This is a genomic window from Streptomyces sp. NPDC001315 (assembly GCF_042896175.1).
Lineage (GTDB): Bacteria > Actinomycetota > Actinomycetes > Streptomycetales > Streptomycetaceae > Streptomyces.
Window position 1 is genome coordinate 380311 of record NZ_JBIAWZ010000001.1, and the last position, 230686, is coordinate 610996.

Annotated in this window: 195 protein-coding genes, 5 tRNA genes and 3 pseudogenes (2 of these 203 running past the window's edge); 112 read left to right on the top strand and 91 right to left on the bottom strand. The window is 71.2% G+C overall.

What is annotated here, in order from left to right:
• The 3 genes from pepN (ACFY16_RS01645) to ACFY16_RS01655 form a co-directional block, all read left to right on the top strand.
• Nucleotides 1-2260: the 3' portion of an aminopeptidase N gene (pepN, locus tag ACFY16_RS01645; protein ID WP_390645062.1), read on the top strand. 356 nt of this gene lie to the left of the window's left edge; the window shows 2260 of its 2616 coding nt (coding positions 357-2616); its start codon lies off the left edge, out of view; its stop codon occupies nt 2258-2260.
• A gap of 205 nt (nt 2261-2465) precedes the next feature.
• Nucleotides 2466-3533, top strand: a complete 1068-nt coding sequence (locus ACFY16_RS01650; RefSeq protein ID WP_390645063.1) for a hypothetical protein — start codon at nt 2466-2468, stop codon at nt 3531-3533.
• A 96-nt stretch (nt 3534-3629) separates the two neighbouring features.
• Complete coding sequence (locus ACFY16_RS01655) at nt 3630-3887, top strand: GNAT family N-acetyltransferase (protein WP_390645064.1); 258 nt, start codon at nt 3630-3632, stop codon at nt 3885-3887.
• Between the two features lie 15 nt (nt 3888-3902).
• Here ACFY16_RS01655 and ACFY16_RS01660 read toward each other — a convergent pair whose 3' ends face one another.
• From ACFY16_RS01660 to ACFY16_RS01670, 3 genes are all read right to left on the bottom strand, one after another.
• On the bottom strand, nt 3903-5084 hold the full coding sequence (locus ACFY16_RS01660; protein ID WP_390646070.1) for a glycosyltransferase: 1182 nt from the start codon (nt 5082-5084) through the stop codon (nt 3903-3905).
• Between the two features lie 195 nt (nt 5085-5279).
• Nucleotides 5280-6425, bottom strand: coding sequence for a serine hydrolase domain-containing protein (locus ACFY16_RS01665; RefSeq protein WP_390645065.1), 1146 nt, complete (start codon nt 6423-6425; stop codon nt 5280-5282).
• 308 nt (nt 6426-6733) lie between these two features.
• Entirely contained in the window at nt 6734-7198 is a 465-nt protein-coding gene (locus tag ACFY16_RS01670; protein ID WP_390645066.1) for an NUDIX hydrolase, read from the bottom strand.
• 287 nt (nt 7199-7485) lie between these two features.
• Here ACFY16_RS01670 and ACFY16_RS01675 point away from each other — a divergent pair, with 287 nt between their 5' ends.
• A complete protein-coding gene (locus ACFY16_RS01675; protein WP_390645067.1) occupies nt 7486-10794 on the top strand; it encodes a S8 family serine peptidase in 3309 nt (1102 codons plus the stop codon).
• 58 nt (nt 10795-10852) lie between these two features.
• Here ACFY16_RS01675 and ACFY16_RS01680 read toward each other — a convergent pair whose 3' ends face one another.
• Complete coding sequence (locus ACFY16_RS01680) at nt 10853-11596, bottom strand: hypothetical protein (RefSeq protein ID WP_390645068.1); 744 nt, start codon at nt 11594-11596, stop codon at nt 10853-10855.
• A 1-nt stretch (nt 11597) separates the two neighbouring features.
• Nucleotides 11598-12125: an RNA polymerase sigma factor gene (locus tag ACFY16_RS01685; RefSeq protein ID WP_390645069.1), complete on the bottom strand. Its 528-nt coding sequence runs from the start codon at nt 12123-12125 to the stop codon at nt 11598-11600.
• A 474-nt stretch (nt 12126-12599) separates the two neighbouring features.
• Between ACFY16_RS01685 and ACFY16_RS01690 the strand changes: the two genes are divergently transcribed.
• Nucleotides 12600-13619, top strand: coding sequence for an aspartate-semialdehyde dehydrogenase (locus ACFY16_RS01690; RefSeq protein ID WP_390645070.1), 1020 nt, complete (start codon nt 12600-12602; stop codon nt 13617-13619).
• A 93-nt stretch (nt 13620-13712) separates the two neighbouring features.
• Here ACFY16_RS01690 and ACFY16_RS01695 read toward each other — a convergent pair.
• Nucleotides 13713-13982 (bottom strand): annotated as a pseudogene (locus ACFY16_RS01695) (DUF1203 domain-containing protein); the annotation flags it as partial.
• Nucleotides 13982-14188, bottom strand: coding sequence for an Arc family DNA-binding protein (locus ACFY16_RS01700; RefSeq protein ID WP_390645071.1), 207 nt, complete (start codon nt 14186-14188; stop codon nt 13982-13984). The gene ACFY16_RS01700 and the pseudogene ACFY16_RS01695, both read right to left, overlap by 1 nt.
• 28 nt (nt 14189-14216) lie before the next feature.
• Here ACFY16_RS01700 and ACFY16_RS01705 point away from each other — a divergent pair, with 28 nt between their 5' ends.
• Together ACFY16_RS01705 and pepN (ACFY16_RS01710) are read left to right on the top strand one after the other, a co-directional pair.
• Entirely contained in the window at nt 14217-15539 is a 1323-nt protein-coding gene (locus ACFY16_RS01705; RefSeq protein ID WP_390645072.1) for an RNA-guided endonuclease InsQ/TnpB family protein, read from the top strand.
• Between the two features lie 4 nt (nt 15540-15543).
• Nucleotides 15544-18117 (top strand): aminopeptidase N, encoded by a 2574-nt coding sequence (gene pepN / locus ACFY16_RS01710; RefSeq protein ID WP_390645073.1) that lies wholly within the window; start codon nt 15544-15546, stop codon nt 18115-18117.
• 54 nt (nt 18118-18171) lie between these two features.
• Here the strand turns inward: pepN (ACFY16_RS01710) and ACFY16_RS01715 are convergent, their stop codons facing one another.
• Nucleotides 18172-19425: a M14 family zinc carboxypeptidase gene (locus tag ACFY16_RS01715; RefSeq protein ID WP_390645074.1), complete on the bottom strand. Its 1254-nt coding sequence runs from the start codon at nt 19423-19425 to the stop codon at nt 18172-18174.
• Nucleotides 19426-19501: 76 nt separating this feature from the next.
• Nucleotides 19502-21007, bottom strand: a complete 1506-nt coding sequence (locus ACFY16_RS01720; RefSeq protein WP_390645075.1) for an FAD-dependent monooxygenase — start codon at nt 21005-21007, stop codon at nt 19502-19504.
• 243 nt (nt 21008-21250) lie between these two features.
• Between ACFY16_RS01720 and ACFY16_RS01725 the strand changes: the two genes are divergently transcribed.
• On the top strand, nt 21251-21844 hold the full coding sequence (locus tag ACFY16_RS01725) for a TetR family transcriptional regulator (protein ID WP_390645076.1): 594 nt from the start codon (nt 21251-21253) through the stop codon (nt 21842-21844).
• A gap of 122 nt (nt 21845-21966) precedes the next feature.
• On the opposite strand, the gene ACFY16_RS01730 is transcribed toward ACFY16_RS01725, so the two are convergent.
• The 3 genes from ACFY16_RS01730 to ACFY16_RS01740 all read right to left on the bottom strand — a co-directional run bounded on the left by ACFY16_RS01730 (nt 21967) and on the right by ACFY16_RS01740 (nt 24692).
• The gene (locus ACFY16_RS01730; protein WP_390645077.1) at nt 21967-22245 is read right to left on the bottom strand and encodes a hypothetical protein; all 279 of its coding nucleotides are present in this window, start codon (nt 22243-22245) and stop codon (nt 21967-21969) included.
• A 68-nt stretch (nt 22246-22313) separates the two neighbouring features.
• Entirely contained in the window at nt 22314-24440 is a 2127-nt protein-coding gene (malQ, locus tag ACFY16_RS01735; protein ID WP_390645078.1) for a 4-alpha-glucanotransferase, read from the bottom strand.
• A complete protein-coding gene (locus ACFY16_RS01740; protein ID WP_390645079.1) occupies nt 24441-24692 on the bottom strand; it encodes a hypothetical protein in 252 nt (83 codons plus the stop codon).
• Nucleotides 24693-24929: 237 nt separating this feature from the next.
• On the opposite strand from ACFY16_RS01740, the gene ACFY16_RS01745 reads away from it, so the two are divergent.
• The 3 genes from ACFY16_RS01745 to ACFY16_RS01755 all read left to right on the top strand — a co-directional run bounded on the left by ACFY16_RS01745 (nt 24930) and on the right by ACFY16_RS01755 (nt 27696).
• Nucleotides 24930-25463 (top strand): PadR family transcriptional regulator, encoded by a 534-nt coding sequence (locus tag ACFY16_RS01745; protein WP_351140109.1) that lies wholly within the window; start codon nt 24930-24932, stop codon nt 25461-25463.
• On the top strand, nt 25460-26158 hold the full coding sequence (locus ACFY16_RS01750) for an ABC transporter ATP-binding protein (protein WP_390645080.1): 699 nt from the start codon (nt 25460-25462) through the stop codon (nt 26156-26158). The genes ACFY16_RS01745 and ACFY16_RS01750 overlap by 4 nt, the downstream gene beginning before the upstream one ends.
• Nucleotides 26159-26328: 170 nt before the next feature.
• Nucleotides 26329-27696, top strand: a complete 1368-nt coding sequence (locus ACFY16_RS01755; protein WP_390645081.1) for an ABC transporter permease — start codon at nt 26329-26331, stop codon at nt 27694-27696.
• A 156-nt stretch (nt 27697-27852) separates the two neighbouring features.
• On the opposite strand, the gene ACFY16_RS01760 is transcribed toward ACFY16_RS01755, so the two are convergent.
• A complete protein-coding gene (locus ACFY16_RS01760) occupies nt 27853-28389 on the bottom strand; it encodes an HNH endonuclease (protein WP_390645082.1) in 537 nt (178 codons plus the stop codon).
• A gap of 325 nt (nt 28390-28714) precedes the next feature.
• Here ACFY16_RS01760 and ACFY16_RS01765 point away from each other — a divergent pair, with 325 nt between their 5' ends.
• The 3 genes and pseudogenes from ACFY16_RS01765 to ACFY16_RS01775 form a co-directional block, all read left to right on the top strand.
• Entirely contained in the window at nt 28715-29824 is a 1110-nt protein-coding gene (locus tag ACFY16_RS01765) for a mechanosensitive ion channel family protein (protein ID WP_390645083.1), read from the top strand.
• 193 nt (nt 29825-30017) lie between these two features.
• A complete protein-coding gene (locus ACFY16_RS01770; protein WP_390645084.1) occupies nt 30018-30209 on the top strand; it encodes a hypothetical protein in 192 nt (63 codons plus the stop codon).
• Nucleotides 30210-30301: 92 nt separating this feature from the next.
• Nucleotides 30302-30552: pseudogene (locus ACFY16_RS01775) on the top strand (hypothetical protein); the annotation flags it as partial.
• A 79-nt stretch (nt 30553-30631) separates the two neighbouring features.
• Here ACFY16_RS01775 and ACFY16_RS01780 read toward each other — a convergent pair.
• From ACFY16_RS01780 to ACFY16_RS01790, 3 genes are all read right to left on the bottom strand, one after another.
• On the bottom strand, nt 30632-30883 hold the full coding sequence (locus tag ACFY16_RS01780; protein ID WP_390645085.1) for a hypothetical protein: 252 nt from the start codon (nt 30881-30883) through the stop codon (nt 30632-30634).
• A complete protein-coding gene (locus ACFY16_RS01785; protein WP_390645086.1) occupies nt 30876-31229 on the bottom strand; it encodes a hypothetical protein in 354 nt (117 codons plus the stop codon). The genes ACFY16_RS01780 and ACFY16_RS01785 overlap by 8 nt, the downstream gene beginning before the upstream one ends.
• Before the next feature lie 62 nt (nt 31230-31291).
• On the bottom strand, nt 31292-31759 hold the full coding sequence (locus tag ACFY16_RS01790) for an ATP-binding protein (RefSeq protein WP_390645087.1): 468 nt from the start codon (nt 31757-31759) through the stop codon (nt 31292-31294).
• 153 nt (nt 31760-31912) lie between these two features.
• On the opposite strand from ACFY16_RS01790, the gene ACFY16_RS01795 reads away from it, so the two are divergent.
• The 15 genes from ACFY16_RS01795 (at nt 31913) to ACFY16_RS01865 (ending at nt 50803) form a co-directional block, all read left to right on the top strand.
• The gene (locus tag ACFY16_RS01795; protein ID WP_390646071.1) at nt 31913-32791 is read left to right on the top strand and encodes a DUF5753 domain-containing protein; all 879 of its coding nucleotides are present in this window, start codon (nt 31913-31915) and stop codon (nt 32789-32791) included.
• Nucleotides 32792-32794: 3 nt separating this feature from the next.
• Nucleotides 32795-32968, top strand: a complete 174-nt coding sequence (locus ACFY16_RS01800; RefSeq protein WP_390645088.1) for a DUF397 domain-containing protein — start codon at nt 32795-32797, stop codon at nt 32966-32968.
• 205 nt (nt 32969-33173) lie between these two features.
• Nucleotides 33174-34385 (top strand): ROK family protein, encoded by a 1212-nt coding sequence (locus tag ACFY16_RS01805; RefSeq protein WP_390645089.1) that lies wholly within the window; start codon nt 33174-33176, stop codon nt 34383-34385.
• Nucleotides 34386-34445: 60 nt separating this feature from the next.
• The gene (locus ACFY16_RS01810; RefSeq protein ID WP_390645090.1) at nt 34446-35777 is read left to right on the top strand and encodes an ABC transporter substrate-binding protein; all 1332 of its coding nucleotides are present in this window, start codon (nt 34446-34448) and stop codon (nt 35775-35777) included.
• A gap of 7 nt (nt 35778-35784) precedes the next feature.
• Nucleotides 35785-36726, top strand: a complete 942-nt coding sequence (locus ACFY16_RS01815; protein ID WP_390645091.1) for a carbohydrate ABC transporter permease — start codon at nt 35785-35787, stop codon at nt 36724-36726.
• Between the two features lie 2 nt (nt 36727-36728).
• Nucleotides 36729-37622 (top strand): carbohydrate ABC transporter permease, encoded by an 894-nt coding sequence (locus tag ACFY16_RS01820; protein WP_390645092.1) that lies wholly within the window; start codon nt 36729-36731, stop codon nt 37620-37622.
• Between the two features lie 7 nt (nt 37623-37629).
• Nucleotides 37630-38895, top strand: coding sequence for a 6-phospho-beta-glucosidase (locus ACFY16_RS01825; RefSeq protein ID WP_390645093.1), 1266 nt, complete (start codon nt 37630-37632; stop codon nt 38893-38895).
• A complete protein-coding gene (locus ACFY16_RS01830; protein WP_390645094.1) occupies nt 38886-39857 on the top strand; it encodes an N-acetylglucosamine kinase in 972 nt (323 codons plus the stop codon). Before ACFY16_RS01825 ends, ACFY16_RS01830 begins: the two co-directional genes overlap by 10 nt.
• Before the next feature lie 256 nt (nt 39858-40113).
• Nucleotides 40114-41508, top strand: coding sequence for a hypothetical protein (locus tag ACFY16_RS01835; RefSeq protein ID WP_390646072.1), 1395 nt, complete (start codon nt 40114-40116; stop codon nt 41506-41508).
• A gap of 14 nt (nt 41509-41522) precedes the next feature.
• Nucleotides 41523-42551, top strand: a complete 1029-nt coding sequence (locus ACFY16_RS01840) for a glutamate ABC transporter substrate-binding protein (RefSeq protein ID WP_390645095.1) — start codon at nt 41523-41525, stop codon at nt 42549-42551.
• A gap of 64 nt (nt 42552-42615) precedes the next feature.
• Nucleotides 42616-43941 (top strand): hypothetical protein, encoded by a 1326-nt coding sequence (locus ACFY16_RS01845; RefSeq protein WP_390645096.1) that lies wholly within the window; start codon nt 42616-42618, stop codon nt 43939-43941.
• Between the two features lie 2 nt (nt 43942-43943).
• Entirely contained in the window at nt 43944-46508 is a 2565-nt protein-coding gene (locus ACFY16_RS01850; protein ID WP_390645097.1) for a tetratricopeptide repeat protein, read from the top strand.
• The gene (locus ACFY16_RS01855) at nt 46509-47774 is read left to right on the top strand and encodes a PP2C family serine/threonine-protein phosphatase (protein ID WP_390645098.1); all 1266 of its coding nucleotides are present in this window, start codon (nt 46509-46511) and stop codon (nt 47772-47774) included.
• Between the two features lie 109 nt (nt 47775-47883).
• Complete coding sequence (locus ACFY16_RS01860) at nt 47884-49233, top strand: VWA domain-containing protein (RefSeq protein ID WP_390645099.1); 1350 nt, start codon at nt 47884-47886, stop codon at nt 49231-49233.
• Nucleotides 49234-49327: 94 nt separating this feature from the next.
• Nucleotides 49328-50803 (top strand): FHA domain-containing protein, encoded by a 1476-nt coding sequence (locus ACFY16_RS01865; protein ID WP_390645100.1) that lies wholly within the window; start codon nt 49328-49330, stop codon nt 50801-50803.
• Nucleotides 50804-50847: 44 nt separating this feature from the next.
• Here the strand turns inward: ACFY16_RS01865 and ACFY16_RS01870 are convergent, their stop codons facing one another.
• A complete protein-coding gene (locus tag ACFY16_RS01870; RefSeq protein ID WP_390645101.1) occupies nt 50848-51840 on the bottom strand; it encodes a methyltransferase domain-containing protein in 993 nt (330 codons plus the stop codon).
• Between the two features lie 129 nt (nt 51841-51969).
• Here ACFY16_RS01870 and ACFY16_RS01875 point away from each other — a divergent pair, with 129 nt between their 5' ends.
• From ACFY16_RS01875 to ACFY16_RS01890, 4 genes are all read left to right on the top strand, one after another.
• Nucleotides 51970-52383: a globin gene (locus ACFY16_RS01875; RefSeq protein ID WP_355496269.1), complete on the top strand. Its 414-nt coding sequence runs from the start codon at nt 51970-51972 to the stop codon at nt 52381-52383.
• 158 nt (nt 52384-52541) lie between these two features.
• Entirely contained in the window at nt 52542-55817 is a 3276-nt protein-coding gene (locus tag ACFY16_RS01880) for an FtsX-like permease family protein (RefSeq protein WP_390645102.1), read from the top strand.
• 91 nt (nt 55818-55908) lie between these two features.
• Nucleotides 55909-58758, top strand: a complete 2850-nt coding sequence (locus ACFY16_RS01885) for an FtsX-like permease family protein (RefSeq protein WP_390646073.1) — start codon at nt 55909-55911, stop codon at nt 58756-58758.
• A 136-nt stretch (nt 58759-58894) separates the two neighbouring features.
• Entirely contained in the window at nt 58895-59851 is a 957-nt protein-coding gene (locus ACFY16_RS01890; protein ID WP_390645103.1) for an ABC transporter ATP-binding protein, read from the top strand.
• Nucleotides 59852-60003: 152 nt separating this feature from the next.
• On the opposite strand, the gene ACFY16_RS01895 is transcribed toward ACFY16_RS01890, so the two are convergent.
• Genes ACFY16_RS01895 through ettA form a run of 3 tightly spaced genes read right to left on the bottom strand, consistent with a single transcriptional unit; the run spans nt 60004 to nt 62795 of the window.
• Nucleotides 60004-60702, bottom strand: a complete 699-nt coding sequence (locus tag ACFY16_RS01895; protein WP_390645104.1) for a hypothetical protein — start codon at nt 60700-60702, stop codon at nt 60004-60006.
• Nucleotides 60699-61124, bottom strand: a complete 426-nt coding sequence (locus ACFY16_RS01900; protein ID WP_351140063.1) for a thioesterase family protein — start codon at nt 61122-61124, stop codon at nt 60699-60701. Before ACFY16_RS01900 ends, ACFY16_RS01895 begins: the two co-directional genes overlap by 4 nt.
• A gap of 6 nt (nt 61125-61130) precedes the next feature.
• A complete protein-coding gene (gene ettA, locus ACFY16_RS01905) occupies nt 61131-62795 on the bottom strand; it encodes an energy-dependent translational throttle protein EttA (RefSeq protein WP_390645105.1) in 1665 nt (554 codons plus the stop codon).
• Nucleotides 62796-63192: 397 nt separating this feature from the next.
• On the opposite strand from ettA, the gene ACFY16_RS01910 reads away from it, so the two are divergent.
• Nucleotides 63193-63558 carry a hypothetical protein gene (locus ACFY16_RS01910; protein WP_390645106.1) on the top strand — a complete coding sequence of 122 codons (366 nt, stop codon included), beginning with the start codon at nt 63193-63195 and terminating at the stop codon, nt 63556-63558.
• A gap of 425 nt (nt 63559-63983) precedes the next feature.
• Here ACFY16_RS01910 and ACFY16_RS01915 read toward each other — a convergent pair whose 3' ends face one another.
• From ACFY16_RS01915 to ACFY16_RS01940, 6 genes are all read right to left on the bottom strand, one after another.
• Entirely contained in the window at nt 63984-64205 is a 222-nt protein-coding gene (locus ACFY16_RS01915) for a hypothetical protein (RefSeq protein ID WP_390645107.1), read from the bottom strand.
• A gap of 73 nt (nt 64206-64278) precedes the next feature.
• Nucleotides 64279-65688, bottom strand: coding sequence for a Cys-Gln thioester bond-forming surface protein (locus ACFY16_RS01920; protein ID WP_390645108.1), 1410 nt, complete (start codon nt 65686-65688; stop codon nt 64279-64281).
• Between the two features lie 271 nt (nt 65689-65959).
• The gene (locus tag ACFY16_RS01925) at nt 65960-66433 is read right to left on the bottom strand and encodes a single-stranded DNA-binding protein (RefSeq protein WP_390645109.1); all 474 of its coding nucleotides are present in this window, start codon (nt 66431-66433) and stop codon (nt 65960-65962) included.
• Nucleotides 66434-66622: 189 nt separating this feature from the next.
• Complete coding sequence (locus tag ACFY16_RS01930; RefSeq protein WP_390645110.1) at nt 66623-66784, bottom strand: hypothetical protein; 162 nt, start codon at nt 66782-66784, stop codon at nt 66623-66625.
• Between the two features lie 280 nt (nt 66785-67064).
• Nucleotides 67065-68834, bottom strand: coding sequence for a GTPase (locus tag ACFY16_RS01935; protein ID WP_390645111.1), 1770 nt, complete (start codon nt 68832-68834; stop codon nt 67065-67067).
• A 354-nt stretch (nt 68835-69188) separates the two neighbouring features.
• Nucleotides 69189-70796: a dynamin family protein gene (locus ACFY16_RS01940; protein ID WP_390645112.1), complete on the bottom strand. Its 1608-nt coding sequence runs from the start codon at nt 70794-70796 to the stop codon at nt 69189-69191.
• A gap of 321 nt (nt 70797-71117) precedes the next feature.
• Between ACFY16_RS01940 and ACFY16_RS01945 the strand changes: the two genes are divergently transcribed.
• Nucleotides 71118-71193: transfer RNA gene (locus ACFY16_RS01945), tRNA-Arg, on the top strand.
• Between the two features lie 172 nt (nt 71194-71365).
• Here the strand turns inward: ACFY16_RS01945 and ACFY16_RS01950 are convergent.
• The 4 genes and pseudogenes from ACFY16_RS01950 to ACFY16_RS01965 form a co-directional block, all read right to left on the bottom strand.
• A pseudogene (locus ACFY16_RS01950) lies at nt 71366-71533 on the bottom strand (replication initiation protein); the annotation flags it as partial.
• A gap of 424 nt (nt 71534-71957) precedes the next feature.
• Nucleotides 71958-72212, bottom strand: coding sequence for a hypothetical protein (locus ACFY16_RS01955; RefSeq protein ID WP_390645113.1), 255 nt, complete (start codon nt 72210-72212; stop codon nt 71958-71960).
• 146 nt (nt 72213-72358) lie between these two features.
• Nucleotides 72359-72622, bottom strand: coding sequence for a hypothetical protein (locus ACFY16_RS01960; RefSeq protein WP_390645114.1), 264 nt, complete (start codon nt 72620-72622; stop codon nt 72359-72361).
• Between the two features lie 298 nt (nt 72623-72920).
• Entirely contained in the window at nt 72921-73175 is a 255-nt protein-coding gene (locus tag ACFY16_RS01965; RefSeq protein ID WP_390645115.1) for a hypothetical protein, read from the bottom strand.
• 472 nt (nt 73176-73647) lie between these two features.
• On the opposite strand from ACFY16_RS01965, the gene ACFY16_RS01970 reads away from it, so the two are divergent.
• A complete protein-coding gene (locus tag ACFY16_RS01970; protein WP_390645116.1) occupies nt 73648-73911 on the top strand; it encodes a chaplin in 264 nt (87 codons plus the stop codon).
• Nucleotides 73912-74012: 101 nt separating this feature from the next.
• Here ACFY16_RS01970 and ACFY16_RS01975 read toward each other — a convergent pair whose 3' ends face one another.
• The 5 genes from ACFY16_RS01975 to ACFY16_RS01995 form a co-directional block, all read right to left on the bottom strand.
• Nucleotides 74013-74879, bottom strand: a complete 867-nt coding sequence (locus ACFY16_RS01975) for a tyrosinase family protein (protein ID WP_390645117.1) — start codon at nt 74877-74879, stop codon at nt 74013-74015.
• Entirely contained in the window at nt 74863-75372 is a 510-nt protein-coding gene (locus ACFY16_RS01980; protein ID WP_390645118.1) for a tyrosinase family oxidase copper chaperone, read from the bottom strand. The genes ACFY16_RS01975 and ACFY16_RS01980 overlap by 17 nt, the downstream gene beginning before the upstream one ends.
• 222 nt (nt 75373-75594) lie before the next feature.
• Complete coding sequence (locus tag ACFY16_RS01985; RefSeq protein ID WP_390645119.1) at nt 75595-75897, bottom strand: hypothetical protein; 303 nt, start codon at nt 75895-75897, stop codon at nt 75595-75597.
• Between the two features lie 150 nt (nt 75898-76047).
• Nucleotides 76048-76551: a hypothetical protein gene (locus tag ACFY16_RS01990; protein WP_390645120.1), complete on the bottom strand. Its 504-nt coding sequence runs from the start codon at nt 76549-76551 to the stop codon at nt 76048-76050.
• A 234-nt stretch (nt 76552-76785) separates the two neighbouring features.
• Entirely contained in the window at nt 76786-77025 is a 240-nt protein-coding gene (locus tag ACFY16_RS01995; protein WP_390645121.1) for a chaplin, read from the bottom strand.
• 284 nt (nt 77026-77309) lie between these two features.
• Here ACFY16_RS01995 and ACFY16_RS02000 point away from each other — a divergent pair, with 284 nt between their 5' ends.
• The 8 genes from ACFY16_RS02000 to ACFY16_RS02035 are packed head-to-tail and all read left to right on the top strand — an operon-like array spanning nt 77310 to nt 86798.
• Complete coding sequence (locus ACFY16_RS02000) at nt 77310-78401, top strand: DUF3344 domain-containing protein (protein WP_390645122.1); 1092 nt, start codon at nt 77310-77312, stop codon at nt 78399-78401.
• A gap of 53 nt (nt 78402-78454) precedes the next feature.
• Nucleotides 78455-79744: a glycosyltransferase gene (locus ACFY16_RS02005; RefSeq protein ID WP_390645123.1), complete on the top strand. Its 1290-nt coding sequence runs from the start codon at nt 78455-78457 to the stop codon at nt 79742-79744.
• Nucleotides 79741-81168, top strand: coding sequence for an exopolysaccharide biosynthesis polyprenyl glycosylphosphotransferase (locus ACFY16_RS02010; protein WP_390645124.1), 1428 nt, complete (start codon nt 79741-79743; stop codon nt 81166-81168). Before ACFY16_RS02005 ends, ACFY16_RS02010 begins: the two co-directional genes overlap by 4 nt.
• A gap of 5 nt (nt 81169-81173) precedes the next feature.
• Entirely contained in the window at nt 81174-82541 is a 1368-nt protein-coding gene (locus ACFY16_RS02015) for an O-antigen ligase family protein (protein WP_390645125.1), read from the top strand.
• Nucleotides 82538-84232 carry a lipid II flippase MurJ gene (locus ACFY16_RS02020; protein ID WP_390645126.1) on the top strand — a complete coding sequence of 565 codons (1695 nt, stop codon included), beginning with the start codon at nt 82538-82540 and terminating at the stop codon, nt 84230-84232. Before ACFY16_RS02015 ends, ACFY16_RS02020 begins: the two co-directional genes overlap by 4 nt.
• Nucleotides 84216-84980, top strand: coding sequence for a polysaccharide deacetylase family protein (locus ACFY16_RS02025; protein WP_390645127.1), 765 nt, complete (start codon nt 84216-84218; stop codon nt 84978-84980). Before ACFY16_RS02020 ends, ACFY16_RS02025 begins: the two co-directional genes overlap by 17 nt.
• A gap of 1 nt (nt 84981) precedes the next feature.
• On the top strand, nt 84982-86136 hold the full coding sequence (locus ACFY16_RS02030) for a glycosyltransferase (RefSeq protein WP_390645128.1): 1155 nt from the start codon (nt 84982-84984) through the stop codon (nt 86134-86136).
• Nucleotides 86133-86798 (top strand): lipopolysaccharide biosynthesis protein, encoded by a 666-nt coding sequence (locus ACFY16_RS02035; protein WP_390645129.1) that lies wholly within the window; start codon nt 86133-86135, stop codon nt 86796-86798. The genes ACFY16_RS02030 and ACFY16_RS02035 overlap by 4 nt, the downstream gene beginning before the upstream one ends.
• 104 nt (nt 86799-86902) lie before the next feature.
• Here the strand turns inward: ACFY16_RS02035 and ACFY16_RS02040 are convergent, their stop codons facing one another.
• Nucleotides 86903-88174 (bottom strand): glycoside hydrolase family 26 protein, encoded by a 1272-nt coding sequence (locus ACFY16_RS02040; RefSeq protein WP_390645130.1) that lies wholly within the window; start codon nt 88172-88174, stop codon nt 86903-86905.
• Between the two features lie 168 nt (nt 88175-88342).
• Between ACFY16_RS02040 and ACFY16_RS02045 the strand changes: the two genes are divergently transcribed.
• Entirely contained in the window at nt 88343-89596 is a 1254-nt protein-coding gene (locus ACFY16_RS02045; RefSeq protein ID WP_390645131.1) for an ATP-grasp domain-containing protein, read from the top strand.
• Nucleotides 89597-89598: 2 nt separating this feature from the next.
• Nucleotides 89599-90864, top strand: coding sequence for an NAD(P)-binding domain-containing protein (locus ACFY16_RS02050; RefSeq protein WP_390646074.1), 1266 nt, complete (start codon nt 89599-89601; stop codon nt 90862-90864).
• A gap of 127 nt (nt 90865-90991) precedes the next feature.
• Here the strand turns inward: ACFY16_RS02050 and ACFY16_RS02055 are convergent, their stop codons facing one another.
• The 4 genes from ACFY16_RS02055 to ACFY16_RS02070 form a co-directional block, all read right to left on the bottom strand.
• Nucleotides 90992-91579, bottom strand: a complete 588-nt coding sequence (locus ACFY16_RS02055; RefSeq protein WP_390645132.1) for a chaplin — start codon at nt 91577-91579, stop codon at nt 90992-90994.
• A gap of 376 nt (nt 91580-91955) precedes the next feature.
• Complete coding sequence (locus ACFY16_RS02060; protein ID WP_390645133.1) at nt 91956-92828, bottom strand: ABC transporter permease; 873 nt, start codon at nt 92826-92828, stop codon at nt 91956-91958.
• The gene (locus tag ACFY16_RS02065) at nt 92825-95470 is read right to left on the bottom strand and encodes a CocE/NonD family hydrolase (protein ID WP_390645134.1); all 2646 of its coding nucleotides are present in this window, start codon (nt 95468-95470) and stop codon (nt 92825-92827) included. Before ACFY16_RS02065 ends, ACFY16_RS02060 begins: the two co-directional genes overlap by 4 nt.
• Nucleotides 95471-95619: 149 nt before the next feature.
• Nucleotides 95620-97020: an APC family permease gene (locus ACFY16_RS02070; protein WP_390645135.1), complete on the bottom strand. Its 1401-nt coding sequence runs from the start codon at nt 97018-97020 to the stop codon at nt 95620-95622.
• Nucleotides 97021-97403: 383 nt separating this feature from the next.
• Between ACFY16_RS02070 and ACFY16_RS02075 the strand changes: the two genes are divergently transcribed.
• The gene (locus tag ACFY16_RS02075) at nt 97404-98249 is read left to right on the top strand and encodes a hypothetical protein (RefSeq protein ID WP_390645136.1); all 846 of its coding nucleotides are present in this window, start codon (nt 97404-97406) and stop codon (nt 98247-98249) included.
• Nucleotides 98250-98319: 70 nt separating this feature from the next.
• Here ACFY16_RS02075 and mmsA read toward each other — a convergent pair whose 3' ends face one another.
• From mmsA to iolC, 5 genes are read right to left on the bottom strand one after another with little or no spacing between them, the layout of a single operon-like run.
• Entirely contained in the window at nt 98320-99822 is a 1503-nt protein-coding gene (gene mmsA, locus ACFY16_RS02080; protein WP_390645137.1) for a CoA-acylating methylmalonate-semialdehyde dehydrogenase, read from the bottom strand.
• 14 nt (nt 99823-99836) lie between these two features.
• Nucleotides 99837-101732, bottom strand: coding sequence for a 3D-(3,5/4)-trihydroxycyclohexane-1,2-dione acylhydrolase (decyclizing) (gene iolD, locus ACFY16_RS02085; protein WP_390645138.1), 1896 nt, complete (start codon nt 101730-101732; stop codon nt 99837-99839).
• Nucleotides 101729-102550, bottom strand: coding sequence for a 5-deoxy-glucuronate isomerase (iolB, locus tag ACFY16_RS02090; RefSeq protein WP_390645139.1), 822 nt, complete (start codon nt 102548-102550; stop codon nt 101729-101731). Before iolB ends, iolD begins: the two co-directional genes overlap by 4 nt.
• 7 nt (nt 102551-102557) lie before the next feature.
• The gene (locus ACFY16_RS02095) at nt 102558-103442 is read right to left on the bottom strand and encodes a deoxyribose-phosphate aldolase (RefSeq protein ID WP_390646075.1); all 885 of its coding nucleotides are present in this window, start codon (nt 103440-103442) and stop codon (nt 102558-102560) included.
• A gap of 59 nt (nt 103443-103501) precedes the next feature.
• Complete coding sequence (iolC, locus tag ACFY16_RS02100; RefSeq protein WP_390645140.1) at nt 103502-104452, bottom strand: 5-dehydro-2-deoxygluconokinase; 951 nt, start codon at nt 104450-104452, stop codon at nt 103502-103504.
• A gap of 123 nt (nt 104453-104575) precedes the next feature.
• Here iolC and ACFY16_RS02105 point away from each other — a divergent pair, with 123 nt between their 5' ends.
• From ACFY16_RS02105 to ACFY16_RS02115, 3 genes are all read left to right on the top strand, one after another.
• On the top strand, nt 104576-105493 hold the full coding sequence (locus ACFY16_RS02105) for a sugar phosphate isomerase/epimerase family protein (RefSeq protein WP_390645141.1): 918 nt from the start codon (nt 104576-104578) through the stop codon (nt 105491-105493).
• Between the two features lie 383 nt (nt 105494-105876).
• Nucleotides 105877-106077: a helix-turn-helix transcriptional regulator gene (locus ACFY16_RS02110; protein ID WP_390645142.1), complete on the top strand. Its 201-nt coding sequence runs from the start codon at nt 105877-105879 to the stop codon at nt 106075-106077.
• A 78-nt stretch (nt 106078-106155) separates the two neighbouring features.
• Nucleotides 106156-106746 carry a GNAT family N-acetyltransferase gene (locus ACFY16_RS02115; RefSeq protein WP_390645143.1) on the top strand — a complete coding sequence of 197 codons (591 nt, stop codon included), beginning with the start codon at nt 106156-106158 and terminating at the stop codon, nt 106744-106746.
• Here the strand turns inward: ACFY16_RS02115 and ACFY16_RS02120 are convergent.
• Nucleotides 106727-107770: a zinc-dependent alcohol dehydrogenase family protein gene (locus ACFY16_RS02120; protein ID WP_390645144.1), complete on the bottom strand. Its 1044-nt coding sequence runs from the start codon at nt 107768-107770 to the stop codon at nt 106727-106729. The two genes, ACFY16_RS02115 and ACFY16_RS02120, sit on opposite strands and share 20 nt — an antisense overlap.
• A 253-nt stretch (nt 107771-108023) precedes the next feature.
• Between ACFY16_RS02120 and ACFY16_RS02125 the strand changes: the two genes are divergently transcribed.
• Both ACFY16_RS02125 and ACFY16_RS02130 read left to right on the top strand, forming a co-directional pair.
• Entirely contained in the window at nt 108024-108263 is a 240-nt protein-coding gene (locus ACFY16_RS02125) for a heavy-metal-associated domain-containing protein (protein WP_390645145.1), read from the top strand.
• A 92-nt stretch (nt 108264-108355) separates the two neighbouring features.
• Nucleotides 108356-110635, top strand: coding sequence for a heavy metal translocating P-type ATPase (locus tag ACFY16_RS02130; RefSeq protein ID WP_390645146.1), 2280 nt, complete (start codon nt 108356-108358; stop codon nt 110633-110635).
• 706 nt (nt 110636-111341) lie between these two features.
• Here the strand turns inward: ACFY16_RS02130 and ACFY16_RS02135 are convergent.
• From ACFY16_RS02135 to ACFY16_RS02145, 3 genes are all read right to left on the bottom strand, one after another.
• Complete coding sequence (locus ACFY16_RS02135; protein ID WP_390645147.1) at nt 111342-112631, bottom strand: citrate synthase; 1290 nt, start codon at nt 112629-112631, stop codon at nt 111342-111344.
• A gap of 254 nt (nt 112632-112885) precedes the next feature.
• Nucleotides 112886-115144, bottom strand: a complete 2259-nt coding sequence (locus ACFY16_RS02140; protein ID WP_390645148.1) for an ATP-dependent RecD-like DNA helicase — start codon at nt 115142-115144, stop codon at nt 112886-112888.
• Between the two features lie 82 nt (nt 115145-115226).
• Complete coding sequence (locus tag ACFY16_RS02145; protein WP_390645149.1) at nt 115227-115568, bottom strand: hypothetical protein; 342 nt, start codon at nt 115566-115568, stop codon at nt 115227-115229.
• 192 nt (nt 115569-115760) lie between these two features.
• On the opposite strand from ACFY16_RS02145, the gene ACFY16_RS02150 reads away from it, so the two are divergent.
• The 5 genes from ACFY16_RS02150 (at nt 115761) to rbsD (ending at nt 121640) form a co-directional block, all read left to right on the top strand.
• Complete coding sequence (locus ACFY16_RS02150) at nt 115761-116777, top strand: LacI family DNA-binding transcriptional regulator (protein ID WP_390645150.1); 1017 nt, start codon at nt 115761-115763, stop codon at nt 116775-116777.
• Nucleotides 116774-118306 (top strand): sugar ABC transporter ATP-binding protein, encoded by a 1533-nt coding sequence (locus tag ACFY16_RS02155; RefSeq protein WP_390645151.1) that lies wholly within the window; start codon nt 116774-116776, stop codon nt 118304-118306. The genes ACFY16_RS02150 and ACFY16_RS02155 overlap by 4 nt, the downstream gene beginning before the upstream one ends.
• Nucleotides 118296-120245 carry a substrate-binding domain-containing protein gene (locus ACFY16_RS02160; RefSeq protein ID WP_390645152.1) on the top strand — a complete coding sequence of 650 codons (1950 nt, stop codon included), beginning with the start codon at nt 118296-118298 and terminating at the stop codon, nt 120243-120245. Before ACFY16_RS02155 ends, ACFY16_RS02160 begins: the two co-directional genes overlap by 11 nt.
• Before the next feature lie 103 nt (nt 120246-120348).
• Entirely contained in the window at nt 120349-121254 is a 906-nt protein-coding gene (locus ACFY16_RS02165; RefSeq protein ID WP_390645153.1) for a ribokinase, read from the top strand.
• Nucleotides 121251-121640, top strand: coding sequence for a D-ribose pyranase (gene rbsD, locus ACFY16_RS02170; protein ID WP_390645154.1), 390 nt, complete (start codon nt 121251-121253; stop codon nt 121638-121640). The genes ACFY16_RS02165 and rbsD overlap by 4 nt, the downstream gene beginning before the upstream one ends.
• 224 nt (nt 121641-121864) lie before the next feature.
• Here the strand turns inward: rbsD and ACFY16_RS02175 are convergent, their stop codons facing one another.
• The 3 genes from ACFY16_RS02175 to ACFY16_RS02185 are packed head-to-tail and all read right to left on the bottom strand — an operon-like array spanning nt 121865 to nt 124994.
• Complete coding sequence (locus tag ACFY16_RS02175) at nt 121865-122698, bottom strand: sugar phosphate isomerase/epimerase family protein (RefSeq protein ID WP_390645155.1); 834 nt, start codon at nt 122696-122698, stop codon at nt 121865-121867.
• Nucleotides 122695-123846, bottom strand: coding sequence for a dihydrodipicolinate synthase family protein (locus ACFY16_RS02180; RefSeq protein WP_390645156.1), 1152 nt, complete (start codon nt 123844-123846; stop codon nt 122695-122697). The genes ACFY16_RS02175 and ACFY16_RS02180 overlap by 4 nt, the downstream gene beginning before the upstream one ends.
• Nucleotides 123843-124994 carry a Gfo/Idh/MocA family protein gene (locus tag ACFY16_RS02185; protein WP_390645157.1) on the bottom strand — a complete coding sequence of 384 codons (1152 nt, stop codon included), beginning with the start codon at nt 124992-124994 and terminating at the stop codon, nt 123843-123845. The genes ACFY16_RS02180 and ACFY16_RS02185 overlap by 4 nt, the downstream gene beginning before the upstream one ends.
• 321 nt (nt 124995-125315) lie before the next feature.
• On the opposite strand from ACFY16_RS02185, the gene ACFY16_RS02190 reads away from it, so the two are divergent.
• The 4 genes from ACFY16_RS02190 (at nt 125316) to ACFY16_RS02205 (ending at nt 130011) form a co-directional block, all read left to right on the top strand.
• On the top strand, nt 125316-126362 hold the full coding sequence (locus ACFY16_RS02190; protein ID WP_390646076.1) for a LacI family DNA-binding transcriptional regulator: 1047 nt from the start codon (nt 125316-125318) through the stop codon (nt 126360-126362).
• Nucleotides 126363-126592: 230 nt separating this feature from the next.
• Complete coding sequence (locus tag ACFY16_RS02195; protein WP_390645158.1) at nt 126593-127561, top strand: GNAT family N-acetyltransferase; 969 nt, start codon at nt 126593-126595, stop codon at nt 127559-127561.
• 51 nt (nt 127562-127612) lie between these two features.
• Entirely contained in the window at nt 127613-128413 is an 801-nt protein-coding gene (locus tag ACFY16_RS02200) for a sugar phosphate isomerase/epimerase family protein (RefSeq protein ID WP_390646077.1), read from the top strand.
• Between the two features lie 179 nt (nt 128414-128592).
• Nucleotides 128593-130011, top strand: coding sequence for an MFS transporter (locus ACFY16_RS02205; RefSeq protein ID WP_390645159.1), 1419 nt, complete (start codon nt 128593-128595; stop codon nt 130009-130011).
• Here ACFY16_RS02205 and ACFY16_RS02210 read toward each other — a convergent pair.
• Nucleotides 129989-130588: an RBBP9/YdeN family alpha/beta hydrolase gene (locus ACFY16_RS02210; RefSeq protein WP_390645160.1), complete on the bottom strand. Its 600-nt coding sequence runs from the start codon at nt 130586-130588 to the stop codon at nt 129989-129991. The two genes, ACFY16_RS02205 and ACFY16_RS02210, sit on opposite strands and share 23 nt — an antisense overlap.
• A gap of 348 nt (nt 130589-130936) precedes the next feature.
• Here ACFY16_RS02210 and ACFY16_RS02215 point away from each other — a divergent pair, with 348 nt between their 5' ends.
• Nucleotides 130937-131341, top strand: a complete 405-nt coding sequence (locus ACFY16_RS02215) for a DUF6281 family protein (RefSeq protein WP_390645161.1) — start codon at nt 130937-130939, stop codon at nt 131339-131341.
• 3 nt (nt 131342-131344) lie between these two features.
• On the opposite strand, the gene ACFY16_RS02220 is transcribed toward ACFY16_RS02215, so the two are convergent.
• Both ACFY16_RS02220 and aroA read right to left on the bottom strand, forming a co-directional pair.
• A complete protein-coding gene (locus tag ACFY16_RS02220; RefSeq protein WP_390645162.1) occupies nt 131345-131977 on the bottom strand; it encodes a GNAT family N-acetyltransferase in 633 nt (210 codons plus the stop codon).
• Nucleotides 131974-133215 (bottom strand): 3-phosphoshikimate 1-carboxyvinyltransferase, encoded by a 1242-nt coding sequence (aroA, locus tag ACFY16_RS02225; protein WP_390645163.1) that lies wholly within the window; start codon nt 133213-133215, stop codon nt 131974-131976. Before aroA ends, ACFY16_RS02220 begins: the two co-directional genes overlap by 4 nt.
• Nucleotides 133216-133671: 456 nt before the next feature.
• Here aroA and ACFY16_RS02230 point away from each other — a divergent pair, with 456 nt between their 5' ends.
• Both ACFY16_RS02230 and ACFY16_RS02235 read left to right on the top strand, forming a co-directional pair.
• Nucleotides 133672-135537: a glycoside hydrolase family 3 protein gene (locus tag ACFY16_RS02230; protein WP_390645164.1), complete on the top strand. Its 1866-nt coding sequence runs from the start codon at nt 133672-133674 to the stop codon at nt 135535-135537.
• A 112-nt stretch (nt 135538-135649) separates the two neighbouring features.
• Nucleotides 135650-136291 carry a hypothetical protein gene (locus tag ACFY16_RS02235; protein ID WP_390645165.1) on the top strand — a complete coding sequence of 214 codons (642 nt, stop codon included), beginning with the start codon at nt 135650-135652 and terminating at the stop codon, nt 136289-136291.
• Nucleotides 136292-136304: 13 nt separating this feature from the next.
• On the opposite strand, the gene ACFY16_RS02240 is transcribed toward ACFY16_RS02235, so the two are convergent.
• From ACFY16_RS02240 to ACFY16_RS02265, 6 genes are all read right to left on the bottom strand, one after another.
• The gene (locus ACFY16_RS02240) at nt 136305-137762 is read right to left on the bottom strand and encodes a S28 family serine protease (protein WP_390645166.1); all 1458 of its coding nucleotides are present in this window, start codon (nt 137760-137762) and stop codon (nt 136305-136307) included.
• Nucleotides 137763-137854: 92 nt separating this feature from the next.
• Entirely contained in the window at nt 137855-138244 is a 390-nt protein-coding gene (locus tag ACFY16_RS02245; protein WP_390645167.1) for a hypothetical protein, read from the bottom strand.
• 85 nt (nt 138245-138329) lie between these two features.
• A complete protein-coding gene (locus ACFY16_RS02250; protein ID WP_390645168.1) occupies nt 138330-142043 on the bottom strand; it encodes an ABC transporter ATP-binding protein in 3714 nt (1237 codons plus the stop codon).
• A 221-nt stretch (nt 142044-142264) separates the two neighbouring features.
• Complete coding sequence (locus tag ACFY16_RS02255) at nt 142265-143122, bottom strand: serine hydrolase (protein WP_390645169.1); 858 nt, start codon at nt 143120-143122, stop codon at nt 142265-142267.
• Nucleotides 143123-143304: 182 nt separating this feature from the next.
• Complete coding sequence (locus ACFY16_RS02260) at nt 143305-145506, bottom strand: S1 family peptidase (protein ID WP_390645170.1); 2202 nt, start codon at nt 145504-145506, stop codon at nt 143305-143307.
• A 105-nt stretch (nt 145507-145611) separates the two neighbouring features.
• Nucleotides 145612-146121: a hypothetical protein gene (locus tag ACFY16_RS02265; protein WP_390645171.1), complete on the bottom strand. Its 510-nt coding sequence runs from the start codon at nt 146119-146121 to the stop codon at nt 145612-145614.
• Between the two features lie 607 nt (nt 146122-146728).
• Between ACFY16_RS02265 and ACFY16_RS02270 the strand changes: the two genes are divergently transcribed.
• The gene (locus tag ACFY16_RS02270; protein WP_390645172.1) at nt 146729-148996 is read left to right on the top strand and encodes an ArnT family glycosyltransferase; all 2268 of its coding nucleotides are present in this window, start codon (nt 146729-146731) and stop codon (nt 148994-148996) included.
• Between the two features lie 199 nt (nt 148997-149195).
• Nucleotides 149196-149999 (top strand): endonuclease I family protein, encoded by an 804-nt coding sequence (locus ACFY16_RS02275; RefSeq protein WP_390645173.1) that lies wholly within the window; start codon nt 149196-149198, stop codon nt 149997-149999.
• A gap of 41 nt (nt 150000-150040) precedes the next feature.
• Here the strand turns inward: ACFY16_RS02275 and ACFY16_RS02280 are convergent, their stop codons facing one another.
• The 3 genes from ACFY16_RS02280 to ACFY16_RS02290 are packed head-to-tail and all read right to left on the bottom strand — an operon-like array spanning nt 150041 to nt 154206.
• Nucleotides 150041-151726 carry a thiamine pyrophosphate-binding protein gene (locus ACFY16_RS02280; protein ID WP_390645174.1) on the bottom strand — a complete coding sequence of 562 codons (1686 nt, stop codon included), beginning with the start codon at nt 151724-151726 and terminating at the stop codon, nt 150041-150043.
• A complete protein-coding gene (gene speB / locus ACFY16_RS02285; protein WP_390645175.1) occupies nt 151723-152691 on the bottom strand; it encodes an agmatinase in 969 nt (322 codons plus the stop codon). Before speB ends, ACFY16_RS02280 begins: the two co-directional genes overlap by 4 nt.
• 54 nt (nt 152692-152745) lie before the next feature.
• Nucleotides 152746-154206, bottom strand: a complete 1461-nt coding sequence (locus tag ACFY16_RS02290; RefSeq protein ID WP_390645176.1) for a sodium:solute symporter — start codon at nt 154204-154206, stop codon at nt 152746-152748.
• A gap of 170 nt (nt 154207-154376) precedes the next feature.
• On the opposite strand from ACFY16_RS02290, the gene ACFY16_RS02295 reads away from it, so the two are divergent.
• Nucleotides 154377-155876 carry a PucR family transcriptional regulator ligand-binding domain-containing protein gene (locus ACFY16_RS02295; protein WP_390645177.1) on the top strand — a complete coding sequence of 500 codons (1500 nt, stop codon included), beginning with the start codon at nt 154377-154379 and terminating at the stop codon, nt 155874-155876.
• Nucleotides 155877-155947: 71 nt separating this feature from the next.
• Complete coding sequence (locus ACFY16_RS02300) at nt 155948-156736, top strand: phosphatase (RefSeq protein ID WP_390645178.1); 789 nt, start codon at nt 155948-155950, stop codon at nt 156734-156736.
• A 113-nt stretch (nt 156737-156849) separates the two neighbouring features.
• Here the strand turns inward: ACFY16_RS02300 and ACFY16_RS02305 are convergent, their stop codons facing one another.
• The 5 genes from ACFY16_RS02305 to ACFY16_RS02325 form a co-directional block, all read right to left on the bottom strand.
• On the bottom strand, nt 156850-157299 hold the full coding sequence (locus ACFY16_RS02305; protein WP_390645179.1) for a hypothetical protein: 450 nt from the start codon (nt 157297-157299) through the stop codon (nt 156850-156852).
• Between the two features lie 31 nt (nt 157300-157330).
• A complete protein-coding gene (locus tag ACFY16_RS02310; protein ID WP_390645180.1) occupies nt 157331-157510 on the bottom strand; it encodes a hypothetical protein in 180 nt (59 codons plus the stop codon).
• 60 nt (nt 157511-157570) lie between these two features.
• Nucleotides 157571-158446: an acyl-CoA thioesterase gene (locus ACFY16_RS02315; protein WP_390645181.1), complete on the bottom strand. Its 876-nt coding sequence runs from the start codon at nt 158444-158446 to the stop codon at nt 157571-157573.
• Between the two features lie 35 nt (nt 158447-158481).
• A complete protein-coding gene (locus ACFY16_RS02320) occupies nt 158482-159639 on the bottom strand; it encodes an acyl-CoA dehydrogenase family protein (protein ID WP_390645182.1) in 1158 nt (385 codons plus the stop codon).
• A 121-nt stretch (nt 159640-159760) separates the two neighbouring features.
• Nucleotides 159761-160360, bottom strand: a complete 600-nt coding sequence (locus ACFY16_RS02325) for a TetR/AcrR family transcriptional regulator (protein WP_390645183.1) — start codon at nt 160358-160360, stop codon at nt 159761-159763.
• 95 nt (nt 160361-160455) lie between these two features.
• On the opposite strand from ACFY16_RS02325, the gene ACFY16_RS02330 reads away from it, so the two are divergent.
• From ACFY16_RS02330 to ACFY16_RS02380, 11 genes are all read left to right on the top strand, one after another.
• Entirely contained in the window at nt 160456-162072 is a 1617-nt protein-coding gene (locus ACFY16_RS02330) for a carboxyl transferase domain-containing protein (RefSeq protein WP_390645184.1), read from the top strand.
• A 14-nt stretch (nt 162073-162086) separates the two neighbouring features.
• Nucleotides 162087-164015, top strand: a complete 1929-nt coding sequence (locus ACFY16_RS02335) for an acetyl/propionyl/methylcrotonyl-CoA carboxylase subunit alpha (RefSeq protein WP_390645185.1) — start codon at nt 162087-162089, stop codon at nt 164013-164015.
• Nucleotides 164012-164953 carry a hydroxymethylglutaryl-CoA lyase gene (locus ACFY16_RS02340; protein WP_390645186.1) on the top strand — a complete coding sequence of 314 codons (942 nt, stop codon included), beginning with the start codon at nt 164012-164014 and terminating at the stop codon, nt 164951-164953. Before ACFY16_RS02335 ends, ACFY16_RS02340 begins: the two co-directional genes overlap by 4 nt.
• Before the next feature lie 5 nt (nt 164954-164958).
• Nucleotides 164959-166119, top strand: coding sequence for an acyl-CoA dehydrogenase family protein (locus ACFY16_RS02345; RefSeq protein ID WP_390645187.1), 1161 nt, complete (start codon nt 164959-164961; stop codon nt 166117-166119).
• A 200-nt stretch (nt 166120-166319) separates the two neighbouring features.
• Nucleotides 166320-167366: an ABC transporter substrate-binding protein gene (locus tag ACFY16_RS02350; RefSeq protein WP_390645188.1), complete on the top strand. Its 1047-nt coding sequence runs from the start codon at nt 166320-166322 to the stop codon at nt 167364-167366.
• 32 nt (nt 167367-167398) lie between these two features.
• The gene (locus ACFY16_RS02355; protein ID WP_390645189.1) at nt 167399-168265 is read left to right on the top strand and encodes a siderophore-interacting protein; all 867 of its coding nucleotides are present in this window, start codon (nt 167399-167401) and stop codon (nt 168263-168265) included.
• A gap of 157 nt (nt 168266-168422) precedes the next feature.
• Entirely contained in the window at nt 168423-169865 is a 1443-nt protein-coding gene (gene desA / locus ACFY16_RS02360; RefSeq protein ID WP_390645190.1) for a lysine decarboxylase DesA, read from the top strand.
• Nucleotides 169849-171135 carry a lysine N(6)-hydroxylase/L-ornithine N(5)-oxygenase family protein gene (locus ACFY16_RS02365; RefSeq protein ID WP_390645191.1) on the top strand — a complete coding sequence of 429 codons (1287 nt, stop codon included), beginning with the start codon at nt 169849-169851 and terminating at the stop codon, nt 171133-171135. The genes desA and ACFY16_RS02365 overlap by 17 nt, the downstream gene beginning before the upstream one ends.
• Entirely contained in the window at nt 171132-171662 is a 531-nt protein-coding gene (locus tag ACFY16_RS02370; protein WP_390645192.1) for a GNAT family N-acetyltransferase, read from the top strand. The genes ACFY16_RS02365 and ACFY16_RS02370 overlap by 4 nt, the downstream gene beginning before the upstream one ends.
• Nucleotides 171659-173431 (top strand): IucA/IucC family protein, encoded by a 1773-nt coding sequence (locus tag ACFY16_RS02375; RefSeq protein WP_390645193.1) that lies wholly within the window; start codon nt 171659-171661, stop codon nt 173429-173431. Before ACFY16_RS02370 ends, ACFY16_RS02375 begins: the two co-directional genes overlap by 4 nt.
• 80 nt (nt 173432-173511) lie before the next feature.
• Nucleotides 173512-174396, top strand: coding sequence for a DUF4429 domain-containing protein (locus ACFY16_RS02380; protein WP_390645194.1), 885 nt, complete (start codon nt 173512-173514; stop codon nt 174394-174396).
• A 21-nt stretch (nt 174397-174417) separates the two neighbouring features.
• Here ACFY16_RS02380 and ACFY16_RS02385 read toward each other — a convergent pair whose 3' ends face one another.
• Nucleotides 174418-175983 carry a fibronectin type III domain-containing protein gene (locus ACFY16_RS02385; RefSeq protein WP_390645195.1) on the bottom strand — a complete coding sequence of 522 codons (1566 nt, stop codon included), beginning with the start codon at nt 175981-175983 and terminating at the stop codon, nt 174418-174420.
• Nucleotides 175984-176148: 165 nt separating this feature from the next.
• On the opposite strand from ACFY16_RS02385, the gene ACFY16_RS02390 reads away from it, so the two are divergent.
• Entirely contained in the window at nt 176149-176406 is a 258-nt protein-coding gene (locus tag ACFY16_RS02390; RefSeq protein WP_390645196.1) for a hypothetical protein, read from the top strand.
• Nucleotides 176407-176432: 26 nt separating this feature from the next.
• On the top strand, nt 176433-178250 hold the full coding sequence (gene glmS, locus ACFY16_RS02395; RefSeq protein ID WP_390645197.1) for a glutamine--fructose-6-phosphate transaminase (isomerizing): 1818 nt from the start codon (nt 176433-176435) through the stop codon (nt 178248-178250).
• Between the two features lie 96 nt (nt 178251-178346).
• Here the strand turns inward: glmS and ACFY16_RS02400 are convergent, their stop codons facing one another.
• Nucleotides 178347-178910 carry a GPR1/FUN34/YaaH family transporter gene (locus ACFY16_RS02400; RefSeq protein ID WP_390645198.1) on the bottom strand — a complete coding sequence of 188 codons (564 nt, stop codon included), beginning with the start codon at nt 178908-178910 and terminating at the stop codon, nt 178347-178349.
• A gap of 150 nt (nt 178911-179060) precedes the next feature.
• Nucleotides 179061-179588, bottom strand: coding sequence for a universal stress protein (locus ACFY16_RS02405; protein ID WP_390645199.1), 528 nt, complete (start codon nt 179586-179588; stop codon nt 179061-179063).
• 293 nt (nt 179589-179881) lie between these two features.
• On the opposite strand from ACFY16_RS02405, the gene ACFY16_RS02410 reads away from it, so the two are divergent.
• From ACFY16_RS02410 to ACFY16_RS02430, 5 genes are all read left to right on the top strand, one after another.
• Entirely contained in the window at nt 179882-180223 is a 342-nt protein-coding gene (locus ACFY16_RS02410) for a hypothetical protein (protein WP_390645200.1), read from the top strand.
• A 378-nt stretch (nt 180224-180601) separates the two neighbouring features.
• On the top strand, nt 180602-181831 hold the full coding sequence (locus ACFY16_RS02415; protein ID WP_390645201.1) for a helix-turn-helix domain-containing protein: 1230 nt from the start codon (nt 180602-180604) through the stop codon (nt 181829-181831).
• 176 nt (nt 181832-182007) lie between these two features.
• Complete coding sequence (orn, locus tag ACFY16_RS02420) at nt 182008-182616, top strand: oligoribonuclease (RefSeq protein ID WP_390645202.1); 609 nt, start codon at nt 182008-182010, stop codon at nt 182614-182616.
• Between the two features lie 110 nt (nt 182617-182726).
• Nucleotides 182727-182799 (top strand) — tRNA-His (locus tag ACFY16_RS02425).
• Between the two features lie 69 nt (nt 182800-182868).
• On the top strand, nt 182869-183396 hold the full coding sequence (locus tag ACFY16_RS02430; RefSeq protein WP_390645203.1) for a GNAT family N-acetyltransferase: 528 nt from the start codon (nt 182869-182871) through the stop codon (nt 183394-183396).
• Between the two features lie 44 nt (nt 183397-183440).
• Here ACFY16_RS02430 and ACFY16_RS02435 read toward each other — a convergent pair whose 3' ends face one another.
• A complete protein-coding gene (locus ACFY16_RS02435) occupies nt 183441-184496 on the bottom strand; it encodes a LacI family DNA-binding transcriptional regulator (protein ID WP_390645204.1) in 1056 nt (351 codons plus the stop codon).
• Nucleotides 184497-184852: 356 nt separating this feature from the next.
• On the opposite strand from ACFY16_RS02435, the gene ACFY16_RS02440 reads away from it, so the two are divergent.
• The 4 genes from ACFY16_RS02440 (at nt 184853) to ACFY16_RS02455 (ending at nt 189644) form a co-directional block, all read left to right on the top strand.
• Entirely contained in the window at nt 184853-186184 is a 1332-nt protein-coding gene (locus ACFY16_RS02440; protein ID WP_390645205.1) for an ABC transporter substrate-binding protein, read from the top strand.
• Between the two features lie 5 nt (nt 186185-186189).
• Complete coding sequence (locus ACFY16_RS02445; RefSeq protein ID WP_390646078.1) at nt 186190-187200, top strand: carbohydrate ABC transporter permease; 1011 nt, start codon at nt 186190-186192, stop codon at nt 187198-187200.
• A gap of 12 nt (nt 187201-187212) precedes the next feature.
• A complete protein-coding gene (locus tag ACFY16_RS02450; RefSeq protein WP_390645206.1) occupies nt 187213-188121 on the top strand; it encodes a carbohydrate ABC transporter permease in 909 nt (302 codons plus the stop codon).
• Nucleotides 188122-188216: 95 nt separating this feature from the next.
• Nucleotides 188217-189644 (top strand): GH1 family beta-glucosidase, encoded by a 1428-nt coding sequence (locus ACFY16_RS02455; RefSeq protein WP_390645207.1) that lies wholly within the window; start codon nt 188217-188219, stop codon nt 189642-189644.
• A 72-nt stretch (nt 189645-189716) separates the two neighbouring features.
• Here the strand turns inward: ACFY16_RS02455 and ACFY16_RS02460 are convergent, their stop codons facing one another.
• The 3 genes from ACFY16_RS02460 to ACFY16_RS02470 form a co-directional block, all read right to left on the bottom strand.
• On the bottom strand, nt 189717-191180 hold the full coding sequence (locus ACFY16_RS02460; protein ID WP_390645208.1) for a cellulose binding domain-containing protein: 1464 nt from the start codon (nt 191178-191180) through the stop codon (nt 189717-189719).
• 194 nt (nt 191181-191374) lie between these two features.
• Nucleotides 191375-192751: a sensor histidine kinase gene (locus tag ACFY16_RS02465; RefSeq protein WP_390645209.1), complete on the bottom strand. Its 1377-nt coding sequence runs from the start codon at nt 192749-192751 to the stop codon at nt 191375-191377.
• The gene (locus ACFY16_RS02470) at nt 192748-193464 is read right to left on the bottom strand and encodes a response regulator transcription factor (RefSeq protein WP_390645210.1); all 717 of its coding nucleotides are present in this window, start codon (nt 193462-193464) and stop codon (nt 192748-192750) included. Before ACFY16_RS02470 ends, ACFY16_RS02465 begins: the two co-directional genes overlap by 4 nt.
• Before the next feature lie 99 nt (nt 193465-193563).
• Between ACFY16_RS02470 and ACFY16_RS02475 the strand changes: the two genes are divergently transcribed.
• Nucleotides 193564-194082 carry a hypothetical protein gene (locus tag ACFY16_RS02475; protein WP_390645211.1) on the top strand — a complete coding sequence of 173 codons (519 nt, stop codon included), beginning with the start codon at nt 193564-193566 and terminating at the stop codon, nt 194080-194082.
• An 82-nt stretch (nt 194083-194164) separates the two neighbouring features.
• On the opposite strand, the gene ACFY16_RS02480 is transcribed toward ACFY16_RS02475, so the two are convergent.
• Nucleotides 194165-195034 carry a spermidine synthase gene (locus ACFY16_RS02480; protein ID WP_390645212.1) on the bottom strand — a complete coding sequence of 290 codons (870 nt, stop codon included), beginning with the start codon at nt 195032-195034 and terminating at the stop codon, nt 194165-194167.
• A 75-nt stretch (nt 195035-195109) separates the two neighbouring features.
• The gene (locus tag ACFY16_RS02485) at nt 195110-195547 is read right to left on the bottom strand and encodes a hypothetical protein (RefSeq protein WP_390645213.1); all 438 of its coding nucleotides are present in this window, start codon (nt 195545-195547) and stop codon (nt 195110-195112) included.
• A 256-nt stretch (nt 195548-195803) separates the two neighbouring features.
• Here ACFY16_RS02485 and ACFY16_RS02490 point away from each other — a divergent pair, with 256 nt between their 5' ends.
• Nucleotides 195804-197282, top strand: a complete 1479-nt coding sequence (locus ACFY16_RS02490; RefSeq protein WP_390645214.1) for a hypothetical protein — start codon at nt 195804-195806, stop codon at nt 197280-197282.
• Nucleotides 197283-197376: 94 nt separating this feature from the next.
• Here ACFY16_RS02490 and ACFY16_RS02495 read toward each other — a convergent pair whose 3' ends face one another.
• Complete coding sequence (locus tag ACFY16_RS02495) at nt 197377-197976, bottom strand: histidine phosphatase family protein (protein WP_390645215.1); 600 nt, start codon at nt 197974-197976, stop codon at nt 197377-197379.
• Nucleotides 197977-198168: 192 nt separating this feature from the next.
• On the opposite strand from ACFY16_RS02495, the gene ACFY16_RS02500 reads away from it, so the two are divergent.
• The 7 genes from ACFY16_RS02500 to ACFY16_RS02530 all read left to right on the top strand — a co-directional run bounded on the left by ACFY16_RS02500 (nt 198169) and on the right by ACFY16_RS02530 (nt 204552).
• Nucleotides 198169-199158, top strand: a complete 990-nt coding sequence (locus ACFY16_RS02500; protein WP_390645216.1) for a phosphatase PAP2 family protein — start codon at nt 198169-198171, stop codon at nt 199156-199158.
• A complete protein-coding gene (locus tag ACFY16_RS02505; protein ID WP_390646079.1) occupies nt 199109-200239 on the top strand; it encodes a hypothetical protein in 1131 nt (376 codons plus the stop codon). The genes ACFY16_RS02500 and ACFY16_RS02505 overlap by 50 nt, the downstream gene beginning before the upstream one ends.
• Entirely contained in the window at nt 200230-201861 is a 1632-nt protein-coding gene (locus ACFY16_RS02510) for a hypothetical protein (RefSeq protein WP_390645217.1), read from the top strand. The genes ACFY16_RS02505 and ACFY16_RS02510 overlap by 10 nt, the downstream gene beginning before the upstream one ends.
• A complete protein-coding gene (locus ACFY16_RS02515; protein WP_390645218.1) occupies nt 201858-203198 on the top strand; it encodes an AAA domain-containing protein in 1341 nt (446 codons plus the stop codon). The genes ACFY16_RS02510 and ACFY16_RS02515 overlap by 4 nt, the downstream gene beginning before the upstream one ends.
• 165 nt (nt 203199-203363) lie before the next feature.
• Nucleotides 203364-203732: a hypothetical protein gene (locus tag ACFY16_RS02520; protein ID WP_390645219.1), complete on the top strand. Its 369-nt coding sequence runs from the start codon at nt 203364-203366 to the stop codon at nt 203730-203732.
• A gap of 132 nt (nt 203733-203864) precedes the next feature.
• Nucleotides 203865-204488, top strand: a complete 624-nt coding sequence (locus ACFY16_RS02525) for a bifunctional DNA primase/polymerase (protein WP_390645220.1) — start codon at nt 203865-203867, stop codon at nt 204486-204488.
• Nucleotides 204479-204552 (top strand) — tRNA-Lys (locus tag ACFY16_RS02530). Before ACFY16_RS02525 ends, ACFY16_RS02530 begins: the two co-directional genes overlap by 10 nt.
• Nucleotides 204553-204658: 106 nt before the next feature.
• Here ACFY16_RS02530 and ACFY16_RS02535 read toward each other — a convergent pair.
• Entirely contained in the window at nt 204659-205873 is a 1215-nt protein-coding gene (locus ACFY16_RS02535; RefSeq protein WP_390646080.1) for a M6 family metalloprotease domain-containing protein, read from the bottom strand.
• A 470-nt stretch (nt 205874-206343) separates the two neighbouring features.
• On the opposite strand from ACFY16_RS02535, the gene ACFY16_RS02540 reads away from it, so the two are divergent.
• Nucleotides 206344-208164, top strand: coding sequence for a putative bifunctional diguanylate cyclase/phosphodiesterase (locus tag ACFY16_RS02540; protein WP_390645221.1), 1821 nt, complete (start codon nt 206344-206346; stop codon nt 208162-208164).
• Here the strand turns inward: ACFY16_RS02540 and ACFY16_RS02545 are convergent.
• From ACFY16_RS02545 to ACFY16_RS02555, 3 genes are all read right to left on the bottom strand, one after another.
• Nucleotides 208143-209264: an LLM class flavin-dependent oxidoreductase gene (locus ACFY16_RS02545; RefSeq protein ID WP_390645222.1), complete on the bottom strand. Its 1122-nt coding sequence runs from the start codon at nt 209262-209264 to the stop codon at nt 208143-208145. The genes ACFY16_RS02540 and ACFY16_RS02545 overlap by 22 nt on opposite strands.
• A 91-nt stretch (nt 209265-209355) precedes the next feature.
• Nucleotides 209356-210087 (bottom strand): aspartate/glutamate racemase family protein, encoded by a 732-nt coding sequence (locus tag ACFY16_RS02550; protein WP_390645223.1) that lies wholly within the window; start codon nt 210085-210087, stop codon nt 209356-209358.
• Nucleotides 210084-210878 (bottom strand): decarboxylase, encoded by a 795-nt coding sequence (locus ACFY16_RS02555; RefSeq protein ID WP_390645224.1) that lies wholly within the window; start codon nt 210876-210878, stop codon nt 210084-210086. Before ACFY16_RS02555 ends, ACFY16_RS02550 begins: the two co-directional genes overlap by 4 nt.
• Nucleotides 210879-211016: 138 nt before the next feature.
• Here ACFY16_RS02555 and ACFY16_RS02560 point away from each other — a divergent pair, with 138 nt between their 5' ends.
• Nucleotides 211017-211964: a D-2-hydroxyacid dehydrogenase gene (locus ACFY16_RS02560; protein ID WP_390645225.1), complete on the top strand. Its 948-nt coding sequence runs from the start codon at nt 211017-211019 to the stop codon at nt 211962-211964.
• A gap of 17 nt (nt 211965-211981) precedes the next feature.
• Nucleotides 211982-213409 carry an amidase gene (locus ACFY16_RS02565; RefSeq protein ID WP_390645226.1) on the top strand — a complete coding sequence of 476 codons (1428 nt, stop codon included), beginning with the start codon at nt 211982-211984 and terminating at the stop codon, nt 213407-213409.
• On the opposite strand, the gene ACFY16_RS02570 is transcribed toward ACFY16_RS02565, so the two are convergent.
• The gene (locus ACFY16_RS02570) at nt 213390-213884 is read right to left on the bottom strand and encodes a DUF3830 family protein (RefSeq protein WP_390645227.1); all 495 of its coding nucleotides are present in this window, start codon (nt 213882-213884) and stop codon (nt 213390-213392) included. The genes ACFY16_RS02565 and ACFY16_RS02570 overlap by 20 nt on opposite strands.
• Nucleotides 213885-213981: 97 nt before the next feature.
• Between ACFY16_RS02570 and ehuB the strand changes: the two genes are divergently transcribed.
• The 6 genes from ehuB to ACFY16_RS02600 all read left to right on the top strand — a co-directional run bounded on the left by ehuB (nt 213982) and on the right by ACFY16_RS02600 (nt 218174).
• Nucleotides 213982-214887: an ectoine/hydroxyectoine ABC transporter substrate-binding protein EhuB gene (gene ehuB, locus ACFY16_RS02575; RefSeq protein WP_390645228.1), complete on the top strand. Its 906-nt coding sequence runs from the start codon at nt 213982-213984 to the stop codon at nt 214885-214887.
• Nucleotides 214884-215603: an ectoine/hydroxyectoine ABC transporter permease subunit EhuC gene (gene ehuC / locus ACFY16_RS02580; protein ID WP_390645229.1), complete on the top strand. Its 720-nt coding sequence runs from the start codon at nt 214884-214886 to the stop codon at nt 215601-215603. Before ehuB ends, ehuC begins: the two co-directional genes overlap by 4 nt.
• Nucleotides 215600-216250 (top strand): ectoine/hydroxyectoine ABC transporter permease subunit EhuD, encoded by a 651-nt coding sequence (gene ehuD / locus ACFY16_RS02585; RefSeq protein WP_390645230.1) that lies wholly within the window; start codon nt 215600-215602, stop codon nt 216248-216250. The genes ehuC and ehuD overlap by 4 nt, the downstream gene beginning before the upstream one ends.
• 10 nt (nt 216251-216260) lie before the next feature.
• A complete protein-coding gene (locus ACFY16_RS02590) occupies nt 216261-217037 on the top strand; it encodes an amino acid ABC transporter ATP-binding protein (RefSeq protein ID WP_390645231.1) in 777 nt (258 codons plus the stop codon).
• A 195-nt stretch (nt 217038-217232) separates the two neighbouring features.
• Nucleotides 217233-217991, top strand: a complete 759-nt coding sequence (locus tag ACFY16_RS02595) for an IclR family transcriptional regulator (protein WP_390645232.1) — start codon at nt 217233-217235, stop codon at nt 217989-217991.
• 109 nt (nt 217992-218100) lie between these two features.
• A tRNA-Lys gene (locus tag ACFY16_RS02600) sits at nt 218101-218174 on the top strand.
• On the opposite strand, the gene ACFY16_RS02605 is transcribed toward ACFY16_RS02600, so the two are convergent.
• The 5 genes from ACFY16_RS02605 to ACFY16_RS02625 all read right to left on the bottom strand — a co-directional run bounded on the left by ACFY16_RS02605 (nt 218140) and on the right by ACFY16_RS02625 (nt 224053).
• Nucleotides 218140-219852 (bottom strand): AMP-binding protein, encoded by a 1713-nt coding sequence (locus ACFY16_RS02605; RefSeq protein WP_390645233.1) that lies wholly within the window; start codon nt 219850-219852, stop codon nt 218140-218142. The two genes, ACFY16_RS02600 and ACFY16_RS02605, sit on opposite strands and share 35 nt — an antisense overlap.
• A gap of 219 nt (nt 219853-220071) precedes the next feature.
• Nucleotides 220072-220536 (bottom strand): DUF3592 domain-containing protein, encoded by a 465-nt coding sequence (locus ACFY16_RS02610; protein ID WP_390645234.1) that lies wholly within the window; start codon nt 220534-220536, stop codon nt 220072-220074.
• A 192-nt stretch (nt 220537-220728) separates the two neighbouring features.
• Nucleotides 220729-221334, bottom strand: a complete 606-nt coding sequence (locus ACFY16_RS02615) for a lytic polysaccharide monooxygenase (RefSeq protein ID WP_390645235.1) — start codon at nt 221332-221334, stop codon at nt 220729-220731.
• 115 nt (nt 221335-221449) lie between these two features.
• On the bottom strand, nt 221450-222580 hold the full coding sequence (locus ACFY16_RS02620) for an SPFH domain-containing protein (protein WP_390645236.1): 1131 nt from the start codon (nt 222578-222580) through the stop codon (nt 221450-221452).
• A 165-nt stretch (nt 222581-222745) separates the two neighbouring features.
• Nucleotides 222746-224053 carry a peptidoglycan-binding protein gene (locus tag ACFY16_RS02625; RefSeq protein WP_390645237.1) on the bottom strand — a complete coding sequence of 436 codons (1308 nt, stop codon included), beginning with the start codon at nt 224051-224053 and terminating at the stop codon, nt 222746-222748.
• A gap of 219 nt (nt 224054-224272) precedes the next feature.
• Between ACFY16_RS02625 and ACFY16_RS02630 the strand changes: the two genes are divergently transcribed.
• The 4 genes from ACFY16_RS02630 to ACFY16_RS02645 all read left to right on the top strand — a co-directional run bounded on the left by ACFY16_RS02630 (nt 224273) and on the right by ACFY16_RS02645 (nt 229030).
• Nucleotides 224273-224346 (top strand) — tRNA-Lys (locus ACFY16_RS02630).
• Nucleotides 224347-224415: 69 nt separating this feature from the next.
• Nucleotides 224416-224769, top strand: coding sequence for an FCD domain-containing protein (locus ACFY16_RS02635; protein WP_390645238.1), 354 nt, complete (start codon nt 224416-224418; stop codon nt 224767-224769).
• Nucleotides 224770-225128: 359 nt separating this feature from the next.
• Nucleotides 225129-227096 carry a glycosyltransferase family 2 protein gene (locus ACFY16_RS02640; protein WP_390645239.1) on the top strand — a complete coding sequence of 656 codons (1968 nt, stop codon included), beginning with the start codon at nt 225129-225131 and terminating at the stop codon, nt 227094-227096.
• On the top strand, nt 227093-229030 hold the full coding sequence (locus tag ACFY16_RS02645; protein WP_390645240.1) for a galactose oxidase-like domain-containing protein: 1938 nt from the start codon (nt 227093-227095) through the stop codon (nt 229028-229030). Before ACFY16_RS02640 ends, ACFY16_RS02645 begins: the two co-directional genes overlap by 4 nt.
• A gap of 61 nt (nt 229031-229091) precedes the next feature.
• On the opposite strand, the gene ACFY16_RS02650 is transcribed toward ACFY16_RS02645, so the two are convergent.
• Together ACFY16_RS02650 and ACFY16_RS02655 are read right to left on the bottom strand one after the other, a co-directional pair.
• Entirely contained in the window at nt 229092-230135 is a 1044-nt protein-coding gene (locus ACFY16_RS02650; RefSeq protein ID WP_390645241.1) for a glycoside hydrolase family 6 protein, read from the bottom strand.
• A 428-nt stretch (nt 230136-230563) separates the two neighbouring features.
• Nucleotides 230564-230686, bottom strand: partial view of a class F sortase gene (locus ACFY16_RS02655; RefSeq protein WP_390645242.1) — the end only. It continues 579 nt past the right edge of the window; 123 of the gene's 702 nt are visible here — the last part of the coding sequence; its start codon lies off the right edge, out of view; its stop codon occupies nt 230564-230566.

Sequence of the window (230686 nt, forward strand, 5' to 3'; positions counted from 1 at the left end):
CATGCACCGCTTCGTCGACCCCGAGGACGGCGAGGTGTACCTGTACACCCAGTACGAGCCGGCCGACTCCCGCCGGGTCTTCGCCAACTTCGAGCAGCCCGACCTCAAGGCCCCGTTCCGCTTCGAGGTGCGGGCGCCGGAGGGGTGGGTCGTGTGGAGCAACGGGGCCGGTGAACTCACCGACGGGGTGTGGCGCTTCGCCGAGACCAAGCCGATCTCGACGTACATCACGTGCGTGACGGCGGGCCCGTACCACTACGTGACCGACTCCTACTCCCGCGCCTTCGCCGACGGCACGACGCTGGAGATCCCTCTCGGCGCCCTGTGCCGCAAGGGCCTGGCACCGTACTTTGACGCCGACGACGTCTTCCTGGTCACCAAGCAGGGCCTGGACTTCTTCCACGACCACTTCGACTACCCGTACCCGTTCGGGAAGTACGACCAGGCGTTCGTGCCGGAGTACAACCTGGGCGCGATGGAGAACCCGGGTCTGGTGACCTTCCGCGAGGAGTTCATCTTCCGCGGGAAGGTGACCCGGGCGTCGTACGAGGGCCGCGCCAACGTGATCCTGCACGAGATGGCGCACATGTGGTTCGGCGACCTGGTCACCATGGAGTGGTGGGACGACCTGTGGCTGAAGGAGTCCTTCGCCGACTTCATGGGCGCGTTCTCGCTGGTCGGCGCGACCCGCTTCACCGACGGCTGGATCACCTTCGCCAACCGCCGCAAGGCATGGGCGTACCGCGCCGACCAGCTGCCGTCCACGCACCCGATCACCGCCGACATCCGCGACCTCCAGGACGCCAAGCTCAACTTCGACGGCATCACGTACGCCAAGGGCGCGAGCGTCCTGAAGCAGCTGGTGGCGTACGTCGGCCAGGACGCGTTCCTGGAGGGCGCCCGGCGCTACTTCAAGCGCAACGCGTACGGCAACACCCGGCTGGGCGACCTGCTGTCGGTCCTGGAGGAGACCAGCGGGCGGGACATGGCCGCGTGGGCGCGGTCCTGGCTGCAGACCGCCGGCGTCAACTCCCTCACCCCGCAGGTGCTGCTGAACGCGGAGGGCCGGATCACCGAGCTGGCCGTGCTCCAGGAGGCCGCCGCTGTGCTCGATCAGCCGACCCCGTCGGCGGTGCACCCCGAGCTGCGCCCGCACCGGGTGGCGATCGGCCTGTACCGGCGCACGGCGGGCGGTGCCCTGGAGCAGTACGCGCGCGCGGAGACCGACGTCGACGGCCCGCGGACGGTCGTGGCGGAGCTGGCCGGCGCCGAGGCACCGGAGCTGGTCCTCGTCAACGACGACGACCTGACGTACTGCAAGATCCGCTTCGACGCGACGTCGCTGGACACGCTCCGCGCCCACCTCGGCGACATCACCGACCCGCTGGCCCGCGCCCTGTGCTGGTCGGCGCTGTGGAACCTGACCCGGGACGCGCTGCTGCCGGCCCGGGACTTCGTCGACCTGGTGCTGCGGTTCGCGGGCCGCGAGTCCGACATCGGCGTGCTCCAGATGCTGCACGCCTGGGCCGGCTCGGCGCTGGTCCACTACGTGGCACCGCAGTGGCGCAAGACCGGTGAGCGGCTGCTCGCGGAGGGCGCGCTGAAGGAGCTGCGGCTGGCCGAACCGGGCAGTGAGCACCAGCTGGCGTGGGCGCGGTTCTTCGCGACGGTGGCGTCCGGCGCGGCCGATCTCCAGCTGCTCCAGGGCCTGCTGGAGGGCACGGCGACGATCGACGGGCTGGTAGTGGACCAGGAGCTGCGCTGGGCGTTCCTGGAGCCGCTGGCCGCGCACGGCACCGCGGACGAGGCCGTGCTGGCGGCCGAACTGGCCCGCGACGACACGGCGTCCGGCAAGCGCCACCAGGTCCGCTGCCTCGCCGCCCGCCCCTCGGCGGCGGTCAAGGCGCAGGCGTGGGCGCAGGTGGTCGAGTCGGACGCGCTGTCCAACGCGCTGGTCGAGGCCACGATCGCGGGCTTCGCGCAGTCGTCGCAGCGGGAGCTGCTCGCGCCGTACGCGGAGAAGTACTTCGCGGTGATCGAGCGGGTGTGGCGGGACCGCTCGATCCAGATCGGCATGGACGTGGTCCGGGGCCTGTTCCCGTCCCTCCAGGACTCGGCCGAGACGCTGGCCGCCGCCGACGCCTGGCTGTCGGCCCATGAGGAGGCGGCTCCGGCGCTGCGCCGGCTGGTGCTGGAGGCGCGGGACGACCTGGCACGGGCGTTGCGCGGACAGGCCTGCGACGCTGCGGCGGCCGGCTGATCCCGCCCCGGGGATCGCGTACTCCGTAGCCGTTACGGAATTCAGGCAATAGGAGCCGTAACCCCTGGTCCCACCCGAACGGACCAGGGGTTTTCCGTGACCTTCGGCTCCCGAACACCCGTCCTTTAGTGCTGTCTTGTCCGGATTTTCCGACGGGTGTGTAACAGCGGTTAAAGGGCGGATCGGACGCGGGAATCTCCGGGTCATGAACCACAACACCCCGCTCCCCCCGGTCCCGCCATTCTCCCCCCGTCCCGTGCGTCACCTCTCCGAGCTGAACCGCCGTGTCATGACGGCCGCCCAGCTCCGCTCGCACGGCGTCTCGCCCGCGGAGGCGAACGAACAGTGCCGCGCCGGCGGCCCCTGGCAGCAGTTCCTGCCGGGCGTGTACCTGCTCCACCCCGGCCCGCCGACCAGCGAGGAGCGGCTGCACGCGGTGCTGATGTACGCAGCGCGCGTCGCACAGCGCGCGGTGGTGCCGGTTCAGCCCGATGGCGACGGTCGTGGGGAAACCCAACGGCCGGTGTACGACGACGTGATGATCACGGGGCTGGCTGCCCTGACACTGCACGGCTTCGCCTCCACTCCCCCGCTTCCGTCCCTGGAGAAGATCGACGTCCTGGTCCCGCGGCTGCGTCGGCTGCGCTCGGCGGGCTGCGCGCGGATCGTGCGTACCCCCGCCCTCCCCACCCCGCGCCAGGTCACGGGCCTCCCGGTCGCCCCGGTCCCGCGCGCCCTGGCCGACGCGGTGGCGGAGCTGGCGGACGGGGCCGCCGTACGCCGGCTGCTGACGGAGTCGGTACGCGGCGGCCACTGCGAACCGGCCGCCGTCGTACGTGAGCTGACCCAGGCCAAGCTGCTCGGTCGCCCGCACGTCGTGGACGCCGTGGACTCGCTGCTGGCCGAGGGCCGCGCGATCGCGGAGGACCGCCTGTACCGGATGGTCCGGGAGTACGGCCTGCCCGACCCCGTGTGGAACATCGACCTGCGCCTGCCGGGCGGCCCGCACCTGGGCGGCCTGGACGCCTACTGGCCGGAGCACGCGGTGGCGGTGGAGCTGGACACCCGCGCACCCCGCCAGGACGAGGACGCGCTGTGGTCCGAATACGCCCGCAAGCGCGAGCACTTGGAGCGGCTGGGCATCACGGTCGTCCACATCACCCCGAGGAAGCTCCGCGATGCGATGGAGCAGCAGGCAGCGGTGGTCCGTACGGCCCTGATGGCGTCAGGGGACCGGGATCCCGCCGCGTATGTCGTGGTGCTGCCCCGGTAGTGAGGGACCGGGCGTACGCATCAGGAGGGGAGAGGAGGGGCCGCCGGAGTCGATCCGGGCGGCCCCTCCTCGTAAAGCGCTCCGTCACGTCACGACGTGCAGACGTTCTTCGACCCCGAGTTCCAGGGACGGGGCGTGGGCAAGCGCGCCGTCCGCATGCTCCTCGAACAGGCCCGCGAGGAGAACCGCTGGGGAGTCGTCCACGCCTTCCCGGCGACCGGCAACGGACCCTCGAACGGCATCTGCCGCTCCCTGGGGTTCCGGCTGCCCGGCCGGCTCGACGTGACGTTCGCCGACCGGGTGCTGCACAGCAACCACTGGGCGATCGACCCGCGCGTGGATCTGCGTCACTGACCTGGGCCGGGGCTCCTACAACGGCTCCGGCAGGGACGGCCGGGTCGTCCGCGCGTGCACGCGGTCGATCAGTTCGGCGTACGACGCGATCATCCGCGTACGGCTGAAACGCTCGCGGCTGCGGGCGAGGGCCGGTGCGAGGGCGGTGCGGCCGGCGACCGCCTCGCTCCAGGCCCGGGCGACGGCCTCCGGGTCCAGCGGGGTGACGATCCCGTGCCCGGTCACGATCGCCGCGCTGTCGCCGACGTCGGTGGCGACGGGGACGGCGCCGCACATCATGCCCTCGATCAGGCACAAGGGGGCCGCCTCGCCCCATGCGGAGGTCAGCGCGACCACGTCGGCGCCGGCGTACACGACCTCCATGTCGCGCCGCACGCCCAGGAGGTGAAACCGCCCGGCCGGTGGCTGCTCGCCCTCGAAAGCGGCCCCGACGTCCGCCGCGAGCGCCGGGTTGGCCGACGTCATGCCCGCCCCGCACATCAGCACCTGCCCGTCGGGCTCGCTGCGGAGCCAGGCCCGGGCGGCCCGCAGGAACAGCGGGACGTTCTTCATCGCCGCGTACCGGGCTGCGAAGACGACCACCGGAGCCGGGTCCGGGATGCCGAGCTCCACCCGCAGCGCGAGCCGCCGGGCCGCGTCGGGGCGGAAGCGAAACAGATCCACCCCGTTCGGGATCACGTGCAGCAGCTCCCCCGGGATCCCGGCGGCCTCGTACGCGGCCCGGGTCGACTCGGCGCAGCAGACGCAGGCCGCCACCGTGCCGTCGGCGATGGCGGCTTTGAGCTCGTCCAGCGCCGGACCCTGGTTCTCGGGGTCCGAGCGGTGCAGACAGACCACCACCGGGCGGCGCGGCAGGCCCGCCTGGTTGAGCAGCGCGAGGGGCTGCTCCTTGAGCGACAGGATCACGTCGGCGTCCGCCATGGCCCGAGCCGTTTCGGCCAGCTCCGGCCCGCTGAAAACGGCCGGATCACCGCTGGCGCCGAAGGTGCGGCCCAGGGAGCCGACACCCACCCCGGCCGCCGTCAGCGCCCGGTAGCAGGCGTCGTCCTCCATCCGCTGCCGGGTGGCCTCACGGTGCACCTCGCCGTGAACGCTCAGCACCCGCTGGTACTGCCCGCCCTCCCGCAGCCCCAGCACGACATCGCTGTGCAGGATCCGAGCCCCGCCGGAGAAGAATCCCTCGTAGACCGACAGCACCCGCAGCCCGAGTCCGCCACGCACACGATCACCGCCTTGCACCCATATCAAGCCATCCCCCGTGAAGTGCGGGTTAGCCGATATGAGGCGTTACAGACATTGCGTACGGGTTAACGCGGCGCTTCGTGTCGGTGTCTGATGATTTACACCCGTCCGCTCCTCTCCGCGCCGCTCCACTCCCCCTCCGCTCCCCGTCTACTCCCCGCAGAACTCCGCCTCGATCACCGCCTCGCCTTCCCCCGACCAGTCCCCGTTGAAGTTGACCGCCAGCGAATGACGGCCGTCCGCCGTCGTCACCGCCGAGGACACCGAGCCGTGGATGCCGCCGTCGTGGCCCCAGACGTGGACGCCGCAGCTGAGCTCTCGGTCCATGAGGCCGAGGCCGTAGTCGACGTTGCGGAGGGCTTCGGCCTTCACCGTGGTCTTCATCTCCTTCAGCTGCTTCGGCGGGAGCAGGTTGCCGCGCAGGAGGGCCCGGTAGAAGCGGTTCAGGTCGGCCGAGTCCGAGATCATCTCCCCTGCCGAGAAGGCGATGGAGGGGTTCAGCCTCGTGACGTCGTACGTCGGGCCCGTGGCCGTCTGCGCCAGCTTCGAGTAGGCGCGGCTGCTGGGCCGCGGGACGGTGACCCGGGTGCCGGGGACGGACGTGGCGGTCAGCTTCAGGGGCTCGATGATGCGGTGGCGGATCTCGGTGGCGTACGGGCGGCCGGTCACGCTCTCGATCACCATGCCGGCCAGGACGTAGTTGGTGTTGGAGTAGTTCCAGGAGGTGCCGGGGGCGAAGTCCGGCGCGTGGGACATCGCGACCGCGACCAGGTCGGCCGGCTTCTTCGTGTCGTAGCGGTGCTCGTCGAAGCCGTCCTTCAGGAAGTACGTGCGGCCGAAGTCGTCGTCCGCCGTGTAGTTGAAGATGCCGCTGGTGTGGTTGAGGAGCTGGCGGACGGTGATCCGGCGGCCGTCGTGGCCGTGGCCGTGGACCACGCCCGGCAGCCACTTCTCCACCGTGTCGTCCAGCGACAGACGGCCCTCGGCCTCCAGCTGGAGCAACACCGTGGCCACGAAGGTCTTGGTGATGCTGCCGACGCGGTAGCGGTCGGCCGCCGAACGCGGCTCGCCCGTGCCGAGGTCGCCCACGCCCGCCGTCGTCGCCCAGACCTTCCGCCCGTCCTGCGCCGTCGCCGTGACCCCGGGCACGCCGTCGGCGACGGCGGCCTCCACGGCTCGGCGGGTCGCGTCATGAGAGCCGTTTCCGGCGGGAGCCGCCGCCACCGCGGGTGCGGCCAGCGCCGCCACCGACAGCGCCACGGCCGTCGCTTGCACCAGGACCGTACGTACCGACATGTTCTTTCCCCTTCGTCGAGCCCGGTCGGGGCTTGGTCGAGGGGACGGACTCGCAGGCTGTGCACGGGGTTGCCTGGCGTTACGCCAGTTGAGCCAGTTTTAGCCCTTCTTGAGCACCAGCTCGGTGTTGCGGTCCCGCGCCTCGCCCGCCTTGTCGGGGCGGGCGCCGGGGGGTGTCGAAGGCCGGCACGCGGCCGGGCAACAGCAGTCCAGGCCAGGACGTTGCGGTGACGGCCAAGCAGGGAGACGACCGCGGCACCGCCCATTTTCCGGCGCCTGTTCTCGCGGCACCGCCCATTTTCCGGCGACTATTCTCGCGGCTCCTCCGCGAGGCGTCCGACGGCCGGGCGCTCACGCCACAGCTTCAGCGCCACGTCGACCAGCCGCACCCGGGTCAGTCCGGATACGGCGTCCAGGTCCTGCCAGGCGGCCAGGTCCGTGGAGCCGTTGACCTCGTTGCGCAGTTCACCGCCGGCGATCCGGCCCTCGTAGACGATCCGTACGCCGTGATGGTCGGCGGAGCGGCGCAGGCCCTCCCGGCGGAAGACGTGGCGGACGGAGTGCACGCCAAGGAGGCCGGTGACGTCGATGCGGTAGCCGGTCTCCTCCGTCACCTCCCGCCGCACGGTGTCGTAGGGGTCCTCACCGTGTTCCATGCCGCCGCCGGGCAGGACCCACTCGGGGGTGCCGTCGGGGGCGGGTGAGCGGGCGAGCAGGATCTGTCCGTCGCGGACGCAGACGGCGTAGGCGGCCACTCTCAACTTCTTGCGCACACGAAGACGTTAGCCGGGGGCGTGCGGCTCGCTCCCCCGGAAGGACAAATACGCGCGTAGGTCACCCTGCCGACGGTTCACAGAAATGCCACAGGATGTCCGGTTAGCCCCCCAAAATCCATCGCGGGTTTTCCCCATACATCCATATCGTTTCGGTCAACCCTCCCCAAACACCTGTCCCTTGGGTAAAGCTGAGCGATCGTCCGGGGCCCCAGTCCGGACGATCGCGACCAGGGCCGATCGGTCCGGTCGTTCCACGCTCGTTCCTTTACCTACAAGGGATGCCGATGACCCTCAACCCCCAGCGTGAACCGATACCGGGCGCGAGACGCGTGGTCCGCACAGCCCTGGCCGCCGGGCTGGTGGCCGCGCTCTCCGCCGCCGGACCGATACCCATGGCCTTCTCCGCGGACCAGGCGCCGGCCGCGGCGGACCCCGGCGTCAAGTCCGCGGGCGAGAAGCTCGGCTCCGACGACGCCGACCGGCTCGCCCAGGCCAAGGCGGACGGCGACAAGACCGTCACGCTGATGGTCGCGACCGCGCCCGGCCAGACCGAGCAGGTCGCCGAGAAGCTGGACGCGGTCAAGGGCGGCTCCGTGGGCCGCACCTATGACAAGCTCGGCTACGTCCGGGCCACCGTCCCGACGGGCACGGCGGACTCGGCCATCGCCGCCGCCGCGAAGCTGTCCTCCGTGCAGGCCATCGACCTGCGGCAGGAGATCCAGCTCGACGACCCCACGCCGAGCGCGGACACCGCCGAGGGCGTCAAGTCCGCGGGCACCGCGGCCACTTACCCGGCACCTGGCAAGAACACCCCGGCCGAGAACCCGTACAACCCGTCCTTCGAGACGGGCGCCGTCGACTTCGTGAAGGACCACCCGAAGGCGGACGGCCGCGGCATCACCATCGGCATCCTCGACTCGGGCGTGGACCTGGGCCACCCGGCGCTGCAGAAGACCACCACCGGCGAGCGCAAGATCGTCGACTGGGTGACGTCGACCGACCCGATCGTCGACAGCGACAACACCTGGCGCCCGATGGTCACCTCCGTGTCCGGGCCCTCGTTCACCTACGGCGGCCGCACCTGGACGGCGCCGGCGGGCTCGTACCAGATCAGCACGTTCAAGGAGTCGTACACCACCGGCGGTGACGCCGCCGGCGACGCCAACCGCGACGGTGACACCACCGACTCGTGGGGTGTGCTGTACGACGCGGCGGCCGGCACGGTCCGCGTCGACCTGAACAACAACTTCGACTTCGGCGACGACGAGCCGCTGAAGCCGTACAAGGACGGTTACCAGGTCGGCTACTTCGGTACCGACAACCCGGCGACCGATGTCGTCGAGCGCCAGCCGTTCGTCGTGCAGATCCGCAAGGACGTGCCGATGGACCCCTACGGCGGTGACTGGGTCGGCAAGAAGGTCGACTTCGTCAACATCGGCGTCATCGAGTCCGAGCACGGCACGCACGTCGCCGGCATCACCGCCGCGAACGGCCTGTTCGGCGGCAAGATGAACGGCGCGGCCCCGGGCGCGAAGATCGTCTCGTCCCGTGCCTGCACCTGGACCGGCGGCTGCACCAACGTCGCGCTCACCGAGGGCATGATCGACCTGGTGGTCAACCGCGGTGTCGACATCGTCAACATGTCGATCGGCGGCCTGCCGGCGCTGAACGACGGAAACAACGCGCGCGCCGAGCTGTACACGCGCCTCATCGACACCTACGGCGTCCAGCTGGTGATCTCCGCGGGCAACTCCGGCCCCGGCGCGAACACCATCGGCGACCCCGGCCTGGCCGACAAGGTGATCTCCGTCGGCGCGGGCATCTCCAAGGCGACCTGGGCCGCCAACTACGGCTCGGCCGTGACGAAGTCGTACGCGCTGCTGCCCTTCTCCTCGCGCGGCCCGCGTGAGGACGGCGGTTTCACGCCGACCCTCGTCGCCCCCGGCGCCGCGATCAACACCACCCAGACCTGGCTGCCGGGCTCCCCGGTCGCCGAGGCGGGCTACTCGCTGCCGGCCGGCTACTCGATGCTCCAGGGCACGTCGATGGCGTCCCCGCAGGCCGCCGGTGCCTCCGCGCTGCTGCTGAGCGCCGCCGAGCAGAAGGGCATCGCCCTCACCCCGGCGGCCCTGCGCACGGCGCTGACCTCGACCGCCGACCACATCAAGGGTGTGCAGGCGTACGAGGAGGGTGCGGGCAGCATCAACATCGTGGACGCCTGGGACGCCATCGAGGACGGCGCCACCGCCCACGACTACACGGTGAAGGCCCCGGTCGACACCGCGATCGACTACGCGCTGAAGACGCCGGGCTTCGGCACCGGCCTCTACGACCGCGAGGGCGGCCTGAAGGCCGGCCAGAAGAAGACGTACGACATCACCATCACCCGTACGTCCGGTGCCGACAAGGCGATCCGGCACGAGCTGCACTTCGAGAACAACGCCGGTGACACCTTCAGGATCGTCGGCTCCGACGAGGTGAAGCTGCCGCTGAACCAGCCGGTGACCGTCAAGGTCCAGGCCGCGCCGAAGTCCGCCGGCATCAAGAGCGCGATCCTCGAGGTCGACGACCCGAAGACCGAGGGCCTCGACCAGCAGATCCTCACCACGGTCGTGGTCTCGACTCCGGTGAAGTACACCTTCTCCGCGTCGAACACCGTCCAGCGCAACAGCTCCCAGTCGTACTTCGTGACCGTGCCCGAGGGCGCGACGTCGCTGGAGGTCGCGATCGGCGGGCTGAAGGACAAGAGCCAGACCCGGTTCCTCGCCATCCACCCGTACGGCACGCCGGTCGACAACACCAGCACCCCGTACTGCTACAACAACTACCTCGACGGCAACGGCTGCAAGCCCGACGTGCGTTCGTACGCCGATCCGCAGGCCGGTGTCTGGGAGATCGACGTCGAGTCGCGCCGCACCTCGCCGCTCCTCGACAACCCCTACAAGGTCGACGTGTCCGTGCTCGGCGCGGCCTTCGACCCGGAGACCGTGACGGTGCCCGAGGCCAAGGCCGGTGTCCCGTCCGCCGCCTCCTGGAAGGTGACGAACAACTTCGCCGCCCTCGACGGCAAGCTGGTGGGCGGCCCCCTCGGCTCGGCCAAGTCGGCCCGTCCCGCCATCAAGGAGGGCGAGACGCAGACCACCACGGTCGAGGTGCCCGAGGGCGCCAAGTCGCTGGACGTCGCCATCGGCAACGTCTCCGACGCGTCCGCCGACCTGGACCTGACGGTCTACGACGCGACCGGCAAGCAGGTCGGCCAGTCCGCCGACGGCGACTCGGAGGAGGCGGTCTCCCTCGCCTCACCGGCCGCCGGTACGTACACCATCAAGGTCGTGGGCTACGCGGTCCCGGCCGGCTCGACCGACTACGACTACCAGGACGTCTTCTTCTCCGCCGCCCTGGGCTCCGTCACCGTCGACGAGTCCGCGCCGGTGAAGCTCGCCACGGGTGAGTCGACGACGGTCTCCGGCTCGGTCACCGCGCTGGCCGCCGCACCCGAGGGACGCGAGTTCTTCGGCCAGGCCCAGCTGGTGAACGCGCGCGGCACGGTCGCGGGCGTCGCGAGCGTGAAGATCGAGAAGGTCACGCCGTAGCCCTTGCTCCTACGGCTGGTGCGGGGCGGGCGTCCGGGAACGGGCGCCCGCCCTTTTCTCACTCACACGGGAGGCCTCGGGACTGGGGCAACGCCTTGAGGATCCAGGCCCGGTCGTGGGCGATGTCCTGCTCCCGCGTGCTCCAGATGTCGGGTGACGCCGAGTCGCGCGGGATGCCGACCAGGACGTGGTCGCCCTTGTGCAGCCGCGGGTCGACGTCCTCGTCCATCACGAAGGTGATCCGGTCCTTCCCCTTGTCCGGCTTGTAGTAGCGGGCCACGTCCAGGGTGATCCGGTCCTGCGCACTGCCGGGTGCCGGCTCGACCTCGGCGACCGTGCCCTCGGCGATGAGCCGGGAACAGGCGATGTAGCCGGGGGCGCTGAGCATGGACTCCGCCCCCTTCGCGTCTCCGCCGTCCGCCTTGGACGCCGAGGAGCTGTCGTTCGCCCCACCGGGCCCGCCGTGCGCGACGAGCCATCCCAGGCCGACGACCATCGTGCCCACCGCGGCCGCGGCGAGGGTTCCCACCGCCACCACCAGGGCACGGCGGCCACGGTTCCTGGGGGCCCGTTCCGGGCGGCGGGTGCGCTTTTTGGAAGTCCGTCGCGGGACCGGCTTCCTCTCCTCCCCCTGGTCGGCCAGGGCATTCCCGAGGTCCGTCAACTGGGCGCGCAGCACAGCCACGTCCGCCACCGCGGCCCGGTGTTCCGCCATGAACTCGGCGTCGTCGTGGGCCTCCTCGGTCAGCGGCTCGTCCGTGATCGCGGCCATGAGCGCGTCCATGCCTTCGTACTCGGCCACGTCACACCACCTCGTCCTCGTGCAGGCGGGCGCGCAGCGCGCGGACCGCCGTGTGCAGCCTGCTCTTGACCGTGCCCTCCGGGATGCCGAGCTCCTCGGCTATCCCGCGCACGGAGAGATCGGTGTAGAAACGCAGGACGAGGACCTGGCGCTGGGCGTCGGGCAGTTCGTCCAGGCCCTGGGCGACGGCGAGGGAGAGCAGGCTGGTGTCCTCGCCCGAGGGGTGTTCGTGCTGGCGCAGGGAGGCCAGTCGCTCCCCGATCCGCTCCTGGCGGCGCTTGTTGCGGTGCCAGTCCATCGCGAGGTTCGAGGCGACGACCGCTACCCACGCGGACACGTCACGCGGCGCCTCGTCCCCCCTCGCCGCCCGCTCCAGCAACCGCAGGCGGACCTGCTGCACCCCGTCCGGCAGGTCCGCCTGCGGTACGCCGCCGAGCGCGAGCACCGCACGCACCCGGCGTTCCTGGGCCGCGTCCAGGGGGTCGTCCACCCCCTGGCCGCGGCGGCCCTTTCTGCGCAGCACAGCCACCCCTCCCCTCCCCGCGTTTCCCCTACGACGCGGCGGCGCTCCAAAACGTTCGGCTCACTTCGGCGGAGTTTTCCGGACCGACGACCTCCACATTTTCCCTCCCTGCTGGACGAGCACCTCAAGCCGGTGCGCCGGATCGGTGAGGGGCGGGGATGCACCCGGTGCCGCCCGGTCTGCCCCAGATCCGCACGATCGGCAGCCGGCGGGTGGAGCCGGAGCGCTGAGAGCGGCCCGCGGAGGCGTACGTCACATCGCCGCGCCCGGCAGCACAGATTGCGGCACGCATCCCCCGGGGGGCGAATTTCTCCAGCTCACGGGGGGTGCAGGCCGGAGTTCCGCAAGGGGCCGTGAGGTCGGGGTGTCCCACTGTCCGGGCATGAGGAGCAAAGAATTGGACAGGCGGACCGGGGTGGGCCGCATGATGGAAATGCCCCATCAGTCACACACGAGTAAACGCACGCCAAGGGAGTCGCCGTGAGGGTCGGAATCGTCGGAGCCACCGGTCAGGTCGGCACGGTCATGCGCAGGATCCTGGTCGAGCGGGACTTCCCGGTCACCGAGCTGCGCCTGTTCGCCTCGGCTCGCTCCGCGGGGACCGTCCTGGACGGCGTGACGGTGGAGGACGCGGCGACCGCCGACTACTCCGGCCTGGACATCGTCCTCTTCTCCGCGGGCGGCGCGACCTCGAAGGCGCTGGCCGAGAAGGTCGCCTCCCAGGGCGCGGTCGTGATCGACAACTCCTCCGCCTGGCGCAAGGACCCGGACGTACCCCTCGTGGTCTCCGAGGTGAACCCGCACGCGATCGCCGACCGCCCCAAGGGCATCATCGCCAACCCGAACTGCACGACGATGGCCGCGATGCCGGTCCTGAAGCCGCTGCACGAGGAGGCGGGCCTGGAGGCCCTCGTCGTCGCCACCTACCAGGCGGTCTCCGGCTCCGGTCTCGCCGGTGTGGCCGAGCTGCACGGCCAGGCGCTCAAGGTCGTCGCCGACGCCGACAAGCTCACCCACGACGGCCAGGCGGTCGACTTCCCCGAGCCGCAGGTCTACAAGCGGCCCATCGCCTTCAATGTGCTCCCCCTGGCCGGCTCCGTCGTCGACGACGGTCTGAACGAGACGGACGAGGAGCAGAAGCTCCGCAACGAGTCCCGCAAGATCCTGGAGATCCCGGAGCTGAAGGTCTCCGGCACGTGCGTGCGCGTCCCGGTCTTCTCCGGCCACTCCCTCCAGGTCAACGCCCGCTTCGCCCGCCCGATCGGGGTGGAGCGCGCGACAGAGCTGCTGGCCGGCGCCCCGGGCGTGGCCCTCTCCGAGATCCCGACCCCCCTCCAGGCGGCCGGCCAGGACGCGTCGTACGTCGGTCGCATCCGCAGCGACGAGACGGTGGACAACGGCCTGGCCCTGTTCATCTCCAACGACAACCTCCGCAAGGGCGCGGCCCTGAACGCGGTGCAGATCGCGGAGCTGGTGGCGCAGGAGCTGTCGGCCGAGTAAGCCGTACGCGCATGCTCGTACGCGCGTGCAGGGGCGGTCACCGGATGCCGGTGACCGCCCCTGCACGCTGCGCGACGCCGTTCGGCCACCCGGTCACGGTCGCCGTACCTCGTACAGGAAGCACCCGTACTCCACGGCCCGCACATGGACGAGCACCACCTCGGGGTCCGCGAACTCCTCCTCGAAGGCCCACCCGGACTCCGTCGCATCGTCGACGAGCCGTCCGCCCAGAATGCGTCCGTCGGCCGAGTAGCGGCGCACTGCGCGGTGGGCGTTGGTGAAGGGGAGGACGTCCGTGCCCGGACGCCCACACTCCTCCGCGTGGACGAACACAGGCCCCTGCTCGTCGTCACCGGCGGGATTCAGACATCAGGTTCCACTCGCTTGGGAGTACCGGCGTCGGCGGGATCCGCCGCGCCAGTGCCCGGGGGACGAGGCGTCTCACCTGGGGTGACCGCGCGTCGTACGACGGCAACCAGCCAGGAGTTCAAGGAGCGGTCGTCGGCGGCGGCAGCAGCTCTGGCCAATTCGTGCAGTTCATCGGGAAGCCTTAGGTTTACATGCTTCATAGGACCATTTTTGGACTAGAGTGGTCCTATGTCCAGGTTGCGGATGTACCCGACGCGTGAGCAAGAGCAGCGGATGCTGCTGCACTGTGCGCACGCCAGGTACGTATGGAATCTGGCTGTCGAACAGCACTCGCACTGGCAGCCGGGCCGCAGGTCCGCACCGGGGTTTGCCGCGCAGTGCAGGCAGCTCACCGAAGCCAGGCGGGAGAACGAGTGGCTGCGCGCCGGAAACGCGGACGTGCAGCAGCAGGCATTGCAAGACTTCGCCAAGGCCAAGGCCGCCACGTTCGCTTCCGGGTTCGGTGAGCCGACTTGGCGCAAGAAGCACAAACATGAAGGCTTCCACGTCATCGGCGTCGACCGCGTACCTGAGTTCAACCCCGACGGGACGCCGCTGGTGAACTCGAAGACAGGCAAGCAGGTCATGGGCCGGTCTGTGGTGGTGCAGAGGCTGAACCGGAACTGGGCGCAGGTGAAGGTACCCGGTTGCGGCTGGGTTCGCTTCCGCCTCACCCGCGCCGGGCTGCCGAGGGCCAAGACCTTCCGCGTCACCTACCGCAACGGCCAATGGCACCTTGCTTTCCCCCTGCGCCCCGAACCGATCACGGCCCCGGGCACAGGCGAGGTCATCGGCGTCGATCGAGGCGTAAGAATCACCGCTGCGCTGTCTGACGGGCGGAAGCTGAACTGCCCACAGCTCACCACCGGGGAGCGCGCCCGGTTGCGTAAGCATGAGCGGCGCGCCGCCCGTGCTCCCAAGGACAGTGAGCGCAAGGCCGCCGAGTACGCCAAGGTCGCACAACTGAAAGCGCGTGAGGCCAATCGGCGCAAGGACTGGTGCGAGAAGACCTCGACGATGCTCGCCCGTACCTGCGATCTGGTCCGGTTCGAGAAACTGCACATCAAGAACATGACCCGCTCGGCCAAGGGCACGGCCGAGCAGCCTGGCGCGAACGTACGCGCCAAGGCCGGGCTGAACCGAGCGATCCTGGCCCAGGGCTGGGGTCTTCTGCGGCGCCGAACCGGCGAGAAGGCCCCGGGCCGGGTCGAGGACGTCCCCGCGCCCTACACGAGTCTGCGGTGCAGTGCCTGTGGTTGGATCGAGAAGGACTCGCGCAAGAGCCAAGCCGAGTTCGTCTGCGTATCCTGCGGCTTTACCTGCAACGCGGACGAGAACGCAGCCATCAACGTCGCGGCAGGACAGGGCGGGATACCCTCGCCCCGGCGATCAGCCTGTGCCGGAGGGATGACGGCGGCCATCGGCCGCTCGAGCGTCCGTGAACCTCAACCCAACCGGGTTGAAATCCCCCTCCTCGGGAGGGGGAGGATGTCAAACATAACGAGGAGATGACCGCGTGCCTGGCACAAACCTGACTCGCGAAGAGGCGCAGCAGCGGGCGAAGCTGCTCACCGTTGACTCGTACGAGATCGATCTCGACCTCTCCGGCGCTCAGGAGGGCGGTACCTACCGGTCCGTGACCACGGTGCGCTTCGACGTCGCCGAAGGCAACACGGAGTCCTTCATCGACCTGGTGGCTCCGGCCGTCCACGAGGTCACGCTCAACGGCGACCCGCTCGACGCGGGCGAGGTCTTCAAGGACTCCCGGATCGCGCTGCCGGGCCTGCTGGAGGGCCGTAACGTCCTCCGGGTCGTCGCCGACTGCGCGTACACCAACACCGGCGAGGGTCTGCACCGGTTCGTCGACCCGGTCGACGAGCAGGCCTACCTCTACACCCAGTTCGAGGTGCCGGACGCCCGCCGCGTCTTCGCCTCCTTCGAGCAGCCGGACCTGAAGGCCACCTTCCAGTTCACCGTGAAGGCGCCGGCCGGCTGGACCGTCATCTCCAACTCGCCGACGCCCGAGCCGAAGGACGACGTCTGGGTCTTCGAGCCGACGCCGCGGATCTCGACGTACATCACGGCGCTGATCGTCGGCCCGTACCACTCGGTGCACAGCGTGTACGAGAAGGACGGGCAGAGCGTGCCGCTCGGCATCTACTGCCGTCCCTCCCTCGCCGAGTTCCTCGACTCGGACGCGATCTTCGAGGTGACCCGGCAGGGCTTCGACTGGCTCCAGGAGAAGTTCGACTACGCGTACCCCTTCAAGAAGTACGACCAGCTCTTCGTGCCGGAGTTCAACGCGGGCGCGATGGAGAACGCGGGTGCGGTGACCATCCGCGACCAGTACGTCTTCCGGTCGAAGGTGACCGACGCGGCGTACGAGGTGCGCGCGGAGACGATCCTGCACGAGCTGGCCCACATGTGGTTCGGCGACCTGGTCACCATGGAGTGGTGGAACGACCTGTGGCTGAACGAGTCGTTCGCCACCTACACGTCCATCGCCTGCCAGGCCTACCACCCCGAGTCGCGGTGGCCGCACTCCTGGACCACCTTCGCCAACTCCATGAAGACGTGGGCGTACCGGCAGGACCAGCTGCCGTCCACCCACCCGATCATGGCCGAGATCAACGACCTCGACGACGTGCTCGTCAACTTCGACGGCATCACGTACGCCAAGGGCGCGAGCGTGCTGAAGCAGCTCGTCGCGTACGTCGGCATGGACGAGTTCTTCGCGGGCGTGCAGGCGTACTTCAAGCGCCACGCGTACGGCAACACGCGCCTGTCCGACCTGCTGGGCGCCCTGGAGGAGACCTCGGGGCGGGACCTGAAGACCTGGTCGAAGAAGTGGCTGGAGACGGCGGGGATCAACATCCTCCGTCCCGAGATCGAGACCGACGCGAACGGGGTCATCACCTCCTTCGCCGTCCGCCAGGAGGCCCCGGCGCTCCCCGCCGGCGCGAAGGGCGAGCCGGTTCTGCGCCCGCACCGCATCGCGGTCGGCCTGTACGACCTCGATGACGACAGCGGCAAGCTGGTGCGCGACGAGCGCGTCGAGCTGGACGTCGACGGCGAGCTGACGGCCGTACCGCAACTGGTCGGCAAGCGCCGCCCGGACGTGATCCTGCTCAACGACGACGACCTGTCGTACGCGAAGGTCCGCCTGGACGAGCGGTCCCTGGCCTTCGTGACGGAGCACCTGGGCGACTTCGAGTCGTCGCTGCCGCGCGCGCTGTGCTGGGCGTCGGCCTGGGACATGACCCGCGACGGGGAGCTCGCCACCCGCGACTACCTGTCGCTGGTGCTGTCCGGCATCGGCAAGGAGTCCGACATCGGTGTCGTGCAGTCGCTGCAGCGCCAGCTGAAGCTGGCGATCGACCTGTACGCCGACCCGGCGACCCGCGAGGCCCTGCTGACCCGCTGGACGGAGGCGACACTGGCCCACCTCCAGGCCGCCACGCCGGGCAGCGACCACCAGCTGGCCTGGGCACGGGCGTTCGCGGCGACGGCCCGTACGCCGGAGCAGCTGGACCTGCTCGAGGCGCTGCTGGACGGTTCGCAGTCGGTCGAGGGCCTGGCCGTCGACACGGAGCTGCGCTGGGCGTTCGTGGAGCGCCTCGCGGCGGTCGGCCGGTTCGACGAGTCGGAGATCGCGGCCGAGTACGAGCGGGACAAGACGGCCGCCGGTGAGCGCCACGCGGCGACCGCCCGGGCCGCCCGCCCGACCGAGGAGGCCAAAACGGAGGCGTGGGCGTCGGTCGTCGAGTCCGACAAGCTTCCGAACGCGCTCCAGGAGGCGGTCATCGGCGGTTTCGTCCAGACCGACCAGCGCGAGCTGCTCGCCCCGTACACCGACCGTTTCTTCGAGGCGGTCAAGGGCGTCTGGGACTCCCGTTCGCACGAGATGGCCCAGCAGATCGCGATCGGCCTCTACCCGTCGATCCAGGTCTCGGAGGAGACCCTGCGCAAGACCGACGAGTGGCTGGCCTCCGCCGAGCCCGGCGCGGCCCTGCGCCGGCTGATCTCGGAGTCCCGCTCGGGCGTCGAGCGCGCCCTGAAGGCACAGGCGGCGGACGCGGCTGCGTCCTAGTTCGGTCCTGGTTCGTCCTGGCCGGTGCTGACGGAGGGCGGGTGACCAGGTCGGTCACCCGCCCTCCGGGCACACCCGCCGGGCGATGTCGATCATCGTTCGTACGTGCAGTCCGGTCTGGGCGGACACGGGTACCCAGCGCGGGTCGTATGTCTTGGTGAGCTCCTGGCACCACTCGCGCACCAGGTCGGCGAGGGCTCCCGCCGTCCGGGGGTCGGTGTGGGCGAGGGTTCGGCGGGTCATGGCCGCGATGCGCAGCGGGATGCGCCGGGCGGCGATGCCGAGGGTGGCGAAGTGGCCACGGGAACCGCTGATTTCCTCCGCGGCCCAGGTGTCGACGATCGACGGTGCCACGTCCAGGAGTTCCGTGGCGGCGTCGTGCAGGGGTGCCAGGTCCTCGGGGACGGCGGTGTTCCGGCCTTCGGCGAGCACGGCCGTGAGTTCGCGTGTGCGGGCCAGGAGCAGTTCGCCGACCCGTGCGACCTCCCGTTCCGGGTCGGGGGCGGGGCGGGCGTCGCTCACCGCGGGGACGGCCCAGGCGGGCGCCTCGATCAGAGCGGTCAGGGTGCGGTGGCGCAGGGGGTACAGCCAGGTGCTCCCGGCGACGAAGCCGCTCGGATCGCGTTCGCTTCCGGCCCGGTCGGCGGGCAGCAGCAGCACACCGGGCGGGTCGGGGTGCCAGTCGGGGCCGTCGCAGGGGTGGTCGTCGAGGGGAATACGCAGGGACGCCGCCGTCTCCCGGATGGCGCGAGCCGCACCGGCGACCTCCCGTGTCAGCATCGCGAAGGCGCCGCCGAACTCGATGCCGTGCAGCGTGAACTGCGCCACCGGCTTCAGCTCGTCCAGCAGCCGTACGAGCGCCGCCGACTCGGGCAGTGGCTCCCGCTTCTCGCCCGGCGCGGGCAGCGACTCCGGCTGGCGGGCGAACGCGGGCCGGTAGAAGTGGCGGTGGCACTGCTCCAGGGAGGGTTCCGGCTCCTCCGGCGCCCAGCCCTGCGCGAGGTGCGCCCCGTCGGGATCGAGACAGAGCAGGAAGTGCCAGGTGCAGCCGAGCCGGTCGAGCGCCCACGGTCGGCGCGCGAACAACCTGGCGAGGCGGAGCACGGAGGCCCCGCCCACCGGTTCGTTGGCGTGCGCGCCGGCGACGGTGAGGATCTGCCGGTCCCCGTGCCCGGCGGACAGCAGCCACAGGGGCCGTCCGGCCCGGCTCTCACCGACGGCACGCAGCCTCAGCACCCGGGGTGCCGCCGCGACCAACGCCCGGCCCTGACGCTCCAATTCGCCGACGGACGGATACAACAGTTCCAAACCCCTTCTGCCCAACCTGCCTACCAGACAGAGGAATTGACTCAGCAGGCAAGAGTCGTCCCGGCGTGCAGGAGTGTCAAGGGCGCCTCGCGGCCTGGGCGCCCTGGCCGACGTGGGCGGCGAGCGCGGCCTCGATCGCCGCCGGGTCGGCGGAGTCGGCCGCCCAGGCGACGTATCCGTCGGGCCGCACCAGGAGTGCCGTACGGCGGTCGCTCGCCCAGTGGGCCAGGGCCAGCCGGTCCTTGCGGGCGCCCTGCTCCTCGTACGCCCCCGGAGCCCCCGCGGCCGGCGCCTCTGGGGTGATCAGCACGAACCGGCCGCCGCGCAGGGCCTCGTAGAGGCGGGTGCCGTCGGCGAGGGCGATGTCGGGGACGCGGGTGCCGGTGAGGCGGTGGGAGCCCTTGGGCGCCTGGTACCTGAAGCCGATGCCGGTGATCTGACCGACCGCCTTGCGGCGGGCCGGGGCGGCGGCGTCGAGGAACGCGGTGAGTCCGGCGCGCAGCGCCAGCTCCCAGGGGCGCTTGGCCATGGCGAGACGGACGATGCCGCCGCTGCTGCGCAGGACCGCCTTACCGACGGGGTGGCGTTCGGCCTGGTAGGTGTCGAGAAGCTCCGGGTCCGCGTGGCCGTTGACGACCTGGGCGAGCTTCCAGCTCAGGTTGGCCGCGTCCTGCAGGCCGGTGTTCATGCCCTGGCCGCCGGCCGGGGTGTGCACATGGGCGGCGTCGCCGGCGAGGAAGACGCGGCCGACGCGGTAGGCGGGCGCCTGGCGTTCGTCGCTGTGGAAGCGGGACATCCAGCGGGCGTCGTGCATGCCGAAGTCGCGGCCGAGGGCGAGGCGGGCGATCTCCTTGACCTCGTCGAGGTCGAGGGGCTCGTGATCGGGGACATTGCGGGCGCGGTTCCAGCCGATGACGCGGTGGTAGCCGTCGCCGAAGGGTGCGATGAAGGCGAAGGCGTCACCGACGGCATTGACGGTGAGCAGCGACTCGGGCTCCTCGGCCAGCCGTACGTCCGCGAGGACGACGGAACGGATGACCGACTCGCCGGGGAAGGGCAGCCCGATCGCGTCGCGCACGGCACTGCGCATCCCGTCGGCGCCGACCACGTACCCGGCACGCAGCGCCTCCCGCTCCCCGGCGGGACCGCGCACCTCGACCGTCACGCCGTCCGCGTCCTGGGTCAGCCCGGTGACCTCGGCCTCGTGCCGGAAGTCCACTCCGGCGGCGACCGCACGGCGCTCCAGGACCTTCTCCACCTCGTACTGCGGAATGACGAGGAGGTGGTTGAAGCGGGAGGGAAGGGTGTCGAGGGCGACGGTGAGGCGGCCGAAGAGGCGAAGGCGGTCGAGGGGGCGGCCCGCGGACTCGACGTCGTCGGCGAGGCCGCGGGCGTCGAGCTGCTCGAGGGTACGGGCGTGCAGGACGAACGCGCGGGAAAGGTTGCTGATCTTGTGCGGGCGCTTCTCGAGGAGGGTGACCGGGACCCCGGCGGCGGCGAGGTCCCCGGCGAGGAGAAGGCCGGTGGGGCCGGAGCCGACGACGATCACGGAGCGGGGGGTGGTGCCAGCGGTGCCGTTCATCTTGGCCTCCTGAGGGTGCCGAACGTAAGTGCCAACACTCGTTGGCCAACAAGTGTTGGTCAACGCTTGTTGTCTACCGTAGGGCGGGTCGTGCGGTCGAGTCAACACCTGTTGGCCAACAGGTGTTGGCGAGCGAATGCTGGCGCACGCCCGCAGGCACACGACTGATGGCGAAACGAAAGTTGGCGCACGCTTGCCAGCCCACACTTGTTGGCCTACGTTCGTAGGCCTACGCTTGTTGACATGCCAGACAGCAGGCCCCTCCAGCAACCCACCTCCCCCCAGCCCCGCCGCTCCGACGCCACCCGCACCGCCATCCTCGAGGCCGCCCGCGAGCGCTTCGCCGCCGACGGCTACGAGCGGGCCACCATCCGCGCCATCGCCAAGGACGCCGCCATCGACCCGTCCATGGTGATGCGCTACTTCGGCAACAAGGAAGGCCTCTTCGCGGCGGCCGTCTCCGTCGACCTGGCGCTGCCGAACCTGGGCACACTCCCCCGCGACGAGGTCGGCCGGGCGCTGGTGACCCACTTCCTCGCCATGTGGGAAGAGAACGAGGTGCTCACGGCCCTGCTACGGGTCGGCGTGACCAACCAGTCCGGCGCCGAGCGCATGCAGGGCATCTTCCGCGAGCAGGTCCTCCCGGTCGCCCACGCCGTCTGCCCCGACCCCGAGCAGGTTCCCGCCCGGGCCGCGCTGGCCGCGACCCAGCTGCTCGGGCTCGCGCTCAGCCGCTACGTGCTGCGCATCCCGCCGGCCGTCGCGCTCACCCGCGAGGAGGTCACGGCATGGCTGGCCCCCACCGTGCAGCGATACCTGACCGCCCCGCACCCGTAGGGCCGGTCCGGCCCCGGAAACGCGCCGAGGGCGCCCTCCTCACCCACGTACGGCATCGGCCGGTACGTGCGGCGAGGACGGCGCCCTCGGGAATTCTGTTCAGGACCTCGCGTCGGCCCGTGTCAGGCCTTCGCGCCCACCTTGGCCTTCGCGCCCTTCGCGGGGGCCTTCGGCTGCCGGTCCTTCGACTTGTCCAGGACCATCACCAGGCCCGCGATGACCCCGAACAGCACGAGCGGGGCCGCGACGTAGAGGCCCAGCGTCTCGATGACGCTCAGGCCCTGGCCGGGGTCGTCGCCGTCGTCGCGCGCGAGCGCGAGCGCGGGGGACGACATGAGCAGCATCATCAGCGTCGTACCGGCAGCCAGGGCGCCGGCGCGCAGGGCGTTCTTCTTGTCCACAGTGCCAAAGTAGCGAACGCCCGAGCGAGCCGCGCGCCCGGGGGTGCCGTACGTGCTGACCGGCCCCCTCAGCTCTCCTGCGTACCCCCTCCGCTCTCCCGAGGACCACCTCCGCCCCGCCCCTCCCGCACCGCGTCCATCAGCGCGTGCACCCGCGGTGACGCGGCGAGTTCCTCCAGTGTCACCGGACGGCCCTCGGCGTCGGCGATCGGCAGGCGCCAGTTCGGGTACTGGTCCCAGGTGCCGGGGAGGTTCTGCGGGCGGCGGTCGCCGACGCCGTCGGGGAGCCAGACGCCGATGAGGCGGGCGGGAGTGCGCAGCAGGAAGCGGTGGACGGCCTGGACCTCGGCCTCCTCCGAGGTGGCGTCGATGCCTCCGCCGGTGCTCCGCAGCAGACCGAGCCGGGCGAGCAGGCCCAGCCACTCCCCCGTGTCGGCGGCCGCCTCGGCCCGCTCCTCCTCCCGGGGGCGGGTCAACAGGCCCAGGCTGTCGCGGAGTTCGACGTGGCCGCCGGTGAGGCGGGAGGCGGTGGGCGGCAGGTCGTGGGTGGTGGCGGTGGCCAGGCAGTCGGCGCGCCAGCGTTCGGGGGGCAGGGGGCGGCCGTCACCGTCCCAGTCCCGTTCGAACCACAGCACCGACGTGCCGAGCACCCCGCGTTCGCGCAGCGCCTCGCGCACCCCGGCCTCCACGGTGCCCAGGTCCTCCCCGATCACGACCGCGCCGGCCCGGGAGGCCTCCAGGACCAGGACGGCGAGCATGGCCTCGGCGTCGTAGCGGACGTAGGTGCCCTCCGTCGGCGGGAGCCCCTGCGGGACCCACCAGAGCCGGAACAGGCCCATGACGTGGTCGATGCGCAGGGCGCCCGCGCAGCGGAACAGGGCGCGCAGGAGACGGCGGTAGGGGGCGTAGCCGGACTCGGCGAGGCGGTCCGGGCGCCAGGGCGGCAGGCCCCAGTCCTGGCCGCGGGCGTTGAAGGCGTCCGGTGGGGCGCCCACCGACATGCCGGGGGCGAGGTACTCCTGCTGCGCCCACGCGTCGGCGCCCCCGGGGTGCACGCCGACGGCGAGGTCGTGCACGAGCCCGACCGGCATGCCGGCCTCGCGCGCGGTGCGCTGGGCGGCGGCGAGCTGGGTGTCGGTGAGCCAGGCGAGGCGGCTGTGGAAGTCGACGCGGTCCATCAGCTCGGTGCGGGCGCGGGCGGTCTCCGCCGAGCGGGGGTCGCGCAGCCCGGCGGGCCACCGGCTCCAGTCCGAGCCGTGCACCTCCGCGAGCGCGTACCAGGTGGCGTGGTCCTCCAGGGCCTCGCCCTGCTCGGCGAGGAAGTCGCAGTAGGCGGCGCGCCGGCCGGGTCCGAGCGGTACGTCCCGGACCAGCTCCAGCGCCTCCCGCTTGAGCTCCCACACGGCGTCCCGGTCGATCAACGCCCCTTTCTCCAGCACCGTTTCGCGCAGCCGTGCGGCCCGCTCCAGCAGCGAGCGCACCCGCTCACGGTCCTCGACGTAGGCGAACTCGGGGATGTCCTCGACCCGCAGATGGACCGGGTCGGGGAAGCGGCGCGAGGAGGGCCGGTAGGGGGACGGGTCGGTGGGAGGGCCGGGGACGGCCGCGTGCAGCGGGTTGACCTGGACGAATCCCGCGCCGAGCGCGCGTCCGGCCCAGGCGGTGAGTTCGTCGAGGTCGCCGAGGTCGCCCATGCCCCAGGAGCGTTGCGAGAGGAGGGAGTAGAGCTGGACGAGGAGTCCGTACGAGCGCCCCCTGGGCGTGGGCAGGCGGGGCGGGGCGACGACGAGATGCGCCTGTGCCGTACGGCCGTCGGGTGCGGTGGCGGTCAACCGGTGGATGCCGGGCGGGAGTTGCTCGGCGGCGGCGCGGGTCTCGCCCTGTTCGGTCTCGACGCGCAGCCGGGTGCCGTCGGGGAGGGCGGTGAGGGCCTCCGGGGTGCCGCCGCTCCAGCAGACCACGGTCGGCGGAAGCAGCCGTTCGCGCAGTTCGCGCTCCCGGGCGGCGAGCGCGGCGCGGGCGGCCTCCGGGGTGCCGGCGTCGACGCCGAGGGCGGCCAGGGCGCGGGTGACGGCGGCGGCCGAGGCCGCGACCGTGCGGTCCGGGGAGGGGCTGTAGGAGGTGGCGACGCCGTGCAGTGCGGCGAGCCTGGACAGGTCCTCGGTGGGGGGGGCGGCCGGCCGGGGTGCGGTCATCTACGGCCTCGTGCCGTCGGAGTCCGCGGCGGCGAGCGGCGGCTCGCTGGTCAGGGGCTCCGCCGCGGCGAGCGGCGGCTCGCTGTACAGGGGCTCCGCGGCGGGCAGCGGGGGTTCGCTGTGCAAGGGCTCCGCGGCGGGCAGCGGCGGCTCGCTGGTCAGCGGGGTCTCGGCGCAGGTCGTTTCCGCGCTGAAGGCGCAGAGGGTCTCGCGTTTGGAGGGGGTGGGGTGCGTGCGGGTGGGTGCGGCCACGGGGGCCTCCTTGTCGAGTACTCGCGTACGTATGGCGTCGCGTACGTACGACGCCGAACGGGTTACCGCAGCCCTACCCACCGAGCGCGACGGCAGACGTCCGGGAGGCGGACAACGCACATGTCGTCACATTCCATACCGGGATTCACCGCCCCGCGCACCCTCCGGCCGAAGTTTCCCGACCACTTCCCTGATCGCTATTCACTCAATACATATATCGAGTGCATAATGATCCGCATGAGCACCCGCCACATCCTGCTGGGGCTGCTCGCCGGAGGGCCGAGCCATGGCTACGACCTCAAGCGACGCCACGACGAACGTTTCCCGCAGGCCCGCCCGCTGGCCTACGGGCAGGTCTACACGACCTTGCAGCGCCTGGTCCGCGACGGCCTCGCGGAGATCGAGGGGACCGACTCGGACGGCGGCCCGGAGCGGACGACGTACCGCTCGACGGACGAAGGCTCGCGCGAACTGGCCCAGTGGGCCCGGGAGATCGCGCCGCCCGCGCCCTTCGTGACGAACGAGATCTTCGCCAAGGTCGTCGTCTCGATCCTGGCCGGCGGCGACCCGGCCGCCTACCTCGGGGCGCAGCGCGCCGCCCACATGGAGCGGATGCGCCAGCTGACCGCCGTCAAGACCGACCCGGGCGCCGATCTGGCGACCGTGCTGTCGGCGGACTACGCCCTCAACCACCTCGACGCCGACCTCCGTTGGATGGCCACCACGGCGGCCCGGCTGATCACTCTGACCGCGGAGGTCGACGCAGCATGAACACCAAGGGGGAGGCCTTCGTGCCGCTTCTTCAGGCCCGTGACCTGGTCAAGGCACACGGCAGGAACGAGGCGCTGCGCGGCGCGTCGGTCGGACTGCGCGCGGGCGAGATCCTCGCCGTGACGGGCACCAGCGGCAGCGGGAAGTCCACGCTGCTGCACTGTCTGGCAGGGATCGTACGGCCGGACGAGGGCTCGGTCGTCTACGGCGGGGAGCGCCTCGACCAGCTGTCCGAGAAGCGCCTGGGCGAGCTGCGCCGCACCGACTTCGGTGTGGTCTTCCAGTTCGGGCAGCTGATCCCGGAGCTGACCGCGCTCGACAACGTGGCGCTGCCACTGCTGCTGGCCGGGACCGCGCGGGCCACGGCCCGGGAGCGGGCCGGAGAGTGGTTGGAGCGGTTCGGGGTGCGCGGGCAGCAGGAGCTGCGGCCGGGCGAGCTGAGCGGCGGCCAGGCCCAGCGGGTCGCCCTGGCCCGCGCCCTGGTCACCGGGCCGAAGGTCGTCTTCGCGGACGAGCCCACGGGGGCACTGGACTCCCTCGCCGGCGAACAGGTCATGACAGCCCTGGTGCACACGGCCCGCGAGTCAGGCGCGGCTGTCCTGCTGATCACGCACGACGCCCAGACGGCGGCGTACGCGGACCGTGAGGTGCGCCTCAGCGACGGCACCATGCTTCCGGCGGAGGTGGCCGCGTGAGAGGCGGAGACGACGGCGTGAGGGGCGGAGACGACCGCGTGCGGAGTGAAAGTGACCACATGAGGGACGAAGGTGACCGCACGAGAGGAGCGGGTGACCACACGAGAGGAGCGGGCGACCGCACAAGAGGCGAAGGTGACCGCACAAGGCGCGAAGCTGACCGCACAAGGGTGAGCACCGACATCCGCCTGGCCTGGGAGCTCACCCGGGGTTCCGACCGGCGGGAGTGGTGGCGGGTCGGCCTCACGGCGGCCGGGGCGGCACTCGCGACGGGCTTCGCGCTCGCGGCCGTGTCCCTGGCCTCCCTCCAGGGCCAGTACAGCTTCACCGTCGGGCACGGGCTGCTGGACCAGCCCGGCGAGCGCTCCGGGGTGATCGCCGGACTGCTGCTCCTGCTGGTCCCGGTGCTCGGCTTCCTCGGCCAGTGCGCCCGTATCGGCGCGGTGCACCGCGACCGTCGGCTGGCGGGGCTGCGGCTGGCCGGGGCCGCGCCCGGGCAGGTGCGCCGGATCGCCGCGCTGGAGACGGGGCTGGCCTGTCTGCTGGGCTCGGCGCTCGCCATCGCCGTGTCCGTGCCGGTGCTGCTGCGACTGTGGGCCGAGCCGACCGCCCTGACCTGGGCCGGGATGGCCCTGGTCGCGCTGGGCGTGCCGGTGCTGGGTGCGGCGGCGGGCGCGCTGGCGCTGCGCCGGGTGGTGGCCTCGCCGCTCGGCTGGGTGCGCCGGGTACGCCCGAACTCCGGGCGGGGGCCGGGGCTGCTGTTCCTGGGCGGGCTGCTGCTCGTGATCCTGCTGGCGTCGGCCACCGTGGCCAGTACCTCTTCGGGCGTGCCGGGCGAGGGGTACGGGCGGCTGCCTCTGACGCTGTTCGGCCTGGTCGTCGCCGTCGGCGCGGGCGCGGTGTGGCTGGTCGGCGCCATGGCCGGGCTCACCGGCCGGCTGCTCGCGCCCCGCGCCCGGTCGGCGGCGGCGCTGATCGCGGCGGAACGGCTGCGCGACGACCCGTGGGCCGCGGCGCGCACCCATGCGGCCGTGCTGCTGGTGACGGTCGTAGGGACGGGCTTCGTCGGGGTGCGCCAGGCCCTGCTCGCCGAGCTGAACGAGATGCGCCGCCGCCACGAGCTCGGCATGGACATGACGTTCTATACGGCGGGGCTCGATCTCACGGCCGTCGGCATCCTCGTCGCTCTCGCGATCACCCTGTGCGGTCTGGCCGTCGGCACCGCCGAGTCCCTGGCCACCCGCCGCCGGGGCCTGGCCGCGCAGGCCGCGGCCGGAGTGCCGCAGCCGGTGCTCGGCCGGGCGCTCCTGCTGGAGACCGCGCTGCCGCTCGCGCCCGCGGTCCTGCTGGCCGGCGCCGGCGGCATGGCGATCGGCGTCTGGTACGCCTCCCTCTCCACCGACTACGCCACCCCGGCCGTGCCTTACGCGGCCCTGCTCGTCCCGCTCACGGTGTACGCCTGCTGCCTGCTGGCGGCGGCCACCTCGCTCCCCCTGCTGCGCCGCTCGGTACGCCCGACGGAGCTGCGCTACGCGTGAGCGGCGCCTGAACGTCCGGCCCTGGGAGCACGGGGGACTCGCAGGGCCGGATCAAGGAGCAGGGATCGAGGAGCACGGATCAAGAGACAGGCACCAACAGGCAGGTACCAAGGGACAGGGATCAAGGGGGCAGGGCGAACACAAAGGCCCGGATCATCAGGCGGAGATGCCGTCGATCCGGGCCATGGCGTCGTCCGCGCCGAACGGCTGCAAGTAGGGCAGCCAGCGCGGGTCCCTATGCCCGGTCCCGATGATGCGCCAGGCCAGGCCGGTGGGCGGAGCGGGTTTGTGGCGCAGCCGCCAGCCGATCTCGAAGAGGTGCCGGTCGGCCTTCACGTGGTTGCAGCGGCGGCAGGACGCCACCACGTTGTCCCAGACGTGCTTGCCCCCGCGGCTGCGCGGGATGACGTGGTCGACGCTGGTTGCGACGCCACCGCAGTACATGCACCGGCCCCCGTCGCGGGCGAAGAGCGCGCGTCGGGTGAGAGGAACGGGCCCCCGATAGGGAACCCGGACGAATCGCTTGAGCCGGACCACGCTGGGTGCGGGGACTGTGACGGTTGCGCTGTGCATAAAGGCGCCGGATTCCTCGAGGCAGACAGCCTTGTTCTCGAGGACGAGGATGAGCGCGCGGCGGAGCGGTACGACGCCGAGTGGCTCGTACGACGCGTTGAGGACCAGGACATGCGGCACGGATGCCTCCTTGTGCGTCGGCGGCGCGTGGCTCGCGCCGGGACGATCTGCAGTCAGTCTCCCCTCATGCCTGGTGAACGCGCCACCATGTCCCGGTAACGGGCTGGGAGTGTTTTCGACCACACCCTGATGCATCCCCCGGATCACGACACGTTCAAGCCCAGGTGAGCACGGTGTCTCCTTTGAACATCGCGGCGATCCACACACGATGCCCCGTTAGTGTGGTGGGTCTGCCCGTCCGGTGACCCTTTCGTGACCTTGACGACCTCGACGACCCTGACCGCCGCATCGGGGGCAGACCGCTGCATGCCTGGAGGTACCTGCCGTGTCCTTGCCCGCCGTCCTACTGGCCGCCGGTTCGTCGCCGTCGCCGTCCCCCTCGGAGACGGAGACGACGACTCCGGCGGTGCCCTCGCTCCAGGACGCCCAGGAGAGCGCGACCAACGCGGCCAGCTGGGTCGAGCAGAACTGGTCGACGTGGCTCGCGATCGGTCTGCGGGTCCTGCTGGTCCTGGTGATCGCGGCGGTGCTGAGAGTGGTGGTGCGGCGGGCGATCACCAAGCTGATAGACCGCATGAGCCGCACGGCCGAGGCGGTCGACGGCACGGCGCTGGGCGGGCTGCTGGTCAACGTGGAACGCCGTCGCCAGCGCTCGCAGGCGATCGGCTCGGTGCTCCGCTCGGTCGCGTCCTTCCTGATCATGGGCACGGCCGCGCTGATGGTGCTGTCCACGTTCCAGATCAACCTGGCCCCGCTGCTGGCGTCCGCCGGTGTCGCCGGTGTCGCCATCGGTTTCGGCGCCCGCAACCTGGTCACGGACTTCCTCTCCGGCGTCTTCATGATCCTCGAGGACCAGTACGGCGTCGGCGACACGATCGACGCGGGCGTCGCCTCGGGCGAGGTGATCGAGGTCGGCCTGCGCGTGACCAAGCTGCGCGGCGACAACGGCGAGATCTGGTACGTCCGCAACGGCGAGGTCAAGCGCATCGGCAACCTCTCCCAGGGCTGGGCCACGGCCGGCGTCGACGTGACCGTGCGCGCCTCGGAGAACCTGGACCGGGTGAAGGCCACCCTCGACGAGGTCGCCGACAGGATGAGCAAGGAGGAGCCCTGGAACGAGCTCCTGTGGGGCCCGATCGAGGTCCTCGGCCTGGACAGCGTGCTGCTCGACTCCATGGTGGTCCGCGTCTCCGCCAAGACCATGCCCGGCAAGTCCCTCACCGTCGAACGCGAACTCCGCTGGCGCGTCAAGCGCGCCTTCGACGCGGCCGACATCCGCATCGTGGGCGGCGCGACGGCCACGGAGGACGTGGAACCGGCCCCCGACCCGACGGCGACGGTCGCGGCCCCGTCGGTCTTCGCCAACACGGACTCCCCGCAGTCGGCGGCGGCGACACCGATCGCACAGCCGCGTCCGGCGGCTCCCACGAAGTAGGCGGTACGTCAGGAGGCGGCACCCGGAGAGCTCCGGGTGCCGCCTCCTGTCGTGTACGGGGACGGAACGGTTCAGCACGCTCATCCTCTGAAGAAATCGATCATCTACGCGGTCGTTCGCCTGCGGGCCAGCTGTCACCTCCACCAATCACGAGACCGACACCGGCCCCAAGTTCCGCACCTACGCCGCCGGAGTGCCCGTCTACGTCCTCATCGACCGCCACTCCAGGACGGCCCACTGCTACACGGACCCGATCCTCCCCGGCGACGACCCCACCGAGGCCTACTACGACACGGACACCAAGGTCGATCTCGGCGAACCGCTCCCGCTCCCGGCGCCCTACCCCACCCTGGACACGGCCCCGTTCCTCCGCACCGAGGCATAGCGGTCGTCACTCAGCCGTGCTGACGGTCCGCCGGTTCCGCCCCTCAACAACCCGCCGCAAGACGAATTTCACGGTCTTCACAGGTTCCCAAGGGCGCGCTGCCCCGGGCCTACTGGGGGACCGGCAAGTACTCCGGTTACAAGGGCCAGCCGGTGATCCTCCAGTTCCGGGCCAAGAGCAGCAGCACCTACAAGAACGTGAAGACGGGGTGACCTCCGGCACGGCCGGCGCCCTGTCCACCACGGTCAAGGCCTCCGCCGACGGCTACTACCGGTACACGTTCGCCGGTACGTCGACCACCGGCGCGGCGACGGCCGCGGGCGACTACGTCGACGTGCGGTAAGTCTCAGCAGCACATGAGAAGGGGGCGCCCGGAACTCTCCGAGCGCCCCCTTTGCCGTACGCACGAGCCGTGTACCGCGTCAGCCGAACCAGCTCACCTGCACCACCACGATCCGCTCGCCGCGGACATCCGTCAGATAGGTGAGCATGAGCAATCCCCGACTCTCGGTGCGCACGCCAGGGCCAGGCCCGGTATAGGCGGCCCCCTCCAGGAAAACCATGGACTCGCGTACGGCGATCTCGTTGACCAGCCGCTCCGTCTCGGCGCGCGCGACCTCCGGGAGCCCATCCAGCAGATCATCCTGAAACGGCTCCCAGCTCCAGTCAGCCACCGGCGACCTCGCGGTGCGCGGCGCGCACGATGTCGCCCGCCTCACGGATGGCACGGTCACGCACGGCCGGATCCGGGCTGCTGATCGCCTGCTCGGCCGCGTGCAGGCGGCGTGCGGTCTCGGGGTGACGCTCGATCTCGACCACGACGCCCCACTGCCGGTAGAACATCCGGATCGGTACGACGCTGTCCTCGTCCCCGGCCCGCACGAACGCCCTCTGCAGGTCCTCGAAGAACTCGGGGAGCCGGGACGGGGCGACTGTGGCGACGGCCTGGCGCAGAGCCGGGAGGGTGGGCTCGGGCCGGGGGATGAGCGGACCGTCCCCGTCCGCGTACGGCATGGTCATCGGCCGCCCCTTCTGCTCGTCCAGCGCCATTCCGGCACGTGCCCACGCTAACGCCATTCCCGTCACCGCCTCACGTCCACGAGCACAGCGGACCGCCCCGGCAGGCCCCACTCGGCGTAGACGGTCTTGCCGACGGCGCGGGGCGCAAGCCCCCAGCGGTCGGCAAGCGACCCGACGATGAGCAGTCCCCTCCCGAATTGATCGTCCTCACCGGCAGAACAAGGACTCGGCAGCCGTTCCCCGCGCGGGTCGCTGACCTCGATCCGCAGCGTGGTCGCGCTGAGCGTCAGCCGTACGCGGATGAGCCGGTCCCGCAGGCTGCCATGAAGTAAGGCGTTCGTCGCCAGCTCCGAGACGACGAGCGCGGCGTCTCCGGCGAGGGCCGGGTACCCCCACTCGATGACGAGGCGGGCGGTGCGGCGGCGGGCGAGGGTGACGCTGCGGGCGAGCGGGGTGTAGTCGAGGCAGTCGTCGTGGAGGAGGGGTTCGGGGTCGGCTTCGGGAGTGGTGGGGGGTGAGGTTTCGGGCATGGATGCGCACCTCCAAGTGGAGCCGCAGGGTGAGCAGGTGAGTGCCGAAAGTAGCGAAGAACGCGATCTAAGCGCAATCTGCTTGAGGAAGTTCTTCCTGAGAGGGGGAAATTCGTCGACGCAGTGATGACCGTGGGACACACTGTGGTCGTGATGCGATCGACTCAGCCCCGACAAGGTCAGGTGTCAACTGTCTTGGCTCGCAGGCTCGGAAGCGAACTCCTGCGCCTACGGGACTCTGCAGGCAAGACTCAGCAACAGGCGGCTGCGGCCATCAGTGCGACAGGCACCAAAATCGTGAAGATGGAGCGCGGCTGGGTTCCGATGCGTGACCCGGACATCCGGGTGTTGTGTGAGTTCTACGGACTTGAGGACCGCAAAACCGTCAGCCGGCTGCTGGAGTTGGCGAAACTGGACCGCGAGCGCCGCAAAGCCAAGGGGTGGTGGCAGCACTCGCCCAACGCAGGAGGACTGGCCGAGTACATCGCCATGGAGGATGTCGCAAGCCGCGTCCGCACCTGGCAACTCTCGCTGATCCCGGGCTTGTTCCAGACAGCGGAGTACGCGCGTTCCCTGGCAGTCAGTGACGGAGTATGGGAAGACCCGGACGACATCGAGCGCATCGTCGGGGTCCGCATGCGGCGCCAGGAACGCCTGCGCGGCGAGCACCCGCTTCAGGTATATGCGGTCGTCTGGGAAGCAGCGCTACGACAGTTGATCGGCGGCCCAGAAGTGATGCGGGCGCAGCTGGAACACCTCTTGGAGGTGGTGCAACTTCCGAACGTACGCCTTCAGGTGCTGCCGTTCCGCACGGGTGGACACCCTTGCATCACCGGGCCTTTCAGCATCGTCTCGTTTGCGGAGACAGAGGCCGTGGACGTGGTCCACGTGGACACCATCGCATCTACGGTGTGGGTGGAGAACGAGACCGAGAGTGCCACGTACAGCAGCTTCTTCGACCGTACGGCACGCCTCAGCCTCGCCCAGCACGACGCCACCCTGCTCATCGACCGCATCCGTCAGGAGATCTGACCCATGACCGAGTTCAACTTCGTAAAGTCCAGCTACAGCAGCTCGGGAGGCGAATGCATCGAAGTCGCCCGCAACCTCCCCGGCACCATAGCCGTGCGCGACTCGAAGAACCCCGACGGCCCGATACTCCGCCTCACCCCGACCACCTGGGCGGAGTTCACCGCGTCACTCCGCTGAGAAGCCGCCCCGCCCCCACAGGTAACGACTCCGTTGCCTGTGGGGGCGGTTTCTCTTGACGCGCGCGTCCCTCGGGCTTACGTTCCTGCCACCGAACAGGAAACCTTCCTAACAATGATCAGCGGGGATCACCGACGATCAACGGATGGACTTCCCCACCAGGTCACTGGGAAGCTGGACAGCCGAGAGGCAGGTGTCGACCCCGATGGCAGGAACCGCCGGTACGCCGGGCACCCCGCGCGTCCTGCGCGCCATGAACGACCGTGCCGCGCTCGACCTCCTGCTGGAGCACGGACCACTGTCCCGCACCCGGATCGGCAAGCTCACCGGCCTGTCCAAGCCGACCGCCTCCCAGCTGCTGGCCCGGCTGGAGGCGGCGGGGCTCGTCCTCGCCACCGGCACCAGCGAGGGGCGGCCCGGGCCCAGCGCCCAGTTGTACGAGATCAACCCGGCCGCCGCCTACGCCGCCGGACTCGACGTCACCCCCGAACGCATCCACGCCGCCGTCGCCGACATCACCGGCCGCACGGTCGGCGCCTGCGAACTGCCCACCCCCGGCAGGCCGTCGGCGAAGTCCGTCGTCGGGCAGGTCACCGACGCCCTCGACGGCGCGGTGAAGGCGGCCGGTCTCACCCGCGACGACGTCCACCGGCTCGTCATCGGCACCCCCGGCGCCTTCGACCCCAACACCGGCCGGCTGCGTTACGCCTCCCACCTGCCCGGCTGGCACGCCCCCGCCCTCCTCGAGGAGCTCGCCGCCGCCCTGCCGATGCCGGCCGAGTACGAGAACGACGTCAACCTCGTCGCCGTGGCCGAGCAGCGCCTGGGCGCGGCCCGCGGGCACGAGGACTTCGTCCTGCTGTGGAACGAGGGGGGTCTGGGTGCCGCCCTCGTGCTCGGCGGACGGCTGCACCGCGGCTGGACCGGCGGCGCCGGCGAGGTCGGCTTCCTGCCGGTGCCCGGCACGCCCCTGGTCCGCCAGGTGACCAGGGCCAACAGCGGCGGCTACCAGGAGCTGGCCGGTTCGCAGGCCATCCCCCGGCTGGCCCGGGAGCTGGGCATCGCGGAGATCCCGACGGGCCCGTACGCCGAGGTCGCCGCCGCCCTCGTGGCCCGCGCGGCGGAGGCGGACGAGGGCCTTCACCGGCAGCTGCTGGAGACGTACGCGACCCGGCTCGCCACCGGTCTCGCCTCGCTCGTCTCGGTCCTCGACCCCGAACTCGTCGTCCTCAGCGGCGCCTCGCTCACGGCCGGCGGCGAGGTGCTGCGAGCCCTGGTCCAGGCCGAACTGGAGGAGCTGGCCGCCGCCCGGCCCCGGCTCGTCGTCGGCGCCGTCACCGAACACCCCGTGCTGCGCGGCGCGCTGGAGAGCGCGCTGGCGGCCACCCGCGACGAGGTCTTCGACACCTCACGCTGAACCACTTCTTCCTCTCTCACCTCACTCACCTCGCCCCGCCCGCCCCAGGGAGACCCCGTCATGCCCGAAGTCATCCGAAAAGCGGCCTTTGCCCTGACCGCGTCCCTGACACTCCTCGCCACCGCCTGTACCGGCCAGTCCGGTTCCGCCGCGAACGATGACGCGTCGAAGGACACGACCATCAACTTCTGGCACGCCTGGAGCGCGCCCTCCGAGGTCAAGGCCGTGCAGTCGCTCATCGCCGGCTTCGAGAAGAAGCACCCCAACATCCACGTGAACATCGTCGGCAACATGACCGACGACAAGATCAACCAGGCGCTGCGGGCGGGCGGCGACAAGGCACCCGACGTGATCTCCTCCTTCACCACGAACAACGTGGGCAAGTTCTGCTCCTCGGGCGCCCTGGTCGACCTCAACCCCTTCTTCAAGAAGTCCGGCATCGACCCCGAGGCGACCTTCCCGAAGGCGATGAACGAGTACACCCAGTTCGACGGCGACCGCTGCGCGGCACCGCTGCTGGGAGACGCGTACGGGCTCTACTACAACAAGACGGCATTCGCGAAGGCCGGCATCAAGAACCCGCCCAGGACGTGGTCCGAATTCGAGGCCGACGCGAAGAAGTTGACGATCTCCAAGGGCGACTCGTACGCACAGCTCGGTTTCATGCCGAACTACCACGGCTGGGAGTCGACGACCGAGCACTATTTCGGGCAGTTCTCCCCGACGTACTTCGACAGCAGCGGTAAGTCGAACCTCGCCAAGGACCCGGCATTCACGGCCGGTTTTACGCTTCAGAAGAAGCTCGTCGACGAACTCGGCGGATTCCAGAAGCTGGAGAAATTCCGTTCCAGGCTGGGCGACGAGTGGGGCCCCAAGCACCCCTTCCAGACCGGCCAGGTCGCGATGCAGCTCGACGGCGAGTGGCGCCTGGGCATGGCCACGGAGGCCAAGCCGGACTTCGAGATCGGCGTCGCCCCGCTGCCCGTCCCCGACGACCAGGCCGACCAGTACGGCAAGGGCTACATCATCGGCACGATCACCGGCATCGCCGCCACCAGCAAGAAGCAGAACGCGGCCTGGGAACTGGTGAAGTACATGACCACCGACACGGACGCGGTCGTGAACTTCTCCAACGCCATCCACAACGTGCCCTCCACACTGGCCGCCCTGAAGTCGCCGAAACTGAAGTACGACCCTCGCTTCAAGACCTTCCTCGACATCGCGGCGAACCCGGACTCGACCACGACTCCCGCCTCGATCAACGGCGGTGTGTACCTCGTGACGATCCAGCAGTTCGGCTACGACTACGAGAGCGGCAAGACGAAGGATCTCAAGTCGGGGCTGGCCGCGACGGCCAAGCAGATCGACACGGACATCGCGCAGGCGAAGTAGCGCGGCGATGAGCACCGTCACCCTGGCGTCGAAGCACCGCCGCGCGGCACTTCGCAACCTCGCCTTCCTCTCCCCCTGGCTGATCGGCTTCGCGGTCTTCTTCGCGTACCCGCTGATCTCGACGGTCTACTTCTCGTTCATGCACTACGACGGCTTCAGGCCGCCGACGTGGAGCGGAACGAAGAACTGGACGTACGTCTTCCAGCACTATCCCCTCTTCTGGCCCGCCCTGCGCAACACCCTGTGGCTGGTCCTCGTCGTGGTGAGCCTGCGGGTCGTCTTCGGACTCGGCGTGGGCCTCCTCATCACGAAGATCAAGACGGGTACGGGCGTCTTCCGCACCCTCTTCTACCTGCCGTACCTGGCCCCGCCCGTCGCGGCCACCATGTCCTTCGCCTTCCTCCTCAACCCCGGTACGGGTCCGGTCAACTCGCTCCTCGAGAAGATCGGCATCCCGGCGCCCGGCTGGTTCAACGACCCCGCCTGGTCCAAGCCGGCCCTCACGTTGTTGTTCCTGTGGGGTGTCGGCGACCTGATGGTCATCTTCATGGCCGCGCTGCTCGACGTACCCACGGAGCAGTACGAGGCGGCCGAGCTGGACGGGGCATCGGCGTGGCAGCGCTTTCGCTACGTCACGCTCCCGAACATCTCCCCGATCGTGATGTTCGCGGTGGTCACCGGCGTGATCCAGGCGATGCAGTGCTACACCCAGCCGCTGATCGCGGGGAAGGTCGCCTCGGGCGTCATCCAGGGCGCGGGCACGCAGTTCGAGCCCGGCTACCCGGAGAAGTCGACCCTCACCCTCCCCCAGCTCGTCTACAACCTCGGTTTCCAGCGCTTCGACTACGGCTCCGCGTGCGTGGTGGCACTCGTCCTCTTCGTCCTGTCGATGGTGTTCACCGCGTTCCTGATGCGGCGCCGGGGCGGTCTCATCCAGGCAGGTGACTGACCATGACCCAAGTACTCGACGCACCCGTGGAGTTGAAGGCACCCATCACGCCCGCCGAGCGCACCGCCCGGCGCCGGGCGGTGCTGGAGTGGGTCGCGGTGCACTCCCTCGGTGTCGCGGCCGCCCTCTTCTTCGTCCTCCCCTTCGTGTTCGTGTTCCTGACCTCGCTGATGAGCGACAGCCAGGCACTCAGCCGCGACCTGATCCCGCACACCTGGGAGTGGTCCAACTACAAGAAGGTCTTCGACACCCCCGGCTTCCTGACCTGGTGGAAGAACACGCTGATCTACGCCGGTCTCGGCACCGTCCTGACGGTCGTGTCGTCGATCCCGGTGGCGTACGCGCTCGCCAAGTTCCGCTTCCGCGGCCGGAACCTGGCACTCATGCTGGTGATCTCGATGATGATGCTGCCCCCGCAGGTCGTCATCATCCCGATGTACCTGTTCTGGGTGAAGCAGCTGGGCCTGTCGGGCACGCTGTGGCCGCTGATCATCCCGCTGGCGTTCGGCGACGCATTCTCCATCTTCCTGCTGCGCCAGTTCCTGATGACGATCCCGAACGAGTACGTGGACGCGGCGAAGGTCGACGGCTGCGGCGACCTCCGCACCCTGCTGAAGGTCGTCATCCCGATGGCGAAGCCGGGCATCGCGGCCGTCGCGCTCTTCCAGTTCTTCTCCGCCTGGAACGACTACTTCGGCCCGCAGATCTACGCCTCCGAGAACCCGGGCGTCTGGACCCTGTCCTACGGCCTGGAGTCCTTCAAGGGCGCCCACCACACCGACTGGAACCTCACCATGGCCGCGACCGTGCTGGTCATGGCCCCCGTGATCCTCGTGTTCTTCTTCGCCCAGAAGGCGTTCGTCGAGGGCGTCACCCTCACCGGAGTAAAGGGTTGAACCATTCATGAAACTCACCGTGGTCGGCGGCGGCTCGACCTACACACCCGAACTCATCGACGGCTTCGCCCGCCTGCGTGACACCCTGCCCGTCGAGGAACTGGTGCTGGTCGACCCGGCGGCGGACCGTCTGGAGCTGGTCGGCGGCCTGGCCCGCCGCATCTTCGCCAAGCAGGGCCACACCGGCCGTATCGTCACCACCGCCGACCTGGACGCGGGCGTCGACGGCGCGGACGCGGTCCTCCTCCAGCTCCGCGTCGGCGGTCAGGCGGCCCGCGAGCAGGACGAGACCTGGCCCCTGGAGTGCGGTTGCGTCGGCCAGGAGACGACGGGCGCGGGCGGCCTGGCCAAGGCGCTGCGCACGGTTCCGGTGGTCCTGGACATCGCCGAACGGGTCCGCCGTACGAACCCGAACGCCTGGATCATCGACTTCACCAACCCGGTCGGCATCGTCACCCGCGCCCTACTCCAGGCCGGCCACAAGGCGGTCGGTCTGTGCAACGTGGCGATCGGTCTCCAGCGGAAGTTCGCGGGACTGCTCGGTGTCACCCCCGCCGACATCCACCTGGACCACGTGGGCCTCAACCACCTCACCTGGGAGACCGCGGTCCGGCTGGGCGGCCCCGAGGGCGCGGACGTCCTGCCCAAGCTGCTGACCGCGCACGGCGACACCATCGCCGCCGACCTGCGCCTGCCCCGCCCCCTCCTGGACCGGCTGGGCGTGGTCCCGTCGTACTACCTGCGCTACTACTACGCGCACGACGAGGTCGTACGGGAACTGCGCACGAAACCGTCGCGGGCGGCCGAAGTGGCCGCGATGGAACGGGAACTGCTGGCGCTGTACGGCGACCCGGCGCTGGACGAGAAGCCGGAGCTGCTCGCCAAGCGGGGCGGCGCCTACTACTCGGAGGCGGCGGTGGACCTCGCGGCCGCGCTGCTGGGCGGGACCGGAAGCCCGTACCAGGTGGTCAACACCTACAACCACGGCACGCTGCCCTTCCTCCCGTCGGACGCGGTGATCGAGGTGCAGGCGGCGGTGGGCCCGCAGGGGACGGCCCCACTGCCGGTCCCGCCGGTGGACCCGCTCTACGCGGGCCTGATGGCGAACGTGACGGCCTACGAGGAGCTGGCCCTGACGGCCGCCCTGCACGGCGGCCGGAACCGCGTCTTCCGAGCCCTTCTCGCCCACCCCCTCATCGGCCAGTACGAGTACGCCGAGACCCTCACCGACCAGCTGATCGCACACAACCGGGAGCACCTCGCGTGGGCCTGACCGCATGCGTCCTCGCCATCGACGCCGGCAACAGCAAGACCGACGTCGCGGTCGTGGCGGCCGACGGACACGTCCTCGCCACGGCCCGCGGCGGCGGGTTCCGGCCGCCCACCGTGGGGGTCGGGGCGGCGGTGGACGCGCTGGCGGAGGCGGTCGGGCGGGCGTACGCGGCGGCGGACGTCACCTCCGTCGCCCACGTCTCCGCCTGCCTGGCCAACGCCGACCTGCCGGTCGAGGAGGAACAGCTGGCCGCCGCGCTGCACGCGCGCGCGTGGGGCACGACCGTGGAGGTCCGCAACGACACCTTCGCCATCCTGCGGGCGGGCGTGGCCGAGCCCCGCGGCGTCGCCGTGGTGTGCGGCGCCGGCATCAACTGCGTCGGCATGCGCCCCGACGGCCGCACCGCCCGCTTCCCGGCGCTCGGCCGCATCTCCGGCGACTGGGGCGGCGGCTGGGGCCTGGCCGAGGAAGCCCTGTGGCACGCCGCCCGCGCGGAGGACGGCCGCGGCGGCCCCACGGCGCTGGCCCGGACGCTGCCCGCGCACTTCGGCCTCGACTCCATGTACGCGCTGATCGAGGCACTGCACCTGGAACACGTCGCACCCGCCCGGCGCCACGAACTGGCCCCCGTCCTCTTCGCCACCGCGGCGCAGGGCGACCCGGTGGCCCGCACCGTCGTCGACCGTCTCGCCGAGGAGGTCGTGGCCATGGCCACGGTCGCCCTGACCCGCCTCGACCTGCTGAACGAGGAGACCCCGGTCCTGCTCGGCGGCGGCGTCCTGGCAGCGGGCCACGCCCAACTGGACGACGGAGTGCGGGACCTGCTCGCGTCCCGGGCCCCGAAGGCGGTACCGCGGGTGGTGACGGCGCCTCCGGTGCTGGGGGCGGCGCTGCTGGGGCTGGATCGGGCGGGGGCGGGGGACGAGGTGCGGGAGAGGGTGCGGGCGCACTACCGGTCCTGAGCCCCGAGTCCTCGGCCGCCGAGCCGCGGGCGGGGAACCGAACAGATTCCCGTGGCGTATTCATGGGCAGGGGGTTGGACGGAACCCGGCGCCCCACCGACGGCTTCCGCTGCGATCCGATCAAGATCCAGCGAAGCCCGGTGCGGATGTCGGTGCCGGCAGCGATACTTGCGTCGACGGATGACCACGGGGGAGGTCAGCAGTGACTCAAGCGCCGAAGAGCAGCGCGGCACCACCGAGTTCGGGCGTGCCCACGATGCCGGGGGTCCCGCCGCAACCGGGTGTCCGCCCCGGCCCGGCCGGCCCACCCGACGCGTCCGCGCCCGCCGCCCCACCCCGCAGGACCGCCTTCGCGGAGGGCGTCGACCGGCTGCGCTCCGCCGCGACCACCGAGCCCGGCCGTCTGCGCATCATCGGCGCGCTCCTCGCCGTCCTCGTCGTCGCGTTCGGCGCCGTCACGGCCTGGCAGACGACCGACCGTGCGGCGGCCGCCGACGACGTGCTCCACAAGAGCCAGCCGCTCACCTCCGCCGCCGCCGACATCTACCGCTCGCTCGCCGACGCCAACACCGCCGCCTCCAGCGGCTTCCTGGCCGGCGGCCAGGAGACGGCCGCGTCCCGCGACCGCTACGAGGCCGACATCGACACGGCCGCCGCCAAGCTCGTCACGGCCGCCAACAACTCCGATCCGGGCTCCCCCGCGGCAGTGACCATAGCCAAGCTCAACAGGCTGCTGCCGGAGTACAAGGGCCTGGTCGAGCGCGCCCGCACCTACAACCGGCAGGGCTTCCCGGTGGGCGGCGCCTACCTGCGGTACGCGAACGAGAAGATGCAGCACGACATGCTGCCGGCGGCGCAGGACCTCTACACCAAGGAGAACCGGCGCCTGAGCGACGACTACGCGCAGGCGACGCCCTACCCCTGGGCGGCGATCGCGCTCGGCGTCCTCGCCCTCGCCGCGCTCGCCTGGGCCCAGCACCGCAACTACCGGCGCACGAACCGGGTGCTGAACCACGGCCTGGTCGCCGCCACGGCCACCGCGACGGTCGTCCTGCTCTGGCTCGTCGTCGGCCACAGCGTGGCCCGCGCCGACCTCAACGACTCCTACGACCACGGCGTCCGCTCGCTGAACGTGCTGCACGACGCCCGCATCGCCTCCCTCAAGGCCCGCGGCAACGAGAACCTCACCCTGGTGGCCCGCGGCGCCGAGACGGTCGAGGTGGGCACCGGGCAGGTCGACGCCTACGACCACGACTTCACCACGGACATGGACGAGCTCGGCAAGGGCCTGGCCGCGGCGGAGAAGCTCGCCGACGACCAGCAGGGTTCCAAGCCGGTCACGTCGGCCGTCGCCAACATGACGGAGTGGAAGAAGCGGCACACCGCCGCCCGCGAACAGGACGAGAACGGCAACTACCAGCAGGCACTCGACCAGGTGATCGGCGGCAAGGGCGCGACCGGCGAGTGCTTCGACAGCGTCGACACGAATCTCGCCAACGCGCTCACCCACGAGCAGGGCGAGTTCCGGCAGGCGGCCGGTGACGGCCTGGACGCGATGACCGGACTGCCGCTGGGCGCCGCCCTCCTCGCCGTGCTGGGCGCGGCGGGCGCGGTGCTCGGCATCGGGCGCAGGCTTTCGGAGTACCGGTGAAAGGGGGCGTGACGATGCATGTGCGACGAGTGCGGGCCGGCCTGAAGGGCTGGGGTGGAGTGGGCGCGATGGCGGTCGTCTGCGCCCTGGCACTGGCCTTCGTGCTGCTGCTGCCGCTGACCCAGTCGCACGGCGACGGCAGTACGGGCCAGGGCGGTCAGGGCCTCGCCACCGGCAGCCAGGCGCGCGCCGGGAACTGCGACGCCCCGGAGAAGCAGACGCTGTCGCCGTCGGGTGCGGACGGCCCCACCATCGAGGCCATCAAGAGCCGCACGGGCGAGAAGCGCAAACTGATCGTCGGTGTCGACCAGAACAGCTACCGCTGGGGTTACCGGGACCCGAACAACCAGGGCTCCGAGCTCGAGGGCTTCGACATCGACCTGGTCCACCGGATCGCCCAGGACATCCTCGGCGACCCGAACGCGGTCCAGTTCAAGGCCATCCCCACCAACGAGCGCATCCCGGCCATCAAGGACGGCCGGGTCGACATGATCGTGCGCACGATGACCATCAACTGCGCCCGGCTGGACGAAGTCGCGTTCTCCGCGCCCTACTTCAAGACCGGCCAGCAGGTCCTGGCGCCCAAGTCGTCGACGATCAAGGGCTACGACAGCACGCTGGCGAAGAAGAAGATCTGCACGGCGAAGGGCTCCACCGCGTACACCAAGCTGGACGAGGACAGGAAGGCGGGCCGGCTCGCCTCCTCCGCCGACATGTCCACCACCGTCCCCAACCAACTCGACTGCCTGGTACGGCTCCAGCTCGGTGAGGTCGACGCGGTGGTCACCGACGGCGCGCTCGCCGCGAGTCAGGCCGCCCAGGACCCCACGGTCGAGCTGAAGGGCGCCGCGTTCACCACCGAGTACTACGGCGTGGCGATGAAGAAGGACGCCGACGATCTGGTACGCCGGGTCAATCAGATCCTGGTGGACTACCGCGGCAACGGCTGGCAGGCCTCGTACGACAAGTGGCTGTCGGCGACACTGGGGAAGAACGCGACGCCGTCGAAGCCGCCGGCACCGCAGTACCTGCGCACGAGCTGACCGGGCCCGGGTGCCGAAGGATCACGAACCGAACAACCGCCAATCCAGCAGCGAGAGGTGATCGATGGGCGTCACGGACCCCGCCGGGCCGGTGATGGACCGGGACGAGGTGGACCGTGCGCTGGCGCGGCTCGGCGCGGAGCACGAGGCGATCGAGACCTCGCTCCTCGCCCTCCAGGACCACGCGGGCCGCAGACTCCTCGAGGGCGCCGCGCTCACGGGCACCACCCGGGAGCGCTGGACGTCCGCGGAGGCGTCGATCACGCTGCTGTGGGCGTACTTCGACGCCTACACGGACGCGCTGCGCTCGGCGCGTGACATCCGCGCCCGCCGCCGCTGGTCCAGCCGCGAGGACCTGGTGGAGCTGACCGAGCTGCTGCGCGGCGAGTCCGTCACGGTCGCCGGCAGCGCGACGGCCACGGCGAACGCGCCGACGCTGTCCGGCTCGGCCCGGCTCAGCCAGAGCTTCTCGCTCGCCACGCTGGTGGAGCGGATGAACGAGCTGTACGCGTCCTCGCTGGACATGGTCGTCGCCGCCGACGCGGTCTGGTCGGCGCTGCCCGCCCGGATCGATTTACTGGCCGCGGAGCTCCAGCGCACCCGCCAGCTCGCGCACTCCGTGGGCGTGCGCCCCGGCGAACATCCGGCGGGCGACGACCTGGAGCGCATCACGCGCACCCTGACGGCCCTGCGCGAGCAGGTGGTGTCCGACCCGCTCGCCCACTGGCTCCCGGCACAGGGCAGTTCGGCACCGGGCGGCGGCAGGCCGGACACGACGGTGTACGACCGTGAGGCCCGCGCGCTGGAGGACGTACGCCGGGAGATCGACGCCGTGCTGACGGTCCGCCAGGACGCCGAGCAGCGGCTGGTCAGGCTGCGCGACGTGCTCTCCCGCGCGGACCGCACGCTCGCCGAGGCACGCACCGCGCGCGGCGAGGTCCTCGCGAAGATCGCCGCCACGGAGGTGCCGGTCGTCAGCGGACCACCGACCGTGCTGCAGGAGCAGCTGGCGACGGCCGCCGAATACCGCAGACACGCCCAGTGGCACCGGCTGTCGCCGCTCCTGGAGTCCCTGGAGCAGCGGGCCGAGGACGAGCTGCTGCGCGCCCGCGAGTCGTTGACCGCGGTCACCGCGCCCCTGGCGGTCCGCGCCGAGCTGCGCGGTCGCCTCGACGCGTACAAGGCGAAGATCGCCCGGCACGGCCTCGCGGAGGATCCGTTCCTGATCGAGCGGTACGACGCGGCGCGCCGCATGCTGTGGAGCGCGCCCTGCGACCTGCGCGTCGCCGAACAGGCCGTGCTGCGCTACCAGCACGCTGCCGTCGAACTGCTCGGCGCCCCGCGCGTGCCGGGGCAGGGCGGACCTCAGGACCGTAGGGGGGAGCAGTAGCCATGAGTCAGGCAGGTCAGGCGTGTCAGCGGCCGGACTGCGACGGGTCGTACGAGGACGTGGGCGGCGGCGAGCTGTACTGCGACACCTGCGGTCTCGCACCGGTCGTCTCCTCGGGAGGCCTGGTCGGCTCCCTGCCCAGCGGTGTCAGCGGGGGCGGCAAGGGTTCGGCGGGCAGCGGCAGTTCCCGCTCCAGCGGGCGCAGCGCCCGCAGTTCGCGTACGTCGTCACAGTCGTCGAAGTCGCGGCGCTCCGTCTCGGGGCGGCTCTCGCGTTCCGTGTCGGGCCGGTCCACGGGCCGTTCGGTCTCGGTACGCAGCTCAGGTTCCAGCGCGCAGGGCTCCGCCCGCAGCCGGCTCGGCGCCGGGCTGGTCACCATCCCGCAGGTGCCGCGGCCCGATCCGCGCGCGATGGTCCTGGAGAACCCGGAGGTGCCGGAGCGCAAGCGGTTCTGCTCGCGCTCCGACTGCGGTGCGCCGGTGGGGCGTTCGCGCGGTGACCGGGTGGGGCGTACGGAGGGCTTCTGCACGAAGTGCGGCCACCCGTACTCGTTCGTCCCGAAGCTGCAGACCGGTGACATCGTGCACGGCCAGTACGAGGTCGTGGGCTGTCTGGCGCACGGCGGGCTCGGCTGGGTCTATCTCGCCGTGGACCGGGCCGTGTCCGACCGGTGGGTCGTCCTCAAGGGTCTGCTGGACACCGGGGACGAGGACGCCCTGGCGGCCGCGGTCGCCGAGCGCCGCTTCCTCGCCGAGATCGAACACTCCAACATTGTGCGGATCTACAACTTCGTGGAGCACCTCGACCAGCGGACGGGTTCGCTGGACGGGTACATCGTCATGGAGTACGTGGGCGGCAAGTCGCTGAAGGAGATCGCCAACGACCGCCGTACGGCTGACGGCAAACGCGACCCGCTGCCGGTGGAACAGGCGTGCGCGTACGGTATCGAGGCCCTGGAGGCCCTCGGACACCTGCACAGCCGCAACCTGCTGTACTGCGACTTCAAGGTCGACAACGCCATCCAGACCGAGGACCAGCTCAAGCTGATCGACATGGGCGCGGTGCGCAGGGTGGACGACGAGGAGTCGGCCATCTACGGCACGGTGGGCTACCAGGCGCCCGAGGTGGCGGAGGTCGGCCCGTCGGTGGCGAGCGACCTGTACACCGTCGGCCGCACGCTCGCCGTCCTCACCTTCGACTTCCAGGGCTACACGAGCGTCTTCGTGGACTCCCTGCCCGACCCCGACAACATCGAGGTCTTCCGCCAGTACGAGTCCTTCTACCGGCTGCTGGTGCGCGCCACCGACCCCGACCCGGCGCGCCGGTTCGCCTCCGCGCAGGAGATGGCGGAGCAGCTGACGGGCGTGCTGCGGGAGGTCGTCTCCCTCCAGACGGGACGGGCGCGGCCCGCGCTGTCGACGCTGTTCGGGCCCGAACTGAAGGTGACGGACACGGAGTTGTTCCCTCGGCTGGACGGGGACGTGTCGCGACTGGGGGCGCGGGTGGTTCCCGTCCGGCGTTCCGCGTCCGCCGCTCAGCCGACCGGCGCGGGAGCCGCTCAGGCCGCTGGTGTGGCCGGACCCGCTCAGATCCCCGGCACCGGCCCCGCTCTCGCGCCCGGCCTCGTCAAGCCCGTCGCCGCCCCCGCCGCCGCGCTCGCCCTGCCCGTCCCCCATGTCGACCCCTCCGACCCCAACGCCGGTTTCCTGGCCGGCCTGATGGCCTCGGCGCCGGCCGAGCTGATCAGCGCGCTGTCGGCCGCGCCTGCCCCGTCCGTCGAGACGCGGCTGCGGCAGATCCGCGCCTGGCTGGAGAACGGCGACTCGGCGACCGCGCTGAACGCCCTGGGAACGCTGGAGGGGGAGCGCCCGGACGACTGGCGTGTGGTCTGGCTCCGGGGCGTGGCCGCGCTGGTGACCGGCGACCACGAGGGCGCCGCGCTCTCCTTCGACGCGATCTACGACGCCTTCCCCGGTGAGCCCGCCCCCAAGCTGGCCCTCGGCCTGTGCGCGGAGGTGCTCGGGCAGCTGGACAACGCGGCCGAGTACTACCGCCTGGTGTGGTCGACCGACCCCAGCTATGTGAGCGCGGCGTTCGGCCTGGCCCGGGTCCAGCTCGCGGCCGGGGACCGTCGTAGCTCCGTACGGACGCTGGAGTCGGTGCCGGAAAGCTCCATTCACTTCATCGCCGCACGGGTGGCAGCCGTCCGCGCGCGGCTGCGGCAGCAGACGGAAGGCCCCTCGGTCGTTCTCTTCCTGGAGGATCTGACCGCCGCCGCGGCGCAGGTCGAGGCGCTGGACGCGTACGGTCTGGATCCGACGCGGCGCGAGCAGTTGTCCACAGAGGTGCTCGGCTGTGCGCTGGACTGGATACTCTCCGGTGGCCGGGCTTCCGCCCCGACCGCCGCCGAGGGGCGGGCGCTGCTCGGCAGCGGCCTGGACGAACGGGGCCTCAGGTTCGGCCTGGAGCGCTCGTACCGCACGCTGGCCCGGCTGGCGACCGGCGGCGAGGAGAGGATCGACCTGGTGGAACGTGCCAATCGTTACCGCCCCCGGACGTGGGTGTAGTTGATGTCGCAGATGCCCCAGCAGGCCGCCTTGTCGCGGTGTCCGAGCTGCGAGGAGCCGCTCGAGTCGGGTGACCGTTTCTGCGGTGCGTGCGGATACGACCTGTCCGCCGTACCGCGGCGTCCGGACGACCATCCGACGCTCACCATGAACGGCTCGGCGCCGCAACCGGCGGTCCCTCCCGTCACACCTCCGGTCACCCCCGCCGTCGCTGCGGTCACCCCGCCGTCCGGCACCCCGGTGTCCCCCGTCACCGGCGTACGGTTCGACCGGCCCGGGGAGCCCGAGGAGTACGCCCTGCAGGCGCCCGACCCGCGCGTGGCCGCCGAGGTCACCGCGGCGGCCGAGGAGGCGAAGGTGTGCGTGGCCTGCCGGGCCGGCCGGGTGGACGGCGACGGCTACTGCGAGGTCTGCGGGCACGCCCAGCCGCGTGAACGCGACCACATGGAGCAGCAGGCGGGCCCGGTCGCGGCCGTCAGCGACCGCGGCCTGCGCCACCACCGCAACGAGGACGCGTTCGCCGTCTGCGAGAGCACGCTGCCCGACGGTTCCCCCGCACTCGTCGCGATCGTCTGCGACGGTGTCTCCTCCGCGACCCGCCCGGACGACGCCTCGCTCGCCGCCTCCCGCGCGGCGAGCGAGTCCCTGCTGACCGCCCTGCCGCGCGGCACGCACCCGCAGCAGGCGATGCACGACGGGATCGTCGCCGCCTCGCACGCGGTCAACGCGCTGGCCCGGGAACCGGAGACGGCCCGCGAGCACGCCCCGCACCAGAACGCGCCCGCCTGCACCCTGGTCGGCGCCGTGGTCACCACCGGCCTGCTGGTCGTCGGCTGGGTCGGCGACAGCCGTGTGTACTGGGTGCCGGACGACCGCAGTTCGCCCCCGGCCCGGCTCACCGAGGACGACTCGTGGGCCGCGCAGATGGTCGCCGCGGGCCTGATGAGCGAGGCGGAGGCCTACGCCGACGAGCGCGCCCACGCCATCACCGGCTGGCTCGGCGCCGACGCCTACGAACTGGAGGCGCACACCGCTTCCTTCAAGCCCGACCGGCCGGGTGTAGTGGTGGTGTGCACGGACGGCCTGTGGAACTACGCGGAGGCGGCCGAGGAGATGGCCGAGGCGCTCCCCCTCGACGCCGCCGTGCGTCCGCTGCACAGCGCCCGGGTCCTGGTCGGCCACGCCCTGGACGGTGGGGGCCACGACAACGTAACAGTGGCCGTGCTGCCGTTCCCGGCCCCGCCGTTGGGGGCAGGATCGGCCTGAGGCCGCAAACGGGGAAGAACACCCCGAAGCACCGACGGGCCGGAGGGGACCGGCCCGTACCCAGTCATCACCCCACAGCCGTGGGGTTTCGAGGGGGATTTGAGTAGGCATGGCCAATTTTTCGAAATCGAACGTGCCGCAGTTCTCGATGGACGTCTACCAGAACGAGTACCTGCCGGAGGGTGGCCGCGAGGTCAACGCGATCGTCACGGTGACCGCGACCGGCGGCGGCACGGTCGGAAGCGCCGTCGCTGCGCCGCACCTGTACACGCCGGGGCAGGGCCCGTCCGCGGGCGTGGCGATCATGGTCGACTGTTCGGGTTCGATGGACTACCCGCCGACGAAGATGCGCAACGCCCGCGACGCCACGGCCGCCGCGATCGACACCCTGCGCGACGGCGTGCACTTCGCGGTGATCGGCGGCACGCACGTGGCCAAGGAGGTCTACCCGGGCGGGGGCCGCCTCGCGGTGGCCGACGCCACCACCCGAGACCAGGCCAAGCAGGCGCTGCGCAAGCTGAGCGCCGGCGGCGGTACGGCGATCGGCACCTGGCTGCGTCTCGCCGAACGCCTGCTGTCCTCGGCCGATGTCGCGATACGCCACGGCATTCTGCTCACCGACGGCCGCAACGAGCACGAGTCGGCGCAGGACCTCAAGGCGTCCCTGGACCACTGCGCCGGACGCTTCACCTGTGACGCCCGCGGCGTCGGCACCGACTGGGAAGTGAAAGAAGTCACAGGGATCGCCTCCGCCCTGCTCGGCACCGCCGACATCGTCGCCGACCCGGCCGGGCTCGCCGCCGACTTCACGCAGATGATGGAGACGGCCATGGGCAAGGAGGTCGCCGACGTCGCGCTGCGGCTGTGGACCCCGGTCGGCACGTCCATCAAGTACGTCAAGCAGGTCGCACCCACCGTCGAGGAGCTGACCGACCGCAGGACCGAGGCCGGGCCGCGCGCCGGGGACTATCCCACCGGGTCCTGGGGCGACGAGTCCCGCGACTACCACGTCTGCGTCGAGGTACCGTCCGCGAACATCGGCCAGGAGATGCTCGCCGCCCGGGTGTCCCTGGTGATCCCGCAGCCTGGGGGAGGCAGCGTCCAGAACCTGGGCACGCAGGGTCTCGTACGGGCCGTGTGGACCGACGACATGACGGCGTCGACCTCGATCAATCCGCAGGTCGCGCACTACACGGGCCAGGCCGAACTGGCCCAGGCCATCCAGCAGGGCCTCGATCTTCGCAAAGCGGGCGATTTCGATGGAGCAACGGCCAAACTGGGCCGGGCCGTTCAGCTCGCCAGCGCCTCCGGGAACGCCGATACTGCGAAACTCCTTGCGAAGGTGGTGGACGTGGTCGACGCGACGACAGGTACTGTGCGATTGAAGGCGAAGGTCGCGGAGGCCGACGAGATGACTCTCGAGACACGGTCCACAAAGACTGTTCGTGTAAAGAAGTGACCTAGCAGAACACTGAAGACAGCGAGCCCGCCCCCTTGGGGTTGGAGAAAAATCCGGTCAGAGTGGCCGGAGAAGGAAAGGGGGAAGCGCCGACATGCCGACCTGCCCGAACGGACACCAGTCGGGTTCCGACGACTGGTGCGAGGTCTGCGGTCACCGCATGGCCGGTGCCGTACCTCCGCCCCCTCCACCGCCCCCGCCCGGCGGCGGCTACGGCTTCCCGCCCCCGCCGCCCGGTTCCGGCGGCCAGCCCGGCCCCGGCGGTCGCCACCTGTCCGCCGTGCCGAACGCCGAACCTGAGCTCTGCCCGCAGTGCCGTACGCCCCGCGAGGGCGGCGCGCCGTTCTGCGAGGAGTGCCGGTGGAACTTCCTGACCAACACGGCGACCTCCTACACCCCGGCCGCCCCGCGCCCGCCGGCGCCCGGCCCGGCCGTGCGCTTCCAGCAGCCGCCCGGTCCGCCCGGAGGCCCCGGTGCGCCTGGGGCTCCTGGTGCTCCTGGTGCTCCTGGGCCGTCCTTCGGCGGCGGTGACTCGTTCGACTACCAGAGCTCCCGCCCATCGCAGGTGAACCGGCCCGCCGAGCCGATCCCGCCGTTCGGCGCGGACCCGTCGGAGCGGTCCGGGCCGACGCCAGGGCAGCCCGGTTCCCAGGGCGCGCCGGGTGCGCCGGGTTCGTCGGGCTTCCCCGGCCCTTCCGGTCAGCCCGGGCCGGCCGGCCCGCCCGCATTCGGTGCGGACCCGTCGCGGCCGGTCCCGCCGCCGCCCGGACCTACGCCGACCGCCGGTCCGGGACCCGGTCCCGGTTCCGGCCCCGGGGGTCCTGGTTTCGGAAGCCCTGGAGGTCCCGGGGGTCCTGGGCGTCCTGGGGGTCCTGCGGGTCCTGGTTCGACCAGTGGTGCTCCGCAGGCGTTCCAGCAGTCCGGGCCGCAGGCCCCGCCGATGTTCCCGCAGGAGACGGGCCGCCCTCAGCCGGGTGGCCCGCAGCAGGGCGGCTCGCCCTTCGGCGGCGGTGACGACGACTGGGTGATCTCCCCGCCGTCGAGCCCCGCTCCGGGCGGTCCCGGTACTCCGGGCGGTCCCGGTGCGCCCGGTGGTGGTTACGGCTACCCGCAGCCCGGTTCGACGCAGGCCCCGCCGCCCGGCCCCGCCTTCCCGCAGCAGCCGGCGACGTGGACGGCGACCATCGGCCCGGACCGCGCGTACTTCATGGCGATGATGCAGCGCTCCGGCCCCGAGGCCGCGGGCCTGAACCTGCCCGCGTACTCGCCCGAGCAGCAGCGCACGCTCACCGGCAACCAGATCACCATCGGCCGTCGTCGCCACTCCACCGGCGAGACCCCCGACGTCGACCTGTCGGTGCCGCCGGAGGACCCGGGCGTCTCGCACCAGCACGCGGTGCTGGTGCAGCAACCGGACGGCAGTTGGGCGGTCGTCGACCAGAACTCGACGAACGGCACGACGGTCAACGGCTCCGAGGAGCCCATCCAGCCCTTCGTACCGGTGCCGTTGCAGGACGGAGACAAGGTGCACGTGGGCGCCTGGACGACGATCACGATCCGGCGAGGCTGAGCGGCCGGCCGGCCGGCCGATGAGTCGGCCGGCCGGTCAGTCGGTCAGTCGGGGAGGGCCCAGACGTAAGGCCCCTCCGGGTCGTCCAGCCATGCCCACTCGTGCTCTCCGCCGACCGTGAGGCCGTACCGCTCGCGCTGTGGCATGCCCTCGCGCTCCCACAGCGCGTACGCCTCCTGCGGATCGAGGCTGCCGCGGGTCAGGGCCAGCAGGAACCGGAACAGTTCGTGGTCCCGGGCCCGGCGCGGCACCCCGCCCAGCGACGCCGGCTCCGGCTCCGGCCGGCCCTCGCCGCGCAGGGGCACGAAGTAGGCGGGTGTGTGCAGGAAGTGGCCCTCGGCGTGCCCGGCGTCCCGTACCGTCAACGCGATCAGGCCGGTGGCCAGCGGCGCCAGGATCCGGCCGCCCGGGCGGCACTGGGTGAGCCAGGCGCGCGGGACCGAGGTCAGCGTGCAGGTGGCGATGATCCGGTCGAACGGGGCGCGTTCGGGAACTCCGCGTGCGCCGTCGCCGGTGACGACGGCGGGACGGTACCCGGCGGCCGTGAGGTGCTGGCGGGCCGCCTCGGTGATCTCGGGGTACAGGTCGACCGTGGTGACCAGGTCGTCGCCGAGGCGGTACGACAGCAGTGCCGCGTTGTAGCCGGTGCCGGCGCCGATCTCCAGTACGCGGTTGCCCTCCGCCACCCGCAGCTCGGCCAGCATCATCGCCATGAGGGACGGCTGGCTGCTGGAGGAGACCAGCTCCCCGTCGCGCAGCCGGGTGGCGAGCGGGGCGTCGGCGTAGGCGCCGCGCAGCCAGCGCTCACGGGCGCGCGGGTCGGGGCTCTCGCCCCAGCAGCGTTCGTACCCGCCCAGGACACCGATGTAGTAGTACGGCACGAAGAGGTGACGCGGGATTGCCGCGAACGCCTCCTTCCACGCCGGATCCGAGTCGAAGGCCCCGCTCGTCTCGATCTCGCGCACCAGCGCCGCCCGCGCCGAGGCGGCGAGGTCGCCCAGGTCGTCCAGGTCCTTGTCGAGCGTGTGGGTGCTCATGGGTCCACTGTCCTGCGGGAAACGGCGCGAGGCGAATGACGGGGCCGAGTGGCGGAGCCGAACGATCCGGAATCCCTCCTCAGAAGTGAGGTCCTAAGCCTTGAGTCCTCCGTCACCCCGTCTGAGACCATGGGGTACGTGAAAGAGATTCGGCGCGGCACGCTTCAGGAGCAGACCTTCTACGAGCAGGTCGGCGGGGAGGAGACCTTCCGCCGGCTCGTCCACCGTTTCTACGAGGGAGTCGCCGAGGACCCGATCCTGCGGCCCATGTACCCGGAAGAGGACCTGGGGCCGGCCGAGGAGCGCCTCACGCTGTTCCTGATCCAGTACTGGGGCGGGCCCACGACCTACAGCGACAACCGTGGCCACCCCCGTCTGCGCATGCGTCACGCCCCCTTCACCGTCGACCGGGCCGCGCACGACGCGTGGCTGAAGCACATGCGGGACGCCGTCGACGACCTCGGCCTGTCCGAGGAGCACGAGACGACGCTGTGGAACTACCTGACGTACGCGGCGGCCTCGATGGTGAACACGCCTGAGTGACCCGCCCTTGCTGACGTGCGGTGAGTGACGTGCGGATTCCGGTCGTACGACACCGGAATCCGGTCACAATCCGGTCAAGCTCGGTCCACAGACGCTTACCCGCTGCCCGGCCCCTCTGACAACATCGCCCGGGGATCCGGACGACGGCGGGGGGCCGAGTGACGGGGTGGGCAGGGCAGGCACGGTTCGTGTTCCTGCGGGCGCGCACGCATCGCCCGCTCCTCGCCGCCGCGCTGCTGACCGTCCTGCTGACCACGGCCGTCCTGGCCACGCTGACCGCTTACGCGGGCGCGATCGGTGACGCGGCCCTGCGGCACTCCCTGACGCAGACCCGCAACGCCGGCGACACCGCGCTGATCGTCAAGGCCGACGTACCCGTCGGCGGCCGCGCGGCCGCCGACAGCGCCGTACGCGACGGGGCACATGAGACGTTCGACGGGCTGCCGGTGACCGTGCGGAGCCTGCTGCGGTCCGGCCCGTACGCGCTGCCGCGCTCCCTGCAACCGGCGGCCGAGCGGTCCGGGGACCCCGACCTCACGCACTTCGCCGCCCTGGACGGCACCCAGGTGCGGATCGTCGCCGGGCGGCAGCCCCGGCAGGACCATCAGGCCTCGGCGGAGGTCGAGGTGGCCCTGCCCCAGTCCGCCGCCCGGCTCCTCGGCCTGGCACCCGGCGCCCGCCTCACCCTCGCCGACCGGCTCGGGGGTCCGGCGGTGCGGGTGCGGATCACCGGCGTGTACCGGCCCGTCGACGCCGCCGCCCCGTACTGGCGGCTGGACGACCTCGGCGGCCGCGGCGTCAAGCAGTCCGGCTTCACGACCTACGGCCCCCTGCTCGCCCCGCCCGGCGTCCTGACCGCCGGGAAAGTGAGCGCCGGTCAGTCGGGCTGGCTGGCGTCGGCCGACTTCACCACGCTCACCACCGGGCGGATCGACGCCCTGCGCGAGGCCGCTCGCACCGGAAGCGCGGCGCTGCGCAGACAGCCGGCCCTGAGCGGCACGACAGCCGCGAACACCTCCCTCCCCGACGTCCTCGACCGCGTCGAACGCTCCTTGCTCGTCGCCCGTTCCACACTCCTGATCGTCGCCCTCCAGCTCACCCTGCTCGCGGCCTGCGCCCTGCTGCTGGTGGCCCGCCTGCTGAGCGCCGAACGCGCGGGCGAGACCCGGGTCTTGCGGGCGCGCGGCGCCTCCCGGGCGCGGATCGCGGGCCTCGCCGCGCTGGAGGCGATGCTGATCGCGGTGCCCTCGGTGATCTGCGCGCCGCTCCTCGCGGGGCCGCTGACCCGGCTGCTCGCCGGGCAGGGAGCGTTGGCCCGGATCGGGCTGCGGCCCGACGTGCCGGCCGGCGGGGGCGTCGGGGTGTGGCTGGTGGCGGCGGGCGTGGCCCTGCTGTGCGCGCTGGCGGTGACGGTGCCGGCGCTGCGGGCGTCCTTCGAGGGCGCGTTCCTGAAGCGGGCCGGCGCGCTGCCCGCCCCCCTGCGCGCCGGCGCGGATCTCGGTCTGCTCGCGGTCGCCGGGGTCGCCTACTGGCAGGTGGCCAGCCGGAACTCCGGCGTCGTCAGCGGCGACAGCGCCGGGACCCTCGGCATCGACCCGCTGCTCGTCGCCGCGCCCGCACTGGCCCTGCTCGCCGGGACGGTGCTGACGCTGCGGCTGCTGCCGCCGGTGGCGCGGCTCGCCGAGCGCCGGGCGGCCGGCGGCCGGGGGCTGACCTCGGCGCTGGCCGGGTGGCAGTTCAGCCGGCGTCCGATGCGCGGTGCGGGCCCGGTGCTGCTGCTGGTCCTCGCCGTCGCCCTCGGCATGCTGGCGATCGGTCAGGGCGCCTCCTGGCACCGCTCGCAGGACGACCAGGCGGACTTCAGGGCCGGGGCGGCGGTGCGCGTCCTCGCCGCCGGAGAGGGCGGGTTGGGCCGTACCGACACGTACGCGGCCGTCCCCCACGTCGTGTCGGCCGCCCCCGCCGTCCGTACGACGCTGTCCCTGTCCGGCAGCCGCACGGCGACCGTACTGGCGCTGGACACGGCGCACGCGGCCGACGCGGTGCTGATCCGCCGGGACCTGGCGTCCGGGCACCCGCTGGCCGGACTCGCCCCGAGGCAGACGTCGGCGGGGGCGGCGGTACCCGCGGGCACCGCCCGACTGCGCCTGACCGCGACCCTGCACAGCTCGGGCCCGGGGATGTCGGCGGACATGACGCTCACCCTCGAGGACCGCTACGGCACCCCGTACCAGATCCCGTCCGGCCGACTCCCCGCCGACGGCCGCCCGCACACCCTGACCCCGGACCTGGCCGGCGCCGGGGGCCCGCTGACGCTGACGGGACTGCAACTGATCATGGACCAGCCGATCGGGCGCGCTCAGCAACACCGCCTCAGCCTGGGCGAGTTGACCGCCACGGACAGCGACGGGACGGTACGGCGGCTGCCGCTGCCCACCGCCTGGACGGCCGACTACAGCGGCGACGCAGCGGCGTCCGAGCCCGACGGCGACAACAACCCGACGCGCCCCCGCGTCACCTCCTCCGCACCGCCCGCCGTCGAGTACGGCACGGGCTACATCCCCGGCGAATACACCTGGGTCGTCTCGGCGTTGACGGTCCGTCTCCAGGTCGCGCAGCCCGCGGTGGACGAGGTCACGGCGGTCGCGACCGACCGCTTCCTCTCCTCGGCGGGCGCGCGCACCGGGCAGCGCGTGGACGTGCCGTTCGGCGGCCGGACCGTGCCGGTACGGATCGTGCGCTCCGTACGAGAACTGCCCACCACCGTCGACTCGTCGGGCTCCTCGGACACCGGCGGGGCCCTGCTGGTCGATCTGCGGTCCGTGAACCGGCAGCTGGAGGCGCTCTACGGCACGAGCGTGCCGCCCACCGAGTGGTGGCTGCGGACGGCGGCTCAGGACGACGCGGCCGGGGTGGCGGCAGCCCTGCGCGCCCGGCCGGACGTGGAGCCCGCGCAGGTGGTGGTGCGGGACGAGATCGCCGAGGAGCTGCGCGACGACCCGTTCGGGGCGGGCCCCGAGGCCGCGTTCACCGCGGCGGCCGGGGTGGCGGCGGCGCTGGCCGCGGTCGGCTTCGCGGTGAGCGCCGCCGGGTCCCTGCGGGAGCGGGACGCCGAGTTCGCGGTCCTGCGCGCGCTGGGCGCCCCGCGCCGTCGGCTGGCCCGCATGATCGCCGTCGAGCACGGCGTCCTGGTGGCGCTGGCCCTCGTGGTGGGCGCGGCCCTGGGCACCGTACTGACCCGGGCGGTGATCCCCCTCGTCGTACTGACCGGCCAGGCCACCCGCCCGGTGCCGCCGGTCCTGGTCGATCTGCCGCTCACCCGTGTGGCCGTCCTGCTGGCGGCCGTGGCCGTCACCCCGCTGCTGGTCACGGCCGTGCTGGCGATGCGACGGACGGATCCGGTGGTGACGCTCAGGGATCAGGGGGGTGAGTGAGGTGGTCTCCAGAACGGTCCGATGGCTGCGCGCCCGGCCGCGGCTCCCCTTCCGCGTCGGCCGTGCCGGACGTTCACCCGTCGCCCCGTGGATCCGCACCCGGCTGCGGGTCGCCCCCGGTGCGGCGTGCGCCCTCGCGCTGCTGGTGGCGCTGACCGCGGGTCTGGCCGCCGCGTTCCCCCGGGCGGTCGACCGGTACGAGGACGCGGGCCTGCGCCACTCCTTCGAGCAGGCCCACCCCGACCGGACCACGGTGCAGCTGTACGCCCCCCTGCCCGACTACGGCCTCTCCCCGGAGCAGGCGGCGGACGCCCTGCGCCCCGGCACGCTGGCCGAGCAGTACACGAAGATCCGCACCACCGTCCGACGGCCGCTCGTCACCGACCCCGCCCAGTCGACGTACGGCGTCGGCACCACCATCCCGCTGGCGGTCCTCGACCCTTGGCTGCCGCAGCCGAACGGCCTGCCCGCCCGTCTGGTGTTCGCCGCCCAGCACGGCCTCGCCGGCCACGCCGGGCTGCGCACCGGCCGCCTGCCGCGCGCCCCTGCCGCAGCCGTGACCGCCGCCACGACGGAGGTGGAGGCCGCGGTCACCGCCGAGACCGCCACGACCCTGCACATCAAGGTGGGTTCGGTCATCCACGTCCCCAGTCCCGGCCGTGCCCCGCTCACCGTCCGCGTCACCGGCATCGTCAGCCCGCGCACCCCCGACGGTGCCTACTGGGCGACGCAGCCCCTGCTGCGCGCACCCGCCCTGGCGCGCGTGCCCGGCGGCGGTCCGGACGACGCGTACTGGCTCGGCGCCCTGCTGCTCGCCCCCGAGGCCGCCCCCGCCCTCCTCGGCATCCCCGCCCAGGCCCGCCCCTACTGGCAGCTGGCCCCCGACCCGGCCGCCCTGCACAGCCGCGACCTGAACGCCCTGAAGCAGGCGCTCGCCACCCTGGAGTCGGGCCCCGGTCTGCAGAAGGTACGCGGCTTCACCAACCCGCTCGCGGACGTCAGCACCGGACTCGACGACGTACTGGCCTCGTACACCCGGCTGCGCACGGGCGTCGCCCCGCTCGTCTCCGTCGCCGCGTTCGGCACCGGTACGGTCGCCGTCGTCGTCCTCGTACTGGCGGGCGGCCTCGCCGCCGACCGCCGCCGCGCCGAACTCGCCCTGCTGCGCGCCCGCGGCGTCTCCCTGCCCGGTCTCACGGCCCGGCTGCTCGGGGAGACGGCGGTCGTGGCGCTGCCCGCCGGTGCCCTCGGCCTCACCGCCGCGCTGCTCCTGTTCCCCGGTGGCCGTGACACGCCCGCCCTCGCCGCCGCCCTCACGGTCACGGCCGTCGCCTGCGCCGCCCTGCCCGTACGCGCGGCGGCCGCCCACCGGTCGGCGCACCTCCCCGACGGCCGCCAGGACGTGGCATCCGTACGACCGTCCCGGCGCCGTACGGTCACGGAACTCACCCTGCCGGCGCTGGCGTCGGGAGCGGTGGAGACGCTGCGCAGACAGGGGACGTCGGGCGGTGCCGGCTCCTCCGGTGGCCAACTGATGTCATCGGCGCCGGTGTTGGTGGGCGTGGTCGCCGCGCTGCTGCTGGTCCGCCTCTACCCGGTCCCGCTGCGTCGGCTGGCCCGTCCTGCCGGTCGGCTGCGCGGCGCGGTGGGCCATCTGTCGCTGGCCCGCGCGGGCCGCACGTCCGTCTCCGCCGCCCTGCCTCTGCTGGCCCTGCTGACGGCCCTGACCACCGCCGCCTTCGGCGGCTCCGTCCTGGCGGGCGTGCACGACGCCCGTGACCGGGCGGCGCTCCTCGCCGTGGGCGCCGACGCCCGCATCGAGTCGACGACCGGCCCGCTCGCGTCCGAACTGCCCGACCGCGTCCGCCACGCCTCCGGCGTACACGGGCTCGCCGAGGTGAGCATCGACTACACGGCCGATCCGGAGGACGGCCGGCAGCCGGTACCACTGGCGGGCGTGGACCCGGAGTCGTACGCGGCACTGGCGGGACGGGCCGGGTACGGGGCCTTCGGGGAGGGGGAGTTGAGGCGCGGGGGTGGGAACGGGAGGGAGAGCGGGGCCGGGGCGGGAAACGGGTCTGGGGCCGGGACCGGGAGTGGGGCCGGGGCGGGGAACGGGACCGGGAGTGGGACCGAGGCCGAGGCCGGGACTGAGGTCGGAGCCGGAGCCGGGGATTTCGCTGCCCCCCTCCCCGCGCTGGCCTCCCCCACCGTCGCCGAGACGTACGGCACCGACCCGTTCCCGGTGCGCCTGGCGGACGGCACGACCGTCACCGTCCGGATCGCCCTCACCCGGGACCGGACCCCGGCGGTGGCCGGCACCGAGTTCCTGGTCGTGGACCGCGCCGGGCTCGGCCGGGCCGCGGCCCGGCCGACCGCACTATTCGTGACGGGCGGCCGTCTGGACGGTCAGGCCCTGCGCAAGGCGGCGGGGGCCGCCACATCCGTACGACTACGGTCCGAGGAACGCGCACGCTACGTCGACTCGCCACTCCAGTCCGGTGCCGAGCGCGTCTACACCGCCGCGGTGGCGGCCGGCGCCGGCTACGCCACCCTCGCCCTCCTCCTGACCCTCCTGCGCGCCGCCCCCGAACGCGCCGCCCTCCTCGCCCGTCTGCGCACCATGGGCCTGACCCGGAGCCAGGGCCGCCGCCTGCTGATCCTGGAGTCCCTTCCCCAGGCCGCCCTGGCCGCGGCGGGCGGCACACTGACGGGCTGGGCGACCGTACGACTCCTGTCACCCGGCATCGACCTGACGACCATCGCGCTGGCGACGGCCCAGTCCCCGGCCGGATCACCCGAGTTGCGAACGGACCCGCTGTCCCTGGCCGTACCGGCGCTGTCGGTGCTGGTGGCAACGGTGGGGATTGCGGCGGGTCAGGCCTGGTGGACGGGGCGGCGGGGTTCGATCACGGAGTTGAGAGCGGGGGATTCACGATGAGCCGAGGGCAAGGGCGAGGGCGAGGGCGAGGCTGTGACCGTGGCCGGCGTCGCGGTCGCGGCCACGACCGCGATCAGTCGTGCGGCTGGAGCACCAGCCCACCCAGCGCCCCGAGCAGCAGTCCAGGAGACCCCCGATGACAACGGACCCCACCCTCACCGACCTGGCCAACCGGGCCACCGCCGCCCGCAACACCCCCGCCTACGGCCACGACGCCCTGATCACCTGCGATCGCCTGGTCCGCATCTTCTCCGCCGACGGAGTCGAGGTCCAGGCCCTCCAGGGCCTCGACCTCCTCGTCCGCGAGGGCGAGCTCATGGCCCTCGTCGGCGCCTCCGGCAGCGGCAAGTCCACGCTCATGAACATCCTCGCCGGCCTGGACACCCCCACCGCCGGCGCAGCCCGCGTCGCCGGCCACGACCTCCTCACGATGACCGCGAAGGACCGCCTCACCTACCGCCGCCAGATCGTCGGCTTCGTCTGGCAGCAGACCGCGCGCAATCTGCTCCCCTACCTCACCGCCGCCCAGAACGTCGCCCTCCCGATGCAGCTGTCCGGCGCCCGCCGAAACCGTCGCGCCCAGTCCGAACGCGCCCTGGAGCTCCTGGAGTTGCTGGACGTCGCCGACTGCCGCGACCGCCGCCCGCAGCAGATGTCCGGAGGCCAGCAGCAGCGTGTCGCCATCGCGGTCGCCCTCGCCAACGCCCCGGCGGTCCTGCTCGCCGACGAACCCACGGGCGAGCTCGACTCCCACACCGCGGAACAGATCTTCGCCGCCTTCCGCACCGCGAACGAGTCCCTGGGCACCACCATCGTGATCGTCACCCACGACCAGGCGGTCGCCGACGAGGTCCGCCGCACGGTCGCCATCCGCGACGGCCGCACCTCCACGGAGGTCCTGCGCCGCAGCGAGGTCGACGAGACCACCGGTCACGAAACGGTGGTCGCCCGCGAGTACGCCATGCTCGACCGCGCGGGCCGTCTCCAGCTCCCCGCCGACTACACCCGGGCCCTCGGCATGCGCGACCGCGTGGCCCTGGAACTGGAGCCGGACCACATCGCCGTACGGCCGGACGACAGCGAACCGCGCTGACCACCCATCGATCACTTCGCGTGATCAACCCGGAACGCGACACAGGTGTTGCCGAGCCCTCACCTCGCTGTCACGGTTACCGGCCCAGAGACATCAGATGCCTGACGTCGGACATCTGAGCCGATGGGCACGGCCGCCGAACCCGGGAACGGTCAGCGAACGCTGAAGCCCAGCGCCCCAAGTCCCGCCCTGCGTACGGCGATCGATCCGTACGGCGTGCGCAGCCTGAGCCACGCGCCCGACGAGAACAGCCCCAGCGGCGCCTCGTCCGGCGCCTGCGTGCTGCCGGACGGGGCCGGCGGCAGGAAGCCCAGCGACTGCGCCGCGTGCACGACGCGCACCGGAAGCCGGGTGTCCCCCACCGTCCGGGACCAGATCTCCCGCCCGATCCGGTCGAGTTCGGCGCGCGTACGCCGCTCGTCCGGCAACTCTCCCGTACGGGATCGGAATTCCACGACGGCGGCGGCGACCAGCGCGCGCAGGGTGTCCGGCGCCGGCAACCCCGGCTCGGCCTGCCACCCACCCCGCGGCGGCAGCACCCCGGCCCACGGCGGCCCGGTCACCGCGGCGGGCACGACGGCCGTGGCCGCCACCTCGTCCACCGTCTCCAGGAGTTCACCGGCGGACACGGTCACGTCGAGCGTGACATCGAGCCCGTCCTCGTACGGCTTGGCCAGCCGCACCGCGCGGATCGCCAGCACCTCGAAGGACGGGGGACGCCCGAACACGGCGAGTGCGGTCCCGGCCGCCTGGAGGCGCACCGCTGCTCCACGGTCGTAGTGGAGCAGCCTGGAGAGGAAGGCCGCGAGGTCCGCCGCCTCCCCCTCGTCGGCGAGGTGGAGCACCGTCATGCGGCGACGGCCTCCCCCTCGTCGGCGTTCTCGTGGTCGTCCATGTACTCCTGGAGGAACTCCCGCTCCTCCGCGGTGATCCGGCGGGGCCGCTGCTTCTCGAAGTCGAACGGCACGATCACCGTCGAGGCCCGGACGTAGACCTGGTCCGGGTCCTTGACCTCGTAGGTGATCGTGAAGGACGCCGCCCTTATCTGCGTGACCCACAGCTCGATGTCCACCGGCGCGTGCCGGTGGACGAGCTGCCGCTTGTAGTCGATCTCGTGGCGCGCCACCACCGACCCCTGCTGGAAGTCCTTGTCCGGACGGAAGAGGAAGTCGATACGGGCTTCCTCCAGGTAGCGGAGGAAGACGACGTTGTTGACGTGGCCGTACGCGTCCATGTCCGCCCAGCGCAGCGGGCAGCGGTAGATGTGCCGCAAGTTCGATCAGCCCCGGGTCAGCTTCTTGTAGGTGGCACGGTGCGGACGGGCGGCGTCCGCCCCGAGTCGCTCGATCTTGTTCTTCTCGTACGACTCGAAGTTGCCCTCGAACCAGAACCACTTGGATTCACCCTCGTAGGCGAGGATGTGCGTGGCGACCCGGTCGAGGAACCACCGGTCGTGGGAGACGACGACGGCACAGCCGGGGAACTCCAGCAGCGCGTTCTCCAGCGACGAGAGCGTCTCGACGTCGAGGTCGTTGGTCGGCTCGTCGAGGAGCAGCAGGTTGCCGCCCTGCTTGAGGGTGAGCGCGAGGTTGAGGCGGTTGCGCTCACCGCCGGAGAGGATCCCGGCCGGCTTCTGCTGGTCCGGGCCCTTGAAGCCGAAAGCGGAGACGTACGCCCGCGAGGGCATCTCGACCTGGCCGACGTTGATGTAGTCGAGTTCGTCCGAGACCACGGCCCACAGGGTCTTCTTCGGGTCGATGTTCTCTCGGCTCTGGTCGACGTAGGAGATCTTGACGGTCTCGCCGACCTTGATCGAACCGGAGTCCGGGTCCTCGAGGCCCTGGATCATCTTGAAGAGCGTGGTCTTGCCGGCACCGTTCGGCCCGATGACACCCACGATGCCGTTGCGCGGCAGGGTGAAGCTCAGGTCCTCGATGAGGACCTTGTCGCCGAAGGCCTTGTTGAGGCCGTTGACCTCGACGACGATGCTGCCCAGACGCGGGCCCGGCGGGATCTGGATCTCCTCGAAGTCCAGCTTCCGCATCTTGTCGGCCTCGGCGGCCATCTCCTCGTAGCGCGCCAGACGCGCCTTGGACTTGGCCTGACGCCCCTTGGCGTTGGACCGCACCCACTCGAGCTCTTCCTTGAGCCGCTTCTGCCGCTTGGCGTCCTTCTGGCCCTCGACCTTCAGACGGGAGGCCTTGGTCTCCAGGTACTTGGAGTAGTTGCCCTCGTAGCCGTGGAGACGGCCACGGTCGACCTCGCAGATCCACTCGGCGACGTTGTCGAGGAAGTACCGGTCGTGGGTGATGGCCACGACGGTGCCCGCGTACTTGGCGAGGTGCTGCTCCAGCCAGTTCACGGACTCGGCGTCGAGGTGGTTGGTGGGCTCGTCGAGGAGCAGCAGGTCGGGCGCTTCGAGCAGGAGCTTGCACAGCGCGACGCGACGCTTCTCACCACCGGAGAGGTTGTTGACCGGCCAGTCGCCGGGCGGGCAGCCCAGGGCGTCCATGGCCTGCTCCAGCTGGGCGTCGAGGTCCCACGCGTTGGCGTGGTCGAGGTCCTCCTGGAGCTTGCCCATCTCCTCGAGCAGCGCGTCCGAGTAGTCGGTCGCCATCTGCTCGGCGATCTCGTTGAACCGGTCGAGCTTGCCCTTGATCTCGGCGACACCCTCCTGGACGTTCTCCAGGACCGTCTTCTCCTCGTTCAGAGGGGGCTCCTGCAGCAGGATGCCGACGGTGTAGCCGGGCGAGAGGAACGCCTCACCGTTCGACGGCTGCTCGAGACCCGCCATGATCTTCAGGACGGTCGACTTGCCGGCCCCGTTCGGACCGACAACACCGATCTTCGCGCCGGGCAGGAAACTCAGCGTGACGTCGTCAAGGATGACCTTGTCGCCGTGCGCCTTGCGCGTCTTGCGCATGGTGTAAATGAACTCAGCCAAGAGAAACCGTCCGGCAGCTTGAAATCTGGCAGTGGGCAGATACACCCCATCTTGCCTGACCGCCACCCCTCGGGGGAAACGCGTCCGGCCGCCGCGCCCTGACCTGGGCTTCCCTCCTGACGTGCCGCTCCTGTCACCGCCGGTCATCGACGATCAGCCTCGGGCACCCTCGCACAGGACGAGCCCGGCACGGAAAAGCGCGGCCGGCACGACCGAGGCTTGCTCCTGGCCCGGCCGGGGCGTGACCGCGGGCTGCTGCATTGGCAGCACGGGGGTCACCGGGTCGAGGGAATGCGCTGCCGACCGGCGTGCCGAGCATTCCGGATAAATGTGATTATCGCACCACGGTGACATGGCGACTCCGTGCCGTCACCGCATCCGGTAGGAGGACCGATCGATGAACCTCACCCTGAAGCGCCTGCTCGGCGTCACCGCGGCGGTGGCCACGGGCGCCACGGCGCTGCTCGGCACCGGCGCCGGCACCGCCGACGCCGCAGGCAGAGCACACTGCGACCGCGCCGAACGGGCCATTTGGATAGGGGACCCCAGCCGCAACATGACCGCCCACCGCTGCAGCCTGCCGGACAACAAGCGCCGCTGGTACACCGTCGAGATCGACACCCTCGTAGAGCCCCATTACAAAACGGAGTACCTGAACGAACGCCCCGACCGGACGGAGACGCTCCACAACAGAACCATCAGGTGCCTGGGCTACACGTCCGAGAACAGCACAGTGAACTGGTTCGGCTGTGTACCCCGCTGACACACCCGCCGAGGGCTCCCGAGCCGACGCCCCTGCCGCTCAGCCTGGTCGGGCGGCCCGACAGCCCAGGGCGGCCCAAGCCGCCTGACAGGGCCCCTCATCGGTGCGAAAACCGCTGGTGAGGGGCCTTTTCATGCCCTCTCACGGTGGGTACACCCCGTCTTGCCTGACCGCTACCTCTGGGAGAAAGCCGCACCCATGCCTGGCACGGACGCTTGCGCGTCCTTGGGCAGGAAGGTCTCGTTCTCTCCGAAGTCCGGGGCCTGGAAGGGGTTCGTCGTCGGAGGAGGCGATGCTGCGGTGGCGCAGGGGCGCGCCCCTTCCGGAGCGGAGAACAGCGAGGTCAGGTCGATGAGAGGTCTCCCATTCGTCAAAAGGCCAGGGCCATGCTGGGACCTGGCGTGCCGTGACCGGGCACAGCGGTGCTACAGCTTGCTCATCTTGGAGTACGGGCTCAAGATCCGCTGTTGCGCGGAACCGAAATCCACGAGCACCGCGATCCCGTCCTCGATGCCGATCACCCGGCCGAGGCCGTACATGTCGTGTGTGACCTGGTCGCCCACGGCGAACTGCTTGGGAGGCGGCGCGACCGGGACCTTGAAGGGGCTGGAAGGCAAATGGCGCTTTGGTGCAGCTGGCTTTGTCATTGCCACCAGTATGCGCCTGCGTGTGTCCGTTCGCTGCGGCCGTCCACGTCCGCTGTTCGGCGCAGGGTCCGTTTCAGTCCCGCGTCGGCGTCTGCTTTCTGCCCGTGAGGAGCAGGGCCGCGCCGCCGATGACGACCAGGCCGATGGCCACTCCGGCGATCAGCGGGGTCGCGCTGGAGCCGCCGGTCTCGGCGAGGTTCGTGCCGGTGGAGGTGCCGCCGACCGTGGCGGGGCTCGGCTCGCTGAGGGTCTGGGTGGCGGTGCCGCCTGCGCTGCCCTGGGTCTTGCAGTCGAGGACACCGGTGAATCGCTTCTCGAAGCCGGCCGGGCCGGTGATCGTGAAGTCGTAGGCCTGGTCCTCCTGGAACGGGATCGTCACCGTCCGCGACGCTCCGGCCGCGATGCTGTGCTCGATGCCCATCAGTTCGAAGGTGAACGCCTCGTCGCCCTCGTTGGCCGCGGTGATGTCCACCCCGCCCTTGGCGCAGTTCTTCACGGCCGACAGCGCCGGTACGGCGCCCTGCGCCGCCCAGGCCGCGCTCGCCGTCGCCGAGACAGTCGACTCGCTGGAACCGGCCAGGATCTGCGTCTGGCTCCTGCTCTCGGAGGTGAAGGCGCGGCCGACCGGGACGGTGGTCGAGGCCTGCACGGTCAGTTCGGCCGTGCCGTCCGTGGCGTCGTCGGGCACGTCGAAGTACAGCTGGCTGCCGTCCCGCGCGGCCGTGACGGCCCTGCCGTCCTTGCCGACGATCCGCACCCCGCTCATGGCGGCGTCCGCCGGCGGGGTCACCGTCACACTGCCCGCATCGGTGTGCACCGTCACCGGGCCGAGCAGCCCGCCGGGGCGACCGGAGACCGCGGACGGGGCGAGGGTCAGCGACGCCTTGGGCTCCGGGACGCTGCGGGCGGTCTTCTGGAGGTAGTCGGCGAGCTTCTCGGCCTGCGGGTCGACGGCGTCGACGTCGGCGGCGTCCGAGTAGCGCCAGATGGCCACCTGGGTGCCGGCCGCCGCGTCCTGCTCGGTGAGGCCGCCGTTGATACCGGCCTCCTCGGCGAGCGCCGCCAGGTCGTTGACCTGCGGGTAGGAGTTCTGCAGGATCCAGCGGATCCGGCCGGCGTCCTTGTTGGCGCCCAGGGACGTGCCGCTCCACGGCGTCTCGTGGTACTTGGCGTCCCGCTGCGTGGGGTTGTGGAGGTCGACGCAGTACGTCTGCAGGGTGCCGCCGCCCTCGACGGACATCTCGAACAGGCCCGCCGACACCTGCTGGTCCCCGCCGTCGCCGTGGATCACGGCGGCGCCGTACGTCTTCAGACCGCCGATGGTGGCGATCGCCCCGCCCTGGTTCTGCGACGTCTCGCCGGCGGCGGCGGGGCCGGCGGCGGCCACCGCACCGGCGGCGACGACCCCGGAGACCAGTACCGCGGCGGCGAGACGGGCCGCCCCTCGCCTGCACAGGGACAGCGCGGAGAACGAAGAAAACACGGAATTCCCCTTCGAGCAGGACCGGTTGACGTGGGGTTACCGATCCCACCAGCAGAATCAGGAGCCTCGAGAGCTCTGCCCGGCATCCTAAAGACGCGGCGCACCGCCTTTCCCCGTCACATCGTCGGACAAGCAATCCGACTCGGAATCGTTATCGCCGAGACCGCCCCTGAGCAGGGCTTATCGACAAATCCACCGGGCCGTTCAGGGCGGGACTCGGATGTATTCATCGATAAGCCGTAGTTCGGTCAGCTCGGGGTGTTGTCTGACATCACGTCACCGCTGCGGGTTCCGGACGCTGTTGGGCGGTCGTCGCCCCGGACCCCTCGGTCGGCGTCTCCCAACTGGGTTCCGGTTGCGGGGGTGTGGCGTCCGTCCCGGTCTCCGGCCTGCCCGTACGTCGGAAGGCGGAGGTGCCCCGCGTGAGATCGTGGCCGATCGCCACCGCGTCGATGTCCGCCGACGTCCAGCTCTGCCCCTCGCGCGCTTCGGTGCGCACCTTCAGCCTGCCCTGCACGATCACGGGCTCACCCACCGACAGCGAGGCCGCCGCGTTCGTGGCGAGCTGGCGATTGGCCCACACCGTGAAGAAGTTGGTGTGCCCGTCGGTCCAGGCGTTCTTCTCCCGGTCCCAGTAACGCGAGGTCACCGCGAGCCGGAACCGCGCGGAAGGCCCCGTCGCCAGCTCCCGGTACACCGGCCGCGTGGCCACGTTGCCCACTGTGCACACGATCGTCTCGTTCATGGCGAACCCCTCCCTGCCCCGGGAGCTCACGCCCCGGGCGGACACACGTACGGGCCCGTCCCGTACGGCTGCGTCTGCCGCGCCGGCCGCGATCGCTCGCGCACCGCCGCTGCCATGACGACCGCGTCCGTCGCGATCGCCGCGAAGCCAGACTGCCTCCGCCGGGACGAGCCCGCTGAGCCCTGTGGATCACCGCCCGCCTGTGGAAAACTCGATCGCTCGACCGGGTGACCCGCCTCCTCCCCACGTTGTGGATCGTCCCTGGTCGCGGATGACGCTGCCGTCGTCGATCGCCATGCCATCGTGGATCGCCATGCCGCCGTGGATGGCACTGTCGTCGTGGATCGCCATGCCATCGTGGATGGCACTGCCGCCGTGGGTCCCCGCCCCCGTGACGGATCCCCTGCCGCCATGGGTCCCCGCCCCCTGACGGATCCTCTGCCGCCGTGGACCACTCTGTCGCCGCCAGACCCTCTCCCTCACCGATTCCCTGCCAACCCGGGCCCACCTGCCGCACCGATCCCCTGCCGACCCGAACCCACCTGCCCTGCGGAACCCCGCGCCGCCCCGAACCCACCTGCCCCACGGATCCCCGCACCGCCACGTCCCCCGCGCAATATCGCCCCCGGACTCACCGGGCCACAGCCCCCGCCCCCGTGACCCGGCCGTACTGCTCCCGCACCTCCCGGTACCGCAGCAGCTCCGCGGCCACCGGATCCAGCACCCGGGCCCGCCCGCAGCCCGTGGCCGCCTCCCGCAATCGCCGCTCCGCCTCCTGCCCGTACCGTTTCGCCGGTCCGCGCGCCGCCATCCGGCAGCTCCACTCGACGAGCGGGCCACCGACGATGCCGGCCACCATCAGCAGCACGGCCACGCCCAGGTTCGGCGCCATGACACCGACGATCTGCCCCACCAACCACAGTCCGCCGACGATCTGAAGAAGCGTCATGGCTGCCTGCGTCAGCACGGCCGCCGGCCACCAGCCCGGCCGCGGTGGCCGCCCGGGAGGCAGTCCGGCCCGCGCCGCCAGCTCGTCCAACGCCTCGGGCAGCCCTTGGGAGCCCCGTACGGAGGCCTCGCGCACCGCCTGCGCCCACGGCGCGGGCAGCCCGGCCGACGCCCGTTCGGAGACCTTCCGCACCGCCTGTTCGACGCGCTGCCGCGCCGTGGCCTCCTCGTCCGCCTGCGCCCGCAACGACTGGCGCCCCGTGGAGGGATCGGTCCTGGCCTGGCACCACCGCCACAGCCGTAGCCAGGGCGTCCCGCACGCGCGGTTGGCGTTGCGCAGCCAGGCGCGTTCGGCCGCCTGGCCCGCCGCCGTGGCGCCCACCGCGTCCGCCAGCCGGGCGGCGAACTCGTCCCGGGCCTCCTCGGTGAGGCCGCTACGCCGTCCGGCCGCGTACACCGGTCGCAGCCGGGCCGCGGCCGCGTCGATATCGGCCGAGATCCGGCGGGCCGCCGCCCCGCGCTCCGCCACGAACTGGCCGAGCAACTCGCGCAGTTCGCCGACCCCGTCCCCGGTCAACGCGGACAGCGCGAGCACGGTCGCGCCCGGGTCGCCGTACTCCCCGAGGGCGATCCCGTCCTCGTCGAGAAGCCGCCGCAGATCGTCGAGGACCAGGTCGGCCGCCTCTCCGGGCAGCCGGTCGACCTGGTTGAGGACGACGAACATGACCTCCGCGTGACCCGCCATGGGCCGCAGATAGCGCTCGTGGAGGACGGCGTCGGCGTACTTCTCGGGATCGACCACCCAGATGACCGCGTCGACGAGTGCCAGGACGCGGTCCACCTGCTCACGGTGCTGCACGGCCGCCGAGTCGTGGTCGGGAAGGTCGACCAGGACGAGGCCGTGCAGCTGCGCTTCCGCCTCCGCGCTCTGCACCGGGCGCCGCCGCAGCCGTCCGGGAATGCCGAGCCGGTCGATGAGGCTCGCCGCACCGTCGCTCCAACTGCACACGATGGGAGCGGCGGTGGTCGGCCGCCGTACGCCCGTCTCCGAGATCGTCACCCCCGCGAGCACGTTGAACAGCTGCGACTTGCCGCTGCCGGTGGCACCCGCGATGGCGACGACCGTGTGCTGCCCGGACAGCTTGCGCCGCGCCGCCGCCTCGTCCAGGACCCGGCCCGCCTCGGCGAGCGTCCTGCTGTCGAGTCGGGTGCGGGAGAGCCCCACGAGCTCCCGCAGCGCGTCGAGCCGCGACCGCAGCGGCCCGTCGTACGCGAGCGGGGCGGCGGTCTGCGGCCCGGACACCCGGTTCTCGACGACCACAGCGGCAGCGGCGGCCGACTCAGCGGCACTCTCCCCGGTCACCCGCCTCGCGATCAGTCCGTCGTCCCAGGCTCCGGAGGAATCCGTACGGTCCGCAGAGCCCGCGCGATCGGCGCGATCAACACCATCCATACGGTCCGTACGCTCCGTGCGCTCCGTACGACGGGAGTCGTCATCGCCTCCCTGCACGCGCGCGTGGGCCCCGTCGTCCGCGCGCTCCTCGGAACGCTCGTCCCCTGCGGCGTCGTCTTCCTGAAGCGCTCCCTCCGGAGGGCCCTCCACGGCGCCCTCATCGGAGTCCTCCACGACGGGCCGCTCGGCAGATGGCCCGGCAGGCGGCCCAACGGAAACGCTCTCCAGAGAAAGGCCGTTTCCGCGATCGCCCTCCACAAGGGCACGGTTTTCGGCGTGGTCGCCCTCGGGGGCCGCCTCCCCACCGTGATCGGCATGTTCCGTGTGGTCCTGGTCAGTGACGGCGGTCACCGGTCACCTCTCCTTCTGCAGTACGGACAGCGCGGCGATGAGTTCGGCCTGGGGCTCCGCCTGGACGTCGAGCCCGTCGAGTGGCGCGAGGCGGCGCTCGCGCTCGGTTTGCAGCACCCGGTCCACGTACTCGGTGAGCAGACGCCCAGCACGGTCGCGCAGCCGCAGCGCGCCGTGCGCGCCGATCCGCTCCGCCAGCCCCTCGCCCGCGGATCGGGCCCTACGGCCGCCCAGCAGCGCGGTGGCGGCCAAAGCGGCGGCCACCTCGGGGTCGGGGGCGACGCTGCGTTCAAGGCCGCGTACCTCGTCCTCGGCGTACTCCTCGAGCTCCCGCCGCCAGCGCCGTACGGCCATCCCGATCCGGTGCTCGGCGCTCTCCGGCGAGGGGTCGCGTTCCGTCAGCTCCGGTGCGCCCGCGGCGGGTTCGCGCCGCCAGGCCTCGTCGATGCGTTCGTCGGCGGCGGTGACGGCGCACAGCAGGAGTGAGCCGAGGCTCTCCACGAGGGCGTCGACAAGTTCACCCGCGGTGCAGTCGAGTGGGAAGGCGCGCCACCGCTTCAGCGCGTCGCCTGCGAGTACGGCACCGCCCTGCAACCGTCCCCGTACGCGCGTGTACTCGCTGTCGTACGCCCCGTCGACGGCGGCGATGAGCCGGAGCGCGGCCGCGTGCTGCGCGGCGGCCGCGCCGGCGAGTTCCGGCATCCGCGATTTGAGGGAGTCGAGGACGCCGTAGGCCGTACGGGCCATGACGTCCTGCCGGGCGGCGGGATCCTGGGTGTGCTGGATCAGCCAGGTCCGCAGGGATGCCACGGCGGTGGCCGGAAGCAGTCCCCCGCCCCAGGCCGACTCGGGCAGTTCGGGCACGGTGAAACGGGGTACGTCGCCGAGCCCGGCCTTGGTGAGCAGGGCGCCGTACTGCCGCGACACCTCGGAGACGACCTGGTGGGGTACCCGGTCGAGCACGGTCACGAGCGTGGCCCGGTACTCCTTGGCGGTGCGCAGCAGATGCCAGGGCACGGCGTCGGCGTAGCGGGCGGCCGACGTGACCATGACCCAGATGTCGGCCGCGCAGATGAGTTCCGCGGCGAGGACGCGGTTGTCGGCCACGAGGGAGTCGATGTCGGGCGCGTCCAGGAGGGCGAGGCCGTGCGGCAAGGTGTCCGCGGTCTCGATGCGCAGGATGCGCTTGCCGTCCTCCCCGGGCAGCAGCAGATCGTCTCCGGGCTCCCGATGGGGCACCCACACGCGCGTGAGGTCGGGCAGGACGCGCATGCCACTGAACCAGTGATGGTCCTCCGGATGGCAGACCAGCACCGGAGTCCGTGTCGTCGGCCGCAACACCCCCGCCTCGCTGACCCGGCGCCCCACGAGTGAGTTGACGAGGGTCGACTTCCCGGCTCCGGTGGATCCCCCGATGACGGCCAGCAAGGGCGCTTCGGGCTCCCTCAACCGGGGCACCAGGTAGTCGTCGAGCTGGGCGAGCAGTTCGTCGCGGTTGGCACGCGCGCGCGGGGCCCCCGCCAGGGGCAGCGGGAAGCGTGCGGCGGCGACACGGTCGCGCAGGGCGGAGAGTGCGTCGATCAGCTGAGGCCGTACGTCCAAGGTCACCACATGCGAAGAATGCCCAATTTTAGGGGATTTCTGAAGCATATAGGCATGTCTGCGCGCCGATAGAACACAAGGGACGGAAGGTGCGACTGGGACATGGGCACAGCCCAGGCATAACGAGTGCACAACACCCGAGGCGTGAGGCCCCAAAAGCGATGCAGGATTCGTACCTGCCTGCGATTATCAGGACCGCTTCACTGAACCTCCACATTGAGCCACGGAGGCGAAGCAACAGGGACAAGGAGCTGGGAGCCCTATTCTTGTCTCCGGCAACGTCAGGGATCAGCCCACACCCGGGCACCACGAACGAGGCCACCACACCCGGCCCCCGTAGCTCAGTGGATAGAGCAGGCGCCTTCTAAGCGCTTGGCCGCAGGTTCGAGTCCTGCCGGGGGCGCCACGCCTCGCCCTCCCTCCGGGAGGGCATTCTTGCTGGTCAGAGTAGCCGCGACCACACGCGACAGAGGGCCAGGCCGACCTCTGGTGATCACGTAGACGGTCCGGGGCACGAGACAGCACACGGCCCCGGGAACGTGGCCCACCGAGGTGACAGTCGACACCCACAGCGAGCACTGCCACATCTGTCCGGCGTGGTTGTCGAACAGGACGACGTGCGCGTAGTCACACATCCGGATCGAGGGCGGCTCCGAGGGCGGGGGCGTCCGGGGTGCGGCGGATGTTCCGGTCGGGGCGGTTGCCGACCGACCGAAGGGCGACGCAGCGAGCAGGGCGAAGACGCGCCCGAAAGCAGCCGTCAGGTCTTCTCATACAAACGCACATTTAATTCGAATGATGCGGGATCGCCAGCATGGGCGAACAAAGCCTCCCTGAATTGAGGGAGGCGCAGAAATCGCATGGGGAAAGGAACACAAACATAAGTCCTGAACGCCGGACAAACACACCATCGGCCAAAATGGGCTGTCTGTTGAGAATTCGTGGATCGACTCGACGACCGCATACGCCGGCGGCGCCCCCGCGCACGTCATGCGGCACACTCCCCGCCCTCGTCCGGCTCTGCTTCAGCGACGGGGCGCCGCTGAGGAGGCCGGAAATACAGGGATGGCCGGGCCCCGGTATCGGGTCCCGGCCATTCTCCGCTGTACCGGTGGGCTTACGCGACAGGTGCGGACATGAACAAGGGCACCAGGCTGCCTCGGCTGGGCGTCAGGACTTCTTTTCACCGACGGAGATGTAGCTGCCGCAGGTGCCACTCACACAGGTCTGCGATTGCTTGCTGTCAATCTCGATGAGGTTTCCGTCCTTGTCGCGATACACGCTCTTCTGCGCGCAGCTGACATTGCCCTTGCCGTCGTCGACGCAGGAGCCGGAGCCATCATGGCCGAAAGCCTGGCCGGCACCGATCAGAGCGATGCTCCACAGGACCCCCGCTGCGGCTGCGACCTTCTTCGAATTCAGCATCTGCATACTCCTTTACGGTCGATCCCCGTGGACTGGACGACAGTGACGTTCTAGAACTTGAATCAGCACATGCCAGGGCGGGCCCCGGGCCCGGACGGTTGGGTTCGGGCACCGGGGCCTGCCCAGATCACCTGGTCAGTGACCCATCAGCCGCCGAGGGCGAAGCCGTTCGTGCAGGTGGCCGAGAGGCTCTGGTCGACAGGCTGGTTCGCCAGGATGTCCAGGATCTGGACGTTGACGCGGCTGAGGTTCAGGACGCCCGACTGGCTCTCGTTGCCGCACGAGTTGGACTGGTGGTTGTCCAGCTTGAGCGTCGGCTCGTCACCGTTGGCGTGGCTGACGCCAGCGCCGAGGAAGCCCACACTGCCGAGCATGGCCATGACGACAGCGGCCTTCTGGTACTTGCGCATTACCTCTCCGTTTCTCATGTCGACACGATCCGTGATGGATCAGTCACTGACAGTGGTTAAAGCTAGGAGAAGTACGCGGCTTTTGGTAGCCGAAACGCCGAATCGCCCAAGTTTCTTGAAAATGTGCACGGGCCCGACTTCTTCGCATGCCGCCACCGATCCGACCGACCCCGAGCCGCCGCGGGCGGGCGCGCACGCCAACGAGCCAACAGGCCGACAAGAAGCCAGAGGTGGGCCCCGGGACCCGGACACTTGGTCCGGGTCCCGGGGCCTGCCCAGATCACCTGATCAGGAACCGTCAGCCGCCGAAGCCGTTCGCGCAGACCGGCTTGATGCTCTGGTCGACAGGCTGGTTCGCCAGGATGTCCAGAGCCTGAACGTTGAGGCGGCTGATGTTGAGAACGCCCTGCACGCTCTCGTTGCCGCACGCGTTGGTCTGGGTGTTGTCGACCTTGAACCCGTCACCGCCGTGGGCCTGGCTGACACCGGCGCCGAGGAAGCTGACACTGCCAAGCATGGCCATGACGACAGCGGCCTTCTGGTACTTGCGCATTACCTCTCCGTTTCTCGAGTTGACACAGTCCGTGATGAACTGGTCACTTACGGTCGTAAATGTATGTGATGTGTGACGGCTTTGGCACATGAAACGCCGATTCACGTAAGTTTCTTGAAAAGTGCCTGTTATGTCGCTTCTGTGCGCAGGTCGGGCGGCCGAACCCCGGGTAGCCCCTCCGCCCAACCGGCGTGTCGCATGGCGTCACCGCGCCTGGCCGAGACCCGAGCCGTCGCGGGCGGCCGCCACGCCTCCACGAGCTGACCTGGCACCGCACGCACCTTCCTGGGGCGGACCGTGCAGCGGGAACCGCGGACGGCCATGGGCGGAGACCACCGCCCGTCCGGCGAAGCCTTTTTTCAAAAGAGTGATCCGGGGGCGAGGCCGTGACCGGCCCGGGGGCGGCGCGTTGAAGGGGCAGTGCGGCCGCGCGTCCTGCTGCCGCGCCTACCAAGTCAGTAAGGAGAACGTGATGTCTCGCATCACGAAGGCGGCCACCATCGCTCTCGGCACGAGCGCCGTGGTGCTCAGCGGAGCCGGTCTCGCCGCGGCCGGCGCCAACGCCGAGGGCACGGCGGTCGGCTCGCCCGGTGTCGCGTCCGGCAATGTGGTCCAGGTCCCGATCCACGCGCCGATCAACGTGTGCGGAAACACCGTCACCGTGATCGGCGCTCTCAACCCGGCCATCGGCAACGTCTGCAAGAACGGCCACAAGAAGAACGGTTACGGCGACTGACCTCCGCCGTACCGACCCGAGAGCCCCGGCGCCCGCGAGCGAGCGCCGGGGCTCTCGGCATGAAACCGCGTCACCTCACGTGCAGAGGTTCGCGTACCGGTTCAGGCGTACCGGTAGATTCCGCCGACATCCTCCAACTCGTCCGGCGTCACGTCCCACGGCGGCAGCTTCTGGTGCCGTGCCACGATCCGGTCGTGCTGCTCGTCGCCGGAGCCCGGCGGTGTCGCGGGGAGATAGCGGGCCCCGCGGTGCCGGCGCTGCCAGCGGTACCACTGCAGGTCGATGAAGGCGTGGTGGAGCCAGAAGACCGGGTCGTTGACGGAGGCGCCGCCGAGCATGGCGCCGCCGACCCAGCGGTGGACCCGGTTGTGGTTGCGCCAGGAGGCGCTGCCCCGGCCGGTGCCCCAGCCCTCCAGCTTGTTGCGGAATCCTCGCGTGGCCGTCGAGTCCCAGGGCGCCACGTCGTAGGCGGGGTCCTTCAGCGCCCATTCCAGTTCGCTCTTCGTGGGCAGGTCGATGGGAGCACGGGAGTGGCCGAGGTCCCGGGTGAGGAACGCCCCTTCGGTCACGCCCTCCTTGATGGTCCAGTTGCCCTCCTGATAGGCGAACGGACCGGTCATCACCTGCCGGTCGGAGCGGCGCCCGTTGCCGCCGAGGAGGTCCGCCGTCCAGGGGACGGAGGTGGTCGTGCGGTCGCGCGTCCAGTCCCAGTACGGAACGGTCACCGAAGAGTCCACCCGGCGCAGCGCGCGCTCCAGATCGAGCAGGAACCGGCGATGCCAGGGCAGGAAGGACGGCGCCATGTGCGCGGTGCGCAGCCCTTCCTCGCCGTCGGAAGGGAAGTACGCGACGTGCGTCCGCACGAACTCGTCGTACTCGCCACGGCGTTTGACCTCCAGCAGCGCCTTGACGAACCGGCGCCGCTCGGCCCCCGTGAGCGTGCCGGCGTCCCTACGCACGTACGCCATGCCGGTCCCCCATGTGCGAGTGTCCCGCGCCCTCCGACCCCCGAGCCGGGTCGCGCAGCCGCTGATCGGGACCGAGTTCGTCGACGGCGGCGCGGGCGGCCTCGAGCGGCGTCCGGTACGACCGGTAGTGGTCGACCATGCTCAGCCAGCTGCCGTCGGCGCGGCGCATCAGATGCAGAGGGCGGCCGTCCACGGTGACGTGCCACTGACCGTTGTCGGTCGCGCCGCGGACGGGCGTCCACATGCCTCGGATGCGGCGGCCGCAGTACGTCTGATCGAAGGCGGTGTCGCCGCCCGGCGCGTCCCCGGGTGCGAATCCGGGGCGCGAAGAGCGGAAGGCGGCGCCCATCGGGGCCAGGGCCGCGACGGCGAGCGCGCCGGTGAGCAGACCGCGCGCCGTGTCCCGTCGTGTTCTGCCCGCCGGCCCGGGCCGCTCCGGGCCCGGTGCTCCGTCCTCGACACCTGCCGGTACTCCGCCGATGCTGACGACCATGGTTGACTCCTCGTCCGGTTCGGTTGTCCTCAGCGGTAACCGCCGAACGGCCCGCGCGGTCACCGCCGCGTGGGCAGAACAGTGCACACCTGCGGCCGTACCCGTGATCACCCGGGGGCCGTGAACTGCGTGAGGAGCAGGCCGGCGGCACTGGCCCCACACATGGAGAAGCGGCCCTCGAATCCCATCGAGGGCCGTCTCTTCGTACGGCGTGGCTCAGCCCTAGAGCGTCAGACCGCCGTGCAGCGGCTTGACGTCACGCAGTGCGGCCGTGGCGTCCTTCGTCGTGCCGCGCATCGGCCTGGTGTCGTTCAGCGCGGTCGCGGCGCTGTGGATGAGCGATTCCCTGTGCGTGGTCTGAGCCACGTCCGACTCCTCGTGCAGCGGCAGGTCGATGGGAACCTTGGTGTTCAAGCCGCCGCTGAAGCCGGCGTTCGCCACGTCGACAGCGAACGCCGGCCCGCCGACACTGGCAGCGATCAAGGACCCGGCAACGACGGCGGCAGCCTTCAGGGACTTCATCATGTTCCTTTCTTCGGCAACGGGGGTCACCGGAGGGGAGATTCTGTCGCCGTGCCTAACGAGCCCTGACCAGAGCGGAAACCGGAGACCCCGAAGATTGCAAGTCCTCATATGAGATCTCCGGGACGGAAAACCAACGTCGGCAGCGTGATCTCAGGGAGCGTGACGAGCGGCGCGGGAAGCACCGACGTCGATGTCGACGTGCTGGGCGGCGTCGGCAAGGGCCTTCTCCACGGCGTCCAGCGCGTCGCTCGTGGGGTCGGCGGCACGCCGCTCGGAGACCCTGGGCTTGGCGGCGCCCCGGGTGGGAGTGGGCCGCAGCTCACGCGTCGCCGGAGCCTTGGCGGCCACCTTGGCCAGGGCGCCCTTCGCGGCGTCACCCAGTTTCCGGGCTTCGGCCGGGGGCAGTTGGCCGTTGTCCGCCTTGAGTGCGGCGTTCAGCAGGTCGGTGACCGGGGTGAGCTCGTCCCCGAAGGCGTTGAGTTTCCCGACCTGCGCGCGAAGCGCGTGCGAGCCGAGGAGCGGCGCATCGGGCAACGCCGCGTGGCTGCGCTCGCGGGACGAGTCGGCCGCCATGGCGGCGGGCCCGGCGATACCGACCAGGAGGGCGGCGCACAGCGCGCTGGACGCGATACGCCGTACGGGCAGAGCATGCATGGGGAATTCCTTCGGATGGGCGTCGGATCTTGAGCCCACCGTGTAAGCACCCATGAATGCCTGCAACCGATCATATGGCTTTCGCAATTCCGCATTCCCCCTGTCGCCGTGTCCTGGCTGATCAGGCGGTATGGCACACCGATTGCCCCCGGCCCCCATTCGGGGGAACGACACCGGCCGCCCTCCACCGTGGAAATCCGGGGAGAGCGGCCGGCCGAGGAATGGGCGTGGACGTCAGCGGTTGACGCAGTAGTTGCCGTGCGCCGAGTTCAGCAGACCGACGACGTTGACGGTGTTGCCGCAGACGTTGATCGGCGCGTGGATCGGGGCCTGGACGACGTTGCCCGACAGAACACCCGGGGAGTTGGTGGCGACACCGCTCGCGTCGCTGCTGGCGGAGGCCGCGCCGGCACCGGCGGCGACAGCCGCGGCGGCGGCGGAAGTGAGGACCAGGCCCTTGGCGATACGCGACATGGAGAAGTGCTCCTTGGAGTTGACACAAAGCGGTTGACGCAAAACACCTGGGCGGGACGCCCGGCTCTCTGTCAACGCGCGGGAGGGTGCCGGGGTTGTGCCGCCAATGGCGTGATCCTGAAAAAGGGACTGGCTGCACTATTCCGACACACTTGTCGGGTTTCTCCATGTTTGTTCGGCCGAGGGCTAGTGTGACGCACCTCCCAACTCACCCCTCCGGGCGGACACATCGCACTCGTGCCGCTGCTGCCACCGCCACCTGTTCCGAAAGGGCAACGACGGTCATGTGCCATTCCCTGGGTCCGCTGCTTCGCCGTGCGACGGTGGGCGGCCTCGCTCTTGCCGTGATGTGCGTACCCGGCGGCGTTCCGGCTGCCGCACCGGGCGCACCGCTCGCACCGGAGGCAAGCAGCCTCACGTTCACCCAGCGATACCGCGCGCACCAGCACGGCGGCATCGTGCGCGCGGCCAACGCCGCCATCACCTGCCGCCCGGCACCTTCGTGCCGGGACGTGCAGGCGGGCGAGCGCGGGGAGAACGGCGACTTCGACATGTTCTACATCGACGTCGACAACGACCCGAACACCTACAACTCCTCCAGCGCGGAGGTCCGCCTGCCCGCCGGCTCCCGGGTGACGTACGCGCGCCTGTACTGGGGCGGCAACCTGCGCGTCGGCGAACAGAAGCCGCCGCAGGACAACGAGCGGGTCCTGATGGCCGAACCCGGCGGGGACTACAAGCAACTTGTGGCGGACACGGTCGTCGGACACCACGTGGCTGACGGCGCGGAAGCCTTCCAGGCCTCGGCGGACGTGACGCAGTTGGTGCGGGACAGCGCGCCGGGCCTCTACACCGTGGCCCAGGTCAATGTGGCAAGCGGCAAGTCGGCGGCCGGGGCATGGGGCGGCTGGACGCTGGTGGTGGCGTACGAGAACGCGGCGGAGCCGCTGCGCGACCTCGCGATCTGGGACGGCTTCGCGCCGCTGAGGTCCGGCGGGGCCCAGGAGATGCGGCTGCGCGACCTGGGCTTTCCCGCAGGCGCGGGGGGCTACGCGGGTCTGGTGGCGTACAACGGCGACCGCGGCACCACCGGCGACTCGCTCACCCTGACGACCGACCAGGGCGGGTCCGCCTCCACCGACCTCGCCGACTCGGCCAACCCCGCTGACGACGTCCTGAACTCCACCATCAGTGGGCCCGAGGGGAATCGGCCGGCGCGTGTGCCGGCGTACGACAACACCCTCGGCTACGACTCCGACGTGTTCGATCTCGGCAGGGGCCTGCAGCACGCCGGTGACCAGGCGACCCTCCGGCTCTCGTCCCAGCGGGACGCGGCGTGGGCCGGGGTGCTCTTCGCCGCCGTCGACGCTCGGTGATGAGCGCGTCGCCACCCGTACCGAGCGCTTTTGCGAATGAGGAAACCGCGCAGATGGACCTGTCACCCACCGGCCCTCGGCCGCGGGTTCTGCACCTCACCCAACCGGTGGACGGCGGGGTCGCACGCGTCGTGACGGACCTGGTCCGCGCCCAGCTGGCGGACGGCCTGGACGTCACCGTGGCCTGCCCCGACAGCGCGCTCACCGCGGAACTGCGGGCGCTCGGCGCGAACGTACGAAGCTGGCACGCGACGCGGTCGCCGGGGTCGTCGCTCGTTCGGGAGGTACGGCACCTCGCGCGGCTGATCGGCGAGGTACGCCCCGATCTGGTGCACGCGCACAGCGCGAAGGCCGGGCTCGCCGGGCGGCTCGCGGTGCGCGGGCGGATTCCGACGGTCTTCCAGCCGCACGCCTGGTCGTTCGAGGCGGTCGGCGGGGGCACCGCGGCCCTCGCGCTCAGGTGGGAGCGATGGGGGGCGCGCTGGGCCGCGCGGGTGGTGTGTGTGAGCGAGGCGGAGCGCGCCACCGGCGTGCGCGCCAGGATCACCGGCCGCTGGACCGTCGTCCCCAACGGCATCGACCCCGAGCGCTTCCGCCCGGCCGCCGCCGACACCGTGCGGGCCGGACTGGCACCGCTCGCCGGCCTCCACCCGGCAGCACCGCTCGCGGTCTGCGTGGGACGGCTGTGCCGGCAGAAGGGGCAGGACGTCCTGCTGCGGGCCTGGGACGCCGTCGTGCGCAAGGTGCCCGACGCCCGCCTCGTCCTGGTCGGCGACGGGCCGGACCTCGACCGGCTGCGCGCGGGCGCCCCCCGATCCGTGCTGTTCACGGGAGCCGTCGCCGACGCCTCCCCCTGGTACCAGGCCGCCGATCTCGTGGTCCTGCCGTCCCGCTGGGAGGGCATGGCCCTGGCCCCGCTGGAGGCGATGGCCTGCGGGCGGCCCGTGGTGGTCACGGACGTCGACGGTGCCCGCGAGAGCCTGCCGTCCTCCTTCGCCGCCCGGTGCCTCGTCCCCCCGGAGAACCCGGCGGTGCTGGCCACGGCCGTCACGGAACTGCTGCTCGACCCGCCACTGCGCGAGTCGCTCGGCAACCAGGGCCGCCGGCACGTGCTGTCCACGCACCACGTGCGGCACACCGCCGAAGCGGTCGCGGACGTCTACCGCGACCTGCTCGGCACCTGGCCCCCCGCCGAAAGGGCGGGGCTGTCCCGAGCGGTCGAGCGCGCCGAGGCCCGCGGCGCTGAACGCGGTCGGCCGCTCGACACAGGCTGTGGCGCCGACGGGAACCGGACGACACAGCGCGTGGAGCCCACCGAGCACAGGGAGTCGAACCACTCGTGACCGCCGAACGTACTGTCCCCTCTCCCGGCGTACAGCAACGGGACCATCAATCCTCGTCAGTCTCGGTGATGCCGCCGCGCCTCACCGCCACCGGTTTCCGGTTCCCCGCCCCGCGGACGCCGGCGCGGCCGGCCTCGCCGACGCCACTGCTCGTCGCGGACGGCGTCGCCGCCCTGCTGGGCACGCTGGCTCTCATCGAGGCCCACCACCACCCGCTGCTCGTCGCCCTGCTGATCGTCGCATCGCTGCTGCTGCGCCCGCGCGGCGGCCGGCCGCCGGTGCCGGTGCTGCTGGAGGAACTGCCCGCCGTGTGGGGCCGCATCGCGGTGGCCTGGCTGGTGCTCGCGGCGCTCGCGGCGGCGTACCGGCCGGAGCACGCGCTGTCCCTGCGCACCGTGCTGACGGGCCTCGCCCTGCAGGCCGCGGCGGGCTGTGCGCTGCGCGGCGCCGTGCACGGGCGGCGGCGCGCCGCACTGCTGCGCCACCCGCACACCGCGCTCCTTGTCGGCCCGGCGGCGACCGCGCAGCGCGTGGCCGCCGCCGTACTGCGTCACCCGCGGTGCGGCGTACGGCCGGTGGGGATCGTCGCCGAGCAGCCGGACGGCGCCGACGGCCTGCCGGTGCTGACGACCGGCGAGGAGATCAAGCGCGCGGTCATCCAGAACGGAGTCCGGGCGGTGCTGGCCGTTCACCCCTCCGTACGCGCCGAACAGGAACCGCTGCTGGGCGCGCTCGCCGAGGCCGGCTGCGTGGTGTGGGAGGTCGACGCCGACTCACCGTCGTACACGACGCAGGAACGGCTGGCCGGGTTCTCCTGCCGGCGGCTGGACATGTCCCCGGCGCGGCGCGACAGCCCGGGCAAGCGGATGCTCGACATCCTCGTCTCGGGGACGTTGTTGCTGCTGGTCAGCCCACTGCTGCTGGCGTTCGCCGTGGCGCTGCGGATCATCGACGGGCCGGGCGTGGTGTTCCGGCAGGAGCGCATCGGCAGGAACGGAAAGCCGTTCACGCTGCTGAAGTTCCGTACGCACCGGCCGGTCGACGAGCACGAGTCGGCGACCCGGTGGAGCGTGGCGAACGAGAACGAGATGCGCCGGTTCTGCCGTATGTTGCGGCGTACCTCGCTCGACGAGCTGCTCCAGCTGTGGAACGTGCTCCGGGGCGACATGAGCCTGGTCGGCGTGCGGCCCGAACGCCCTTACTTCGTGGCCCAGTTCAGCCAGACCTACCCCGGTTACGCGGCCCGTCACCGCATGCGGGTCGGCATCACCGGCCTCGCCCAGATCCACGGGCTGCGCGGCGACACCTCGATCGAGGACCGCAGCCGGTTCGACAACGCCTACATCGACAACTGGTCGCTGTGGCAGGACATCTGCATCCTGCTGCGCACCGCGGCCTCGCTGGTACGCCCGACGGGAGGCTGAGGGACGTGAGCCACGCCCTCACACCGCTCCCGCGCCACGCCCTCGCACCGCTCCAGCGCCGGGCCGCCGCGTCGGCGCCGGTCCTGCCCGCGGTGGCCGTGCTCGCCCTGCTGACCCTGCCGCTGACACCGGGCGGTGCGGGACCCGCCGACGTGGTCTCCGGGCTGATGGTGGTGTACTGCGTGATCCGTCTCCTGCGTGAACGGCGGCGCCCGCTGTCGCCCGCGACGGCCATGGTGCTGGGCCTGCCGGTCGCGGGGCTCGCGCTCGCCGCCATGGAGGCGTCCTCGCCGGAGGCCGGGCTCACCGGCCTCGGCCGTTATCTGCAGATCTTCGTGCTCGTCCCGGCGGCCGTGCTGCTGCTGATCCGCGACCGGGCCGACTTCCGGCTGCTGGCCTGGTCGTTCGTGGGACTCGCGCTGTGGCAGGGCGCCATCGGCGTTCACCAGTACGCCACCCGGACCGGCGCCTCCTACCAGGGTGCGGACATCCGGGCGGTCGGCACCTTCGGGGCGCAGGACGTGATGGGCATGGCGGCGGCGGTCTCCCTCGGCCTGGTGTGCGCGGTCGGGATCGCGCTGGGCCGGGCGTCCGTACGACAGCGGGCCATCGCCGCCGGGTGCGCTCTGGCGCTGCTGCCGCCGCTCGCGGTCTCCTTCAGCCGGGGCGCCTGGATCGCGACCGTCCTGACGTGTGCCATGCAACTGGTGCTGTCCGGGCCGCTGCGCGCGCTGAAGGTGGTCGCGGCCGCCGCCGCCGCGAGCGTGATCCTGTTGGGCGGGTTCGGGGTCGGCACGGCGCTGTTGCAGCAGCGGATCGACAGCATCGCGCAGGTCACCGACGCCCCCGACCAGGCCGTCGTCGACCGGTACACCCTGTGGGCGTCCGCCACCGGCATGTGGCGCCAGCACCCGCTGACCGGTGTCGGGTTGAAGGGCTTTCCCGAGCACCGGGACGGGAACGCCACCCTGGCGCTGTCGTCGGGCGCCGAGATCGCGGGCGCCGGAGTGGTGTACCGGAGGCAGGCGCTGCTGTCGCCGCACAACATGTACCTGCTGGTGCTGAGCGAGCAGGGCCTGATCGGGCTGCTGACGCTCGCCGGGAGCTGGCTGGCGCTGCTGGTGTGCGGGCTGCGGGGGCTGCTGCGCGCCCGCGACCGCGGACCGGGCCTCGACTGCGGGCTCGTCGCCTGCGGACTGCTGGTCTGGCTGCTGACCGACTTCGTGTACGGAGACATCGGCGGCCCCTCGACCGTGCTGACCGCCATGGCCCTGGGGCTCGTGGCGTGGTGGGCGCTGGCCGGCGACGAGCGGGCCGACATCGTGCCTCGGCGTGGGGTACGCGAGCTCGTCGAGGAGGCCGCGGCGCGATGACGGTGACGCCTTCGCACACCCCCGGATCCGAAACCGACGGCGCCGTGACCGTACCCACGGCGCGTGCCGCCACCCCGGCCGGGGACGGCGCCGATCTGGCCTCGGCCTCGGCCTCCCGCAAATTCCTCGCCAGGGCCACGCTCGTCACGGCGTCGCTGTCCATCGTCGGTTCCCTGCTCGGCCTGGTGCGCGACCAGTCGCTGGCGCGGCTGTTCGGTGCCGGGAGCGACACGGACGCCTTCCTGGTCGCGTGGACCGTGCCGGAGTTCGCCTCCACGCTGCTCATCGAGGACGGGCTGGCGCTGGTGCTCATCCCGGCGTTCAGCATGGCGCTGGCCCGCCGCGCCCGGGGCGCCTCGGGGGACCCGGTCCGCGCCCTGGTCGTCGCCACCCTGCCCCGCCTGTGCCTCGCCTTCGCGGCGGTGGCCGCGCTGGTCGCCGGCGTGGCTCCCTACCTGGTCAGGGCCCTGGCACCGGGCCTGCCCGATCCCCGGCTCGCCGCCGACTGCACCCGGCTCACGGCGATCGCCGTACTGGCCTTCGGGCTCGCCGGGTACTGCAGCGCCGCCCTGCGGGCGCATCGCCGCTTCCTCGCGCCCGCGGCGATCTACGTCGCCTACAACACGGCCATCGTCGCCGCCATGTTCCTGCTCGGCGAACGCTGGGGCGTGCGCTCCGCGGCGCTCGGGGTCGCGGCGGGCGGCTGCCTGATGGTGGTGGTGCAACTTCCCTCGCTGTGGCGGCAGCTGACGTCGCGCAAGCGGCCGCCCGGTGGGACCGGGGCCGACGTCGAGGAGCGGCCGGTGCAACTCGCCCTGGTCGCCGCCGTACTCCTCTTCGCCCTGTGCCGCCAGTCGCAGGTCCTCGTCGAACGCTTCCTCGCCTCCACCCTGCCCGCCGGGGCCATCTCGCACCTGAACTACGCGCAGAAGGTCGCCCAGATCCCGATGACGCTGTCGCTGATGGTGATCACCGTCACCTTCCCGGTGGTGGCGCGGGCGCTCGCCGACGGCGACACCGAACGGGCCCGCAGCCGTGTGGAGCGGGATCTGATGCTGACCTCCTGTCTGGTGCTGCTGGGCACGTGCGCGGTGATCGCCTGTGCCCCGCAGATGACCGAGCTGCTCTTCCAGCGAGGTGCCTTCACCGCGAGCGACACCGCGGCCACGGCCGACGTCATGCGCGTGTACGCCGTCGGGCTGCTGGGCCAGACCCTGGTGGGCGTCATGACCCGCACGTACTTCTCGGCGGGCCGGCCCCGTTGGTATCCCGTCGGCGCGATGGCCGCGGGCATCGCCGTGACGTCCTGGATCGGCGCCGCGACCGTGGGCGGCTGGGGCGTGGCGGGGATCGCCGCCGCCAATGCCCTCGGCATCACCGTCACGGCCGGCCTGATGCTCGTCGGCCTGCGGACGACCCGGCGCGACGGTCCCCCCAGCGTCTCGATCCGCGTCCGCCAGGTACTGGCCGAGCTGAGCAGGCCGGTGCGCGCGGCGGTCATCGCCATCATCGCCGGCGCGTTCGTCGCGAGCCGGCCGGAGTCCCCGGTGGCGGGCCTCGCGGCCGGCTGCCTGACCGTGACCGCCGTCTTCGTTCCGATCACCTGGGTCCTTTGCGCCCAGAGCCACGCATCCGCACTGCGCTCCGTACGCACCGTCACACGAAGGCTCACACATGGCCGCTCCCGCTGATTCCCTCGATACCGGCAGACTCCCCGCGCCACGCCCGGGCCCGATCCCGTGGGTGGCGATGTACCACTCGGTGGGCGACTGCTCGGACGACCCGTACCGCATCACGGTCACGCCCGAGCGGCTCGACCGGCAACTGGCGTGGCTGCGCCGGCGGGGGCTGCGGGGCGTGTCCGTGGCCGAGTTGCTCGCCGCCCGCGCCCGCGGCGGGGGGCGGGATCTGGTCGGGCTCACCTTCGACGACGGGTACGCCGACTTCGTCACCGGCGCCCTGCCGGTGCTGCGCCGTCGGGGCTGCGGCGCCACCCTCTTCGTCCTGCCCGGACGGCTGGGCGGCGACAACGCCTGGGACCCGCTCGGCCCGCGCAAGCCGCTGCTGACCGCGGACGGCATCCGGCGCGCCGCCGACGAGGGCGTGGAGATCGGCTCGCACGGGCTGACGCACGTCGACCTCACCCGGGCGGACGACCTCACCCGCAAGGCCGAGGTCACCGAAAGCCGCGCCCTGCTCACAGAGTTGAGCGGCCAACCCGTCGACGGCTTCTGTTATCCGTACGGCACGGTCGACACCCGAGCCGTCGAGGCCGTACGGGAAGCGGGGTACGCCTACGCCTGCGCGATCGATCCCGGCCCGCTGACCGGTCCGCACGCCCTGCCCCGCGTGCACGTCGGGCAGAACGACACGGCCTGGCGCCTGCACCTCAAGCACCGGCTGCACCGGCTGCGCCGGCGCCCGGTGGAGGGCCTGTGAGATGAGGGCTCTGCACATCATCACCGGCCTCGGCGTCGGCGGGGCCGAGCAGCAGCTGCGGCTGCTGCTGCGCCACCTGCCCGTCGACTGCGACGTCGTGACGCTCACCAACCCCGGTGCGGTCGCCGAGGGCCTCGCCGCCGACGGCGTCCGCGTCGTGCATCTCGGCATGGGCGGCAACCGCGACCTGGCCGCGCTCCCGCGCCTGGTCCGGGTGATCCGCGCCGGCGGCTACGACCTGGTGCACACGCACCTGTACCGGGCCTGCGTCTACGGCCGTCTCGCCGCACGTGTCGCCGGCATCCGGGCGGTCGTCGCCACCGAACACTCCCTGGGCGACTCGCAGATGGAGGGCCGCAGGCTGACGGCGGGGGTGCGCGCGCTGTACCTCGCCAGCGAGCGCCTCGGCTCGGCGACGGTCGCCGTCTCCCCGACGGTGGCCGACCGCCTGAAGCGCTGGGGCGTACCCGCACCGCGTATCGAGGTCGTCCCCAACGGCATCGACCTGGACCGCTTCCGCTTCGACCAGGAGCGCCGCGAGCACACCCGCCGGCGCCTCGGCCTGCCGCAGGGCGCCTGCGTCGTCGGCGGTGTCGGCCGGCTCACCCGGGGCAAGCGGTTCGACGTCCTCGTCCACGCGCTCACCCGGCTCCCGGACGACCACTGGCTGATGCTGGTGGGCAGCGGCCCCGAGGAGCACGTGCTGCGCCGCACGGCACACGAGGCCGGCGTGGCCGAGCGGGTCCTGTTCACCGGCGAGCGTCCCTATGTCGCCGACGGCTCCCCCGGACCCGACCTGCCCTCGCTCACCTCCGCGATGGACCTGCTCGCGTCCCCGTCCACGGAGGAGGCCTTCGGCCTGGCGGCCGTGGAGGCGCTGGCCTGCGGCCTGCCCGTGCTCTACGCCGCCTGTCCGGCGATCGAGGACCTGCCGCCGTCGGCCGTCGCCGGCGCCCGGCGGGTGCGCGGCGGCCCCGAGGCGTACGCCCGCGCGATCGCCGAGGTACGGGCGGCGGGCCCCCGGCCGCGCACGGCCCCGGAGGCCGCGCACCGCTACAGCATCACCCGCAGCGCAGCACGGCTCATGGGCGTGTATGCGGCAGCGGTCTCCAGCTCGTCGTCGTCCCTCTCACCTCTGGGAGCAAGCCCGTCATGACCAACACTCCGACCCGTCAGCACCGCCAGTTCCTGGCCCGTGTCCGGAGGCTGCCGTCGTGGTCCGTGCTCGCGGCCGGCACCCTCGTCGGCGGACTGTTCGGCGGCGCGTACGGCATGCTGACCCCTCCGACGTACACGGCCACCAGTTACGTCGTCGCCGTACCGACCGGGAAGAGCGAGTCGAACTCGGCCCTCGGTTTCGCGCAGGCGTACGGCCGGGTCGCCACGCAGCTCACGGTGCTGGCGGACGCGCAGAAACGGGCGGGCGTACCGGTGCGTACGTTGCAACGGAGTGTGCAGGCGGCGACCTCACCGGACGCTCCGATGGTCGCCGTGTCGGCCACCTCCTCGCGCCCGGGGCTCGCCTCGACCATGGCCAACGCCGTCTCCCACGCGTTGACCCGGCAGGCGAACGGCGCCCAGGACAGCACCCACGTGCAACTCGTGCAGTTCTCGAAGGCGGTCAGGCCGACCGACCCGACGTCCGCGTCGTCGGCGGTGACCGGACTGGTGGGCGCGAGCGCGGGCGGCCTGCTGTGCGGCCTGGCCCTGCTGGCGCGGCCGAGGGGAACCCGTGAGGACGACGACCCTGTCACCGCCGCCTCGGTGCCCGGCCCGGCCGCCGCCGCCGATGCGCAGGGAAAGCGGGGAAAGCGGTGACGCCGGCCGACGCGCGCGGCGCGCCGGTGGCGGTGGAGGTGGCTGCGGATCATGAGGCGATGCGGCCGCCACCGGCCGACTCGGTGGATACGCCGGCGGGAGCGCTACAGCCAGTCGAGGCGGACGCAGAGCTTCCCGCCGAGCCAGTGCTCCACCCAGCTGCCCAGGTCCAGCGTCGAGCAGTTCGCCGGGGTCGGCGGTGCGGTGGGTGTGGTGGGTGTGGTGGGTGTGGTCGGCTTCGGCGTCGGGACGGGAATCGGGGTCGCCTCGCCGGTGCGGCCGGAGAGGACGGACCGGTAGACCCGGGACGACCTCGGGTTGGCCGCGCACTGCCACACACCGTGCGGGCAGTAGTCGGTCAGCGTGTTGTAGAGGGGCCTGTGCTTGTCGATCCAGGTGAGCATGCGCCGCATGTACTCGGCATTGTCGCCGTTGCGGAAGAGTCCCCATTCGGGGTAGGAGATGGGTTTTCCGTGGGCCCTCGCGAATTCCAGGTGTGCCTGAAGCCCGTAGGGCTCTCTCAACTGCTGGTCGAACGACAGCCCGGCCGGCTGGTCGTAGGAATCCATGCCGATGATGTCGACCGTGTCGTCGCCCGGATAGCACTGGGTCCAGGGAATGTTGTCCAGGCCGCGGCTCGGCGTGAAATCGAACCGGAACTTCTGACCCGGCACCGAACGCATGGTGGTGACGATCCTGTTCCAGTACGCCTTCCAGGCCCGCGGGTCCGGCCCGCAGCGATGGGTGTACGTGGCACCGTTCATCTCCCAGCCGAGCACGAGGATCGTGTCCGGCACCTTCAGCTGAACCAGCCGCTCGGCGAGGGCGCGGAAGTGGTGGTCGAACTCTCCTGCCGCGCCCTGCCGCAACAGCTGCCTGACGTCGCCGTCGGAGACGCCCGCTTCGTTGCGCTCCTGCATGGGGACGTTGAGGACGAGCATCCGGTCGGCCTTCTCGTTGCGCCAGTGCGCCCACGCGTCGAGGAAGCCGGGGGCGCCCTCGATGTCGCGCCAGCGGTCGCCGGGCAGATAGGTGTGGCCGACGCGGAGCTCGGCGCCGCCCAGCCAGCGGCTGAGCAGCGCCATGCCGGCCACGCCACGGGCGTCGGAGCTGAGGAAGGCACCGAAGGCCGGCCCTCGCTTCGCCGGCACCGGGGTGGTCGCCTGCGGCGTGCCGACCGAGGGCTTGGCCGTGGGTGCGGGTCGGGCGGCCGGGGCGCTCACCGCGGGTGCTGCCGGGGTCGGCGGGGGAGGATCCGGGGCTCCGCTCACCTCCACTCCCGCTGCGTGGCCGGAGGCCAGGGCCGCGGACGCGACGACCGCCGCCGTGCCCACGGCCAGCCGGCGCATTCGGGCCCGCTTGTGCTCCGGCGCCATGCCCGCACCTTTCTTCGCGCTCGTCCGGACTTCTGTCCCGGTTATCACTATTGACGCACTGTCATACGAAGTCAGACACAGGAAATCCAATGGCGCCACCGCCGTTGCGGCTTTCGAGTACTGCGCTCGCCCGTTCAGGTGAGCCGATCCGAAAAGAACGGAGAATTCGTGTCGCTGCTCGACACCCGAGTCCCCGCCGTACTGCTGCGGATCGACCGGAATCCCTTTCACCACGGAACGCTGGGGGCCGTACGTTCGCTCGGCAGGGCGGGAGTGGAGGTGCATGTCGTCGCCGATTCGGCGGGAAGTCCCGTCCACAGGTCGCGTTACGTACGTCGAATTCACCCCCCGCCGCTCCCGGGAGCGTCCCCGGACGACATCGTCGCCGTGCTGCGCCGCGTGGCCGACCGGATCGGGCGCCCCGCCGTCCTGGTCCCGATGGACGACGCGTGCGCGATCACCGCGGCACGGATGCGGGACGATCTCGCACCGTCCTACCTGTTGCCGGCGATGCCCCGCTCGCTCGCCGAACGCGTCGCCGACAAGGCGGAACTGGCCGCCGTGTGCGCGTCCGCGGGCGTCCCGCACCCGGTGACGCTGGTCCCGGACAGCCCGGCGGGGGTCACCGACGCCGTGCGGCAGCTCGGGCTGCCGATGGTGGCGAAATGGAGTCGGCCCTGGCTGCTGCCGACCGGCAGCGGTCTGCGCAGCACGGTGCTGGTGCGCACCGAGCAGCAGGCCCGCGCGCTGTATCTGCGCACCGAGGAGGCGGGCAGCCCGCTGCTGCTGCAGGCCTACCTGCCGCCGGGACGGGACCGGGACTGGTTCTTCCACGGCTACGCCGACCACTCGGGCGCCGTGCGCGCGGGCGGGCCGGGCCGCAAACAGCTGGCCTGGCCGCGTGGAGCGGGGCTGACCGCGGTGGGCCGCTGGACGCCCAACCCGCAGGTGCAGGCGCTGGCCGAGCGCCTCACCGGCGAGCTGGGCTACCGCGGGGTCTTCGACCTCGACTTCCGTCGCTGCGGCACGACGGGCCACTACCACCTCCTCGACTTCAACCCGCGCCCCGGCGCCCAGTTCCGGCTCTTCGCGGACAGCGCGGGGCTGGACGTCGTACGCGCCCTGCACCTGGATCTGACGGGCCGTGCGCTGCCGGACGGGGTCCCGCTGGCCGGGCGGGAGTTCGTGGTGGAGAACTACGCGCCGTTCGCCGCGCTGCGTCCGGCGCCGGGCGGGCGCGAACTGGCCTGGTATGCCCGGGACGACCGCACCCCCGGACGGGCGATGTGGGCCCTGTGGTTCCGCCATGTGTCCCGCCGGCTGCGGGAGCGACTGGGCTCGCCGCCCGCGACACCGGCACCACTCCTGATTCCCCGGGCGGCCTCGCCCGGCCTTACCGACGACGAGAAAGCGAGCAGTTGATGATGTACGACCTTCTGGTGGTGGGTGCAGGCCCGTACGGCCTGTCGATCGCGTCCCACGCCGCGGCCGCCGGGCTGAACCTGCGTGTGTTCGGCCGGCCCATGGCGTCCTGGCGGGACCACATGCCCCGTGGCATGTTCCTGAAGTCGGAGCCGTGGGCGTCCAACCTCTCCGACCCGGGTGGGCGTTGGCGGCTGGACGTGTACTGCGCCGAGCACGGCCTGACGGCGCGTCACGCGGAGCCGATCCCGGTCGAGGCGTTCGCGTCGTACGGCCTGTGGTTCGCGCGCCATGCCGTGCCCGAGGTGGACGAGCGCATGGTGACCCGGGTGGCGCACGGCCCCGGCGGCTTCGCCGTGGTCACCGAGGACGGGGAGATGCTGCGCGCGCGGACGGTGGCGCTGGCGGTCGGTGTGATGCCGTTCGTCGAGGTACCGCAGGCACTGCGCGGACTGCACCCCGCGCTGGTGACGCACAGCAGCCACCACAGCGACCTCGACCGCTTCCGCGGCAAGGACGTCACGGTGATCGGCGGCGGCCAGGCGGCCCTGGAGACCGCGGCGCTGCTCTCCGAACAGGGCACCCGCGTACGGGTGCTGGCGCGGGCCGACCAGCTCCGGTGGAACGACATGCCGCCGGCCTGGGAGCGCCCCTGGTGGCAGACGGTCCGCTCCCCGCACAGCGGCCTCGGCCCCGGCTGGCGGAACTGGTTCTACGCCGAGCGGCCCGACCTCTTCCGGCACCTGTCGGAGCCGACCCGGGCACGCATCGCGGCCACGGCGCTGGGACCGGCGGGCGCGTGGTGGGTGCGGGACCGGGTGGAGGGGTCAGTGGAGCTGCTGCCCGGCCACGAGGTGACCGCGGCCTCCGCGGTGCCGGGCGGTGTACGGCTGGACACGATGAGCCGCACGGGCACCCCGCGCACCCTGGAGACCGAGCACGTCATCGCCGCCACGGGGTTCCGGGCGCGCTGCGACCGGCTCGGACTGCTCTCCGACGAGCTTCGCGGAACGCTGGCGGCCCTGTCCGACGGCTCCCCCGCGGTCGGACGTGAATTCGAGTCCTCCCAGCCCGGCCTGTTCCTCGCGGGCCTGGTGACCGCCTCCGGCTTCGGGCCGGCCATGCGCTTCGTCCAGGGCGCGCCCTTCACGGCGACGACACTCGTCCGAGGGGTGCGCCGTCGGCTCAAGAAGACCCCGACGGGCGGGACGATCCCCGTACCGGGAGGCAGCAGCCGAGACTGGTCGCCGGCGCCGGCGCGCCGCTGACCCGGAGCCGTACACGGTGGGCCGCTGAGGCAGAGCCACATACGGGTGGGCCGCTGACGCAGAACCAGCGTCAGCGGCCCACCCGCATGCCGTGCCAGGGCGTGAAACCCGCCCTGGGTCGGAGCGGCTACCGCTGGGAGGCGGTGCGGCCTCGGCGGTACATCATCACCCCGCCGATGATCAGTGCGGCACTGGCGGCCGAGGTCGCCAGCAGGGTCTTGCTGCCGGTCTCGGCCAGCTGGGGCGGCTGCTCCTCGTCGGCCGGGGGCGGCGTCTGGATGCTCCGCGTCGGCGGAGGCGTCGGACGCGGCGTCTCGCTGCGCGTGGGCGGCGCAGTGGGGCTGCTGCTGGGCGCCGGGGTGTCGCAGTCGTCGGTGGGCGAAGGCGTCCGGTTCCCGCCAGACGACGTGGGCGTGTCGTCGTCGGTGCCGTAGTCGGAATCGCCGTAGCCATCCGTCTCGTCCGAGGTGTTGGCGCAGGAGTTGCCGAACGCGCCGTTGAGCGCCGCGATCCCGTTGACGGTGTTTCCGCACAGGTTCACCGGCGCCTCGACCGGCACCTGCACGGTGTTCCCGGCCAGCACACCGGGGGAATCGTTGGTGGCTCCTGCCGCGTGGGTGTCGGCAAGGGCGGAGCCGCAGGACAGGGACAGAATGCCCGTGGCGGCGGCCGCCGCGAACACTCCCCTGCTCAGGGTCTGTCGCAATGTGGTCATCTTCCTGCTTGAAGAGCTGGGAAGGCCGGCCTCGGAACGGAGATCGACGTCCAAGGCCGGCCATGACGCAGCCGGGAGGCCGGTGCGTTGGGCGGTCGGTCGCTGTTGGCCTTGCTGCCGACCGCCGGGTTCAGCACTGAGCGGGGGTCGGACGGAGGGGAGAACACGGAACGCGAGTCGCCCGTCTGCCTCGCGCCACCACGCCTTCGCCCCTCATCGCGTGCCCCGCTGCTTCATCAACCAGCCGCCGCAGGATTGGTTTCGGGGATTCACCCGGTTGGACCGCGCCGCATCCGGAAATGCCCGGAGAGCGAGGGGCTCACGGCGCATGACGTCGTTGCCCCCCGATGACGTGGCGCGAGCGCCGCCCGACCGGCTACGACACCACGTCCTTCCGGGCGAACCCGCGAAAGGCCAGGGCGAACAGCACCAGGGCGTACGTGAGGGAGATCGCCGTGCCCTGGATCATGCCGGACCACTCGGGGTGCGGCTGTACGGCGTCGGCCCAGGCGAACTGCCAGTGCGCGGGCAGGAAGTCGCGCCAGTGGCCGAGGGCGGTGACGGCGTCCAGGACGTTGCCGACGATGGTCAGGCCGACCGCGCCGCCGACCGCGCCCAGCGGGGCGTCCGTCTTGGTCGACAGCCAGAACGCCAACCCGGCGGTGACCAGTTGGGACACGAAGACGTACGCCACGACCACCAGGAGGCGCTGGGCGGCGGTGCCGGAGCCGAGCTCGCCGCCGGTGGGGATCTCCAGCGGGCCCCAGCCGTAGGCCGCCGTGCCGACGGCGAGCGCCACGACCGGCAGCAGCACCATCGCGGCCAGGCTGAGGCCGAGCCCCACGACCAGCTTGGACCACAGCAGCCGGGCCCGGGGCACGGGCGCCGCGAGCAGATAGCGCAGGGAGGCCCAGCTCGCCTCCGAGGCCACCGTGTCCCCGCAGAACAGGGCCACCGGGATCACCAGGAGGAAGCCCGCGGAGACGAACAGGTTCACCGCGGCGAAGTTGGCGCCGGACGCGGTGGCCGTGTCCATCAGGGTGACCTGGTTGTTGCGGCCGCCCGGCTCGCCGCCGACGGCGAAGGCGACGACCAGGACGAAGGGCAGGACGGCGAGGATCCCGCCCATGACCAGCGTGCGGCGCCGCTTCAGCTGGCGGACCAGTTCGACCCTCAGGGGCAGGGTGCGGCCGGCCCGGTAGCCGGAGGCGGTCTCGACGGGCTTCGGGTGCTCGGCGAGCGTGCTCATGCCGTACCTCCGATCAGGGTGAGGAAGGCGTCTTCCAGGCGTCGGTGGGGGCCGACGGACTCCACCGGGACGTCGAGCCGGACGAGTTCGGCGACCAGGCGCGGTGCGCTCCCGCCGACGTCCAGACGGACGAGGAGCCCGTCCTCGGTGCGCACCGCCGAGGCGACGCCCGGCAGCGCGGCCACCTTCTCGACGACCGGCTCCTCCACGGGAGCGTCGGTGCCGACCAGGAGGGTGTCGCCGGAGCCGACGATCTCCTTCACCGGACCGGCCTGGACCAGCCGGCCCCGGTCCATCACGACGAGGTGGGTGCAGGACTGCTCGACCTCCGCCAGGAGGTGGCTGGAGACGATCACCGTCCGGCCGGCTGCCGCATAGCGGATCATCACCTCGCGCATCTCGCGGATCTGGGGCGGGTCGAGCCCGTTGGTGGGTTCGTCGAGGATGAGCAGGTCGGGCAGGCCGAGCATGGCCTGGGCGATGGCGAGGCGCTGACGCATGCCCTGGGAGTAGGTGCGCACCGCGCGGGCGAGCGCGTCGCCCAGGCCCGCGATCTCCAAGGCCTCGTCGAGGTGCGCGTCCTCGGCCGGACGGCCCGTGGCCCGCCAGTACAGCTCCAGGTTCTCGCGGCCGGACAGGTGCGGCAGGAAACCCGCGCCCTCCACGAAGGCGCCGACCCGGGACAGCACCGGCGCGCCCGGCCGGATCGCGTGGCCGAAGACGCGGATCTCGCCGCCGTCCGGCCGGATCAGACCCATCAGCATGCGCAGGGTCGTCGTCTTGCCCGCGCCGTTCGGCCCCAGCAGGCCCAGTACCTGGCCCTTCTCCACGCGGAAGGACAGGTCCTTGACCGCGTACCGGTCGCTCGACTTCGCGTACCGCTTGCTCAGGTCGGTGATCTGGAGGGGGACGTCGGCCGACCCGGGGTCGGGGGCGGGGGTGGCGGTGCGCCTGCGGGCCGTCAGCAGCAGGGCGAGCGCGACGGCCGCGCCGGCGAGGGGCAGCCACCACACCCAGGCCGGCAGCGCGGCGGCCGCGGTCGTCACGGCGGGGGCGGTCGGTACCTTCAGGTCTCCCTTCAGGGAGACGGTGTACGTCGCCGGGGCGGCCGGGGAGGCGTAGCCGAGGTCGGTCGAGGCGAGGACCAGGCGGAGCCGGTGGCCCTTCTGGACCTGGTGGTCGATCGCCGGGAGCGTGAGGGTCACGTCCTTGCCGGACCGGGTGCCCTCGACGCGGACCGGTGTCACGAGCTGGGCGGGCAGCACCTGCTGGGTGCCGCCGGGGCCGACGTCGTAGACCTTGGCGAACAGCACGGTGTCGTCGCTGGTCGACGTCACGTGGACGGTCGCGGTCGGGGATCCCGTGATGGTGAGGTCCTCGGTCACCGGTGCCGACTCGAACGAGGCGTACTGGCCGGGGAAGTCGAGCGACACCCCGATCCCGAGGGCCGACAGCTGGGCGAGCCCGCCGCCGGTGCCGAGTCCGGGCAGGGCGGAGATGGCGGGCGGGCTGGCGCCCGCGGGGTTGTCGAAGCGCTGCTCGCGTCCGGTCAGCGCGACCGACCGTTCGCCGCTCTCCAGGCCGGGGTAGGTGTCTCCGCTCGCGCCCCGCGACTGGGCGGCGCCATCGGTGGAGTCGACGCCTCCGGTGCGGGTGACGCGGAAGGCGGGGCCGGTGTCCGTGCCCTTGTCGTCCTTGAGGTAGCGGTCGAACCAGGACGTCACACGGGCCTGGACGCGGCTGCTCTCCATGTCGCCGCCGTCGTGCCCGCCCGCGATCCAGTCGACGTCGACGGGGGCGCCGTTGGCCCGGATCGCCTTCGCGGCGGCGTCGGCCTGGCCCAGCGGGAAGAGCGAGTCGGTCTGGCCCTGCACCAGAAGGGTGGGCACCTTGATGCGGTCGGCGACGGCGGACGGGGAGCGCTCCTCGAGCAGCTCGCGTGCCGCGGTGTCCGGGGTCCCCGACTCGGCCACCCGCTCGTACATCGCGCACAGCGCGGGCTCGAACTTGTCGCAGCCGCCGCCGGTGTTGAAGAAGATGCCGGTCCACAGCTTCTTGTACACGCCGTTCGGGAACAGGGCGTCGGCGAGGTTCCAGTAGGTGATGGCCGGGGCGATGGCGTCCACCCGGTCGTCGTACCCGGCGGCCAGCAGCGAGATCGCGCCGCCGTAGGAGCCGCCCACGACGCCCACGCGCGGGTCGCCGGCCCTGTCGAGCCGGACCTGGGGCTGCTTCGCCAGCCAGTCGATCAGCTTCGAGACGTCGGCGACCTCGCCCTTGGGGTCGTTCAGCCCGATCCTGCCCGTCGACTTCCCGAATCCGCGCGCCGACCACGTCAGCACCGCGTACCCGTCCCGCGCCAGGGACTCCGCCTGCTGCCGTACGTCGTCCTTGCTGCCGCCGAAGCCGTGCGCCAGCAGGACGGCCGGGCGGCGGCCGGTGGCGGAGGAGGTGAAGTACGAGGTGTCCAGGCGCACCCCGTCGACGGCCATGACCCGGTCGGTGCGGCGCACCGGGGGCGCGTCGTCGGAGGCGACGGCCGTCCATGTCCCGGCACCGGCGAGCACGACGACGGCGGCCGCGGCGGCCAGCAGCCGTCGCGGCCTCCGTGGCCCTCGCAGCGCGGGCAGTCGAAGATCCATGCGTCAACGGTACGGTCCGCCACCGACATGCGAAGCAGCCTCCGGGCGGAACGCCCGCCCCTCCCCCGGGCGTACGGGCCCGGGGTCTCGTACCGCAGCCGTGGTACGCCCCGTAGCGGCCCGAGGGCACTGAGCCCCCGGGTGACGGCTCAGGCCCGCGCGTCCTCCGGGATGGACACCAGCCAGCGGGTGTCGCGGCGCGGGCGCAGGTAGAGGGCCCAGTAGAGGGTGGCGACGGCCGTGATGCCGCCGGTCCACAGCAGGTAGCTCGTGTCCTGCTGGGTGAGGATGTACGCGAGGACCGCGATCAGCAGCACGGGCATCGCGGGCCACAGCGGCATGCGCCACGCGTGCGTGTGCTTGTGCGAGCCGCGGCGGGCGAGCAGGGCGGCGACCGCGACGAGCAGGTACATGGCGGTGACGGAGACTCCGGTGACGCCGTACAGGGTGTCCAGGTTGACGAAGCAGAGCAGCGCGCCGGGGACGCCGACCGCGAGCGTGGCGACCCAGGGGGAGCCGAACCGGCCGAGCTTGGAGAAGACGTTGTTGACCGGCCCGGGCCAGGCCTTGTCGCGGGCCGAGGCGAACAGGACGCGGGAGTTCTGGATGACCATGACGATGCCCGCGTTGATGATCGCGAGGGCCACGCAGAGGCTGACGAAGGTGCCGACGGCGGAGTTGGACCAGGCGGTGACCATGGAGCTGATGTCGCCGCCGGTCAGCTCGGCGAGGTCGGAGGCGCCGAAGGTGATGGCGACGACCGGGACCAGGATGATCACGCTGGAGATGGCGAGGGTGGCCAGGACGGTTCGGGCGACGTTGCGGCGCGGGTTCTCCAGCTCCTCGGAGAGGTAGACGGCGGTCGAGAAGCCCTGGGTGACGAACAGGGCGATGGCGAGCCCGGAGACGACCAGCATGGCCGTCACCGTGTCCGTGTGGCCGTCCGCGCCGGCCACCTGCATCGACACCAGGCTGCCGGCGCCGCGGTGGCCGTGGGCGAAGCCCAGGACCGCCACGACGGCCGCCGCGATGACCTCCAGGACCAGGAAGACGCCCGTGATCCAGGCGTTGGCGCGCAGGTCGAGCAGGCCCGCGAGGGTGGCGAGCAGCATCACGCCCGCGCCCGCCAGGGACGGGTCGAGGTGCACGATCGGCGCGAGGTAGTCGGCCGTACCCATCGCGATCACCGGCGGGACGATCATGACGACCAGCAGGGACAGCACGAAGACCAGCCAGCCCGCGAGGCGCCCGGCCAGCGTCGACACCATGGCGTACTCGCCGCCCGCGCTGGGGATGAGGGTGCCCAGCTCCGAGTAGCAGAACGCCACGGCGATGCAGAGCAGGGAGCCGATGGCGATCGTGAGGGCGGTGGCCGTGCCGAGCGAGCCGAACAGGTCGGGGACGACCACGAAGAGCGTGGAGGCCGGCGTCACGCAGGAGAGCGTGAGCAGCGTGCCGCCGACGACTCCGATGGAACGCTTCAGCTTCCCGGGACTGCTGTCCGGGGCCTCTGCGACGGCGGTGGCGACAGGGCGGAGCGTGTCGGTCATGCGGCGGTTCCGATCGACTCGTGCGAGGTGCTAGGGGCGGGAGCGCTATCGCCTCCGGCGGCTTGGGTCGTACATCTCTTCGTCCGCTCCCGACGCCGCATGGAACCCCGACGAAAACCAGTGCGTCAATAGGTGTTTACCTTCGGAATTCGTAGATCGAAGTCGCCGATGATCGCGAATACGTCACTTCAGCCGGACCCTTCCCCGCCCGGGGCCCGTACGAGAATCGCAGCGCACCCGTCAAAAAAATGTGAAGACGTCCGGAATCCGGACGGGCGAAACGTCCCGATCCCATCTCCGCACGGCAAATACGGCCGTGTGAATGTCTGTGCGTCCCACTAGAGTCCACTGCACAGTCGAATCACAGCAACGGGTGGGGACAGATGAAGCTGAGGTACACAACGGCCTGGGTGGGGTTCACGGCCGCCGCCCTCATGGCGACCTCCGCGTGCGGCGCGGGGCAGACGGCCAAGAAGGCGGCCGACGGCGTCGCCGACAACACCGACAAGATCATGGCGGCGCTCACCCGGGCGACCGACCGCACCGAGCAGCTCGGCTCGGCCGAGGTGAAGATGTCCACCGACATGGGCACGGGCACCCCGGTCACCATGAACGGCACGTACTCCTGGGGCGACGGGTACGCCTTCGACGTCAAGATGGACACCAAGGCCGCCCAGATGCAGCAGCTGACGACCTCCCCGACGGTCCGCACGCTGTTCGTGGACGGCGCCTACTACTACGACATCGACCCCCAGGCCTCCGGCCCGCTCAAGGGCAAGGAGTGGATGAAGGTCGACTCGTCGGCGATCTTCGGTGAGCAGGGCGCGCAGGCGCTCAGCGGCAGCGCCGGAGGCAGCCCGTCGGCGTCCATGAAGGGCCTGAAGTACGCCAACGACGTCGACGACCTCGGCAAGGAGACCGTCGACGGGCAGAGCACGACCCACTACAAGGCCGTGATCGACCAGGCGCACATGGGGAAGTTCAAGGAGGCGTACGGCGACAAAAACAACCTCTTCGGCTCCATGACCGGCGGCGGCGGCTCAATCACCATGGACGTCTGGGTCGGCGACAAGGACCTTCCGGTGCGCATGACGCAGAAGTTCGGGAAGGCGACGGTCACCATGGACTTCGAGAAGTTCGGCGCCACGGCCGCGGTCAAGGCGCCGCCGGCCGCTCAGGTCGGTGACGTCACCGAGGAGATCAAGAAGGCCAACGAGCAGCAGGGCTGAGCCCGGACACGACGGTGCCCCGCCCTCCCGACAGCGGGAGACGGGGCACCGCGGGCCGTACGGCCACCGCTCAGTGGTTGCGCGGGAAGCCCAGGTCGACGCCCGCCGGGGCCTCGGACGGGTCCGGCCAGCGCGTGGTGACGACCTTGCCGCGGGTGTAGAAGTGGGTGCCGTCGTTGCCGTAGATGTGGTGGTCGCCGAAGAGCGAGTCCTTCCAGCCGCCGAAGGAGTGGTAGCCCACCGGCACCGGGATCGGCACGTTCACGCCGACCATGCCCGCCTCGATCTCCAGCTGGAAGCGGCGTGCGGCGCCGCCGTCCCGGGTGAAGATCGCGGTGCCGTTGCCGAAGGGCGAGCTGTTGATCAGCGCCACGCCCTCCTCGTAGGTGTCGACGCGCAGCACGCACAGCACCGGGCCGAAGATCTCGTCCTGGTACGCCTTCGCGCTGGTCGGCACCTTGTCGAGCAGCGAGATGCCGACCCAGTGGCCGTCCTCGAAGCCGTCGACGGTGCAGCCGGTGCCGTCGAGGACGACCTCGGCGCCCTCGGCCGCCGCGCCTTCGACGTACGAGGCCACCTTGTCGCGGTGCGCCTTCGTGATGAGCGGGCCCATCTCGGAGGTCGGGTCGTTGCCGGGACCGATCTTGATCTTCTCGGCGCGCTCGCGGATCTTCTCCACCAGCTCGTCGCCGACCGAACCGACCGCGACGACCGCGGAGATGGCCATGCAGCGCTCGCCGGCGGAGCCGTAGGCGGCCGACACGGCGGCGTCCGCGGCCGCGTCCAGGTCGGCGTCCGGCAGGACCAGCATGTGGTTCTTGGCGCCGCCCAGGGCCTGGACGCGCTTGCCGTTCGCGGCGGCCGTGGTGTGGATGTAGCGGGCGATCGGGGTCGAGCCGACGAAGGAGACGGCCTTGACGTCCGGGTGCTCCAGGAGACGGTCGACGGCCACCTTGTCACCGTGCACGACGTTGAACACGCCGTCCGGCAGGCCCGCCTCGGCGAGCAGCTCGGCGATCCTCAGGGAGGCCGACGGGTCCTTCTCGGACGGCTTCAGCACGAAGGTGTTGCCGCACGCGATGGCGATCGGGAACATCCACATCGGGACCATCGCCGGGAAGTTGAACGGCGTGATGCCCGCGACGACACCCAGCGGCTGCCGGATCGAGGACACGTCGACCCGGGAGGCCACCTCGGTCGACAGCTCGCCCTTCAGCTGCACGGTGATCCCGCACGCCAGCTCGACGATCTCCAGACCGCGCGCGACCTCACCCAGCGCGTCCGAGTGGACCTTGCCGTGCTCGGCGGTGATCAGCTCGGCGATCTCGTCGCGGTGCGCGTCCAACAGGGCGCGGAACTTGAAGAGGATCGCGGTCCGCTTGGCCAGCGACGAGGTGCCCCAGGTCGCGTAGGCGTCCTTCGCGGCGGCCACCGCGGCGTCCACCTCGTCGACCGTCGCGAACGCGACCTTCGTGGTGACCGCGCCGGTCGCCGGGTCGGTGACCGGCCCGAACGTACCCGACGCGCCTTCGACGGTCTTGCCGCCGATCCAGTGGTTGACGATCTTCGTCATGCCCAGTTGCTCCTTCACAGATGGCGGCGTCGGGTGGAGACGTGCCGTTCGTACAGCTCACGAGCCTTGACCGCCGACGATCGGGTCGCGGTCTCGGCCACAGGTACATCCCACCAGGCCTGCGCCGGAGGCGCGCCCGACACTGTGTCTGCGGTTTCGGTCTCCACGTAGACACATGTGGGAGTGTCGGCGGCCCGCGCCTGCGCGAGGGCTTCGCGCAGTTCGCGGACGGTCTTCGCGCGCAGCACGCGCATACCGAGGCTGGCCGCGTTGGCGGCAAGATCGATGGGCAACGGCGCCCCGGTGTAGGAACCGTCCTCGGGGGAACGTTGGCGGTACGCCGTTCCGAACCGCTCGCCGCCGACCGATTCCGACAGGCCGCCGATGGACGCGTAGCCGTGGTTCTGCACGAGCAGCATCTTGATCGCGATGCCCTCCTGCACGGCGGTGACGATCTCCGTCGGCATCATCAGGTACGTGCCGTCGCCGACCAACGCCCACACCGGCCGGTCCGGCGCCGCGAGCTTCACGCCGATCGCGGCCGGGATCTCATAGCCCATGCAGGAGTAGCCGTACTCCAGGTGGTACTGGTCGCGCGACCGGGCCCGCCACAGTTTGTGCAGGTCACCGGGGAGCGAGCCGGCCGCGTTGATGATCACGTCCGTCTCGTCGACGAGCGCGTCCAGGGCGCCCAGCACCTGCGGCTGCGTGGGCCGTACGTCCTGCTCGTCGGCCTCGAAGCAGGCGTCGACGCGCTGCTCCCAGCGCTCCTTGTCCTCGGAGTACTCGGCGACGTACGCGTCCGCGACCTTGTGGTCGTGCATGACCAGCGCCTCGGTCAGCTCCTGCAGACCGCTGCGGGCGTCCGCGATGAGCGGCAGGCCGCCGAGCTTGTGGCCGTCGTAGGCGGCGATGTTGAGGTTGAGGAAGCGCACGCCGTCACCCGCGAAGAGGGTGTTGGAGGCGGTGGTGAAGTCGGTGTACCGCGTGCCCACGCCGATCACCAGGTCGGCCGTGCGGGCCAGTTCGTCGGCGGTCGCGGTGCCGGTGTGGCCGATGCCGCCGACGTCCTGCGGGTGGTCGTAGCGCAGGGAGCCCTTGCCGGCCTGGGTGGAGGCGACCGGGATGCGGGTGGCCGCGGCGAACTCCGCGAGGGCCTCCTCGGCGCGGCTGTGGTGGACACCGCCGCCCGCGATCAGCAGCGGCCGCCGGGCGGCGCGGATCGCCCGGACTGCCTCGGCGAGCTCGGTCGGGTCGGCGCCCGGACGGCGGACCACCCAGATGCGCTCGGCGAAGAACTCCTCCGGCCAGTCGTACGCCTCCGCCTGCACGTCCTGCGGCAGGGCGAGCGTGACGGCGCCCGTCTCCACCGGGTCGGTGAGCACGCGCATCGCCTGGAGAGCGGCCGGGATCAGCGCCTCGGGGCGCGTGATCCGGTCGAAGTACTTCGACACCGGGCGCAGACAGTCGTTGACCGACACGTCGCCCGCGTACGGCATCTCCAGCTGCTGGAGAACCGGGTCGGCGACGCGGGTGGCGAAGATGTCGCCGGGCAGGAGCAGCACCGGCAGGTGGTTGATGGTGGCCAGCGCGGCGCCGGTGACGAGGTTCGTCGCGCCCGGGCCGATGGAGGTGGTCACGGCGTGCGTGGCCAGCCGGTTCGACTGGCGGGCGTAGCCGACCGCCGCGTGCACCATGGACTGCTCGTTGCGGCCCTGGTGGTACGGCATGTCGTCGGCGTACTCGATGAGCGCCTGGCCGAGCCCGGCGACGTTGCCGTGGCCGAAGATGCCCCAGGTCGCGCCGATCAGCCGCTGCCGTATGCCGTCCCGCTCCGTGTACTGGGCGGAGAGGAAGCGGACGAGCGCCTGCGCGACCGTGAGCCTCGTCGTCGAGGTCGTCGAGGTCATCGGTAACCCCCTGTGCTTTCTACGTGGTCCGGGTGGAAGCAGATCCGCCACTCCCGCGTCCCGCCCGGGCCCGCCATGACGTTGAGGTAGTACATGGCGTGGCCGGGCTGGGCGATGGACGGGCCGTGCCATCCGTCGGGGACGAGGACGGCGTCGCCGGAGCGGACCTCCGCGAGGACGTCGGAACCGCCCGCGCGTGAGGGGAATACGCGTTGGTAGCCGAAACCGTTCGGGCCGTCGATCTCGAAGTAGTAGATCTCCTCCAGCTCCGACTCCTCGCCGGGCCGGTGCTCGTCGTGCTTGTGCGGCGGGTACGAGGACCAGTTGCCGCCGGGCGTGACGACCTCGACGGCGATGAGCTTGTCGCAGTCGAAGGCGTCGGCGGAGGCGAAGTTGCGCACCTGGCGGGCGCAGCCGCCGCTGCCGCGCTGCTCGACGGGGACCTCCGGCGCGGGGCCGTAGCGGGCGGGGAGTCGTCGCTCGCACTTCGCTCCTGCCAGGGCGAAGCGGCCTCCCGCGCCGGAGGCGATCTGTGCCTGGGCGTCGCGGGGCACGTAGGCGAAGTCGGTGACTCCGCCGAACACGCTCTCCCTGCCCAGGAGTTGGAACTCTTTTCCCTCTGTTTGCACGGTACATCCGCCTTCCAGCGGAAGCACGATCCACTCGGTGTCCCCGGTGGTGAACGTGTGCGTTCCGCCCGGCACCAGCTCGACGATCCGCAGACTGCTGTGGGTCCAGCCGGCCCGCTTGGGATCGATGTCGAGCACGTGGTCGGCGTCGGCGGTGGCGCCCCGCGGGATGTGCAGTTCGTTGCTCATGCGGCCCTCACAACAGTCCTACGGCGGTGTCCACGGCGGCGGCCACGTCCCCGTCCGCCGGGTACAGCAACGAACGGCCGACCACCAGGCCCTGGACGGTGGGGAGCTGGAGCGCGCCACGCCACTTCTCGTACGCGCCGACCTGATCCTCGACGGAGCCCCCGACCTCGCCCCCGAGGAGCACGGCGGGCAGCGTGGAGGTCTCCATGACCCGGGCCATGTCGTCGGGGTTCTCGGTGACCGGGACCTTCAGCCAGGTGTACGCCGAACTGCCGCCCAGGCCGGAGGCGATGGCGATGGAGCGGGTGACGGCGTCGGCGGACAGGTCGTTGCGGAGCCGGCCGTCGGGGGCGCGGCGGCTGATGAACGGCTCGACGAAGACGGGGAGCCCGCGGGCGGCCATCTCGTCGATGGCGCGGGCGGTGGACTCCAGGGTGGTGAGGGAGCCCGGGTCGTCGTAGTCGATGCGCAGCAGCAGCTTGCCCGCGTCGAAGCCGAGGCGGTGGATGTCCTCGGGGCGGTGGCCGGTGAAGCGGTCGTCGAGTTCGAAGGAGGCGCCCTGGAGGCCGCCGCGGTTCATGGAGCCCATGACGACCTTGTGGTCGAGGGCGCCGAGCAGGAGCAGGTCGTCGAGGATGTCCGCGGTGGCCAGGACACCGTCCACGCCGGGCCGGGACAGGGCCAGGCAGAGGCGTTCGAGGAGGTCGGCGCGGTTGGCCATGGCCAGGCTGTGGTCGCCGACGCCGAGGGCGCCGCGGGCCGGGTGGTCGGCGGCGACGATCATCAGCCGGCCGTTGTCGCCGAGCAGTGGCCTGCGGGGGCGGCGGGCGGCGGCCTCGGCGATCGCCTCGGGGTGCCGGGTGCGGGTGCGGACGAGTTCGGCGACGTCCACGCGGGCGGGCGCGGCCCCGGAGCCGCCCTCGTGCCTGACCTCGCCGACACGGCCGGCCCTCACAGCACCGCTCCGGCGGTGAGCGCCGCGTCGACCTCGTCCGGCGTCGGCATCGCGGAGGAGCACTCCAGGCGGGAGGCGACGATGGCACCGGCCGCGTTGGCGTACCGCATGATCTTCTCCAGGTCCCAGCCGTTGAGGAGGCCGTGGCACAGCGAGCCGCCGAAGGCGTCGCCGGCGCCCAGGCCGTTGAGGACGTTCACCGGCAGCGGCGGGACCTCCGCGGACTCGCCCTCGCGGTTGACGGCGAGGACGCCCTTCGGGCCCTGCTTGACGACGGCGAGTTCGACACCGGCGTCCAGCAGGGCGCGGGCGGCGGCGTGCGGCTCGCGCACCCCGGTCGCGACCTCCACCTCGTCGAGGTTGCCGACGGCGACGGTGGTGTGGCGCAGTGCCTCGGCGTAGAAGGGGCGGGCGGTGTCCGGGTCGGCCCAGAACATGGGGCGCCAGTCGAGGTCGAAGACCGTCGTAGCGGCCTTGGCGCGGTGGGCGAGGGCGGCCAGCGTCGCCGTACGGCTGGGCTCCTCGCTCAGGCCGGTGCCGGTGACCCAGAAGATGCCCGCCTCGCGCACGGCGTCCAGGTCGAGGTCGTGGGCGTCGATCTCCAGGTCCGGCGCCTTGGGCTGCCGGTAGAAGTACAGCGGGAAGTCGTCCGGCGGGAAGACCTCGCAGAAGGTGACCGGGGTGGGCAGCCCGGGGACCGGCGTGACCCAGCGGTCGTCGACGCCGAAGCCGCGCAGGGCCTCGTGCAGATAGGCGCCGAAGGGGTCGTCGCCGGTCCGGGTGATCACGGCCGTCCGCCGGCCGAGCCGGGCCGCGGCGACGGCCACGTTGGTGGCGGAGCCGCCGAGGAACTTCCCGAAGGCCGACACCTGGGCCAGGGGGACACCCGTCTGCAGCGGATAGAGGTCCACTCCGATCCGCCCCATGGTGATCAGGTCGTACGCCATCGGGTTCCCTTCGCTTCGACTCCTCCCGGTTGTAGTGCCGGACCCCGAGCCCTGTCAATGTTTTGTCCAGACATTCGGACGAGAGCTTGACACCTTCTTCCCGATGACCGCACGCTGACGGCCATGACGTCGTTGTCACCGCAGTCCTCACTCTCCCGTATCCGGATCGGCTCGGCGCCCGACTCCTGGGGCGTCTGGTTTCCCGACGACCCGCAGCAGGTGCCCTGGCAGCGCTTCCTCGACGAGGTCGCCGCGGCCGGCTACGAGTGGATCGAACTGGGGCCGTACGGCTATCTGCCGAGCGACCCCGCCGTACTCGCCGAGGAGACCGCACGGCGCGGTCTGAAGGTATCGGCCGGAACCGTGTTCACCGGCCTCCACCACGGACCTGACGTGTGGGACAAGACCTGGGCACATGTGTCCGACATCGCCGCCCTGACCCAGGCGATGGGCGCCGGGCACCTGGTCGTCATCCCGTCCTTCTGGCGGGACGACAAGACCGGTGAGGTGCTGGAGCCGGACACGCTGACGCCGGAGCAGTGGCGCCATCTCACTTCCCTGACCGAGCGGCTGGGGCGGGAGGTGCGCGAGCGGTACGGGCTGGAGATCGTCGTCCACCCGCACGCCGACACCCACATCGACAGCGAGGAGAACGTCGCCCGCTTCCTCGACGGCACGGACTCCGGCCTGGTGTCGCTGTGCCTGGACACCGGCCACTACGCGTACTGCGGCGGCGACAGCGTCAAGCTGATCGAGACCTACGGCGAGCGCATCGGGTACCTGCACCTCAAGCAGGTAGACCCGGAGATCCTCGCGGAGGTGCGGGCGCAGGAGATCCCGTTCGGGCCGGCCGTGGCCCGCGGTGTCATGTGCGAACCGCCGTCCGGGGTGCCCGCGCTGGGGCCGGTGCTGGAGGCTGCGCAGAGGCTGGACGTGGACCTGTTCGCGATCGTCGAGCAGGACATGTACCCGTGCGAGCCGGACCGGCCGTTGCCGATCGCGCAACGGACGCGGGCGTTCCTGAGGTCGTGCGGGGCATAGCCCTCCGGGGGTTCGGCCGGGCGCCTGCTCGTCTGCCGGGTTCTGTGATGTGCGAGCGCGGGTTGTGTGTGGCTTGTCGCGCAGTTCCCCGCGCCCCTGAGGTGTCGCCAGCTGCGTACGTTCGCTCGTACGTTCCGAAAAAGCCGACCCGACTTTCTGCGGGCCCCCGTACGCCTTTGTGTCACCTCTGTCACAAACACCCCCTTCGTGTCACACATGTCGCGTGTACGCGGGTTTTGCGTCACACCCCGTCGACGGGCAAGGGCCTGCCCTCACTCTCCGTCGTTCACCGGGCACAGGCTTGGTGATCGCCAGCGCAGCGCGCGGCTCCCCCGACGGCCGCCCCCGGCCGCCGCCGCGACGCGCGCAGGGAGGTGCAACTCATGACCGACCGAAGGCTCTGGTCGTACAAGGAGATCGCGGCACACATCAAGGTGCAGCCGGACACCGTACGGTCCTACCGCAAGCACGGACTGCTGCCCCCGCCCGACCACGTGGAGAACGGCAAGCCGTACTGGTACGCCGAAACCGTCCACGCGTGGGTCGCCGCCAGACCGGGGAACCGGGGCCGGAGAGTGGACTGACCTCCGCCTTCGAAGCCCCCGGGAAAGCCCCCGGAAAACAATTCTGTGCCCCACCTCGCGTGGGGCACAGTTCGTCGTATGGATTTCTCCGTCAAACCCGTGCTCACCGGCGAGAGGGCCCTGCTGCGGCCGTTCACCGGGAGCGACGCCGATGCCATGTGGGAGATCGTCGGCGACCCCGAGGTCATCCGCTTCACCTTCCCGCCGAACAGCGAACTCACCCTCGACCGGCTGCGTTCCTGGTACGGCACCCGGGCCGAGCAGCCCGACCGGCTCGACCTCGCCGTCACCGACCGGGCCACCGGTGAAGTCGTCGGCGAGGTCGTCCTGTACGAGTACGACCCGGACGCCCGCAGTTGCACCTTCCGCACACTGATCGGCCCGCGCGGTCGCGGCCGGGGCCTCGGCACCGAGGCGACCCGGCTGATCACCGGGCACGCCTTCGAACAACTCGGTCTGCATCGCGTCCAGCTGGAGGTGTACGGCAACAACCACCGGGCCCGGCGCGTCTACGAGAAGGCCGGGTTCGTGGTGGAGGGAGTACGGCGGGAGGCCGCGTTCCGGGACGGCGAGTGGGTGGACGAGGTGCTGATGGCGGTCCTGGACCGGGAGTGGGCCGGCCACCGCGGACGGCCCGGGGACCGCTCGGTCAGCTCCACGGCTCGATGACCGTGACCCCGGCTCCCGGTGCCGTCCCCATCGCCGCGAGCGCCTCCGGCACCGCGTCCAGCGGGATGGTCGACGTCACCAGCAGGTCGGGGCGCAGGACGCCCGCGGCGACGAGCCCGAGCATCGCGGGGTAGGTGTGCGCGGCCATGCCGTGACTGCCGAGCAGTTCGAGCTCCAGGGCGATGGCGCGGGCCAGAGGGACCGGGGTCGTGCCGTCCGGTGAGGGCAGCAGGCCCACCTGGACGTGCCGGCCGCGGCGGCGCAGGGAGTTCACGGAGGCCGCGCAGGTGGCCGGGGAACCGAGGGCGTCCAGGGAGAGGTGGGCGCCGCCGCCGGTGAGCTCGCGGATCGCCTCCGCCGTGTCCGCCGTGCGCGTGGCGTCCACGCACTCCGCCGCGCCGAACTTCCGTGCCAGGTCCAGGGCCCGCGGCGATACGTCGACGGCGACGACCCGCGCCCCGGACGCGGCCGCGATCATCACCGCCGACAGGCCCACGCCGCCGCAGCCGTGCACCGCGACCCACTCGCCCGCCGCCACCCGGCCCTGCTGCACCACCGCCCGGAACGCCGTGGCGAACCGGCAGCCGAGGGAGGCCGCCGTCGCGAAGGACATCCCGTCGGGGACGGCGACGAGGTTCACGTCGGCGTGGTCCAGGGCCACGTATTGGGCGAAGGAACCCCAGTGCGTGAAGCCCGGCTGGGTCTGGCGCTCGCACACCTGCTGGTCGCCCGCCGCGCAGGCCGGGCAGGTGCCGCAGGCGCAGACGAACGGGACGGTGACCCGGTCGCCGGGGCGCCAGGCGGCCACCCGGGGGCCCACCGCCTCCACGACACCGGCGAGTTCATGGCCCGGGACGTGCGGAAGGGTGATGTCCGGGTCGTGGCCCTGCCAGCCGTGCCAGTCGCTGCGGCACAGCCCCGTGGCCGCCACCCGCACCACGACCCCGTGCTCCGCGGGCCGCGGGTCGGCCACCTCCCGCACCTCGGCCGCTTCCCCGTACCGCTCGAACACCACAGCCCGCATGCGTCCGCCCTCCCCTTCCGCCGCGCCCGAGCCCCGGAGCCGACCGCCCCGGGGATCATCGATCACCTTGGCGGAACGCTATCCGGGCGCGCCGGCTCCGTCCCGGGCCGGGGCGGACCGGGTGACCGGTCACGCCGTCGCGGCGCTCCGGGCCGACCTCCGTTGGAGAAATACCCCCTAGGGGTATAGTCTAAAGAGTGTGGCCCCCTCGTGGGCCCCGCAGGCCCCACACGCCTCGACGAGGAGTAACAACATGACCGCTGAGACCGATACCCCGGGTTCCGTGACCGCCGTCTACAAGGTGAGCGGGATGAGCTGCGGACACTGCGAGGGCTCCGTCTCCAGTGAGATCTCCGAGATCCCCGGCGTCAGCTCGGTGAAGGCCGTCGCCTCCAGCGGTGAGGTCACCGTCGTCTCGGCGGCCCCGCTGGGCGAGGAGGCCGTGCGCGCCGCCGTCGACGAGGCCGGCTTCGAGCTGGTCGGCAGGGCCTGAGCGGCCTCCCGTACACATTTCCCGACCGGGCCGTGCCGACCAGCTGATACTGGCTCCGCACGGCCCGTTCCGTTCTCTGGAGTACGGACACCATGACCAGCACCGTCACAGACACCCCGACAGACGCCCCCGGCGAGCCGGCAGCGACCGCCGCGAACTCCGCGACCTCCGAGGTCGAGCTGCTCATCGGCGGGATGACCTGCGCCTCCTGCGCGGCCCGCGTCGAGAAGAAGCTCAACCGCATGGACGGCGTCACCGCCACGGTCAACTTCGCGACGGAGAAGGCGAAGGTCACCTACCCCGCCGGGATCCAGGTCGTCGACCTGATCGCGACCGTCGTGAAGACCGGGTACACCGCCGAGGAGCCCGCGCCGCCGGAGCCCGAGCGGCAGGAGCAGGCGCCCGCGACGGATCCCGAGCTCGCGTCCCTGCGCCACCGCCTCCTCGTCTCCGCCGTCCTCGCCCTCCCCGTCGTGCTGCTCGCGATGGTCCCGGCGTGGCAGTTCGAGAACTGGCAGTGGCTCTCGCTCACACTGGCCGCCCCCGTGGCGGTCTGGGGCGGGTGGCCCTTCCACCAGGCCGCCTGGACGAACCTCCGGCACGGCGCGGCGACCATGGACACACTGGTGTCGGTCGGCACGCTGGCCGCGTTCGGCTGGTCGGTGTGGGCGCTGTTCTTCGGCGACGCGGGCATGCCGGGCATGCGGCACGGCTTCGACTTCACCCTCACCCGTACGGACGCCTCCTCGGCGCTCTACCTCGAGGTCGCCGCCGGAGTCACCGTCTTCATCCTGCTGGGCCGCTATCTGGAGGCCCGCTCCAAGCGCCGCGCCGGTGCGGCCCTGCGGGCGCTGCTGGAGCTCGGCGCGAGGGATGTGGCCGTGCTGCGAGGCGGGCGCGAGGTGCGTGTGCCGGTGGCGCAGCTGGCCGTCGGGGACCGGTTCGTCGTACGGCCCGGCGAGAAGATCGCGACCGACGGGACGGTCACCGAGGGCATGTCGGCGGTGGACGCGTCCATGCTGACGGGCGAGTCGGTGCCGGTGGACGTGGCGGCCGGGGACCCGGTGACCGGGGCGACCGTCAACGCCGGGGGCCGGCTCGTGGTCGAGGCCACCCGGGTCGGCGCCGACACCCAGCTCGCGCGGATGGCGAAGCTGGTCGAGGACGCGCAGAACGGCAAGGCCGAGGTGCAGCGGCTCGCCGACCGGATCTCCGGGATCTTCGTGCCCGTGGTGCTGCTGCTCGCGGCCCTCACCTTCGGCGGCTGGTTCGGCGCCACCGGCGACACGGCCGCCGCCTTCACCGCGGCTGTCGCCGTGCTGATCATCGCCTGCCCGTGCGCGCTGGGCCTGGCCACGCCGACCGCGCTGATGGTCGGCACCGGGCGCGGGGCGCAGCTCGGCATCCTCATCAAGGGCCCCGAGGTGCTGGAGTCCACGCGCCGCGTCGACACGGTCGTCCTGGACAAGACCGGCACCGTCACCACCGGCCGGATGACCCTCCAGGAGGTGTACGTCGCCGACGGCGCCGACGAGAAGCAGGTGCTGCGGCTCGCGGGCGCCCTGGAGCACGCCTCCGAGCACCCCGTCGCCCGGGCGATCGCCGCCGGCGCAGAGAAGCGGGCGGGGACACTGCCTGCGGCCGAGCACTTCGAGAACGTGCCCGGGCGGGGCGTACGCGGGCGTGTGGAGGGCCACGAGGTGGCCGTGGGGCGCCTCGCCGAGCTGTCCGCCGTCCTGCCGGAGGAGTTGGCCCGCGCCAAGGACGAGGCCGAGCGGGGCGGTCGTACGGCCGTCGTGGTCGGCTGGGACGGAGTGGCCCAGGGGGTGCTCACGGTCGCGGACGCGATCAAGGAGACCAGCGTCGAGGCCGTCCGGGAACTGCGCGCGCTGGGACTCACGCCGGTGCTGCTGACCGGGGACAACCGGGCGGTGGCCGAGGCCGTGGCGCACACGGTCGGGATCGACCAGGTGATCGCCGAGGTGCTGCCCGAGGACAAGGTCGACGTCGTACGGCGGCTGCAGGGCGAGGGGCGGACCGTCGCCATGGTCGGCGACGGCGTCAACGACGCGGCCGCGCTCGCCACCGCCGATCTGGGCCTGGCGATGGGGACCGGGACCGACGCGGCGATCGAGGCGGGCGACCTGACGTTGGTGCGCGGGGACCTGCGGGTGGCCGCGGACGCCATCCGGCTGTCCCGCCGGACGCTGTCCACGATCAAGGGCAACCTGGTGTGGGCCTTCGGCTACAACGTGGCCGCGCTGCCGCTGGCCGCCGCCGGGCTGCTGAACCCGATGATCGCGGGGGCGGCGATGGCCTTCTCCTCGGTGTTCGTCGTGACGAACAGCCTGCGGCTGCGGAGCTTCCGCTGACGCGCGCCGAAGTTACCCGCGGTTACCGCGAGTTCGCTGCGTCCGAAGTAAGAGTCCCTCTGGAGTACGGCGCGAGCCTCACATAAGCTCTTCACAAGGCTTGCGCATCATCCTTACGCTTGAGCTCCGATCGGCGCATCAGGGCTCTTGCGTATTTAAGGGACATACGCAAGAGACGCAGATCACAGTGACGCGAACGTAACCATCGAAGGGATTCGAAGGTCTAAGTTGGCGATGTCAGAAAGCGTCTTGGGGGGCGCCGACTGGCATCTGAGGATGTCTTGGGGGACTTCCTCAGAGATGCGTTGCCGGGGCACGTACACCGGGGAGCTTTGAGCGGCCCTCCCAGCGTGCGTTGTCCCGGCAGATCGCACACACGCAGTAGTACGGCGAGTTCTGCTCGTTCTGCTCAACAACCGCACACAGCAATACAGCGATTCAGGCGCTGTCCTCAGACGCCCGGCCGGATCCCGTGGGGGGAATCCGCACCGGGACATGGGAAGGCGCCCTGTACGCCGGCCCGTGGGGGGACCGGCGACAGGGCGCCTTCTGCTGTCTCTGGTGGCCAACCCGCTACGGGATCAGCGCGCCTCGACGGGGACGAAGTCGCGCTCGACCACACCCGTGACACCGCTGACCCGGGGGACAACCCCCGGACCCCCGGCAACGGGGCACCCAGCGAACCGATGCCCCTCCACCGAAGGCGTCAGCGCGCCTCGACGGGGACGAAGTCGCGCTCGACCACACCCGTGTAGATCTGCCGCGGGCGGCCGATGCGGGAGCCCGGCTCCTTGATCATCTCGTGCCACTGGGCGATCCAGCCCGGCAGGCGGCCGAGAGCGAACAGGACCGTGAACATCTCGGTCGGGAAGCCCATGGCGCGGTAGATCAGACCGGTGTAGAAGTCCACGTTCGGGTAGAGGTTGCGCGAGACGAAGTAGTCGTCGGAGAGCGCGTGCTCCTCCAGCTTCAGGGCGATGTCCAGCAGCTCGTCGGACTTGCCGAGGGCCGAGAGGACATCGTGCGCGGCAGCCTTGATGATCTTGGCGCGCGGGTCGAAGGACTTGTACACCCGGTGGCCGAAGCCCATCAGGCGAACGCCGTCCTCCTTGTTCTTCACCTTGCGGATGAAGGAGTCGACATCGCCGCCGTTGGCCTGGATGCCCTCGAGCATCTCCAGGACGGACTGGTTGGCGCCGCCGTGCAGCGGGCCCCACAGGGCGTTGATGCCGGCCGAGATCGACGCGAACATGTTCGCCTGCGAGGAGCCGACCAGGCGGACCGTGGACGTCGAACAGTTCTGCTCGTGGTCCGCGTGCAGGATCAGCAGCTTGTCGAGCGCGGAGACGACGACCGGGTCGAGCTCGTACTCCTGCGCCGGGACCGAGAAGGTCATGCGCAGGAAGTTCTCGACGTAACCGAGGTCGTTACGCGGGTAGACGAACGGGTGACCGATCGACTTCTTGTACGCGTACGCCGCGATCGTCGGGAGCTTGGCGAGCAGGCGGATGGTGGAGAGGCTGCGCTGCTTCTCGTCGAACGGGTTGTGGCTGTCCTGGTAGAACGTGGACAGCGCCGAAACGACCGACGACAGCATGGCCATCGGGTGGGCGTCGCGCGGGAAGCCCTTGTAGAAGTTCTTGACGTCCTCGTGCAGCAGGGTGTGCTGCGTGATCTCGTTCTTGAACGTGGAGAGCTCGTCGACGGTCGGCAGCTCGCCGTTGATCAGCAGGTAGGCCACCTCCAGGAAGGTGGAGCGCTCGGCCAGCTGCTCGATCGGGTAGCCGCGGTACCGGAGAATGCCCGCCTCGCCGTCGAGGTAGGTGATCGCGGATTTATAGGCGGCGGTGTTGCCGTAGCCGCTGTCCAGAGTCACGAGACCGGTCTGGGCCCGGAGCTTCCCGATGTCGAAGCCCTTGTCACCGACGGTGCTGTCGACCACCGGGTAGGTGTACTCGCCGTCGCCGTACCGCAGTACTACAGAGTTGTCGCTCACGTCTTCCCTCACCGACGTTGTGCCTCATCTTCGAGGTTGCCCTGACTGTCTCTACCTTCCCCCATTTGGCGCACGAGAGTGCACTCGGGGTCGACCATTGGGCTTATTGGCGGCACTCAGTGCCGCCAACTTGCTCATCCTGCCCCCTTCGTCCCGCATCCGGAAGTGCTCTGTGACCTTCGCGACTCGTTTGATCGATCATTTTTGGTGATCTGTGCCACCGATGTACGACTCGGGAGCCGGGAAGGTGCGGCTCAGGAGCCCGCGAGCCGGAAATCCAGCGCCGTGCAGCGCCGCCCCGCCGACACCGAGCGCACCGCCTGCCCGATCGCCTTGCGTGAACCCACGAGGACGACCAGCTTCTTGGCCCGGGTCACGGCTGTGTACAGCAGGTTCCGCTGGAGCATCATCCAGGCTCCGGTGGTGACGGGGATCACCACAGCGGGATATTCACTTCCCTGCGAGCGGTGAATGGTCACCGCGTACGCATGCGCCAGTTCGTCGAGTTCGTCGAATTCGTACGGAACCTCCTCGTCCTCGTCCGTGAGCACCGTGAGGCGCTGGTCGACCGGGTCGAGTGAGGTGACGACGCCCACGGTGCCGTTGAAGACGCCGTTCTCGCCCTTCTCGTAATTGTTGCGAATCTGGGTGACCTTGTCGCCGACGCGGAAGACCCGGCCGCCGAACCGCTTCTCGGGTATGTCGGGCCGGCCGGGCGTGATGGCCTGCTGGAGCAGGCCGTTGAGTGTGCCGGCGCCGGCCGGGCCGCGGTGCATGGGCGCCAGCACCTGGACGTCCCGGCGCGGGTCGAGCCCGAACTTGGCCGGAACACGACGGGCCGCCACATCCACCGTGAGCCGCCCGGCCTCCTCCGTGTCGTCCTCGACGAAGAGGAAGAAGTCCTTCAGACCGTCGGTGAGCGGGTGCTGCCCGGAGTTGATGCGGTGCGCGTTCGTCACCACGCCCGACTGCTGGGCCTGGCGGAAGACGCGGGTGAGACGAACGGCGGGGACGGGGCTGCCGTCGGCCAGGAGGTCCCTGAGGACCTCCCCCGCGCCGACGCTGGGCAGCTGGTCCACGTCTCCGACGAACAGCAGATGGGCGCCCGGGGGCACCGCCTTGACCAGCTTGTTGGCAAGGAGCAGGTCCAGCATGGACGCCTCGTCGACCACCACCAGGTCCGCGTCCAGCGGGCGGTCCCTGTCGTACGCCGCGTCGCCGCCGGGCTTGAGCTCCAGGAGGCGGTGGACGGTGGAGGCCTCGGCGCCGGTGAGCTCGGCCAGGCGCTTGGCGGCGCGGCCGGTGGGCGCGGCCAGGACGACCTTCGCACGCTTGGCCCGGGCCAGCTCCACGATCGAGCGGACCGTGAAGGACTTGCCGCAGCCGGGGCCGCCGGTGAGGACGGCGACCTTCTCGGTGAGCGCGAGCCGGACCGCGGCCTCCTGTTCGGGGGCCAGCTCGGCACCCGTACGCCCCTTGAGCCAGGCGAGCGCCTTGTCCCAGGCCACGTCGTGGAAGGCGGGCATCCGGTCGGCGTCCGTGCGCAGCAGGCGCAGCAACTGGGCGGATAGGGAGAGTTCGGCGCGGTGGAAGGGGACGAGGTAGACGGCGGTCACCGGTTCCGAGTCGCCGTCGGGTCCGGGCACCTTCTCCCGTACGACACCGGGGTCCTCGCCGTCCTGCGGGGGCGCGGCCAGCTCGGCCAGGCACTCGATGACGAGTCCGGTGTCGACCTGGAGGAGCTTGACCGCGTCGGCGATCAGCTTCTCCTCGGGCAGGTAGCAGTGGCCCTGGTCGGCGGACTGCGAAAGGGCGTACTGCAGGCCCGCCTTGACGCGGTCCGGGCTGTCGTGCGGGATGCCGACGGACTGGGCGATCTTGTCGGCGGTGAGGAAGCCGATGCCCCAGACGTCGGCGGCCAGCCGGTAGGGCTGGTTCTTCACGACGGAGATCGAGGCGTCGCCGTACTTCTTGTAGATGCGCACCGCGATCGACGTCGAGACCTCGACGGTCTGGAGGAAGAGCATGACCTCCTTGATCGCCTTCTGCTCCTCCCAGGCGTCGGCGATCTTCTTGGTGCGCTTGGGGCCGAGGCCGGGGACCTCGATGAGCCGCTTGGGCTCCTCCTCGATGATCCTCAGGGTGTCCAGGCCGAAGTGCTGGGTGATGCGGTCGGCGAAGACGGGTCCGATGCCCTTGACGAGCCCCGAGCCGAGATAGCGGCGGATGCCCTGGACGGTGGCGGGCAGGACGGTCGTGTAGTTCTCGACGGTGAACTGCTTGCCGTACTGCGGGTGGGAGCCCCATCGGCCCTCCATCCGCACGGACTCGCCGACCTGGGCGCCGAGCAGCGCGCCGACGACCGTGAGGAGGTCGCCGGCGCCACGGCCCGTGTCGACCCGGGCGACCGTGTATCCGTTCTCCTCGTTGGCGTACGTGATGCGCTCGAGCACGCCTTCCAGCGTGGCCAGTCGCCGCTCTCCCGCCTGGGCGGCCCCCGCCTGATCGGTCATGATCCGACGGTACCGCCCGGCACCGACAGACCCGCCCTGTCGGGTCTGTCAGTACCGGAGGCTCGGCACCGGAAGCCCTGGGTCAGGACTCCGCGATCGTCACGCAGGTGCCGACCACATAGCCGGTGACGCCGCTCCTCGTGACCTTCACCCAGCGCTTGCTGACGATGCCGCACTTCTCGTACGAGGAGGTGCCGTAGTACATCGTGCAGGACGCCGACGCGCTCTCACCCTTGTTGACCTGGGCGAGGGCCGTGCCGCTGGTGCTCGTCCGGTCACGGATGATCACGGTTTCGATGGCCTTCGCCGTGCACCCGGCCGCGGCCGCGTTCGTCTCGGCGACAGCGGGGCTGCCGATGACGAGCGTGGCCCCGACCAGGGCGGCGGCCGCCGTGGACGTACCCAGTATCCGACCTGCGCGCATACCTGTTTCTCCCCTGTGATTGGCGCGGGCATGCCACCCGCTGCGGACAGGGGCAGCCTAGATCACTTGAGCCCCATTCATCACAATCTGGTCTCGGGATGCGGGTGAGGGCTTGATTAACCCTCGTGTAATCGATTCCAATCCTCCTTGCACGTCGAGATGTAATCGATTCCACGAGGAGGTGGAGCGGCGATGGCGAGCATCAAGGATGTCGCTGCCGAGGCGGGCGTTTCCGTCGCCACGGTGTCGCGCGTCCTGAACGACCACCCGTCGGTCAGCGCGGACGCACGCACGCGCGTGCTGGCCGCCGTCGAGGCGCTGGGCTACCGCCCGAACGCCGTCGCCCGGTCCCTGCGCACCGATCAGACCCGCACCCTCGGCCTGGTCATCAGCGACGTACTGAACCCGTACTTCACCAAGCTGGCCCGCTCCGTCGAGGAGGAGGCCCGCGCACTGGGGTACAGCGTCATCATCGGAAACGCCGACGAGCGGCCCGAGTTGCAGGACCACCACGTACGGACCCTCCTGGACCGCCGTATCGACGGGCTGCTGGTCTCCCCCACCGACGGCGGCTCGCCGCTGATGCTGGACGCCGCGCGCGCGGGGACGCCGATGGTCTTCGTGGACCGGTGGATCCCGGGCGTGGACGTGCCCGTGGTCCGGGCGGACGGGCGAGAGGCCGTGCGCGACCTCGTGGCCCATCTGCACCGGCTGGGGCACCAGCGGCTCGCGATCATCGCGGGTCCGGCGGCGACCACGACCGGCAGCGAGCGGGTCGAGGCCTTCCGCGTGGCCCTGGCCGAGTGCGGGATTCCCCTTCCCGACGCCTACATAGGCCAGGGCGACTTCCAGGCCGAGAGCGGGCGGCGGGTCACCGAGCGTTTCCTCGACCTGCCCGAGCCGCCCGACGTCGTCTTCGCCGCGGACAACCTGATGGCACTCGGCGCGCTGGACGCCGTACGCGCGCGTGGGATGCGGATTCCCGACGACATCGCGCTCGCCGCGTTCGACGACATCCCGTGGTTCGTGCACACCGATCCGCCGATCACCGCGATCGCCCAGCCCACGGGCGACCTGGGCCGCGCCGCCGTGCGCGCGCTCGTCGACCGCATCGAGGGACGGCCCCCCGAGTCCGTCACCCTCCCCGCCCGTCTCGTCGTACGCCGCTCGTGCGGCGAGCCCTTCCCCGCACAAAGGAGCACGTCGTGAGCAACCCGGACGAGTTGCTGCGCATCGAAGGCATACGCAAAACCTTTCCGGGCGTGGTCGCGCTCGACGGCGTGGACTTCGATCTGCGCCGGGGCGAGGTGCATGTGCTGCTCGGTGAGAACGGCGCGGGCAAGAGCACGCTGATCAAGATGCTCTCCGGCGCCTACCGCCCCGATGCCGGCCGGATCCTCGTGGACGGCGAGGAGGTCCGCATCCACGGTGCGCAGGATTCCGAACGCCTCGGGATCGCCACCATCTACCAGGAGTTCAACCTCGTTCCCGATCTGACGGTCGCCGAGAACATCTTCCTGGGCCGCCAGCCGCGCCGCCTCGGGATGATCGACCGGAAGAGGATGGAGGCGGACGCCGCCGAACTCCTCGAGCGGGTCGGCGTCCACGTGTCTCCACGCGCGCGTGTGCGTGAACTCGGTATCGCGCGCCTGCAGATGGTCGAGATCGCGAAGGCGCTCAGCCTCGACACCCGCGTGCTGGTCATGGACGAGCCGACCGCCGTGCTCACCTCCGAGGAGGTCGAGAAGCTCTTCTCCATCGTGCGCAAGCTGCGCGAGGACGGCGTCGGAATCGTCTTCATCACGCACCATCTGGAGGAGATCGCCGCCCTCGGCGACCGCGTCACGGTCATCCGCGACGGCAAGAGCGTGGGCCAGGTGCCCGCCGCCACGCCCGAGGACGAACTCGTACGCCTCATGGTGGGGCGGTCGATCGAGCAGCAGTACCCGCGGGAACGGGCCGACAAGGGCGCCGCGCTGCTCACCGTCGAGGGCCTGACCCGGGACGGCGTCTTCCACGACGTGAGCTTCCAGGTGCGGGCGGGCGAGGTCGTCGGCATCGCGGGCCTGGTCGGGGCCGGTCGTACGGAGGTCGTACGGGCGGTGTTCGGCGCGGACCCGTACGACAAGGGCGCCGTGAAGGTCGCCGGCGCGGAGTTGCGCCGCCATGACGTGAACGCCGCCATGGCCGCCGGGATCGGGCTCGTCCCCGAGGACCGCAAGGGCCAGGGGCTGGTGCTGGACGCCTCCGTCGAGGAGAACCTCGGGCTCGTGACCCTGCGGTCCGCGACCCGTGGCGGGCTCGTCGACCTCAAGGGGCAGCACGAGGCGGCCGCCCGGATCGCCGGGCAGCTGGGGGTGCGGATGGCGGGCCTCGGACAGCACGTGCGCACGCTCTCCGGCGGCAACCAGCAGAAGGTCGTCATCGGCAAGTGGCTCCTGGCCGACACCAGGGTGCTGATCCTCGACGAGCCGACGCGCGGGATCGACGTCGGCGCCAAGGTCGAGATCTACCAGCTGATCAACGAGCTGACGGCCGCCGGTGCCGCCGTCCTGATGATCTCCAGCGATCTGCCCGAGGTGCTCGGTATGAGCGACCGGGTGCTGGTGATGGCCCAGGGCCGGATCGCCGGCGAGCTCTCGGCCGACGAGGCCACCCAGGACACGGTGATGGCGCTCGCCGTCAGCACCCCGACCGTCGCAGTCACGAAGGAAACGGAGGCCAGTCGTGGCCACTGACACGCTCAAGAACACAACGGGCGCGCCTGGCGCCACGGGCGGCCTGCGCCGCCTCCTGCTCGACAACGGCGCGCTGACCGCGCTCATCGTCCTCGTCATCGCGATGTCGGCGCTGTCCGGCGACTTCATGACGACCGACAACCTCCTGAACGTCGGCGTCCAGGCCGCCGTGACCGCCATCCTCGCCTTCGGCGTCACGTTCGTGATCGTCGCGGCGGGCATCGACCTCTCGGTCGGCTCGGTGGCAGCCCTGTCGGCCACCGTCCTTGCCTGGAGCGCGACCTCACAGGGCATCCCGGTCGCCGTGGCGGTCGTCCTCGCGATCGCCACCGGCATCGCGTGCGGCCTGGTCAACGGCTTCCTGATCTCGTACGGAAAGCTGCCGCCGTTCATCGCGACGCTCGCCATGCTGTCGGTGGGCCGCGGCCTGTCGCTGGTGATCTCGCAGGGCTCCCCCATCCCCTTCCCCGACTCCGTCTCGCACCTCGGCGACACGCTCGGCGGGTGGCTGCCGGTGCCGGTGCTCGTGATGGTCGTCATGGGTCTGATCACGGCGTTCGTGCTGGGCCGGACGTACATCGGCCGCTCCATGTACGCGATCGGCGGCAACGAGGAAGCGGCCCGCCTCTCCGGCCTGCGGGTGAAGCGGCAGAAGCTCGCGATCTACGCCCTCTCCGGGCTGTTCGCCGCCGCCGCGGGCATCGTGCTCGCCTCCCGGCTGTCCTCGGCGCAGCCGCAGGCCGCGCAGGGCTACGAGTTGGACGCGATCGCCGCGGTCGTCATCGGCGGCGCCTCGCTCGCCGGCGGCACGGGCAAGGCGTCCGGGACGCTGATCGGCGCGCTGATCCTGGCGGTGCTGAGGAACGGCCTCAACCTGCTCTCCGTGTCCGCCTTCTGGCAGCAGGTCGTCATCGGTGTCGTGATCGCGCTGGCGGTGCTGCTCGACACGCTGCGGCGCAAGGCGGGGGCGACCCCGGTCGCCGCCGGTGCCTCGCAGGGCGGAAAGGGCAAGCAGGCCGCGACGTACATACTCGCCGCGGTGGTCGCCGCGGCCGTCGTGGGCTCGATGTCCTTCCTGCACAACGGCTCGCCGGCGAAGAACCAGAAGATCGGCCTGTCGCTGTCGACCCTCAACAACCCGTTCTTCGTGCAGATCCGTTCCGGCGCGCAGGCCGAGGCGAAGAGGCTGGGCGTCGACCTGACGGTCACGGACGCGCAGAACGACGCCTCTCAGCAGGCCAACCAGTTGCAGAACTTCACCAGCGCGGGCCTCGGCTCGATCATCGTCAACCCGGTGGACTCGGACGCGGCGGGCCCGTCGGTGCGCTCGGCGAACAAGGCCGACATCCCCGTCGTGGGCGTCGACCGCGGGGTGAACAAGGCCGAGACGGCCGCGCTGGTCGCCTCCGACAACGTCGAGGGCGGCAAGCTGGGCGCCAAGGCGCTCGCCGAGAAGCTGGGCGGCCGGGGCACGATCGTGATCCTGCAGGGCCAGGCGGGTACGTCCGCGAGCCGTGAGCGCGGCGCGGGCTTCGCGGCCGGGCTCAAGGAGTACCCGGGCATCAAGGTCGTGGCCAAGCAGCCCGCGGACTTCGACCGCACCAAGGGCCTCGACGTGATGACGAACCTGCTGCAGGCGCACCCGGACATCGACGGTGTCTTCGCGGAGAACGACGAGATGGCGCTCGGCGCGATCAAGGCGCTCGGCTCCAAGGCCGGCACGTCGGTCCAGGTGGTCGGCTTCGACGGCACCCCGGACGGCCTGACGGCGGTCAAGAACGGCACGCTGTACGCGTCCGTGGCGCAGCAGCCCACGCAGCTCGGGAAGATCGCGGTGGACAACGCGATCCGGGCGGCCGAGGGCAAGCAGGTGGAGAAGACGGTGAAGGTGCCGGTGAAGGTGGTCACGAAGGAGAACGTGGCCGGTTTCGGCGGCTGACATCGGCGAACGGGCGGGCGATCACCACGATCGCCCGCCCCGCGTCACGTCCCACGTACGAGTCAGCACTGCACGTACGAGTCAGTACCAGAGGAGTCATCACATGTACGACTACGACCTCCTGGTCGTAGGGTCGGCCAACGCCGACCTGGTGATCGGTGTCGAGCGGCGGCCGGAGGCCGGTGAGACCGTGCTCGGCTCCGACCTGGCCGTCCACCCCGGCGGCAAGGGCGCGAACCAGGCGGTCGCCGCCGCCCGGCTCGGAGCGCGTACGGCCCTGCTGGCCCGGGTCGGCGACGACGCGTACGGCCGGCTGCTCCTCGACTCGCAGCGGGCGGCCGGGGTGGACACGGTGGGCGTGCTGGTGGGCGGGGCGCCGACGGGCGTCGCGCTGATCACGGTGGACCCGTCGGGCGACAACAGCATCGTCGTGTCACCGGGTGCGAACGGGAAGCTCGCACCGGCGGACGTCCGGGCCGCGGCCGGCCTGTTCCAGGCCTCGCGGGTGGTGTCGACGCAGCTGGAGATCCCGCTGGAGACGGTCGTGGAGGCCGTACGGAGCCTGGCGCCGGGCAGCCGTTTCGTCCTGAACCCCTCCCCTCCCCGTCCGCTGCCCGCCGAGGTGCTCGCCGCCTGCGATCCGCTGATCGTCAACGAGCACGAGGCGAAGGTGATCCTGGGCGGGGCGCGCGTGAGCGGCGAGCCGGAGGACTGGGCACGGAGCCTGCTCGCCGAGGGGCCGAGGTCGGTGGTCGTGACGCTGGGCGCGGAGGGCGCGCTGGTGGCGTCGGCGGAGGGCGGTGTCGAGCGGGTGGCGCCGGTGAAGGTGGACGCCGTCGACACGACGGGCGCGGGTGACTCGTTCACGGCGGCGCTGGCGTGGAAGCTGGGCACGGGGGCCTCCCTGGCCGAGGCCGCGGCATACGCGGCACGGGTCGGGGCCGTGGCGGTCACCCGGCGGGGAGCGCAGGAGTCGTTCCCGACGGCGGAGGAGGTCGACGCGCTGTGAAGAAGGCCGGGATCCTCAATCGTCATCTCTCCGGAGCGCTGGCCGAGTTGGGGCACGGGGACGGGTTGCTGGTGTGCGACGCGGGCATGCCGATACCGGACGGGCCGCGGGTGGTCGACCTCGCCTTCCGGGCGGGGGTGCCGTCCTTCGCGGAGGTGGTGGACGGGCTGCTCGCCGAGCTGGTGGTGGAGGGGGCCACAGCGGCGGAGGAGGTGCGGGAGGCGAATCCGGCGGCCGCGGAGCTGCTGGAGGAGCACTTCGCCGAGCTGACCTTCGTCACGCACGAGAAGCTGAAAGAACTGTCGGCGGGGGCGCGGCTGGTGGTACGGACCGGGGAGGCACGACCGTACGCGAATGTGCTCCTGCGGTGCGGGGTGTTCTTCTGAGTCACCCTCCTCTTGCCAGCTGACCTGCGAAAACGCTTCGAGGGGCCCGGTCCGTCGACCGGGCCCCTCGGCTTGCCCCCTCCAACTGTCAGAACCCCCGCGATCCCCCCGGATCCCCCTCCAGAAGTCCTGATGCCCTGTACGACACGCAAGGGCCGGGGAGGGTTGCACGCCTTCCAGGAAAATTCTGGCGGGCTGCGGGAAGGGGGCCCACCGTCACCTGGTCATCGGATCACGTGTTCCACGAACCGTGCCGCCGTTTCCGCGAGCACCTCCCGGCCGTCCCGCGCCCACAGCTCGTCGTTGAACAGCTCGACTTCGATGGCACCCGTGTAGCCGGCCGCCTCCACGTACCCCTTCCACTCCCGCATGTCGATCGCCCCGTCCCCGATCTGACCGCGGCCGTTCAGCACGCCCTCCGGCAGCGGGGTGGTCCAGTCGGCGAGCTGGAAGGTGTGGATGCGGCCGCCGGCGCCCGCGCGGGCGATCTGAGCGGGGGCCGCGTCGTCCCACCAGATGTGGTACGTGTCGACCGTGACGCCCACCTGGTGTGCGGGGAAGCGTTCCGCGAGGTCCAGGGCCTGGGCGAGGGTGGAGACGACGCAGCGGTCGGAGGCGTACATCGGGTGGAGGGGCTCGATGGCCAGCTTCACCCCGTGCTCCTCGGCGTAGGGGCCGAGCACCGCCAGCGCGTCCGCGATCCGCTCCCGGGCACCGTGCAGGTCCTTCGAACCGGCCGGCAGTCCGCCCGACACCAGGACCAGGGTGTCCGTGCCGAGCGTGGCCGCCTCGTCGACGGCGCGGCGGTTGTCGGCGAGGGCCGCCGCGCGTTCGTCGGGGTCGATCGCCGTGAAGAAGCCGCCCCGGCACAGGGTGGTGACGGTCAGGCCCGCGTCGCGGACCAGCTTCGCCGTCTCCTCCACGCCGTACGTCTGGACCGGCTCGCGCCACAGGCCGACGCCGGGCACTCCCAGCTCCAGGCAGGCGTCGACCAGTTCGGGCATCGACAGCTGCTTCACGGTCATCTGGTTGATCGAGAAACGCTCAAGACCGGTCACTGGGTCACTCCGTACAGGGCGAGCAGGGTCTTCATCCGCTCCTCCGCCAGCTTCGGGTCGGGGAACAGGCCCAGTCCGTCGGCGAGTTCGTAGGCGCGGGCGAAGTGCGGGAGGGAGCGGGCCGACTGCAGGCCGCCGACCATCGTGAAGTGTGTCTGGTGGCCGGCCAGCCAGGCCAGGAAGACCACGCCCGTCTTGTAGAAGCGGGTGGGGGTCTGGAAGAGGTGGCGGGACAGCTCGACGGTGGGGTCGAGGAGTTCGCGGAAGCCCGCCACGTTCCCGGTGTCCAGAACGCGGACCGCCTCCGCCGCCAGCGGGCCCAGCGGGTCGAAGATGCCGAGCAGGGCGTGGCTGAAGCCCTGCTCGTCGCCGGCGATCAGCTCGGGGTAGTTGAAGTCGTCGCCGGTGTAGCAGCGGACGCCGACAGGGAGGCGGCGGCGCAGGTCGACCTCGCGCCGGGCGTCCAGGAGGGAGACCTTGATGCCGTCGACCTTGTCGGGGTGGGCGGCGATGACGTCCAGGAACACGTCCGTGGCCGCGTCCAGGTCCGACGAGCCCCAGTAGCCGTCCAGAGCCGGGTCGAACATCGGGCCCAGCCAGTGCAGGATCACCGGCTCGGAGGACTGGCGGAGGAGGTGGCCGTAGACCTCCAGGTAGTCCTCGGGGCCGGAAGCGGCGGCGGCCAGCGCGCGGGACGCCATCAGGATCGCCTGGGCGCCCGACTCCTCGACGAGGGCGAGCTGCTCCTCGTACGCCTGGCGGATCTCGGTGAGGGAACCGCCGGTGATCTGGTCGGTGCCCACGCCGCAGGCGATACGGCCGCCCACGGCCCGAGCCTCCGCCGCCGACCGGCGGATCAGCTCGGCCGCGCCCGCCCAGTCCAGGCCCATGCCGCGCTGGGCGGTGTCCATGGCCTCGGCGACACCCAGCCCGTGGGACCACAGGTGGCGGCGGAAGGCGAGGGTGGCGTCCCAGTCGACGGCGGCGGGCGAGTCGGGGGACACGTCCGCGAACGGGTCGGCGACGACATGCGCCGCCGAGAAGACCGTACGGGAGGTGAAGGGGGTGCCGGTGGTGACGGCGAGGGGTTCCGTGCGGGGCTCGTACGGCCGCAACCCGCCGCTCGAGTCGGGGAGCTGGATGGTCACAGCGCGATCTCCGGGACGTCGAGGCGGCGGCCCTCGGCCGAGGACTTCAGGCCCAGCTCGGCGAGCTGGACGCCACGGGCGCCCGCGAGCAGGTCCCAGTGGTAGGGGGCGTCGGCGTAGACGTGCCGGAGGAACAGCTCCCACTGGGCCTTGAAGCCGTTGTCGAACTCGGCGTTGTCCGGGACCTCCTGCCACTGGTCGCGGAAGACCTCCGTGGCGGGGATGTCGGGGTTCCAGACGGGCTTGGGGGTGGCCGAGCGGTGCTGGGCGCGACACTTGCGCAGGCCCGCGACGGCCGAGCCCTCCGTGCCGTCCACCTGGAACTCGACGAGCTCGTCGCGGTTGACGCGGACCGCCCAGGACGAGTTGATCTGGGCGATCGCGCCGCCTTCGAGTTCGAAGATGCCGTAGGCGGCGTCGTCGGCGGTGGCGTCGTACGGCTTGTCGTTCTCGTCCCAGCGCTGCGGGATGTGCGTGGCGGTGAGGGCCTGGACGGACTTCACGCGGCCGAACAGCTCGTGCAGGACGTACTCCCAGTGCGGGAACATGTCGACAACGATGCCGCCGCCGTCCTCCGCGCGGTAGTTCCAGGAGGGGCGCTGCGCGGTCTGCCAGTCGCCCTCGAAGACCCAGTAGCCGAACTCGCCGCGGATCGACAGGATCCGGCCGAAGAAGCCACCGTCGATGAGGCGCTTGAGCTTCAGCAGGCCCGGGAGGAAGAGCTTGTCCTGGACGACACCGTGCTTGATGCCCTTCTCGTTGGCCAGGCGGGCCAGTTCCAGGGCGCCGTCGAGGCCGGTGGCGGTCGGCTTCTCCGTGTAGATGTGCTTCCCGGCGGCGATCGCCTTCTTGATCGCCTCCTCGCGGGCCGACGTCACCTGGGCATCGAAGTAGATGTCGACGGTCGGGTCGGCGAGGACCGCGTCCACGTCCGTCGAGATGTGCTCCAGGCCGTGCTGCTCGGCGAGCGCGCGCAGTACGTGCTCGCGGCGCCCGACGAGGATCGGCTCCGGCCACAGCACGGTGCCGTCGCCGAGGTCGAGCCCGCCCTGGTCACGGATGGCCAGGATGGAGCGGACGAGGTGCTGGCGGTAGCCCATGCGCCCGGTCACACCGTTCATGGCGATACGCACCGTCTTGCGTGTCACGTCGGTCCCTTCGTAGGCGTCGAGCGCCCGGTTGCCCTGGTTTACTGATAAGCCGTACAGCAAGCGCTTTCTATGCAAGAGAAGCTAGCCTCTGACCAGTGGTCCGGACAAGGCCGTGTCCACTTCGAGTTGTTCGAGGGGGCGAACAACAGGGGGGTGGGGTCGTAAGGTCTGCTCGAACCGCACGAAAGCGTGGCTGTGGACCGCGGGCCTGTGTCTTCCCTGTACATGCCCTGCGGATGACCTGTGCGCGCCTGAGGGCGCCTGTGTGTGACGACGTACGACGACGTACGACGAGATGCGCGACCGGAGGACGACGAGATGACGGTGACCCTGGCGGACGTGGCGGCCCGCGCCCAGGTCTCCCCCGCGACGGTGTCGCGCGTACTGAACGGGAACTACCCCGTGGCGGCGACCACCCGGGAGCGGGTGCTGCGGGCCGTGGACGAGCTGGACTACGTGCTGAACGGGCCGGCGAGCGCGCTGGCCGCCGCCACGTCCGACCTGGTGGGAATCCTGGTCAACGACATCGCGGACCCGTTCTTCGGGATCATGGCGGGCGCGATCCAGTCCGAGATCGGGGGCCCGGGCGGGCGGGCCGGCGGTGAGCGGCTGGCCGTCGTCTGCAACACGGGCGGCTCCCCGGAGCGTGAACTGACCTACCTCACGCTGCTCCAGCGGCAGCGGGCCGCGGCCGTCGTGCTGACCGGCGGCGCCATGGAGGACCAGCCGCACGCGGCGGCCGTGGCGGCGAAGCTGCGGAAACTGACGGAGGCCGGGACGAAAGTCGTGCTGTGCGGGCGGCCGCCCGCGCCGGACACCCAGGCGGTCGCGCTGACCTTCGACAACCGCGGCGGCGGACGCGAGTTGACCGAGCACCTGATCGGGCTGGGGCACCGGCGGCTCGGCTACATCGCGGGTCCCGAGGAACGGACGACCACCCGGCACCGGCTGGAAGGACACCGGGCGGCGCTGGAGGCGGCGGGCATCGAGGAGGACCCGCGCTGGACGGTGCACGGCCGCTACGACCGGCGGTCCGGCTACGAGGCGACACTGGAGCTGCTGCGCCGCGATCCCTCGCTGACCGCCGTGGTCGCGGCCAACGACTCCGTCGCCCTGGGCGCGTGCGCGGCGCTGCGCGAGTCCGGGCTGCGGATCCCGGAGGACGTGTCGGTGGCCGGCTTCGACGACCTCCCCTTCAGCATCGACGCGGTGCCTTCCCTGACGACGGTGCGGCTGCCGTTGGCGGAGGCGGGGGCGCGGGCCGGACGGATCGCGATGGGGCGGGAGGAACCGCCGCCCGGGGGGATCGCGACGGTTCGGGGGGAGCTGATGGTGCGGGGGTCCTCCGGGGTACCGCGGGTCTGAAGGTGCCGTCGCTGCGACTCGCACCCGGTGTCCTGCGGGGTGCCGCAGGACTGAACGCGCCGCCGCCACGACTCGCACCCGGCACCGGTGCGGGCCTCACTGGGGGCTGCCCCCGCGTCGGCGGTCACGGAGGGACGGCGGAAGGGGTGGCCGAGGCGCGGCGGGCGGCCTACGCTCGGTCCCGACGGTATCTCTGACTGAGTCAGCCATCGGACCACCGGGGGTCGAGCATGACCGTCCAGGACATCCGCTCCTTCAACCGCTTCTACACGAACGTCATCGGCGCCCTCGACTACGGCCGCCACCTCTACGCCCCGTACACCCTCACCGAGTCCCGCGTCCTGTACGAACTCGCCCACTCCCGCCGTACGGACGCGGCCGACCTGCGTGCCGAACTCTCCCTGGACTCCGGCTATCTGAGCCGGATCCTGAACAGGTTCGAGCAGGACGGACTGGTCCAGCGCGCCCCGTCGGAGGAAGACCCGCGCCGGCGCCGTGTCACCCTCACCGCGCGCGGGCGGGAGGCCGCCGGGCTGCTCGACGAGCGGGCCCGGGAAACCGTCGGTTCCCTGCTGGGGAGCGTGGCGCCCGGCGACCGTCCGCGCCTCACGGAGGCGATGCGCACGATCCGTACGATCCTGGGCGACCGCCGCCCTCCCCGCGCCGAGGACGTCGTCCTGCGTGAGCCGCGGCCCGGCGACCTCGGCTGGATCGTGCAGCGCAATGCCGCGCTGTACGCCGCGGAGTACGGCTGGAACACCGACTACGAGGGGCTGGTGGCGAGGATCGTCGCCGACTTCGCCGAGGACCACGACCCGCACCTGGAGCGGGTGTGGATCGCCGAGCAGTGGGGGTCCCCCCGCTCGAGCGAAGTCGAGAGTGGGGGAGGGCGGCCGGTGGGGTGCGTGATGTGCGTACGGGACGAGGCACCCGGCACCGCCCGGCTGCGGCTCCTGCTCGTCGAGCCGGACGCGCGCGGGCTGGGGATCGGGGACCGGCTCGTGACGGCCGTCGTCGGGTTCGCGCGCGGCGTCGGCTACCGCGACCTCGTCCTGTGGACCAACGACGTGCTCGCCGCCGCCCGCCGCATCTACCAGCGGCACGGTTTCGTCCTCACCGCCGAGAAACCGCACCGTTCCTTCGGCAAGGACCTCGTGGGGCAGGACTGGCGGCTGGACCTGCACGGAGCGCCCGAATGACCGGATGAGGAGGGGAGCGGCCGGCGTGGGTGACTAGTAGGGTCCGTGAGTATGAAGCTGGCCTTCTCCACCCTCGGTGTCCCCGGCCTGCCGCTCACGGACGTACTGCGGCTGGCCTCCGAGCACGGCTATCACGGAGTCGAGTTGCGCACGCACCCGGAGGAACCGGTGCATCCGGGCCTCACTCCCGCCGAACGGACCGACGTGGCCGCCGAGTTCAAGGCGGCGGGAGTCGAGATCCTCGGCCTCGCGGGGTACGCGCGCGTGGCCGCGCCCGGCGACGACACCGCCGTGATCGACGAGATCCGCGAACTCCTCGAACTGGCCCGGGACCTGGGCGCGCCCTTCGTACGGGTCTTCCCGGGCGGCTCCGCCGACCAGTCCCCCGAGGAGGCCGACGCCGTCGCCGCGCGGCGGCTCGGTACCGCCGCCGAGTACGCCGGCGACCTCGGCGTACGAATCCTGCTGGAGACCCACGACTCGCACCGTACCGGCGCCGCCGCGATCCGGATCCTGGGCCCCGTCGGCCACCGGCAGGTGGGGGCGCTGTGGGACGTGATGCACACCTGGCTGGGCGGCGAGCAGCCCTCGGAGACGTACGCGGCGCTCGCCCCGTACCTCGGTTACGTCCAGGTCAAGGACATCGCCTCCGCCGACGACACCAGCCCGCTGCCGCTGGGCGCCGGGGTCCTGCCGCTCACCGAGTGCGTGGAGGTGCTCTCCCGGCACGGGTGGGACGGCTGGCTGTGCTGGGAGTACGAGAAGCGGTGGTACGAGGCGGCCGCGCCGCTGCCGGAGCTGCTGGGCGCGGGACGGGAGCATCTGGGGCGACTGCTGAACGAGTCCGCGTAGCCGTTGTCGGTTCGCTCGGCCCGCGGGGCGGCGGTAGGAGCGAGTCGGCGTAGCCGTTATGGGTTCGCTCGGCCCATGGCGGCAGAAACGAGGCGGTCGGCCGTTATCGGTTCGCTCGGCCCGGGGCCGGGAGGTTAGCCTCCCGCGGTGACCTCGCACGGCCCCGTGGCCCTCCTCTCATGATCCTGACGCGCGCGCTCCTCGACGTACGTCCGCTGCGCACCTCCCCCGCCTTCCGCCGGCTGCTGATCGGGCGCACGGTGTCCACGCTCGGCAGCTTCATGACCGTCGTCACCGTCATGTACCAGGTCTGGGACATGACGCACAGCTCGGTCTGGAGCGGTGCGGTCGGCATGGCGCAGGCGCTGCCGATGATCGGCGTCGGCCTGTTCGCCGGGTCCTGGGTGGACCGGGCCGACCGGCGCCGCGTCTATCTGCTCGGCAACGTCGGCCAGGCGAGCTGCTCCCTGCTGCTGGCCGTTCAGGGCTTCACCGGGCACGTCCCGGTGGCCGTCGTCCTGGCGCTGGTCGCGGCGCAGGCGTCGTTCGGCGCGATCGGGGCGCCCGCGGCGGGCGTGTTCGTACCGCGGCTGCTGCCCAAGGACCAGGTGGCCGCGGGCCTGGCCCTGAACCAGGTCACCGGCCAGGCGATGATGCTGGTCGGTCCGGCCGTCGCCGGCGTCGTGCTCGGCTGGTGGGGCATCGGCGTCTGCTACCTGGTCGACGCCCTCAGCTTCGGTGTGTCCTTCTACGGCGCCTTCGGCCTGCCCGCGCTGCCGCCCGAGGGCGAGAAGTCCCGCCCCGGCCTGCACGGCGTCCTGGACGGCCTGCGGTTCCTGACCGGCCACCGGGTGGTGCGCGGCGCGCTGCTGACGGACCTGGCCGCCACCGTCCTGTCGATGCCGGCCAGCCTTTTCCCCCTGGTCAACGCGGAGCGCTTCGGCGGCGACCCGCGCACGCTCGGGCTGTTCCTGTCCGCGCTCGCCGTGGGCGGCGTCGCCACGACCGCCTTCTCCGGCCCGGTCACGCGCCTGGCCCGACCCGGACCGGTGATGCTGTGCGCGGCCGGCACGTGGGGCGTGTCCCTCGCCCTGTTCGGACTGACGACCAGTGCCTGGGCGGGCCTCGGGATGCTGGTGCTGGCCGGTGCGGCGGACGCGCTGGCCGTTCTCTCCCGCACCACGATCGTGCAGACCCGCACGCCGGACGCCCTGTTGGGCCGGGTGACGGCGGCCGAGACGATCGTCGGCCAGGCGGGCCCCCACCTCGGCAACCTGCGCGCCGGTGTGGTCGCCGGCTGGTCGTCGGGCGCGACCGCCCTGATCACGGGCGGCCTGCTGTGCCTGGTGGCGGTGACGGCGGTGGGCGCGACGACACCGGAACTTCGGGGCGGCGCCACGGCGGCGAACCCCGAGGAGCTCCCGGCCACGGCGTCGAACCCTGAGGAGCTCCCGGCGACGGCGGCGGAGTCCGAGGATCCCCCGGCCGCGGCGGCGGCCGGGCGCGAGAATCCCTCGGCCGCCGCGACGCCGGAGCCCAGGGCTCCTTCGGTGCCGGAGCCCGAGGATCCCCCGGCTACCGCTCCGGCCGGATCGTGAACTTCGTGTCCGCGTTCAGGCACCACTCCAGTACCGAGGGCCAGGAACCGTAGCCGGCGTCCAGGTCGAGGTGGGCGGCACCGGGGAGCACCTCGGCGGTGAGGCCCAGGGGGTCGCCGTAGACGTCCTGGATGCCTTCCGGGCAGTACGGGTCGTCGTCGCCGGCGACGAGACGGGTGGGGCCCGGCAGGGTCAGACCGGCGAGCGGTGGCGGGGCGAAGGCCGCGACCTCGGGGTGCCGGGCGAGCACCGAGCCGGACGGAGGGGCGACCAGCAGCACCCGGTCGACATCGCCGAGCCCCGGTACACCGCGCGCCACGGCGTGCAGCCACAGCACTGCGGAGGCACTGTGGGCGAGCACGACCCGCTCCCCGTTGCCCGGCAACTCGCTTAGGTGCCGGGCCAGTTCGCTGAGCCACACCTCCAGCTCGGGGTCGTCGGGGTCGGGCAGCTGCGGGTATGTGACGTGGTGGCCGCGTTCCGTGAGGCGGTCGGCGAGCCAGTGCTGCCAGTGATCCTTGGGGCGGTGGTTCTGCCAGCCGTGGAGGATGAGGTAGGAGCGGGTGGTGGTCGTCATGACCTCGATGGTTTCCGATCACCGGCCCATCGGTCCAGTTCGACTGGGCCGCGCTGGCCGCGCTGGTGGAGGCGGGCCAGGGCGTCGCGCTCGTCCCCCGCCTGGTGCAACACCTGTACGCCCACGCGGACATCGCCCTGCGCCCCGCCGAGGGCGAGCCTCCGTCGAGGGAACGTCTTCGCCGCCGTACGGACGGGGTCGGAGGGCGATCCGGTGCTGCGGGCGGTGCGGGAGCAACTGCGTCTGGCGGCCGGACGAACGAACCGGGGGCCTGCTCCGTCGGACTCATAGGACCGGAGACAGCTTCGGACCGAGCCGGAGCAGTTGCTCCAGGAGGAGGCGCACCGAATGAAAGCCGTACTTCCCGTCGGCAGGCACGGATCCGCGTGGGCGCTGCTGGCAGCGGTCGTCGTCACGACGTCGGCCGCCTGCACGTCGCCCGGCAGCGGCGAGTCCGAGTCGTCCTGTGCGGCCCTGGTCGACTACCGGAACCACCGGTACGTGGGCGCGGCGGCCGGCGAGTTCACGATCGGGGACGAGCTCGGTGCCGCCACGATTCCGCCGTGCGACGACACCCCGAACTCCGACAGCGACAGGTCGACGCAGCCCACCTCGACGACCGTCTATGCGGTCGAGGGCGTGGATCCCGGCATCGCCATCGCGTTGGGAGACGCACCCGATGACGTCATCTTCGTCAACGACGACTCCGGCATGAAGCTTCCCGAGATCAAGAAACTGATCAACGGCTCATGACGGTCACACCGCCCTGGCCAGGAACCGCGCCACCCGTTCCTCCAGCCGGCCCCTGCACTCCGGCCACTCGTCCGCCGTGATGGAGAAGATCGCGGAGTCGCGGAGCCGGCCCTCCTCCCCCGGTGCCCAGGAGCGGGACCAGTTCCGCAGTACGCCCTCGAAACGCGCCCCGACGCTCTGGATCGCCGCGCGGGAACGGTCGTTGCGGGCGTCCGTCTTCAGGTCCACCCGGGACACGCCCCACTCCTCGAAGGCGTGCCGGAACAGCAGCAGCTTGGCCTCGGCGTTCACGCCCGTGCCCTGGGCCGACCCGGCGAGCCAGGTGAAGCCGACCTCGACGGCGTCGAGCCGGTCGTCGGCCAGCCAGTGCCGCGGCTCCCAGTACGACGTCGCCCCCACCGCCCGCCCGGAGGCGACGGACACCTGCGCGTACGGCGCCAGCCGGCCCGTCGCCGCGCGGGCGAGCTGCGCGTCCAGGTACGCCTCCACCTGGTCGGCCCTGGGCACCCAGGTGAAGGCGTACGTCCCCCGGTCCTCCTCCGCCGCCACCGCGAGATCGGCCGCGTGCCGGTGCTCCAGCGGCTCCAGCCGCACGAGCGCGCCCTCGAGAACCGGCCCCTCCAGCTTGAAGCTCACCGAACGATGTCCCTTCGCAACTCCGCGAACGCCTCGTGGAAACCGGGGAAAGTCTTCCGGACGCAGCCGGGGTCGTCGAACGAAATACCCGGCACCCGCAGTCCGGTGACCGCGAAGGACATGACGATGCGGTGGTCGCCGTACGACTTGATCTCCGCGCCCGCCACCGGAGCCGCGCCGGGCCGGATCTCGATCCAGTCCGGGCCCGTGGCCACCTCCACCCCGAGCCGCCGCAGGTTCTCCGCGCACGCCTCCAGCCGGTCGCACTCCTTGACCCGGGTGTTCGCCACGTCCTCGATGCGCACCGGGCCGGAGGCGAACGGCGCGATCGCCGCGAGCGTCGGCATGGTGTCGGAGATGTCCCGCATGTTCACCGTGACGCCGCGCAGTTCGCCGGTGCCTCGCACCCGGGTACCGTCCGCGCCGGTCTCCACCTCCGCGCCCATCCGCCGCAGGACGTCCACGAAGCCCAGGTCGCCCTGGAGCGCGCCCTTGCCCAGCCCCGGGACCGTCACCTCGCCGCCGGTGACGGCCGCCGCCGCGAAGAAGTAGCCGGCGGTGGAGGCGTCGGGCTCGATCGCGTAGGTCGTGGCGCGGTAGCCGCCCGGCGGGACCACGAACACGTCCCCTTCCTTGCGCACCTCCACCCCGAACGCCCGCATCATCGCGATCGTGATCTCCACGTACGGCACCGAGACCAGATCGGTGACCCGGATCCGCAGGCCCTTGCGGGTCAGCGGGCCGAGGAGCAGCAGGGCCGTCAGGTACTGCGAGGACTGTCCCGCGTCCAGGACCACCTCGCCGCCCTCGACGCCCGCCGCCACGACGGTCAGCGGGTGGTGCCCCTCCGCCTCCTCGTGCCGCAGGTCCACGCCGAGGTCCCGCAGGGCACGGGTCAGCGGCAGCAGCGGACGGCGGCGCATCTGGGGCGAGGCGTCGAAGCGGTACGTGCCGTGGCCGGCGGCCGCCAGGGTCGGCAGGAAGCGGGCCGTGGTGGCGCCGTCCCGGCAGTGGACGTCGGCCTCGGTGACCGCGGGGCCCTGCGGGCGGCCGTCGACCTGCCAGGCGTCCGGGGTGCGGCCCAGGCGGTAGCCGAGCCGGGTCAGGCCTTCGGCGAAGCCCTCGGTGTCGTCCGAGCGCAACGGCCGTACGAGGGTCGTGACTCCGTCGGCCGCCGCGGCCAGGAAGAGGGCGCGGGCGGTGATGGACTTGGAACCGGGAATGTCGACGCGGGGCATGCACTTATGATCCCGCCGCCGTCGGCCCGGAGGCGGGTGCGTCCACGGGATGGACGACGTGTCGCGCGGGCGCGACGGATGTGAGCGCCGCCGTGCGCGCGCTCCGGGCCGACCGGCCGGGGGCGCCGGCCCACACGTCTCGTTGAACACACCCTCACCAACTTGTGGAAATCGGGTGGAAGCCGGGAACCCAGTCCCTTCACCCCGCGTCCAAGGACCGAACTGCCGGATGAGTCACCGCGGTGCGGTGTCGGCCTCGCTGCTGGCTGCGAACGCTGACCACCCTCTCCGCCGTACCGCGGCCGGCAGCACGCCGCCATCGGCGCGCCCCCCTCCAACAGCGCCGATGGCGGCCCCTCCGCGACTACTGTGCACTCCCTTGACCGGAAGAAACTTCCCGGATATTGGTGACTCCTTGGAAGTTTCCTTCAGCGGTTCTCTTCGGAGGGAGCGCACGTGCCCGACACCAGCACGGGAAGCACGAGAAGCACGAGCACAGGAAACACCGCACGTCCGTCCAGACGTACCGTCCTCGCCGCCACGGCGGGCGTCACCGCCTCCTTGTCGGTCGGCACCGCCGGGTACGCCGCCGATCTCGACGACGAGGAACATCACGACGACAAGAAACTCCGCACCCTTCTCTCCCGCATGACACTGGAGGAGAAGGTCGGCCAGCTGTTCGTCATGCGGGTCTACGGCCACTCGGCCACCGCGCCCGACCAGGCCGACATCGACGCCAACCTCAGTGAGATCGGCGTCCGCACCGCCGCCGACCTGATCGCCAAGTACCGCGTCGGCGGCATCATCTACTTCACCTGGGCGCACAACACCCGCGACCCGCAGCAGATCGCGGACCTGTCGAACGGCATCCAGGCCGCCTCCCTGGAGCAGCCGCGCGGGCTGCCCGTGCTGATCTCCACCGACCAGGAGCACGGCATCGTCTGCCGCGTCGGCGAGCCCGCCACGCTCTTCCCCGGCGCGATGGCCGTCGGCGCGGGCGGCTCCCGCGCCGACGCCCGCACCCTCGGCCGGATCTCCGGCGCCGAGCTGCGCGCCATCGGCATCCGGCAGGACTACTCCCCCGTGGCCGACGTGAACGTGAACCCGGCCAACCCGGTCATCGGCGTACGGTCCTTCGGTGCCGACCCGGACGCGGTGGCGGGTCTGGTCGCGGCCGAGGTGAAGGGGTACCAGGAGGCGGGCGTGGCCGCGACGGCCAAGCACTTCCCCGGGCACGGCGACACGGCCGTCGACAGCCACTTCGGCTTCCCGGTCATCACGCACAGCCGCGAGCTGTGGCAGGAACTGGACGCGGTGCCCTTCCGGGCGGCGATCGGGGCGGGCATCGACTCGATCATGACCGCGCACATCATGGTCCCGGCGCTGGACGACTCCGGCGACCCGGCCACCCTCTCCCACCCGATCCTGACCGGCATCCTGCGCGAGGAACTGGGCTACGACGGGGTCGTGGTGACCGATTCCCTCGGCATGGAGGGCGTGCGCACCAAGTACGGCGACGACCGGGTGCCGGTGCTCGCGCTGAAGGCGGGCGTGGACCAGCTCCTCAACCCGCCGTCCATCGACATCGCCTGGAACGCCGTCCTCGACGCGGTGCGGGACGGCGAGCTGACCGAGGCCCGGCTCGACGAATCGGTCCTGCGCGTCCTGCGGCTGAAGGCGAAACTCGGGCTGTTCGAGAAGCCGCACGTCAGCCGGGCCGGCGTGGACCGCACGGTCGGCACCGCGGAGCACCTCGCGACGGCCGACCGCATCGCCGAGCGGACGACGACCCTGCTGGTCAACGAGGGCCGCGTACTGCCGCTGTCCCGCCGTACGCACGGCCGGGTGCTGGTCGTCGGCGCCGACCCGGCGTCCCCGTCGGGGACCACGGGCCCCCCGACGGGTGTCCTCGCGGCCGCCCTGGCCGAACTGGGCTTCTCGGCGAAGGCCCTGTCCACCGGCACCGCGCCCTCGGCCGCGGTCATCGCCCAGGCCGTCGCGGCGGCCGCCGACGCGGACGCGGTCGTCGTCGGGACGTACAACGTCACGGCGACCAGCAGCCAGAAAACCCTGGTGGAGCAACTGGTCGCGACCGGGAAACCGGTGGTGGCGGTCGCTGTCCGCAACCCCTACGACGTGGCCCAACTCCCCACCGTGCAAGCCTGCTTGGCGGCATACTCCTGGACCGACGTCGAGCTGCGCGCGGCCGCACGGGTGATCGCCGGGCACGTGGCGCCGCGCGGGAAGCTGCCCGTGCCGGTGCAGCGGGCGGACGACCCGGCGCAGGTGCTGTATCCGGTCGGGTACGGGCTGACGTACTAGACATACGCCCCGCGCCAGGCGTACCACCCCCAACAGGCGCAAAGCACCCCACATGTCTGGCGTGCCCCGCTGTCGCGGGTCACGCTGGACGGGGGTGGCCGGGGGGATGGCGATGCGCGGGAGATGGTCCGTGGGGGCGGTGTGCGCGCTGTCGGTGCTGCTCGCCGCCCTGCTGACGGGATGCCAGAGGTCCGCCGGATCGGGGGACACCGGGGCGGCGCAGGACGGCCGGCTCGGCGAGCGGGCGAGCCCGACCGTGTCCTCCGGCTACGGCGCCGAGTTCCTGGGCGTCGACGAGTGCAGCTCCTTCGGCACGACGAGCTTCACCGAGGTGCCGTGCGCCGGCGAGCGGGCGGCGGCCCGGGTCGTGGCCCGCTACGACGGCACGGTGAGCGACGGTCCGCCGTGCCCGGCGACCACCGACTTCGTGCTGCACATCAGCGAACAGTCCTCCACGTCCGACGAGGACGGCGACGGCACGATCGCGCAGGGCTACGCCTGCATGCGCAAGCTGGAGCCACCGCACCCCGGCGACCCCGGCGGCGGGGGCGGTCCCCGCACCATCGTCGGCGACTGCGTCTACGGCTCCGGCGACGGCCAGGTGCGGGAGACCGCGTGCGACGGCTCGGGCGCGAAGAAACCCCAGTACAAGGTGGTGAAGGCCGTGGACACCCGCGCCAAGTGCCCGGCGTCCACGGCCCTCTACGTCCAGCTCGGCGGCACGGAACCGGTGGGCTGCGCCCGGCCGGTCTGACCGTCCAAGTGCCCTACGGGCGCAGCGCGGGCTCCCGCTCCACGTCCCGTACGTCCAGCTTCGCATCGAACGTCGCGAGCGGCTTCGCCTGGGCCGGGGACGCGGCCGCGACGCCCGCCCACTCCAGGATCCGGGCGGTGGCGAGGGCCTTCTCGTCGGCGACCAGGCCGGCCACGTTCGCCCCGTGGTTCAGGCCGGGTGCCGTGAAGACGTACGAGTCCTTCGCGCCCTTCCCGACCCGGAACCGCTCCGCACCCCACGGGTCGTTCTGGCCGTAGACGAACAGCATGTGCCGCGCGTTGTGCGCCACCCACGTGTCCACGTCACGCATCACACCCGGCTGGAACCTCATCGGGATGTCGCGGGGGACGAAGTTCCGCGGCGGCTGGTAGCCGTAGCGGACGTACTTCTTCTCGATGTACGGGAAGTGGATCGTCGGCGCGCCCAGCTGGGTGCCGGCCTGGTAGTAGTACGGCGTGTACGGCTCCAGACCCTGGTCGGTGTAGAAGGAGAAGCCGGAGATCGTGTCGATCGAGTTCCAGATCTCGTCGTCGGTCGCGGTCGCCGCGTCGGCCGGGATCGAGTCGCAGTCGGACAGCAGGCTGTACTGCCAGAAGCCCCAGACGTAGTCGAGGACGACCGCCTCGTAAGCCCGGTCCAGGCTGCCGACGGTGGTGAAGGTGTAGCCGTTCTCGGCGGCGTACGCCTCGTACTTCTTCTCCAGCGGCTCCCGGCGCACCAGCGCCTCACGCTGCACCGCGTTCAGCCGGTCGCGGCACTCCTTGGTGCCGACGGAGGCGAAGAAGCGGTCGTAGGCGGAGTCCTCGTCGTTCACGACGTCGTTGGGGGCGACGTAGGCGACGACACCGTCCATGTCGTGGGGGTAGAAGCGCTCGAAGTACGTGGCGGTCATGCCGCCCTTGGAGCCGCCGGTGGCGATCCAGTTCTTGGTGTAGATCTTCTTCAGCGCCTTGAAGATGCGGTGCTGGTCGCTCGCCGCCTGCCAGATGTCGAGCTTGGACCAGTCGGCCGGATCGGGGCGGGACGGAGTGAAGAAGCGGTACTCCATGGAGACCTGGTTGCCGTCCACGATCTGGGTCGGCTCGCGGCGGCTGGGGGTGGTGGAGACGTTGTAACCGCCGGTGTAGAAGACCGTCGGGCGGCTGACGTCCTTGTGCAGCACGGTGATCCGCTGCTGGAACGTGCCCCGGTTCGGATGCCGGTGGTCGATCGGCTGGGTGTACTCGAGGACGAAGTAGCGGTAGCCGGTGTAGGGCTTCTCCTGGATCAGGCTCATGCCCGGTATGGAGAGCAACTGCTCCTTGATGTCAGTGGTACCGGTGGCCTCCGGCCGTGGGGGTCCCCCCGCTCGAGCGAAGTCGAGAGTGGGGGAGGCGGTGGCCGCCCCGGCCGTGCTCAGCGTGCCTATGAGCACCGTGAGCGCCAGCAGCCATCTGAGCGCCTTGCGCATGCACCCTCCCTGTGAAACGGATGTGCGCCGGAAGCTATCCCAGCAACACCCGTCGCACCAGAGGAGGTTGAGATGTCAGCGGGCCGATGGCCTCAGCACAGGATCCAGCCCGTGCTGACCGAGCCCGGCCCCACCGCACCCTTCACCCGCACGCAGCGGTGGCCCGCGTGGACGGTCACCGGGCCGGCGCGGTGCGCGTACTGACCGCTGTCGACGACCGGGCGGGTGCCACGCGCCTGCAGGCTGACGGACATCGCCGTCCTGTGGCCGGGGTTCTCGGGGAGGGTGACGGCGCAGACGTAGCCGTTGCGCTTGTAGAGCTGGACGGCGCCGGTGGAGAAGGAAAGGGTCCTCACCTTCCGCCCGGCGCACTGCGCGGTGGCCGCGTCGGCGCTGCCGGGCGCCGCGAGCGCGAGCAGTCCGGACGCGGCCAGCACGGCCATGCCGAGTGCCAGCCGCCGGCGTATCGCACCACTGTCCACTGTCGTCCCTCCCGTTGCGCGGGCATCACCGTACTGGTGTACGGACGCACAACGGGTGTTCGGCGGTTGCGCCCCGCCCCGGGCACTACGCGGTCGCGACGGGCTCTCCCACGAACGTCCGCCACAGCTCCGCGTACCGCCCGTCCCGCGCCAGCAGCTCCTCGTGCGTGCCGTCCTCCGCGACCCGGCCGTGGGCCATCAGCACGACCCGGTCGGCGCGGGCGGCGGTGGTCAGCCGGTGGGCGACCACGAGCGTGGTACGGCGGCCCGCCAGCCGGTCCGTCGCCTGGTTGACCTGCGCCTCGGTGGCCAGGTCCAGGGCGGCCGTGGCCTCGTCGAGGAGCAGGATGTCGGGGTCGACCAGCTCCGCGCGCGCCAGCGCGATCAGCTGCCGTTGCCCGGCGGAGAGGTTGCGGCCGCGCTCGGCGACCTCGTGCAGGTAGCCGCCCTCCAGCGTGGCGATCATCTCGTGCGCGCCGACCGCCCGGGCCGCCGCCTCCACCTCCGCGTCGGTGGCGTCGGGGCGGCCGTAGGCGATGGCGTCCCGCACGGTGCCCGGGAAGAGGTACGCCTCCTGCGGGACGACGCCGAGACGATGGCGGTACGAGGTGATGTCGAGGGCCCGCAGATCCGTGCCGTCGACCGTCACCCGGCCACCGGTCGGGTCGTAGAACCGGGCCACCAGCTTGACCAGGGTCGACTTGCCGGCGCCCGTCTCACCGACGAAGGCGACCGTCTGACCGGCGGGGATCGTCAGCTCGATCCCGCCGAGCGCCTCTTCGTCGTCCCCGTACGCGAAGCGCACGTCCTCGAAGGCGATCTCGCCGCGCAGGGAGAGGACCTCGAGCGGCTCGTCGGCCGACTTCGTGGACGTGGGCTCCTGGAGCAGCTCCTGGATGCGGCGGAGGGAGACGGTCGCCTGCTGATAGCCGTCGAAGACCTGGGAGAGCTGCTGGACGGGGGCGAAGAAGAGGTCGATGTAGAGGAGGTACGCGACCAGGGCGCCCGTGGTGAGCGTGGCCGCGTCGATCCGGCCGGCGCCCGCGATCAGCACCGAGGCCGCGGCCACCGACGACAGGAACTGCACGAAGGGGAAGTAGACGGAGATCAGCCACTGGCCCCGGATACGCGCCGTGCGATAGCTGTCGCTGTGTTCCGCGAACCGCCGCCCGCCGTCCCGTTCCCGCCGGAAGGCCTGCACGATGCGCAGCCCGGACACCGACTCCTGGAGGTCGGCGTTGACCACCGAAACGCGCTCGCGGGCCAGTTCGTACGCCTTCACGCTCGCCCGGCGGAAGAAGTAGGTGGCGACGATCAGCGGGGGCAGCGTCGCGAAGACGACGAGCGCGAGTTGCACGTCGATGACCAGCAGGACGCCCATGATGCCGAAGAAGGTGACGACCGAGACGAAGGCGGTGACCAGGCCGGTCTGGAGGAACGTGGAGAGCGCGTCGACGTCGGTCGTCATCCGCGTCATGATCCGGCCGGTCAGCTCCCGCTCGTAGTAGTCGAGGCCGAGCCGCTGGAGCTGAGCGAAGATCTTGAGGCGGAGGGAGTACAGGACGCGCTCGCCGGTGCGTCCGGTCAGCCGCGTCTCGCCGGTCTGCGCCGCCCACTGCACGAGCACCGCGAGCAGGCCGAGCAGGGAGGCCGCCCAGACGGCGCCGAGGGCCATCTCACTGACGCCCTGGTCGATGCCGTGCCGGATCAGGACGGGCAGCAGCAGGCTCATCCCGGCGTCGACGGCGACGAGCAGGAGGCTGATCAGCAGGGGCCGTCCGAAGCCCCGCAGCAGGCGCTTCAGGCCGTACGACTCCTCCGGGCGCACCGCCCGTGCCTCGTCGATGTCCGGGGTGTCGGCCGCCGGGGGCAGCGCCTCCACCTGGGCGAGGAGTTCGGGGGTGGCCGGCATGCCCGACAGGGCGTGGTCCTTGGGCTCGCGGTCGCCGGTCCAGAGACGGGGGGTCAGCCCGCGTTCGGCGTCGAACTCGGCATCCAGCTCGTCCCGTACCGAAGTGTCCTCTTGGGGCTCGACGAGCGGGGCGTGGCCCGGGGAGACCCCGCCGAGCTCGTCCGGATCGGTGAGCAGGCGGCGGTAGAGGGCCGAGCGCTCCTGGAGCTCCTCGTGGGTGCCGACGTCGGCGAGGCGGCCACCGTCGAGGACGGCGATGCGGTCGGCGAGGTTGAGGGTGGAGCGGCGGTGGGCGATGAGGAGGGTCGTGCGGCCCTGCATGACCTGCTTCAGCGCCTCGTGGATCTCGTGTTCCACTCGGGCGTCCACCGCCGACGTGGCGTCGTCGAGGACCAGCAGGCGCGGGTCGGTGAGGATCGCGCGGGCGAGCGCGACGCGCTGGCGCTGGCCGCCGGAGAGGGTGAGGCCGTGCTCGCCGACCTTGGTGTCGTAGCCCTCGGGCAGCTCGGCGATGAAACGGTCCGCCTGGGCGGCGCGGGCGGCGGCCTCGATCTGCTCGCCGGTCGCGTCGGGGCGGCCGTACGCGATGTTGTTGCGGACGGTGTCGGAGAAGAGGAAGGAGTCCTCCGGGACCAGTCCGATCGCGGCCCGCAGCGAATCGAGGGTCAGTTCGCGGACGTCGCGGCCGCCGATCAGGACGGCGCCGTGGGTGACGTCGTAGAAGCGTGGGAGGAGCAGGGAGACCGTGGACTTGCCGGAGCCGGAGGAGCCGACGACGGCGAGGGTCTCGCCGGCGCGGATCTCGAAGGAGAGGCCCTCCAGAACCGGGCGCTCATGGTCGTAGCCGAAGGAGACGTCGTCGAACTCGACGGTCGCGGGCGCGTCGGCGGGCAGCTCCTTGGTGCCGTCCTTGATCGTCGGCTCGGTGTCAACCAGTTCCAGGACGCGTTCGGTGCTCGCGCGGGCCTGCTGTCCGATGGTGAGGACCATGGCGAGCATGCGGACCGGGCCGACTAGCTGGGCGAGGTAGGTGGAGAAGGCGACGAAGGTGCCGAGGGTGATGTGCCCGCCCACGGCGAGCCAGCCGCCGAGCGCCAGCATCGCGACCTGGCCGAGGGCGGGGACGGCCTGGAGGGCCGGGGTGAACCTGGAGTTCATCCGGATGGTGCGCAGCCGCCCGGCGAAGAGTCGGCGGCCGACCTCGCGCAGCTTGCCGGTCTCCTGGTCCTCCTGCCCGAACCCCTTCACCACGCGTACGCCGCTGACGGCGCCGTCGACCACACCCGCGACGGCGGCGGCCTGGGCCTGGGCGTACCAGGTGGAGGGGTGCAGTTTGGTGCGGCTGCGGCGGGCGATCCAGCCGAGCGCGGGGGCCACGGCGAGGGCGACCAGGGTCAGCGGCAGCGACAGCCAGGCCATGATCACGAGGGAGATCAGGAAGAGCAGGAGGTTGCCGATGGTCATCGGCAGCATGAAGAGCAGGCCCTGGATCAGCTGGAGGTCGCTGGTGGCGCGGCCGATCACCTGCCCGGTGGACAGCTCGTCCTGGCGGCGGCCGTCGAGCCGGGTGATCGTGTCGTAGATCTCCGTCCGCAGGTCGTACTGGACGTCGAGAGCGAGACGTCCGCCGTAATAGCGGCGGAGGTAGGTGGACACGTAGACGAGGAGGGCCGCGCCGATCAGGGCGCCGGCCCAGGGGGCCATCGGGCGGGTGTGGCCGGTGATCACGTCATCGATGATCACCTTGGTGACCAGCGGAACGAGTGCGGTGACCGCCATGCCCGCGAGGGAGGAGCCGAGGGCCAGGACGACGTCCTTCGGGTAGCGCCAGGCGTAGCCCGCGAGTCTCCGCGCCCAGCCCTGTTTCTCCCCGTGCTGCGCTGCCACGCCGGTGCCTTCCGTTCGTCCCGAGCTACCTGCTCTACCGGAAGACACCAACACGGATGGAAGCGGATTTCATCCCTCCGCAACAATCGGGCGGGGAATGCTCATATGCGTACCCGCAGGTAGCAGAAGCGTGTCGTCTGTGCCGCGTTCTGGTTGTCGTCGCTGACCAGGATCTGACCAGGGTCACGTTCAGGCGGCCCTTGGGGCCGCACCGTTGCGGATCAGCCGCCGGAGGCCATGAGGTCCTTGTGAATGACCTTCGCGACGCCCTGAATGGTCGTGATGCCGTAGCTCATCGTGCTGTTGTCGTGGGTCAGCACGGTGATCGTGTAGTCGTGGCCGCCGCCCTTGAAGGTGCCGACGCTGTGCACCCGCCAGCCGTGGGTGGAGCGTTGCAGCCAGCCGTTCTTGACGTGCACGGAGACGGAGGACGGCGCCCCGTACGGCGTGCCCCAGCGCTGGGAGGAGATGACCTGGCCCATCAGCTTCTGGATGTAGGCCCGCGCATTGTCGCTGAGCACCGTGTTCTTGGCGGTGATGAGCTTGAGCAGTTTCTGCTCGTCGGTCACCGTGATCTGGGTCAGGCCCCAGTAGCCGTTGGCGCCGGGCTTCGTCTGGGTCATCTTGGCGGCGCTCAGGAAGCCCTTGATCTTCGTCAGACCCAGTTGCTTCCAGAGCTTGCTGGTCGCGGTGTTGTCCGACTTGGTGATCATGGCTTTGGCGAGCGAGGCCTCGGTGCTCGTCAGGTAGCGGTTGTGCTTCTTCGCGTCCCACAGCAGCGTGGCCAGGACGGTGACCTTCACGACGCTGGCCGAGTCGTAGGCGCTGGAGGCGCGGAGCGTGCAGGTGGTGTTGGTGGTGCGGTCGTAGAGGCCGACGGCGACGGTGCCCCTGCGGTTCGCGAGCGCGGCCGTGATGTCCTTCTTGAGCTTGGTGGCCAGGGCCGCCTTCGCCGAGGTACAGCTGACGGTCGGCGTCGCGGCGGCGGCGGGTGTCGCGGCGGCCACCCCCGATATGAGCACCCCGGCGGTGAGGCCGCCCGCGAGCACTCGCGCGTGTCTGGATATCCCGTGAGTCATGACTAGTTGACGCACGAGTTCGAGCGAATGGTTGTACGTATCGCACGGATCGTGACGTGTTGGGTACGGATCGGTACGAATCAGGTGCGGATCGACACGCGTCGGGAGCCTCCGAGTCCCGTACGCCGGGTCTCGGAGGCTCCCTTGGTGTCACTTCACCACGGTGTCACTTCACCCACGGGTCACTTCACCACGGCGCCGAAGCGGACGCCGGCTGCCGGGAGGCCGCCGGTGCCGGGGGCGTACGTGGTGACCGCGGCCGCCGTGCCACCGGTCGCGTTGGACCAGGGCAAGACGTGCACCGCGCCGTAGGTCGACGGGCCGTAGGGCATGCCGACGTACAGGTTGGTGCCGGTGGCGGAGATGCTGATGCCGACCTGCTGGTTCGAGGCCGCCGTGCCGGGCAGGCCGGAGGCGTTGCCCACCTGGATCCAGTAGTCGGAGTCACCCGGAGCGCCCAGGAGGGAGAAGGTCTGGATCGCGCCGGCCTTGGTGGCCGTACCGAGCGCCTCACCGGGGACGCCGACCGCGAGCTTCATCGTCGCGGCGGTGCTCTCCGCGCGGGGCGCGGTGTTGATGGTGGTGACCCGCTCGCCGAAGCGGTCGCCCGCCTCGCCTCCGCCGCCCACGCCGTCTATCTCCTGGTGGATGTCGCCGATCTGGCTCACGACACCGGCCGCGGTGATGCGCAGAGTCACGACGCGTCCCGCGTCGGCCCGGTCGACGTCGCTCACGGTCAGCGACTCACCGGGGGAACCGACCGCGAGGATGGAGTCGGTGGCTGCCGTGGCGCCCGCCGGACGGTACTCGGTCATGGACAGCGACGCGCCGAAGTCGTCGTTCGCCTCGGCCGTACCGGTGATCCCGTCGACGTCCTGGTCGATGCCCGCCACCGGGGTGGGGATGCCGTCGGCGTTCAGCTTGTGGTCGAAGACCGCCAGGCCGCCGGAGGCCGCCAGGGTGCCGATCGCCTCGTTCGGGATGCCGACCGCGATGTGGTTGGCGTCGCCCGCGACCGAGGTGCCGAAGCCGTCGTTCGCCTCCGCGGTGCCCGGGACGTCCGTCTTGTCCTGGTGGATGGAGGTGGTGGTCGTACCCCGCAGGTAGAAGACCATGCCCGCCTTGGTGGCCGTGCCCAGCGACTCGCCCGGCACGCCGATCAGCAGCCACGGCTCGCCCGCGGCGGTGTCACCGGCCGCGAGGGAGTAGCCCATGCGGTCGCCCGCCTCGGGGGTCGACGCGAGGATCGAGGCCGAGCCCGTGCCCTGTTCCAGGTGCAGGGTGGCCTGACCGGTGCCGAAGCCGCCGCTCGCGCCGTACAGCACGTCGACGAAACCGGCGTCCGCCGCGTCGCCGAGGTCCTCGTTGGGAGTGCCGACGACAAGGTCGGTGCAGCCGTCCTCGTTGTAGTCGACGGTCGCCAGGGCCGCGCCGAAGCCGTCCCCGGCCTCGCCGCCGCCGGGCACCCAGTCGAGGTCCTGGCTGATCTCGGCGGTGCCCTTGCCCCCGCCGTACACGACCCGGACCAGACCGGCCTTGGCGTCTCCGCCGACCGTCGCCTCGGGGTCGGCGACCGCGATGTCCTCGATGCCGTCGCAGTTGAAGTCGTTCACGCGGGTCGCGCCGACCTTGCCGGCGACCCAGGTGCCGAGGTCGTCGACGCGGGTGGCGACGCCGCCGGTGCGGGTCTCGGTCGCGTCGATGCCGAAGCACCCGCCCTGCCAGGAGCGGCTGTTGATGCCGACCAGCTGGGCCTGGCCGTTCGTCACGCGGACCTCGGGGCCGCCGGTGTCGCCGGCGCAGATGGACACGCCGCCCTTGCCGGTGACGGTGGCGGTGGTGGCGTCGGAGGCGTCCACGGAGAACGCGCCGGTGTGCAGGGCGAGGGGGGCCCACTCGTCCTTGGTGCGGCCGTAGCCGGCGACGCGGAGTTCCTCACCCGTGGTGGGTGCGGTACTGGCGAGGGCGATGGGGGTGACGCTGGTGACCGGGCGGGACAGACGGGCCAGCACCAGGTCGCGGTCGGTGCGCGGGACCAGCTCGACGACCTTGCGGACCACGCCGTTGGTGGTGGTCAGGTCGGTACGCCCGATGGTCGCGGTGGTCGCGAGCTTGGGCGCGCCGGCCGGTACGGAGAGACCGGCGGCGGGGTCGTCGACGAAGCAGCTGGCCGCCGTGAGCAGCCATTCGGTGTCGACGAGGACGCCGGAGCAGGCGCGGGTGCCGTCGCCGATGTCCAGGCGTGCGGTGTAGCCGTAGGTGGTGTCCGTGGCGGCGGTGCCGGTGACGGCCTGCGCGGGCACGGCGCTCAGCGCGAGCGGCGCGGCGAGAAGGGCCGCGGCCAGCAGGGCACGGCGGACAGGTCTGGTGTGTTGGGTGACCATGACTTCCTTGGGGCGAGAAGAGGGGGCGCCGACCGGGCGGGACGCAACACGGCCGCCGGTGGCGCTGCTTGGCGAGGGGGGCCGCAACTCGGCGACCCCGGGGCGTTACTTGGAGGTCCTGATCTCCACGAGCATGAACTCGCGCCCCTGCTCGTCCGCGCTCTCACCCACGGCCGTCCAGGTGTTCTTGGCGATGTCGTACGACTGCTCCTCGTCGGCGACGGTCATGTCGACCTGGGCCGCGTAGTCGTTGCCCTTGATGGCGTAGACCGAGGGGATCTCCAGCGTCAGATAGCCGGAGGTGCCGGTGACCCGGAAGCAGACCTTGTCCGAACTGCGGGCGTAGATCTCCAGCAGGCCCGTCTGGCTCGCACAGTCGGCGAGGACGATGTGACCGTCACCCCGCTTGAGGACGATGCCCTGCTCCGCGAGGATCTTGTCGGCCTGCGGATAGTCGAAGTCCTCGACCGCGTAGCCCGGGGCCTCGTCCGCCACAGCCACCGCCGGACCGCCGGTCTCCCCCTGGATGCCGGACGCCAGCGCCGCCCATGCCAGGCCCCCGGCGACCAGCGCGCCCAGCGCGCGCGCCACGAGCCTCTTCCGCTGCGGCTTCACCGCAGGGTTGGTGCATACCTTCATCGCAGTCCTAAATTCGTTTTCCTCCGGCCGGACGCCCACCATCCGACCCCGTTTACAGGCATGAAGGCTCCGCAATTCAATAAGGGCCCCCAACCCTCGGCGGGAATACGGGAGAACTGCCCTGGCTAATCCCGACCCCCGCTTGAGCCTGTCCATGTCATCCCCATCCTCGGGCCCTGTCCACGGCATGAACTAAGCCAAAGCCGACGCCAGTTGGAGATCGCGTGTGACTCTCGCCACCTCCAGGAAAGGTTGTACAGGCACATGTGAAGAATCCGTGAAGACACGCAAGGGTAACGAGCCGGTAAATCTGCCTTCCCGTCAATTTCCTTCTCCGTCACCGGATTTGTTGATCAGCGCGCGTTGATATGGTCCCCTTCAGCGCCCAGTCCCCGCTATTCCACCGACCGGATCGCGAGGAAAGCGGCCCCTATGCAGACGATGTTCTGGAGTCGCACGGCCGGGTTCGCCCCTGCCTGATCCGGCGGCCCACACCCGCACTCTCACACTTCTCCCACCCACCCACAGGCTGCCCCCAGCTTCGCCACAGCCGGCACTCATCGTGCGTCTGCATGGTGCAGTGGTGACGTCTGCCACCGATCCACACCCCCACCCGACCGTGACCCCCGACTCGCCGCCGCCGGCCACACCCGCGGCGCCCCCGGAGAAGTCGCCCCGCTGGTCGCTCCCCGCGCTGATCGCGATCCTGGTCCTCGCGGCGGTGCTCTACTCCTGGAACCTGTCCGGCTCCGGCCTGAACAGCTTCTACAGCTCCGCCGTGTTCAGCGGTACGCAGAGCTGGAAGGCGTGGTTCTTCGGCTCGCTGGACGCGGGCAACTTCATGACCGTCGACAAGCCACCGTTCGCGCTGATGGTCATGGGCCTGTCCTGCCGGGTCCTCGGCTTCGGCACCTGGCAGATGATGCTGCCGATGATCCTCGTCGCCCTCGCGACGATCTGGATCCTGCACACCTCCGTGAAGCGGGTGTGGGGCCACGGCGCGGCGACGGTCGCCGCCCTGGTCCTCGCGCTGACCCCCATCACGGTCGCCATCAACCGGGACAACAACCCCGACACCCTTCTGGTGTTCCTGATGGTGTCGGGCGCGGCCCTCGCCCTGCGGGCGACCACGAACGGCAAGCTGCTGCCGCTGCTCGGCTCGGCGGCCTGCTTCGGTCTCGCGTTCAACACGAAGATGCTCCAGGGCTACATCGCGCTGCCCGCCGTCTTCGCGGTCTATCTCTACGCGGCCGGACCGAAGCTGGTGAAGCGGATCGTGAACCTGCTGCTCGCGGGCGTGGTCCTGGCCGTCTCCAGCTTCTGGTGGGCGACGGCCGTCTCGCTCGTGCCCGCCGACGACCGGCCGTACATCGGCGGTTCGACGGACGGCACGGCCTGGGACCTGATCATGGGCTACAACGGCCTCGGCCGGGTCTTCGGCGGCGAGGGCAACGGCGGTGGCGGGGGCGGAGGCGGCAGCTTCTCCGGCACCGCGGGCCTCGGCCGGCTGTTCAACGACATCCTGGGCGGCCAGATCTCCTGGCTGATCCCCTTCGCGGCCATCGCCCTCGTCGGCGGCCTGGTGCTGTGCGGCCGCGCCCCGCGCACCGACCTCACCCGCGCCGCACTGGTGCTGTGGGGCGGCTGGATGCTCCTGCACTACCTGACCTTCGCCATGGCCGAGGGCACGATGCACCCGTACTACACGACCGCCGTCGCCCCTGGCATCGCGGTCCTGTGCGGTGGCGGCGGCACCATGCTGCTGCGCGCCTTCCGCGGCGGTGACGTGCGCTGGTCGTGGGTACTGCCCGCCGGGCTCGGGGTCACCGGTATCTGGGCGGTCGTGCTGCTGCGCCGGGCCACCGACTGGAACACCTGGCTGTGGCCGGCCGTCGCGGTGGTCATGGTGCTGGCCGTCGTGGGTCTGTTCGTCTTCCGTTCCGGCAACCGCGCGCGGCTGCTGGCCGCGTCCGTGGCCGCCGCGATCGTCGCGGCCCTCGCGGGTCCGACAGCGTACGCGGTCGCCGTGCCGGCGAGTGCGGGCGACGGCGGCATGGGCGGCACCAACCCGACCGCCGGCCCCTCGACCGGGAGCGGCTTCGGCGGCGGTGGCGGCGGTCGGGGCGGCCCCGGTGGCAACGATGGCGGCCCGGGCGGCGGCGAAATACCCGGCGGCACCCAGCAGGGCGGCCAGATGACGCCCGGCGGCGGCGCGAACGGCGAGATGCCCGGCGGTGCCCCGCAGGACGGCGAGAACGACGGCTTCCCGGGCGGCGGCGAGATGCCCGGCAGCGCTGCCCAGGGCGGCCAGGCCGGCGGCTTCCCCGGAGGCGAGAGCGGCACGGCTCCGAACGGCACGGACGGTCAGCCCGGCGGCGGTGGCGGCTTCGGCGGCGGAGGCGGCATGGGCGGCGAAACCGGCAGCGAGCTGATCTCGTATCTGGAGAAGCACCAGGACGGCGCCAAGTGGCTGCTCGCGGTGTCCAATTCACAGAGCGCCGGACAGCTGATCCTGAGCACCCACAAGCCCGTCATCTCCATGTACGGCTTCACCGGCACCGACAACGGCATGACGGTCGCCAAGCTCAAGGAACTGGTGAAGAAGGGCGAGCTGCACTACATCCAGGTCGGCGGCTCGGGCATGGGCGGCGGCATGGGCGGCAACAACAGCGCCGGTGCCGCGGTCACCGCCTGGGTGCAGAAGTACGGCACCGCGGTGAAGGAGAGCGAGTACAGCAAGACGACGACGTCGGCGGCGAGTTCGGAGTCGGGTTCGGAGTCCAGCTCGGACTCGCAGAACACCCGGTCGACGTCGACGCTCTACCGGCTGGACCCGTCGGACGTGAGCTGACCGAAGCGGACCCAACGGCCCCAACGGCCCCCGACCACCCGGTCGGGGGCCGTTTCGGCGGGTCAACTCGAGTAGACAAGAGGAGGATTGCCGATTCCGGTCACGTGATCGACATGTTCAGTTTATTTACAGGACCGCATGTCCATGCCACGCTCCCGTCTGCCGCCTCCATTCAACCCGCGTAGATGGGACACCCCACATGCTGGCGACACGCACAGGCCGCTGGAAGTCGGTGGCACTGACCACCGCCGCCGTCCTGCTCGGCCTCACCGCTCCCGCGCTCACCGCGACCCCCGCCGCGGCGACCACCACGGCGTACGACTCGACGTACTACAAGAACGCGATCGGCAAGACCGGCACGAGCCTGAAGTCCTCGCTGCACACGATCATCAGCAGCCAGACCAAGATCTCGTACTCCGCCGTCTGGAACGCGCTGAAGGTCACCGACCAGGACCCGAACAACAGCAGCAACGTGATCCTGCTGTACAGCGGTGTCTCGCGCAGCAAGTCCCTCAACGGCGGCGACGTCGGCGACTGGAACCGCGAGCACGTGTGGGCCAAGTCCCACGGCGACTTCGGCGAGGTGACCGGCCCCGGCACGGACCTGCACCATCTGCGCCCCGCGGACGTGCAGGTCAACAGCATCCGCGGCAACCTGGACTTCGACAACGGCGGCAGCACGGTCACCAACGGTGGCGGCAGCCTCGTCGACTCCGACTCCTTCGAGCCGCGCGACGCCGACAAGGGCGACGTGGCCCGCATGATCCTCTACATGGCGGTGCGCTACGAGGGCGACGACGGCTTCGCCGACCTCGAGCCCAACGAGAAGGTGAACAACGGCAGCAACCCGTACATCGGCAAGCTCTCCGTGCTCAAGCAGTGGAACGACGAGGACCCGCCGAGCGCCTTCGAGGAGAAGCGCAACCAGGTCATCTACGACACCTACCAGCACAACCGCAACCCGTTCATCGACCACCCGGAGTGGGTCGAGGCGATCTGGTAGGCCCGGGCGCCCGGTCCTACCAGTCTGATCCGCGGGGCGGCTCAGCCGAGGTGCGTCGGCGCGAACATCCGCAGGACCGCCGGGAGGACGACCACCGCCGGCCCCGGTGCGGCCAGCGCCTTCGCCAGGTCCGCCTCCAGGGTCTCGGGGGTCGTACGCACCCCCGGCACCCCGAACGACTCGGCCAGCGCCACATAGTCCGGGCGGCTCAGCTCGGTCGCCGTGGCCTGGCCGAAGGCGTCGGTCATGTACTCGCGCAGGATGCCGTAGCCGCCGTCGTCGACGATGAGCCAGGTGACGTTCAGGTCGTACTGGCGGGCCGTCGCCAACTCGGCGATGGAGTACAGGGCGCCGCCGTCGCCCGACACCGCGAGCACCGGGCGGCTCGGGTCGGCGGCGGCCGCGCCGAGGGCCGCCGGGAAGCCGTAGCCGAGGCCGCCGGCGCCCTGCGCGGAGTGCATGGCGTTGGGCGCCTTCGCGTCGAAGGCCGACCACGCCCAGTACGCGAGGATCGTCATGTCCCAGAAGGACGAGGAGTCGGCCGGGAGAGCCCGGCGGACCGACGCCAACACGTCCTGCTCCAGAGTGAGTTCCTGGGACGCGATGCGCTCGGCGACCTTCGCCAGCAGCGTGCGCACCCGCTCCCGGGCCGTCTCGTCCGCCCGCTCCTGAACCGTCTCCAGCAGCGCCTGCAACGCGAGGCGGGCGTCCGCGTGGATGCCGAGCGCCGGGTGGTTGGACTCCAGTTTGCCGAGGTCCGCCTCGATCTGGATGACGCGGCCGCGGGGCTTGAACGTGTGGTAGTTGGAGGAGAGTTCACCCAGGCCCGAGCCCACGACCAGCAGGACGTCCGCGTCCTCCAGGAGGTCCGTGGTGTGCCGGTCCTCCAGCCAGGACTGCAACGACAGTGGGTGCGTCCAGGGGAAGGCGCCCTTGCCGCCGAAGGTGGTGACGACGGGGGCGTTCAGTTTCTCGGCCAGCTGCCGCAGCTTGCCGGACGCGTCCGCCCGTACCACTCCCCCGCCCGCGATGATCGCCGGTCGGGCCGCGCGGGACAGCAGGTCGGCTGCCACGGCGGTCAGTTCGGGGCGCGGAGGCAGCTCGTCGGGGGTCGCGTCGACCGCAGTCACCACCGGCAGGGACGTCTCGGCCAGCAGCACGTCCTGCGGGATCTCCACCCACACCGGGCCGTGCGGGGCGGTCAGCGCCGACTTCCAGGCCGCGGCGATCGCCGACGGGATCTGCGACTGGGCGCGCACGGTGTGGACCGACTTGACGACGCCCCGGAACGAGGCCGCCTGATCGGGGAGTTCGTGCAGATAGCCGTGGCGGCCGCCGCCCAGGCCCGCCGTGGGGATCTGGCTGCTGATCGCGAGGACGGGGGCGGAGGCCGAGACCGCCTCCTGGAGCGCGGCGAGCGAGGTCAGCGCGCCCGGGCCCGTCGACAGCAGCAGGGGCGCCGCCTCACCGGTGACCCGGCCGTACGCGTCCGCCGCGAAACCGGCGTTGTTCTCCACCCGCAGGCCGACGTACCGGAGGTCCGAGCGGCGCAGCGCGTCGAACATGCCGAGGGCATGCTGGCCGGGCAGGCCGAAGACGGTCGTCGCGCCGAGCCCGGCCAGGGTCTCCACGACCAGGTCTCCGCCGTTGCGGCCGGAAGGAGGGTTCAGCGCTGCCTCCGTCTGGGCAGGCGTGGGACGGAGTTCAAGGTCGTGGTCGTGGGTCACTTCGCGCGAGCCTCAGCAATCTGGCGGGACATGATCGTGGTCAGTTCGTACGCTGTGTGGGACGCCGCCACCGACGTGATCTCGGCGTGATCGTATGCGGGCGCCACCTCGACGACGTCCGCCGAGACCAGGTTGCAGGACGCCAGGCCGCGCAGGATCTCCAGCAGCTCACGGGAGGTCATGCCGCCGGCCTCCGGCGTCCCCGTACCCGGAGCGTGCGCGGGGTCGAGGCAGTCGATGTCGATGGAGATGTACAGCGGGCGGTCGCCGATGCGCTGGCGCAGCTGGTCGGCGACCTCGTCGGCGCCGCGGCGGTAGACGTCCGCCGAGGTGACGATGCCGAAGCCCAGCTTCTCGTCGTCGGTGAGGTCCTGCTTGCCGTAGAGCGGGCCACGGGTGCCGACGTGGGAGAGCGCCTCGGTGTCGAGGATGCCCTCCTCCACCGCGCGGCGGAACGGGGTGCCGTGGGTGTACTCGGCGCCGAAGTAGGTGTCCCAGGTGTCGAGGTGGGCGTCGAAGTGGAGCAGGGCGACCGGGCCGTGCTTCTTGGCCACCGAGCGCAGCAGCGGGAGGGCGATGGTGTGGTCGCCGCCGAGGGTCATGAGGCGGGCGCCCGTGCCGAGCAGGTCGTCGGCGGCCGCCTCGATGGTGTCCACGGCCTCGTTGATGTTGAACGGGTTCGCCGCGATGTCACCGGCGTCCGCGACCTGGGCGAGCGCGAAGGGAGAGGCGTCCTGCGCCGGGTTGTACGGACGCAGGAGCCTGCTCGCCTCGCGGATGGCGTTGCCGCCGAAGCGGGCACCCGGCCGGTACGAGACGCCCGAGTCGAACGGCACACCCACGACGGCGACGTCGGCGGTGCCGACCTCGTCGAGGCGGGGCAGCCGGGCGAAGGTCGCGAGGCCGGCGTACCGCGGGATGCGGGAGGAGTCGACGGGCCCGCGGGGCGTCTCGTTGCTGCTCATGGAACTGCCTTCTTTCCTACGCTTTACCGCGTATGTACTGCTTGCTGCCCGACTTTACTGGGCAGCCGGGACCGGCTCGGACAAGGGTTCGGAAGCCCGGCCCGCCAGCCGCTCGCGCCAGGCCGCGAGCACCGCGGCGTCGGTGGCCGGGGTGACCAGGGAGACGACCAGGTAGGCGGCCAGGGAGGCCAGCAGGCCGTAGTAGACGGGCTCGTTGGCGAGGATGCCGTAGGTCGCCATCAGGCCGATCACGGCGACGCCGCCGACCACGACGGCGGCCAGGGCGCCGTGCACCGTGCCGCGCTTCCACAGCAGCCCGCCGAGGATGGGGACGAGGAGCCCGCCGACGAGGAGGTTGTACGCCACCGTCAGTGCCTCGACGACGTTGTTGAGGGCGATGGCCGTGCCGATGACCGCGATCCCCATGACCAGGATGAAGACACGGTTGTCCCTGACCTCGTCGTGCTCGCCCGCGGGCTTGCGCCCGACGCCCCGCAGCCGTGACCAGATGTCGTTGTTGGCGACGGTGGCGCAGGCGATCAGGGCGCCGGAGGACGTCGACATCACGGCGGCGAGCGCGGCGGCCAGCACCAGGCCCCGGACGCCGACGGGGAGTTCGTCCTTGACGATGGTCGCGAAGGCCTCGTCCGGGCTGCCGAGGTTCGGGTAGAGCACCTTGGCGGCCGTACCGATGACGGCGCCGGCGAGGGCGTACGCCAGACAGTAGGTGCCGGCGACCGTGCCGCCCCACTTCGCCGTCCGGTCGTTGCGGGCGGTGAAGACGCGCTGCCAGATGTCCTGACCGATCAGCATGCCGAAGGTGTAGATCAGCACGTACGTGAAGATCGTCTCGCCGCCGATGCCCAGCGGGTCGAAGTACTCGGTGGGCAGCTTGGCCTTCATCTCGCTGAAGCCGCCCGCCTTGACGACGGCGATGGGCAGGAGCAGAAGCAGCACGCCGATCGTCTTCACCACGAACTGCACCATGTCGGTCAGCGTGATGGACCACATGCCGCCGAGCGTGGAGTACGCGACGACGATCGAACCGCCGAGGATGATCGCGACGGTCCGGTTCATGTCGAAGAGGACGTCGAAGATCGAGGCGTACGCGATGGTCGAGGTGACGGCGAGCATGAGGGTGTACGCCCACATGACCACGCCCGAGATCACGCCGGCCCGGCCGCCGTAGCGCAGGTCGAGCATCTCGGAGACGGTGTAGACCTTCAGGCGGGCGATGCGGGCGGAGAAGAACACGGAGAGGGCGAGGAGACCCAGCCCGATGGTGAAGACCATCCAGGCGCCGGAGAGCCCGTACTGATAGCCGAGTCCCACTCCGCCGATGGTGGACGCGCCGCCGAGGACGATGGCGGCCATGGTGCCGGAGTACATGGCGGGACCGAGGCGACGCCCGGCCACGAGGAACTCACTCTTCGACTTGGCGCGGCGCATGCCCCACCAGCCCATGGCCAGCATGCCGGCCAGATAGACGACGATCACTGTGTAGTCGACGGCCATGTGAGGCCCTCCTTCGCGCACTCTCGGTGGCGTGTCGTGCGATACCGGGGACGGTCGGCAGCGGTTCGCGGGGACATCCGCCCGTACCCGTGGCTGCCGGTCCGGACTGACACTAGGTGGCCGGAAAGCGACTGCGAAGTGTACGTTTCATCCATCTGAACCGGTTCGGGATGGAGGGAACGCACACCATGCCGGACACAACAGCACCATCAGCACCGTTCGCACCAGCGGTCCCGCCCACCCCACCGGTCCCGCTGTCGGCCCTGCTGGCCCGCGAGGACCTGGCCCTGCGCCAGATCGCGGGCCCGTCCGACCCCGGCCTGGTGATCCACTGGGCGCACACCTCGGAGATGGCCGACCCGTATCCGTACCTGCTGGGCGGCGAGCTGCTGCTGACGGCCGGGGTGCACATCCCGGAGGCGGCGGGCTCGGGCACGTACTTCGACGACTATGTCTCCCGGATCGTGGCCGCGGGCGGCGCGGCCCTCGGCTTCGGGCTGGCGCCGGTGCACGACACGGTGCCGCGCGCCCTGGTCGCGGCCTGCGACGCCTATGAACTGCCGCTCCTCGAGGTCCCCCCGCAGACCACGTTCTCGGGCGTGGCCCGCGCGGTCTGGCAGCTGATGGCCCAGGCCCGCCTGGCCGAGCTCCGCCGCGTCACGGAGGCCCAGCAGAGCCTGGCCGCCGCGGCCTCCCGTCCCGACCCGGTCCCCTCGGTGCTGCGCCAGCTGGCCCAGCGGGTGAGCGGCTGGGCGGTGCTGTACGGCCCGGACGGCACGGAGATCGCCTCGGCGGGACAGGCCCCCGCCGACCAGGCGCACACCGCGCTGGCGCGGCTCGCGCGGGTCGTCACCAGCCGGCCGTCCTCCACCGCCACCGACACCGGGGCCGGTGCTCATCTCGCGGCCTACGCCCTCGGCACGGGGCAGGGCTTCGTGCTCGGGGTCGCGGCGCCGCAGCGTGATCCGGGTGACCACACCATCGCCTCCGTGGGCGCCGTGCTGCTCTCCCTCCTCACCGGCGAGCACCAGAGCGGCACGGGTGCGGCCCGCTCGTCGGCGCTCGTACGACTGCTGCTGGGCGCCGAGCCGCGGACGGTGGCCCCGCTGCTGGGGGCCGAGCGCTGGACCGTCGTACACGCCCGTCCGGACACCCAGGCCGCCGACCCGGTGGCCGCCTCCGCGCTGGGCGCGGCGCTCGGGTCCGCGCTGGTCGACCTCGCCGACGGCGTCGTACGGATCCTGGTGCCCGCCGACCGCGAACCGGCCGCGCAGCCCGGCTGGACGCTGGGCGTGAGCGCGGCCGTCGCGCCGCCGGACTGGCCGGCCGCCGACACCCAGGCGGCCCGCGCCCTGGCCCGCGCCCGGGCCACCCGCGCCCCGCTGGTCCGCCACGGCACCCGCCCCGGCCTCACGGAACTGGTCCCGCACGACGAGGCGGCGGCGCACGCCCGCACCCTCCTCGCCCCGATCGCCGCCACCCCCGCCCTCACCGAGACCCTGCGCACCTGGCTGTCCCTGCACGGCAGTTGGGACCGTACGGCGGTGGCCCTGGCGGTGCACCGCAACACCGTGCGGCAACGGATCGCCCGGTGTGCGGCGCTGCTGGCGGCCGACTTGGACGACCCGGACGTACGGATGGAACTCTGGTTCGCCCTCAAGTCGCGGTGACCGGCGTGACGCGTGTCCCAGCGTGCGGGACGCCGGGTGTCGGCACGGCCCGCTGCCTCACAATGGGAACCATGCCGATACCCGGGACACCCAGCCGCGCCGAACTCGTCGACCACCTCGTACGGACGCGCATCGCGGGCGACGTCGCCACCCCCCGCGAGAACAACCTCTCCCACTACCGCAAGCTGGCCAACGGCGACCGCAACTACTGGCTCGGGCTGGAACTCGGCGACCGCTGGAGCGACGAGCAGGACGTGCTCGCGGTGATGGCGGAGCGGGCCGGCGTCAACGACGACCCCGAGTACCGGTTCGGACAGGACACCATCGACCCCGAGTTGACCGTCGCCGCCCTGGAGCGGCTGGCGGGCCGGCTGCGCAAGGCGGCCGAGGGCGGTCAGCGGGTTCTGTTCGCCACCGGTCACCCGGGCGGCCTCCTCGACGTGCACCGCGCGACGGCCGCCGCGCTGCGCACCTCGGGCTGCGAGATCGTCGTCATCCCGGACCGGCTGCAGACCGACGAGGGCTACGTCATGCAGTTCGCGGACGTGGCGGTGCTGGAGCACGGCGCCACCCTCTGGCACACCCACTCGGGCGACCCGATGCGCGCGATCCTCACGGGTCTCGAGCGCGAGGGCCGTCCCCTCCCCGACCTGGTCGTCGCCGACCACGGCTGGGCCGGTTACGCAGGACAGCACGGCATCGACTCCGTCGGCTACGCCGACTGCAACGACCCGGCCCTGTTCCTCGCCGAGTCGGAGGGCACTCTCCAGGTGGCGGTGCCACTGGATGACCACGTCCTCAGCCCGCGGTACTACGACCCGATGACGGTGTATCTGCTGACGGAAGCGGGCCTGGCGTAGCAAGCCGGGGCCCGCTCAGGGCGGTTCACGCCCAACCGCCGTGAAATGCCGCGATGTGCGGCCCCGGTGACGGAGCCGCACATCGCGCCTTTACTGCTGTCGGATCTGTGACGTCAGTGGCCGCCACCGCCGCCACCGCCACCACCGTGACCGCCACCGCCACCGCCGTGACCGCCACCGCCATGGCCGCCGCCACCGTGACCGCCACCGCCATGGCCGCCGCCACCATGGCCGCCGCCACCATGGCCGCCGCCACCGTGACCGCCACCACCATGGCCGCCGCCGTAACCGCCGCCGTGGTCGCCGTAGCCGCCACCACCGTGACCACCGCCGTGGTCGCCGTAGCCGCCGTGGTCGCCGCCGTAGCCGCCGCCGTAGCCGCCGCCATAGCCGCCGTAGCCGTCGTCATCGTCGTCGTTCCAGCCGCCGTGGCTGGAGTAGTTGGAGTCGTGGCTCGGGGCGGCCGCAGAAGCGGTGCCCGCCGCGCCGATCGCGGCGCCGCCGGCCATGAGCACACCGGCAGCGGACGCCGCGATGAGGCGCCTCGCACGTTGGGCTTGCATGAGAAAACCTCGATCCATCGTTTCTCGCGGCTCAAGAAGAACGCACGAGGGTGATGGCCGCAGCCGCGAAGAAATGCGGCACGGTCTCGGTGTCACCGCTGTTCATGAAAGGCACGGACGCCGACGCCTCCAGAAGGCGAGTACTGCGGCTGTGGTCCCGCGCCACCGGAACCACGTCGGCCGGGCGTGCCGTGCGCTGCGGCGCTTTCACTCATAGAGCCTAGTCCCGCACATGCAACTCGTCATCTCGGGGAGTGGCCCGCCTCGGGTCCTACCGAGGGACGCGGACCACGCCCTCCTGGATCACCGAGATGGCGAGCCGTCCGTCCTGCGTGTAGATCCGGGCCTGGCCCAGGCCACGACCGCCGTACGCCGATGGCGACTCCTGGTCGTAGAGGAGCCATTCGTCGGCGCGGAACGGGCGGTGGAACCACATCGCGTGGTCCAGGGAGGCCCCGACGACGTCGCCGATCGCCCAGCCGCCGCGGCCGTGCGCCAGCAGGACCGAGTCGAGGAGTGTCATGTCGGAGACGTAGGTGGCGAGGACGACGTGCAGGAGCGGGGCGTCGATGACTCCGTCGAGCTTGCCATTGGTGCGAAACCACACCTGGGAGTGCGGCTCGCGCGGCTCGCCGAACTTCCCGTACGGCGGCTCGTCGACGTAGCGCAGGTCGATCGCCTCGCGCGCCTCGAGGAATCTCTCCACCACCTCGGGGTCGAGGTGGTCGTAGCCGGTCAGCCGCTCCTGGGAGGTGGGCAGCGTGGCCGGGTCGGGCGCGGCCGGCATCGGGGCCTGGTGGTCGAGACCGTCCTCGTGCGTCTGGAAGGACGCCGAGAGGCTGAAGATCGGCTTGCCGTGCTGGACGGCGACGACGCGGCGCGTGGTGAACGAGCGGCCGTCGCGGGTGCGGTCGACGTTGTAGACGATGGGCGCACCGGCGTCACCCTGCCGCAGGAAGTACGCGTGCAGGGAGTGCGGGAGGCGGTCCGTGGGGACCGTCCGCCCGGCGGCGACCAGCGCCTGGGCCGCGACCTGCCCACCGAAGACGCGCGGGACGACGGCGGACCGGGACTGGCCGCGGAAGATGTTCTCCTCGATCTGCTCGAGGTCGAGCAGATCGAGGAGAGACTGAAGTGCCTGACTCATGCAGCCATTTCTACCGGCGGGTAATTTCGCGGACCTTACAGGCCCATGTCCTTCGCGATGATCGACTTCATGATCTCGCTGGTGCCACCGTAGATGCGGTTGACGCGGTTGTCCGCGTACAGGCGGGCGATCGGGTACTCGTTCATGAAGCCGTAGCCGCCGTGCAGCTGGAGGCAGCGGTCGATCACACGGTGCGCGACCTCGGTGCAGAACAGCTTGGCGCTGGCGGCCTCGGCCGGGGTCAGCTCACCGGCGTCCAGGGCCTCCGTGGCGCGGTCGGCGACGGCCTCGGCCGCGTCCACCTCGGCCTGGCAGGCGGCCAGCTCGAACTTGGTGTTCTGGAAGGACGCGACGGTCTGACCGAAGACGGTGCGCTGCTGGACGTACTCCTTGGCGAACCGGACGGCGGCCTTGGCCTGCGCGTACGCGCCGAAGGCGATGCCCCAGCGCTCGGAGGCGAGGTTGTGGCCGAGGTAGTAGAAGCCCTTGTTCTCCTCGCCGAGCAGGTCCTCGACGGGCACCTTGACGTCGACGAACGCCAGCTCGGCCGTGTCGGAGGTCTTCAGGCCGAGCTTGTCCAGCTTGCGGCCGACGGAGTAGCCCTCGGCCTTGGTGTCCACGACGAACAACGAGATGCCGTGGCGGCGGTCCTCGGCGGTGGGCGCGGAGGTGCGGGCGCAGACGATCATGCGGTCGGCGTGCACGCCACCGGTGATGAAGGTCTTGGCGCCGTTGAGGACGTAGTGCGTGCCGTCCTCGGAGAGCTTGGCGGTGGTCTTCATGCCCGCGAGGTCGGAGCCGGTGCCCGGCTCGGTCATCGCGATGGCCCACATCTCCTCGCCGGAGACGAACTTCGGGAGGTAGCGCTTCTTCTGCTCGTCGGTGGCGAGCAGCTTGATGTAGGGCAGGCCGAGCAGGACGTGCACGCCGGAGCCGCCGAAGGCGACACCCGCGCGGGCGGTCTCCTCGTACAGGACGGCCTCGAACTTGTACGAGTCGATGCCGGCGCCGCCGTACTCCTCGTCGACGCGGATGCCGAAGACGCCCAGCTCGGCGAGCTTGTAGTAGAAGTCGCGCGGCGCCTGGCCCGCGGCGAACCACTCGTCGTAGACGGGGACGACCTCGGCCTCGATGAAGGCCCGGATGGTCTCCCGGAACGCCTCGTGATCCTCGTTGAACACCGTACGGCGCACGCCGCCACCTCCACGTCTTTGCCGTCGTCGGCTGTCTAAGCGCTTGCTCATACAACCGTACCGGCCAGTAGGGACGGGCGTCGAGAGAGGTGGGCCGTAACGCTCGTCACGCCCGTTCGGATCACTCCGTATCGGCCGCCGCCCCCAGCGCCCCCCGCGCCATCCGGTGCAGCAGCTCCGCCGTCGCCCCCCGCCCCGGCAGGGAACCCGGGCGGCCCAGGTGGGGCGTCGAGTTCAGCAGGCCGAAGACGGAGTGCACCGCCGAGCGGGCCGTCGGCTCGGTCAGCGCCGGGTACACCTCGCGGACGAGCTCGACCCACAGCTCGACGTACTGCCGCTGCAGCTGTCGCACCAGCTTGCGGTCACTGTCGCGGAGGCGGTCCAGCTCGCGGTCGTGCAGGGTGATGAGGGGGCGGTCGTCGAGCGCGAAGTCGATGTGCCCCTCGATGAGTGAGTCGAGGACCGCCTCGGGGGGTACCCCGTCGGCTTCCTTCAGGCGCTGCTTCGCGCCGGTCAGCAGCTGACCGCTGATGCCGACCAGCAGCTCCGCGAGCATCGCGTCCTTGCCCGGGAAATGCCGGTAGAGGCCGGGACCGCTGATGCCGACCGCGGCGCCTATCTCGTCGACTCCGACGCCATGGAAGCCGCGCTCGGCGAACAGCCGCGCGGCCTCCCTGAGGATCTGCTCGCGACGGGTGGGGGCGTCGGTTCTGGTGGCCATGGAATCAATTCTAGACAGGGAGGTTAGCGGTCGTTAACCTGAAGGAAATGGTTAACGCTCATTAACAGACGATCGCTGGGTGAGGGGACCGCAGAATGCGAGAGGCACCGGAGCTGACGAGCGCGGCAGACCCCGCGTCGGAGGCCTGGCGGGCCAACGAGGAGGCGCACCGCGCCCTCGTGCAGGAGCTGCGCGGCAAACTGGCCGCGGCCCGGCTGGGCGGCGGTGAGAAGGCTCGGGCGAGGCACACCGCGCGCGGGAAGCTGCTGCCGCGGGATCGTGTGGACACCCTCCTGGACCCCGGCTCGCCCTTCCTGGAGCTGGCCCCCCTCGCCGCCGACGGGCTGTACGACGGCCAGGCCCCGGCCGCCGGTGTCATCGCCGGGATCGGGCGGGTCAGCGGACGCGAGTGCGTGATCGTCGCCAATGACGCCACCGTCAAGGGCGGCACGTACTACCCGATGACGGTGAAGAAGCATCTGCGCGCCCAGGAGGTCGCGCTCGAGAACCGCCTGCCCTGCGTCTACCTCGTGGACTCCGGAGGGGCCTTCCTGCCCATGCAGGACGAGGTCTTCCCCGACCGCGAGCACTTCGGGCGGATCTTCTACAACCAGGCGCGGATGTCCGGCGCCGGGATCCCGCAGATCGCCGCCGTGCTCGGGTCGTGCACGGCCGGCGGGGCGTACGTCCCGGCGATGAGCGACGAGGCCGTGATCGTCCGTAACCAGGGCACGATCTTCCTGGGCGGTCCGCCCCTGGTGAAGGCCGCCACCGGCGAGGTCGTCACCGCCGAGGAGCTCGGCGGCGGCGAGGTCCACGCGCGTGTGTCGGGCGTGACCGACCATCTCGCCGAGGACGACGCCCACGCCCTGCGGATCGTGCGGAACATCGCCGCCACCCTCCCCGCGCGCGGGGCGCCGCCCTGGGAGGTCACGGCGGCCGTCGAACCGAAGGTGGACCCGTACGGGCTGTACGGCGCGGTGCCCGTCGACTCCCGCACCCCCTACGACGTGCGCGAGATCATCGCGCGCGTGGCCGACGGATCGAGGTTCGCCGAGTTCAAGGCGGAGTTCGGGCAGACCCTCGTCACCGGCTTCGCCCGGATCCACGGCCACCCGGTCGGGATCGTCGCCAACAACGGCATCCTCTTCTCCGAGTCCGCCCAGAAGGGCGCCCATTTCATCGAGCTGTGCGACCAGCGCGGCATCCCGCTGGTGTTCCTGCAGAACATCTCCGGCTTCATGGTCGGCAAGGACTACGAGGCGGGCGGCATCGCCAAGCACGGCGCCAAGATGGTGACGGCCGTGGCGTGCACGCGCGTGCCGAAGCTGACGGTGGTCGTCGGCGGGTCGTACGGCGCGGGCAACTACTCGATGTGCGGACGGGCGTACTCGCCGCGCTTCCTGTGGATGTGGCCCAACGCCAAGATCTCCGTCATGGGCGGTGAGCAGGCCGCCTCCGTCCTCGCGACCGTCAAGCGGGACCAGCTGGAGGCACGCGGGGAGTCCTGGCCGCCGGCGGAGGAGGAGTCCTTCAAGGACCCGATCCGCGCCCAGTACGAGCGCCAGGGCAACGCGTACTACGCCACCGCCCGGCTCTGGGACGACGGCGTGATCGACCCGATGGAGACCCGGCAGGTGCTGGGCCTGGCCCTGACCGCGTGCGCCAACGCGCCCTTGGGCGAGCCCGCCTTCGGCGTCTTCCGGATGTGAGGGGACCACAGACCATGTTCGACACAGTCCTTGTGGCCAACCGGGGCGAGATCGCCGTGCGCGTCATCCGGACGCTGCGCGCGCTCGGTGTGCGCTCCGTGGCCGTCTTCTCCGACGCCGACGCGGACGCCCGGCACGTCCGGGAGGCCGACACGGCGGTACGGATCGGTCCGGCGCCGGCCGCCGAGAGCTATCTGTCCGTGGAGCGGCTGCTGGAAGCGGCGGCCCGGACGGGGGCCCAAGCGGTCCACCCCGGGTACGGGTTCCTCGCGGAGAACGCTGCGTTCGCGCGCGCGTGCGTCGACGCGGGGCTGGTCTTCATCGGGCCCCCGGCGGACGCGATCTCCCTCATGGGCGACAAGATCCGCGCCAAGGAGACCGTGCAGGCAGCCGGAGTGCCGGTCGTGCCCGGGTCGAGCGGCAGCGGGCTGACCGATGCCCAACTGGCCGACGCGGCCGGAGAGATCGGCATGCCGGTGCTGCTGAAGCCCAGCGCGGGCGGCGGCGGCAAGGGCATGCGGCTCGTGCGGGACCCCTCGGTCCTGGCCGACGAGATCGCCGCCGCCCGCCGCGAGGCCCGCGCCTCCTTCGGCGACGACACGCTGCTCGTCGAGCGGTGGATCGACCGGCCCCGGCACATCGAGATCCAGGTCCTGGCGGACGCCCACGGGAACGTGGTGCATCTCGGCGAGCGCGAGTGTTCCCTCCAGCGCCGGCACCAGAAGATCATCGAGGAGGCGCCGAGCGTGCTCCTGGACTCCGGCACACGTGAGGCGATGGGCGAGGCGGCCGTGCAGGCGGCCCGTTCCTGCGGCTACCGGGGCGCGGGCACGGTGGAGTTCATCGTCCCGGGCGAGGACCCGTCGTCGTACTACTTCATGGAGATGAACACCCGCCTCCAGGTGGAGCATCCGGTCACCGAGTTGGTGACCGGGATCGACCTGGTGGAGTGGCAGCTGAGGGTGGCGGGGGGCGAGCGGCTGACGTTCGCTCAGGACGAGATCCGGCTGACGGGTCACGCCGTCGAGGCCCGCGTCTGCGCCGAAGACCCCTCGCGCGGTTTCCTCCCCTCGGGCGGCACCGTGCTGAGGCTCCACGAACCTGAGGGCAACGGCATCCGCACCGACTCCGGGCTCAGCGAGGGCACCGAGGTCGGGAGCCTGTACGACCCGATGCTGTCCAAGGTCATCGCGTACGGCCCGGACCGTCCCACCGCGCTCAGGAAACTCCGGGCCGCCCTCGCGGAGACGGTCACGCTGGGGGTGCCGACCAACGCGGGGTTCCTGCGTCGGCTGCTGGCCCATCCGGCGGTCGTCGCGGGCGAGTTGGACACCGGACTGGTCGAGCGTGTGGCGGCGGAGCTCGTCCCCACCGAGGTACCCGAAGAGGTCTACGAGGCGGCGGCGGCCGTACGCCTCGACGCCCTGTCCCCGAAGGGCGAGGGCTGGACCGACCCGTTCTCGGTGCCGAGCGGGTGGCGGCTGGGCGGGGAGCCCAGGCCCGTCGGCTTCCACCTGCGGGTGCAGGACCCGGTGGAATGCGTCCCGCGTGGCACGCACACCGTCACCGAGGAGCAGGTCTCCGTGACCCTGGACGGCGTCCGCCACACCTTCCACCGCGCCGCCGACTGGCTGGGCCGCGACGGCGACGCCTGGCACGTGCGCGACCACGACCCGGTCGCCGCGTCCCTCAACCGGGCCGCGCACTCCGGCGCCGACTCGCTCACCGCCCCCATGCCGGGCACGGTCACGGTCGTGAAGGTCGCCGTCGGGGACGAGGTGATCGCCGGTCAGAGCCTGCTGGTGGTCGAGGCGATGAAGATGGAACACGTCATCTCCGCCCCGCACGCCGGCACGGTCGCCGAGCTCGACGTCTCGCCGGGCACGACGGTCGCCATGGACCAGGTGCTCGCCGTCATCGCACCGCACGAGGAGGCGGAATGACCGTCCAGGAACTGCCCATGGTCGTACCGGCGCCGGACCTGCCCGCGCGGGTACGGATCCACGAGGTCGGCGCGCGTGACGGCCTGCAGAACGAGAAGTCGACCGTGCCGACCGAGGTGAAGGCGGAGTTCGTCCGCCGTCTGGCCGACGCGGGTCTGAGCACGATCGAGGCGACCAGCTTCGTCCACCCGAAGTGGGTGCCTCGACTCGCCGACGCCGAGGAGCTGTTCCCGCTGGTCGCCGGCCTGCCGGTGGCGCTGCCGGTGCTCGTGCCCAACGAGCGCGGCCTGGAGCGCGCCCTGGCGCTGGGCGCGCGCCGGGTCGCCGTGTTCGCCAGTGCCACCGAGTCCTTCGCGAAGGCCAACCTCAACCGGACGATGGACGAGGCGCTGGCGATGTTCGAGCCGGTGGTCGCACGGGCGAGGGCCGAGGGCGGGCACGTACGCGGCTATCTCTCCATGTGCTTCGGCGACCCGTGGGAGGGCGCGGTCCCCGTCCACCAGGTGGTGCGGGTGTGCAAGGCCCTGCTGGACATGGGCTGCGACGAACTGAGCCTCGGGGACACCATCGGGGTGGCGACCCCGGGCCATGTGCTGGAACTGCTCGCCGCGCTCAACGAACAGGGCGTCTCCACGGACGTGCTGGGCGTGCACTTCCACGACACCTACGGCCAGGCCCTCGCCAACACCCTGGCCGCGCTCCAGCACGGCGTCACCACCGTCGACGCCTCCGCCGGGGGCCTCGGCGGCTGCCCCTACGCCAAGTCCGCGACCGGCAACCTCGCCACCGAGGACCTCGTGTGGATGCTGCGGGGCCTCGGCATCGACACCGGAGTCGACCTCGGCCGTCTCGTCGCCACAAGCGTGTGGATGGCCGACCGACTGGGCCGACCCAGCCCGTCCCGCACCGTACGAGCCCTCTCCCACCAGGAGCAGTGAACGCGATGGACCACAAGCTCTCCCCCGAACTCGAGGAACTCCGCCGTACGGTGGAGGAGTTCGCCCACGACGTCGTGGCGCCCAAGATCGGTGACTTCTACGAGCGGCACGAGTTCCCGTACGAGATCGTCCGCGAGATGGGCCGCATGGGTCTGTTCGGGCTGCCGTTCCCCGAGGAGTACGGCGGCATGGGCGGCGACTATCTCGCCCTCGGCATCGCACTCGAGGAACTGGCCCGGGTCGACTCGTCGGTGGCCATCACGCTCGAAGCCGGGGTCTCCCTGGGCGCGATGCCGATCCACCTCTTCGGTACCCAGGCCCAGAAGCGGGAGTGGCTCCCCCGTCTCTGCTCCGGCGAGATCCTCGGCGCGTTCGGCCTCACGGAGCCGGACGGCGGCTCGGACGCGGCCGCGACCCGGACGACGGCGCGGCTGGACCCGGAGACGGACGAGTGGGTGATCAACGGCAGCAAGTGCTTCATCACCAACTCCGGTACGGACATCACGGGTCTGGTGACGGTCACGGCGGTCACGGGCCGCAATCCGGACGGAAAGCCCCTGATCTCCGCGATCATCGTCCCGTCCGGCACGCCCGGTTTCACGGTCGCGGCCCCCTACTCGAAGGTCGGCTGGAACGCCTCGGACACCCGCGAGCTGTCCTTCTCGGACGTCCGCGTCCCGGCCGCGAACCTGCTGGGCGAGCAGGGCCGGGGCTACGCGCAGTTCCTGCGCATCCTCGACGAGGGCCGCATCGCCATCGCCGCCCTCGCGACCGGCCTTGCCCAGGGCTGTGTGGACGAGTCGGTGAAATACGCGAAGGAGCGCCACGCCTTCGGCCGCCCGATCGGCGCCAACCAGGCCATCCAGTTCAAGATCGCCGACATGGAGATGAAGGCCCACACCGCCCGCCTCGCCTGGCGCGACGCGGCCTCCCGCCTGGTGACCGGCGACCCCTTCAAGAAGGAGGCGGCCCTCGCCAAGCTCTACTCCTCCACGATCGCCGTGGACAACGCCCGCGACGCCACCCAGATCCACGGCGGCTACGGCTTCATGAACGAGTATCCGGTGGCCCGCATGTGGCGCGATTCCAAGATCCTTGAGATCGGCGAGGGCACGAGTGAGGTCCAGCGCATGCTGATCGCCCGGGAGTTGGGGCTGGTGGGCTGAGTCGGCGAGCGGGCGGCACTGCCGCCCGCGGCCGGTGGCCAACTCGCGGACCGCGAACGGGAATCGGACGGAGAGGGCCACGCACAGGCCCCTGACAGATTCGAACGGAAGCCCCCGCCCCCTGGACAGGAGCTGAGGTTAGGCTAACCTACCTTCGAATCGTCCGGCGGTGATCCGCCCTGTTCGAAAGCAGCGTAGCCATGTCCAATGCCAGAGCCCCCCACCTCACTCGCCGCGGCATCCTCGCCGCGGGCGGCGTCCTCGGCCTCGGTGCCGTGCTCGCGGCGTGCGGGGACGACGACGCGAAAAGCGGTGGCTCGGACGACAAGACGGCCGCCGCCAAGTCCGGTCCCTGGACGTTCAAGGACGACCGCGGCACGACGGTGAAGCTCGACAAGGCCCCCGCGAACATCGTCGCCTTCACCGGCGTCGGCGCCGCCCTGTACGACTACGGCATCTCGGTCAAGGGCGTCTTCGGCCCCACCAAGACCACGGACGGCAAGGCCGACGTCCAGGCCGGCGACATGGACATCAGCAAGGTCACGATCCTGGGCAACGTCTGGGACCAGTTCAACGTGGAGAAGTACGCGGCCCTCGCGCCGGACGTGCTGATCAGCACGATGTTCGACGGCGCCGGCACCCTCTGGTACGTCCCCGAGACCTCCAAGGACAAGATCGCCAAGCTCGCCCCGAGCGTCGGCATCTCCGTCTACGACCGCCAGCTCACCGCGCCGCTCCAGCGCATGTGGGAGCTGGCCGAGTCGCTCGGCGCGGACATGACGGCCGCCAAGGTCACCGACGCCAAGAAGCGCTTCGAGACGGCCGCCACCCGGCTGCGCGCGGCCGCCAAGGCCAAGCCCGACATCAAGGTGATGGCGGGTTCCGCGAGCCAGGAGCTGTTCTACGTCTCCGGCACCAACCTCTCCATCGACCTGGAGTACTTCAAGGCCCTCGGCGTGAACTTCGTCGAGCCCCCGGAGAGCGCCAAGAAGCAGGGCGGCGGCTGGTACGAGAGCCTCAGCTGGGAGAACGTCGACAAGTACGCGGCCGACATCATCATGATGGACGACCGCACCTCGACCATCCAGCCGGCCGACATCACCGAGGCCACCTGGAAGAAGCTGCCCGCGGTCAAGGCGGGCCAGGTCATCGCACGTTCGCCCGAGCCGATCCTGTCCTACGACAAGTGCGTGCCGCTGCTCGACAACCTCGCCGAAGCGCTCGAGAACGCGAAGAAGGTCAGCTGACCCCCCAACCTTCCTGAGCATCAGGAGCACTCATGACCACGGCCGTAGCCGCCCCGTTCCGTTTCTTCTCCCTCCAGGTCGTACGGACGAGGCGGCTCGGCCCGTCCCTGGTCCGTGTCACCTTCGCCGGGCCCGACCTCGCGTTCTTCCACTCGCACGGGCGCGACCAGAGCCTGTCCCTGTTCCTGCCGCACCCCGGCCAGAGCGAGCCCGCAGTCCCGGTGGAGCTGGGCGACGGTTGGTGGCAGGGCTGGCGGGAACTCCCCGACGACGTACGGGCGGTGATGCGTTCGTACACCCTGCGGGCCCTGCGGCGGGACGCGCTCGGGAACACGACCGAGATCGACATCGACTTCGTGCTGCACGGCATGGAGCCGGGCGCGACCGCCCCCGCGGGACCCGCCTCCCGCTGGGCGTCCCGGGCGAGCGCGGGCGACCGTGTCCAACTGCTCGGCCCGGCCCTCGCGGACAACCGCGCGATCCGCTTCCGCCCGCCCGAGGACACCGACCTGGTGCTGCTCTGGGGCGACGAGACCGCCCTCCCGGCCGCCTCGGCGATCCTCGAGTCGCTGCCGGCCGGCACCCGCGCCCGGGTGTGGCTGGAGGTGCACGACCCGGGCACCATCCAGGACCTGGCCACGCGGGCCGACGCCGAGATCACCTGGCTCGTCCAGGACGCAAGCAGCGCCGAGGGGTCCCCCATGGCCCTCGGCGCCCTACGCGCGGCCCAACTGCCGCCCGCCGAGCGGCCGTACGTCTGGATCGCGGGCGAGTCCGCCTGCGTGAAGCAACTGCGCCGTCACTTCGTCGGCGAGCGCGGCATCGACCGCCGCCGGGTCACCTTCGTGGGCTACTGGCGTCAGGGCCTGACCGAGGAACAGCTGCGCGAGCAGGAGTGACCGCGCCGACAGGAGTAACTAGGCCTGAAGTGATCGCGGTCACGGGAGAGTCGGCGTTTCAACCGAGTTAATTAGGTTAGGCTTACCTAAGTTGAAGCCCGGAACTTCGCCGCTCTCCCCGTCCCGCACGGACTCTTCCCCTCCGGAGGACCCCCACATGCGCTCGCACCTGCTCAATGACCTCACCGCGGAGGACTACCGTCGCTCCGTGACCGAAGGAGTCGAGCGGGTGGCGGCCAAACTCGCCACCACCGACCGGCCGTTCACCGGCATCACCGTCGACGCCCTCGCTCCCCGCATCGAGCAGATCGACCTCGACAAGCCGCTGCACGACACCTCCGCGGTCCTGGACGAGCTCGAGGAGGTCTACCTCCGCGACGCGGTCTACTTCCACCACCCCCGCTACCTCGCCCACCTCAACTGCCCGGTCGTCATCCCGGCCGTGCTCGGCGAGGCGGTCCTCTCCGCCGTCAACTCCTCCCTCGACACCTGGGACCAGTCGGCCGGCGGCACCCTCATCGAGCGCAAGCTCATCGACTGGACGGCCGCCCGCATCGGCCTCGGCCCCGCCGCGGACGGCGTGTTCACCTCCGGCGGCACCCAGTCCAACCTCCAGGCGCTGCTCCTGGCCCGCGAGGAGGCCAAGACCGACTCCCTGGCCCGACTGCGCGTCTTCGCCTCCGAGGTCAGCCACTTCAGCGTGCAGAAGTCGGCGAAACTCCTCGGGCTGAGCGCGGACGCGGTCGTGTCGATCCCCGTCGACACCGACAAGCGCATGCGGACCGTCGCGCTCGCCCATGAGCTGGACCGCTGCAGGAAGGACGGCCTCGTCCCCATGGCCGTCGTCGCCACCGGCGGCACCACCGACTTCGGCTCCATCGACCCGCTGCCCGAGATCGCCGAGCTGTGCGCCCAGTACGGCGTGTGGATGCACGTCGACGCCGCGTACGGCTGTGGCCTGCTCGCCTCGGTGAAGTACCGGGACCGCATCGACGGCATCGAGCGCGCCGACTCCGTCACCGTCGACTACCACAAGTCCTTCTTCCAGCCGGTGAGTTCCTCCGCCGTGCTGGTCCGCGACGCCGCCACCCTCCGCCACGCCACCTATCACGCGGAGTACCTCAACCCGCGCCGCATGGTGCAGGAACGTGTCCCCAACCAGGTGGACAAGTCCCTCCAGACCACCCGCCGCTTCGACGCGCTCAAGCTGTGGATGACGCTGCGGGTGATGGGCGCCGACGGCATCGGCGGCCTCTTCGACGAGGTCTGCGACCTCGCGGCGGAGGGCTGGCGGCTGCTGGCCGCCGACCCGCGCTTCGACGTGATCGTCCGGCCGTCCCTGTCCACCCTGGTCTTCCGCTACATCCCGGCCGCCGTCACCGACCCGGCCGAGATCGACCGCGCCAACCTGTACGCCCGCAAGGCCCTGTTCGCCTCCGGCGACGCGGTGGTCGCGGGCACCAAGGTCGCCGGCCGCCACTACCTGAAGTTCACCCTGCTCAACCCCGAGACCACGGCGGACGACATCGCCGCCGTCCTCGACCTGATCGCCGGCCACGCCGAGCAGTACCTGGGAGAGTCCCTTGACCGCGCTTCCTGAGCCCACTGATTCCGCACAGAAGACCTACGACTTCGTGGGGATCGGGCTCGGCCCCTTCAACCTCGGCCTGGCCTGCCTCACCGAGCCGATCGCCGAACTCGACGGCGTCTTCCTGGAGTCGAAGCCCGACTTCGAGTGGCACGCGGGCATGTTCCTCGACGGCGCCCACCTCCAGACTCCGTTCATGTCGGACCTGGTCACCCTCGCCGACCCGACCTCTCCGTACTCCTTCCTGAACTACCTGAAGGAGCGGGGCCGGCTGTACTCGTTCTACATCCGCGAGAACTTCTACCCCCTGCGGGTCGAGTACGACGACTACTGCCGCTGGGCCGCGAACAAACTGAGCGGCGTCCGCTTCGGCACGACGGTCACCGACGTGACGTACGAGGACGGGCACTACGTCGTACGGACGGCGGCCGGTGACACGTACCGCGCCCGCCACCTCGTCCTCGGCACCGGCACCCCGCCCCACGTCCCCGACGCCTGCCAGGGCCTGGGCGGCGACTTCATCCACAACTCCCGCTACCTGCAGCACAAGGCGGAGTTGCAGCGCAAGGAGTCGATCACGCTGGTCGGCAGCGGCCAGTCCGCCGCCGAGATCTACTACGACCTGCTCAGCGAGATCGACGTCCACGGCTACCAGCTGAACTGGGTCACCCGCTCCCCGCGCTTCTTCCCGCTGGAGTACACCAAGCTCACGCTGGAGATGACCTCCCCGGAGTACATCGACTACTTCCGCGAGCTGCCGGAGCACACCCGCTACCGCCTCACCGCCGAGCAGAAGGGCCTGTTCAAGGGCATCGACGGCGACCTGATCAACGAGATCTTCGACCTCCTCTACCAGAAGAACCTCGGCGGCCCGGTCCCCACCCGTCTGCTCACCAACTCCTCCCTGAACAGCGCGCGGTACGACAACGGCACGTACACCCTCGCCTTCCGCCAGGAGGAGCAGGAGAAGGACTACGACATCGAGTCCCAGGGCCTGATCCTGGCCACCGGCTACAAGTACGCCGAGCCGGAGTTCCTCGAGCCGGTCCGCGACCGCCTGCGCTACGACGCGCACGGCAACTTCGACGTCGCCCGCAACTACGCGATCGACGTGACGGGCCGGGGCGTCTTCCTCCAGAACGCCGGCGTCCACACGCACAGCATCACGTCCCCCGACCTGGGCATGGGCGCGTACCGGAACGCGTACATCATCCGTGAGCTGCTCGGCACCGAGTACTACCCGGTCGAGAAGACCATCGCCTTCCAGGAGTTCGCGATATGACCTTCACGATCCGCCCCCTCGACGCCCTGACGGACGCGGAGCTGCTGCACGGCTGGGTCACGCACCCCAAGGCGGCGTTCTGGATGATGCAGGACGCGAAACTGGAGGACGTCGAGCGGGCCTACATGGACATCGCGGCCGACGAGCATCACCACGCGTACCTCGGTCTGCACGACGGCGTCCCCGCCTTCCTGATGGAGAAGTACGACCCCGCCCACCGCGAGCTGGTCGGCCTGTACGAGCCGCGGCCCGGCGACGTCGGCATGCACTTCCTGGTGGCGCCGACCGACGCACCCGTGCACGGTTTCACCCGCGCGGTCATCACCGCCGTGATGGCCCATCTCTTCGAGGACCCGTCGACCGCCCGGGTCGTCGTCGAACCGGACGTACGCAACACGGCGGTTCACGCCCTCAACGAAGCCGTCGGGTTCGTGCCCGACCACGAGATCCAGAAGCCGGAGAAGAAGGCGTTGCTGAGCTTCTGCACCCGCGCGCGGTTCGTCACGGCGACGGCGGTGACGGCATGACCCTCTCCGACGCCGTGGCCCACCTCTCCCCCGAACACTGGGAGAAGGCCAACCGCCTCCTGATCCGCAAGGCCCTCGCCGAGTTCGCGCACGAGCGGCTCATCACGCCGGAGGCCACCGCCGACGGCCGCTTCGAGGTCCGCAGCGACGACGGTCTGACCCGGTACGGGTTCACCGCCGTCCGGCGGGCACTCGACCACTGGCAGGTCGACGCCGACTCGATCTCCCGTCATCGAGACGGCGTCGACCTCCCCCTCGCCGCCCTGGACTTCTTCATCGAGCTGAAGAAGTCCCTGGGGCTGAGCGACGAGATCCTCCCGGTGTACCTGGAGGAGATCTCCTCCACCCTCTCCGGCACCTGCTACAAGCTCACCAAGCCGCGGATCCCGTCCGCCGAGCTCGCGCGGAGCGGCTTCCAGGCGATCGAGACCGGCATGACCGAGGGCCACCCCTGCTTCGTCGCCAACAACGGACGGCTCGGCTTCGGCATCCACGAGTACCTGTCGTACGCCCCCGAGACCGCGAGCCCGGTCCGGCTGGTGTGGCTGGCCGCGCATCGCTCGCGGGCCGCGTTCACGGCGGGGGTCGGGATCGAGTACGAGTCCTTCCTGAGGGACGAGCTGGGAAGTGTGACGCTGAACCGTTTCCGCGCCACACTTTCCGACCAGGGCCTCGACCCCGCCGACTACCTCCTCATCCCCGTCCACCCCTGGCAGTGGTGGAACAAGCTCGCCGTCACCTTCGCCGCCGAGGTCGCCCGCCGGAACCTGGTCTGCCTGGGCGAGGGCGACGACGAGTACCTGGCCCAGCAGTCCATCCGGACCTTCTTCAACGCCTCCCACCCCGAGAAGCACTATGTGAAGACGGCCCTGTCCGTCCTCAACATGGGCTTCATGCGCGGGCTCTCGGCCGCGTACATGGAGGCGACCCCCGCGATCAACGACTGGCTCGCGCAGCTCATCGACAACGACCCGGTGCTGAAGTCGACCGGCCTGTCGATCATCCGCGAGCGGGCGGCCGTGGGCTACCGGCACCTGGAGTACGAGGCGGCCACGGACCGCTACTCGCCGTACCGCAAGATGCTCGCCGCGCTGTGGCGCGAGAGCCCGGTGCCGTCGCTCCAGGACGGCGAGTCCCTGGCCACCATGGCCTGCCTCGTCCACGTGGACGAGGACGGCGCCTCGATCGCGGGCGCGCTGATCGAGCAGTCGGGACTGACGCCGACGGAGTGGCTGCGCCGCTACCTGCGGGCGTACTACACCCCGCTGCTGCACAGCTTCTACGCCTACGACCTGGTGTTCATGCCGCACGGCGAGAACGTGATCCTCGTCCTCGAGGACGGTGTGGTGCAGCGCGCGATCTACAAGGACATCGCCGAGGAGATCGCGGTCATGGACCCGGACGCCGTGCTGCCGCCCGAGGTCCAGCGCATCCGCGTCGAGGTCCCCGAGGACAAGAAGCTCCTGTCGATCTTCACGGACGTCTTCGACTGCTACTTCCGCTTCCTCGCCGCCAACCTCGCCACCGAGGGAATCCTGGTGGAGGACGACTTCTGGCGCACGGTCGCGGACGTCACCCGCGAGTATCAGCGGGCGACCCCGGAACTGGCCGACAGGTTCCGTCAGTACGACATGTTCGCCCCCGAGTTCGCCCTCTCCTGCCTCAACCGGCTCCAGCTGCGCAACAACAAGCAGATGGTGGACCTGGCTGATCCGTCCGGCGCACTCCAGCTGATCGGCAACCTGGACAACCCGCTGGCGGGCCGGTAACGGTCCCTCACCGACGGACGGGCACCCCGGAGTACGGTCCTCCGGGGTGCCCGTCGGCCTGCGGTGGAACAATCCCTTTCATGGCGGAAATCATCCAGAAGGACGGCACCTGGGCCTTCGACGGCGACGCCCTGCGGCTGACCCCGGGACGCGACAAGAACGTCGGCCTGCTGCGCAAGACACTGGGTGAACTCGTCGTGCCGCTCGGCGCGTTGGCCGGGGTCTCGTTCGAGCAGGGACGGAAGTCGGGGCGGCTGCGGCTGCGGCTGCGCGACGGCGCCGACCCACTGCAGCACGCCACCGGCGGCCGGCTCGGCGAGCCGCACGATCCCTACCAGCTGCTCGTCGAGTCCGACCGCTACGGCGTCGCCGAGTACTTCACGGAAGAGGTCCGCAACGCGCTGCTGCTGGACCAGGTTCCGTCCGAGCCCGTGACCGGGTTCCTGCTGCCCGGCCCGTCCGTGCCGCTGTCGGTGTCCGCCGGGGACGGCACCGCGAGCTTCGACGGCGACCAGGTGCGCCTGGAGTGGAACTGGAAGACGGAGGACGCCAAGGCCGCGGCCGGCGTCCGCACCCTCGCCGTCTCCGACATCGCGGCCGTGGAGTGGCATCCGGCGGCCGGCCTGGAGAACGGCTATCTCCGCTTCACCGTGCGGAACGCGCCCACCAAGGCCCCGCCGAAGTACGACCCCAACTCCGTGGAGCTGTGGGGCTTCAAGAAGGACCCGCTGATGGCGCTGGTCGCGGCGGCCGTGCAGGCGCGGCTGCCGCATCCGGGCGCGGCCGCCGTCACGGACGTACGGCCGCCGGGACCCGAAGTGCCGCGACAGCTCGCGCCCGCCGCCGAGGACGGGCATGACGCGCTGCTGCGGCGGCTGCGCGAGCTCGGCGAGCTGCACCGCACGGGCGTCCTCACGGAGGAGGAGTTCACGATGGCCAAGCAGGCGATCCTCAAGCGGATGTGAGGACCGCCCGCCCGGCCCGGACTACTTCGCCTTGCGCGCCACCGTGAAGTGGTCGACCTGCTCGCCGCTCTCGGCGATGCCCCGCACCGTCAGGGTCGCGGTACGGCCCTTGGCGGCCGGGGTGACGTCGACCCGCAGGAAGGAGTAGTCGAGGTAGCGCACGCGCGACCAGGCGACCGTCTCGCTCTGCTTGCCGTCCTTGAGGCAGACGAACGAGCTGACCGCCTCGTTGTCCTTCTCGTGGCCCTCGTAGGACTGGTCGGCGCTGAACGCGTACAGGCTGCGGCCGGCCGCGCCCGCGGTGACGTAGACCACGCCGTCCGTCTCCGGGTAGGCGGTGCCGCCGATCTCCAGCTTCTTGGCGACCGCGCCCGCCTTGATGACGTCCGTGCGCTCGTAGACGTGGTTGTGGCCGTTGATCACGAGGTCCACGGTGTACTTCTCGAACAGCGGCACCCACTCCTGTCGCACGCCCCCCTCCGAGGCGTGCGCCGTGGAGGTGCAGTACGCGCAGTGGTGGAAGAAGACGACGACGAAGTCGACGTCCTTCGACGCGCGGAACTTCTTCAGCTGCGCCTCGAGCCACTTGGTCTGGGTGCCGCCGGAGATGCCGAGGTTGGCGGGGATCTCGAAGGAGATGTCGTTGGCGTCCAGCGAGATGACGGCCGTGTTGCCGTAGACGAAGGAGTAGACGCCGGGCAGGTTCGTCTTGTCCGGGCCGTTGTCCGGCAGGTTCCAGCGGGCTTCCTCGCCGCCGTAGCCGTTGGGCGAGTACCAGGCCTCCATGTCGTGGTTGCCGTAGGCGGGCATCCACGGGATCTGCTTGGCGACCGACTCCGTCTGGTACAGGAACTGGTCCCACACGCGCGAGTCGAAGCCGGTGTCGGCGGTCTTGCCGGCGCCGGACGGGTCGGCGTAGGCGATGTCGCCGGCGTGCAGGTGGAAGGCCGGGTTCTGGCCGAGGATCAGGCTGTCGTTGGCGAGGCCGTGGTAGCTGACGCCCTGGTCGCCGAAGGCGGTGAAGGTGAAGGGCGCCTTGTTCGCGGGCGCGGTGGTGAAGGTGCCGAGGGTGCCGAGCAGGTGCGGGGCGGCCGGGTCGAAGCCCGCGTGGCCGACGCCGTAGTAGTAGGTCTTGCCGGGCTTGAGGTGCGTGAGCTTGACGTGCAGGTAGTACTGGGTGTGGTCGGCGCTCGCGCCGACGCCGGCCGGGGTGTAGAGGGTGCGGACCTCGGCCTCTATCTTGCGGGAGAGGTCCCAGGGGTGGGCGCCGATGCGGATGAACGGCTTCTTGACGGCGACCGGGACCTGCCACGAGACGGTGATCTCGGTGCGCGGGTCGTTGCCGTAGGCGAGGTGGCGGCCGAAGGGGGCGACGAGGGCGCCGTCGACCGTCTCGGCCGCGGGGGCGGTCGCCTGGGTCGGCACGGCGGCCTGGGCGGTGGCACCCGTCACGAACGCGCCACCCGCGACGGCGCCCAGCGTGACCGCGCCGCCTCTGATCATCGTGCGCCGGGAGAATCTGGCGCGCAGGTATTCGTGCTGCTCGGCCATGCTCATGCGCTCGGCCAGCTGCTCGGGTACTCCCATGCGAGGAATGTCCATGGCGTCTGAAACTCGTCTCCCAAGGCAACGGACCGCAGGCCACAGGATGGACAGCCAGCGAACAGCGCCTCATGAGAGGTTCAACAGGCCGTTGCCCGGAATCGGGCAGGATTCTTGCGAAACTGCCGCCGGTACCCCAGGATCTACCGGGTGCACGACGAACTTGTTGATCACCTGACGCGGTCCACGACCCTCACCCGGGGCGAGGCGCTGCGGGTGATCCAGGACGTGCTCGCCTACTTCGACGAGACGACCGAGGACTTCGTCCGTCGCCGCCACCGCGAGCTCCAGGCCCAGGGCCTGGTGAACGCGACGATCTTCGAACGGATCGAGGCGGACCTGAAATACCGCGCGGTGGCGCCGCCGGAGCTCTCGCTCAGGCAGCTGCGCCGCATGGTCTACGGCTGACCATCAAAGCTGAGGAATACCCATACATGTGCGGAATTGTCGGATACATCGGGAAGCGTGACGTCGCCCCTCTGCTCCTGGAAGGCCTGCAGCGCCTGGAGTACCGCGGCTACGACTCCGCGGGCATAGTCGTCACCTCCCCGAAGACGGCCGGCCTGAAGATGGTCAAGGCCAAGGGCCGCGTCCGTGACCTCGAGGCCAAGGTCCCGGCGCGCTTCAAGGGCACCACCGGCATCGCCCACACCCGCTGGGCCACCCACGGCGCCCCGTCCGACGTCAACGCGCACCCGCACATGTCGGCCGACAGCAAGGTCGCGGTCGTCCACAACGGCATCATCGACAACGCCTCCGACCTGCGGAAGAAGCTCGAGGCCGACGGCGTCGAGTTCCTCTCCGAGACCGACACCGAGGTGCTCACCCACCTCATCGCGCGCTCCCAGCAGGAGAAGCTGGAGGACAAGGTCCGCGAGGCGCTGCGGGTCGTCGAGGGCACCTACGGCATCGCCGTGATGCACGCCGACTTCGCCGACCGCATCGTGGTGGCCCGCAACGGCTCCCCGGTCGTCCTCGGCATCGGTGAGAAGGAGATGTTCGTCGCCTCCGACGTGGCCGCGCTGGTCGCCCACACCCGGCAGATAGTGACGCTGGACGACGGCGAGATGGCCACCCTCAAGGCGGACGACTTCCGTACGTACACCACCGAGGGCACCCGCACGACCGCCGAGCCGACCACCGTGGAGTGGGAGGCCGAGTCGTACGACATGGGCGGCCACGACACGTACATGCACAAGGAGATCTTCGAGCAGGCCGACGCCGTGGACCGCGTGCTGCGCGGCCGCATCGACGACCGGTTCTCGACGGTCCACCTCGGCGGCCTGAACCTGGACGCCCGCGAGGCGCGTGCCGTGCGCCGCGTGAAGATCCTCGGCTGCGGCACCTCGTACCACGCGGGCATGATCGGCGCCCAGATGATCGAGGAGCTGGCCCGGATCCCCGCCGACGCCGAGCCGGCCTCCGAGTTCCGCTACCGCAACGCCGTCGTCGACCCCGACACGCTGTACATCGCCGTCTCGCAGTCCGGTGAGACGTACGACGTGCTGGCGGCCGTCCAGGAACTGAAGCGCAAGGGCGCACGGGTGCTGGGCGTCGTCAACGTCGTGGGCTCGGCGATCGCCCGCGAGGCGGACGGCGGCGTCTACGTCCACGCCGGCCCCGAGGTCTGCGTGGTCTCCACCAAGTGCTTCACGAACACCACGGTCGCCTTCGCGCTGCTCGCGCTGCACCTGGGCCGCACCCGCGACCTGTCGGTGCGCGACGGCAAGCGGATCATCGAGGGTCTGCGCCGGCTGCCGGCCCAGATCTCCGAGATCCTGAAGCAGGAGGAGGAGATCAAGAAGCTGGCCGAGCAGTACGCCGAGGCCCGCTCGATGCTCTTCATCGGCCGCGTCCGGGGCTACCCGGTGGCCCGTGAGGCCTCCCTGAAGCTCAAGGAGGTCTCCTACATCCACGCGGAGGCCTACCCGGCCTCCGAGCTCAAGCACGGCCCCCTCGCCCTGATCGAGCCCGCCCTCCCGACGGTCGCGATCGTCCCGGACGACGACCTGCTGGAGAAGAACCGCGCGGCCCTGGAGGAGATCAAGGCCCGCAGCGGCCAGATCCTCGCGGTCGCGCACCGGGAGCAGGAGAAGGCCGACCAGACGATCGTCGTGCCGAAGAACGAGGACGAGCTGGACCCGATCCTCATGGGCATCCCGCTCCAGCTCCTCGCCTACCACACGGCGAAGGCCCTGGGCCGGGACATCGACAAGCCCAGGAACCTCGCCAAGTCGGTAACGGTCGAGTAGGCGTTTTCACGAACAGGACGACACCCCACGTGTGCCACCCGCACGTGGGGTGCCGTCTCTGTCGCCGGGGGTCGCCCAACCCCCGGCCGGCGCAGCTCAACCGGTGGCCGTCACCCCCCGGCCGGCGGCGCGTCGCGGGAGTGCGGTGGGCCAGTGGGCCAGCGCCGCCGTCGCCGCGTACCAGGCCACCGCTCCGGCGGCCACGGCGAACCAGCCGCCGGCCTTGGTCAGGCTGCCGCTGTCCGCGAAGGCGGCTATGGCCAGCAGCAGGAGCGAGACGAAGAACAGCCCGTAGGTGCCCTGGCCGAGCTGGTCGCCGCCCGCCAGGGCCAGGCTGAGCGCCACCAGGGCGAACAGGAGCAGGAACAGCCCCGCGGCGTTGTCGGAGACCTGGGCGCCTGCCGAGACGGCCCAGGTGAACCAGAGCGCGCCGAGTACCGCGTAGGCCGTGCCGTTGGCCGTGTCACGGTCGCGCAGGGCGAGCAGTCCGGCGACGAACAGCGCGACACCGCCCACGTAGTGGGCGAGGGACACGGCGTCCGCCGCCGTCACGCCGTCGATCACGTCCGTGTATCCGAGCCCGAACGCCAACAGGGTTATCCCCAGGGCGAGTCGGCCGACGATCGTGGTGGTGCTTCCCGCAGAGACGTCGTTGTCCACGGCGGGCTCCCTTCATGCATGTGCAGTTGTACGGTGAGCGATATATGCCCTTCACAAAGGCACAAACACTTCTACGCGCGAGTAGATTTACGCGGCGCACAAAGGGAGTTGACGCTGCCCAGCAGGCATCTCGCCCAGGACAAGGGCGAGTTACGGAATGACGACGACGGGCCGCTTGGCCCGCTTGGCGAGCCGCCCGGCGACGGACCCGAAGATCCGCCCGACGATGCCGTGCGTCGATCCGACGACGATCGCGTCGGCCTCGTACTCCCGCCCCACCTCTTCGAGTTCGTGGCAGATGTCGCCACCGCGCTCGACCAGGATCCAGGGCACCTCGGCAAGATACTCCGCGCAGGCGAGCTCGAGACCGAGGACCTCGGTCCGGTGATCCGGTACGTCGACGAAGACCGGCGGCTCGCAGCCGGCCCACACGGTGGTGGGCAGCCGGTTGGCGACATGGACGATGATCAGGCCCGACCCGGAGCGGTGGGCCATGCCGATCGCGTACGCGAGGGCACGCTCACTGGACGTGGAGCCGTCGAAGCCGACGACCACTCCATGTTTGAAGGCGGGGTCGCACGAGTGGCGTGACTCTTCCGCCGCCAGGGGCTCGGCCGCCGTGGGGTCGGCGACGGGCCGCTTGCGGTCCGCGGGTTCGAAGAATTCGTGAGCGGCCATGGATGTCTCGGCGTTCGGTCCTCGTGGGTGGGGACGACGGGCTGCGGCGGAGGCGTGTCCGGGAATCATCTTCCCAACCCCATACCCCCAAGGGTACGGCGGCACGCCTCCTTCGCCCAGATCCCGCGCAAGGTTCCTGGGGGTTCCCCGGAGCATGCACGAGGGGACGCCCGTAACGCAATGGTTGCTGCCCCGTACAGGCGGTTTGCACGGGATTCACTTACCCGCCCGTGGTGACCGACCGCTCGAACAAGCGTTGAACCCCCGTGAACGACCGCCACAGGGAGCACGCCATGTCCGCACCTCGCACCGGCCCCGAGGCACCACGCACCACCCCGCCGACGCCGGACACGGCGACCGACGTGGTCCGTTGGGCGGCCTTCAGCTGTGTGCTGGTCCCGGTGGTACTCCTCTGGTACGGCTCCTCGCTCGCCGGCGCCGCCGGTACGGCCTTCGGTCTCGCGGCCGTCACGGCCGTGTGCCGGGTCCTGCTGCGCCGGTCCGAGCAGGGCGCGGCCCGGCTGCGCGCCGAGGAGGGGGCGCCGCCCGCACCCCCACGCGGCCGCCATCACAGGGCCGGAACGGGGGCGCACAGGGGCGGGCGGCACTCTGGCGGGAGTACACCGGTCGACTGACCGGTTTTTATGCACGCGCCCGCTTCTTTTCAGCCAACTTCTCACCTCTGTGCATCGCATGCCGGAACCACCCCCCACCCCCCGTTCGACCTGCACGGAAAGGGCCTCGAAGGCCCCGCGCACCCTATGGGGATTGGCCACCGCGACGAGGCGCACTTCCCTGCACGGCCCACTAGTGCAACGCTTCGTGATCGAATGCTTCACGCCAAGTTGCCATGTCGACAATGTGCCGGATGGTGAACTGGTCACGCCGGCACCACGCGACACAGTAGATTCGATCTTGACTGTCTTACGGCGGGGGACTCGTGCAGGACCGAGGGGAAACGTGCAGGAGCGACACAACCGAGGAGCCGCGACCACCGAGGGGGGCTTAGCAGTATGAGCCACGACTCCGCTGCCGCGCCGGAAGCCGCGGCCCGGAAGCTTTCCGGGCGACGCCGCAAGGAGATCGTTGCGGTGCTGCTGTTCAGCGGCGGCCCCATCTTCGAGAGTTCCATACCGCTGTCGGTGTTCGGGATCGACCGCCAGGACGCCGGCGTGCCGCGCTACCGACTGCTGGTGAGCGCCGGCGAGGAAGGCCCGCTGCGGACCACGGGGGGCCTGGAACTCACCGCACCACATGGCCTGGAGGCGATCTCCCGGGCAGGCACGGTGGTCGTGCCCGCCTGGCGTTCGATCACCTCGCCGCCGCCGGAGGACGCGCTCGACGCACTGCGCCGGGCGCACGAGGAAGGCGCCCGCATAGTCGGGCTGTGCACCGGCGCCTTCGTGCTGGCGGCCGCGGGCCTGCTGGACGGCCGTCCGGCGACCACGCACTGGATGTACGCGCCGACGCTGGCCAAGCGCTATCCGTCGGTGCACGTCGATCCACGCGAGCTGTTCGTGGACGACGGAGACGTCCTGACATCGGCGGGCACGGCGGCCGGAATCGATCTCTGTCTGCACATCGTGCGGACGGACCACGGCAACGAGGCGGCCGGTGCGCTGGCCCGTCGCCTGGTGGTCCCCCCGCGCCGCAGCGGCGGTCAGGAGCGCTACCTCGACAGGTCTTTACCCGAGGAGATCGGCGCCGACCCGCTCGCCGAGGTCGTCGCCTGGGCGCTGGAGCACCTCCACGAGCAGTTCGACGTGGAGACCCTCGCCGCGCGCGCGTACATGAGCCGACGCACCTTCGACCGCCGTTTCCGCTCGCTCACCGGAAGCGCTCCCCTGCAGTGGCTGATCACTCAGCGCGTGCTGCAGGCGCAGCGTCTGCTGGAGACGTCGGACTACTCGGTGGACGAGGTCGCGGGCCGCTGCGGCTTCCGCTCGCCGGTGGCGCTGCGCGGGCACTTCCGCCGCCAGCTGGGCTCGTCGCCGGCCGCGTACCGGGCCGCGTACCGGGCGCGCCGCCCGCAGAGCGAGAAGCCGGTGGAGAGCGAGGGCCCGACGGCACCGATCCAGGCGGGTCCGCCGCCCGGGCTGCACCCGGAGGGCGGCCCGCTCCCGCTCCAGACGCGCCGCTCGCCCGCGGCACTGGCCGCGTCGGCGTCCGGGTCCGGGGACAACGGGCGGGACTCGTACATGCCGAGCCGGGCGAGCCTGCCCGGGCAGCGGAGCGCTCCGTGACGCAATGAACGGTACGGGGCGGCCGGGACCGGGTTTTCCGGTTGCCGGCCGCCCCTTTCCCGTTCCGGTCGGCGACCTTCTGCCCCCGCGGTGGTGCGGGCCCGGTGCCGTCCCCCGCTCACAAGGTCAACGCACGATCGGTTCAGCCCGTGGCGGTGCGCCGTAAGGTTAGACATATGAACGATCGCATGGTGTGGATCGACTGCGAGATGACCGGCCTCTCGCTGTCCGACGACGCTCTCATCGAGGTGGCCGCCCTCGTCACCGACTCCGAGCTCAACGTGCTCGGCGAAGGTGTGGACATCGTCATCCGTCCGCCGGACTCCGCGCTGGAGACGATGCCGGAGGTGGTGCGCCAGATGCACACCGCGTCCGGTCTGCTCGACGAGCTGGCGGGCGGCACGACGCTGGCGGACGCCGAGGCACAGGTCCTGGCGTATGTGCGCGAGCACGTCAAGGAACCCGGCAAGGCGCCGCTGTGCGGCAACTCGGTCGGCACCGACCGCGGCTTCCTCCTGCGCGACATGCCGACGCTGGAGGACTACCTCCACTACCGGATCGTGGACGTCAGCTCGGTGAAGGAGCTGGCCCGGCGTTGGTACCCGCGGGCCTACTTCAACAGCCCCGAGAAGAACGGCAACCATCGCGCCCTCGCCGACATCCGCGAGTCCATCGCGGAGCTGCGCTACTACCGCGAGGCCATCTTCGTCCCCCAGCCCGGCCCCGACTCGGACACCGCGAAGACGATCGCGGCGAAGCACGTCCTGCCTGCTCAGCAGGCTTAAGAGGGTCCCGCGAAGGGGCGCCGTAAAAGCCGTGCGCGAGCACCCCTTCGGACCCTGTACACTTTTTCTCGGCCGGTCGGGGAAACCGAAAAGTCAACCGCCGGTCCATGGTGGGTGTAGCTCAGCTGGTAGAGCACCTGGTTGTGGTCCAGGATGCCGCGGGTTCGAGTCCCGTCACTCACCCTGAGTGGTCAGCCGGTGATCTCCGTACGGAGGTCACCGGCTGACTCGTTTTCGGGAGGCCGAACCGCCGTGCACACCGAGCCCATCAGCACCGCCCGCCTCGAACTCCTCCCCCTGCGCGTCGAGCACGCCGGGGAGATGGCCGAGGTTCTGTCCGATCCGGCCCTGCACACCTTCATCGGCGGCTCGCCCGACTCCCCCGAGGCCCTGCGGGCCCGCTACGAACGTCTCGTCGCCGGCTCCCCCGACCCGTCCGTCACCTGGTGCAACTGGGTGCTGCGGCAGCGCGGGGCCCCCTGTCTCGTCGGCACCGTCCAGGCCACGGTCGGGCAGCACGTCACGGAGATCGCCTGGGTCGTCGGCACGCCCTGGCAGGGCCGCGGGTACGCCTCCGAGGCCGCGCGGGGACTCGTCGCGTGGCTGCGTGAGTCGTCCGTCCCCACGATCGTCGCCCACATCCACCCCGCCCACCGGGCCTCCGCCGCCGTCGCGGCGGCAGCCGGGCTCGCCCCGACGGACGAGGAACAGGACGGCGAGACCCGGTGGCGCCTAGGCCCCGTAGGCCCCGCCCCCGTCCCCGGCCCGACAGGCCCCTGACGTCATCTCCTCCACGTCCAGCGGCGGATCGCCGGCCCCCGCCGTCACGAGGACGCCCGAGCCACCAGTTCCGCCGGCAGGACCACCTGGCGACGCTCCAGGCCGCGGGAGGCCGGCGGGCGGCGGTCGGCGATCTCGTTGAGGAGCAGGTCGATCATGGCCCGGCCCATCTCCTGTATGGGCTGGCGGACGCTGGTGAGAGGCGGATCCATGTGACGGGCGATGGCCGAGTCGTCGTAGCCGACGAGTGCCACGTCGTCCGGGATGCGCCGGCCCGCCTCGCGCAACGCCTGGCGGGCGCCCGCCGCCGTCACGTCCGAGCCCGCGAAGACCGCGTCCACCTCGGGGCGGCGGGCGAGGAGGGCGGCCATCGCGCGGCGGCCGCCCTCCTCGGTGAAGTCGCCCGCCTCGATGAGGCCTTCGTCCGGGTCGTGGCCCGCGTCGCGCAGGGCGTCGCGGTAGCCGTCGATACGCCGCTGGGCGCCGTACACGTCGAGGCGGCCGGTGATGTGGGCCACGTGGCCGCGCCCCCGGGACAACAGGTGCTCCACGGCCGAGCGGGCGCCGCCGTAGTTGTCGGAGTCGACCGACGTCAGCGTCTCCGCCGCCGAGCGCGGGCCGCTGATCACCGCCGGGATCTCCAACTGGGCGAGGAGGTCGGGCAGCGGGTCGTCGGCGTGGACCGAGACCAGGAGGACGCCGTCCACGCGGTGCGCCGCCAGGTACTCCGCCAGGCGGCGGCGCTCCCGGTCGTTGCCCGCGAAGATCAGCAGCAACTGCATCTCCGTCTCCGACAGTTCGGACCCGACGCCGCGCAGCATGTCCGAGAAGTACGGCTCCGCGAAGAAGCGGGTCTCGGGCTCGGGGACGACCAGGGCGATCGCGTCCGTACGGTTGGCGGCGAGGGCACGGGCCGCGGTGTTGGGGACGTAGCCGAGTTCCGCGACCGCCGCCTCGACGGCGGCGCGGGTCGCGTCGCTGACCCGGGGCGAGCCGTTGATCACCCGGGAGACCGTGCCGCGGCCGACACCGGCACGCGCGGCGACCTCTTCGAGGGTCGGCCGGCCACCGCTCCGGCTCCGCGCTCCATGGCTTGCCATTGGCTCCGCCTCCCGTAAAACCCCACGTTGGCCTGGAATCTAACAGTCCTGCCCGAGACGAACAGTCCCGCCCGAGGTGACGGCCGTGTTACGGGAACGCGACCTCCCCGCCCACCGGCTGGGAACCTCAGAGTCCAGTTAACAGCCTGATAACTGAACGCATCTCTCCGCGTCGACTCCCTTGACACCCCCGCACAGACCGACGACTCTTCAACACATCACTTGTGGGAGCGCTCCCACGGTACCTGACACATACACATCCCGCACGTTCCCCGCCCGAGCCGCAGCGAGAAACAACGGGCGCCACCAATGCAGTTGGCCGGGGGGTCGGCACGTCAGGGCAACAGGAGGACTCAATGCGAGCACGTACCCGAACCGCCCGCCGGGCGGTAGTCCTCGCGGCTGTCGCGTCGCTGGGCGCCGGGCTGCTGGCCGGCTGTGCCGACGACGGCGGCGACGGCGGCGACTCGTCCGGCGGGTCGTCGGCCGGCGGCGGCAAGGGCAAGACCACGATCACGATGGGTCTTTTCGGTACGCAGGGCTTCAAGGAAGCCGGTCTCTACACCGAGTACGAGAAGCTCCACCCCGAGATCAAGATCGCCGAGAACGTCACCGAACGAAACGAGAACTACTACCCGGCGCTCATCAACCACCTCACCACCAACAGCGGCCTGCAGGACGTACAGGCCATCGAAGTGGGCAACATCGCCGAGGTCGTGTCCACGCAGGCGAGCAAGTTCGTGGACATGTCGAAGGTCTCGGGCGTGGACAAGGGCAACTGGCTGGGCTGGAAGTGGTCGCAGGCCACGACGAAGGACGGCCAGACGATCGGTCTCGGCACCGACGTCGGTCCGATGGCCATCTGCTACCGCAAGGACCTCTTCCAGGCGGCCGGTCTGCCCACCGACCGCACCGAGGTCGGCAAGCTGTGGGCGGGCGACTGGAACAAGTTCATCTCGGTCGGCGAGCAGTACAAGAAGAAGGCCAAGGGCACCGCCTTCATGGACTCCCCCGGCGGTCTGATCAACGCCATCCTCAGCAGCCAGAAGGAGAAGTTCTACGACTCCTCCGGCGAGATCATCTACAAGAAGAACCCGGCCGTGAAGGCCGCCTTCGACCTGACCGCGAAGGCCGCCGAGGAGGGCCTGGTCCAGTCCCAGACGCAGTTCCAGCCGGCCTGGGACCAGACGATCGCGAACAGCAAGTTCGCCACCGTCGCCTGCCCGCCGTGGATGCTCGGCTACCTCAAGGGCAAGTCGAAGCCGGAGTCCGCGGGCAAGTGGGACGTGGCCGTGGCGCCCAAGTCCGGCAACTGGGGTGGCACCTTCCTGGGCGTGCCGAAGAGCGGCAAGCACGTGAAGGAGGCCGAGGCGTTCATCACCTGGCTGACCGCGCCCGCGCAGCAGGCGAAGCTGTTCAACGTGCAGGGCTCCTTCCCGAGCGCGCCGAGCGCGTACACCCTGCCCGAAGTGACCGGCGCCAAGAACGACATGACCGGTGACTCCCCGATCGGCACGATCTTCTCCGCGGCCGCCAAGAGCTCCCCGGAGCAGGTGATCGGCCCGAAGGACCAGATCATCCAGCAGGGTCTGACCGACAACGGCGTCATCCTCGTGACGAAGGGCAAGTCGCCGGAGGAGGCCTGGAAGACGGCGACGAAGACCATCGACAACAACCTGGACAAGTGACCCGTATGGCAACCCGCCACGACACCGCCGCGCCCCCCGCCAAGGAGGGGGGCGCGGCCCCGGGCCGCCCGCCCGTGGAAGCCGCGGAGGCGGAGAAGCGGCGCCGGGCCCGGCTGTCCCGCCGCTGGCAGCGGGACATGCGCTGGAGCCCGTACGCCTTCGTCTCGCCGTTCTTCCTGCTGTTCCTCGCCTTCGGCCTGTTCCCGCTGATCTACACGGGCTGGGCGTCGCTGCACCAGGTGGAGATGACCGCGCCCACCGACATGACCTGGGTGGGGCTGCGCAACTACACGCGCATCTTCGACGACGAGTTCTTCTGGAACGCGGCGAAGAACACCCTGACCATCGGCATCATCTCTACGGTCCCGCAGCTGCTGATGGCGATGGGGCTCGCCCACATCCTCAACTACAAGCTGCGTGCCTCGACCTTCTACCGGGTCGCGATGCTCGCCCCGTACGCGACCTCGATCGCCGCCGCCTCGCTGGTGTTCGTCCTGCTCTTCGGGCGCGACTACGGAATGATCAACTGGGCGCTGCACTTCGTGGGCATCGATGCCATCGACTGGCAGTCCGAGAAGTGGCCGTCGCAGATAGCCGTCTCGTCGATCGTCATCTGGCGCTGGACCGGCTACAACGCGCTGATCTACCTGGCCGCGATGCAGGCGATCCCGCAGGACCTGTACGAGTCGGCGGCACTGGACGGCGCCAACCGCTGGCGGCAGTTCCTCCATGTGACGCTGCCGTCGCTGCGCCCGACGATCCTGTTCACGGTGGTCGTCTCGACGATCGGCGCCAGCCAGGTCTTCGGTGAGCCGCTCCTCTTCGACGCCAACAAGGGCGCGTCGGGCGGCGCGGAGCACCAGTTCCAGACGCTGGGCCTGTACCTGTACGAGCAGGGCTGGGTGAACCAGCACCTGGGCCGGGCCTCGGCGATCGCCTGGACGATGTTCCTGATCCTGATCGTGATCGGCATCGTCAACTACGTCATCTCGCGCCGGCTGCGCGCCAGCAGTTAAGGAGAACCGGCCGTGACGACGACCCTGACGAAACCCCCGACCGACGCGGTGCCGGAGCCGCCCAAGCGCTCCCGGCTCCCCAAGTCGGCGCGCGCCGGCGGCACACTGCACGCCGGGCCGATCGCGTACATCATCCTCGCCCTGTTCACCATCGGCTCGCTGTTCCCGCTGGTGTGGACGGCGATCGCCGCCTCGCGCGACAACAACCGGCTGGCGCAGACGCCGCCGCCGTTCTGGTTCGGCTCGAACCTCTTCCACAACCTGGACGTCGCCTGGAACGACGCCAATCTCGGCAAGGCGTTCGTCAATACGACGATCGTGGCGGGGACGTCGGCGGTGACCATCGTCTTCCTCTCCACGATCGCCGGTTTCGCCTTCGCCAAGCTGCGGTTCCGTGGCCGCGGCGCGATGATGCTGATCGTGATCGGCACGATGATGGTGCCGCCGCAGCTGAGCATCATCCCGCTGTACATGATGGTCGCCAAGCTGGAGTGGACCGACCAGTTGCAGGCGGTGATCCTTCCGTCGCTGGTCAGCGCGTTCGGTGTGTTCTTCATGCGGCAGTACCTCACGCAGGCGCTGCCGGACGAGATCATCGAGGCGGCCCGGGTGGACGGCGCGAGCAGCTGGCGCGTGGTGTGGCACGTGGTGTTCCCCGCGGCGCGCCCCGCGATGGCGGTGCTGGGCATGCTGATGTTCGTCCAGACGTGGAACGACTTCCTGTGGCCGTTCCTGGTGCTGAGCCAGACCGGCAACCCGACCGTGCAGGTCGCGGTCGCGGGCCTCGGCCGCGGGTACACACCCGACCAGTCCCTGATCATGGCGGGCGCGCTGCTGGGCACGCTGCCGCTGCTCCTGGTCTTCGCGATCTTCGGAAAGCAGATCGTCGGAGGCATCATGCAGGGCGCCGTCAAGGGCTGACACCCCGCTCAGGGGGCCGGGTCACCGCCGCCTCGGCCCCCTTTTCACTTCCCCTACCTCCGTCGGTCTCCCCGACCTCCAATGGGAGCGCTTCCATGCCTGAGCCCGTTACGCCCGAGACCTTTCCTCCCGCCTTCCTCTGGGGCGCCGCGACCTCCGCCTACCAGATCGAGGGGGCGGTGCGGGAGGGCGGCCGCACCCCCTCGATCTGGGACACCTTCAGCCATACGCCGGGCAAGACGGCCGGCGGCGATCACGGTGACATCGCTGTCGACCACTACCACCGCTTCCACGAGGACGTGGCGCTCATGGCCGACCTCGGCCTGAACGCCTACCGCTTCTCGATCTCCTGGTCGCGGGTGCAGCCGACGGGCCGGGGCCCGGCCGTCCAGGTCGGCCTGGACTTCTACCGCCGCCTGGTCGACGACCTGCTCGCGCACGGCATCAAGCCGGCCGTCACCCTCTACCACTGGGACCTGCCGCAGGAGTTGGAGGACGCGGGCGGCTGGCCGGAGCGCGACACGGCGCTGCGCTTCGCCGAGTACGCACAGATCGTCGGCGAGGCGCTCGGCGACCGCGTGGAGCAGTGGATCACGCTCAACGAGCCGTGGTGCAGCGCGTTCCTGGGCTACGGCTCCGGCGTGCACGCCCCCGGCCGCACGGACCCGGAGGCCTCCCTCCGTGCCGCCCACCACCTGAACCTGGCGCACGGCCTGGGCACGACGGCGCTCCGCTCGGTGATGCCGGCCCGCAACTCGGTCGCGCTCAGCCTCAACTCCTCGGTGGTCAGGCCCCTTACGCAGGACCCGGCGGACCTGGCCGCGGCCCGTCGCATCGACGACCTCGCCAACGGCGTCTTCCACGGCCCGATCCTGCACGGCGCGTACCCGGAGAGCCTGTTCGCGGCGACGGCATCGGTCACGGACTGGTCGTACGTCCTCGACGGGGACGTACAGACGATCAACCAGCCCCTGGACGCGCTGGGTCTGAACTACTACACGCCCACGCTGGTGTCGGCGGCGCAGCCGACGGGGCGGGCCTCGCGGGCGGACGGTCACGGGGCCAGCGAGCACTCCCCCTGGCCGGCCGCCGAAGACATCGACTTCCACCAGACCCCGGGCGAGCGCACCGAGATGGGCTGGACGATCGACCCGACGGGCCTGCACGACCTGATCATGCGCTACACGCGGGAGGCCCCGGGCCTGCCCCTGTACGTGACGGAGAACGGCGCGGCCTACGACGACAAGCCCGACCCCGAGGGCCGCGTCCACGACCCCGAGCGGATCGCGTATCTGCACGGCCACCTCTCGGCGGTCCGCCGCGCCATCGCCGACGGCGCCGACGTCCGGGGCTACTACCTGTGGTCCCTGCTGGACAACTTCGAGTGGGCGTACGGCTACGAAAAGCGCTTCGGCGCGGTGTACGTGGACTACGCGACGCTGGCCCGTACGCCGAAGTCGAGCGCGCTGTGGTACGGGGAGGCGGCTCGGGCGGGGGCACTGCCGGGGGTGGAGAGCGCCTGATTGCCGGGGGGCGAGGCGGGGCGCGGCACGGGCGAGGGGGCGTGCCGCGCCCCGCTTCCTGGGGGGTGGCGCTCAGTTGTACGCGCTGAACGCCTTCGAGAACGCGAAGTCGTCCTGGACGATCGAGCTGCAGGTGGCGTCCGCGTAGTTCTTCGCGCCGCCCGCGCACTGTTTGTCGCGGGTGGCGGACCACATGGAGAGCCAGCCGAGGCCCTTGGACTTGGCGAAGTCGACCAGCTGGGTGGCGTCGTCGACCTTGAAGATCTCGGACGCGACGTCGTTGACGCCGAGCATCGGGGTGACGGCGACCGTCTTCCAGGCCGCGCTGTCGGAGAGGCCGAGGACGCTCTTGACCTGGGCCTGGGTGGCGGTGGCGGCCTGCTCGGCGTAGGTGCCCATGTCGCCGCTGTAGGAGGCTCCGTAGTCCATCGCCATGATGTTGACGGTGTTGATCGCGACGCCGTTCTGCTTGGCGTTGGACAGCAGGTTCACGCCGTCCTGGGTGAGGCCCTCCGGCATGACCGGGAGGGTGAAGGAGACGTCCAGGTTCGGGTGCTGCCGCTGGAGCTTGGCTATCGCCTGCGCGCGGCGGGTGTTCGCCGCGGTGTCGGGCAGCGCGCCGCCCTCGACGTCGAAGTCGACCTTGGTGAGGTCGTAGGCGTCCACGGCCTTGCCGTACGCCGTCGCCAGCGCGTCCGCCGAGGAGCAGGTGGTGGCCAGTTCGGAGCCGGAGGCGCCGCCGAAGGAGACGCGGACGTCGCCGCCCTTGGCGCGGAGCGCGCCTGTCTGCGCGGCGACCGCGTCACTCGCCAGGTCGGTCACGCCGCCCCACTTCGGGGTGCAGCCGCCGCCGTCGGTGACGAAGGCGAGGTTGTAGTTCTTCACGCCGGTCGCGGTGGCGCTCGCGAGCAGGTCGAAGGCCGGGTAGAGGGATGTGTCGACGTACGGGGCGAAGCCGGCCGTTGTCGTCGTGCCGGTGCCGGTGCTCTGTGACGGGGACACCGTCGCGGTCGGTGTGGCCGTCGGGGTGGGGGTCGCCGACTGACCGGGGGTCGTCGGGGTGGGGGTCGCCGGCTCCGTCGGGCGGCCGCTCGGCTCCGGTGTCGCGCCGTCGTCCGCGGAGCACTTCGCCTCGTCGATGAGACAGCCCGTCGGGTCGCCGGTGCCGTTGACGACGAACCCGACGGTGACCGACTCGCCGGCGGCCAGCCCGTCCGTGTCCCAGTGCGGCGGCTTCACCGTGACGTGCTGTCCGCTGACGCTCGACTCGCCGTTCCAGAGGGAGCTGAGCTTCGTGCCCGAGGGCAGGTCGAACTCCAGGGTCCAGTCCTTCTCCGCCTGCCCGCTGTTGTTGGTGACGACGTACTGCGCGGTGTAGCCCGTCGACCAGTCGCTGGTCCTGGTGTACGCGGCGCCGACGCCGGCCGCCTGCGCGGTGCCGGTGAGGACGATCGCGCCGCCGCCGACCACGGCCGCGGCGACCACTCCGCCGATCGCCCTGTTCCTGCCACTGACCCTGCGCCGGTGCGTGCTCATCACGTGCCTGCCTTCGCTGCTCACGGGGGTTCCCAGACCGAGGAGACCTGGGACGCGGCAGCACGCTAGCGATCCGGAATCCGGCAAATCGCGCCATCCGGGCGGATGTTGAGGATCTTAGGGTGCGCTTAAGGAAGGGATCGGGGACGGTTAAAGGTAGAGACCAATTTCGGGCCGGGCGGGGGGTGCGGAGCTCAGCGAACCCCCACGCCCCGCCTCCGCCGTCGTACGGACCCGCGATGCCCCCTGCGCTCCGGCTCGCGCCCGTCCAGCTGGATCCAGATCCGCACCTCGGTGCCGCCGAGCACGGACGAGCCGATGCGTACGTCCCCGCCCGTCGACTCCGCGAGCCGCCGCACGATGTCCAGGCCGAGCCCGGTCGAGCCGTCGCTTCCCGAGCCGCGCCCGCGCGCCATCGCCGCCTCGGGATCCCGGATCCCCGGCCCCGCGTCCGACACCAGCACGATCACCGCGTCCTCGCCGTTGTGCACGTCGACCGCGAAGGCCGTGCCCTCGGGTGTGTGCCGGAAGACGTTGCCGAGCAGGGCGTCGAGTGCGGCGGCCAGGTCCGCGCGGGCCACGGGTATGCGCACCGGCCGGTCGACGCCGGCCACCCGCACCTTGCGCCCCTCGTCCTCCGCGAGCGCCGACCAGAAGGCCATCCGCTCCCGCACCACCTCGCCCGCGTCGCACCCGGCGCCCGGCCCGGCTGCCGCGGTCTGCGGCTTGGCCTCGCGGGCGGTCCGGATGATGGTGTCGACCTCGCGCTCCAACTGCGCGACCGCGGCCCGGGTCTGCTCGGCGGCCGGCCCGTCACCGAGCGAGGCGGCATTGAGCCGTAGCACCGTCAGGGGCGTACGCAACCGGTGGGACAGGTCGGCGGCCAACTCCCGCTCGTTGGCGAGCAGTTGTACGACCTGGTCGGCCATGGAGTTGAACGCGACCGCCGCCAGACGCAGTTCGGCCGGACCCTCCTCCGGCACCCGGGCGCCCAGCTTGCCCTCCCCCAGTTCGTGCGCGCTCTCGACGAGCCGCTGCGCGGGCCGCACCATCCGTACGCCCAGCCGGTCGGCGACCGCGACCGAGCCGACGACCAGCGCGACACCGACCGCGGCGAGCACCGCCCAGGCCGTGCCGACGCCGTTGCTGACCTCGGACTCGGGGACGTACACCTCGACGACGGCCATCGCGCCGGAGCTCAGCGCGACCGGCTGGAGCAGGGTGGAGCCGCCGGGCACCTCGGCGGTGGAGGCGCGGCCCAGCTTCCGTACGGTCGTGATGTCCGCGTCGGCGGCGCGCTGCCGCCCCAGGTCGACGGCCGTCCGACCGTCGACCTCGGGTATGTGCACGGCCATTCCGGCGTCGGAGCCCGCGGAGGCGACGACGCGTTCCAGCTGGTCGCGGTCGGTGGTGATGGACAGCGCCGGGACGATCGCCGCAGCCTCCCGCTCCGCGTTGGAGAAGGCGCGGTCGCGGGCCATCTCCTTGATGACGAGGCCGAGCGGCACCGCGAAGGCGACCACGACCATCGCGGTGACCGCCAGGCACACCCTGACCAGTGCCCACCTCATCGCGCCGGCTCCGCGGCCTCGGCGTCCTGGGGCGGCTCCAGCTTCACGCCGACGCCCCGCAGGGTGTGCAGATAGCGCGGCCGCGCCGCCGTCTCCCCCAACTTCCGCCGCAGCCAGGAGAGATGGACGTCGATGGTCTGGTCGTCGCCGTACGACTGCTGCCAGACCTCGGCGAGCAGTTCCCGGCGCGGTACGACGACACCGGGCCGCCCGGCCAGGAAGGCCAGCAGGTCGAACTCACGGCGGGTCAGGTCGAGCCGTACGCCGTCCAGTTCGGCCTGGCGGCGCAGCGGGTCGACGCTCAGGCCGCCGACGCGGATGACGGTGGACGGCGGGGCTTCTCCGGCGGCGGCACGGGACCGTCGGAGGACCGCGGCCATCCGGGCGGACAGGTGCTCGACCGAGAACGGCTTGGTGAGGTAGTCGTCCGCCCCGGCGTTCAACAGCCTTACTATCTCGGTCTCGTCGTCGCGGGCGGTGGCGATGATCACGGGGACGTCGGTGATGCCGCGCAGCATCTTCAGGGCCTCGGACCCGTCGAGGTCGGGCAGGCCGAGGTCCAGGATGACGACGTCGAAGCGGAAATGGGCGACCTCGCGCAGCGCCTCCAGCGCGGTGCCGACACTGCGCACGGTGTGCGCGGCGTCGGTCAGATGCCGGATGAGCGCCGAACGTACGAACTGGTCGTCCTCGACCACGAGCACACTTGCCATGCGCCGCACCGTACGCCATGCGCGCCACACCGGTCCCGGCCCTGTGGATAACTCCGAGCGTGTGCGGCCTGTGGGGCGCGTGAGGCAGTATGGCCCGCGATGCGCAGAGGACTCATACACGTACTGGCCTGGTCGCTCGCCACGAGCGCGGCGGTCACGCTGTCCTGGTGGGGCGTCCACACGGTGATGACGGGGACCGCGTACGACCCGCCGCGCGCCCTGCCCATCACGGCGGCCGGCTCGACCACGCAGGGGTCGAAGCCACTGGCCTCGTCGACCCACGGGCCGACCCCCTCCCCAACCCCGTCGGCCGAGCCGACCCGGACGCCACCCCCCTCGAAGTCCCCCTCGAAAACGGCGAACAGCCCCAGCCCTTCCCCCTCCCCCACCGCCTCGGGCCAGGTGAAGAGTTACGACACCGACGGTGGTCGCGCGGTCTTCGACATCGGCAAGGCCTCCGCGACGCTCGTGTCCGCGACCCCCGGCTCGGGCTGGGCGATGCAGGTGTGGAAGACGGAGACGTGGATCCGGGTGGAGTTCACCTCGGGCGCGGACCGGGTGTCGGTGTTCTGCACGTGGCACGACGGGCCGCCACGGGTGGAGGTCGGTACGTACTGAGCAGACGGACGGGCCCAAAGTGACAGCCACGTCACCTGCCGCTGCTGTCACGGGGTTTGACGTTCTGAGTCGACCGGTCCGGCTAGCGGAACACCGAGGGCGGCGGGGCGGGTGACGCGACCGCCGCCGCATCCGTCACCGGTATCGCCCCTCCGGTGAAGTCGGTGAGCGCCCTGCCGTGCTCGACCCGGCCCGGGTGCGGATCGGAGGCCGCCCGTCGGGTCAGCTCCGCGACCGGAAGCGGGAGGTCGGAGGCGACGAGCACCGCGTTGCCGAAGCGCTTGCCGCGCAGCACCGTCGGGTCGGCGACGAGGGCGAGTTCCGGGAAGCGGGCGGCGGCGGTGGCGATCTGGCCGCGCAGATGGGCGAGCGGCGGGCCGTCGGCGAGGTTGGCGGCGTAGAGCCCGCCGGGCTTCAGGGCCCTGCGTACCTCGTCGAGGAACTCGGTCGAGGTCAGGTGCGCGGGGGTGCGGGCCCCGCTGAACACATCGGCGATGACGAGGTCGGCCCAGCCGTCCGGCACCTTGGCGAGCCCTTCCCGGGCGTCCGTCGACCGCACCCGGATCCGCGCGTTCGGCTCCAACGGCAGCTCTCGGCGGACCAGTTGGACGAGGGCCGCGTCCCGCTCGACGACCTGCTGGGTGGAGCGGGGGCGGGTGGCGGCCACATAGCGGGCGAGGGTGAGGGCGCCGCCGCCGAGGTGCACGGCGTGGACGGGCTTGGCGGGCGGGGCGGCGAGGTCGATGACGTGGCCGAGGCGGCGCTGGTACTCGAAGGAGAGATACGAGGCGTCGTCGAGGTCGACGTGCGACTGCGGGGCACCGTCGATCAGCAGCGTCCAGGCCCGCGCCCGGTCCCGGTCGGGTATCAGCTCGGCGAGCCCGCCGTCGACGGCCTCGACGACGGCGTCATCGGCGTCCGGCCGGCGGCGGGGGTTCCTGGACTTTCCCATTGGACCATTCTCGCAAGCCCCGGGAGGTCGTGCCGCTCAGCGGCAGCCGGCCACGGACTCGATCAGTGGTGCCGCTCAGCGGCGGCTGTCCGCCGCCTCGATGAGCCGGGCCGCCTCGCCCAGCGCTCGCCGCAGCACCGCCGGGTCCGTCGCGAGGTCCGCCTCGCCCGGCGGAAGCAGCCAGTCCGAGCCCTCGACCGGCGGCTCGGGGTTGAGGCTCAGCCCGCGCCCGTTGGTCTCCGTGCAGGTACTTCCGGGGACGTCCCACGCGGCCGCGGTGCCCGACGGCACGAGGAAGCCGAGCGTGTCGCACCCGTCGTCGTGCAGTACGGGCCCGACCGCGTCCCCGGCCCCCCGGCGCAGGATGTCGACCGCCTCCAGTCCCTGCCGCGCCGGCACCGTGACGAGGTCGCACCCCGCCCCCTCGATCGGCGGCGCGCTGTACTCCGGGGTCGGCGGGTGCCCCACCGTCGTCAGCGGCGTACCAGGATCGACGCTCTGGCTGGTCTCCATGCCGGCCTCCACCACGGAACCCCTCTTGCAGTCCGCAAGGTTCAACGCGTCACGACGTCAAGGGCTACGGCGGAAGTCCGCCGCAAAGGATGGCAGTTCATGGCAGATCGTGGATGACATATCCGGTTTGTAGCTAAACCCTGCGTGGCGGACCGACCACAGCAGGTACGTTCTTGCCCGCCGGAAACAGGGTGTCACACGGACAACTCACCCCGAACCCGGCATGGTTCGACGGTTCGTATGAGAGGACCCGGCCATGGCGTCGTCAACGGTGACCTCGTCCCAGCCCAACCGGCCAGCGCGGCCCAATCTCGCCTTCCGGCGGGTCCGCGGACAGCGCTCGCCGGCCGAGTTCGCCGCGCTGGTTCGGCGAGCCGCTCGCGAGATCGGCGAGCGGGTCAGCTGCGACGCGCGCTACATCGGACGGGTGGAGGCGGGCGAGATCCGCTGCCCCAACTACGCGTACGAACGGGTGTTCCTCCACATGTTCCCCGGCCGCACGCTCACCGACCTCGGCTTCGCGTCGCGCTCGTCCGTACGCGGCCGAGGGGCACGCATGGACGAGGAAGCGCCCCCCGCTCACACCGCGAGCCCGGCGCACACCACGAGTGGTACGCGTGGGGCCGGTGAGACACACGGGATGTACGAACCGTATGAAACGCAGGACAGGCAGAACCCGCAGGACCCGTACGACACGCACCACGACCACGAGGAGAGCGACGTGCTGCGTCGCGCATTCATGACCGGCGGGGGCGCCACCGTGGCCGCCGCCTCGCTGGCCCCCCTGGGGCTCCCCCACGACGCCCTGGCGGCGGGCCGCTCGTCCCTGCGCGCCGGGACGCGCGAGGCGAGCGCCCTGGAAGAGGCCGTCCGCCGCATCCGGCTGCTCGACGACCGGCACGGCGCCGACGGCCTCTACCGGCGCGCGGCGGCCCCGTTGCGCACCGCGTACGCGCTGCTGGACGCCGGCGCGACCCGGCAGGCGACCGCCGACCGGCTCCACTCGGGCGCCGGTGAACTCGCCATCTCCGTGGGCTGGCTGGCCCACGACTCGGGCCGGTACGACGACGCGCGCTCGCACTACGCGGAGGCGCTGGCCACCGCTCGGGTGACCGGCGACCCGGCGCTCGAGGCGCACGCCTTCTGCAACACGGCGTTCCTCGCCCGCGACTCGGGCCGCCCCCGCGAGGCGGTGAGGGCGGCCCAGGCCGCGCAGCGCGTGGCGCGCCCCCTGGGCTCCGCCCGCCTGATGTCGCTGCTCGCGCTGCGCGAGGCGGGCGGCTGGGCCGGCCTCGCCGACCGCACCGGCTGCGAACAGGCTCTGGTCCGGGCCCAGGCCCTCTACAGCCGGGGCCCCTGCGACGCCGACCCCGAGTGGATGAGCTTCTACGGAGAGGCCGAACTGGAGGGCCTGGAGGCACAGTGCTGGTCCACGCTGGGCGACTGGCAGCGAGCGGCACGGCACGCGGGACGTGCGGCCCACCTCCAGGACCCGCACTTCACCCGGAACATCGCCCTCTACACGGCTGAACTCGCGGACGACCTCGCACGCGGCGGCCGTCCCGACGAGGCGGCGACGGCGGGGATGCGGGTCCTGGACCTGCTGGACGAGGTCCAGTCGTCCCGGATCCAGACGATGCTGGCGGGGACGGCCCGGGTACTGCTGCCGCACCGGCGGGCGTCGGGAGTGTCGACGTTCCTGGAGAGGCACGCGAACCTGCCCCGGATGGTGTGAGGGGTCGTACGTGCGTCCGTAGGCCGCGGGCAGTCGTGCGGGCCGGGCGCCGCCCACCCGAGCGGCGGCCCCCGGCCGCGGCGCCGGGCAGGTGTCAGACAGCGGCCAGGTGCCCCAGGTCGTTCCAGCTCTCGATCGCCGGCTCCCCGTAGGCCCACCCCAGTACCGACAGCGACGTCGGATTCAGCCGTATCCGCGCCGCGAACCCGATCGGCAGGCCCAGCCAACGCGCCCCGATCGACCGCAGGATGTGCCCGTGCGCGAACACCAGCACGTCCCGGTCCTCCGCGCGCGCCCACGCGACGACCTCGTCGGCCCGCTCGGTCACCGCGTCGAGGCTCTCGCCCTCCGGCACACCGTCGCGCCAGATCAGCCAGCCCGGCCGCACAGCCTGGATCTGGGCCGGGGTCATGCCCTCGTACGCCCCGTAGTCCCACTCCATGAGCGTGTCCCAGTTCCGCGCGCGGTCGCCGAAGCCGGCGAGTTCGCACGTCTCACGCGCGCGTGCCAGCGGGCTGGTGCGCACCTCGACACCGGGAAGCCCGTCGAACGGCGCCCGGTGCAGCCGCTCGCCCAGCAGCTTGGCGCCGCGCCGGCCCTCTTCGAGGAGGGGCACGTCGGTCCTGCCGGTGTGCTTTCCGGACAGCGACCACTCCGTCTGTCCGTGCCGGGCCAGCAGGATGCGCGGTGCCATGGGGGACCTTTCCGGGGAAATGTTCGAGCGGGACCCCTCCATCATCGCTCACCCTGGGCAGGGGCAACCCGGGGGGCGATCTCTGCGTCTTGAGGGCCGGGGGCGCCCGGAACCGGGTGCGCACATACGCCGTAAAGTGTCACGACCGCGCCACCAGACGCAGCAAGGACGAAGAAGGGGGAGGGCGATCGGATGCCGCAGACCGAGGCACCGCGCATCGAGGCGGCCCCGCGGACCCGGCTGCGCTGGTGGACCGAGCTGCCGCTGATCGTGCTGGTGTACGCCTGCTACTCCGCGGGCCGGCTCCTCGCCCGGGGCGACGTCTTCAGCGCCGTCGACCATGGTGTGACGATCCTGCGCGTCGAGAAGTTCCTGCACATCAACGCCGAGCACCCCCTCAACCGGCTGTTCACCAGCGAGGCGTGGCTCGGGGTGCCGGCGGACTTCTGGTACGCGTCGCTGCACTACCTGGTCACGCCCGGGCTCCTGGTCTGGCTGTTCCGGTACCGCGCCGTGCACTACCGCGCGGCCCGCACCTGGCTGATGACCTCCACCTTCATGGGCCTGATCGGCTTCACCCTGCTGCCCACCTGCCCGCCCCGCCTGCTGTCGGCGGGCCACGGCTTCGTGGACACGATGGCCCAGTACAGCTCGTACGGCTGGTGGGGCGGCGAGGCGAGCGCGCCGCGCGGCCTCGGCGGCATGACGAACCAGTACGCGGCGATGCCGAGCCTGCACGTGGGGTGGGCGCTGTGGTGCGGGGTGGTGCTGTGGCGGTACGGCCGCACGCCGGCGGCGAAGGCGGCCGGGGTCGTCTATCCCCTCTTCACCACGATCGTCGTGATGGGCACCGCCAATCACTACTTCCTCGACGCGGTCGCGGGCGCGGCAGTGATGGGCGTCGGACTGCTGCTGGCACCACTGGTGATGCGGTGCGCGGACCGCGTCCGGGCGTGGTTCGAGGCGTGGTTCAGGGAACGGTTCCAAGGACGGTTCGGGGTGCGTGTCCCGTCCGGCTCCGCGGCCTCGAGCGGCGCAGGTTCCTCGATTGTCAGTGCCGGATGCCAGACTTCCACGGGTGAGCGAATTCCACGCCAGCGCGATGCGCGGTTCGGGCCCGGAGCCGAGCCGGGTGCCTCCCCCACGGACGCCGGGGAGGGCACTCCGGCAGCGGCTCGCTGAGCTGCGCGGCCCGGACGTACCGGCCAAGGCCCTGGACGCGCGCGCCCTCGCGGCGCTCGCCGCCAACCCCGGTTGCAAGCGGCGCGCGATCCTCGACGGCGCCGGGGTGAACAAGGCTGCGCTGGCGGGCGCGCTGGGCTCACCGTCCGTCTTCGGGCAGTCGCAGTTCGCCTTCACGCGCGGCAACGCGTTCGAGGCGCGGGTCAAGGCGGACGGCGGCGCGGAGCTGCTGCGGCTGGTCCACGAGAGGCTGGACCGGGCGGCCGAGCCGCCGGAGCGGGCCCACACCCCCGATCTCACGGCGAGCGGCCCGGAGGGGCGCACGGCGCGTACGGCGCTGGCGCTGCGCGAGGCCACCGAGGCGCCCGGCGCCTGGACGCTGCTCGACCACCCGATGCTGGCGCTCGACGTCGCGGGCTCCCCGGCCTTTCTCGAGCCGGACGCGGTGGTCGTGCACCCGGACGGCAGCTGGACGGTCGTGGAGATCAAGTCCTTCCCGATGCTGGACGGTTCGGCGGACCCGGCGAAGGTCGGCGCGGCCGCGCGGCAGGCCGCGGTGTACGTGCTGGCGCTGGAGGCGGTGGCCGCCCGTCTGGACCCGGCCCCACGCGTGCGCCACCGCGTCCTGCTGGTGTGCCCCAAGGATTTCTCCAACCTGCCCACGGCCTCGGCCGTCGACGTGCGCAAGCAGCGCGCGGTCACCAGCCGTCAGCTGGCCCGGCTCACCCGCATCCAGGACATCGCCGACGCCCTGCCCGAGGGCACCTGCTTCTCGCCCGAGCTGCCCGCCGCCGAGCTCTCGGCCGCCGTCGAGTCGATCCCTGCGGCGTACGCGCCCGAGTGCCTGGCCGCCTGCGAGCTGGCGTTCCACTGCCGCGACCGCTCCCGCGCGGAGGGCGCGGTGACCTCGCTGGGCCGCTCGGTGCGGGCCGACCTGGGTGGCCTGGCGACCGTCGACGAGGTGCTGGCGGCAGCCCGCGGGGAGGCCGGGGACCCGGCGGATCCCGCGGTGGCGACGCTGCGCAGGGCGGCCCTGCTCCGCGCCGAGGCGCTCGGTCAGGAGGCGTCTCCTTGTCACTGATCTCCACCCTCGCCCGGCTGGAAGCCGTCTCCACCGGCCGCGCCCAGCCCACCGCCACCGTCCGGCACCGGCATCTGTCCGAGCGGCCGCTGGTCCTCGTGCCGCTCGTCACCGCCGGCGAGGCGGGTGCCCCGCTCGGCGCACTGGTCGGCACCGACCGGGACGCGCCGCGCCTGCTCGTCGTACCGCAGCCACGCGACCGCGACCTGCGGTTCGCGTTCCTGGCCGAACTGGCCGACGTCGTCCTGCCGTACGTCGACGCGTACGCCGACGTCGTCGAGGCCGCCGAGCGGGGCGAGACCGACCCGGAGACCGGCAAGCGGGTCAAGGTCGAGGTCGAGCTGTGCGCGGACGCGCCCCAGCTGATCGTGCCGAGCCGCGCGGGCATCGACTTCGTACGGCTGCTGGGGCGCTCCATGCGCTTCCGCCGCACCGCCGAGCAGGACCCGGAGACCCCGCATCCCGCGCCGCCCCGGGTGCCGCTGCTCGGGCGGTGGCTGACCCACTTCGGGGAGCGGGCCCGGGTGCCCGGTTCCGCGCTGCTGCTGGCCCTGACCGAGGTACTGGGCCGGCACTGGGCGACCGGCCAGTCCAGTCTGGAGGACCAGCACCTGGGCGCGCTGCTCGCCTGGATCGACCCTCCCTCGGTCTCGGCTTCGCTCGACCGGGGGGACGCCCACTCGGGCGTCTCCGGCGCCGAGGCGGCGCTGCAGGCAGAGCTCGCGCGGGACGCCGACGGGCAGTTGCTGTGCCCGCCCGCGGGCCCGGCGACCGACCCGGCGTTCGACAACAAGCTGCTCGCGCCCGCGATCGAGCGCTACGACCGCGCGCGTACCGCCCTCGCCGCCGCCGAGGACGGGCTGGAGGCGGACGACCGGCTCGGTGAACTGACTGCCGCCGAGCGGAGGATCCGCGACCTGGTCGAGAGCCGCACCCTGCCCACCTGGGAGAAGGTGTGGGACGGCCTGGAGCTGCTGCGGACACTGCCCGAGGGCGCGCACGTCGAGGAGCGGTGGACGCGTGACCGCTGGTCGTTCACCGGCCACCGGGACCGGGTCGTGGCGGGCGAGCCCCCGCAGCCGCGCCGCGACGACGCGGTGACGGCGGCGAACAAGCTGGCCGCACGCGAACGTGAGCAGGCCCGGCTGGAGGCCCAGGAGGCCCTGGACGACCCGCTGGTGATGGCGGGCCGGCGGCTGGCCGGGGAGGCGTTCGTGGGCGAGGTGACCGACGTCGTCATGGCGTACAGCGAGGGCAAGCGGCCCAGCCCGCGCCCGCTGGTCACCGTCCGCACCGACGACCGCCCGCACCTGGGCGAGCGGGCCAAGGTGTACCGCTCGCTGGGCGGGAAGCCGCAGGCGGCGGAGTTCGTCGGGCACGAGGCCGATGGTGTGGTCGTCCTGCGGGTGGTCGACAAGATGGGCCGCGGCAAGGAGCCCGAGGCGGGATCCGTTCCCGAGAAGGGCGACCTGATCTGCTTCACCCTCTTCGAGCACGAGCAGCGGGGCGGCGCGAAGCTGCCCGACCCGGAGAACACACCGTGGACGCACGGCGGACCGCCGGGAGAGGCGGCCACTGTGCCGGAGGCCGCCGACCCCGTCACCGAGGAGGACGTGTTGTGACCACCGAGGCCACCTTCGACCCCGGTGCCGCGGCCGCGCGGGCCACCGACGCGATCCTGCGTGACACCGTGCACGGCCCGCACCGCGGGGTCGTCGTCGACTCCCCGCCCGGCGCCGGCAAGTCCACGCTCGTCGTGCGCGCCGCGCTCGAACTCGCCGATGCCGGGCGCCCGTTGATGGTCGTCGCGCAGACCAACGCCCAGGTCGACGACCTCGTCATCCGCCTCGCCGAGAAGAACCCCGACCTGCCGGTCGGCCGGCTGCACAGCAGCGACGCCGACCCGTACGACAAGGCGCTGGACGACCTGCCGAGCGTCCGCAAGTCGGCGAAGGCGGCGGATCTCGCCGGCCTCCCGGTGGTCATCTCCACCGCCGCCAAGTGGGCGCACGTCAAGGTCGACGAGCCGTGGCGGCACGCGATCGTCGACGAGGCCTACCAGATGCGCTCGGACGCGCTGCTCGCCGTGGCCGGCCTGTTCGAGCGGGCACTGTTCGTGGGCGACCCCGGCCAACTGGACCCTTTCGCCCTCGTGGGCAGCGAGCAGTGGGCGGGCCTGTCGTACGACCCCTCCGCCTCCGCCGTGACGACGCTGCTGGCCCACAACCCCGAGCTGCCGCAGCACCGCCTGCCGGTTTCCTGGCGGCTCCCGGCCTCGGCGGCACCCCTGGTGTCGGACGCGTTCTACCCGTACACCTCCTTCCGCAGCGGCACGGACCACGGCGACCGCCGTCTCACCTTCGCCGTCCCGTCGGACGGCTCGGGCCCGGACCGGGTGATCGACGAGGCCGCGAGCTCGGGCTGGGGCCTGCTGGAACTGCCCGCACGGCACACACCCCGCACGGACCCGGAGGCGGTACGCGCGGTGGCGACGGTCGTGCGGCGCCTGCTGGATCGCGGCGGGGCCGCGACGTCGGAGCGCTCACCCGCCCCCGCCCCCCTCACTGCCGACCGCATCGCCGTGGGCACGGCACACCGGGACCAGGCGGCGGCGGTCCGGGCGGCGCTGGCCGAGCTGGGCGTCACAGACGTCACCGTGGACACGGCGAACCGGCTCCAGGGCAGGGAATTCGACGTGACGGTGGTCCTCCACCCCCTCTCCGGCCGCCCCGACGCCACCGCCTTCCACCTCGAGACAGGCCGCCTGTGCGTCCTGGCCTCCCGCCACCGCCACGCGTGCATCGTGGTGTGCCGAGCGGGGGTGAGCGACCTCCTGGACGACTACCCGTCGACAGAGCCGGTCCAGCTGGGGACGGTCGTGAAGTTTCCGGACGGCTGGGAGGCGAACCACGCGGTACTGGCACGCCTGAGCGAGCACCGCGTGATCTTGCGGCCATGACCCCGCTCGGGGAACATCGCCCGGCCCCGCGGACTTGAGAGTGCGGGGCGGTGGGCCTCCGGGACGGTGACGCTTGCCCGGGGTGCCCTTGCGCCCCCGGGAGACAATGGAGGGTGGACCACCCGAAGGGCGGTGCCACCCGCAACCGTACGAGGAGGAGAAGACATGGCGGAGCCCACGCCGCGTCGCAACGAACCGCGGCTACGCCCCGCGCCCCTGCTCTTCGAGCCCACGGAAGTGGCCGCCGACCCGGAGCACTTCTTCGATCTGGAGTCGATCGACGACCCGGGGGCGTTGCTGACGCGGGCGACGGAGCTGACGCTCGCGTTCCGTGCGGCCACCGACCGGGCGGTCGAGTTCCAGGCGATCGCCGCGGCTCAGCTCGCCGATCCGCGCCGGTTCGACCGGCTCACGCCGGCGGACATCGCCGAGCGGGCCGAGTGGACCGAGGACTACGCGAAGCGGATGGTCGAGTTCGGGCGGGACCTGATACGGGGCGGCACCGAGGGTCTGGGGTACGTCGACCCGGTCTGAGCGGCCCGCGCGCCCGGAACACACCTTCATGGCATATGCCAGGCGGGCAAGATACTCCCTCCCACCCACTCCTGTCCCGATTTCCCGCAACCCTCGGGAACAGCTCGCTCACGGTCGGTAGACCTGGGTGGTATGAGCAGCACATGGGATGAGCCGTTCTCCGGTCGCGATCGCTCCGAGACCTCGGGGGTCACCCCGGACGGTGCCGACTGGCTGGCCTCGGCCGGGACGTACCCGCGCAGCACCCTCGCCCTCTGGCACGAGCGGCCGGACGCCCCGGTCGTCCTGCCCTGCGGATCCGTCTTCGACGTCGTCAGCGCCCCCGCGATCTTCGGACGCCGGATGCTCGACCGGCTGTGGGACGAGGGGCCGGGCTCGGGACCGGTGGCCGCGTTCCGGGGGCGGATGCTGCTGTTCGCCGCGCCCGGCACGGCCCAGCGGCTGCCCTCGCTGCTGGAGTGGGAGGAGTGGGGCGCCCACGGCCGCCGGGACAGCCGTACGGAGGCCATCCCACCACTGCTGTGCCACGGCACCGGCGACGCGGTGACCGTACCGGCCCTCACCCCCACGGCCGTCGGCACGAGCACGTCCGCCACCCGCTGGCTCGCCGCCCCCGACACCCGTCACCCCTGGTTGCCGGGCCCCGAGATCCTGCTGTGGGCGGCCGTGCGGGCGGCCCGCGCGGCGGTACGGATATCGATTTTTCCTCCCGCCGATCAGGATGCTAAGGTCTACGACGTCAGCAGGCGCCGCTAGCTCAGTTGGTTAGAGCAGCTGACTCTTAATCAGCGGGTCCGGGGTTCGAGTCCCTGGCGGCGCACGTTGGCGATGGCGAGGCGTGTTCGCGTAAAGCGAACCACCTCGCCATCGTTGTTTTTGTGCGGTGCTGTTTCTGTGCGGCCTCGCCACGCACCGTGAGGCCCCGCTCAGCCCCGCACCCCCGCCGTGATCGTCACCGTCCACGCCCCGGACGCCGTACGCCCCTCCACCTCCACGCGCACGTTCTCGCCCGGCACCGTGAAGCTCTCGCCCAGGCCCACCGGGGCGTCCGCGAGGGGCGGGTAGACCGAGTCCTCCCAGCAGCCCTCGCCCCGCGGGTGGGCGTCGACCACCTCGATGGGGCCGCGACCGGACTCCGCGCCGCTGTGCACGCGGTAGACGAGAACGCCCGTGTCGCAGGCCGCCCGGTCGTTGCCGACCGGGCCGCGCGCCTCGAAGGCGAGGGCGCTGTCCGGGCCGGTGCGCACCACCGCGAGCTTGGTGCCGTCGCCGAGGCCGAACGCGGGGGATCCGGCGGCGCCGGTGACCGGGACTCCCGGGCCCGCGCCGAGGGGTTCGAGGGTCAGGCGGGTCGGGCGGGGACCCCGTACACACACCACCTGACGCGGTTCGAGCCACCCCAGCTTCCATTTGTGCCAGGCGAAGAAGTCGGGAGCCAGTCCGAACTGGCTGCCCATCAGGTCCCAGTCGCCGACATAGGTGTCCCAGTCGCCCTTGCCGTCCGCCGGCCGGTGGTAGAGGTCCGGCAGGTCGAAGACGTGGCCCGTCTCGTGCGCGAGCACCAGGCGGTCCGGTGGGTGCTTCTCGAAGACCGTCACCACCCGGCGGAGGTCCGTGCCGTCCGCCCGCAGGGGGGTGTCCAGGTTGACGACCTTCGTGGCGTCGGAGTCCACACCGGGCGCGTCGGGGTCGGCGACGAAGTAGACGATGCCGTAGCGCGAGAAGTCGACCTGCGGGTCGGCGGCGGCGAGTGCGTCGCGCAGGTAGGCGGCCCGGTTCCCGGCGCTCCAGTCACGCTGTATGGCGTACGCGGTGGACGGCTTCGGCATCCGGATCCAGCGCTGGAGCGGATGCGGACGGATGGTGAACTTGCCGTAGGACGCCCGTTCGAAGAAGCGGCTGGTGGCCGGGAAGTGGTCGGCGGCGATCTGCGCGGGCGTGGTCAGCGGCGCCGAGTCCGGGAAGGACAGGAAGACCATCACCGCGTCCAGGGAGTGGGTCGGACGCGGATACGCGGCGTTCCAGGTGTCCAGGCCCTCCGAGTGGTGGGCGTCGGTGCGCTGCAACACACAGGGCTCGACCGAGAAGGGTTCGGCGACCGACGGGACACTGAAGAGGGATGTCGCGGCGAGCGCCGACATCGTGGTGAACACGGCCGCGGTGCTGCGCAGTCGGGGGCGTGCCGCGGCACGGCAGAGACCCCTGCCGACCCCGCCGAAGCCCCCGCCGGCCCCGCCGAAGGCCCCCTTGAAGGCCCCGGGTCTGAGTCCCCTGCGGAGCAGCTGACGCGGCAACGGGACCTCCGGATGCGGTTGACGGGACGACACCGCACCCAGCCTGTGTAGTTTTGCTGCTCTATGCCCTGTTTATCTGACCCGGATGAGTGAGCGGGCCCGGATCGGGGTAGAAGACGACACCCCCGAAGTACTCACGGAACGTCACAAGCAGTCCGCTGCTTGAAGAACCCGTCCAAGCGCAGGCAGAAACGATCTGCCGGAAAGGCCGACCCGTCCGGGACACTGGACAGTGGCTGGAAGGCCCTGGGACCACCCTCTATGATCGGCACACTTTGCTGCGCGGACAGAGATCGAGTGCACTGCGGGAGCGAGCGGTGAGCGGAACGTCCGAAGGGCCGACGCCCGCGGCAGACCTCGACCGGTCGGCCGTCACAGACAGTGATCCAGACACGCCTCCTCGTGGCGGGTCGCCGTACCGCTCCGTCTTCACGGCGGCGCCTCTGGCGATGGCCGTCGTCGACCGTGAGGGTCTGGTCGTCAGCGCCAACGACATGCTGGGCGCCCTGCTCGGCAGCGACCCGGCGTCGCTCGCCGGACGCACGGCCGCCGACCTGGTGGACCTGCCCTCCGACACCCGCACCTGGCACGCCTACCGCGAGGTGCTGCGCGGCCGGCAGGCGAAGCTGCGCTGCACCCGCCGGCTGAAGCACCCCGACGGCCAGTCGGTGTGGGTGCAGGTCACCGTCGCGCCCTTGGCGGGCGACGAAACCGGCATCCTGCTGTCCGTCGCCGACATCAGCGCCCGCCGTGAACTCCAGGCCCGGCTGCGGCACTTGCAGATGCACGACCCGGTGACCCGGCTGCCCAACCGCACGCTGTTCTTCGAACGTCTGACGGCCGCGCTGGAGGCGGAGGCGTACGAGCAGAGCGGCACCGGACGGATCGGCCTGTGCTATCTGGACCTGGACGGCTTCAAGGCGGTCAACGACACCCTCGGCCACCGCGTCGGCGACCGGCTGCTCGCCGCCGCGGCCGAACGGCTGACCCGCGTCGCCGAGGAGGCCGGGCTGGCGAGGGCCGGCGCTCCCCTGGTGGCCAGACTCGGTGGCGACGAGTTCGCGCTGCTCGTCGAGGACTCCACCGGCACCGATCAGGTCGCCGAGCTCGCCGAGTCCGTACTCACGGCCCTCCAGGCGCCGTTCGACCTGGCAGGCCGGCGCCTGTCGCTGTCGGCGTCGATCGGGGTGGTGGAGCGGCACGCGGCCGGGACCACGGCCACCGCGCTGATGCAGGCCGCCGACACGACGCTGTACTGGGCGAAGGCCGACGGCAAGTCCCGCTGGACGCTGTTCGACCCGGAGCGCAACGCGCACCGCATGACCCGCCAGGCCCTGGCCTCCACGCTGCGGCCCGCCATCGAGCGCGGGGAGTTCGTCCTGGAGTACCAGCCGCTGGTCGGCATGGAGGACGGCCGGGTGCGCGGGGTCGAGGCCCTCGCGCGCTGGAACCACCCGCAGTTCGGCATGTTGACGCCGAATCGGTTCATCGGATTGGCGGAGGAGGACGGCTCGATCGTGCAGCTCGGCCGCTGGGCGCTGGCCACCTCCTGCCGGCAGGCCCGCCGCTGGCAGCTCGACCACCCGGACGAGCCGCCGATTTTCGTGAGCGTCAACGTGGCCGTCCGGCAGGTCTGGGACTCCGACCTGGTCGCGGACGTGGCAGAGGTCCTCGCCGAGACCGAACTGGCCCCGAGCCTGCTGCAGTTGGAGCTCACCGAGTCCGCGGTGATGGGCTCCGCGGGCCGCCCCCTCCAGGCCCTGCAGGCGCTGAGCGACATGGGCGTGCGGATCGCCATCGACGACTTCGGCACCGGCTACTCGAACCTCGCCTACCTCAGCCGCCTGCCCGTCTCCGTGCTGAAGCTGGACGGCTCCTTCGTCCGGGGCTTCCAGTACGACGAGGCGGGCGAGCGGCCGAACCCGGCCGACGAGGTCGTCGTCGAGGCGATGATCCAGCTCGCCCACCGGCTCGGCCTGACCGTCACCGCCGAGTGCGTGGAGACCCTCACCCAGGCCTCCCGGCTGCGGCACATCGGCTGCGACACCGGCCAGGGGTGGCTGTACTCCCGCCCGGTGCCGCCCGATCGCATCTCCGAGCTGCTGGGGACGACGTCCTACGTCGTCGGCAACCCGTAGGCGTCCGCGATCAGTTCGTAGGAGCGCAGCCGCAGCTCGCCGCTGTGGGCGTGGGACGTGAGCATCAACTCGTCGGCGCCGGTGCGCTTGTGGAGGTCGTCCAGGCCTGCGCGGACCTCGTCCACCGTGCCGTGGACGATGTTGCCGGCCCAGGAGTCGACGAACTCCTGCTCCAGCGAGCTGAACACGTGGGACTCGGCGTCCTCCGGGCCGGGGAAGAGACCGGGCCGCCCGGAACGCAGCCGGATCATGTTCAGGGCGGTGGCCCGCACCTGGCGACGGGCCTCCTTCTCGTCGTCCGCGGCGAGCGTGGAGACGCCGATGAGGGCGTAGGGCTCGTCGAGGACCGCGGACGGGCGGAACTGCTCCCGGTACAGGTCGAGCGCGGGAATGGTGTTCTGCGCGGAGAAGTGGTGCGCGAAGGCGAAGGGCAGGCCGAGCATCGCGGCCAGGCGGGCACTGAAGCCGGAGGAGCCGAGCAGCCAGACGGGCGGGCGGTGCGGGGACTGCACACCGCCGGGTGAGGTGCTCTGGATCGGGCCCGGGATCGCGTGGATGCGGGAGTACGGGTGGCCGTCGGGGAAGTCGTCGTCCAGGAAGCGGATCAGCTCGGCGAGCTGCTGGGGGAAGTCGTCGGCGCCCTCGTTGAGCCGGTCGGTGCGGCGCAGGGCGGCGGCGGTGGCGCCGTCCGTGCCGGGGGCGCGGCCCAGGCCGAGGTCGACGCGGCCGGGGGCCATGGCCTCCAGCGTGCCGAACTGCTCGGCGATCACCAGCGGCGCGTGGTTGGGCAGCATGACGCCGCCCGAGCCGAGCCGGATGCGCTCGGTGTGGGCGGCGAGGTGGGCGAGGATCACCGCGGGCGAGGAGGAGGCGACGCCCGGCATCGAGTGGTGCTCGGCGACCCAGTAGCGGTGGAAGCCGCGGGACTCCGCGAGCCGGGCCAGCGCGACACTGGTGCGCAGGGCGTCGGTGGCGGTACTGCCCGCGCCCACGGTGACCAGGTCCAGTACGGACAGGGGTGCGGGGGCGGTGCCCTGTGCCGCGCCCCGGATGCCGTCCGTCTCGCCCTGCGCCTTGTCCCGGTTCTCGTCTGCCGTCACGGTGGATGCCTCCTGCTTTTCGGCCGTGCGCTGTCCTCAGGCCGCTAACAGGAGGCTGTCCCCGTTTATTCCCGGTCTCTTCCGCCGCCGCTCACACCTGCACGATCGGCTCCCGGGTGAACAGCGCCCCCAGCGCCGGCGCGTTCACGCGGCGGTCCGTCAGGCGCAGGGCCTCCCACACGGTGACCTGGTTGGCGGTGAGGACCGGCTTGCCCAGCTCCTTCTCCAGGGCGGGGATGTGCGCGGCCGTGTGGAGGGCGGTGTCCGGCAGGAGCAGCGCCTCGGCGGACGCGTCGTCGGCTTCCCGGGCCAGCGTGAACAGTTCCGCCTCGCCCCACGTCCCGACCTCGGCCGCGGTGATGATCCCGGCACCGCGGACCGCGACCACCTCCGCGCCCCCGGTCCGCAGGAAGTCCGCGAACAGCCCGGCCACGTCGTCCGGGTAGGTCGCCCCCACCGCGACCCGCCGCACCCCGAGCTCCCGCACGGCGTGCACGAAGGCGAAGGAGGTCGAGGAGGCCGGCAGCCCGGCCGCCCGGGCGAGGGTGCGCACCTGCTCCTGGGCGCCCTCCCAGCCGTGGACGAAGCTGCCGCTGGTGCAGGCCCACACGATCGCCTCGGCCCCGGACAGCCGCAGCTGCGCCACGCCCGCCGAGAGCCGATCCGGTGAGCCCATCTCGCGCAGGGCGTCCGCCCTGTGCGCGTCCTCGCCGATGTCCGTGTGGACCACGTCCACCCGGATGTCACTGCCCAGGAGCTGCTCGATGCGCGGATAGTCGTCCTCGGCGGAGTGGCCCGGGTAGAGGAGTCCGAGTGCGGTCATGTCCAGCCTTCCTGCTGTTCTTCCGGCAGTACGGGCCACTCACGCGCCGAGTCGTCCAGCAGCGCCTGATACGGCCCCACGGCTCGGGTACCCAGCCTGCGCAGCGCCGCCCACATCGTTACCTGGTTGGCCGACATGACCGGTATGCGCAGCTCCGCCTCCAGCTGGGGGATGACGTCGTACGTCGGCAGGTTCGTGCAGGAGATGAACAGTACGTCCGCCGCCCGGCCCCGGACCGCGCGCCGCGCCATGTCGGCCACGTCCCGGTACGGGACCTTCCAGATGTGCCGGGTCAGCCCCATGTAGGCGCAGCCCGTCACCGCGACGCCCGCCTGGGCGACGTACTCCTGCAGCGCCCGCGTCACGGATTCCGTGTACGGGGTCACCAGGGCCGCCCGCCGGGCGCCGAGCTCCGCGAGCGCCTCCAGCAGCGCCCCGGACGTGGTCACGGAGGGCACCGCGCCCGCCCGTGTCATCGCCTCGCACATCGCGCGCTCCCCGGCGATCCCGTCGACGAAGCTGCCCGAGGTGCAGGCGTAGGCGACAACCTCGGGCGCGACGGCGTTGAGGGTGCGCACCGCCTCGCGCAGCGTCTCGTGCTCGCTGACCAGCCGTGCGAGGTCGAGGCTCACCTCGACCGGCACGAACGGCGTCCGGGTCAGATGGAGCGAGATGTCGTCCGGCACCCAGCGCCACAGTTCGCGATCGAGGGCGAAGTCGAAGGGGGCCACCACACCGACGCCTCGCTGCGGGCGCGGACCCCCGAGAAAGGTGATGTCCGAGGACTCCATGGCAGGCACCTGCCTCACCGTGCGGAAGGAGGGGACAACGGACCGTGAACGCGCCCGTGTTGACGACGGTAGGTTCGGGTGCGAGCGTGGTCAATCCGTGCATGTCAGACGCTCGCTCACCGCGAAGAACGGCTGCCCATGACCGCCCCGACGCTTCTCGTCCTCGACGCCGACCCCCCGCCCCGCCTGGGCCGTCTCACCGGCCGCGCCCGGATCGTGCACGCCGACGCCGGCAGCCTCGCCCGGCACCTCCCGGACGCCGACGTGCTGCTCGTGTGGGACTTCGCCTCCACGGCGGTGCGCGACGCCTGGCCGGGCGAGGGTCCAAGGCCCCGCTGGGTGCACACGGCGAGCGCGGGCGTGGACCACCTGATGTGCCCGGCGCTCGCCGCGTCCGACACCGTGGTGACGAACGCGCGCGGCGTCTTCGAGCAGCCCATCGCCGAGTACGTCGCCGCCCTGGTCCTGGCGATGGCCAAGGACCTGCCGCGCACATGGGAGTTGCAGGGCCGTCGCGAGTGGCGCCACCGGGAGGGGCAGCGGCTGGCCGGCACGCGGGCGTGTGTCGTCGGGTCGGGCCCCATCGGCCGGGCGATCGCCCGCACCCTGAAGGCGCTCGACGTGACGACGGCGCTCGTCGGCCGCGTGCCGCGCACCGGCATCCACGGCCCTGGGGACCTGGACCGGCTGCTGGCCCGCGCCGACTGGGTGATCGCGGCCGCGCCACTCACGGAGCAGACGCGCCACATGTTCGACACCCGCCGCTTCGGCGTCATGCAGCCCTCGGCCCGGTTCGTGAACGTCGGGCGCGGGCAGCTGGTCGTCGAGGACGCCCTCGCCGAGGCGCTCGCCAAGCGCTGGATCGCGGGCGCCGCCCTGGACGTCTTCGAGGACGAACCCCTCACCCCCGACAGCCCGTTGTGGCAGGTTCCCGGGCTGATCGTGTCCCCGCACATGAGCGGTGACACGGTCGGCTGGCGGGACGACCTCGGCGCGCAGTTCGTCGAGTTGTACGAGCGCTGGGAGGCGGGCCGGAACCTGCCGAACGTGGTCGACAAGAAGCGCGGATACGTACCCGGACACTGAAGCCGCCAGGAGGGTGCATGACGGAGCCGACGGAACTCACCGAGCTGACCGCCCTACGACTCGTCGAGGGCTTCCGCAAGGGCGAGTTCAGCCCCGTGGACGCGACCCGCGCGGCCCTGGAGCGGGCCGAGCGCATCCAGCCGGAGGTGAACGCGTTCGTGCGTCTCTTCGCGGACGAGGCGCTCGCCCGGGCACGGGAGTCGGCGGACCGCTGGCGGCGCGGCGACCCGTACGGGCCGGTGGACGGCGTACCGGTCACGGTGAAGGACATCCTGCTGCTGCGCGGCGCGCCGACCCTGCGTGGCTCGAAGACCATGTCCGAGGAGGGAAGCTGGGACGAGGACGCGCCCGCCGTGGCCCGGCTGCGTGAGCAGGGCGCCGTCTTTCTCGGCAAGACCACCACTCCCGAGTTCGGCTGGAAGGGCGTCACCGACTCGCCGCTGAGCGGAGCGACCCGCAATCCGTACGACACCTCGCGCACCGCGGGCGGCTCCAGCGGCGGCAGCGCGGCCGCCGTGGCCCTCGGCGCGGGCCCGCTGTCGCTGGGCACGGACGGCGGGGGCAGCGTGCGCATCCCGGCGGCGTTCTGCGGGATCTTCGCGCTGAAACCGACGTACGGGCGGGTGCCGCTGTATCCCGCGAGCGCCTTCGGCACGCTGGCGCACGTGGGGCCGATGACCCGGGACGCGGCGGACGCGGCGCTGCTGCTGGATGTGATCGCCGCGCCGGACGCGCGCGACTGGTCGGCGCTCGGGCCGGTGGGGGCGTCCTTCACGGACGCGCTGGCCGGAGGTGTGCGCGGGCTGCGGGTGGCGTACTCGCCCTCCCTCGGCGGGCAGGTGGCGGTGGCCCCGGCGGTCGCGGCGGCGGTGCGGCAGGCGGTGGAGCGGCTGGCCCGGCTCGGCGCGTACGTCGAGGAGGCCGACCCGGATTTCACGGACCCGGTGGACGCGTTCCACACCCTGTGGTTCAGCGGCGCGGCCCGCGTGACCCAGCACCTCGGCCCGCGGCAGCGGGAGTCGCTGGACCCGGGGCTGCGGGAGATCAGCGCGACGGGGGCGCGCCGGTCGGCGCTGGACTACCTGGCCGCGGTGGATGTCCGGATGGAACTCGGGCGGCGCATGGGCCGTTTCCACGAGTCGTACGACCTGCTGGTCACGCCGACGCTGCCGATCACCGCGTTCGAGGCGGGGGCCGAGGTGCCGAAGGGCTCCGGGTACCGGCGCTGGACGGGGTGGACGCCGTTCACGTACCCGTTCAACCTGACGCAGCAGCCCGCGGCGACCGTCCCGGTGGGGGCGGACGGTGCCGGTCTGCCGGTGGGGATGCAGATCGTGGCCGCCCGGCACCGCGACGACCTCGTGCTGCGTGCGGCCCACGCGCTGTACGAGGCGGGGTTCACGGCTTCGTTCACCTCCCCGTCGTTCACTTCCGCCGGAAGCTGAGCGTCTCCCCCGCCGCCCCCGACCGCCACAGGTCGTTGCACGCCTCGGTCATGGCCTCCAGACCGTCCACGACCTGGCCCCAGACGATGCCGGGCACCCAGCCCACATCGCCGTTGAGGAGCAGGTTGTTGCGTTCGTAGAAGAGGGCGAGGTCGACGACCGTGGTGCCGGGGCGTACCCCGGCGTCGTAGCCGTACGCCTTCGTGCCCAATTCCGTGCCCGCGAAGGAGAAATAACAGAGATCTCCGGGGATCGGGGTAACTGTCGGATTTTCCAGGGGTGGCTCCGATTTCGCGAAAGGCGGGAAAAGGGCGTAGATCTCGTTGCGTGCGTACTTGGCGTGGTAGACGTCGCCGGACAGCGGGAGGGAATCCCACACGGCCGCGCAGGTGATCGGCGCGCGGTCGTCCAGCAGCTGTGCCGTGCAGTGGATTCCCCGCTTGACCAGCGAGACTTCGATGTAGCGAGCAGCCATGCACTCCATGGTCCCGCGCCGGTCAAGGGGGCGTCGGCGAAGACCGGGGCTCAAATCGATCTGCATAACTCGCATCGAGTCGGGTAGCCGCGCCGCCATGGCTCCACCTATTGGGAATGGCGAACACATATCCGCGCCCACCCGCCGATCGCTGCTCGCGGGGGTGGCGGCGTTCGGTGCGCTGGGTGCCGCCGGCTGCAGCCGCGTGGCCACGGCGTCCACGACACAGGGCGGTGATCTGCTCGACCGGCTCAGGGCGCAGGGCGTCGTACGACTCGGGATCGCGGGCGAGATCCCGTTCGGGTACATCGACAAGAACGGAGAGCTGACCGGCGAGGCACCGGAATTGGCCAAGGTCGTCTTCAAACGGCTGGGGGTCGACAGGGTGCAGCCCGTGCCCACCGAGTTCGGCTCGCTCATCCCGGGCCTTAACTCGCAGCAGTTCGACGTCGTGGCCGCCGGGATGTACGTCAACCCGGACCGCTGCGAGCAGGTCATTTTCGCCGACCCCGACTACCAGATGCTCGACTCCTTCATCGTGCGCAAGGGCAATCCGAAGGGCCTGCACAACTACAAGGACGTCGTCGCGAAGAAGGCCAGGTTCGCGACGGGGACCGGTTATGCCGAGATCCAGTTCGCGGTCGAGGCCGGCTACCAGGAGAGCGACATCCTCATCGTGCCGGACCAGGTCGCCGGGCTGAACGCCGTCGAGGCGGGGCGCGTCGACGTCTTCGCCGGTACGGCCGTCACCACCCGTGCAGCCGTCAAGAAATCGGGCAAGGCCGAGGCGACGAAGGCCTTCGCGCCGCTCGTCGACGGGAAGCCGCACGTCGACGGCGGCGCCTTCGCGTTCCGGCCGACCGAGACGAAGCTGCGGGACGCCTTCAACGTGGAGCTGCACAAGCTCAAGAAGAGCGGGGAGCTGTTCCGCATCCTGCGGCCCTTCGGTTTCACCGAGGCCGAGATGACCGATCTGACCGCGAAGGAGCTGTGCGGCGGATGACCTCGGGACTCTGGGAACTCGTATTCAAGGGGATATGGACCACCGTCCAACTGCTGGTCTACAGCGCGCTGCTGGCCGCGACCGCCGCCTTCGTGGCCGGCGTCGCCCGCACCCACCGCCTGTGGATCGTCCGCTTCCTCGCGGGCCTCTACACCGAGGTGTTCCGCGGGACCTCGGCCCTCGTCATGATCTTCTGGGTGTTCTTCGTGCTGCCGGTCGCCTTCGGCTGGCAGCTGGTGCCGATGTGGGCGGGCACGCTGGCGCTGGGGCTGACGTACGGGGCGTACGGCTCGGAGATCGTGCGCGGTGCGCTGAGCGCCGTCGACCCGGCGCAGAAGGAGGGCGGCATCGCGCTCAGCTTCACGCCCTGGCAGCGGATGCGGCTGATCCTGCTGCCGCAGGCGGTACCGGAGATGATCCCGCCGTTCTCCAACCTGCTGATCGAGCTGCTCAAGGGGACGGCCCTGGTGTCCGTCATGGGCATGGGCGATCTGACCTTCAGCGCCAACCTGGTGCGGCTGGCGCTCCAGCAGAGCGCGGAGATCTACACGTACGTACTGCTGATCTACTTCGTGATCGCCTTCCTGCTCACGCGCCTCATGCGCGGTCTGGAGAAGCGGCTGAAGGCGGGCGTCGGCAAGGAGCCGCAGCGCGGGGTGGCCGCGCGTGAGCTGAAGCGGGCCGAGACGACGGGTGTCGGGGGTGGTGTCGCGTGAAGTGGGACTGGAACGCCGTACGGGACTTCATGCCGCACTTCTGGGACGGCCTGGTGGTCACCCTGGAGGCGCTGGCCCTCGGTTCGCTGATCTCCTTCGCCCTCGGGCTGGTGTGGGCGCTGCTGATGCGCACGCCCACGCGCTGGGTGCGCTGGCCGGTCGGAGTGGTCACGGAGTTCGTCCGCGACACCCCGCTGCTGGTGCAGCTGTTCTTCCTGTTCTACGTGCTGCCCGAGTGGGGACTCACCCTCTCCGCGCTGACCACCGGTGTGGTCGGCATCGGCCTGCACTACTCGACGTACACGATGCAGGTCTACCGGGCCGGCATCGAGGCGGTGCCGGTCGGCCAGTGGGAGGCGGCGACGGCGCTCAGCCTGCCCGTCACCAGGACCTGGCGGGCGGTGATCCTTCCGCAGGCGATCCGCCGGGTCGTTCCGGCCCTCGGCAACTACGTCATCGCGATGCTCAAGGACACGCCGATGCTGATGGTGATCACCGTGCTGGAGATGCTCGGCCGAGCCCGGCTCTTCTCCCAGCAGCACTTCCAGTTCACCGAGCCCCTCACGGTGATCGGCGTGGCCTTCATCCTCATTTCCTATCTGGCCTCCCTTCTTCTGCGAGCCCTGGAGCGACGTCTTGTCCGCTGACACCCCCCTGATGAAAGACCCCGACGCCCACACCAACCCGCCGGTGGACGGCAGCGAACTGATCCGCTTCGACCAGGTCACCAAGCGCTTCGGCGACAACACCGTCCTCGACCGGCTCGACTTCTCCGTCGACTCCGGCAAGCACGTCACGCTGATCGGCCCGTCCGGCTCCGGCAAGACGACGATCCTGCGGCTGCTGATGACCCTGACCAAGCCCGACGAGGGCACGGTCACGGTCGCCGGGGAGCGGCTCCACCCGGCCCCGGAGAAGCAGATCCGCGAGGTCCGCAAGAAGATCGGGATGGTCTTCCAGCAGTTCAATCTCTTCCCGAACATGACCGTGCTCAGGAACATCACCGAGGCGCCCGTGACCGTCCTCGGGCTGTCCGAGGACGAGGCGGAGGCACGCGCCCGCGAACTGCTGGACCTGGTGGGTCTCGCCGACAAGTGTGACGTCCGCCCGACGCGGTTGTCCGGCGGGCAGCAGCAGCGGGTGGCCATCGCCCGGGCCCTCGCCATGCGGCCGCAGGTGCTGCTCCTCGACGAGGTGACCTCGGCGCTGGACCCGGAGCTGGTGGCGGGCGTCCTCGATCTGCTCAGGGACATCGCCCGCTCCACCGACATCACCATGCTCTGCGTGACCCACGAGATGAACTTCGCCCGGGACATCTCCGACCAGGTGCTGATGTTCGACTCGGGCCGCGTCATCGAATCCGGTCCGCCGGAGAAGCTCTTCGGCGATCCCGACCACGAACGCACCCGGGAATTCCTCGGTGCGGTGCTGTAATGACGAAAAGTAAATAAGCCATCACCCCAGGTCTCGATGTCGTGGCATGACTTTGGCATATGCCAGAGTGACAGTGCCGCAGTTGAGGGGCCACAATCTCGCCAACAACCCCTCCCGATATGGCTCTTGCCGGTTATCGTGGAGGGGATCCGATGTCCCGGATCACGGCCCAGAAAGCGACCGGGGGGATTAACCGTGGCGCTGAAGCACGAGCCGACCGCGCCGTACCACTCGGCTCAGGACGCCCTGCGCGTCCTCGAGACGGTGGCACGGCACTCCAGCGGTGTCACCGACACCGTGCTCGCCCGCGAGACCGGCATAGGCATGGAGCGACTGACCACGCTTCTGCGGATGCTGCGCCGCGAGGGCTACATCGAGCAGGTCACCGACGGGGCGTACATCACCGGCCAGGCCCTCGCCCGCCTGGGTTCCGCCCAGGACCGCGAGGAGGCCCTGCGCGAGAAGCTCCAGCACACCCTCGACCGGCTGCGCGACTCCGTGGGAGCCGCCGTCTACATCAGCCGGTACGTCGACGGCGAGGTCAAGGTCACCCAGTACGCCGACGGCCCCACGACCCCCGCCGTCAAAGAGTGGGTCGACTTCCGCTACTCCGCGCACGCCACCGCGGTCGGCAAGAGCCTGCTCGGCCAGCTCGACCACAACAGCCGGCGCGACCACCTCGCCCGGCACAAGATGGCCCGCCTCACCTCGCGCACCATCACCAGCGACCGGCTCCTGCTCTCCTGCCTGGAGGCCCAGCCGCCCACGGTGCCCGTCCTCGACCTCCAGGAGTACGCGGTCGGCACGGTCTGCGCGGCCGTCCCGATCACGGCCGGGTCATCGGTGGGCTGCCTGGCCGTGTCCCTCCCGCTGGAGCACGCGCACCGGCTCCGGCAGGCGGCGGACGCCCTGAACCGGAACGCGGCTCCGGTCCTGCTGTCGCTGGCGATCTAGCCGCAGGTCAGCCACACGTCGGCCGCAGGTCCGGGTGGTCACGAGCACGCCCTCGGACCGGGTAGTATTTTCTTTGTCGCCGACCGCGAGAGCGGAAGGCGGGAGTCATGCGCCGCTAGCTCAGTTGGTTAGAGCAGCTGACTCTTAATCAGCGGGTCCGGGGTTCGAGTCCCTGGCGGCGCACAGATGAGGAGCCCTCCGCGGAAGCGGGGGGCTCCTTCGCTATTCTCCCCTCCCGCCCCCGCGCCCGGTACTCCGCCACCAGCCCGGCCAGGTCCCCGGCGCTCAGCCTCCGGTACGCGCCCGCCCCGGGCGGCCTCCACCACACCGGATCGGCACACCGGAACCCCTCCCGCCTGAGCCCCGCCCGATGGATCTTGTTCGTGGCGGTCACCGGCATCCGCTCCACCACCCGCACGAACCGTGGCGCCATCTTCGTCCCCAGGTCCGGCTGGGCCAGCAGGAACTCCGCGAAGCCGAGCGGGTCGAAGTCACCGGCGAGCGTCGCCATGACCTGGTCCCCGGCCACCGGATCCGGCACCGCGTACACGGCGACGGCCACGGCGCCCTCGTAGCGGGCGAGGATGTTCTCGATCAGCGCGGCGGCGAGGTTCTCGCTGTCCACGCGCAGCCGGTCGTCGGTCCGCCCGGCGAAGTAGAGGAAGCCGTCCGCGTCCCGGTAGAAGAGATCGCCGGTCCAGTACCAGCCGTCCCGCTGTCGCTCGCGGTCCGCCTCGGGGTTGCGCCAGTAGCCCTCGAAGGGGTTCGGACCGCGGTTGACCAGCTCCCCGATCGCCTCGTCCCCGTTCAGCAGCCGCCCGTCAGGGTCGAAGACGGCGGGCGGACACTCCGCGCGCGTCTCCGGGTCGAGGACGACGAGATCGCCCCCGCGCGCCGCCCGCCCGACCGCCCCCGCCGGCGTCCCCGGCGTCCACTGGACCGCGGCCCCGCCCTCCGACGAGCCGTACCCCTCCACCAGCCGCACCCCGAACCGCCGCTCGAAGGCCGCCGCGTCCACCGCGCCCGCCTCCGTCCCGAAGCCCAGCCGCAGCGGATTGTCCCGGTCGTCGGGGCGGGGCTCGGTGGCGAGGAGGTACTGCACCGCGCGTCCCACATAGGTGAAGTACGTCGCCCGATAGCGTCGTACGTCCGGCAGGAACCGCGACGCGGAGAAGCGCCGCCGCAGCGCCACCCCCGCTCCGGCCGCCAGCGCCGGCGCCCAGTCGGCGATCACCGCGTTGCCGTGGAACATCGGCATGCAGATGTAGTGCACGTCGTCCGGGCGGACGGAGAAGTGGTCCGCCAGCGAGCGGCTGGCGGCGGCCAGCCGGCCCTGGGAGCAGATCGCGGCCTTGGGGGCGCCGGTCGAGCCGGAGGTGAAGTACAGCAGGACGCGGTCGGCCGGGGTCGCCCGGGAGGCGTCCGGCCGGGCGTCCGTGTACGGGGCGAGCAGGTCGGCGTAGGCCTCGCTGTCGGTCACCAACAGGCGGACACCGGGAAGTTCGAGTCCGTCGAGGAGCGGCAGGTGGGCTCGCTCGGTGACCACGACCCGGCACTCGGTGTGCCGGATGTCGCGGGCCAGTTCAGGTCCCCGACGGGTGGGATTGATCCCGGCGACGGCCGCTCCGGCCAGCGCGGCCGCGCCCAGCCACAGCGGGAACTCCGGGGTGTTGTCGAGCAGGACGCCCACATGCGGTTCTGCGCCCGGCGGCAACAGCTCGGCCAGCAGCGCCGCCCGGGCCGCGGCCCCGGCCGCCACCTCGTGGTGCGTGAGCACCCGCTCCTCGAACCACAGCCCCGGCCGATGGTCACCCCACCGCGCCGCTACGAGTTCGGCGACCGTGCCCCTGGTGGACTCCATGGGCGGGCACGGTAGTTGACGTATCGTCAGAAGTGGAGGCCCGTGCGGTCCGAATCCACCGGAGTCCGCCGAGCGCTCCGCGGGATGTGCGGCGATGCGCCGTCGATCGCCCGCGGCGTCGTCGTAGCTGGTCGCGCCCACGCGGCGGAGCCGCATATCGACACAGCCCCGCGCCCCTTCGGGGTGCTGCGGAACCGCAGCGGACTTCACCGAGGCCGCTCAGAAGCCGCCGACGTCCGATGTCGCGAAGACCTCGGTGTACGTCACCATGAAGGCGACGCAGAACCCGACGACCACGCCGAGGAACGCCAGCAGGGCGAGGGTGCCCGCCGCCTGCTTGACCTTGCGCGGCGGGAGGGCGGTGGCGATCACCTCGCGACGGCCGTCCTTGTAGTGCACGGTGACGATGTCGCCCTCGACGACGGTGGCCGGACCGTCCTCCTCCTCGAAGCGGACCGTGCGGCCGTCGCGCGAGGTGAACTCGTAGACGTGGTGCAGGGTCGTGCGCACGCGGGACTCTCCGCCGCCGTGCACCGTGGTGAAGGTCCGCAGACAGCGCGCCTCCGCCGTCAGTCCGCTGTTCCAGGCCATGCGCAACTGCACCGTGCGGCGCACCACGCGGTACGCCATGAAGAGAGCCGCGGCCATGATCAGGCCGGGAACGGCGTAGAACATCACGTCCATGGGATCCCCCGATCTCCACGCCGTACCCATCGGTAGGCGTGTCAGGAACCTACCCGCGGGCGGCACCCGATCAGCTCAAGGCATCCTCAGAACTCACCGGTGCCGGATCATCACCTTGAGCATCACGCTCACGCCCACCCGCGGGCGCCGGAACCGGTCGTTCCGGCGCCCGCGGACCCTACCCGAGGGGGATCAGAAGGTGACGTCGGAGCAGGCGTAGAACGCGTTGCTCGTGTCCGCGATCGTCCACACCGCGACGATGACGTGGTGACCGCTCAGCCCGGACGGCAGCGTGCCGCTGTGGGAGAGCGTGGACGGGGGACGCTGACCGTTGTAGGGCACCGTCAGGAACGGTGTGGTGGTGAGGTCGGAGCGGGCCAGGTTGTGGTTCTGGTTCCAGCCCGTCTTGGTGACGTAGTACTTGAAGTCGGTCGTGGCGTGCATGGCGGTGAACTGCCAGCGGAACGTGTAGCTCTGGCCGCCCGTCACCTTGGTGGTGGGCCAGGCGCCGCCCGACGGGGTCTTCGGGCTGTCGAGCTGGGCGAACCGCGTGTTGTTGCCGGAACAGATCTGGCCGTCGGCCGGACCCGCGGCCGGGAAGCCCTTGGGGCCCTCGACGCTCTGCGGCTCCCACTGGATGTCGCCGCAGTTCGTCACCGTGCCGTTCTGGCAGAGCTTCTGCCTGCTGATGGGGAGGTCGGTGTAGCCGTGGCTGCTGGCACCACCCGACGAGAGCACGAAGGCTCCGGACGTGGCGAGGCCCACCACGGCGGCATACAACTTGGTCCTTCTGCGCATGCTGCCGCTCCTGGAGAACGTGGGGGAGGTTCAGTGAGCTGTGCAGGTCTAGACCAAGTCTCAGATTATTGCGATCAATTGAACATGTCCATACCAAAAACGGGGTCCATACCCATCACGGAGCCGCTTCCCCTCGCCCCGCGCAGAACGCGACCGTCAGGTCCTTCACCAGCGCCTTGCGTTCGTAGTCGTCCAGCTCGACCAGTCCGCGCATGGTCAGCCGGGTCACCGTGTCCTCCACCGAGTCGACGACCGAGGTGAGCACACTCGCCCGGTTCTGCGCGTCCAGCGCGGCGATCCGGCGGCGGTGCATCGCGGCGGCGACCTCGGGGGCGTACTCCACCCGTACCGGCCGCACCGAGAACACCTCCAGGCCCACCGGCCCCGCGTCCTGCGCCACCCGGCGGGTCAGCGCGTCGGTGGCCGCGTCCAGCGACCCCCGCGCCGTTCCCGGCATCTCCACCGGCACCCGGGCCAGCGCCGCCTCCACGCACTCGCGCAGATACGTCTCGTGGTCCTCGACCCCGAGCGTGGCCCGCGCGGTGTCCCGCACCCGCCACACCACCAGCACCACCACCCGCAGCGCGACCCCGTTGCCGTCGGCGGCCGGCATCGGCTCACTGCGCCAGTGCCGCAGCCGTACGTCGACCCGGCGGCGCAGCAGCAGCGGGTTGACCCACATCAGCCCGGTGCGCCGGACGGTCCCCCGGTAGCGCCCGAACAGGCCGAGCACCCAGGCCCGCCCGGTCAGGCCCCGGGCGAGGCCGCCGAAGCCGAACAGCCCGAGCGCCCCGGCCCCGGCATACGCCGCCCACTGCGCCGGACCGAGCCCGCCCCCCGCGTGCGCCGGCAGCCCCAGCGCCTGCACCACCGGCGGCGGCAGCACGCCCGCCCACCAGGAGGTGGCCGCGCAGCCGGCCGCCCCGCAGGCCCCGGCGAGCACGCCCACCGTGCCGGGCAGCACCCGGCCGGGCCGCTCCACCAGGTCGGGGTCGACCTGAGCCACCGGGCGCGCCTTCGCCGGCCCCGGGCGCCGGAAGCGCGGCTGCTCGCCGGTGCCCCGCCGACGCGCCACGACCGCGGGCTTGAGCGGCACGGACACCGGGTCGACTTCGTCGCGGAACAGCAGATGGACGGGGATCTCGGTGGTCACCTCGTTCTGGATGAGCCGGACGGGCCGGGTCTCTCCCTCGGCCGGTCCAGGTCCGTCCGATTCGGGCGTCTGTGAAGTGGTCGTACTGCTCATGCGTGCCTCCAGCCTCCGCGCCAGATGCGTCACAACAGTGGGCGGGCGGTGCGAGTGGCTCCCGGTCCGCGAGTGGTTCTCGGCCCGCGAGTGGTCCTCGTACTGCCAGTGGTTGTGGTCTGCGAGTGGTCCTCGTGCTGCCAGTGGTTGTGATCTGCGAGTGGTTTACGAGAAGATCCGCCGCCAGGTCTCCGGCCCCGGGTAGCCGTCCGCCGTGCCGCCCCGCCAGCCCTGGGAGCGCTGGAAGGCCTCGACGGCACGCCGGTCCGCCTCGCCCCAGCGCGGCCCCGGCCCGGTCGTGTAGTGCTTGCCGAACCCTTTCTTCACCAGCTGTCGGCCGAGCAGGGTGACGTACTTGTTGTCGGCGCCCGGCCGGAACATGCCCCGGCCCGGATAGGCGGGGGCCTCGGCGGGCCGCGCCGCCGGGTCGGCCGCCCCGGCCGCGACGTCCCGGCCGGCCCTGGCGGCCAGCAGTTCCCAGGTCCGCGGGCCCGGCAGTCCGTCCGCGGCCGCGCCCGTCCAGCCCTGCGCCAGCTGGAACGTCTCGGTGGCCCGACGATCCGCGTCGGACCACCGCGGGCCCGGACCGGAGGCGTAGAGCCCGCCGGCGCCGAGCCGCACCAGCATCCGGCCCAGCAGGGTGACGTACTGGTTGTTCGCGCCGGGACCGAAGTACGCCGGTCCGGGATACGGAGTCACCGCGCCGCCCCCGTCCGATTTCGCGCCCGCCGTGTCCGCGGCGAGCCCCTTGTAGCGGTAGGCGAGGTACCTGTCCGAGTGGCTCCAGTAGGCATAGGGGGTGGCCCGGCGGCGGGCGTGCGGGGGGATCTGTTCGTAGGCGTCGTAGTGGGTGTGCGTGTGGTCCGTCCAGCCGGCGAAAAGGACGACGTGCGAGCCTTTCTCCGGGTCCGCCGGATTGTGGAACAGCAGAATGTCGCCGGGCTGGAGTTCCCCCTTGGGAATCCGCTCCGCGTACTGGCTGAGGGTGCCCGTCCATTCGTTTCCCGGCAGGTTCCAGGCCATGGAGACGAAGCCCGAGCAGTCCTGCCGGTACCCGTCGGACCAGTAGGCGTCCATGCTGTACGGCACGTCGGCGTCGATCCATTTCCGCGCCCGGTCGATGATCTCCGCACGGGTGGTCGCGGGCGCCCTGCCCGAGCCCGTCGGCCTGCCCGGCTTGCCCGGCCCGCCGCCGGGGCCGTGCAGCGGGGCCCTGCCGCCCTGGGGGGTGTCGGGCTCGTCACCTGCGGGAACGCCCGGGCGGGCGGGTACGTGCGGGGCGGCGAGAGCGGGTGCCGTGGCCGCCGCGCCGAGCACGGCGGACGCGGCTGCGGCCACGACCAGGGCACGGTGGGCGGCCGGGTGGCCGGTGGTGCGGGCGGGGGAATGCGGCAGGACGCGGCGCCAGTGGACGCATCCCGGGCAGTCACAGTCGCTCGCGGGATCGAATTCCTCGAATACCGGAGCCGCCATGCGATTCCCCTCACACTCCAGGTGGAAATGTCCGCGCGTGTACACGGAGATCAGTTTTCCAACTGTCTTCGCGGTGCGCATGTTGACGGTCCGAATGATGTACGGCGGTCGGGTGGCGGGGGCCGCGAGAGGCGGCGGGGGACGGAAAGCGGCCGGGGGGCCGCCGCGAGGTGGTCCGGAGCACCTCCGCACGTCATGTAGAGTTATCGACGTCAGCAGGCGCCGCTAGCTCAGTTGGTTAGAGCAGCTGACTCTTAATCAGCGGGTCCGGGGTTCGAGTCCCTGGCGGCGCACAGACGGAAGAAGCCCCTCGTTCGCACGAGGGGCTTTTTCGTTGTCCGGCCGGACACCCTCCGGGCGATATGCATCGTCGAGATCCGGCACGCCTTCGGCACCTATGGGGGACCCATGTCCCTCGCACCCATGATCGAAGGCCTCCGTACGGAACAGGAGACCGCGCAGGGGCCCCGTCTCGCCGAGACCGACCGGGCCTTTCACGCCACCCGCTGCCGGCGCCTGGGAAACGTGCTGTTTGCGAGGCGCCGGAGACGTTCCGGGGCGTCTTCCACCGCGTGCGCACCGATCCGGCGGATGTGCCGCAGGATCCGCCGGTCACCTGCCGCCGGCACCGGGACAGCGTGCACGCGGTGCGCCTCGGTGACGCGGTTCGAGCGAAAGAGACCACAAGAGAGCACTTCGACAACATTCGCTCATGACTGTCCACAACTGATCCACAACTCCCCCACACGGGTCTCAATAAGCGCGTATGACCGGTAAACACCGCGTTTCGCATCTTGCGATCATGCTGAACGCCGTAGAACCCTGTTTCCCAAGATGCTGCGGATTGGCGGCACTTGGGGGGCAAGGAGCCGGTTGCGGCCGATGCGGGGAGAGGGGCCCCGTTCATGGAGGCGTGCCGAGGGGGGCACCCTGCAACCGGAAGGGCGCAGTTCCATGTCCACATATTGTGTGGCATCTGTGCCTCGCCAATGAGACACCTGTGCAGGCCGAGGGGGGTCGAAGCAGGTGAAGCAACCGACAGACACGCGGTGGTCCGCGTGTGGGGGGATGACTCATGACGTCGACGCCGACGGGCGCCCGGCATAACTTCGACCCGTCACAAACCACCCAGCTCAGGGTGCCTTCGCACCGGACCGGCCAGTTCCGCCGGTTGAAGAAGACTCTGCCGAGATACGACTACGAGCACTACAGCAGGCTGGCCGGCCCCCTCACCCAGCCCGACCCGAACAAGCCGTACAAAGTGCAGTACCGCTCGCTGCTCTCGCAGGAGCCGCACCGGATCCGGGCCGCCCTCATGCTGGGCGCGGCTCCGCTGCTGTCGCTGATCCTGCTGGGCTGGCTGTTGCAGCCGGAGCACTGGACCGAGCGCGACTACCCCGCCCATTCCTGGCTGCCCGCGCTCGACGTCGTCATGCTCGTCTCGATCGGCCTGATCGAGTTCTTCCGCTGCATGAACGTGCTGTCGAACGCGCACGCCACGCTGATCGCCCGCGACCCGATCCCGGTCGTGCCCGAGACCGGCACCAGAGTCGCCTTCCTGACCTCCTTCGTGCCCGGCAAGGAGCCGCTGGAGATGGTGACCAGGACCCTGGAGGCCGCCGTCCGGCTGCGCCACCGGGGTCTGCTGCATGTCTGGCTGCTCGACGAGGGCGACGACGCCGAGGTCAAGGCGGTCTGCGCCCGGCTCGGCGTGCACCACTTCACCCGCAAGGGCGTCGAGAAGTGGAACCGGCCCAAGGGCGCGCACCGCGCCAGGACCAAGCACGGCAACTACAACGCCTGGCTCGAGGCGCACGGCGACGAGTACGACTACTTCGCCTCCGTCGACACCGACCACGTGCCGCTTCCCAACTATCTGGAACGGATGCTCGGCTTCTTCCGCGACCCGGACGTCGGCTTCGTCATCGGCCCGCAGGTGTACGGGAACTACGACAACCCCATCACCAAGGCCGCCGAGTCGCAGCAGTTCCTCTTCCACGCACTGATCCAGCGGGCCGGAAACGCCTACGGCGCACCGATGTTCGTGGGCACCTCCAACGCCGTACGCATCAGGGCGCTGAAGCAGATCGGCGGCCTGTACGACTCGATCACCGAGGACATGGCGACCGGCTTCGAGATCCACCGGCACCGGAACCCGGCCACGGGGAAGAAGTGGAGGTCGGTCTACACGCCGGACGTGCTCGCGGTCGGTGAGGGACCCGCCGCCTGGACGGACTTCTTCACCCAGCAGCTGCGCTGGTCCCGGGGCACCTACGAGACCATCCTCAAGCAGTACTGGAAGGGCTTCTTCTCGCTGCCGCCGGGGAAGCTCTTCAACTACACCATGATGATCATCTTCTATCCGATGTCGGCCCTCAACTGGATCCTCGCAGGTCTGAGTTGCGCGCTGTTCCTGGGCCTGGGCGCCTCGGGTGTGAACATCGACCCGACCGTGTGGCTGATGCTGTACGGCAACGCCTCCGCGCTCCAGATCGGCCTGTACGTCTGGAACCGGCGGCACAACGTCTCCCCGCACGAGCCGGAGGGTTCGGGCGGTGTGGCCGGCATGGTGATGTCGGCGCTGTCCGCGCCGGTCTACGCCCGCTCGCTGCTGGACACGGTGCTGCGCCGCAAGAGCACGTTCGTGGTGACGCCCAAGGGCGACTCGGCCAGCCCGGACACCCTGTTCGGGACCTTCCGCATCCACCTGTTCTTCATCCTGGTCTTCGCCGCGTCGATCGTCGCCGGCTTCGTACAGGGACACTCCCACCCCGCGATGATCATCTGGGCCGTCTTCGCCCTGCTGATCACCGCGTCGCCGATCTTCGCCTGGCGGTACATGCTCCGGCAGGCGAAGAGGCGGTCCGCCGAGCCCGCACCGGAGCCGCAGGACGCGGTCCCGGCGCCGACGCCGGCCGCGGGAGTGCCCGCGCCGTACGCGTCGCACGGACCGGCGCCCAGGCCGAACTGGGCCGCATCGAACGGGAGCGGCGACCAGACCATGGAGATCGCCCTGGGTGGACTGGGGGGACGTAAGGAATGAATGACCGAGCCGGCCGCCGACGCGCACGTCGACTCGCTGTCGGTACGGCGGTGGTCCTCGCACTGGCCGGGATGAACGGCCCGTGGGTCTACCGCTTCGGAACCGAGAAGTACCACGACTACGCGATCAACAGACCGGAGTACAAGGCCGACAACGGCCGCTGGCAGATCGTCGAGTTCCCCAAGGAGTACCGCCAGGACACCATCCACGCGGCCCTCCTGCACACCGGCAAGGTCCTGCTCGTGGCGGGATCCGGCAACAACCAGGACAACTTCGACGCCAAGAAGTTCGACACCCGTATCTGGGACCCGGTCAAGGGCACCATCAAGAAGGTGCCCACACCGAGCGACCTGTTCTGCACGGGCCACACCCAGCTCGCCAACGGCAACATCCTGATCGCGGGCGGCACCAAGCGGTACGAGAAGCTGAAGGGTGACGTCACCAAGGCCGGCGGCCTGATGATCGTCCACAACGAGAACCCCGACAAGCCGATCACGCTGCCCGCGGGCACCAGGTTCACCGGCAAGGAGAACGGCAAGACCTTCGTCTCCAAGGACCCGGTGCTCGTGCCGCGTGCCAAGAAGGTCTTCGACCCGAAGACCGGCAAGTTCCTGCGCAACGACCCGGGCCTCGGCCGTATCTACGTCGAGGCGCAGAAGAGCGGCTCGAAGTACGAGACCGGCACCCAGGACAACTACCGCATCCAGGGTCTGACCGGTGTCACCGCGCGCAACACCTACGGCATCGCGCAGAAGCTCGCCCTCGACAAGAAGGACTTCCAGGGGATCCGGGACGCCTACGAGTTCGACCCGGTCGCCGAGAAGTACATCAAGGTCGACCCGATGAACGAGGCCCGCTGGTACCCGACGCTCACCACCCTGAGCGACGGCAAGGTCCTCAGCGTCTCCGGCCTCGACGACATCGGCCAGCTGGTCCCGGGCAAGAACGAGATCTTCGACCCGAAGACCAAGAAGTGGACCTACACGTCGACGATCCGGCAGTTCCCGACGTACCCCGCGCTGTTCCTGATGCAGAACGGCAAGATCTTCTACTCGGGATCCAACGCGGGCTACGGGCCGGACAATGTGGGCCGTGACCCGGGCATCTGGGACGTGGCCAGCAACAAGTTCACCAAGCTGCCCGGGCTGAGCGACCCCGACATGATGGAGACGTCCGGCACGGTGCTGCTGCCGCCGGCGCAGGACGAGAAGTACATGGTGATCGGCGGTGGTGGCGTCGGCGAGTCCAAGCTGTCCAGCGACAGGACGCGGATCATCGACCTGAAGGACGCCGCCCCCACCTTCGTGGACGGGCCGACGCTGGAGAAGGGCACGCGGTACGCGCAGGCGTCGGTCCTGCCCGACGACACCGTGCTGGTGTCGGGCGGCTCGGAGGACTACCGGGGCCGCGGCGACTCCAACATCCTCCAGGCGCGGATCTACCACCCGGACAGCAACACCTTCGACCGGGTCGCCGACCCGCTGGTGGGCCGCAACTACCACTCGGGGTCGATCCTGCTGCCCGACGGACGGGTGATGTTCTTCGGCTCGGACTCGCTGTACGGCGACAAGGCCAACACCAAGCCCGGCAAGTTCGAGCAGCGCATCGAGATCTACACACCGCCGTACCTCTACCGGGACTCGCGGCCGTCGCTGTCCGGGGGTCCGCGGACCATCGCGCGCGGCGGGACCGGCACGTTCACCTCGCAGCACGCCTCGTCGATCAGGAAGGTGCGGCTGATCCGGCCGAGCGCGTCGACGCACGTCACGGACGTCGACCAGCGGTCGATCGCGCTGGACTTCAAGACGTCCGGCGACAAGATCACGGTGACCGTGCCGAAGAACAGGAACCTCGTCCAGTCGGGGTGGTACATGCTGTTCGTGGACGACGACCAGGGGACGCCCAGCGAGGCGCGGTGGGTCAAGGTTCCGTAGCGGACAGCGACTCGGGGGCGCCCGGCCTGCGGCTGGGCGCCCCCGAGTGTCGCCGTCGCTCTCAGTGGGATGCGCGGGCCAGCTTCAGCGCGTAGTCCGCCCACCACTGGCCCGCCTTCGGGCCGCCCTTGCACTCGCCGTCGGACTCTCCCGGCCGCTTCACCCACAGGTACGCGTCGACCAGGGCGTCAGCCGTCTTCGTCGTCGGCGGTTCGCCCAGCGCCCGGCCCGGCGGGTTGCACCAGCGCTCGTTCGGATCGCCGCCCGTATACGGCCCGTTGCCGTTGCGGCTGGTGTCGATGACGAAGTGCTTGTCGCCGACCTTCGCCGAGAGCTCCTTGCCGTAGGCGAGGGAGTCCTGGGTGGAGTAGAAGTTGGAGACGTTGACCGCGAAGCCGTCGGCCCGGTCGACGCCGGCCGACCGCAACGGCTCGACCACCTGGTCGGGATGGCCCCAGCCGGCGTTGCCGGCGTCGAGGTAGACCTTCACGTTCTTCAGGGACTTCAGCTTGACGATCGCGCCCTGGAGGAGGTCGTAGCGCTCCTCGTGGAACTCGTCCTGGGTGCAGCCGTCCACCAGGTGCAGGATCGCGTCCGGCTCCAGGATCACCGTGGCGGGACGGTCCCCGATGCCCTTGGCCACGCCGTCGATCCAGGCCCGGTAGGCGTTGCCGTCGGCGGCACCTCCCTGCGAGTACTGGCCGCAGTCGCGGTGCGGGATGTTGTAGAGGACCAGAAGTGCCGTGCGGCCCGCCTTGTCGGCGGCCTCGGTGAAGCCGCGGGCCTCCTGTTCCGGGTTCTCCGGGCCGATCCACTCGCCGGTCGGCTGCTCGGCGATCTTGCGGATCTGCTCGGCCTCGTCCTTCCTGCCGGCCTTCGTGTAGGCCGTGAGCTGCTCTGCCGCGTTCCCGTCCGGGTTCACCCAGAACGGGTCGGTGCTCTCGGGCTGTTGAGTGACAGCGCTCTTGCCGCCGTCCGGTCCGCTGTCGTCCCCGTCTCCGTCCCCGCCTCCGGAGGAGCATCCCGCGATGGCCAGCGCCGCCCCCAGCGCCACCGCGAAGATCCTGCCCCGTGCCGAAGACGGCACCCCCCTCGTGCCGTACATCCAACTCCCCCTTGGGTGCACTGTTCTGCGCAGTTTTTCCCGGTCTCAATCCTGACATACGTCCCCCTACGCCCACGAGATCGCCCGAGCTTGTCTGAGATCTGTTACACCCTTCGGCGCCTGGTGGGCGCTCGGGCGACGACGAGTCGCGCAGGCCGCGATGAGGGCATGGACCACCTGGGCGGATGACGGAGAGCCACTGGTCCGGGACGTGGCGTCAAATGCCCCCTAGGCCCGCGAGCACATCCGTTCTACAGTCGTCTCGGGCGGCCCGAGCCCCCGGCCGGCCTCTCACTCACCGTGCCTTCCGCAGCCTCCCGCGTCGGCGTCCGGGTTACTCCCGCAGCCCGTGCGCACGCGGTCGAGGGCCGGCCCGGCCGGCGGCCCCCAGGGGGAGCGAGCCGTCGGCCGGGCCTGGTGCCGCGCGCTCACCCGGCCGTCCCCGACAGGTACGCCGACACGATCACGTTCGCCGTGTAGGTGCGGCTCGCCCGGTCGAAGGTGCCGCCGCAGGTGATGAGCCGCAGTTCGGCGCGCCCGGACTCGCGGGG

Excerpts from the sequence above, each read along its gene's own strand:
- ACFY16_RS01650 (WP_390645063.1), top strand. The coding sequence starts at position 2,466 with ATGAACCACAACACCCCGCTCCCCCCGGTCCCGCCATTCTCCCCCCGT.
- ACFY16_RS01665 (WP_390645065.1), bottom strand. The coding sequence starts at position 6,425 with ATGTCGGTACGTACGGTCCTGGTGCAAGCGACGGCCGTGGCGCTGTCG.
- ACFY16_RS01675 (WP_390645067.1), top strand. The coding sequence starts at position 7,486 with ATGACCCTCAACCCCCAGCGTGAACCGATACCGGGCGCGAGACGCGTG.
- ACFY16_RS01700 (WP_390645071.1), bottom strand. The coding sequence starts at position 14,188 with ATGAAGCATGTAAACCTAAGGCTTCCCGATGAACTGCACGAATTGGCC.
- ACFY16_RS01705 (WP_390645072.1), top strand. The coding sequence starts at position 14,217 with ATGTCCAGGTTGCGGATGTACCCGACGCGTGAGCAAGAGCAGCGGATG.
- ACFY16_RS01720 (WP_390645075.1), bottom strand. The coding sequence starts at position 21,007 with ATGAACGGCACCGCTGGCACCACCCCCCGCTCCGTGATCGTCGTCGGC.
- ACFY16_RS01725 (WP_390645076.1), top strand. The coding sequence starts at position 21,251 with ATGCCAGACAGCAGGCCCCTCCAGCAACCCACCTCCCCCCAGCCCCGC.
- malQ (WP_390645078.1), bottom strand. The coding sequence starts at position 24,440 with ATGACCGCACCCCGGCCGGCCGCCCCCCCCACCGAGGACCTGTCCAGG.
- ACFY16_RS01745 (WP_351140109.1), top strand. The coding sequence starts at position 24,930 with ATGAGCACCCGCCACATCCTGCTGGGGCTGCTCGCCGGAGGGCCGAGC.
- ACFY16_RS01750 (WP_390645080.1), top strand. The coding sequence starts at position 25,460 with ATGAACACCAAGGGGGAGGCCTTCGTGCCGCTTCTTCAGGCCCGTGAC.
- ACFY16_RS01785 (WP_390645086.1), bottom strand. The coding sequence starts at position 31,229 with ATGACCATGCCGTACGCGGACGGGGACGGTCCGCTCATCCCCCGGCCC.
- ACFY16_RS01790 (WP_390645087.1), bottom strand. The coding sequence starts at position 31,759 with ATGCCCGAAACCTCACCCCCCACCACTCCCGAAGCCGACCCCGAACCC.
- ACFY16_RS01795 (WP_390646071.1), top strand. The coding sequence starts at position 31,913 with ATGCGATCGACTCAGCCCCGACAAGGTCAGGTGTCAACTGTCTTGGCT.
- ACFY16_RS01800 (WP_390645088.1), top strand. The coding sequence starts at position 32,795 with ATGACCGAGTTCAACTTCGTAAAGTCCAGCTACAGCAGCTCGGGAGGC.
- ACFY16_RS01805 (WP_390645089.1), top strand. The coding sequence starts at position 33,174 with ATGGCAGGAACCGCCGGTACGCCGGGCACCCCGCGCGTCCTGCGCGCC.
- ACFY16_RS01810 (WP_390645090.1), top strand. The coding sequence starts at position 34,446 with ATGCCCGAAGTCATCCGAAAAGCGGCCTTTGCCCTGACCGCGTCCCTG.
- ACFY16_RS01815 (WP_390645091.1), top strand. The coding sequence starts at position 35,785 with ATGAGCACCGTCACCCTGGCGTCGAAGCACCGCCGCGCGGCACTTCGC.
- ACFY16_RS01820 (WP_390645092.1), top strand. The coding sequence starts at position 36,729 with ATGACCCAAGTACTCGACGCACCCGTGGAGTTGAAGGCACCCATCACG.
- ACFY16_RS01825 (WP_390645093.1), top strand. The coding sequence starts at position 37,630 with ATGAAACTCACCGTGGTCGGCGGCGGCTCGACCTACACACCCGAACTC.
- ACFY16_RS01835 (WP_390646072.1), top strand. The coding sequence starts at position 40,114 with ATGCCGGGGGTCCCGCCGCAACCGGGTGTCCGCCCCGGCCCGGCCGGC.
- ACFY16_RS01840 (WP_390645095.1), top strand. The coding sequence starts at position 41,523 with ATGCATGTGCGACGAGTGCGGGCCGGCCTGAAGGGCTGGGGTGGAGTG.
- ACFY16_RS01845 (WP_390645096.1), top strand. The coding sequence starts at position 42,616 with ATGGGCGTCACGGACCCCGCCGGGCCGGTGATGGACCGGGACGAGGTG.
- ACFY16_RS01850 (WP_390645097.1), top strand. The coding sequence starts at position 43,944 with ATGAGTCAGGCAGGTCAGGCGTGTCAGCGGCCGGACTGCGACGGGTCG.
- ACFY16_RS01860 (WP_390645099.1), top strand. The coding sequence starts at position 47,884 with ATGGCCAATTTTTCGAAATCGAACGTGCCGCAGTTCTCGATGGACGTC.
- ACFY16_RS01865 (WP_390645100.1), top strand. The coding sequence starts at position 49,328 with ATGCCGACCTGCCCGAACGGACACCAGTCGGGTTCCGACGACTGGTGC.
- ACFY16_RS01870 (WP_390645101.1), bottom strand. The coding sequence starts at position 51,840 with ATGAGCACCCACACGCTCGACAAGGACCTGGACGACCTGGGCGACCTC.
- ACFY16_RS01875 (WP_355496269.1), top strand. The coding sequence starts at position 51,970 with ATGGGGTACGTGAAAGAGATTCGGCGCGGCACGCTTCAGGAGCAGACC.
- ACFY16_RS01890 (WP_390645103.1), top strand. The coding sequence starts at position 58,895 with ATGACAACGGACCCCACCCTCACCGACCTGGCCAACCGGGCCACCGCC.
- ACFY16_RS01895 (WP_390645104.1), bottom strand. The coding sequence starts at position 60,702 with ATGACGGTGCTCCACCTCGCCGACGAGGGGGAGGCGGCGGACCTCGCG.
- ACFY16_RS01910 (WP_390645106.1), top strand. The coding sequence starts at position 63,193 with ATGAACCTCACCCTGAAGCGCCTGCTCGGCGTCACCGCGGCGGTGGCC.
- ACFY16_RS01915 (WP_390645107.1), bottom strand. The coding sequence starts at position 64,205 with ATGACAAAGCCAGCTGCACCAAAGCGCCATTTGCCTTCCAGCCCCTTC.
- ACFY16_RS01925 (WP_390645109.1), bottom strand. The coding sequence starts at position 66,433 with ATGAACGAGACGATCGTGTGCACAGTGGGCAACGTGGCCACGCGGCCG.
- ACFY16_RS01930 (WP_390645110.1), bottom strand. The coding sequence starts at position 66,784 with ATGGCGATCCACGACGACAGTGCCATCCACGGCGGCATGGCGATCCAC.
- ACFY16_RS01935 (WP_390645111.1), bottom strand. The coding sequence starts at position 68,834 with ATGGATGGTGTTGATCGCGCCGATCGCGCGGGCTCTGCGGACCGTACG.
- ACFY16_RS01955 (WP_390645113.1), bottom strand. The coding sequence starts at position 72,212 with ATGCTGAATTCGAAGAAGGTCGCAGCCGCAGCGGGGGTCCTGTGGAGC.
- ACFY16_RS01960 (WP_390645114.1), bottom strand. The coding sequence starts at position 72,622 with ATGCGCAAGTACCAGAAGGCCGCTGTCGTCATGGCCATGCTCGGCAGT.
- ACFY16_RS01965 (WP_390645115.1), bottom strand. The coding sequence starts at position 73,175 with ATGCGCAAGTACCAGAAGGCCGCTGTCGTCATGGCCATGCTTGGCAGT.
- ACFY16_RS01970 (WP_390645116.1), top strand. The coding sequence starts at position 73,648 with ATGTCTCGCATCACGAAGGCGGCCACCATCGCTCTCGGCACGAGCGCC.
- ACFY16_RS01975 (WP_390645117.1), bottom strand. The coding sequence starts at position 74,879 with ATGGCGTACGTGCGTAGGGACGCCGGCACGCTCACGGGGGCCGAGCGG.
- ACFY16_RS01980 (WP_390645118.1), bottom strand. The coding sequence starts at position 75,372 with ATGGTCGTCAGCATCGGCGGAGTACCGGCAGGTGTCGAGGACGGAGCA.
- ACFY16_RS01985 (WP_390645119.1), bottom strand. The coding sequence starts at position 75,897 with ATGATGAAGTCCCTGAAGGCTGCCGCCGTCGTTGCCGGGTCCTTGATC.
- ACFY16_RS01990 (WP_390645120.1), bottom strand. The coding sequence starts at position 76,551 with ATGCATGCTCTGCCCGTACGGCGTATCGCGTCCAGCGCGCTGTGCGCC.
- ACFY16_RS01995 (WP_390645121.1), bottom strand. The coding sequence starts at position 77,025 with ATGTCGCGTATCGCCAAGGGCCTGGTCCTCACTTCCGCCGCCGCCGCG.
- ACFY16_RS02000 (WP_390645122.1), top strand. The coding sequence starts at position 77,310 with ATGTGCCATTCCCTGGGTCCGCTGCTTCGCCGTGCGACGGTGGGCGGC.
- ACFY16_RS02005 (WP_390645123.1), top strand. The coding sequence starts at position 78,455 with ATGGACCTGTCACCCACCGGCCCTCGGCCGCGGGTTCTGCACCTCACC.
- ACFY16_RS02020 (WP_390645126.1), top strand. The coding sequence starts at position 82,538 with ATGACGGTGACGCCTTCGCACACCCCCGGATCCGAAACCGACGGCGCC.
- ACFY16_RS02025 (WP_390645127.1), top strand. The coding sequence starts at position 84,216 with ATGGCCGCTCCCGCTGATTCCCTCGATACCGGCAGACTCCCCGCGCCA.
- ACFY16_RS02030 (WP_390645128.1), top strand. The coding sequence starts at position 84,982 with ATGAGGGCTCTGCACATCATCACCGGCCTCGGCGTCGGCGGGGCCGAG.
- ACFY16_RS02035 (WP_390645129.1), top strand. The coding sequence starts at position 86,133 with ATGACCAACACTCCGACCCGTCAGCACCGCCAGTTCCTGGCCCGTGTC.
- ACFY16_RS02040 (WP_390645130.1), bottom strand. The coding sequence starts at position 88,174 with ATGGCGCCGGAGCACAAGCGGGCCCGAATGCGCCGGCTGGCCGTGGGC.
- ACFY16_RS02050 (WP_390646074.1), top strand. The coding sequence starts at position 89,599 with ATGTACGACCTTCTGGTGGTGGGTGCAGGCCCGTACGGCCTGTCGATC.
- ACFY16_RS02055 (WP_390645132.1), bottom strand. The coding sequence starts at position 91,579 with ATGACCACATTGCGACAGACCCTGAGCAGGGGAGTGTTCGCGGCGGCC.
- ACFY16_RS02060 (WP_390645133.1), bottom strand. The coding sequence starts at position 92,828 with ATGAGCACGCTCGCCGAGCACCCGAAGCCCGTCGAGACCGCCTCCGGC.
- ACFY16_RS02065 (WP_390645134.1), bottom strand. The coding sequence starts at position 95,470 with ATGGATCTTCGACTGCCCGCGCTGCGAGGGCCACGGAGGCCGCGACGG.
- ACFY16_RS02070 (WP_390645135.1), bottom strand. The coding sequence starts at position 97,020 with ATGACCGACACGCTCCGCCCTGTCGCCACCGCCGTCGCAGAGGCCCCG.
- ACFY16_RS02075 (WP_390645136.1), top strand. The coding sequence starts at position 97,404 with ATGAAGCTGAGGTACACAACGGCCTGGGTGGGGTTCACGGCCGCCGCC.
- mmsA (WP_390645137.1), bottom strand. The coding sequence starts at position 99,822 with ATGACGAAGATCGTCAACCACTGGATCGGCGGCAAGACCGTCGAAGGC.
- iolD (WP_390645138.1), bottom strand. The coding sequence starts at position 101,732 with ATGACCTCGACGACCTCGACGACGAGGCTCACGGTCGCGCAGGCGCTC.
- iolB (WP_390645139.1), bottom strand. The coding sequence starts at position 102,550 with ATGAGCAACGAACTGCACATCCCGCGGGGCGCCACCGCCGACGCCGAC.
- iolC (WP_390645140.1), bottom strand. The coding sequence starts at position 104,452 with ATGGCGTACGACCTGATCACCATGGGGCGGATCGGAGTGGACCTCTAT.
- ACFY16_RS02105 (WP_390645141.1), top strand. The coding sequence starts at position 104,576 with ATGACGTCGTTGTCACCGCAGTCCTCACTCTCCCGTATCCGGATCGGC.
- ACFY16_RS02110 (WP_390645142.1), top strand. The coding sequence starts at position 105,877 with ATGACCGACCGAAGGCTCTGGTCGTACAAGGAGATCGCGGCACACATC.
- ACFY16_RS02115 (WP_390645143.1), top strand. The coding sequence starts at position 106,156 with ATGGATTTCTCCGTCAAACCCGTGCTCACCGGCGAGAGGGCCCTGCTG.
- ACFY16_RS02120 (WP_390645144.1), bottom strand. The coding sequence starts at position 107,770 with ATGCGGGCTGTGGTGTTCGAGCGGTACGGGGAAGCGGCCGAGGTGCGG.
- ACFY16_RS02125 (WP_390645145.1), top strand. The coding sequence starts at position 108,024 with ATGACCGCTGAGACCGATACCCCGGGTTCCGTGACCGCCGTCTACAAG.
- ACFY16_RS02130 (WP_390645146.1), top strand. The coding sequence starts at position 108,356 with ATGACCAGCACCGTCACAGACACCCCGACAGACGCCCCCGGCGAGCCG.
- ACFY16_RS02140 (WP_390645148.1), bottom strand. The coding sequence starts at position 115,144 with ATGACCGATCAGGCGGGGGCCGCCCAGGCGGGAGAGCGGCGACTGGCC.
- ACFY16_RS02145 (WP_390645149.1), bottom strand. The coding sequence starts at position 115,568 with ATGCGCGCAGGTCGGATACTGGGTACGTCCACGGCGGCCGCCGCCCTG.
- ACFY16_RS02150 (WP_390645150.1), top strand. The coding sequence starts at position 115,761 with ATGGCGAGCATCAAGGATGTCGCTGCCGAGGCGGGCGTTTCCGTCGCC.
- ACFY16_RS02165 (WP_390645153.1), top strand. The coding sequence starts at position 120,349 with ATGTACGACTACGACCTCCTGGTCGTAGGGTCGGCCAACGCCGACCTG.
- ACFY16_RS02190 (WP_390646076.1), top strand. The coding sequence starts at position 125,316 with ATGACGGTGACCCTGGCGGACGTGGCGGCCCGCGCCCAGGTCTCCCCC.
- ACFY16_RS02195 (WP_390645158.1), top strand. The coding sequence starts at position 126,593 with ATGACCGTCCAGGACATCCGCTCCTTCAACCGCTTCTACACGAACGTC.
- ACFY16_RS02200 (WP_390646077.1), top strand. The coding sequence starts at position 127,613 with ATGAAGCTGGCCTTCTCCACCCTCGGTGTCCCCGGCCTGCCGCTCACG.
- ACFY16_RS02205 (WP_390645159.1), top strand. The coding sequence starts at position 128,593 with ATGATCCTGACGCGCGCGCTCCTCGACGTACGTCCGCTGCGCACCTCC.
- ACFY16_RS02210 (WP_390645160.1), bottom strand. The coding sequence starts at position 130,588 with ATGACGACCACCACCCGCTCCTACCTCATCCTCCACGGCTGGCAGAAC.
- ACFY16_RS02215 (WP_390645161.1), top strand. The coding sequence starts at position 130,937 with ATGAAAGCCGTACTTCCCGTCGGCAGGCACGGATCCGCGTGGGCGCTG.
- aroA (WP_390645163.1), bottom strand. The coding sequence starts at position 133,215 with ATGCCCCGCGTCGACATTCCCGGTTCCAAGTCCATCACCGCCCGCGCC.
- ACFY16_RS02235 (WP_390645165.1), top strand. The coding sequence starts at position 135,650 with ATGCGCGGGAGATGGTCCGTGGGGGCGGTGTGCGCGCTGTCGGTGCTG.
- ACFY16_RS02240 (WP_390645166.1), bottom strand. The coding sequence starts at position 137,762 with ATGCGCAAGGCGCTCAGATGGCTGCTGGCGCTCACGGTGCTCATAGGC.
- ACFY16_RS02255 (WP_390645169.1), bottom strand. The coding sequence starts at position 143,122 with ATGACTCACGGGATATCCAGACACGCGCGAGTGCTCGCGGGCGGCCTC.
- ACFY16_RS02260 (WP_390645170.1), bottom strand. The coding sequence starts at position 145,506 with ATGGTCACCCAACACACCAGACCTGTCCGCCGTGCCCTGCTGGCCGCG.
- ACFY16_RS02275 (WP_390645173.1), top strand. The coding sequence starts at position 149,196 with ATGCTGGCGACACGCACAGGCCGCTGGAAGTCGGTGGCACTGACCACC.
- speB (WP_390645175.1), bottom strand. The coding sequence starts at position 152,691 with ATGAGCAGCAACGAGACGCCCCGCGGGCCCGTCGACTCCTCCCGCATC.
- ACFY16_RS02290 (WP_390645176.1), bottom strand. The coding sequence starts at position 154,206 with ATGGCCGTCGACTACACAGTGATCGTCGTCTATCTGGCCGGCATGCTG.
- ACFY16_RS02295 (WP_390645177.1), top strand. The coding sequence starts at position 154,377 with ATGGAGGGAACGCACACCATGCCGGACACAACAGCACCATCAGCACCG.
- ACFY16_RS02300 (WP_390645178.1), top strand. The coding sequence starts at position 155,948 with ATGCCGATACCCGGGACACCCAGCCGCGCCGAACTCGTCGACCACCTC.
- ACFY16_RS02305 (WP_390645179.1), bottom strand. The coding sequence starts at position 157,299 with ATGCAAGCCCAACGTGCGAGGCGCCTCATCGCGGCGTCCGCTGCCGGT.
- ACFY16_RS02315 (WP_390645181.1), bottom strand. The coding sequence starts at position 158,446 with ATGAGTCAGGCACTTCAGTCTCTCCTCGATCTGCTCGACCTCGAGCAG.
- ACFY16_RS02325 (WP_390645183.1), bottom strand. The coding sequence starts at position 160,360 with ATGGCCACCAGAACCGACGCCCCCACCCGTCGCGAGCAGATCCTCAGG.
- ACFY16_RS02330 (WP_390645184.1), top strand. The coding sequence starts at position 160,456 with ATGCGAGAGGCACCGGAGCTGACGAGCGCGGCAGACCCCGCGTCGGAG.
- ACFY16_RS02335 (WP_390645185.1), top strand. The coding sequence starts at position 162,087 with ATGTTCGACACAGTCCTTGTGGCCAACCGGGGCGAGATCGCCGTGCGC.
- ACFY16_RS02340 (WP_390645186.1), top strand. The coding sequence starts at position 164,012 with ATGACCGTCCAGGAACTGCCCATGGTCGTACCGGCGCCGGACCTGCCC.
- ACFY16_RS02345 (WP_390645187.1), top strand. The coding sequence starts at position 164,959 with ATGGACCACAAGCTCTCCCCCGAACTCGAGGAACTCCGCCGTACGGTG.
- ACFY16_RS02350 (WP_390645188.1), top strand. The coding sequence starts at position 166,320 with ATGTCCAATGCCAGAGCCCCCCACCTCACTCGCCGCGGCATCCTCGCC.
- ACFY16_RS02355 (WP_390645189.1), top strand. The coding sequence starts at position 167,399 with ATGACCACGGCCGTAGCCGCCCCGTTCCGTTTCTTCTCCCTCCAGGTC.
- desA (WP_390645190.1), top strand. The coding sequence starts at position 168,423 with ATGCGCTCGCACCTGCTCAATGACCTCACCGCGGAGGACTACCGTCGC.
- ACFY16_RS02370 (WP_390645192.1), top strand. The coding sequence starts at position 171,132 with ATGACCTTCACGATCCGCCCCCTCGACGCCCTGACGGACGCGGAGCTG.
- ACFY16_RS02375 (WP_390645193.1), top strand. The coding sequence starts at position 171,659 with ATGACCCTCTCCGACGCCGTGGCCCACCTCTCCCCCGAACACTGGGAG.
- ACFY16_RS02380 (WP_390645194.1), top strand. The coding sequence starts at position 173,512 with ATGGCGGAAATCATCCAGAAGGACGGCACCTGGGCCTTCGACGGCGAC.
- ACFY16_RS02385 (WP_390645195.1), bottom strand. The coding sequence starts at position 175,983 with ATGGGAGTACCCGAGCAGCTGGCCGAGCGCATGAGCATGGCCGAGCAG.
- glmS (WP_390645197.1), top strand. The coding sequence starts at position 176,433 with ATGTGCGGAATTGTCGGATACATCGGGAAGCGTGACGTCGCCCCTCTG.
- ACFY16_RS02405 (WP_390645199.1), bottom strand. The coding sequence starts at position 179,588 with ATGGCCGCTCACGAATTCTTCGAACCCGCGGACCGCAAGCGGCCCGTC.
- ACFY16_RS02410 (WP_390645200.1), top strand. The coding sequence starts at position 179,882 with ATGTCCGCACCTCGCACCGGCCCCGAGGCACCACGCACCACCCCGCCG.
- ACFY16_RS02415 (WP_390645201.1), top strand. The coding sequence starts at position 180,602 with ATGAGCCACGACTCCGCTGCCGCGCCGGAAGCCGCGGCCCGGAAGCTT.
- orn (WP_390645202.1), top strand. The coding sequence starts at position 182,008 with ATGAACGATCGCATGGTGTGGATCGACTGCGAGATGACCGGCCTCTCG.
- ACFY16_RS02435 (WP_390645204.1), bottom strand. The coding sequence starts at position 184,496 with ATGGCAAGCCATGGAGCGCGGAGCCGGAGCGGTGGCCGGCCGACCCTC.
- ACFY16_RS02440 (WP_390645205.1), top strand. The coding sequence starts at position 184,853 with ATGCGAGCACGTACCCGAACCGCCCGCCGGGCGGTAGTCCTCGCGGCT.
- ACFY16_RS02445 (WP_390646078.1), top strand. The coding sequence starts at position 186,190 with ATGGCAACCCGCCACGACACCGCCGCGCCCCCCGCCAAGGAGGGGGGC.
- ACFY16_RS02455 (WP_390645207.1), top strand. The coding sequence starts at position 188,217 with ATGCCTGAGCCCGTTACGCCCGAGACCTTTCCTCCCGCCTTCCTCTGG.
- ACFY16_RS02460 (WP_390645208.1), bottom strand. The coding sequence starts at position 191,180 with ATGAGCACGCACCGGCGCAGGGTCAGTGGCAGGAACAGGGCGATCGGC.
- ACFY16_RS02465 (WP_390645209.1), bottom strand. The coding sequence starts at position 192,751 with ATGAGGTGGGCACTGGTCAGGGTGTGCCTGGCGGTCACCGCGATGGTC.
- ACFY16_RS02470 (WP_390645210.1), bottom strand. The coding sequence starts at position 193,464 with ATGGCAAGTGTGCTCGTGGTCGAGGACGACCAGTTCGTACGTTCGGCG.
- ACFY16_RS02475 (WP_390645211.1), top strand. The coding sequence starts at position 193,564 with ATGCGCAGAGGACTCATACACGTACTGGCCTGGTCGCTCGCCACGAGC.
- ACFY16_RS02480 (WP_390645212.1), bottom strand. The coding sequence starts at position 195,034 with ATGGGAAAGTCCAGGAACCCCCGCCGCCGGCCGGACGCCGATGACGCC.
- ACFY16_RS02485 (WP_390645213.1), bottom strand. The coding sequence starts at position 195,547 with ATGGAGACCAGCCAGAGCGTCGATCCTGGTACGCCGCTGACGACGGTG.
- ACFY16_RS02490 (WP_390645214.1), top strand. The coding sequence starts at position 195,804 with ATGGCGTCGTCAACGGTGACCTCGTCCCAGCCCAACCGGCCAGCGCGG.
- ACFY16_RS02495 (WP_390645215.1), bottom strand. The coding sequence starts at position 197,976 with ATGGCACCGCGCATCCTGCTGGCCCGGCACGGACAGACGGAGTGGTCG.
- ACFY16_RS02500 (WP_390645216.1), top strand. The coding sequence starts at position 198,169 with ATGCCGCAGACCGAGGCACCGCGCATCGAGGCGGCCCCGCGGACCCGG.
- ACFY16_RS02520 (WP_390645219.1), top strand. The coding sequence starts at position 203,364 with ATGGCGGAGCCCACGCCGCGTCGCAACGAACCGCGGCTACGCCCCGCG.
- ACFY16_RS02525 (WP_390645220.1), top strand. The coding sequence starts at position 203,865 with ATGAGCAGCACATGGGATGAGCCGTTCTCCGGTCGCGATCGCTCCGAG.
- ACFY16_RS02535 (WP_390646080.1), bottom strand. The coding sequence starts at position 205,873 with ATGTCGGCGCTCGCCGCGACATCCCTCTTCAGTGTCCCGTCGGTCGCC.
- ACFY16_RS02550 (WP_390645223.1), bottom strand. The coding sequence starts at position 210,087 with ATGACCGCACTCGGACTCCTCTACCCGGGCCACTCCGCCGAGGACGAC.
- ACFY16_RS02555 (WP_390645224.1), bottom strand. The coding sequence starts at position 210,878 with ATGGAGTCCTCGGACATCACCTTTCTCGGGGGTCCGCGCCCGCAGCGA.
- ACFY16_RS02560 (WP_390645225.1), top strand. The coding sequence starts at position 211,017 with ATGACCGCCCCGACGCTTCTCGTCCTCGACGCCGACCCCCCGCCCCGC.
- ACFY16_RS02565 (WP_390645226.1), top strand. The coding sequence starts at position 211,982 with ATGACGGAGCCGACGGAACTCACCGAGCTGACCGCCCTACGACTCGTC.
- ACFY16_RS02570 (WP_390645227.1), bottom strand. The coding sequence starts at position 213,884 with ATGGCTGCTCGCTACATCGAAGTCTCGCTGGTCAAGCGGGGAATCCAC.
- ehuB (WP_390645228.1), top strand. The coding sequence starts at position 213,982 with ATGGCTCCACCTATTGGGAATGGCGAACACATATCCGCGCCCACCCGC.
- ehuC (WP_390645229.1), top strand. The coding sequence starts at position 214,884 with ATGACCTCGGGACTCTGGGAACTCGTATTCAAGGGGATATGGACCACC.
- ACFY16_RS02590 (WP_390645231.1), top strand. The coding sequence starts at position 216,261 with ATGAAAGACCCCGACGCCCACACCAACCCGCCGGTGGACGGCAGCGAA.
- ACFY16_RS02605 (WP_390645233.1), bottom strand. The coding sequence starts at position 219,852 with ATGGAGTCCACCAGGGGCACGGTCGCCGAACTCGTAGCGGCGCGGTGG.
- ACFY16_RS02610 (WP_390645234.1), bottom strand. The coding sequence starts at position 220,536 with ATGGACGTGATGTTCTACGCCGTTCCCGGCCTGATCATGGCCGCGGCT.
- ACFY16_RS02615 (WP_390645235.1), bottom strand. The coding sequence starts at position 221,334 with ATGCGCAGAAGGACCAAGTTGTATGCCGCCGTGGTGGGCCTCGCCACG.
- ACFY16_RS02620 (WP_390645236.1), bottom strand. The coding sequence starts at position 222,580 with ATGAGCAGTACGACCACTTCACAGACGCCCGAATCGGACGGACCTGGA.
- ACFY16_RS02625 (WP_390645237.1), bottom strand. The coding sequence starts at position 224,053 with ATGGCGGCTCCGGTATTCGAGGAATTCGATCCCGCGAGCGACTGTGAC.
- ACFY16_RS02635 (WP_390645238.1), top strand. The coding sequence starts at position 224,416 with ATGCATCGTCGAGATCCGGCACGCCTTCGGCACCTATGGGGGACCCAT.
- ACFY16_RS02640 (WP_390645239.1), top strand. The coding sequence starts at position 225,129 with ATGACGTCGACGCCGACGGGCGCCCGGCATAACTTCGACCCGTCACAA.
- ACFY16_RS02645 (WP_390645240.1), top strand. The coding sequence starts at position 227,093 with ATGAATGACCGAGCCGGCCGCCGACGCGCACGTCGACTCGCTGTCGGT.
- ACFY16_RS02650 (WP_390645241.1), bottom strand. The coding sequence starts at position 230,135 with ATGTACGGCACGAGGGGGGTGCCGTCTTCGGCACGGGGCAGGATCTTC.